175 protein-coding genes, 3 tRNA genes, 8 pseudogenes and 1 riboswitch are annotated in these 192,691 nt (G+C 69.9%); of the genes and pseudogenes, 73 read left to right on the top strand and 113 right to left on the bottom strand.

The features are described 5' to 3' along the window. The 4 genes and pseudogenes from SSQG_RS26770 to SSQG_RS26755 form a co-directional block, all read right to left on the bottom strand. A pseudogene (locus SSQG_RS26770) lies at nt 1–962 on the bottom strand (ATP-binding protein); the annotation flags it as partial. Nucleotides 963–1,228: 266 nt separating this feature from the next. Next, a complete protein-coding gene (locus SSQG_RS26765; protein WP_003993003.1) occupies nt 1,229–1,552 on the bottom strand; it encodes an STAS domain-containing protein in 324 nt (107 codons plus the stop codon). A gap of 149 nt (nt 1,553–1,701) precedes the next feature. After that, nucleotides 1,702–2,550: a 3-hydroxyacyl-CoA dehydrogenase family protein gene (locus SSQG_RS26760; RefSeq protein ID WP_003993002.1), complete on the bottom strand. Its 849-nt coding sequence runs from the start codon at nt 2,548–2,550 to the stop codon at nt 1,702–1,704. A 126-nt stretch (nt 2,551–2,676) separates the two neighbouring features. Further along, nucleotides 2,677–3,318, bottom strand: coding sequence for a TetR/AcrR family transcriptional regulator (locus SSQG_RS26755; RefSeq protein ID WP_003993001.1), 642 nt, complete (start codon nt 3,316–3,318; stop codon nt 2,677–2,679). A gap of 114 nt (nt 3,319–3,432) precedes the next feature. Here SSQG_RS26755 and SSQG_RS26750 point away from each other — a divergent pair, with 114 nt between their 5' ends. The 3 genes from SSQG_RS26750 to SSQG_RS26740 are packed head-to-tail and all read left to right on the top strand — an operon-like array spanning nt 3,433 to nt 5,567. After that, nucleotides 3,433–4,215 (top strand): ABC transporter ATP-binding protein, encoded by a 783-nt coding sequence (locus SSQG_RS26750; RefSeq protein WP_003993000.1) that lies wholly within the window; start codon nt 3,433–3,435, stop codon nt 4,213–4,215. 16 nt (nt 4,216–4,231) lie between these two features. Continuing rightward, a complete protein-coding gene (locus SSQG_RS26745) occupies nt 4,232–4,981 on the top strand; it encodes an ABC transporter permease (protein WP_003992999.1) in 750 nt (249 codons plus the stop codon). A 13-nt stretch (nt 4,982–4,994) separates the two neighbouring features. Continuing rightward, the gene (locus SSQG_RS26740; protein ID WP_003992998.1) at nt 4,995–5,567 is read left to right on the top strand and encodes a cob(I)yrinic acid a,c-diamide adenosyltransferase; all 573 of its coding nucleotides are present in this window, start codon (nt 4,995–4,997) and stop codon (nt 5,565–5,567) included. Here the strand turns inward: SSQG_RS26740 and SSQG_RS26735 are convergent. Beyond that, on the bottom strand, nt 5,564–5,752 hold the full coding sequence (locus SSQG_RS26735; RefSeq protein ID WP_003992997.1) for a DUF5708 family protein: 189 nt from the start codon (nt 5,750–5,752) through the stop codon (nt 5,564–5,566). The genes SSQG_RS26740 and SSQG_RS26735 overlap by 4 nt on opposite strands. Continuing rightward, on the bottom strand, nt 5,749–6,330 hold the full coding sequence (locus tag SSQG_RS26730; RefSeq protein WP_003992996.1) for a hypothetical protein: 582 nt from the start codon (nt 6,328–6,330) through the stop codon (nt 5,749–5,751). Before SSQG_RS26730 ends, SSQG_RS26735 begins: the two co-directional genes overlap by 4 nt. A 153-nt stretch (nt 6,331–6,483) precedes the next feature. Between SSQG_RS26730 and SSQG_RS26725 the strand changes: the two genes are divergently transcribed. The 3 genes from SSQG_RS26725 (at nt 6,484) to SSQG_RS26715 (ending at nt 10,270) form a co-directional block, all read left to right on the top strand. After that, nucleotides 6,484–7,677 carry a sensor histidine kinase gene (locus SSQG_RS26725; protein WP_039933672.1) on the top strand — a complete coding sequence of 398 codons (1,194 nt, stop codon included), beginning with the start codon at nt 6,484–6,486 and terminating at the stop codon, nt 7,675–7,677. Next, nucleotides 7,674–8,324 (top strand): response regulator, encoded by a 651-nt coding sequence (locus tag SSQG_RS26720; protein ID WP_003992994.1) that lies wholly within the window; start codon nt 7,674–7,676, stop codon nt 8,322–8,324. Before SSQG_RS26725 ends, SSQG_RS26720 begins: the two co-directional genes overlap by 4 nt. A gap of 119 nt (nt 8,325–8,443) precedes the next feature. Beyond that, complete coding sequence (locus SSQG_RS26715) at nt 8,444–10,270, top strand: glycoside hydrolase family 18 chitinase (RefSeq protein WP_003992992.1); 1,827 nt, start codon at nt 8,444–8,446, stop codon at nt 10,268–10,270. A gap of 71 nt (nt 10,271–10,341) precedes the next feature. Here the strand turns inward: SSQG_RS26715 and SSQG_RS26710 are convergent, their stop codons facing one another. From SSQG_RS26710 to SSQG_RS26590, 25 genes are all read right to left on the bottom strand, one after another. Beyond that, nucleotides 10,342–10,788: a DUF2550 domain-containing protein gene (locus tag SSQG_RS26710; protein WP_039933671.1), complete on the bottom strand. Its 447-nt coding sequence runs from the start codon at nt 10,786–10,788 to the stop codon at nt 10,342–10,344. Between the two features lie 130 nt (nt 10,789–10,918). Then, a complete protein-coding gene (locus SSQG_RS26705) occupies nt 10,919–11,296 on the bottom strand; it encodes a F0F1 ATP synthase subunit epsilon (RefSeq protein ID WP_003992990.1) in 378 nt (125 codons plus the stop codon). A 131-nt stretch (nt 11,297–11,427) separates the two neighbouring features. Further along, nucleotides 11,428–12,864 (bottom strand): F0F1 ATP synthase subunit beta, encoded by a 1,437-nt coding sequence (gene atpD, locus SSQG_RS26700; protein ID WP_003992989.1) that lies wholly within the window; start codon nt 12,862–12,864, stop codon nt 11,428–11,430. After that, on the bottom strand, nt 12,865–13,785 hold the full coding sequence (locus SSQG_RS26695) for a F0F1 ATP synthase subunit gamma (RefSeq protein ID WP_003992988.1): 921 nt from the start codon (nt 13,783–13,785) through the stop codon (nt 12,865–12,867). A 20-nt stretch (nt 13,786–13,805) separates the two neighbouring features. Next, entirely contained in the window at nt 13,806–15,395 is a 1,590-nt protein-coding gene (atpA, locus tag SSQG_RS26690) for a F0F1 ATP synthase subunit alpha (RefSeq protein WP_003992987.1), read from the bottom strand. A gap of 124 nt (nt 15,396–15,519) precedes the next feature. Further along, a complete protein-coding gene (locus SSQG_RS26685) occupies nt 15,520–16,335 on the bottom strand; it encodes a F0F1 ATP synthase subunit delta (protein ID WP_003992986.1) in 816 nt (271 codons plus the stop codon). After that, a complete protein-coding gene (locus SSQG_RS26680; RefSeq protein ID WP_003992985.1) occupies nt 16,332–16,880 on the bottom strand; it encodes a F0F1 ATP synthase subunit B in 549 nt (182 codons plus the stop codon). Before SSQG_RS26680 ends, SSQG_RS26685 begins: the two co-directional genes overlap by 4 nt. Before the next feature lie 38 nt (nt 16,881–16,918). Beyond that, nucleotides 16,919–17,158: an ATP synthase subunit C gene (locus SSQG_RS26675; protein ID WP_003992984.1), complete on the bottom strand. Its 240-nt coding sequence runs from the start codon at nt 17,156–17,158 to the stop codon at nt 16,919–16,921. A 72-nt stretch (nt 17,159–17,230) separates the two neighbouring features. After that, entirely contained in the window at nt 17,231–17,998 is a 768-nt protein-coding gene (gene atpB, locus SSQG_RS26670; RefSeq protein WP_039933668.1) for a F0F1 ATP synthase subunit A, read from the bottom strand. Nucleotides 17,999–18,271: 273 nt separating this feature from the next. Further along, the gene (locus SSQG_RS26665) at nt 18,272–18,709 is read right to left on the bottom strand and encodes a hypothetical protein (RefSeq protein ID WP_003992982.1); all 438 of its coding nucleotides are present in this window, start codon (nt 18,707–18,709) and stop codon (nt 18,272–18,274) included. 299 nt (nt 18,710–19,008) lie between these two features. After that, nucleotides 19,009–20,355 carry an MraY family glycosyltransferase gene (locus SSQG_RS26660; protein WP_039933667.1) on the bottom strand — a complete coding sequence of 449 codons (1,347 nt, stop codon included), beginning with the start codon at nt 20,353–20,355 and terminating at the stop codon, nt 19,009–19,011. A gap of 129 nt (nt 20,356–20,484) precedes the next feature. Beyond that, nucleotides 20,485–21,723, bottom strand: coding sequence for a serine hydroxymethyltransferase (glyA, locus tag SSQG_RS26655; protein WP_039933666.1), 1,239 nt, complete (start codon nt 21,721–21,723; stop codon nt 20,485–20,487). A gap of 86 nt (nt 21,724–21,809) precedes the next feature. Further along, entirely contained in the window at nt 21,810–22,490 is a 681-nt protein-coding gene (locus tag SSQG_RS26650; protein ID WP_003992979.1) for a low molecular weight phosphatase family protein, read from the bottom strand. Then, nucleotides 22,487–23,134 carry an L-threonylcarbamoyladenylate synthase gene (locus tag SSQG_RS26645; RefSeq protein WP_003992978.1) on the bottom strand — a complete coding sequence of 216 codons (648 nt, stop codon included), beginning with the start codon at nt 23,132–23,134 and terminating at the stop codon, nt 22,487–22,489. Before SSQG_RS26645 ends, SSQG_RS26650 begins: the two co-directional genes overlap by 4 nt. Before the next feature lie 76 nt (nt 23,135–23,210). Next, nucleotides 23,211–24,056, bottom strand: a complete 846-nt coding sequence (gene prmC, locus SSQG_RS26640; protein WP_003992977.1) for a peptide chain release factor N(5)-glutamine methyltransferase — start codon at nt 24,054–24,056, stop codon at nt 23,211–23,213. Between the two features lie 43 nt (nt 24,057–24,099). Continuing rightward, nucleotides 24,100–25,176: a peptide chain release factor 1 gene (gene prfA / locus SSQG_RS26635; RefSeq protein WP_003992976.1), complete on the bottom strand. Its 1,077-nt coding sequence runs from the start codon at nt 25,174–25,176 to the stop codon at nt 24,100–24,102. A 106-nt stretch (nt 25,177–25,282) separates the two neighbouring features. Then, the gene (gene rpmE / locus SSQG_RS26630; protein ID WP_003992975.1) at nt 25,283–25,504 is read right to left on the bottom strand and encodes a 50S ribosomal protein L31; all 222 of its coding nucleotides are present in this window, start codon (nt 25,502–25,504) and stop codon (nt 25,283–25,285) included. Between the two features lie 267 nt (nt 25,505–25,771). After that, the gene (locus SSQG_RS26625; protein WP_003992974.1) at nt 25,772–26,908 is read right to left on the bottom strand and encodes an LCP family protein; all 1,137 of its coding nucleotides are present in this window, start codon (nt 26,906–26,908) and stop codon (nt 25,772–25,774) included. Nucleotides 26,909–27,259: 351 nt separating this feature from the next. Next, nucleotides 27,260–29,296 carry a transcription termination factor Rho gene (gene rho, locus SSQG_RS26620; RefSeq protein WP_003992973.1) on the bottom strand — a complete coding sequence of 679 codons (2,037 nt, stop codon included), beginning with the start codon at nt 29,294–29,296 and terminating at the stop codon, nt 27,260–27,262. Between the two features lie 402 nt (nt 29,297–29,698). After that, a complete protein-coding gene (gene thrB / locus SSQG_RS26615) occupies nt 29,699–30,628 on the bottom strand; it encodes a homoserine kinase (protein ID WP_003992972.1) in 930 nt (309 codons plus the stop codon). Nucleotides 30,629–30,992: 364 nt separating this feature from the next. After that, a complete protein-coding gene (gene thrC, locus SSQG_RS26610; protein WP_003992971.1) occupies nt 30,993–32,051 on the bottom strand; it encodes a threonine synthase in 1,059 nt (352 codons plus the stop codon). A 6-nt stretch (nt 32,052–32,057) separates the two neighbouring features. Then, on the bottom strand, nt 32,058–33,350 hold the full coding sequence (locus SSQG_RS26605) for a homoserine dehydrogenase (protein WP_039933665.1): 1,293 nt from the start codon (nt 33,348–33,350) through the stop codon (nt 32,058–32,060). 148 nt (nt 33,351–33,498) lie between these two features. Beyond that, the gene (gene lysA, locus SSQG_RS26600) at nt 33,499–34,890 is read right to left on the bottom strand and encodes a diaminopimelate decarboxylase (RefSeq protein ID WP_003992969.1); all 1,392 of its coding nucleotides are present in this window, start codon (nt 34,888–34,890) and stop codon (nt 33,499–33,501) included. Between the two features lie 22 nt (nt 34,891–34,912). Beyond that, nucleotides 34,913–35,986, bottom strand: coding sequence for an ArgS-related anticodon-binding protein NrtL (gene nrtL / locus SSQG_RS26595; RefSeq protein WP_003992968.1), 1,074 nt, complete (start codon nt 35,984–35,986; stop codon nt 34,913–34,915). Between the two features lie 142 nt (nt 35,987–36,128). After that, on the bottom strand, nt 36,129–36,644 hold the full coding sequence (locus SSQG_RS26590; RefSeq protein WP_003992967.1) for a response regulator: 516 nt from the start codon (nt 36,642–36,644) through the stop codon (nt 36,129–36,131). A gap of 109 nt (nt 36,645–36,753) precedes the next feature. On the opposite strand from SSQG_RS26590, the gene SSQG_RS26585 reads away from it, so the two are divergent. Further along, a tRNA-Arg gene (locus tag SSQG_RS26585) sits at nt 36,754–36,825 on the top strand. Nucleotides 36,826–37,415: 590 nt separating this feature from the next. Here the strand turns inward: SSQG_RS26585 and SSQG_RS43035 are convergent. The 7 genes and pseudogenes from SSQG_RS43035 to SSQG_RS26560 all read right to left on the bottom strand — a co-directional run bounded on the left by SSQG_RS43035 (nt 37,416) and on the right by SSQG_RS26560 (nt 42,517). Continuing rightward, complete coding sequence (locus SSQG_RS43035) at nt 37,416–37,604, bottom strand: DUF6083 domain-containing protein (RefSeq protein WP_003992966.1); 189 nt, start codon at nt 37,602–37,604, stop codon at nt 37,416–37,418. Nucleotides 37,605–37,824: 220 nt separating this feature from the next. Then, on the bottom strand, nt 37,825–38,247 hold the full coding sequence (locus SSQG_RS26580; RefSeq protein ID WP_003992965.1) for a hypothetical protein: 423 nt from the start codon (nt 38,245–38,247) through the stop codon (nt 37,825–37,827). Between the two features lie 149 nt (nt 38,248–38,396). Then, nucleotides 38,397–39,251: a nuclease-related domain-containing protein gene (locus SSQG_RS26575; protein ID WP_106434211.1), complete on the bottom strand. Its 855-nt coding sequence runs from the start codon at nt 39,249–39,251 to the stop codon at nt 38,397–38,399. 189 nt (nt 39,252–39,440) lie between these two features. Beyond that, nucleotides 39,441–40,786: pseudogene (locus tag SSQG_RS26570) on the bottom strand (tyrosine-type recombinase/integrase). Next, nucleotides 40,767–41,039 (bottom strand): annotated as a pseudogene (locus tag SSQG_RS43030) (replication initiator); the annotation flags it as partial. The pseudogenes SSQG_RS26570 and SSQG_RS43030, both read right to left, overlap by 20 nt. Before the next feature lie 20 nt (nt 41,040–41,059). Then, nucleotides 41,060–41,500 (bottom strand): ATP-binding protein, encoded by a 441-nt coding sequence (locus SSQG_RS26565; RefSeq protein WP_003992962.1) that lies wholly within the window; start codon nt 41,498–41,500, stop codon nt 41,060–41,062. A gap of 276 nt (nt 41,501–41,776) precedes the next feature. Beyond that, nucleotides 41,777–42,517, bottom strand: coding sequence for a GntR family transcriptional regulator (locus SSQG_RS26560; RefSeq protein WP_039933663.1), 741 nt, complete (start codon nt 42,515–42,517; stop codon nt 41,777–41,779). A 144-nt stretch (nt 42,518–42,661) separates the two neighbouring features. On the opposite strand from SSQG_RS26560, the gene SSQG_RS26555 reads away from it, so the two are divergent. The 5 genes from SSQG_RS26555 (at nt 42,662) to SSQG_RS26535 (ending at nt 54,833) form a co-directional block, all read left to right on the top strand. Further along, the gene (locus tag SSQG_RS26555) at nt 42,662–43,759 is read left to right on the top strand and encodes a DUF1152 domain-containing protein (RefSeq protein WP_003992960.1); all 1,098 of its coding nucleotides are present in this window, start codon (nt 42,662–42,664) and stop codon (nt 43,757–43,759) included. 236 nt (nt 43,760–43,995) lie between these two features. Further along, nucleotides 43,996–45,198 (top strand): IS110 family transposase, encoded by a 1,203-nt coding sequence (locus tag SSQG_RS26550; RefSeq protein WP_003992959.1) that lies wholly within the window; start codon nt 43,996–43,998, stop codon nt 45,196–45,198. Between the two features lie 671 nt (nt 45,199–45,869). Continuing rightward, nucleotides 45,870–49,034 (top strand): helicase-related protein, encoded by a 3,165-nt coding sequence (locus SSQG_RS26545; protein ID WP_208865671.1) that lies wholly within the window; start codon nt 45,870–45,872, stop codon nt 49,032–49,034. A 5-nt stretch (nt 49,035–49,039) separates the two neighbouring features. After that, complete coding sequence (locus SSQG_RS26540; protein WP_425315022.1) at nt 49,040–51,775, top strand: DUF1156 domain-containing protein; 2,736 nt, start codon at nt 49,040–49,042, stop codon at nt 51,773–51,775. Between the two features lie 103 nt (nt 51,776–51,878). Next, a complete protein-coding gene (locus tag SSQG_RS26535) occupies nt 51,879–54,833 on the top strand; it encodes a DUF499 domain-containing protein (RefSeq protein WP_208865670.1) in 2,955 nt (984 codons plus the stop codon). Between the two features lie 88 nt (nt 54,834–54,921). On the opposite strand, the gene SSQG_RS41500 is transcribed toward SSQG_RS26535, so the two are convergent. The 6 genes and pseudogenes from SSQG_RS41500 to SSQG_RS26510 form a co-directional block, all read right to left on the bottom strand. Next, nucleotides 54,922–56,109 carry a hypothetical protein gene (locus tag SSQG_RS41500; protein WP_003992955.1) on the bottom strand — a complete coding sequence of 396 codons (1,188 nt, stop codon included), beginning with the start codon at nt 56,107–56,109 and terminating at the stop codon, nt 54,922–54,924. Nucleotides 56,110–56,607: 498 nt separating this feature from the next. Beyond that, nucleotides 56,608–56,815 (bottom strand): annotated as a pseudogene (locus tag SSQG_RS44065) (transposase); the annotation flags it as partial. A gap of 156 nt (nt 56,816–56,971) precedes the next feature. After that, nucleotides 56,972–58,144, bottom strand: coding sequence for an HNH endonuclease (locus SSQG_RS26520; protein ID WP_244299255.1), 1,173 nt, complete (start codon nt 58,142–58,144; stop codon nt 56,972–56,974). 138 nt (nt 58,145–58,282) lie between these two features. After that, on the bottom strand, nt 58,283–58,825 hold the full coding sequence (locus SSQG_RS39675) for a hypothetical protein (RefSeq protein WP_244299253.1): 543 nt from the start codon (nt 58,823–58,825) through the stop codon (nt 58,283–58,285). Nucleotides 58,826–59,303: 478 nt separating this feature from the next. After that, on the bottom strand, nt 59,304–59,990 hold the full coding sequence (locus SSQG_RS43745; RefSeq protein WP_003992951.1) for a hypothetical protein: 687 nt from the start codon (nt 59,988–59,990) through the stop codon (nt 59,304–59,306). A gap of 969 nt (nt 59,991–60,959) precedes the next feature. Next, complete coding sequence (locus SSQG_RS26510; protein ID WP_003992948.1) at nt 60,960–61,700, bottom strand: NIPSNAP family protein; 741 nt, start codon at nt 61,698–61,700, stop codon at nt 60,960–60,962. A gap of 130 nt (nt 61,701–61,830) precedes the next feature. Here SSQG_RS26510 and SSQG_RS26505 point away from each other — a divergent pair, with 130 nt between their 5' ends. Together SSQG_RS26505 and SSQG_RS26500 are read left to right on the top strand one after the other, a co-directional pair. Further along, nucleotides 61,831–62,808: a helix-turn-helix transcriptional regulator gene (locus SSQG_RS26505; RefSeq protein WP_039933657.1), complete on the top strand. Its 978-nt coding sequence runs from the start codon at nt 61,831–61,833 to the stop codon at nt 62,806–62,808. 250 nt (nt 62,809–63,058) lie between these two features. Then, complete coding sequence (locus SSQG_RS26500) at nt 63,059–63,304, top strand: hypothetical protein (RefSeq protein WP_003992947.1); 246 nt, start codon at nt 63,059–63,061, stop codon at nt 63,302–63,304. Between the two features lie 27 nt (nt 63,305–63,331). On the opposite strand, the gene gap is transcribed toward SSQG_RS26500, so the two are convergent. Together gap and SSQG_RS26490 are read right to left on the bottom strand one after the other, a co-directional pair. Further along, nucleotides 63,332–64,330, bottom strand: coding sequence for a type I glyceraldehyde-3-phosphate dehydrogenase (gap, locus tag SSQG_RS26495; RefSeq protein ID WP_003992946.1), 999 nt, complete (start codon nt 64,328–64,330; stop codon nt 63,332–63,334). 126 nt (nt 64,331–64,456) lie between these two features. Next, nucleotides 64,457–65,413: a GlxA family transcriptional regulator gene (locus tag SSQG_RS26490; protein ID WP_003992945.1), complete on the bottom strand. Its 957-nt coding sequence runs from the start codon at nt 65,411–65,413 to the stop codon at nt 64,457–64,459. Between the two features lie 191 nt (nt 65,414–65,604). Here SSQG_RS26490 and SSQG_RS26485 point away from each other — a divergent pair, with 191 nt between their 5' ends. The 3 genes and pseudogenes from SSQG_RS26485 to SSQG_RS26475 all read left to right on the top strand — a co-directional run. Next, on the top strand, nt 65,605–66,027 hold the full coding sequence (locus SSQG_RS26485; protein ID WP_003992944.1) for a YciI family protein: 423 nt from the start codon (nt 65,605–65,607) through the stop codon (nt 66,025–66,027). Next, a complete protein-coding gene (locus tag SSQG_RS26480; RefSeq protein WP_003992943.1) occupies nt 66,020–67,165 on the top strand; it encodes an RNA polymerase sigma factor in 1,146 nt (381 codons plus the stop codon). The genes SSQG_RS26485 and SSQG_RS26480 overlap by 8 nt, the downstream gene beginning before the upstream one ends. Before the next feature lie 95 nt (nt 67,166–67,260). Then, nucleotides 67,261–67,613 (top strand): annotated as a pseudogene (locus tag SSQG_RS26475) (ATP-binding protein); the annotation flags it as partial. Here the strand turns inward: SSQG_RS26475 and SSQG_RS26470 are convergent. After that, nucleotides 67,589–67,840 (bottom strand): hypothetical protein, encoded by a 252-nt coding sequence (locus SSQG_RS26470; RefSeq protein ID WP_003992941.1) that lies wholly within the window; start codon nt 67,838–67,840, stop codon nt 67,589–67,591. The pseudogene SSQG_RS26475 and the gene SSQG_RS26470 sit on opposite strands and share 25 nt — an antisense overlap. Before the next feature lie 95 nt (nt 67,841–67,935). Between SSQG_RS26470 and SSQG_RS26465 the strand changes: the two genes are divergently transcribed. Further along, nucleotides 67,936–68,532 carry a TetR/AcrR family transcriptional regulator gene (locus tag SSQG_RS26465; protein WP_003992940.1) on the top strand — a complete coding sequence of 199 codons (597 nt, stop codon included), beginning with the start codon at nt 67,936–67,938 and terminating at the stop codon, nt 68,530–68,532. A 126-nt stretch (nt 68,533–68,658) separates the two neighbouring features. Continuing rightward, nucleotides 68,659–69,144, top strand: a complete 486-nt coding sequence (locus tag SSQG_RS26460) for an Asp23/Gls24 family envelope stress response protein (protein WP_039933654.1) — start codon at nt 68,659–68,661, stop codon at nt 69,142–69,144. Between the two features lie 407 nt (nt 69,145–69,551). Here the strand turns inward: SSQG_RS26460 and SSQG_RS26455 are convergent, their stop codons facing one another. Continuing rightward, the gene (locus tag SSQG_RS26455; protein ID WP_039933653.1) at nt 69,552–70,610 is read right to left on the bottom strand and encodes a Ku protein; all 1,059 of its coding nucleotides are present in this window, start codon (nt 70,608–70,610) and stop codon (nt 69,552–69,554) included. Nucleotides 70,611–70,664: 54 nt separating this feature from the next. Here SSQG_RS26455 and ligD point away from each other — a divergent pair, with 54 nt between their 5' ends. Beyond that, nucleotides 70,665–71,546: a non-homologous end-joining DNA ligase gene (gene ligD / locus SSQG_RS26450; protein ID WP_003992937.1), complete on the top strand. Its 882-nt coding sequence runs from the start codon at nt 70,665–70,667 to the stop codon at nt 71,544–71,546. Between the two features lie 66 nt (nt 71,547–71,612). Here the strand turns inward: ligD and SSQG_RS26445 are convergent, their stop codons facing one another. Then, a complete protein-coding gene (locus SSQG_RS26445; protein ID WP_003992936.1) occupies nt 71,613–72,416 on the bottom strand; it encodes a nuclease-related domain-containing protein in 804 nt (267 codons plus the stop codon). 121 nt (nt 72,417–72,537) lie between these two features. Between SSQG_RS26445 and SSQG_RS26440 the strand changes: the two genes are divergently transcribed. The 6 genes from SSQG_RS26440 to SSQG_RS26415 all read left to right on the top strand — a co-directional run bounded on the left by SSQG_RS26440 (nt 72,538) and on the right by SSQG_RS26415 (nt 78,638). Further along, nucleotides 72,538–73,041 (top strand): protein-tyrosine phosphatase family protein, encoded by a 504-nt coding sequence (locus SSQG_RS26440; RefSeq protein WP_039933652.1) that lies wholly within the window; start codon nt 72,538–72,540, stop codon nt 73,039–73,041. Between the two features lie 109 nt (nt 73,042–73,150). Further along, on the top strand, nt 73,151–73,891 hold the full coding sequence (locus SSQG_RS26435) for a hypothetical protein (RefSeq protein ID WP_003992934.1): 741 nt from the start codon (nt 73,151–73,153) through the stop codon (nt 73,889–73,891). Then, entirely contained in the window at nt 73,888–75,141 is a 1,254-nt protein-coding gene (locus tag SSQG_RS26430) for a sensor histidine kinase (protein ID WP_003992933.1), read from the top strand. Before SSQG_RS26435 ends, SSQG_RS26430 begins: the two co-directional genes overlap by 4 nt. A 105-nt stretch (nt 75,142–75,246) precedes the next feature. Beyond that, complete coding sequence (locus SSQG_RS26425; protein WP_003992932.1) at nt 75,247–76,611, top strand: FtsW/RodA/SpoVE family cell cycle protein; 1,365 nt, start codon at nt 75,247–75,249, stop codon at nt 76,609–76,611. Then, nucleotides 76,608–78,083: a penicillin-binding transpeptidase domain-containing protein gene (locus tag SSQG_RS26420; protein WP_003992931.1), complete on the top strand. Its 1,476-nt coding sequence runs from the start codon at nt 76,608–76,610 to the stop codon at nt 78,081–78,083. Before SSQG_RS26425 ends, SSQG_RS26420 begins: the two co-directional genes overlap by 4 nt. A gap of 45 nt (nt 78,084–78,128) precedes the next feature. Continuing rightward, on the top strand, nt 78,129–78,638 hold the full coding sequence (locus tag SSQG_RS26415; RefSeq protein ID WP_003992930.1) for a DUF3291 domain-containing protein: 510 nt from the start codon (nt 78,129–78,131) through the stop codon (nt 78,636–78,638). 46 nt (nt 78,639–78,684) lie between these two features. Here SSQG_RS26415 and SSQG_RS26410 read toward each other — a convergent pair whose 3' ends face one another. After that, nucleotides 78,685–79,797 (bottom strand): ferritin-like domain-containing protein, encoded by a 1,113-nt coding sequence (locus SSQG_RS26410; RefSeq protein ID WP_003992929.1) that lies wholly within the window; start codon nt 79,795–79,797, stop codon nt 78,685–78,687. A 122-nt stretch (nt 79,798–79,919) separates the two neighbouring features. On the opposite strand from SSQG_RS26410, the gene SSQG_RS26405 reads away from it, so the two are divergent. The 4 genes from SSQG_RS26405 (at nt 79,920) to SSQG_RS26390 (ending at nt 83,372) form a co-directional block, all read left to right on the top strand. Further along, the gene (locus SSQG_RS26405) at nt 79,920–80,858 is read left to right on the top strand and encodes an AurF N-oxygenase family protein (RefSeq protein ID WP_003992928.1); all 939 of its coding nucleotides are present in this window, start codon (nt 79,920–79,922) and stop codon (nt 80,856–80,858) included. 232 nt (nt 80,859–81,090) lie between these two features. Then, nucleotides 81,091–81,744: a TetR/AcrR family transcriptional regulator gene (locus SSQG_RS26400; RefSeq protein WP_003992926.1), complete on the top strand. Its 654-nt coding sequence runs from the start codon at nt 81,091–81,093 to the stop codon at nt 81,742–81,744. Nucleotides 81,745–81,754: 10 nt separating this feature from the next. After that, complete coding sequence (locus SSQG_RS26395) at nt 81,755–82,054, top strand: hypothetical protein (RefSeq protein ID WP_039933650.1); 300 nt, start codon at nt 81,755–81,757, stop codon at nt 82,052–82,054. Nucleotides 82,055–82,160: 106 nt separating this feature from the next. Continuing rightward, nucleotides 82,161–83,372 (top strand): C40 family peptidase, encoded by a 1,212-nt coding sequence (locus SSQG_RS26390; RefSeq protein WP_003992924.1) that lies wholly within the window; start codon nt 82,161–82,163, stop codon nt 83,370–83,372. Here the strand turns inward: SSQG_RS26390 and SSQG_RS26385 are convergent. From SSQG_RS26385 to SSQG_RS26365, 5 genes are read right to left on the bottom strand one after another with little or no spacing between them, the layout of a single operon-like run. Continuing rightward, nucleotides 83,336–84,598 carry a styrene monooxygenase/indole monooxygenase family protein gene (locus SSQG_RS26385; protein ID WP_003992923.1) on the bottom strand — a complete coding sequence of 421 codons (1,263 nt, stop codon included), beginning with the start codon at nt 84,596–84,598 and terminating at the stop codon, nt 83,336–83,338. The genes SSQG_RS26390 and SSQG_RS26385 overlap by 37 nt on opposite strands. A gap of 13 nt (nt 84,599–84,611) precedes the next feature. Next, nucleotides 84,612–85,259: a GTP-binding protein gene (locus tag SSQG_RS26380; RefSeq protein WP_039933648.1), complete on the bottom strand. Its 648-nt coding sequence runs from the start codon at nt 85,257–85,259 to the stop codon at nt 84,612–84,614. Continuing rightward, nucleotides 85,240–85,662 carry a DUF742 domain-containing protein gene (locus SSQG_RS26375; protein ID WP_003992921.1) on the bottom strand — a complete coding sequence of 141 codons (423 nt, stop codon included), beginning with the start codon at nt 85,660–85,662 and terminating at the stop codon, nt 85,240–85,242. The genes SSQG_RS26380 and SSQG_RS26375 overlap by 20 nt, the downstream gene beginning before the upstream one ends. Next, nucleotides 85,659–86,186 (bottom strand): roadblock/LC7 domain-containing protein, encoded by a 528-nt coding sequence (locus SSQG_RS26370; RefSeq protein ID WP_003992920.1) that lies wholly within the window; start codon nt 86,184–86,186, stop codon nt 85,659–85,661. Before SSQG_RS26370 ends, SSQG_RS26375 begins: the two co-directional genes overlap by 4 nt. Beyond that, entirely contained in the window at nt 86,143–89,232 is a 3,090-nt protein-coding gene (locus SSQG_RS26365; protein ID WP_003992919.1) for a sensor histidine kinase, read from the bottom strand. The genes SSQG_RS26370 and SSQG_RS26365 overlap by 44 nt, the downstream gene beginning before the upstream one ends. Nucleotides 89,233–89,600: 368 nt before the next feature. Here SSQG_RS26365 and SSQG_RS26360 point away from each other — a divergent pair, with 368 nt between their 5' ends. Continuing rightward, nucleotides 89,601–90,386 (top strand): protein phosphatase 2C domain-containing protein, encoded by a 786-nt coding sequence (locus SSQG_RS26360; RefSeq protein ID WP_003992918.1) that lies wholly within the window; start codon nt 89,601–89,603, stop codon nt 90,384–90,386. 122 nt (nt 90,387–90,508) lie between these two features. Here the strand turns inward: SSQG_RS26360 and SSQG_RS26355 are convergent, their stop codons facing one another. The 3 genes from SSQG_RS26355 to SSQG_RS26345 form a co-directional block, all read right to left on the bottom strand. Then, complete coding sequence (locus SSQG_RS26355; RefSeq protein WP_003992917.1) at nt 90,509–91,000, bottom strand: MarR family winged helix-turn-helix transcriptional regulator; 492 nt, start codon at nt 90,998–91,000, stop codon at nt 90,509–90,511. A 176-nt stretch (nt 91,001–91,176) separates the two neighbouring features. Then, the gene (gene lon / locus SSQG_RS26350) at nt 91,177–93,591 is read right to left on the bottom strand and encodes an endopeptidase La (protein WP_003992916.1); all 2,415 of its coding nucleotides are present in this window, start codon (nt 93,589–93,591) and stop codon (nt 91,177–91,179) included. 90 nt (nt 93,592–93,681) lie between these two features. After that, entirely contained in the window at nt 93,682–94,428 is a 747-nt protein-coding gene (locus tag SSQG_RS26345) for a rhomboid-like protein (protein ID WP_425315021.1), read from the bottom strand. A 591-nt stretch (nt 94,429–95,019) separates the two neighbouring features. Here SSQG_RS26345 and SSQG_RS26340 point away from each other — a divergent pair. The 4 genes and pseudogenes from SSQG_RS26340 to SSQG_RS26320 all read left to right on the top strand — a co-directional run bounded on the left by SSQG_RS26340 (nt 95,020) and on the right by SSQG_RS26320 (nt 101,790). Next, nucleotides 95,020–95,697 (top strand): hypothetical protein, encoded by a 678-nt coding sequence (locus SSQG_RS26340; protein ID WP_003992914.1) that lies wholly within the window; start codon nt 95,020–95,022, stop codon nt 95,695–95,697. 133 nt (nt 95,698–95,830) lie between these two features. Next, complete coding sequence (locus SSQG_RS26335; protein WP_003992913.1) at nt 95,831–96,571, top strand: response regulator transcription factor; 741 nt, start codon at nt 95,831–95,833, stop codon at nt 96,569–96,571. Continuing rightward, a complete protein-coding gene (locus SSQG_RS26330; RefSeq protein ID WP_003992912.1) occupies nt 96,568–97,680 on the top strand; it encodes a sensor histidine kinase in 1,113 nt (370 codons plus the stop codon). The genes SSQG_RS26335 and SSQG_RS26330 overlap by 4 nt, the downstream gene beginning before the upstream one ends. A gap of 281 nt (nt 97,681–97,961) precedes the next feature. Next, a pseudogene (locus SSQG_RS26320) lies at nt 97,962–101,790 on the top strand (multifunctional oxoglutarate decarboxylase/oxoglutarate dehydrogenase thiamine pyrophosphate-binding subunit/dihydrolipoyllysine-residue succinyltransferase subunit). 81 nt (nt 101,791–101,871) lie between these two features. On the opposite strand, the gene SSQG_RS26315 reads toward SSQG_RS26320, so the two are convergent. The 4 genes from SSQG_RS26315 to SSQG_RS26300 are packed head-to-tail and all read right to left on the bottom strand — an operon-like array spanning nt 101,872 to nt 108,439. After that, nucleotides 101,872–104,865, bottom strand: a complete 2,994-nt coding sequence (locus SSQG_RS26315) for an SAV_2336 N-terminal domain-related protein (protein WP_052310350.1) — start codon at nt 104,863–104,865, stop codon at nt 101,872–101,874. Nucleotides 104,866–104,870: 5 nt separating this feature from the next. After that, nucleotides 104,871–105,851, bottom strand: a complete 981-nt coding sequence (locus tag SSQG_RS26310) for an AAA family ATPase (protein ID WP_003992909.1) — start codon at nt 105,849–105,851, stop codon at nt 104,871–104,873. A gap of 22 nt (nt 105,852–105,873) precedes the next feature. Continuing rightward, nucleotides 105,874–108,018: a trypsin-like peptidase domain-containing protein gene (locus SSQG_RS26305; protein ID WP_003992908.1), complete on the bottom strand. Its 2,145-nt coding sequence runs from the start codon at nt 108,016–108,018 to the stop codon at nt 105,874–105,876. A gap of 16 nt (nt 108,019–108,034) precedes the next feature. Beyond that, the gene (locus SSQG_RS26300; protein WP_158681107.1) at nt 108,035–108,439 is read right to left on the bottom strand and encodes a CU044_2847 family protein; all 405 of its coding nucleotides are present in this window, start codon (nt 108,437–108,439) and stop codon (nt 108,035–108,037) included. A 190-nt stretch (nt 108,440–108,629) separates the two neighbouring features. On the opposite strand from SSQG_RS26300, the gene SSQG_RS26295 reads away from it, so the two are divergent. The 3 genes from SSQG_RS26295 (at nt 108,630) to SSQG_RS26285 (ending at nt 111,076) form a co-directional block, all read left to right on the top strand. Next, nucleotides 108,630–108,809 carry a DUF6104 family protein gene (locus tag SSQG_RS26295; protein ID WP_003992906.1) on the top strand — a complete coding sequence of 60 codons (180 nt, stop codon included), beginning with the start codon at nt 108,630–108,632 and terminating at the stop codon, nt 108,807–108,809. Between the two features lie 232 nt (nt 108,810–109,041). Further along, nucleotides 109,042–110,016 (top strand): DUF4097 family beta strand repeat-containing protein, encoded by a 975-nt coding sequence (locus tag SSQG_RS26290; protein ID WP_039935438.1) that lies wholly within the window; start codon nt 109,042–109,044, stop codon nt 110,014–110,016. Nucleotide 110,017: 1 nt separating this feature from the next. After that, nucleotides 110,018–111,076 (top strand): PadR family transcriptional regulator, encoded by a 1,059-nt coding sequence (locus tag SSQG_RS26285; RefSeq protein WP_003992904.1) that lies wholly within the window; start codon nt 110,018–110,020, stop codon nt 111,074–111,076. A 33-nt stretch (nt 111,077–111,109) separates the two neighbouring features. Here SSQG_RS26285 and SSQG_RS26280 read toward each other — a convergent pair whose 3' ends face one another. From SSQG_RS26280 to SSQG_RS26265, 4 genes are all read right to left on the bottom strand, one after another. Then, nucleotides 111,110–111,676, bottom strand: coding sequence for a Clp protease N-terminal domain-containing protein (locus SSQG_RS26280; RefSeq protein ID WP_003992903.1), 567 nt, complete (start codon nt 111,674–111,676; stop codon nt 111,110–111,112). Beyond that, nucleotides 111,676–111,885 (bottom strand): HTH domain-containing protein, encoded by a 210-nt coding sequence (locus SSQG_RS26275; protein WP_003992902.1) that lies wholly within the window; start codon nt 111,883–111,885, stop codon nt 111,676–111,678. The genes SSQG_RS26280 and SSQG_RS26275 overlap by 1 nt, the downstream gene beginning before the upstream one ends. A gap of 105 nt (nt 111,886–111,990) precedes the next feature. After that, complete coding sequence (locus tag SSQG_RS26270; RefSeq protein WP_003992901.1) at nt 111,991–112,956, bottom strand: zinc-binding dehydrogenase; 966 nt, start codon at nt 112,954–112,956, stop codon at nt 111,991–111,993. 484 nt (nt 112,957–113,440) lie between these two features. Continuing rightward, nucleotides 113,441–114,673 (bottom strand): NAD(P)-dependent malic enzyme, encoded by a 1,233-nt coding sequence (locus SSQG_RS26265; RefSeq protein WP_003992900.1) that lies wholly within the window; start codon nt 114,671–114,673, stop codon nt 113,441–113,443. A 595-nt stretch (nt 114,674–115,268) separates the two neighbouring features. Here SSQG_RS26265 and SSQG_RS26260 point away from each other — a divergent pair. Genes SSQG_RS26260 through SSQG_RS26250 form a run of 3 tightly spaced genes read left to right on the top strand, consistent with a single transcriptional unit; the run spans nt 115,269 to nt 117,960 of the window. Beyond that, entirely contained in the window at nt 115,269–116,222 is a 954-nt protein-coding gene (locus tag SSQG_RS26260) for an ABC transporter substrate-binding protein (RefSeq protein WP_003992898.1), read from the top strand. Between the two features lie 32 nt (nt 116,223–116,254). Then, entirely contained in the window at nt 116,255–117,202 is a 948-nt protein-coding gene (locus tag SSQG_RS26255) for an amino acid ABC transporter permease (RefSeq protein ID WP_003992897.1), read from the top strand. Next, entirely contained in the window at nt 117,199–117,960 is a 762-nt protein-coding gene (locus tag SSQG_RS26250; RefSeq protein ID WP_003992896.1) for an amino acid ABC transporter ATP-binding protein, read from the top strand. Before SSQG_RS26255 ends, SSQG_RS26250 begins: the two co-directional genes overlap by 4 nt. 97 nt (nt 117,961–118,057) lie before the next feature. Here the strand turns inward: SSQG_RS26250 and SSQG_RS26245 are convergent. Continuing rightward, nucleotides 118,058–118,575: pseudogene (locus SSQG_RS26245) on the bottom strand (hypothetical protein). Between the two features lie 87 nt (nt 118,576–118,662). Here SSQG_RS26245 and SSQG_RS26240 point away from each other — a divergent pair. Continuing rightward, entirely contained in the window at nt 118,663–119,313 is a 651-nt protein-coding gene (locus SSQG_RS26240) for a CGNR zinc finger domain-containing protein (RefSeq protein WP_003992894.1), read from the top strand. On the opposite strand, the gene sodX is transcribed toward SSQG_RS26240, so the two are convergent. Next, nucleotides 119,196–119,630, bottom strand: a complete 435-nt coding sequence (gene sodX, locus SSQG_RS41495; RefSeq protein ID WP_158681105.1) for a nickel-type superoxide dismutase maturation protease — start codon at nt 119,628–119,630, stop codon at nt 119,196–119,198. The two genes, SSQG_RS26240 and sodX, sit on opposite strands and share 118 nt — an antisense overlap. Nucleotides 119,631–119,775: 145 nt before the next feature. Between sodX and sodN the strand changes: the two genes are divergently transcribed. Next, nucleotides 119,776–120,171 carry a superoxide dismutase, Ni gene (sodN, locus tag SSQG_RS26235; RefSeq protein WP_003992892.1) on the top strand — a complete coding sequence of 132 codons (396 nt, stop codon included), beginning with the start codon at nt 119,776–119,778 and terminating at the stop codon, nt 120,169–120,171. Between the two features lie 83 nt (nt 120,172–120,254). Here the strand turns inward: sodN and SSQG_RS26230 are convergent, their stop codons facing one another. The 6 genes and pseudogenes from SSQG_RS26230 to SSQG_RS26205 form a co-directional block, all read right to left on the bottom strand. Further along, nucleotides 120,255–120,515, bottom strand: a complete 261-nt coding sequence (locus SSQG_RS26230; protein WP_003992891.1) for a hypothetical protein — start codon at nt 120,513–120,515, stop codon at nt 120,255–120,257. 16 nt (nt 120,516–120,531) lie between these two features. Beyond that, nucleotides 120,532–120,858: pseudogene (locus tag SSQG_RS26225) on the bottom strand (inorganic phosphate transporter); the annotation flags it as partial. Nucleotides 120,859–120,945: 87 nt separating this feature from the next. Then, complete coding sequence (locus tag SSQG_RS26220; protein WP_003992889.1) at nt 120,946–122,223, bottom strand: RNA polymerase sigma factor; 1,278 nt, start codon at nt 122,221–122,223, stop codon at nt 120,946–120,948. Nucleotides 122,224–122,251: 28 nt separating this feature from the next. Then, on the bottom strand, nt 122,252–122,665 hold the full coding sequence (locus SSQG_RS26215) for a YciI family protein (protein WP_003992888.1): 414 nt from the start codon (nt 122,663–122,665) through the stop codon (nt 122,252–122,254). Between the two features lie 85 nt (nt 122,666–122,750). Continuing rightward, complete coding sequence (locus SSQG_RS26210; protein ID WP_039933642.1) at nt 122,751–123,044, bottom strand: hypothetical protein; 294 nt, start codon at nt 123,042–123,044, stop codon at nt 122,751–122,753. 26 nt (nt 123,045–123,070) lie between these two features. Continuing rightward, complete coding sequence (locus SSQG_RS26205) at nt 123,071–123,655, bottom strand: dihydrofolate reductase family protein (RefSeq protein ID WP_003992886.1); 585 nt, start codon at nt 123,653–123,655, stop codon at nt 123,071–123,073. 112 nt (nt 123,656–123,767) lie between these two features. Between SSQG_RS26205 and SSQG_RS26200 the strand changes: the two genes are divergently transcribed. After that, nucleotides 123,768–124,367, top strand: a complete 600-nt coding sequence (locus tag SSQG_RS26200; protein WP_003992885.1) for a TetR/AcrR family transcriptional regulator — start codon at nt 123,768–123,770, stop codon at nt 124,365–124,367. A gap of 8 nt (nt 124,368–124,375) precedes the next feature. Here the strand turns inward: SSQG_RS26200 and SSQG_RS26195 are convergent, their stop codons facing one another. The 3 genes from SSQG_RS26195 to SSQG_RS26185 all read right to left on the bottom strand — a co-directional run bounded on the left by SSQG_RS26195 (nt 124,376) and on the right by SSQG_RS26185 (nt 128,094). Next, nucleotides 124,376–124,999: a GNAT family N-acetyltransferase gene (locus SSQG_RS26195; protein WP_039933641.1), complete on the bottom strand. Its 624-nt coding sequence runs from the start codon at nt 124,997–124,999 to the stop codon at nt 124,376–124,378. Between the two features lie 407 nt (nt 125,000–125,406). Then, nucleotides 125,407–126,576, bottom strand: a complete 1,170-nt coding sequence (locus SSQG_RS26190; protein ID WP_003992883.1) for a family 2 encapsulin nanocompartment cargo protein polyprenyl transferase — start codon at nt 126,574–126,576, stop codon at nt 125,407–125,409. Nucleotides 126,577–126,687: 111 nt separating this feature from the next. Further along, a complete protein-coding gene (locus tag SSQG_RS26185; RefSeq protein ID WP_003992882.1) occupies nt 126,688–128,094 on the bottom strand; it encodes a family 2B encapsulin nanocompartment shell protein in 1,407 nt (468 codons plus the stop codon). 301 nt (nt 128,095–128,395) lie between these two features. Between SSQG_RS26185 and SSQG_RS26180 the strand changes: the two genes are divergently transcribed. After that, the gene (locus SSQG_RS26180; RefSeq protein ID WP_039933640.1) at nt 128,396–128,821 is read left to right on the top strand and encodes a DUF6010 family protein; all 426 of its coding nucleotides are present in this window, start codon (nt 128,396–128,398) and stop codon (nt 128,819–128,821) included. A 53-nt stretch (nt 128,822–128,874) separates the two neighbouring features. After that, on the top strand, nt 128,875–129,792 hold the full coding sequence (locus SSQG_RS26175) for a 1-aminocyclopropane-1-carboxylate deaminase/D-cysteine desulfhydrase (RefSeq protein WP_003992880.1): 918 nt from the start codon (nt 128,875–128,877) through the stop codon (nt 129,790–129,792). A 45-nt stretch (nt 129,793–129,837) separates the two neighbouring features. Here SSQG_RS26175 and SSQG_RS26170 read toward each other — a convergent pair whose 3' ends face one another. Continuing rightward, nucleotides 129,838–131,433: a Na+/H+ antiporter gene (locus SSQG_RS26170; protein WP_003992879.1), complete on the bottom strand. Its 1,596-nt coding sequence runs from the start codon at nt 131,431–131,433 to the stop codon at nt 129,838–129,840. Nucleotides 131,434–131,495: 62 nt separating this feature from the next. On the opposite strand from SSQG_RS26170, the gene SSQG_RS26165 reads away from it, so the two are divergent. From SSQG_RS26165 to SSQG_RS26155, 3 genes are all read left to right on the top strand, one after another. Beyond that, nucleotides 131,496–131,756, top strand: coding sequence for a UBP-type zinc finger domain-containing protein (locus SSQG_RS26165; RefSeq protein WP_003992878.1), 261 nt, complete (start codon nt 131,496–131,498; stop codon nt 131,754–131,756). A gap of 274 nt (nt 131,757–132,030) precedes the next feature. After that, complete coding sequence (locus tag SSQG_RS26160; RefSeq protein WP_003992877.1) at nt 132,031–132,444, top strand: hypothetical protein; 414 nt, start codon at nt 132,031–132,033, stop codon at nt 132,442–132,444. Between the two features lie 17 nt (nt 132,445–132,461). After that, complete coding sequence (locus tag SSQG_RS26155) at nt 132,462–133,607, top strand: RNA polymerase sigma factor SigF (protein ID WP_003992876.1); 1,146 nt, start codon at nt 132,462–132,464, stop codon at nt 133,605–133,607. Nucleotides 133,608–133,610: 3 nt separating this feature from the next. Here the strand turns inward: SSQG_RS26155 and SSQG_RS26150 are convergent, their stop codons facing one another. Further along, the gene (locus SSQG_RS26150) at nt 133,611–134,060 is read right to left on the bottom strand and encodes a hypothetical protein (RefSeq protein ID WP_003992875.1); all 450 of its coding nucleotides are present in this window, start codon (nt 134,058–134,060) and stop codon (nt 133,611–133,613) included. Between the two features lie 115 nt (nt 134,061–134,175). On the opposite strand from SSQG_RS26150, the gene SSQG_RS26145 reads away from it, so the two are divergent. Beyond that, a complete protein-coding gene (locus SSQG_RS26145; protein ID WP_003992874.1) occupies nt 134,176–135,144 on the top strand; it encodes a diacylglycerol/lipid kinase family protein in 969 nt (322 codons plus the stop codon). Between the two features lie 319 nt (nt 135,145–135,463). Continuing rightward, the gene (locus SSQG_RS26140) at nt 135,464–135,721 is read left to right on the top strand and encodes a WhiB family transcriptional regulator (protein WP_003992873.1); all 258 of its coding nucleotides are present in this window, start codon (nt 135,464–135,466) and stop codon (nt 135,719–135,721) included. Between the two features lie 189 nt (nt 135,722–135,910). Here the strand turns inward: SSQG_RS26140 and SSQG_RS26135 are convergent, their stop codons facing one another. Then, on the bottom strand, nt 135,911–137,377 hold the full coding sequence (locus SSQG_RS26135; RefSeq protein ID WP_039933638.1) for a sensor histidine kinase: 1,467 nt from the start codon (nt 137,375–137,377) through the stop codon (nt 135,911–135,913). Nucleotides 137,378–137,793: 416 nt separating this feature from the next. Beyond that, nucleotides 137,794–138,504, bottom strand: a complete 711-nt coding sequence (locus SSQG_RS26130; protein ID WP_039935436.1) for a TetR/AcrR family transcriptional regulator — start codon at nt 138,502–138,504, stop codon at nt 137,794–137,796. Nucleotides 138,505–138,601: 97 nt separating this feature from the next. Here SSQG_RS26130 and SSQG_RS26125 point away from each other — a divergent pair, with 97 nt between their 5' ends. After that, nucleotides 138,602–139,354, top strand: a complete 753-nt coding sequence (locus SSQG_RS26125; RefSeq protein ID WP_003992869.1) for an SDR family NAD(P)-dependent oxidoreductase — start codon at nt 138,602–138,604, stop codon at nt 139,352–139,354. Between the two features lie 88 nt (nt 139,355–139,442). On the opposite strand, the gene SSQG_RS26120 is transcribed toward SSQG_RS26125, so the two are convergent. Next, nucleotides 139,443–140,516 carry an SIS domain-containing protein gene (locus SSQG_RS26120; RefSeq protein WP_003992868.1) on the bottom strand — a complete coding sequence of 358 codons (1,074 nt, stop codon included), beginning with the start codon at nt 140,514–140,516 and terminating at the stop codon, nt 139,443–139,445. A 250-nt stretch (nt 140,517–140,766) separates the two neighbouring features. On the opposite strand from SSQG_RS26120, the gene nagB reads away from it, so the two are divergent. Next, complete coding sequence (nagB, locus tag SSQG_RS26115) at nt 140,767–141,552, top strand: glucosamine-6-phosphate deaminase (RefSeq protein ID WP_003992867.1); 786 nt, start codon at nt 140,767–140,769, stop codon at nt 141,550–141,552. Between the two features lie 41 nt (nt 141,553–141,593). Here the strand turns inward: nagB and SSQG_RS41490 are convergent, their stop codons facing one another. From SSQG_RS41490 to SSQG_RS26085, 6 genes are all read right to left on the bottom strand, one after another. Further along, the gene (locus tag SSQG_RS41490) at nt 141,594–141,812 is read right to left on the bottom strand and encodes a hypothetical protein (protein ID WP_003992866.1); all 219 of its coding nucleotides are present in this window, start codon (nt 141,810–141,812) and stop codon (nt 141,594–141,596) included. Further along, nucleotides 141,809–142,057 (bottom strand): helix-turn-helix transcriptional regulator, encoded by a 249-nt coding sequence (locus SSQG_RS26105; protein ID WP_003992865.1) that lies wholly within the window; start codon nt 142,055–142,057, stop codon nt 141,809–141,811. Before SSQG_RS26105 ends, SSQG_RS41490 begins: the two co-directional genes overlap by 4 nt. Nucleotides 142,058–142,087: 30 nt before the next feature. Next, on the bottom strand, nt 142,088–143,620 hold the full coding sequence (locus SSQG_RS26100) for a glycoside hydrolase family 3 protein (RefSeq protein ID WP_003992864.1): 1,533 nt from the start codon (nt 143,618–143,620) through the stop codon (nt 142,088–142,090). A 9-nt stretch (nt 143,621–143,629) separates the two neighbouring features. Next, nucleotides 143,630–144,469: a carbohydrate ABC transporter permease gene (locus SSQG_RS26095; protein ID WP_003992863.1), complete on the bottom strand. Its 840-nt coding sequence runs from the start codon at nt 144,467–144,469 to the stop codon at nt 143,630–143,632. Next, nucleotides 144,466–145,452 carry a carbohydrate ABC transporter permease gene (locus SSQG_RS26090; protein WP_003992862.1) on the bottom strand — a complete coding sequence of 329 codons (987 nt, stop codon included), beginning with the start codon at nt 145,450–145,452 and terminating at the stop codon, nt 144,466–144,468. Before SSQG_RS26090 ends, SSQG_RS26095 begins: the two co-directional genes overlap by 4 nt. 73 nt (nt 145,453–145,525) lie before the next feature. Further along, nucleotides 145,526–146,809: an extracellular solute-binding protein gene (locus SSQG_RS26085; protein WP_003992861.1), complete on the bottom strand. Its 1,284-nt coding sequence runs from the start codon at nt 146,807–146,809 to the stop codon at nt 145,526–145,528. A 314-nt stretch (nt 146,810–147,123) separates the two neighbouring features. On the opposite strand from SSQG_RS26085, the gene SSQG_RS26080 reads away from it, so the two are divergent. The 6 genes from SSQG_RS26080 (at nt 147,124) to SSQG_RS26055 (ending at nt 154,174) form a co-directional block, all read left to right on the top strand. After that, nucleotides 147,124–147,888, top strand: coding sequence for a GntR family transcriptional regulator (locus tag SSQG_RS26080; RefSeq protein WP_003992860.1), 765 nt, complete (start codon nt 147,124–147,126; stop codon nt 147,886–147,888). A 149-nt stretch (nt 147,889–148,037) separates the two neighbouring features. Further along, nucleotides 148,038–148,304, top strand: coding sequence for a DUF3311 domain-containing protein (locus tag SSQG_RS26075; RefSeq protein WP_003992859.1), 267 nt, complete (start codon nt 148,038–148,040; stop codon nt 148,302–148,304). Continuing rightward, nucleotides 148,301–149,926 carry a monocarboxylate uptake permease MctP gene (mctP, locus tag SSQG_RS26070; protein WP_003992858.1) on the top strand — a complete coding sequence of 542 codons (1,626 nt, stop codon included), beginning with the start codon at nt 148,301–148,303 and terminating at the stop codon, nt 149,924–149,926. Before SSQG_RS26075 ends, mctP begins: the two co-directional genes overlap by 4 nt. A 71-nt stretch (nt 149,927–149,997) precedes the next feature. After that, nucleotides 149,998–150,504 (top strand): GNAT family N-acetyltransferase, encoded by a 507-nt coding sequence (locus tag SSQG_RS26065; protein WP_003992857.1) that lies wholly within the window; start codon nt 149,998–150,000, stop codon nt 150,502–150,504. Nucleotides 150,505–150,556: 52 nt separating this feature from the next. After that, nucleotides 150,557–150,685, top strand: a riboswitch (cobalamin riboswitch). Nucleotides 150,686–150,809: 124 nt separating this feature from the next. Further along, nucleotides 150,810–153,167, top strand: a complete 2,358-nt coding sequence (locus SSQG_RS26060) for a ribonucleoside-diphosphate reductase subunit alpha (RefSeq protein WP_039933636.1) — start codon at nt 150,810–150,812, stop codon at nt 153,165–153,167. After that, nucleotides 153,167–154,174 carry a ribonucleotide-diphosphate reductase subunit beta gene (locus SSQG_RS26055; protein WP_039933635.1) on the top strand — a complete coding sequence of 336 codons (1,008 nt, stop codon included), beginning with the start codon at nt 153,167–153,169 and terminating at the stop codon, nt 154,172–154,174. The genes SSQG_RS26060 and SSQG_RS26055 overlap by 1 nt, the downstream gene beginning before the upstream one ends. Here SSQG_RS26055 and SSQG_RS41940 read toward each other — a convergent pair. Beyond that, nucleotides 154,087–154,329, bottom strand: coding sequence for a hypothetical protein (locus SSQG_RS41940; RefSeq protein WP_167545767.1), 243 nt, complete (start codon nt 154,327–154,329; stop codon nt 154,087–154,089). The genes SSQG_RS26055 and SSQG_RS41940 overlap by 88 nt on opposite strands. A 93-nt stretch (nt 154,330–154,422) precedes the next feature. Between SSQG_RS41940 and SSQG_RS26045 the strand changes: the two genes are divergently transcribed. Then, the gene (locus SSQG_RS26045) at nt 154,423–155,385 is read left to right on the top strand and encodes a GlxA family transcriptional regulator (protein ID WP_039933633.1); all 963 of its coding nucleotides are present in this window, start codon (nt 154,423–154,425) and stop codon (nt 155,383–155,385) included. A 13-nt stretch (nt 155,386–155,398) separates the two neighbouring features. Here SSQG_RS26045 and SSQG_RS26040 read toward each other — a convergent pair whose 3' ends face one another. The 10 genes from SSQG_RS26040 to SSQG_RS25995 form a co-directional block, all read right to left on the bottom strand. Further along, complete coding sequence (locus SSQG_RS26040; protein ID WP_003992852.1) at nt 155,399–156,769, bottom strand: cytochrome P450; 1,371 nt, start codon at nt 156,767–156,769, stop codon at nt 155,399–155,401. Then, complete coding sequence (gene cyc1 / locus SSQG_RS26035; RefSeq protein ID WP_003992851.1) at nt 156,766–157,851, bottom strand: epi-isozizaene synthase; 1,086 nt, start codon at nt 157,849–157,851, stop codon at nt 156,766–156,768. The genes SSQG_RS26040 and cyc1 overlap by 4 nt, the downstream gene beginning before the upstream one ends. 306 nt (nt 157,852–158,157) lie before the next feature. Further along, entirely contained in the window at nt 158,158–158,808 is a 651-nt protein-coding gene (def, locus tag SSQG_RS26030) for a peptide deformylase (protein WP_003992850.1), read from the bottom strand. A 130-nt stretch (nt 158,809–158,938) separates the two neighbouring features. Then, the gene (locus tag SSQG_RS26025) at nt 158,939–159,919 is read right to left on the bottom strand and encodes a tetratricopeptide repeat protein (protein ID WP_003992849.1); all 981 of its coding nucleotides are present in this window, start codon (nt 159,917–159,919) and stop codon (nt 158,939–158,941) included. Nucleotides 159,920–160,036: 117 nt separating this feature from the next. Further along, nucleotides 160,037–161,284, bottom strand: coding sequence for an HD-GYP domain-containing protein (locus SSQG_RS26020; protein WP_003992848.1), 1,248 nt, complete (start codon nt 161,282–161,284; stop codon nt 160,037–160,039). After that, nucleotides 161,281–162,612: an HD-GYP domain-containing protein gene (locus tag SSQG_RS26015; protein WP_039933630.1), complete on the bottom strand. Its 1,332-nt coding sequence runs from the start codon at nt 162,610–162,612 to the stop codon at nt 161,281–161,283. Before SSQG_RS26015 ends, SSQG_RS26020 begins: the two co-directional genes overlap by 4 nt. A 151-nt stretch (nt 162,613–162,763) precedes the next feature. Beyond that, nucleotides 162,764–163,075 carry a mycothiol system anti-sigma-R factor gene (gene rsrA, locus SSQG_RS26010; protein ID WP_003992846.1) on the bottom strand — a complete coding sequence of 104 codons (312 nt, stop codon included), beginning with the start codon at nt 163,073–163,075 and terminating at the stop codon, nt 162,764–162,766. Beyond that, nucleotides 163,072–163,758 (bottom strand): RNA polymerase sigma factor SigR, encoded by a 687-nt coding sequence (sigR, locus tag SSQG_RS26005; protein ID WP_039933629.1) that lies wholly within the window; start codon nt 163,756–163,758, stop codon nt 163,072–163,074. The genes rsrA and sigR overlap by 4 nt, the downstream gene beginning before the upstream one ends. A 256-nt stretch (nt 163,759–164,014) precedes the next feature. Further along, complete coding sequence (locus SSQG_RS26000) at nt 164,015–164,653, bottom strand: alpha/beta family hydrolase (RefSeq protein ID WP_003992844.1); 639 nt, start codon at nt 164,651–164,653, stop codon at nt 164,015–164,017. Nucleotides 164,654–164,663: 10 nt separating this feature from the next. Continuing rightward, nucleotides 164,664–165,479 (bottom strand): SOS response-associated peptidase, encoded by an 816-nt coding sequence (locus SSQG_RS25995; RefSeq protein ID WP_003992843.1) that lies wholly within the window; start codon nt 165,477–165,479, stop codon nt 164,664–164,666. Nucleotides 165,480–165,529: 50 nt separating this feature from the next. On the opposite strand from SSQG_RS25995, the gene SSQG_RS25990 reads away from it, so the two are divergent. The 4 genes from SSQG_RS25990 (at nt 165,530) to SSQG_RS25975 (ending at nt 169,178) form a co-directional block, all read left to right on the top strand. After that, nucleotides 165,530–166,252: a M50 family metallopeptidase gene (locus SSQG_RS25990; RefSeq protein ID WP_003992842.1), complete on the top strand. Its 723-nt coding sequence runs from the start codon at nt 165,530–165,532 to the stop codon at nt 166,250–166,252. Nucleotides 166,253–166,362: 110 nt separating this feature from the next. After that, nucleotides 166,363–167,679, top strand: a complete 1,317-nt coding sequence (gene aroA, locus SSQG_RS25985; protein WP_003992841.1) for a 3-phosphoshikimate 1-carboxyvinyltransferase — start codon at nt 166,363–166,365, stop codon at nt 167,677–167,679. A 17-nt stretch (nt 167,680–167,696) separates the two neighbouring features. Continuing rightward, on the top strand, nt 167,697–168,707 hold the full coding sequence (rsgA, locus tag SSQG_RS25980; RefSeq protein WP_003992840.1) for a ribosome small subunit-dependent GTPase A: 1,011 nt from the start codon (nt 167,697–167,699) through the stop codon (nt 168,705–168,707). 147 nt (nt 168,708–168,854) lie between these two features. Beyond that, nucleotides 168,855–169,178, top strand: a complete 324-nt coding sequence (locus SSQG_RS25975) for a DMT family transporter (protein ID WP_003992839.1) — start codon at nt 168,855–168,857, stop codon at nt 169,176–169,178. A gap of 7 nt (nt 169,179–169,185) precedes the next feature. Here SSQG_RS25975 and SSQG_RS25970 read toward each other — a convergent pair whose 3' ends face one another. Continuing rightward, nucleotides 169,186–169,794: a TetR/AcrR family transcriptional regulator gene (locus SSQG_RS25970; protein ID WP_003992837.1), complete on the bottom strand. Its 609-nt coding sequence runs from the start codon at nt 169,792–169,794 to the stop codon at nt 169,186–169,188. Nucleotides 169,795–170,161: 367 nt separating this feature from the next. Here SSQG_RS25970 and hisN point away from each other — a divergent pair, with 367 nt between their 5' ends. Together hisN and SSQG_RS25960 are read left to right on the top strand one after the other, a co-directional pair. Next, nucleotides 170,162–170,962: a histidinol-phosphatase gene (gene hisN / locus SSQG_RS25965; protein WP_003992836.1), complete on the top strand. Its 801-nt coding sequence runs from the start codon at nt 170,162–170,164 to the stop codon at nt 170,960–170,962. A 131-nt stretch (nt 170,963–171,093) separates the two neighbouring features. Beyond that, nucleotides 171,094–171,486: a CBS domain-containing protein gene (locus tag SSQG_RS25960; protein WP_039933626.1), complete on the top strand. Its 393-nt coding sequence runs from the start codon at nt 171,094–171,096 to the stop codon at nt 171,484–171,486. A gap of 85 nt (nt 171,487–171,571) precedes the next feature. Here SSQG_RS25960 and SSQG_RS25955 read toward each other — a convergent pair whose 3' ends face one another. Further along, complete coding sequence (locus SSQG_RS25955) at nt 171,572–173,023, bottom strand: catalase (RefSeq protein WP_039935434.1); 1,452 nt, start codon at nt 173,021–173,023, stop codon at nt 171,572–171,574. Between the two features lie 145 nt (nt 173,024–173,168). Between SSQG_RS25955 and SSQG_RS25950 the strand changes: the two genes are divergently transcribed. From SSQG_RS25950 to SSQG_RS25935, 4 genes are all read left to right on the top strand, one after another. After that, complete coding sequence (locus SSQG_RS25950) at nt 173,169–173,585, top strand: Fur family transcriptional regulator (RefSeq protein ID WP_003992833.1); 417 nt, start codon at nt 173,169–173,171, stop codon at nt 173,583–173,585. A gap of 133 nt (nt 173,586–173,718) precedes the next feature. Next, complete coding sequence (locus tag SSQG_RS25945) at nt 173,719–174,486, top strand: ABC transporter ATP-binding protein (RefSeq protein WP_003992832.1); 768 nt, start codon at nt 173,719–173,721, stop codon at nt 174,484–174,486. After that, a complete protein-coding gene (locus SSQG_RS25940; protein WP_003992830.1) occupies nt 174,483–175,346 on the top strand; it encodes an ABC transporter permease in 864 nt (287 codons plus the stop codon). The genes SSQG_RS25945 and SSQG_RS25940 overlap by 4 nt, the downstream gene beginning before the upstream one ends. Next, nucleotides 175,343–176,473: an ABC transporter substrate-binding protein gene (locus SSQG_RS25935; protein ID WP_003992829.1), complete on the top strand. Its 1,131-nt coding sequence runs from the start codon at nt 175,343–175,345 to the stop codon at nt 176,471–176,473. Before SSQG_RS25940 ends, SSQG_RS25935 begins: the two co-directional genes overlap by 4 nt. A 48-nt stretch (nt 176,474–176,521) precedes the next feature. On the opposite strand, the gene SSQG_RS25930 is transcribed toward SSQG_RS25935, so the two are convergent. The 4 genes from SSQG_RS25930 to SSQG_RS25915 form a co-directional block, all read right to left on the bottom strand. Beyond that, nucleotides 176,522–176,595 (bottom strand) — tRNA-Met (locus SSQG_RS25930). Between the two features lie 216 nt (nt 176,596–176,811). Further along, nucleotides 176,812–178,635, bottom strand: a complete 1,824-nt coding sequence (locus tag SSQG_RS25925; RefSeq protein ID WP_003992828.1) for a tetratricopeptide repeat protein — start codon at nt 178,633–178,635, stop codon at nt 176,812–176,814. Nucleotides 178,636–178,869: 234 nt separating this feature from the next. Beyond that, nucleotides 178,870–178,943 (bottom strand) — tRNA-Met (locus SSQG_RS25920). A gap of 57 nt (nt 178,944–179,000) precedes the next feature. Continuing rightward, nucleotides 179,001–181,937, bottom strand: a complete 2,937-nt coding sequence (locus SSQG_RS25915; protein WP_078506923.1) for a UPF0182 family protein — start codon at nt 181,935–181,937, stop codon at nt 179,001–179,003. A gap of 163 nt (nt 181,938–182,100) precedes the next feature. Between SSQG_RS25915 and SSQG_RS25910 the strand changes: the two genes are divergently transcribed. Next, complete coding sequence (locus SSQG_RS25910) at nt 182,101–182,643, top strand: PPA1309 family protein (RefSeq protein ID WP_039935432.1); 543 nt, start codon at nt 182,101–182,103, stop codon at nt 182,641–182,643. Between the two features lie 130 nt (nt 182,644–182,773). On the opposite strand, the gene SSQG_RS25905 is transcribed toward SSQG_RS25910, so the two are convergent. The 4 genes from SSQG_RS25905 to SSQG_RS25895 form a co-directional block, all read right to left on the bottom strand. Further along, nucleotides 182,774–183,865 carry a YlbL family protein gene (locus SSQG_RS25905; RefSeq protein WP_003992825.1) on the bottom strand — a complete coding sequence of 364 codons (1,092 nt, stop codon included), beginning with the start codon at nt 183,863–183,865 and terminating at the stop codon, nt 182,774–182,776. 102 nt (nt 183,866–183,967) lie between these two features. After that, entirely contained in the window at nt 183,968–184,132 is a 165-nt protein-coding gene (locus SSQG_RS41935) for a hypothetical protein (protein WP_003992824.1), read from the bottom strand. A gap of 116 nt (nt 184,133–184,248) precedes the next feature. After that, nucleotides 184,249–184,710, bottom strand: a complete 462-nt coding sequence (locus SSQG_RS25900; RefSeq protein ID WP_039933624.1) for a molybdenum cofactor biosynthesis protein MoaE — start codon at nt 184,708–184,710, stop codon at nt 184,249–184,251. Between the two features lie 121 nt (nt 184,711–184,831). Further along, entirely contained in the window at nt 184,832–185,953 is a 1,122-nt protein-coding gene (locus tag SSQG_RS25895; RefSeq protein WP_003992822.1) for an SDR family oxidoreductase, read from the bottom strand. A 192-nt stretch (nt 185,954–186,145) separates the two neighbouring features. On the opposite strand from SSQG_RS25895, the gene SSQG_RS25890 reads away from it, so the two are divergent. Next, the gene (locus SSQG_RS25890; protein ID WP_003992821.1) at nt 186,146–187,603 is read left to right on the top strand and encodes a zinc-dependent metalloprotease; all 1,458 of its coding nucleotides are present in this window, start codon (nt 186,146–186,148) and stop codon (nt 187,601–187,603) included. Next, nucleotides 187,600–188,127, top strand: coding sequence for an NUDIX hydrolase (locus SSQG_RS25885; RefSeq protein WP_003992820.1), 528 nt, complete (start codon nt 187,600–187,602; stop codon nt 188,125–188,127). Before SSQG_RS25890 ends, SSQG_RS25885 begins: the two co-directional genes overlap by 4 nt. Before the next feature lie 167 nt (nt 188,128–188,294). On the opposite strand, the gene SSQG_RS25880 is transcribed toward SSQG_RS25885, so the two are convergent. The 4 genes from SSQG_RS25880 to SSQG_RS25865 all read right to left on the bottom strand — a co-directional run bounded on the left by SSQG_RS25880 (nt 188,295) and on the right by SSQG_RS25865 (nt 192,309). Then, nucleotides 188,295–189,050, bottom strand: a complete 756-nt coding sequence (locus SSQG_RS25880; RefSeq protein WP_003992818.1) for an AIM24 family protein — start codon at nt 189,048–189,050, stop codon at nt 188,295–188,297. A gap of 17 nt (nt 189,051–189,067) precedes the next feature. Further along, complete coding sequence (locus tag SSQG_RS25875) at nt 189,068–189,748, bottom strand: AIM24 family protein (protein WP_003992817.1); 681 nt, start codon at nt 189,746–189,748, stop codon at nt 189,068–189,070. Between the two features lie 11 nt (nt 189,749–189,759). After that, on the bottom strand, nt 189,760–191,517 hold the full coding sequence (locus tag SSQG_RS25870) for a TerD family protein (protein ID WP_003992816.1): 1,758 nt from the start codon (nt 191,515–191,517) through the stop codon (nt 189,760–189,762). A gap of 183 nt (nt 191,518–191,700) precedes the next feature. Then, nucleotides 191,701–192,309, bottom strand: a complete 609-nt coding sequence (locus SSQG_RS25865; protein WP_039933622.1) for a M48 family metallopeptidase — start codon at nt 192,307–192,309, stop codon at nt 191,701–191,703. Between the last annotated feature and the right edge of the window lie 382 nt (nt 192,310–192,691).

The raw sequence follows: 192,691 nt of genomic DNA, 5'->3' as shown, positions 1-192,691 counted from the left end.
GTCTCGGCCGGGGACGTGTCCTCGAAGGGGCCGAACTCGTCGGCGGCACCCGAACCGGTGCGCAGCCGGTCCCGCTGCCGCAGCAGGGCGCCGGCCTGCACGAAGCGCAGGGGCAGTCCCTCGGACTCGAACCAGAGGTCACCCGCCCAGTTGGACTCCTCCTCGGTGAGGGACCGGCCGACGGCGTACTCCAGCAGTTCGCGTCCGGCCGCGCGGTCGAGGCCGCCGAGGGGGACGTCCTCGACGGCGGCGTCGGCCGAGGGCGCCGGCACGTCCGGGGTGGCGCCGAGCAGGAAGGCGCACTCGGGGGTGGCCTCCAGCAGCTCGTCGAGCGCGGCCCCGCCGAACTCGAGGTCGTCGAGGACGACGACCGCGCCGATCTCACGGACGTGGGTCAGCAGTTCGTCCCGTTCCGGGCGGTGCAGGGGAGCTTTGTACACCGCGTAGAAGAGGTCGTACAGCAGTTCGCCGGAGGTGCTGCCGAAGCCGTTGAGGCGGACGACACCGTCGGGGGCGAGGTCCGAGCAGTCCTCGGCGACGAGGTCGAGGAGGCGGGTGCGGCCGGAGCCGGCGGGGCCGACGAGGCGGACGGTACGGCCGCGGGCGAGCAGCCGCACGAGCTGTTCGCGCTCGTCCTGGCGGGCCAGCAGCGGCAGGGCGGGCTGCGCGGGGCCGGGCGGGACGGGCGGCAGGGCCGCGCGTTCGGCCTCGGCCCGCTCGGCCGTGCCGAGCTTGGTGGGACGGGCGGGCCGTTCCGCGGGCGGGCAGACCTCTATCTCACTGCCGTCGACGGGGTTGACGGTCAGCAGGAAGTCGCCGGAGACGAGCTGCACCGTGCGGGCGAGCGCGGGCGCGTGCTGGCCGAAGTCGGGCGTGAGGGATTCCCGGGGCGGACGCTGGCGCGGCCCCTGGCCGTCGCCCTCGTGGCCGTACTCCTCGGGTCCCCGGGTGTTCGGGTCCATAGGTCAAGCCCCCCAAAAGCGAGTGTGTGCTCTGAAAGCCCCTCCCGGCCTTGCTGCACACCGCGCTGTCGCTTCTGGTCCGGGCCCGCTAGAAGGGTGTCAAGGCAGCGGGCAGCCGAACCCTAAACCTTCGCACAGTATCTACGACAGTCCGGGGTGCCGTGTCGTGCGAGACGTCACGTTCTCGTGAGGATTGTGCGTGTCACACGACCGGACGGTGTTCGTCCGGGTCTCCCCGGTCGCCCGGTTCACACCCGCACGCGTCGTCACACGCGGGGCAGTGTCTCCACCCCGATGCCCCCCTCGATCGCCAGGATCCGGTGCAGGCGGGTGGCGACCAGCAGGCGCTGCATCTGCGGCGGCACGCCGCGCAGGACCAGGCGCCGGCCGCAGCGGCCGGCCCGCCGGTGTGCCCCCATGATCACGCCCAGTCCGGTGGCGTCCCAGGAGTCCAGTTCGGACAGGTCCAGTACCAGGTCGCCGACTCCGTCGTCGACGGCCGAGTGCAGGACCGTACGGGCGTCCGCCGCGCTCCGGACGTCGAGGCGGCCCCCGACGACCAGCTCGGCGTGGTCGCCCCTGATGTGCATATGCGCTCCCCGTGCGTGCGTCTCGTGCTCCGCGTTCTGATATGGGTGATGCAACCTCTGACTGCGTGGAGGACACAGAGGTTGCTTCTTGTAAGCGAACCGATACCGAATTCACCCCGGGGTGTGATGACCCCGGGGCGTGTGCGGTTTCAGTGCTTGTAGAAGCCCTGCCCGCTCTTGCGGCCGATGTCACCGGCGTCAACCATCCGGCGCATCGACTCCGGAGGCGCGAACTTCTCGTCCTGGGACTCGGTGTAGATGTTGTTCGTGGCGTGCAGCAGGATGTCGACGCCCGTCAGGTCCGCCGTCGCCAGCGGGCCCATGGCGTGGCCGAAGCCCAGCTTGCAGGCCAGGTCGATGTCCTCGGCGCTCGCCACGCCCGACTCCTGGAGCTTCGCGGCCTCGACGACCAGGGCGCAGATGAGACGGGTCGTCACGAAGCCGGCGACGTCACGGTTGACGACGATGCAGGTCTTGCCGACCGACTCGGCGAACGCCCGGGCCGTGGCCAGGGTTTCGTCACTGGTCTTGTAGCCGCGCACGAGTTCGCACAGTTGCATCATTGGCACCGGCGAGAAGAAGTGCGTGCCGACGACCCGCTCCGGGCGCTCGGTGGCGGCGGCGATCTTGGTGATCGGGATCGCGGAGGTGTTGGAGGCGAGGATCGCCTCGTCCTTCACGATCTTGTCGAGGGCGCCGAAGATCTCGTGCTTGACTTCGAGCTTCTCGAAGACGGCCTCGACGACGACGTCCGCGTCGGCCGCGGCGTCCAGGTCGGTGGTCGCTGTGATGCGGGCGAGGGCGGCGTCGGCGTCGTGCGCCTCCAGCTTGCCCTTGGCGACGAACTTGTCGTACGACGCCTTGATGCCGTCGGTGCCCCGCTTGAGCGCCTCGTCGGTGACGTCGCGCAGGACGACCTCCCAGCCCGCCTGTGCGGAGACCTGGGCGATGCCGGATCCCATGAGGCCGGCTCCGATGACGGCGAGCTTCCCTGCCACTGTGCGACTCCCCTGACGCGCTGTTTATGTCTGCCTCTCCGGCGGACACTAGCGCTCGTGAGGGCCCGTGTGACCAGTAAGTAATGCGCGTCACGTCTCACATGACGGACATCACACCAGCAGGGGTCACGGGGCGCCTCGGACGGCGTAGTTGAGCACCTTCTCGCTCAACAGCCCCTCCATCTCGTCCAGCAGCACCAGCGTCTCGCGGGACACCTCGTCGCGGTCGCGCCCGGCGACCATCGCCCGGGCGATGGTGCCCATCACCGTCTGGTGGAGCCAGTTGAGCTGCCCGGCGATCAGGGTGGGCATCGGGTCGTCGTCCGCGGCGCCGGTCTCCTCGCGCAGGGTCGCCTTCAGCTTGTCCTGGACCTCCTGCTGGATGGCCCACAGCCGGGAGCGCAGGGGCGGCGCCTCGTGAATGACCTTCATGAACCGGTCATAACCCTCGATGAGGCCCACCCGGGGCGACACCGCCTCGACCTCGTCGCGCAGTTCGCGCAGTACGGCGGCGGCCGCGGACTCCCCCACGTCCCGCGCGCGCACCCAGCGCGAGAGCCGGTCGACGACGCCCTCGCTGCGGTCGAAAAAGAGGTCCTCCTTGGCCGGGAAGTAGTTGTAGACGGTGTTCACGGAGACGTCGGCCGCCTCCGCGACGTCCGCGATCGTCACCGTCACGAACCCGCGCTCCAGGAACAGTCCGGTGGCGATGTCCGAGATGCGCTGTCTGGTCTCGCGCTTCTTCCGCTCCCTGAGCCCCTCTGCCATGCCCCGATCCTAGCTTCCTTGGGCCCGATGAACCTTTGGAGCTCACACATATTTAGGGGCAATGAAAACTTGGGGCCGTTGCAAAATTTCAGGGACTCTGTTTTTCTGGACGGCATGACCATCATCAGTACGGCCGGTCTGGCCCGTACCTTCCAGACGAAACGCGGCCCCGTGGAAGCCGTGCGCGGTATCGACCTGACGGTCCGCGAGGGCGAGATCCTCGGCTTCCTCGGCCCGAACGGGGCCGGCAAGACCACGACCCTGCGGATGCTGACCACCCTGCTGGCCCCGACCGGCGGCGCGGCCACCGTCGCGGGGTGCGACCTGGCCACCGACCCGGCCGGGGTGCGGCGGGCCATCGGTTACGTGGCGCAGTCCGGCGGGGTGGACCCGCAGATCACCGTGCGGGAGGAGCTGGTGACGCAGGGGCGCCTGTACCGGCTGACGAAGAGGCAGGCCGCCGAGCGCGCCGGGGAGCTGGCCCGCGACCTGGGCCTCACCGAGCTGTTCGACCGCAAGTGCGCCGCGCTCTCCGGTGGGCAACGGCGCCGCCTGGACATCGCGATGGCGCTCACCCACCGCCCGAAGGTGCTGTTCCTCGACGAGCCGACGACCGGCCTCGACCCGGGCAGCCGCGCCGACCTGTGGGACCTGGTGCGCCGGCTGCGCGACGAGCACGGCACGACCGTCTTCCTCACCACGCACTACCTCGACGAGGCCGACGCCCTCTCCGACCGGCTGGTGATCGTCGACCAGGGCGTGGTGGTCGCCGAGGGCACCCCGGGCGTGCTGAAGCTCGAGTACGGCGGCTCGCTCGACGCCTCGCTCCAGGACACCTTCCTCGCCATCACCGGCCGCAGCGCCGCACCGGCCGACCAGACCCCCCTCGCCGTATAGGAGCAGAGGACTCACGATGCTGTTGCACGACACCGCGCTCGTCTACGGGCGCTATCTCCGCCAGTCCCTGCGTTCCCGCTTCGCACTGCTCTTCGGCGTGCTGATGCCGCTGCTGTACCTGCTGTTCTTCGGCCCCCTGCTGACGGATCTGCCGCTGGGCGGGCAGGGCAGCTCGTGGCAGGTGCTGGTGCCCGGGCTGCTGCTCCAACTCGGACTGTTCGGGGCGTCCTTCGCGGGCTTCACGATCATCATCGAGAACGGCCAGGGAGTGGTGGAGCGGATGCGGGTGACGCCGGTCAGCCGCCTCGCCCTGCTGCTGGGGCGGGTGCTGCGGGAGGCCACCGTGTTCGTCTTCCAGGCGGTGCTGCTGGTGCTGGCAGCAGTGGCGATGGGCCTGCGGGCCCCGCTCGCGGGCGTCCTGATCGGCTTCGCGTTCGTCGCGCTGCTGACGGTGTCGCTGGCCGCGCTGTCGTACGCGCTGGCGATGAAGGTCCGCACCCCGCAGGAGTTCGGCCCGGCGATCAACGCTATGACGATGCCGATGATGCTCCTGTCCGGCCTGATGCTCCCGATGACGCTGGGGCCGAGGTGGCTGGACGTGCTGTCCCACTTCGTTCCGTTCCGCTATCTGGTGGACGCGGTCCGGGACGCCTACGTCGGCTCGTACGCCACGGAGCACATGCTGTACGGCGTTCTGGTGGCCGTCGGCTTCACCGCGCTGGCCGTGACAGTGGGCACACGCGTGTTCCGAACCGCCGGGGCGTAACTACGCTGGCCACATGGTCAATCTGACGCGCATCTACACCAGGACCGGCGACCAGGGCACCACCGCCCTCGGCGACATGAGCCGGGTCGCCAAGACCGACCTGCGGATCTCCGCGTACGCCGACGCCAACGAGGCGAACGCGGCGATCGGCACGGCGATCGCGCTGGGCGGCCTGGACGAGGAGATCGTCAAGGTCCTCACCCGTGTCCAGAACGACCTGTTCGACGTGGGCGCGGACCTGTCGACGCCGGTGGTGGAGAACCCGGAGTTCCCGCCGCTCAGGGTCGAGCAGTTCTACGTCGACAAGCTGGAGGCGGACTGCGACCGCTTCAACGAGCAGCTGGAGAAGCTCCGCTCCTTCATCCTGCCCGGAGGCACCCCCGGCGCGGCCCTGCTCCACCAGGCCTGCACGGTCGTCCGACGGGCGGAACGCTCGACCTGGTCGGCCCTCGAAGTCCACGCCGAGACGATGAACCCCCTGACGGCCACGTACCTCAACCGCCTCTCCGACCTCCTGTTCATCCTCGCGAGGACGGCGAACAGGGAGGTCGGAGACGTGCTGTGGGTGCCGGGCGGCGAACGCTAGGTTCTGCCTCGCGCGGCGTGCCAGAGGCCGTTGGCGGAGAGGACCCCGCCGACGATCATCATCACCATGCCGACCTTGGTGAGGGTCACGACGGGGACGTCCACGTCTGCGGTGAACCGCCACAGCAGCAGGCCGATCAGGAACGTGACGACACCTTCGGACAGATACTGCTTCGCCTTGCTCATGAGTGGGTCCTCTCCTTCGATGTCGTGACCGCCTCCGGCTCACCCGCAGGGGCCTTCCGCGGCCAGATCAGATAACTCAGCGCGATCAGTCCGTGGATCCCGGCCGCGCGCCAGGCCGTGTAGCGCCAGCTCTCCAGGGAGGTCACACGGCTCGGGTCGTCCACGTACCAGATCGCGAGCTGAAGGAGCACGGTCGCGACGACCGCGCCCGTCAGCGTGCCCAGCCAGACCTTGCACTCGTGGCGCGCCCGGGCCATCCCGTAGCGCGGGGGCCCCAGCGGGGGCGGGGCACCGCCCAGCCGATGGGCGGCGTGGCCGTCGAGCCATTTCACGGTGCGGTGGCCGTGGCCGACGGTGTAGCCGATGTACAGCGCGGCCAGCCCGTGCGACCAGTTCGGCTCGGCACCGCTCCTCAGGTCCAGCACGGTGGCGACCAGCAGGACGACCTCCAGCAATGGCTCGCACAGCAGCAGGCCGAGTCCCAGCCGTGGCATGCGCAGCAGGTAGCGGGCGCCCAGGCCGGCCGCCAGCAGTACCCAGAAGCCGATCTCGCAGGCGGCGATCAATGCGACGATCACGGTTCGCTCCTCTCGGTCACCTTTTCAGGCTCCCGTGCGGTGCGTGCGGAATCGTCGTCGCGACTGACGAACCCCGGGTACATCGAAAGATGCAGCCAGAGCCCCTACGCGGGGATCATGCGCGAGGCGCGAGTGGCCGTGTTGGATGGTGCCATGGCCGCACGACTCCCCCGACCACGCCGTTTCGACGCCTACGTCGCCCTGGGCAGCCTGCTCGGCGGGCTGCTGCTGTGGGGTGTCGGCCTGGCCACCAGGCCACGCACCGAGGTGTATGTGCTCCTGCCGGGGCGGTGGCCGGTCCTGCTGCCGCTGTTCGTCCTCGCCGGCTGCGAGCTGCTGCGCCGGACCGCCCCACGCATCGGGCTGCTGATCGGCACGGCCGCGATCGTCCTGGACGTCGTCACCCAGGGCAACCTGGTCTCGATCCTCATCTACACCGACCTCATGTACGCGGCCGTCCTGTACGGCCCGCCCGCCTCGGCCCACCGCATCCCGCGTATCACCGGGCTGCTCTCGGTGGCCGGGGCCGTGGTGCCGTTCGCCGTGTGGCGTGAGCCCGAGGCGTTGCTGATCGGGGTGGTCACGGGCATCGTGGCCTTCGGCCCGGCCGCCACCGGTCTGATCGTCCGCAACCACCGCGAGGCCGCCGAGGCGGCCCGGCTGCGTGCCGAACAGACCGCGCTGCTCGCCGAGATGGACCGCACCCAGGCCGTCACCGCCGAACGCGCCCGGATGGCCCGGGAACTGCACGACATGGTCGCCAACCATCTGTCCGCGATCGCCATCCACTCCACCGCCGCCCTCTCCCTCGACGACCCGAAGACCTCCCAGGAGGCCCTGGTCGTCATCCGCGAGAACAGCGTGGAGGGGCTCGCCGAGATGCGGCGGCTGATCGGCATCCTGCGCGACAGCAGCGGCGACGTGGAGCCGGCCGCGGCCCCGACGCTCGACGGCCTCGGCTCGCTGGTGGAGAACGCCCGGACCAACGGCCTCGACGTCACCCTGGACGCCGAACGGGCCGAGGTGCCCGCGCCCGTGGAACTCGCCGCCTACCGCATCGTGCAGGAGTCGCTGACCAACGCGCTCAAGCACGCCGCCCCCGGCCGGGTCACCGTGTCCCTCGCCCGGCGCAACGGCTCGCTCGCCGTCGACGTGACCAGTCCCTACGGCGACCGGGACGGCCCGCGCGCCCCCGGCTCCGGCGCCGGTCTGGTCGGCATGGAAGAACGCGCGGCCCTGCTGGACGGCACCTTCGAGGCCGGCCCCGAGGACTCGCCCGAGGGCAAGGTCTGGGTCGTACGCGCCGCCCTCCCCGTCAACGACACCGCCGAAGGAGACACCACATGAGCCGGACCGTCCGGGTCCTCGTCGCCGAGGACCAGTCCGCCGTCCGCGCGGGGCTGGTCCTGATCCTGCGCAGCGCGCCCGACATCGAGGTGGTCGGCGAGGCGGCGGACGGCGAGCAGGCGGTGGCGCTGGCCCGTGAGCTGCGGCCGGACCTGGTGCTGATGGACGTCCAGATGCCGCGGCTTGACGGGGTGTCGGCCACCCGGCAGGTGGTCGCGGAGGGGCTCGCCGACGTGCTGGTGCTGACCACCTTCGATCTCGACGAGTACGTCTTCGGGGCGCTGCGGGCGGGCGCGTCCGGCTTCCTGCTGAAGAACACCGAGGCCAGGCAGCTGCTGGAGGCCGTACGGACGGTGGCACGCGGGGAGGGCCTCATCTCCCCGGCCGTCACCCGGCGGCTCATCGCCGAGTTCGCCGCGAAGCCCGCCCGGGAGCCCACCGCCGACCTGTCCGTCCTGGACCGGCTGACCCGGCGCGAGCGCGAGGTGCTGTCCTGCCTGGGCGAAGGCCTGTCCAACGCGGGCATCGCCGAGCGGCTCGACATGGCCGAGGCGACCGTGAAGACCCATGTCAGCCGGCTGCTGGGGAAGCTGGAGCTGCGCAGTCGGGTGCAAGCGGCGGTGCTGGCACAGGAGTTGGGAATCTGACGGGGACGAGTGCGGTGGTCCAGACCTATTGACCGGTGGTCCAGACCTTTCTATTCTCACCGCACCATGAGGGGCGTGAGGCTCAGTCACGCCCCGACAACCCCACGAGGAGGCGCAGCATGCGCTTCAGACACAGAGCCGCGGCAGGCTTCGCCACCCTGTTGCTCCCGCTGGCCACGATGGTCGGCCTCGCCACGCCCGCCCAGGCGGCCACGTCCGCCACCGCGACCTACGCCAAGACGCAGGACTGGGGCTCCGGCTTCGAGGGCAAGTGGACGGTGAAGAACACCGGCACGACCGCCCTCAGCTCCTGGACCGTCGAGTGGGACTTCCCCTCCGGCACGTCCGTCACCTCCGCCTGGGACGCCGACGTCACCTCCTCCGGCACCCACTGGACCGCGAAGAACAAGTCCTGGAACGGCGCCCTCGCCCCCGGCGCCTCCGTCTCCTTCGGCTTTAACGGCAGCGGCTCCGGCTCCCCCGCCAACTGCAAGCTGAACGGCGGCAGCTGTGACGGCGGCAGCACGGAACCCGGCGACAGCGCACCCAGTGCTCCCGGCACCCCCAGCGCCTCGGACATCACCAACACCTCGGTGAAGCTGTCCTGGTCCGCCGCCACGGACGACAAGGGCGTCAAGAACTACGACGTCCTGCGCGACGGCAGCAAGGTCGCGACCGTGACGGCAACCTCGTACACCGACACGGGCCTGACCGCCGGCACCGACTACTCGTACACCGTGCGGGCCCGTGACACCGCCGACCAGACCGGCCCGGTCAGCGGCGCCCGCGCGGTGCGCACCACCGGCGGCACCACCGAGCCGCCGCCCACCGGCGACAAGGTCAAGCTCGGCTACTTCACCGAGTGGGGCGTCTACGGCCGCAACTACCACGTGAAGAACCTGGTGACCTCGGGCTCGGCGTCGAAGATCACGCACATCAACTACGCCTTCGGCAACGTCAAGAACGGCCAGTGCACCGTCGACGACACCTACGCCGCCTACGACAAGGCGTACACCGCCGACCAGTCCGTCAGCGGCACCGCCGACACCTGGGACCAGCCGCTGCGCGGCAACTTCAACCAGCTCCGCCAGCTCAAGGCCAAGTACCCGCACATCAAGGTGCTGTACTCCTTCGGCGGCTGGACCTACTCCGGCGGCTTCGGCCAGGCCGCCGCCAACGCCGCCGCGTTCGCCAAGTCCTGCAAGGCCGTCGTGGAGGACCCGCGCTGGGCCGACGTCTTCGACGGCATCGACATCGACTGGGAGTACCCGAACGCCTGCGGCCTGACCTGCGACACCTCCGGCCCCGCCGCCTTCAAGAACCTGATGTCGGCGCTCCGTACGGAGTTCGGCCCGAACTACCTGGTCACCGCTGCCATCACCGCCGACGGCTCCTCCGGCGGCAAGATCGACGCGGCCGACTACGGCGGTGCCGCACAGTACCTCGACTGGTACAACGTGATGACGTACGACTACTTCGGCGCCTTCGACAAGGACGGCCCGACGGCCCCGCACTCGCCGCTCACCTCGTACCCCGGCATCCCGCAGGCCGGCTTCAACTCGGCCGACGCGATCGCCAAGCTGAAGGCGAAGGGTGTGCCGTCCAAGAAGCTCCTGCTCGGCATCGGCTTCTACGGCCGCGGCTGGACCGGCGTCACCCAGTCCGCCCCGGGCGGCTCGGCGACCGGCGCGGCTCCGGGCACGTACGAGGCGGGCATCGAGGACTACAAGGTCCTGAAGAACTCCTGCCCGGTCACCGGCACCATCGCCGGGACGGCGTACGCGTACTGCGGCAGCAACTGGTGGTCGTACGACACCCCGTCGACCATCGCCGGGAAGATGAGCTGGGCCAAGAACCAGGGCCTGGGCGGCGCGTTCTTCTGGGAGTTCAGCGGCGACACCGGCAACGGTGAGCTGGTGACCGCCATCGACAAGGGCCTCACGTAGCAGACGTACCAGGCGACATTGACGCTCCCCCAGACTTCGTCCGGGGGGACCCACCCAGCGGGTGAACGTGGCTACGCCACGTTCACCCGCTGTCCGGGCGGGGCCGCCTCAAGCCACGCGAGGAAACCGGTCAGCGCGTCCTCGCTCATGGCCAGCTCCAGACGCGTGCCCCGGTGCAGACAGGCGAGGATCACATGGTCGGAGAGGAGCGCCAGCTCCTCCTCGCCCGCCGGGACCCGGCGGCCGGCCACCTCGATCGCGGAACGCTCGAGGATGCGGCGCGGGCGTGGCGAGTACGAGAAGACACGGAACCACTCGACCCGGTCGCCGTTGTACCGGGCCACCCCGTACGCCCAGCCCTTGCCGTTGGTGTCGCCCTTCTCCGGGGCGTCCCAGCGCAGACTGGCGTCGAAGGTGCCGCCCGAACGCTGGATGAGCCTGCGGCGCAGACCGAAGACGAAGAGGCCCACCACCACGAGGGCCACGAAGATTCCGCACACAGTCAGAGCGAGGACCATCGGCACCGACCTCCTCGTCTCCTAGGTAACGGAACGTAAAAAACACCCACATCCACCTCAGCCGCGGCTGGGTCCGGATCACTCCGGTACCCAGCCGCGGCTGAGTGACGTCATCACACGGCGGGCGGGGTCAGCGCGCCGCCGTGGCCGCCCGCAGACGGACGTCCGCGCGGCGCTCGGCCTCCGCGTCATCCTCCGCCTTCGCACGCTCCAGCTCCCGCTCCACGCGCTGGACATCGATCTCGTCCGACAGCTCGGCGACTTCGGCCAGCAGCGAGAGCTTGTCGTCCGCGAACGAGATGAAACCGCCGTGGACCGCGGCGACGACCGTCCCGCCATCGCTCGTACGGATGGTCACCGGGCCCGACTCCAGCACACCGAGCAGCGGCTGGTGACCGGGCATGACGCCGATGTCGCCGGACGTGGTGCGCGCGACGACCAGGGTGGCCTGGCCTGACCAGACCTCACGGTCGGCCGCGACCAGCGCGACGTGCAGCTCAGCAGCCAAGGGTGGCTCCTCGGGTCACCACCCGGCGGGAGTGCCGGGTGTTGGTTACAAGTCTAGTGGGCGTGACGGAGGGGGCGGGACGAACCCCGCCCCCTCCGGTGTGAGCACGAGGCTCACGTCGAGCGCGAGGCTCAGGAGACGCCCAGCTCCTTCGCGTTGTTCTTCAGGTCCTCGAGACCACCGCACATGAAGAACGCCTGCTCCGGGAAGTGGTCGTACTCGCCGTCGCAGATCGCGTTGAACGCCGCGATCGACTCGTCCAGCGGCACGTCCGAACCGTCCACACCGGTGAACTGCTTGGCGGCGTGGGTGTTCTGGGACAGGAAGCGCTCCACGCGACGGGCACGGTGGACGACGAGCTTGTCCTCCTCGCCGAGCTCGTCGATACCGAGGATCGCGATGATGTCCTGCAGGTCCTTGTACTTCTGCAGGATGTTCTTCACGCGCATCGCGGCGTTGTAGTGGTCCGCCGAGATGTACCGCGGGTCGAGGATCCGGGACGTCGAGTCCAGCGGGTCCACGGCCGGGTAGATGCCCTTCTCGGAGATCGGACGGGAGAGCACCGTCGTCGCGTCGAGGTGGGCGAAGGTGGTGGCCGGGGCCGGGTCGGTCAGGTCGTCCGCGGGGACGTAGATCGCCTGCATCGAGGTGATCGAGTGACCACGGGTCGAGGTGATGCGCTCCTGGAGGGTGCCCATCTCGTCGGCCAGGTTCGGCTGGTAGCCCACCGCGGAGGGCATACGGCCGAGCAGGGTCGACACCTCGGAACCGGCCTGGGTGAAGCGGAAGATGTTGTCGATGAAGAACAGCACGTCCTGCTTCTGGACGTCACGGAAGTACTCCGCCATCGTCAGGCCAGCCAGGGCCACGCGCAGACGGGTGCCCGGGGGCTCGTCCATCTGACCGAAGACCAGGGCGGTCTTGTCCAGAACGCCGGACTCTTCCATCTCCGCGATGAGGTCGTTGCCCTCACGGGTGCGCTCACCGACGCCCGCGAAGACGGAGACGCCCTCGTGGAGGTTGGCGACACGCATGATCATTTCCTGGATCAGCACGGTCTTGCCGACACCGGCACCACCGAACAGACCGATCTTGCCGCCCTTGACGTACGGGGTGAGCAGGTCGACGACCTTCAGGCCCGTCTCGAACATCTCGGTCTTCGACTCGAGCTGGTCGAACGCGGGGGCCTTGCGGTGGATGGACCAGCGCTCACCGTCGTAGGACTCGTCGCTGTTCAGCACCTCACCGAGGGTGTTGAACACCTTGCCCTTGGTGAAGTCGCCGACCGGGACGGTGATGCCCGCGCCGGTGTCGGTCACGGCGGCCTGGCGGACCAGGCCGTCGGTGGGCTGCATGGAGATGGCACGGACCAGGCCGTCACCCAGGTGCTGGGCGACCTCCAGGGTCAGCGTCTTCTTCTCGCCGGCCAGCGCCGGGTCTGCGACCTCGACGTGAAGGGCGTTGTAGATCTCCGGCATCGCGTCGACGGGGAACTCCACGTCGACGACCGGGCCGATGACCCGCGCGACGCGGCCCGTCGCCGTGGCCGTCTCAACAGTGGTGGTCATTTATCGGTCACTCCCCGCGGTCGCGTCGGCCAGGGCACTGGCACCACCGACGATCTCGCTGATTTCCTGGGTGATTTCGGCCTGGCGGGCCTGGTTGGCAAGCCGGGTGAGCGTCTCGATGAGCTCACCGGCGTTGTCGGTGGCCGACTTCATCGCGCGCCGCGTGGCGGCGTGCTTGGAGGCGGCCGACTGGAGCAGCGCGTTGTAGATCCGGCTCTCCACGTAGCGCGGCAGCAGGGCGTCCAGGACGTCCTCCGCCGAGGGCTCGAAGTCGAACAGCGGGAGGATCTCGCCCTTCTCGGGCTTCGCCTCCTCAGCGACCTCGTCGAGGCTGAGCGGCAGCAGCCGCGCCTCGATCGCCGTCTGCGTCATCATCGACACGAACTCGGTGTAGACGATGTGGAGCTCGTCCACGCCACCCTCGGCCGTCTCCGTCTCGATCGCCTCGATCAGCGGAGCCGCGACCTTCTTGGCGTCCGCGTACGACGGGTCGTCGGTGAAGCCCGTGAACGACTCCGCGATCTTGCGCTCGCGGAAGTTGTAGTGGGCGACACCACGGCGGCCGACGATGTAGCTGTCGACCTCCTTGCCCTCAGCCTCGAGTCGCTCGGTGAGCCTCTCGGCGGCCTTGATGGCGTTGGAGTTGAAGGCGCCGGCCAGACCGCGGTCGCTCGTGAGGAGCAGGACCGCGGCGCGGGTCGGGTTCTCCGCTTCCGTCGTCAGCGGGTGCTTGGTGTTCGAGCCGGTCGCGACCGCCGTGACCGCGCGGGTGAGCTCGGTCGCGTACGGCGTGGAGGCCGCCACCTTGCGCTGCGCCTTGACGACGCGCGAGGCGGCGATCATCTCCATCGCCTTCGTGATCTTCTTGGTCGCGGAGACGGATCGGATGCGACGCTTGTAGACCCGGAGCTGGGCTCCCATGAGTCAGGTCCCTTCCGTCGTCACTTGCTCGCAGCCGGAGCGTCCTCGCCGAGCAGCTTGCCGTCGGAGGTCTCGAACTGCTTCTTGAACTCGGCGATGGCGTCGGCCATGGCCTGAAGGGTGTCGTCCGACATCTTGCCGCCCTCGCGGATGGAGGTCAGCAGGCCCTGCTCCTTGCGGTGCAGGTACTCCAGCAGCTCCTTCTCGAAGCGGCGGATGTCGGCGACCGGGACCTCGTCCATCTTGCCGGTGGTGCCGGCCCAGATGGAGACGACCTGGTCCTCGGTGGCCATCGGCTGGTACTGCGGCTGCTTCAGCAGCTCGACCATGCGCTGACCACGCTCCAGCTGCGCCTTGGACGCGGCGTCCAGGTCGGAACCGAAGGCGGCGAACGCCTCCAGCTCACGGAACTGGGCGAGGTCCACACGCAGACGGCCGGACACCTGGCGGATCGCCTTGTGCTGCGCGGAACCACCGACTCGGGAGACGGAGATACCGACGTTCAGCGCGGGGCGCTGACCGGCGTTGAACAGGTCCGACTCCAGGAAGCACTGGCCGTCGGTGATGGAGATGACGTTGGTCGGGATGAACGCCGAGACGTCGTTGGCCTTGGTCTCGACGATCGGCAGACCGGTCATCGAGCCGGCGCCCATCTCGTCGGAGAGCTTGGCGCAGCGCTCCAGCAGCCGGGAGTGCAGGTAGAAGACGTCACCCGGGTAGGCCTCACGGCCCGGCGGGCGGCGCAGCAGCAGCGACACGGCGCGGTAGGCGTCGGCCTGCTTCGACAGGTCGTCGAAGATGATCAGGACGTGCTTGCCCTCGTACATCCACTGCTGACCGATGGCCGAACCGGTGTACGGCGCCAGGTACTTGAAGCCGGCCGGGTCGGACGCCGGGGCGGCGACGATGGTCGTGTACTCCAGCGCGCCGGCCTCCTCCAGAGCGCCGCGCACGCCGGCGATGGTGGAGCCCTTCTGGCCGATGGCGACGTAGATGCAGCGGACCTGCTTCTCCGGGTCGCCCGAGCGCCAGTTGTCGCGCTGGTTGATGATCGTGTCGACGGCCAGGGCGGTCTTGCCGGTCTGGCGGTCACCGATGATCAGCTGACGCTGGCCACGGCCGATCGGGGTCATGGTGTCGACGGCCTTGTAGCCGGTCTCCATCGGCTGGTGGACCGACTTGCGCTCCATGACCGTGGGGGCCTGCAGCTCCAGGGCACGGCGGCCCTGGGTCTCGATCTCGCCGAGGCCGTCGATCGGGTTGCCGAGGGGGTCGACCACGCGGCCGAGGTAACCCTCGCCGACCGCGACGGAGAGAACCTCACCGGTACGCGAGACCGGCTGCCCCTCCTCGATGCCGCTGAACTCACCGAGGACGATGGCACCGATCTCGCGCTCCTCGAGGTTGAGGGCGAGGCCGAGGGTGCCGTCCTCGAACTTCAGCAGCTCGTTGGCCATGGCCGAGGGCAGACCCTCGACCTTCGCGATGCCGTCGCCGGCAAAGGTGACCGTACCGACCTCCTCGCGCGAGGCCGCGTCCGGCTTGTACGCCTGGACGAAGTTCTCCAGCGCGTCCCGGATCTCCTCCGGCCGGATCGTGAGCTCCGCCATCTGGGTTCCCTGCTCTCCTTGTTGGGCCCGAAGTTTCTTAGGGGGTCTGGGGGCGACCCCCAGGATTCTTCTGCACGGCCCAACCAGGGCCGTCGTAAGTACGTGTTGCCTATTGAGTTGCTGCTCAGCTCGCCAGGCGGCGGCTCGCGTCCTCCAGCCGGTCCGCGAGGGAGCCGTTGATGACCTCGTCGCCGACCTGCACCCGGACTCCGCCGAGGACCTCGGCGTCCACGTCCAGGTTGAGGTGCATCTGGCGGCCGTAGAGCTTCGCGAGGGCGGCGCCCAGGCGCTGCTTCTGCGGGTCGCTCAGCGGAACCGCCGAGGTGACGATGGCCACCATGCGGTCCCGGCGCTCGGCGGCGAGCTTGGACAGGGACTCCAGTCCCGCCTCCAGGCTACGTCCCCGCGGCGCGGTCACAAGGCGCGTCACCAGACGCTCGGTGGCCGGCTGTGCCCGGCCGCCGAGCAGGCTGCGCAGCAGCTCGCTCTTGGCCGTGGGGGTGGCCTTGCGGTCGGTCAGCGCGGCGCGCAGCTCGGTGCTGCCGGAGACGATCCGGCCGAACCGGAACAGCTCGTCCTCGACGTCGTCGAGCTTGCCCGCCTGCTGGGCGGCGGTGAGGTCGGCGATGTTCGCCAGCTCCTCCAGCGCGTCCACCAGGTCGCGCGACTGCGACCAGCGGGAGCGCACCATACCGGCCACCAGGTCGACGGCCGGGCCGCTGACCTTGGTACCGAGCAGGCGCTGGGCCAGTTCGGCCTTCGCCTCGCCGGGCTGCGCCGGGTCGGTCAGAACCCGACGCAGCGAAACCTCGCGGTGGAGCAGCGCCGTGACGGCGGCCAGCTCGTCAGCGAGCCGCGCCGCGTCCACGGACGTGGAGTCCGTCAGCGCGTCGAGACGCTCTCGTGCAGCTGCCAGGGCCTCGCGGCTCGCTCCGTTCATCGGCCTGCCTCGGCCTTCTCCTCGAGGTCGTCGAGGAACCGGTCGATCACGCGGCTCTGGCGGGCGTGGTCCTCGAGGGACTCGCCGACGAGCTTGCCGGCCAGGTCGGTGGCGAGCTTGCCCACGTCCTGGCGCAGCGCGGAAGCGGCGGCCTTGCGGTCGGCCTCGAGCTGGGCGTGACCGGCGGCGACGATCTCCTCGCGCTGCCGCTGGCCCTCGGCCCGCATCTCGGCGATGAGCGCGGCACCCTGCTCCTGCGCCTCCTGGCGCAGACGCGCGGCCTCGTGCCGGGCCTCGGCGAGCTGTGCCTTGTACTGCTCAAGGACGCTCTGGGCTTCGACCTTCATGGTCTCGGCCTCTTCGATACCGCCTTCGATCGCCGCGCGGCGCTCCTCCAGAACCTTGTTGATGTTCGGAAGCAGCTTCTTCCAGAAGAAGAAGAACACGATGGCGAAGGCGATGGTGCCGACGAGCAGCTCGGGGCCCGGAGGAACGAGCGGGTTCTGCTCTTCCTCGGCCGCCAGCTGTACCAGGTTGGCGATCACATCAGTGCCTTTCGTCGATACGTGTCGGTGGGGAAGTCTTACTTCACACCGAACACGAACGGCATGACGATGCCGATGAGGGCGAGCGCCTCACAGAAGGCGAAGCCCAGGATCTGGTTGGCACGGATCAGGCCGGCGGCCTCGGGCTGACGGGCGAGGGCCTGGGTGCCGTTACCGAAGATGATGCCGACGCCGATGCCGGGGCCGATAGCCGAGAGGCCGTAACCGACGGAACCGATGGAACCGGAGACAGCGGCGAGGGTCTCAGTGGCAGCCATGCTGAATCTTCCTTCTCTTAACGGACCGGTGGGGGTTGGCCACCGGACGACATGGGGGTGGAGTGGGGCGGCTCAGTGGTGCTCAGCGAGAGCGCCCTGGATGTACGTGCTGGCGAGGAGTACGAAGACGTACGCCTGGACGGCCTGCACGAAAAGCTCGAAGCCGATCATGGCGATGGTCATCACGAAGGAGACACCGGCCGCCGGGATCATCCAGCTGTTCAGCAGGTACCAGGAGGCGACGGTGAACATCACCAGCATCAGGTGGCCGGCGAACATGTTGGCGAAGAGTCGCACGGCGTGCGTGAACGGACGGACGAGCAGGTTCGAGAAGAACTCGATGACCATCACGAGCGGCAGCACCGGACCGAGCGACTTGTCGTAGCCGGTGACGTTCTTGAAGAACCCGACGAAGCCGTGCCGCTTGAAGGTCAGCGAGACCCACGTCACGTAGACGATCGCGGCCAGGACCGCCGGGAACGCGATGATCGACGAGACCGGGAACTGTGCGAGCGGGATCACGGACCAGATGTTCATGATCCAGATGAAGAAGAACAGCGAGACCATCAGGGGGACGTACTTCTCGCCCTCCTTCTTTCCGAGGGTCTCGTAGACGATGCCGCGGCGGACGAAGTCGTAGCCCGCCTCACCGACCATCTGCAGCTTGCCCGGCACGACCTTTGCCTTGCCGAAGGCCGCGTAGAAGAAGCCGATGACGAGGATCGAGGTGATGATGGCGAGCAGCATCACCTTGTTGAACTCGAATCCTCCAACCGTGGCGATCGGCTTGAAGAGGAACGAGTGCAGGCCCGGTGCCGGAAAACCACACCCGTCGGACATGATCCGACAGCTCCAGTCAAAGGCGAGCTGGGTCTGGTCAGCACTCACCGCGGGCTCCTTCGGTGTGACGCATGGGTACGGCAACCTCGTTGTGTCGGCGCGGCGCGCAGCCGCGGATCGGCACCGGACTGGTGTTACGGATGTGAGGGCGGCTGGGGGGCATCGAGCCTCGCGTTCGTGCAGGCGTCAGCTCAGATGCCCGCGCCCGCGATGCCGCAGTTGGCACCGGACGATAGCAGGAGTTCCCCGTGCTCTTTATCGCGCCCCTACTCGTCACGACGGCGGCCCGGTCTTCTCGGGCTTCTCACTCTTCGCGGAGTCCGGGTCGATGTAGAAGAGCTTGGCCTTCATGTGCGCACGAGCCTGCGCAGCCATCCACACGACGGTCGCGACGACGATCCCGGCGGCGAACGCCTTCGGGTTGAAGAGAGAGGTGCCCTTGAAGAGGGCGACGAAAAGAAGAAGCAGCAGGAGCTGAGCCATGTAGAGCATCAGCCCCATGGCCTGGAACAACTGCGGGAGCGTTTTTGCCGTCCACTGGAGAACGAAAAGGCCGATTCCCATGAAGAGGATGGCCAGCACAGCGCCGACGGCGGCTCCGACAGCTCCCTTGCCTCCGGCCACCACGCCGCTGACGGCGACCGCGACCGCACCGGCAGCGGCTGTGGGAACAGCGCACTGCAAGAGGTTCCGGGCGTCATTGGACGGCATGGCGGCAACTCCGCTTTCGCAGGGGGCAGGGGTGTCGTCATGGACGAGCGTAGTCCCGGGCTGAGTGGAGACCTCACACCAATGGACCGTCGCACTGCGGTCCTTCGGCTTCTATCCGGGGGGTTCTCGTGAACCGTATCACAAACTATTTGATGCAGTCTTTACCTGGCACTGTGCGGGCTGTCACACATGAGAGCGAAGCTGCGCGTCTGTGCATGAACGACGCCGACTTGTCTGGTATTGGGGTACTTCGCTCCCCCATCACAACCCCACGACTTGGCAATGCTCTAGTCAGATTCTTACCTTGTCCCCGCCCGACCCCGATCCGCAAGACGCGAACGGGGGCCGATGGCGCTCGCCCCGTTGACTCCTGCGACCCCGGACACGGCCGGCGTGCGGTTCTCGGGCGTGAGGGCGGCCGGCTGTTCGGCGGCGGACGCCGGCGTCGAGGCCTCGGGGGACAGCGCCACGACCGCTTCACCGCGCCGGTAGCGCGGCGGCACGAAGCGCTCCATCCAGCGCGGGGCGCGCGGCGTGAACCGCGGCAGCAGGAGCAGGGCCAGGCCGATCGCGCTGAGGAACACCACACCGAGCACGATCCACATGGACGCCGAGTTGACCGAGTAGGCGAGCGCCCCGAAGGCGATCAGCGCCGACCAGAAGTACATGATCAGCACCGCGCGGCTGTGCGAGTGGCCGATCTCCAGCAGCCGGTGGTGCAGATGACCGCGGTCGGCGGCGAACGGCGACTGGCCGCGCCAGGTGCGGCGCACGATCGCCAGGATCAGGTCGGCGGCCGGCACTGCGATGATCGTCAGCGGCATCAGCAGGGGGATGAACACGGGAAGCATCGCGTGGGTCGTTTCCCGGTCACCGCCGAGATTGACATTGAGCGCCTCGACGTCCAACTGGCCCGTGACGGACACAGCGCTCGCCGCGAGGACCAAACCGATCAGCATGGACCCGGAGTCGCCCATGAAGATCCGGGCAGGGTGCATGTTGTGCGGCAGGAAGCCGAGGCACATCCCCATGAGCACCGCGGAGAACAGAGTCGCGGGGGCCGCCGCTTCAGCACCGTAGCCGTACCAGATCCGGTAGGTGTAGAGGAAGAACGCCGCTGCGGCGATACACACCATCCCTGCCGCCAGGCCGTCCAAGCCGTCCACGAAGTTGACCGCGTTGATGGTGATGACCACGAGCGCCACGGTGAGCAGGTTTCCCTGCCATGGGGTAACGGACACCGTTCCGACGCCGGGGACGGGGAGCCACAGAATCGTCAGGCCTTGCAGGATCATGACGCCGGCCGCGATCATCTGGCCGCCCAGCTTGATCAAAGCACCCAGCTCGAACTTGTCGTCCAGCACACCGATCAGCCAGATCAGCGCCGCCCCGGACAGCAGTGCCCGGGGCTCGTTCGACGTCTCGAAGACCTGGTTGAGGTTGGTCAGGTGGTCGGCGACCAGCAGGCCCGCGCACAGGCCGAAGAACATCGCGATACCGCCGAGCCGCGGAGTGGGTTCCCGGTGCACGTCACGCGCCCGGATCTCCGGCATCGCTCCGGCCACGATCGCGAATTTCCGTACCGGCCCTGTCAGCAGATACGTCACCGCGGCCGTGATGCAGAGCGTCAGGAGGTATTCACGCACAGGCTTCCCCACAGATCTCGCTGGCCATATCAGCCCCACACCCTAGCGAGGTGCGCATATGTGTGGGGACTTCCGGGTAGCGACGATGGTTGCACGAGTAGCTGTGCACCCTGGTGCGCTTACCCCGACTCAGGCCGGATACGGCGGAAATCCACCGGCCAGCTCCCGCACTTCTTCACGGGCCCTCGCGGTCTCGGTCACCCCCGTGAGCACCCCGGTGAGCAGCTTGGCGATCCGCACCATCTCCGCCTCGCCCATGCCCTGCGTGGTGACCGCGGCCGTGCCCAGCCTCAGTCCCCGGCCGTCGCCGTGCGGCAGCGCACAGCAGTCCAGGACCAGGCCGGCGGCGGCGAGCCGGCCCCGGGCGGCACGGCCGTCGACGCCGAGCGGTGCCGGGTCGGCGGTGATCAGATGGGTGTCCGTGCCGCCGGTGGTGACGACCAGGCCCTCGGCGGCCAGCCGAGCCGCGAGAACCCTCGCATTGGCGACCACCTGATGGGCGTACGCGGCGAACGCCGGTGTCGCCGCCTCGCCGAACGCCACCGCCTTGGCGGCGATGGTGTGCATCTGCGCGCCGCCCTGTGTGAAAGGAAACACGGCCCGGTCGACCCGCTCGGCCAGCTCCGCGCGGCACAGGATCATGCCGCCGCGCGGTCCCCGCAGCACCTTGTGAGTCGTCGCACAGACGATGTCCGCGTACGGCACCGGGTTGGGCGCCGCTCCCCCGGCGACCAGCCCGATGGGGTGCGCGGCGTCCGCGATGAGATACGCGCCCACCTCGTCGGCGACCTCACGGAAGAACGCGTGGTCGATGTGGCGGGGGTAGGCGATCGAGCCGCACACGATCGCCTTGGGACGCCGCGTGCGTGCCAGGGTGCGCACCTGCTCGTGGTCGATGAACCCGGACTCGGCCTCCACGCCGTATCCGACGAAGTCGAACCAGCGGCCGGAGAAGTTGGCGGGCGAGCCGTGTGTGAGGTGGCCGCCGTAGGGCAGGCCGAGGGCGAGGACGGTGTCGCCGGGGCGGAGCAGCGCGGCGTAGGCGGCCAGCACCGCCGAAGAGCCCGAGTGCGCCTGGACGTTGGCGTGGTCGGCGCCGAACAGCGCCCTGGCCCGCTCCACGGCGAGGCGTTCGGCGACGTCGACGATCTCGCAGCCGCCGTGGTGCCGCGCTCCCGGGTAGCCCTCGGCGTACTTGTTGGCGAGCGCCGAGCCGAGGGCGGCCAGCACGGCCGGCGAGGTGAAGTTCTCCGCGGCGATCAGCTGGAGCGTCGTCGACTGCCGCTCCCGCTCCCCGAGCAGGATGTCGGCGAGTTCCGGGTCCTGATGGCGCAGAACGTCGGCCTCGAGGGCAGGGGTGACCGTCATGGTGGGCTCCGGGCAGCGCATTTCTGGGGGTTCGCCGTGGTGACGTACGTCCAATGTAGGCCCGGGGCCCCCGGGGCGCTCGGTCGCTACGCCCGTGCGGGGACACCCGTGAGCGCCGTGACGACCGGGTCGAGTGCCAGGTGTATCTCGTCCCCGATGGAACGGAAGAACGTCAGGGGCGCCCCGTACGGGTCGTACACCTCGTCCGCCTCGGCGTTCGGTGCCAGCAGCCACCCGCGTAGAGCCGCCGCGGCACGCACCAGCGCCCGCGCGCGTACGACCACGCCCTCTTCGAGGGGCGGCAGGGTCGCCGGGTCGATGGCCTTCACCAGGCGGGTGAACTCCTTCAGCGTGAAGGTCCGCAGGCCCGCCGAGTGCCCCATCGAGATGACCTGCGCGCGGTGGTCCCGGGTGGCGGTCAGCACCAGGTCGGCACGGATCACGTGCTCGTCGAGGAGCTCGCGCCCGGTGAAGCCGGAGGCGTCCGCGCCGAAGTCGGCCAGGACCGTCTCCGCGTGGGACTCCATGGGCGCGCCCTCGTGGCCCCAGGTGCCGGCACTCTCCACGATCAGCCCGCCGCCCAGGATGCCGAGCCGCTCCCGCACGAAATGGCGGGTCAGCCGCTCGGTGATGGGCGAGCGGCACACGTTGCCGGTGCTGACGTGGAGGATGCGGAAGCTGTCACGCGGAAGCCCCACGAACGTCGTCGTGATCTCCGCCGCGCTTTCCCCGTTGCCTATGCCACGCCCCGCTCCAGGGGCCGTCAATTCGCCACCTCGAGGTCGGGTACGACCTTTCGCAGCTCGTCCGCCGAGATCGCGCCCGCCCGCAGCAGCCGCGGCACCTCCTGGGTCACGTCGACGATCGACGACGGGACGTTGCCGGGGGTCGGACCGCCGTCCAGGTAGACGGAGACCGAGTCGCCGAGCATCTCCTGCGCGGCGTCGCAGTCCTCCGGAGCCGGGTGGCCGGTGAGGTTGGCGGACGACACGGCCATCGGACCCACCTCGGTGAGCAGCTCGATGGCGACCGGGTGCAGCGGCATGCGCACGGCGACCGTGCCACGGGTGTCCCCGAGGTCCCACTGGAGGGACGGCTGGTGCTTGGCGACCAGCGTCAGCGCGCCCGGCCAGAAGGCGTCCACCAGCTCCCAGGCCAGCTCGGAGAAGTCCGTGACCAGACCGTGCAGGGTGTTCGGGGAGCCGATGAGGACGGGCGAGGGCATGTTGCGGCCCCGGCCCTTGGCCTCCAGCAGGTCGCCGACGGCCTCCGAGGCGAACGCGTCCGCGCCGATGCCGTACACCGTGTCCGTCGGCAGCACCACCAGCTCGCCACGGCGGACGGCGGACGCTGCCTCGCGCAGACCGGTCACACGGTCGGTCGCGTCATTGGTGTCGTATCGCCGTGCCATCTTTAGCTGGCCTCCTCGTACACGTGCTGCTGGGATGAAGACTGCGAAAGCTGTGGAGACTGAGACCGCGGTGTGCTCACGGCAGCGCCTTGCGGGCCGTGGCGAAACGCGGGCGGTTGTTGAGGTCCGGGTGGTCGGCCGCGTCGGCCCAGCCCCGCTCCTCGGTGAAGATCCACGGCACCTGGCCGCCCTGGGTGTCGGCGTGCTCCACGACCACGACGCCGCCGGGGCGCAGCAGCCGGTGCGCGGTGCGCTCCAGACCCCGGATGAGGTCGAGGCCGTCCTCGCCGGAGAACAGGGCCATGTCCGGGTCGTAGTCCCGCGCCTCGGGAGCGACGTACTCCCACTCGGTGAGCGGGATGTACGGCGGGTTGGAGATGACCAGGTCGACCTGGCCGTCGAGGTCCGGGAACGCCGTCAGCGCGTTGCCCTGCCGCAGCTCGACCCTGGACCCCTCGACGTTCTTGCGGGTCCACTGCAGGGCGTCCTCGGACAGCTCCACCGCGTGCACGCGCGAGCGCGGCACCTCCTGGGCGAGGGCGAGCGCGATGGCGCCGGAGCCGGTGCACAGGTCGACGATGCACGGCTCGACGACGTCCATGGCCCGTACCGCGTCTATGGCCCAGCCGACCACGGACTCGGTCTCGGGACGCGGCACGAACACTCCGGGGCCGACCTGGAGTTCCAGGTACCGGAAGTAGGCCCGCCCGGTGATGTGCTGGAGCGGTTCGCGGGCCTCGCGGCGGGCGATGACCTCCCAGTAGCGGGCGTCGAAGTCGGAGTCCCTGACGGAGTGCAGCTCGCCGCGCTTGACGCCGTGCACGAACGCGGCGAGCTCCTCCGCGTCGGTGCGCGGCGAGGGCACGCCGGCGTCGGCGAGCCGCTGGGTGGCCTGGGCCACCTCCGCGAGCAGCAGATTCACGCGAGTCCTCCGGTACTCAGTACTCCTACGTCTCTTACGCGTCCTACGCGGCTGCCAGCTTCGCCGCCGAGTCCGCGTCCACACAGGCCTGGATCACCGCGCCGAGGTCGCCGTCCAGGACCTGGTCCAGGTTGTACGCCTTGAAGCCGACGCGGTGGTCCGAGATGCGGTTCTCCGGGAAGTTGTACGTGCGGATCTTCTCGGAGCGGTCGACGGTGCGGACCTGGCTGCGGCGGGCGTCGGCGGCCTCCCTCTCCGCCTCCTCCTGCGCCGCTGCGAGCAGCCTGGAGCGCAGGATACGCAGTGCCTGCTCCTTGTTCTGCAGCTGGCTCTTCTCGTTCTGGCAGGAGGCGACGACTCCGGTCGGGAGGTGCGTGATGCGCACGGCGGAGTCGGTGGTGTTGACGGACTGTCCGCCGGGTCCGGAGGACCGGTAGACGTCGATGCGGAGGTCGTTGGGGTTGATCTCGACGTCGATCTCCTCGGCCTCGGGCGTCACGAGGACACCGGCCGCGGAGGTGTGGATACGGCCCTGGGACTCCGTCGCCGGGACGCGCTGCACGCGGTGCACACCGCCCTCGTACTTCAGCCGCGCCCACACGCCCTGCCCGGGCTCGGTGGCGCCCTGGCCGCCCTTGGTCTTCACCGCGACCTGCACGTCCTTGTAGCCGCCGAGCTCGGACTCGGTGGCGTCGATGATCTCGGTCTTCCAGCCGACGCGCTCGGCGTAGCGCAGGTACATGCGCAGCAGGTCGCCGGCGAACAGGGCGGACTCGTCGCCGCCCGCGCCCGCCTTGATCTCGAGGATGACGTCCTTGTCGTCGCTGGGGTCCCTGGGGACCAGCAGGAGGCGGAGCTTCTCCGTGAGCTCCTCGCGCTGCTGCTCCAGGTCCTTGACCTCGGCGGCGAAGTCGGGGTCGTCGGCCGCCAGTTCGCGCGCTGTCTCGATGTCGTCGCCCGTCTGCGTCCAGGAGCGGTACGTGGCGACGATCGGGGTGAGCTCGGCGTAACGCTTGTTCAGCTTGCGCGCGTTGGCCTGGTCGGCGTGGACCGACGGGTCGGCGAGCTTCTTCTCCAGGTCGGCGTGCTCGGCGACGAGTTCCGCGACGGCCTCGAACATCTTGGGCTCCTGTGTACGGACGGGGGTGAAGGGCGGGCGACCAAAAACGCCGGTCCCGGCGCGCCCTCGGTGGGGGCGCGGCCGTGGACCGGCGAATTGAGGCTCGCTACTTCTTGGAGCCGGCGGCCTTGCCGAAGCGGGCCTCGAAGCGGGCCACACGGCCACCGGTGTCGAGGATCTTCTGCTTGCCCGTGTAGAACGGGTGGCACTCGGAGCAGACATCGGCGCGGATGGTGCCGGACTCGATGGTGCTGCGCGTGGTGAACGACGCGCCGCAGGTGCAGCTGACCTGCGTCTCGACGTACTCGGGGTGGATGTCGCGCTTCAAGGTGTCTCCTAGGTTTCGGGAGGGCGCCGGGTCGCTGACGCGGGATGCGGGAGCGTGAACCGGAGCCGACGTACCAGTCTGCCAGGACTGGGGCCTACTCCCAAAACCGGGGGTTGCCGTTGTTTGTTCCCCGCGTGCCGGTGGAGCGGGTCGCAGGCGCGGACGCCACTGGATCGCCGTGGGCGGGCGCGGATCGTTCGTGGCTGGTCGCGCCCACGCGGCGGAGCCGCATATCGGCTGAGCCCCGCGCCCCTCGGAGCGCTGCCCTCAGGGCGCGCTCACGACACCCTTGGCTTCGCCCGAGGCCGAGCCGGACGTCGCCGACTTCGGGATCGGCTTGTCCTGCTCCAGGGCGTTCCAGATCTCCTGGGCCTTCTTCTTCTGGAGGAGGACGCGGTTGGGGTCGTCCGGGTCGTAGGCGACCGGCATCGTGACCATGTGCATGTGGGACGGGCTGATGCCCTTGAGCCCGTCCGCGAAGGACGCGAGCTTGTTGACCGAGCCGAGGTCGGAGTCGGCCGTCACCGTCTTGGTCGCGGTCTCCGCGAGGTCGAGCAGCTTCTTGGGGTTGCTGAAGACGCCGACGTCCTTGACCTGGTTCAGCAGGGCCTTGATGAAGGCCTGCTGGAGCTGGATGCGGCCGAGGTCGGAGCCGTCGCCGACGCCGTGGCGGGTGCGGACCAGGCCGAGGGCCTGCTCACCGTCGAGTCTGTGGGTGCCGGCCCGCAGCTTCAGGTGGCTGTCGGGGTCGTCGATGCTCTTGGTCGTGGTGACCTCGACGCCGCCGAGGTCGTCGATGAGCTTCTGGAAGCCGGCGAAGTCGACCTCCAGGTAGTGGTCCATCCGCAGGTCGGTGATCGACTCGACGGTCTTCACGGCGCAGGCGGCCCCGCCCGTGGAGTAGGCGGAGTTGAACATCACGCCGTTCGCGGCGGGGTACTCCTTGCCCTTGGTGTCGGTGCAGGAGGGCCGGTCGATGAGGGTGTCGCGCGGGATGGAGACCACGCTGGCCTTCTTGTGGCCCTTGTAGATGTGCACGATCATCGCCGTGTCGGAGCGGGCGCTGCCGTCGTCGGTGCCGCCGCCGATCTTCTTGTTGCCGCCGGCGCGGGTGTCGGAGCCGAGGACGAGGATGTTCTCGGAGCCGTTGTCGGCCTTCTTGGGCCGGTCGGTGCCGAGGGCCTGGTCGATGTCGACGCTCTTCAGGTTGCCGTTGAGCTTGAAGTACACGTACCCCGCTCCGGCGCCGCCGAGGACGACGATGCCGGCCGCGGTCCAGGCCATGACCATCATGCCCTTGTGACGCTTGCGGGGCTTGCGGCGTCGGCCCTTGGCGCCGTGGCGCGATCCGTTGGTGCCGGTCCCGTCCGGTATACCCGGACCCGGCGTGCTCTCGGCAGACATGTGCTCCTCAGCTCGTCTACGGTCTGTTACCCCCTGCGGTCGGTGCCAGCGTTCTCGATCGGGGACTTCCCCTGGCACCATCGTCGCTCCGCCTGGTCAGACGGGGAAACTCGGGAAAGGGTTGCACAACGGACTGTGCCCATCGCGTGCGGCGGCGGACACGGTGTGTGTTCGGACGAAGGGGGCGTACCCCGCTCACCTGCGATTTCAGCCGAAGACGTCGTACTGCTTGAAATCGGTACCGATGGACTTCCTTGTGGCGAACATCTCGCCGGTCCGGTTGCCGGTGTCCTTGGAGCACAAGAGGGCCGCTCCCGCGAACGGGGGCGGCCCTCTTGTGCGATTCCTACCTCAGTCGCCGTTGCCCGGCGTCGGGGTGGTCTTCTGGATCTGCATCAGGAACTCGACATTCGACTTGGTCTGCTTCATCTTGTCGAGGAGCAGCTCGATCGCCTGCTGCTGGTCGAGCGCGTGCAGCACCCGGCGCAGCTTCCAGACGACGGAGAGCTCCTCGTTGCCGAGCAGGATCTCTTCCTTACGGGTGCCGGACGCGTCGACGTCCACCGCCGGGAAGATGCGCTTGTCGGCGAGCTTCCGGTCGAGCTTGAGCTCCATGTTGCCGGTGCCCTTGAACTCCTCGAAGATCACCTCGTCCATGCGGGACCCGGTGTCCACCAGGGCGGTGGCGAGGATGGTCAGCGAGCCGCCGTCCTCGATGTTGCGCGCCGCACCGAAGAAGCGCTTCGGCGGGTACAGCGCCGTCGAGTCGACACCACCGGACAGGATGCGGCCGGAGGCGGGCGCGGCGAGGTTGTACGCACGGCCCAGACGCGTGATCGAGTCGAGCAGCACGACGACGTCGTGACCCAGCTCCACCAGGCGCTTCGCACGCTCGATGGCGAGCTCCGCGACCGTGGTGTGGTCCTCGGCCGGACGGTCGAAGGTCGAGGAGATGACCTCGCCCTTCACCGACCGCTGCATGTCGGTGACCTCTTCCGGACGCTCGTCGACGAGGACGACCATCAGGTGGCACTCGGGGTTGTTGTGCGTGATCGCGTTGGCGATCGCCTGCATGATCATGGTCTTGCCGGTCTTCGGCGGGGCCACGATCAGACCGCGCTGGCCCTTACCGATCGGCGAGACCAGGTCGATGATGCGGGTGGTGAGCACGCCCGGGTCGGTCTCCAGGCGGAGCCGGTCCTGCGGGTAGAGCGGGGTGAGCTTGTTGAACTCCGGGCGGCCGCGGCCGTGTTCGGGCGCCATGCCGTTGACGGAGTCCAGGCGGACCAGCGCGTTGAACTTCTCGCGCCGCTCGCCTTCCTTGGGCTGACGGACCGCACCGGTGATGTGGTCGCCCTTGCGCAGGCCGTTCTTGCGGACCTGGGCGAGGGAGACGTACACGTCGTTCGGGCCGGGCAGGTAGCCGGACGTGCGGATGAAGGCGTAGTTGTCGAGGATGTCCAGGATGCCCGCGACGGGGATCAGGACGTCGTCCTCGGCGATCTGCGGCTCCTGCACGTCGTCGCGGCCACGACGGCCACGGCGGTCGCGGTAACGCCCGCGACGGCCACGACGGCCGCCCTCGAAGTCGTCGTCGTCCTGCTGGCCGCCGCGGTCCTGGCGGCCGCCGCCCTGCTGGTTCTGCTGCTGGCCGCGCTGGCCGCCCTGCTGGTCGTCGCCCTTGTTGCCCCGGCGGTCGCGGTCCCGGCCGCGGTCACGGTCACGGCGGTCGCGGCGGCGGCCCTCGCCACCGTCGCCGGAGTCGGACTTGGCGTCGTTGTTCTGGGACTGCTGCTGCGACTGCTGCTGGGCAGACCCCTCGCCCTTGGACTCGTTCTTCGCCTCGGCGGCGACCGTCTCGGGAGCGGAGGCCGGGGCTCCGGCGTCGGCGGTGGCCCGGCGACGGCGGCGCTCGGAAGGCGCATCGTCTTCGCTCGCGCGGGAGGGGCCCCCAGCGGGCTGGCCGGGGATCTCGATCTGCTGCTGGGCCGCGGCCTTGTCGGCCTGCTCGGCGGGGGCCTCGGAGGCCTGCTTCGCGTCCGCCTTCTTGTCGGCCTTCTCCGCGTTGTCGCCCGTACGGGCCCGGGAGGTGGCGCGGCGCTTCGGCTTGGCCTCTGCGGGGGCGTCGGCCTTCGCGGCCGGGGCGGCGCCGCCGGACGCCTGCGCCTCCTTGATGACCTCGATCAGCTGGCTCTTGCGCATGCGCGCGGTGCCCTTGATGCCGAGGCCGGATGCGACCTGCTGCAGCTCGGCCAGCACCATGCCCTCGAGGCCGGTACCGCGGCGCCGCCGGGAGCCGGCACCGCTGGCAGGCGCGGAGGCGTCCGTGGCGGGCGCGGCAGCGGTGTCCTCGACACGTGCGCCCATCAGATCGGTGGTGTCGCTCACGAAGGGTCCTTCCCTGGAGCGGACGTCGGCCTGTCTGGCTCGGCGACCGGTTGTGCTGTCCGGCTTCGGTCTGTGTGGTGTGAACCGTGCCGGGGCGGTGGTCCGCCTAAGCGGCGGAGGAATCTGGTGATGGCGCTTCCTTATGCCGTGGCACCCGGTTTCAGTGTCATGCGGCGTGGTCGCACCGGTTCCGGAGCGTGCCCTGCGCCCCGCTCAGTGTCCGTGTACGGCGTACGGTCCGACGTACGGAACACAGTGCGGCTTGGGGAGCTCCCGGAAGAATGTCTGTCCCGGACGGGGACACGAGGCACCTCGCCATGGTGGGGTCGGGTGCAGACTTGAGGTTAACACTACCGGATCCAACAAACATTCCCCCTCTCCAAATCCGGCAACCGTGTGCTTTTAGAAGTCACTGGGGGTCGCGAGCGGGAGCACGCTCGCGCCCTGCTGGTCGAGGTGCAGCCGGTTCGCCGCCCAGCCCGTGCCCGCCAGGGCCTCGACCTTGTCGGCGGTGCCCGCGTCGGCCAGCGCCATGACCGTCGGCCCGGCACCGGAGATGACCGCCGGGACGCCCTCGGACCGCAGCCGTTCCACGAGCGCCGTGCTCTCGGGCATGGCCGGGGCGCGGTACTCCTGGTGCAGGCGGTCCTCGGTGGCGGGCAGCAGCAGCTCGGGGCGACGGGTCAGGGCCTCGACGAGCAGGGCGGCCCGGCCGGCGTTGGCGGCAGCGTCGACGTGCGGGACGGTGCGCGGGAGCAGGCCGCGCGCCGTCTCGGTGAGTACCGGCTTCCCGGGGACGAAAACCACCGGAACGATGGAATCGGCGGGGTCCATCCTGATCGCGCGGGCCGCGCCGCCCTCCATCCAGGACAGGGTGAAGCCACCCAGCAGACACGCCGCGACGTTGTCCGGGTGGCCCTCGATCTCCGTGGCCAGCTCGAGCAGCGCGGTGTCGTCGAGCTTGGCCTCGGCGCCTATGGTCACGGCGCGGGCGGCGACGATTCCGGCGCAGATGGCGGCCGAGGAGGAGCCGAGGCCCCGGCCGTGCGGAATGCGGTTGGCGCAGACGATCTCCAGCCCGCGGGGCTGTCCGCCCAGCAGGTCGAAGGCGGTGCGCAGGGAACGGACGAGGAGGTGCTGCTCGTCGCGCGGGAGGGTCTCGCTGCCCTCTCCCGCGATGTCGATGTGCAGCCCGGAGTCGGCCACCCGGACGACCACGTCGTCGTACAAGCCCAGCGCGAGGCCGAGGGCGTCGAAGCCCGGGCCGAGGTTGGCGCTGGTGGCGGGGACGCGCACCCGGACGGCGGCGGCGCGGAACGCTGGACCGGCCATCTCTCGATGACTCTCCTTGAGCTGCGTGATTGTCGAATGACGTGGGACGGACATTCGATGGCGTACGAGAACCCTGGGGGCCGCTGCCGGCCGGGGTGGCCGGCCGCTGTACCGGCCGTGGAGACGGCGCGGCGCCGAGCCCTGTGCTGAGGCATATGCGGCGGGCGGGTTCAGTACAGCCTATCGAAGGAAGGTTCTGTGGCGACATAGGGCGCACAGGAGGCGCACGATGCGTGTCGTAAGCCCCCTGTGCACCCCCCGTAGGGAAGTCCCTCGGACAAGCGCCGTCTTGCGCCGGACCGTGCCGGACGCTGCACCGGCGCTCGGTGCGTCGGCGCACGTCAGACCGGTCCGAGGGCGCCCCTCAGACGAGACCCAGGCGCTCCGCCGCGGTCGCCGCGTCGACGGGAACGGTGACCGGCTGCGGGGCTCCGGCGACGGCCCAGTCGGGGTCCTTCAGACCGTTGCCCGTGACGGTGCACACGATCCGCTGCCCCGGGTCGACCTTGCCCTGCTCGGCGGCCTTCAGCAGGCCGGCGACCGACGCGGCGGACGCGGGCTCGACGAAGACGCCCTCCTGCGAGGCCAACAGCCGGTAGGCGCGCAGAATCTCACGGTCCGTCACCTCGTCGATGAAACCGCCCGATTCGTCCCGCGCCGCGAGGGCGTGCTGCCACGAGGCCGGGTTGCCGATGCGGATGGCGGTGGCGATGGTCGACGGGTCCTTGACGATCTCGCCCCGCACGATCGGCGCGCTGCCGGAGGCCTGGAAGCCCCACATCCGGGGGGTACGGGAGGCGACGCCGTCGGCGACGTACTCCGTGTAGCCCTTCCAATAGGCCGTGATGTTGCCCGCGTTGCCGACCGGCAGCACGTGGATGTCGGGCGCGTCGCCGAGCATGTCCACGATCTCGAAGGAGGCCGTCTTCTGACCCTCGATACGTACCGGGTTGACCGAATTGACCAGCGCCACGGGATAGTTGTCGCTCAGGCCGCGCGCGAGGGTGAGGCAGTCGTCGAAGTTGCCGTCGACCTGGAGGATCTTCGCGCCGTGCACGAGGGCCTGGCCCATCTTGCCGAGCGCGATCTTGCCCGTCGGGACCAGCACGGCGCAGACCATCCCGGCCCGCACGGCGTACGCGGCGGCGCTCGCCGACGTGTTGCCGGTGGAGGCGCAGATGACGGCCTTCGCGCCCTCCTCCTTGGCCCTGGTGATGGCCATGGTCATGCCGCGGTCCTTGAAGGAACCGGTCGGGTTCGCGCCCTCCACCTTGAGGTGGACCTCGCAGCCCGTGCGCTCGGAGAGCACCTGCGCGGGCACGAGGGGCGTGCCGCCCTCGCGGAGCGTCACGACCGGCGTGGTGTCGGATACCGGCAGCCGGTCCCGGTACTCCTCGATGATTCCGCGCCACTGGTGGGTCATTGCTGGTTACTCTCCTTCAACCCGCATGATGCTGGCGACACCACGCACGGTGTCGAGCTTGCGCAACGCCTCGACGGTCCCGGTGAGGGCGGCGTCGGACGCACGGTGCGTGACGACGACGAGGGAGGCCTCGCCGTCCTTCCCCGACTGGCGAACCGTATCGATCGAGACTCCGTGCTCGGCGAAGACGGTCGCGACCTGGGCGAGAACACCCGGTTTGTCGGCCACGTCGAGGCTGATGTGGTAGCGCGTGACGACGTCGCCCATCGGGGACACCGGCAGGGCGGCGTACGCGGACTCTCCCGGTCCGGTCGCGCCGCCGATCCGGTTGCGGCAGACGGCGACGAGGTCGCCGAGCACGGCGGACGCCGTCGGGGAACCACCCGCTCCGGGCCCGTAGAACATGAGCTGCCCCGCGGCGTCGGACTCGACGAACACGGCGTTGTAGGCGCCGCGCACGGAGGCCAGCGGGTGGCTCAGCGGGATCATGGCGGGGTGCACGCGCGCGGTGACGGACCCACCATCCGCGGCCCGCTCGCAGATCGCGAGCAGTTTGATGGTGCAGCCCATCTCCTTGGCGGAGGCGAAGTCGGACGCGGTGACCTCGGTCATGCCCTCGCGGTAGACGTCGTCGAGGCGCACGCGCGTGTGGAAGGCGATACCGGCGAGGATGGCGGCCTTGGCGGCGGCGTCGAAGCCCTCGACGTCGGCGGTCGGGTCGGCCTCCGCGTACCCGAGCGCCGTGGCCTCGTCGAGCGCCTCCTGGTAGCCGGCGCCGGTCGAGTCCATCTTGTCGAGGATGAAGTTGGTGGTGCCGTTGACGATGCCCATCACCCGGTTGATCTTGTCGCCGGCGAGGGACTCGCGCAGCGGACGGATCAGCGGGATGGCACCGGCGACGGCGGCCTCGTAGTAGAGGTCCTTGTCGTGCTCGTCGGCGGCGGCGTGCAGGGCCGCCCCGTCCTGGGCGAGCAGCGCCTTGTTGGCGGAGACGACGGACGCCCCGTGCTCGAAGGCGGTGGTGATGAGCGTCCGCGCCGGCTCGATCCCGCCGATCACCTCGACGACGACGTCGATGTCGCCCCGTTTGACGAGGGCGGTGGCGTCGGTGGTGACGAGCTCGGGGGCGATGCCCTCGCGCACCCTGTCGGGCCGCCGTACGGCCACGCCCGCGAGCTCCACCGGGGCACCGATGCGGGCCGTGAGGTCGTCGGCGTGCGTCGTCATGATGCGCGCCACCTCTGAGCCGACCACTCCACAGCCCAGCAGCGCCACCTTCAGCGGACGCGTACGCATCATCCGACCTCGTTTCCTCATACCGTCTACGGTTGCACCAGTCTCACTCACCGGACGGGAGTTTCTGCCCTTCGTCCGGATCGTGAGACATCGATTTCATTTGTACCGGGGTGGCGGACAGGAGATCTTCCACCCCCGCCGCCGGTTCGGCTCAGCCGACGTCGAGACGCAGCAGGTCCTCCTCGGTCTCCCGGCGGACGATCGCCCGGGCCTCGCCGCCCTGCACGGCGACGACCGGCGGCCGCAGCACGTGGTTGTAGTTGCTGGCCATGGACCGGCAGTAGGCGCCCGTGGCCGGCACGGCGACGAGGTCACCCGGCGCCACATCGGCCGGCAGGAACGCGTCCTTCACCACGATGTCCCCGCTCTCGCAGTGCTTGCCGACGACACGGGCGAGCATCGGCGCGGCGTCGGAGGTGCGGGAGACCAGCGCGACGCTGTACTCGGCGTCGTACAGCGCGGTGCGGATGTTGTCCGACATGCCGCCGTCGACGGAGACGTACGTCCGCAGCCCGTCGAGCGGCTTGATGGTGCCGACCTCGTAGAGCGTGAAGGCGGTCGGGCCGACGATGGCACGCCCCGGCTCGACGGAGATGCGCGGCGTGCGCAGCTTGGCGGCCTCGCACTCCCTCGTCACGATCTCGGTGAGCGACTTGGCGATCTCGTGCGGCTCACGGGGGTCGTCGTCGCTGGTGTACGCGATGCCGAGCCCGCCACCGAGGTCGATCTCGGGCAGTTCGACGCCGTGCTCGTCACGGACGTCCTTGAGCAGCGAGACGACCCGGTGGGCGGCGACCTCGAAGCCGGACATGTCGAAGATCTGCGAGCCGATGTGGCTGTGGATGCCGACGAGCTCCAGCCCGTCGAGCTGCAGGGCACGCCGTACGGCCTCGGCGGCCTGCCCGCCGGCCAGCGGGATGCCGAACTTCTGGTCCTCGTGGGCCGTGGCGATGAACTCGTGCGTGTGTGCCTCGACGCCGACGGTGATCCGGATCAGGACCTTCTGCCGCTTGCCCAGACCCTGCGCGATGTGGGCGACGCGGACGATCTCCTGGAAGGAGTCGAGCACGATGTGCCCGACGCCGGCCTCGACGGCCCGGGTGATCTCGTCGACGGACTTGTTGTTGCCGTGGAAGGCGATGCGCTCCGCGGGCATGCCGGCGGAGAGGGCGGTGGCCAGCTCACCGCCGGAGCAGACGTCGACGTTCAGCCCCTCCTCGTGCAGCCAGCGCACGACGGCACGGGACAGGAACGCCTTGCCGGCGTAGAACACGTCGGCGTCCTGGCCGAAGGCGGTGCGCCAGGCCCGGGCCCGGGCCCGGAAGTCGGCCTCGTCGAGGACGTAGGCGGGGGTGCCGAACTCCTCGGCGAGCCGCGTGACGGGAATCCCGCCGACGGTGACGACACCGTCCGCGTCACGCGTCACGGTCTGCGCCCAGACCTTCGGGTCGAGGGCGTTGAGGTCGGCGGGCGGCGCCGAGTAGTGGCCCTCGGGGAGGACATCGGCGTGACGGGGCCCGGCGGGGTGTGCGGAACGGCTCATGTCGTACGTCTCTTCTTGGCTCTCAGAGGTGTTCAGGTGCGTCGATGCCGAGCAGGGACAGGCCACCGGCCAGCACCGTCCCGGCGGCTTCGGCGAGGGCGAGCCGGGCACGGTGGGCGGCCGAGGGTTTCTCCTCGCCGAGGGGCAGCACGGCGGGGAGCACGGGCAGCGTGGCATCGGCGACGGTGACGAGGTGCCGGGCCAGGCGGTCGGGGGTGTGGTGCGTCGCGCTGGCGGCGAGGAGGCGGGGGTGGTCTCCGAGCGCGGCGAGCAGCGGTGCCGTGTCACTCGCGTGCACGGGGCCGGGCTCGGGTGCGAAGCCCAGGTCGGCGGCGTTGCGCAGGAGGGCCCGGGTGCGGGCGTGGGCGTAACGGACGCGGAAGAGGGGGTTGGTCTCCCGCTGGACCAGATGATCGCCGGTGATACGGGGCCGGTCGTGGGCGGCGGGGTGGAGCAGGGCCCAGCGGGCGGCGTCACGGCCCAGGGGGACGGGGTCGGCGGGGGCCGGGACGGGGTGGACGGTGACGTCGATGTCGGGGAGGGGGTAGTCGATGTCGGGGAGGGGGTAGGGGCCCCGGGAGTCGATGCTGGTCCCGAGGCGGGTCTCCCATTCCGGGGCGGGACGGCCGTCGCAGGTGACGCGGACGGAGTCTCCCTGGCTGCGCAGCACACGGGCCACGGCGTCGGCGACCACGACGGCACGCACCTCCGCCGGACACCGGAGCCGGACGGCGGTCCCGCTGAACCCGGTCGTCACGTGGCCGTACCGCCGCCCACGCCGCAGGATCTCCGCGACGAGACCGGCGGAGGCGGTGCTCCGCAGACTGACGTTGAGGAACCCGGGCCCGGTGACGACCACGTCGGTGAAGCGGCACTCGTCGAGGAGCCGCGCCCGCAGGATCTCCGCCACGCGCCGCGGCTGCTGCCCTGCCGCACCGGCCAGCTGGAGCGCGATGTTGGTGGCGTAGTCGCCACAGCCCCCGGGCCCCGGCGGAGTGACCACGGCCCGCTCCGGCACGGTCACGCTGAGCTCACCCGCGTCGACAGCGCGACGCACGGCGTGCAGCACGGCGCGGGAGAGCTCGGCGGGGGTCACGGGGACAAGCGTATGGGAGGAGGGGGGTGGGTATGCGAGCCGGTTTGGGCGAGGGTCCGGGATGTGGACGCGACGTCGCGCCGGAGGCCGCGCGGCTACCGGTGGGCTACGGCAGGTCTACGTCCGCAGATCTACGGCACGACTACGGCACGGCCGGCTGATCGGCTGTCGCCACCTGGGCACCGTCACCGTCGGCGCCGGAACCACCGCCCTGTCGCCCCCCACGCCGCTCGCGCTCGATCAACTCCCTGACCATCCCGACGAGTTCGCCCGGCTCGAACGGCTTGGGAAGGAAAGCGTCGATGCCCACTTCGAGCCCGGACTCGACCTCGTGCTGGCTGCACGCGCTGACGATGGCGAGGGGCACGTCACGGGTACGCGGGTCGGCCCGCAGGCGCGCGGCGGTCCGGAGCCCGTCCAGCCGAGGCATCACCACATCGAGGGTCACGACATCGGGCCGCACCTGATGGACGACATCAAGACACTCGGCACCATCGGCCGCGGTCACGACCTCCAGCCCCTCCAGCTCGAGGTTGACCCTGATCAGCTGCCGGATGACCTTGTTGTCGTCCACAACAAGCACCCGGCCCGACGCGCCTGGCACAACTCGAGAGTAGGTCGGCCCCGGCCACCGCGTCCGGGTTTTCCCCACTTCCACCCCGCACGGGCGCCCCACACACCCGCCCTCGACAGCGGAAACCCGTTCATGACCACCCCGAGGGAGCTGGTAGTGTTCTACCCGTCGCCGCGAGCAACGCGACCGACACGCCCCCGTAGCTCAGGGGATAGAGCAACGGCCTCCGGAGCCGTGTGCGCAGGTTCGAATCCTGCCGGGGGCACCTTGCATGAGGTGCCCAAAGACCCCGCCATCAGCGCTTTTGCTGAGACGGGGTCTTCGCGTGTGTGCAGGCGTGTGCGGCCCGGAGCGGCCGCATGTCGGGGGCTGTGGACGAGGCGTGGACGGGATCTTGAGACGTCTGCCCAGGTCAGCTCCGGCAGACGGCAAGACCCCCGGACAAGTCCAGGGGCCTGAGGGGCGGTTCATCGGCGGTGCACCGCAGTAGCCGATCTCGGTCGTCTGACCGTCGCGGTAGAGCACAGTGCAGTGCCCGCCTTGAGGGCAAAAAACAGTCCCCAGTAGTACTGCTCGTGTCCTGAAGCTTCAGTCGTCACTGTTGCCTCGGTATCGCGCCGGCTTGCTGGGGGCCTGAACCACATCCTGTCCAAGTCACTAGCCGGCTAGACGTCCTCATCGACTTTGCAACTCTTTCGGTGTTATGGCCTACTAACCACGATGTACACCAGGCGCCATAAGTCAATACCCTTTGCGTAGGTTTCGAAGGAAACCTCTCGCGATCACCTGCGACTGCGGCATCCGGCTCGTCCGCGGGTCGACGGGGAGCCGGTCGCGGCCGAGCGATTACCCAGGTCAGCCCATATCCGGTAGCCGTTGTGCCGAGCAGGCCGGCCGGTGCTCGATACGGCACCGTTGAAAGGGATCTGGCGGACACACGCCGTAGACGGTGACGCGACCGTCGGAGAGCTCGATCCACCGACGCTCCGCCGGCACCGTATGGGCCAGTGCGGCCGTGTGCAGGTTCGAATCCTGCCGGGGCACCCAGCATGAGGTGCCCAAAGACCCCGTCACCAGCGGAAACGTGAGGCCGGGGTCTTCGCGTGTGTGCAGGCGTGTGCCGCCCGGAGCGGCCGTATGTCGGGGTCTGTGGACGAGGCGTAGACGGGATCTTGGAGCGTTCTCCCAGGTGAGCCCCGCAAAGCGATGTGGCCCCGGACCCGGGACAGGTGTGGGGCCACAGCGCAAGGCGGTACCGACTCCCCTAGTCGGCGGTGACCCCCCAGTAGGCGATCTGCGCGGGCCTACCGTCGCGGTAGAGCACTGTGCAGTTCCCCCGGGCGCGGCGTGGGAAGTCCAACTGCTCGGAGTCGAGCGCGGCGTCCCACTCCTCGTAGGTAGGCCGGCCGTGAGGAGCCCACGCTCGCACCTCGTCATCGGTCAGCGGCCGCATGAACGGACCGTCATCGGTGTCCTCGGCCTCGATCATGAGAGGGAAGTCCAACACGGAGCCCGTGCCGCCGGTGAAGATGTACTCATGCCACTCCGGGGCGCGCCACAGTTCCTCGACGGACCGCCCCTCGAAGCCGTGGTTGTCCCGCGCCAGCTCGTCTTCCTGCTCCTGCCGGAACGCGGCCGCCAGATCACGCTGATACGGGCCCGTGTGCGTCCATGCGTTGCCACCCATCCGCGTCCCCTCTCCACTCGAACTGCTTGTTCAAAAGCGGAGCGTAAGAGACGGCACTGACAGGGCACCCCGCCCCGACGACGGTCACACCCTGGAAACCACCCACAGGCCCCGCAGGGATGGTCGGCAGCTCGCTGAGACGCACTGACTCAGGCCAGACTCCAAGCCTGGCGATGGCGAGCGACGCCGTACACCTGCTCCACCTGGTCGGCCGTGAGAACGCCTGAGAGGGGAGCGAGTGCCGATACCTGGCGCTCCTGGTACACCCGGACATCAAGCTGCGTAGCGACCACCTTCAGCTCGGTGACACCCACGAAGACGAGCACCGGCTCCACCGGCACCGAGAAGTCGCAATAGCGCTCAAGCACTCGGGCGACCCGCTTGGCCTCCGCCCGGCTCTTGCGTGCGTAGGGTGCGGGTTTCCCGTGATCGACTTTCACGGAATCGTCCCCGACCCATACGGCCCGCTTGTGGTGGTGCTTCGTATTGATGCTGAACACTCCACCAGGCCCGATCAGTAAGTGATCGATATCCACCTTGTTGGCCAAGGGAACGGAGTGCAGGACCCGCCAGCCGTGGCGCCCCAAGCGGTTCAACTCGGCTCCCACTCGCCGCTCCCCCGCCAATCCCTTTCGCCAGGAGTCCCATTCCGAGGGCCGCCGAAGAAGCCGTGAAACGACTCGCTCCATCAGCCCCGGGCCGGATTCGGCGAGCAGATCACGCAACGCCTGCCCGGGAGGGTTGACGGCCAGGTCGTCGGCCGGCGTCAGAGGCGGCAGCATCGGACGCGCCTGAACCTCCGGCGCCCTGTCTGGCGGGACAGGCTCGGTGAGGTTCTGTAAGTGCTTCGTGAGCACGGCGATCACGTCGTCACGACACTCGGCCCGCAAAACCGTGATATCCCCCGTCGTGATGTCCGCCCAACCGACCGCGGTGCCATCAGGCAGGTTGACGTACAGACGATCATGCCCGTACCGCTTCCAGCGCGTGACGTGCAGTTCCACAAGGCCCCCTGTGCTCCCGCGTTGACGTTGCAGATATGCCAGCAGCAAGCGAGACGAGGTCACAAGACCGCAGGGCAAGCACCGCGACCCAGCTCGCCCTTTCCGGACGAAGCATCGGCGCAGGTAGGGCACGAAACGAGGGAGCCCCCAGGCGACATGCCCGAGGCCTCAGTGTGGGTACAGGTTGTCTCACTCGTACTCGCGGAGCAGGTCCTCGATGCGACGGTTGGCGACATCCTGCCGTCCGTCGAGGCATTTCGCGTAGCGGGTAAGCAGGACCTCCACGCTGTTGCCGGCGCGCTCGGCCACCTCGGTGGGGTCGACACCGGCGTTGAGCCACGTCGACAGCGCCGAGTGCCGGAGGTCGTACGGTCGACTCGCGAGCGGCGAGGCCGCGACGGCCGGCGGAAGCGCGAGGAGCCGAGCTTCCTGCCACACGCGGTAGTAGGTCGAGGACGGGACGACCGAGCCCTTCTCGCTGAAGAACAGCCGCCCGTCGTCCGCCGTGCCAAAGGTGGCCAAGTGCTCGCGGAGCACGGCCACGAGGTGAGGCGGGATCGGCACCCGCCTCACGTCCTCGATCGGCCGGTTCTTCAGCCCGCGGTCGTCATGGGTCTCCCCGAGTCGGTCCACTGCTTGCCGACAGACGGACGGGTCCGGTGGAGCAGCGCCGAGCCCCAGCCTTGCTCGGGAAGGTTCAGATCCGTCTCGGCAAGGCCGACCGCTTCCGCCGGCCGGAGACCGCCGAAGTACATGGCGGCGAACAGACCCACGAGGCGACGGCCACGGGCGCGCCGGTACCCGCCCACGTAGGAGACAGCCGCCAGGAGGTTCCGTGCCTGCTCCGGGTTGGCGACAACCCGCGGATCGACCTGGTTAGACACCTTTGGCTTCTGCCAGCGGACAGCCGTGATGGGGTTCTCACGCAGCTCCCCCAGATCGACGGCGTAGTTCGCGGCGTTGACGAGCGTCCGACGCTTGCGCCACACGGTCTCCGCCGCTGCAGCCGTGCCGTCGAGCTTGAGCTTCAGCGAGTCGAGGACCGTGCGAGCCGTGGCCGCTTCAGCGAGATCGGCGAGCGGCCGGGACGCCTTGGACACCCAGTGGAGAACGTTCCGCACGTCCTCCGGAACTTCTCGGTCATCGGGCCCGGGCAGCACGAAGGCCCAGTTGCGCAGTGCTCTGCGGATGTTCTCGTCGGATGGTCGTCCAGCGCGCTCGTCGAGGAGTTCCAGCGTCACGCTGGTGAGGGCTTCGTTGATGCCATCCCGTGTGTTGGGGGCGGCATGAGGCCATTTCATGGCGAGGTATCGGAGAGCGAAGGCGTACCAGGACACGGCCGACTTCTTCTCTTCCATCGAGGCCGGAAGTCCCGACTCCGTGTCGAACTCCTCGCCCTCGGGCATCGCACGCATGAGCTTCGTGCGGTAGTGGTCGGCAAGTGCCTTGGAACGGAAGGACTCCGAGAACACATTGCCTGCGACGGACCAGCGGACACCGTACGAGGGCGCTTTGGTAGGAGACACGTGCGCGATGCCGAAACGCGCGTTGGGTGAGTCCGGCGCGCTTGGCGATCTCACGGCGCAGGTAGATCGAGAGGCGCCGCCAGAGAGCTCCGGCGTGGGCGTTCCAGAGCACGGCCGCTTCGTAGTCGTATGCGTCCGGGTCGAAGGGCGTACCGAGGGCCGGATCTGTGTCGTCGCGCCGGGCACCGCAGCGGCAGGGCCAGCCGCTGGAGGGGCGGTTGTGGACCGGGCCGAAGCTCGGTGCGGTGAGGGTGGCGAAGACAGTAGAGGCGGAGCGAGCGCTTACCTTCCGGGCCAGGCATCAGCCATCACGAAGGAGACGACGGTTCCGCCGAAGCGGCTCGGTGCGGCGTGCCACGACTCGGCCAGAGAATCAACCAGAAGCAGTCCACGCCCGTGGGAGTCGTTGGCGTCGGGGTGCCTCAGCCGCACGTTCGCCGGAAAGCCCGGGTTGTGCACGTCGACCCGAAGTGAGGCTCCCTCACGGAACCACTCGACCCGGACAAGCCAGGGTTCGTCCGACCGGCCGTAAGCGATGGCATTGGTCACCAGCTCCGAGATCATCAGCGCACAGTCATCGACGGAGCAGGCCGGGTTGTACGGGGCGATGAACTTGCGGAACCAGCGCCGAGCCCGCGGTACGGACTCAGCGACAGGGTGCAAGGTCATCGCGCCGAGACGCGGTGATTCCTCAGACGGGTAGCGGTCGATCATGTAGGCCATCAGGTGCTCACTTCCTGCCGCTACCGTCGCAGTCGAGGCAGCGCCGCTTCGATGTGGCACGGGTGCGATCGGCGGCGGTGGCAAGCGCCAGGGTCGTACGCGAGCCGACACGCTTCCAGCCACGCCCCCGGCAACCCAGGCAAGGTAACTGCGCGCCCTGATCCGGCCGCTGACTCGTCACACCGCGCCTCCTCCCAGTGAAGTGGCCTTAGCCACTTCCTGGATAGTGGCATTAGCCACTTCATCGATGCAAGCGATTCGCCGCAACTGCCCCCCTCAGGTGAGGGGGTAGCCCTGCTCGAACGCCCAACGATGCGGCGGGTAGGTGGCCTCAGCCAACTCCAACGGCCGGTCCTGGACGTCGAAGACGACGTGGTGGACGATCAGGACGGCTGAGCCGACCGCAAGTTGAAGGTCCTCGGCCTCTTCCTCCGAGGCCGCACGCGCGCACATGCGATCTTCCGCGTAACTGCCCTGCCGTCCCGTCATGTTCTCGACGTACAGCAGCGTTCCCTCTTGGATCCGCTCCGGCTCCAGAAGCTTCGGCGCACGCTGACCGACATCCGGAGCGAACCACGAGGTAGACAGCGTGATCGGCCCGTCCTGATTGTTGGTCACACGCCGCCGATGCACCGCCCGACGATCCTTGACCAGACCCAGCGCCTCAGCCACGTGATCCGGCGCCTCCAGCCAACCGGCAGAGGTGATCACGGCGTACTCACCAGGCGTGTAGATCTTCCCGGTCTGCCGAGCGCGGCCGTACAACTCACGTGCCCGCCGGTTGACCTCCAGGCTCCGCACGTACGTGCCCGATCCCTGGCGCTTCTCGACGAGCCCTTGATGGCTCAGCGCCTCCAACGACCGTGCAGCCGTGGGCCGGGACACCTTCCAGTCCGCCGCCAACTGCCGCTCGGACGGCACCTCATCACCCGGTCGCAGGTCACCCCGAAGAATCTGATCACGGATGTAGTGCGCGATCTGGAGATACTTCGGCTGAGCCTCCTCGATCTGCGGCATCAGTCCTCCTCACCCAAGGCGAGCCCCAGGCGAGTAGGCGGGCACCCCGCTCCCGAGCTGAGGCCTGCTTCTCGATACAAGTGGCTATGGCCTCTAGCCACTATAGGGTGAGTGGTCAACCCCTCACCCCGTAGGCTGAGACGCATGACGCGGTTGATCGTCGCAGCAGGAGGAGGGGGCGACGCAGTCGCCGCCGCAATGATTCACGCCGCCCTCTACGGCGACGAGGACCAGGCGGTGATCCTCACATACGCGTGGGACCGCCTCTTGATCGACCCGGTTCCGGGCCCCCGAGGACCAGAGAACTTCACCGGTCTCCTGGCCCTCACCCCAGCAGTCTGGGCAGTGCCGGCCGAGGCCCGTCCGATCGCTCCGGCAGGCTCGACTCTCCCCCGACTTGCAGCAGAGCTCCCGCACACGCTCGCGCTGATCGATCCGCGCCACGGGGTCGAGGGCGTCACCCGCCAACTCGAAAAGCTGGTGGACCATTTGTCACCAGAGTCAATCGACCTTCTGGACGTGGGTGGCGACATCCTCGCCCGCGGCGACGAGCCAACGCTGAAGAGCCCACTCGCCGACGCCGTCACACTCGCCGCGTGCTGCCAGGTGAACGCTCCCGTCCGCCTGCTGGTGGCGGGCCCCGGCCTCGATGGCGAACTCCCTCTCGACGAACTGCGCGGCATGCGCGGCCCGCTCATCCACACCCTCACAGCGAGGGACGTCGAGCCGATCAGCTCGGTCCTGGAGTGGCATCCCTCCGAGGCAACCGGGATGCTCGCGGCGACAGCCCGAGGCGTACGCGGCACCTGCGAAATGCGAGACGCCGGCCTCCCTGTCCCTCTCACGGACGAAGGACCGACGGTCCATGAGGTCGACCTGGACGAGACACTGACCCGCAACCAGTTGGCCCGAGCCATCCTGACGACCGCCACCCTGGACGAGGTCGAGGCACACAGCCGCGAAATCTGCGGCTACTCGGAAATCGACTACGAGCGCAACAAGGCCGCATGGCTCAAAGAACAGCCACCGGCGCAGCTCGGCCCAGAGGCCGTACTATCTCAGCTCGACCAGTTCGAAGCCGAGGCCCACAGCCGCAGAGTCACCCACACGACGTTCCGCCGCATCACCGAGGCCCTGAACCTCAACGGCTCCTTGCGCGAAGACCTGCGCCAGCTGCTCATCAACAGCCGTCCGAAGCAGTACGACGCCCCCCTGTGGCGCATCACAGCCACTACTGAGTAACAACCTTCTTCACGGGTTCAAGGCGGCTCCGTAAGTTGTTGGATGGCCCGGAAGGGCGGGGTGTGGCTCAAGGCGGCGGCTTGTCGAGTGTGGCTCGGAGCGAGTGGCCGCCGCGCCCTTCGGGGCACCTTGGCTGCTGATTGAGATGTGCGCGCCTTGTGCGGTCGCTGTTTACGGAGCAGACAGCGGGGTGTTCCTCGGGCCGACGGTATGCCGTGCGGTGCGAGGAGGGACGAGTGAGTGAGCCACGGGCCCGGGTATGGGCCGGCGTCGATGCAGGCAAGGGACATCACTGGGCAGCGGTCGTCGACGAGACCGGTGCGACTCTGTGGTCGCAGAAGATCGACAACGACGAGTCGGCCATCCTGATCGCACTGGGCGAGATTCTCGGCCGGGCGGGCGAAGTCCACTGGGCCGTGGACATCTCCGGGACGTCCTCCGCACTCTTGCTGGCCCTGCTTGCGGCCCATGGCCAGCAAGCAGTCTACGTGCCCGGCCGCACGGTCAATCGCATGTCAGGCGCCTACCGCGGCGAAGCGAAGACCGACGCCCGTGACGCCTATGTCATCGCCGAGACGGCACGCCACCGCAGCGACCTCGCAACCATCGATGTGCCCGCGCAGCTGGCCGCCGATCTCGCGCTGCTGACCGCTCACCGGTCAGATCTGGTCGCCGACCGGGTGCGGATGACCAACCGGCTTCGTGACGTGCTGACCGGCGTCTTCCCTGCCCTGGAGCGTTCCTTCGACTACTCGAACCACAAGGGCGCGCTGATACTGCTGACCGGCTACCAGACTCCGGCCTCGATCCGCCGCCGTGGCCGAGCCCGGCTGACAGCCTGGCTGGCGGCCCGCAGCGTGCGGGGCGCCGACGCAGTGGCGGCAACCGCGCTGGAAGCCGCTCAGGCCCAGCAGACGGCCCTCCCGGGCGAGGAAGTTGCCGCGCAGATCGTCGCCGACCTGGCGGCCCAGATCATTGCCCTGGACGAACGCCTCAAGCGGATCGACCGGCAGATCCGCGACACCTTTCGCCACCACCCACAAGCGGAAATCATCGAGTCAATGCCCGGTCTGGGCCCGATACTTGGCGCAGAATTCGTTGTGGCGGCCGGCGACCTGGCGGCCTACGCGGACGCCGGCCATCTGGCTTCTGCGGCCGGGCTCGTACCCGTACCCCGCGACTCGGGCCGCCGAACCGGCAACCTGCACCGGCCCAAGCGCTACAGCCGCCGCCTGCGACGGGTGTTCTACATGTCCGCGCAGACCAGCATCATCCGCGAAGGACCAAACCGGGACTTCTACCTGAAGAAGCGAGGTGAGGGCTGCAAGCACGTCCAGGCCGTCATCGCACTGGCCCGGCGACGCACCAGCGTCCTGTGGGCACTACTGCGCGACAACCGGGCATTCACCAGCGCCCCGCCGGTCACGCAAACGGCTTGACTCCGTCATTGAGACTCGCTCCGCTCCCCGCGCGCGGCCCGGCCCCCGGCCGGGCCTGCGCTCATGTCTCCGCCCCGCTCCAGCCCAGCCGGCGCCCGTGCCGCGCGCTACAGCAATCAGCCGCTTGCCGTCAGAGAAGGGGTACCCCGTGGCTGGGGCGGCCGGCTCCACGGCTTTAGCCACCTCCCCGGTCCGGGTCCCGCGTCGAGCAAGACCAGGGGGCCACTCGTGCACATTGCGGGCAGGTCCAAAGCCTGCCCGAGTTGCCAACCAGCGTACGGCCCCCTGGTCTTGCTCGACCCCAGACCGGGCAGGCCACCGGCCAAACCCACTCCGCCGACCTCGACGATCGTTCAGGCGAGACCCCGAACCCGGCACGGCGAAGCACGAACCGGTGCATTCATGAGCGCAGCTCAACACCCACAAGGCCCACCACCCCCGCCAACAGACACGGAAGCGCGCACGCAGCGCCGAAAGCACCCGTAGTGATCCGGCTTCGCAAGGCCCGGGGAAGTCCATGGTGGTGAGGTCGGCGCCGGTAGGCTGTGAGCTGCCCTGGGCTGCTTGCCAGTGGCAGAGGAATCGCGGCAGCAGCGGAGAGTAGCAGGTAGTAACGAATGACCTTCGAGTCGCAACAGAGAGTAAAGCTACCGGTCGGCGTAGAAGGCTGGGTGACCATTGAAGTCGCCACTGCAGCCGCTGATGGTGGATGGACACTGTTTGTTGTTGATGACCACGGCACAATCCACAAAGTGCCGCTTTCCGCCGCAGAGGCATCTCAGGTCGGCGTTCTCACCCAAGACGGGGGTGCACCTTCGGCTCGCGTGCTGGCCGGGATGTGGACCCGCTGGATGTTTGCAGCCGCCACGAACGCACGCACCACTCTGCTTGCCTCCTCCCCCTTGCGCCCGTACGCCCACCAGATGAACGCCGTCTATGGGGCGATGCTCCCGCAGCCGTACCTGCGGTTCCTGCTCGCCGACGAGCCGGGCACGGGTAAGACGATCATGGCCGGGATGTACCTGCGCGAGATGCAGAGACTCGGCCTGATCCGTCGCGCAATCGTCGTGGCACCGGCCAACCTGGCGACGAAGTGGCAGGCGGACTTCGATCGGTTCTTCGGCGGCGGTCTGCGCCGTATCACCGCCGACACCGTTCGCGAGCACGCCCTCGATACGGGACACGACCTGTGGGTGGTCTCCCTGGAGCTCGCTGCCGTGAACGGCGCAGTCCAGGACGCCATCCGGCCCGACAAGGCCGGCTGGGACATTGTTGTGTTCGACGAGGCGCACCGGCTCACACCCACGGCTGCGGCGTATCACCAGGTCGGACGGCTGCTCGCTCAGAACACTCCGCGCGCCCTCCTGATGACGGCTACGCCGCACCGTGGCTCGGAATGGCTTTTCCGTCACCTGCTCCACCTTGTAGACCCGGACATTTACCCCGACCCGGGGGCCAAAGCAGATGACAATCTGCAGCCGCTCCGGCCAGGGCCTATTCACTTCCTTCGCCGCATGAAGGAAGACCTTGTCGACTACGACGGCGTGACGAAGCTGTTCCAGGGGCGCACCGCCAAGAACTTTCGCATCCCCTTGTCCGCGAAGGAATACGGGATTTACCAGCAGGCTCTGGCCATGGTGGACCAGTTCTTCCAGACGAATGCTCAACCACTTGCGCGCATGGTGTACGGCAAGCGTGCTGCCTCGTCCCTCTACGCGCTCGCCGAAACGCTACGGCGTCGGGCTCAGCACATGGGCGAAAAAACAGAGGCGGAGGCAGCGCTCGAAGCAGAGCGCCTTGACGAAGCGGACGAGGAGGCCAAGGACGAAGCCCGGATCGTACACGCGACTTCGCGGGCCAATCGCGCCGAGCAGAGCGCCATCAAAGACTTGCTCCGACAGATCGAAGCGATCCTAGCCGATCGAGGGTACGAACCTTCGAAGTGGCGTGACCTCACAGCAAAGTGTCTCGCTGCCAATGGCATTCACCCGGGCAACGGCGAGCAGGCCGTGATCTTCACGGAGTACGCCGACTCCGCCGCCTGGATCGTAAAGCGACTTGCTGACGAGGGTTACAGCGCCCGCATGTACTCGGGCCGCCAGCGCAGCGCCGACCGTGACGAAGCCCGCTCCGCATTCATGCGGAGCGAGTACCAGATCATCGTGACCACGGACGCCGGCAACGAGGGCATCGACCTCCAGGCCGCCCACGTCCTCGTGAACTACGACATCCCGTGGTCCCTGGTCCGCCTCGAACAGCGGATGGGCCGTATCCACCGAGTTGGGCAGACCCGGGACGTCTTCCTCTACAACCTCGTGGCCGTGGACACCCGCGAAGGGGAAACCCTTCACACTCTCCTCGAGCGCTTCGTCACCGCCGCGAACGAGCTTGGCGGGCAGATGTTCGACAGTCTCTCCGCCGTTGCCGAGATGACCGGCGTTCAATACAACCAATGGCTGACCGATCTCTACGGTGACGATGAGAACAGGCGCGCCGCTGCACTCGCCGCGGTCCGCATGGTGCAGGCCGTCGATCTGAAGCGTGCCGCCAAAACCGCGCGCGCCCAGGAAGAGGGCTTGGCGACGCAGGTCGACGCCATGGCGGCCCTGGTCCTGCTCCAGCAGGACCTCCTTGAGCGCATCAACCCTGCAATCGTGGACGCGTACCTCACCCGGCTCGACGACGCCGAGCTGCTGCACAAGCGGTCCACCGCCATGGGAGAAGGGATCCTACTGCTCAGCGCGCAGGAGCCCTTTCCCAAAGGGCTTGGAGGCACAACCGAGGCCCGGGTCGCGACGAGCGGTGAAGCGCTCTTGGAAGCTGCCAGGCACGTCGACACGTCCAACGTGCTTCCGCTCGGCCCTGGCGAGTCGGCCTTCTCCGACCTCATCGCCATGGCCGATGACGCCTTGGGCCCGGACATGTTCCAGAGCGGCGCCGCAGATGACCCCACGAGTATCACCAGCTATGACCTGTACGCCTTCGAGGCAGTGCTGAGCGAGGCTGGAGGAAAGAGGAATACGGCTTGGGCCGCGCTGGTCCGAGTAGACGACGCGGGACAGGCATACCCAGTGCGCTGGGAATCGCTCGCCAACCTTGTCCCCACGCGCAAGCAGGGAACTGCTCCGCACCCAGCACGTGACGAAATCGCTATCGAAACAGCCAAGGCCCTCGCGGGTAAGACCCAGAGCGAGCAGCAGAAGGTCCGGAGTGAGTGGTTCGCCCGCGCTGGCCGGGACCTCAACAATCTGCCCCTAGACCTGACCGTCGCGATCGAGTCCAAGGAAGAGCGGCTGGCGCTGCGCAAGCACCTGGAGCGCCAAGCGGCCAAGCGTCTTGAAGCGCTGGAATCGTTGAGCCAGGTCGGCATCAGCGACCCCAAGCTCAAGGCACGCCTTCGGGTGCATGCCGCTGCCGCTCCCGCGACACCCGAGGAGAAAGACTCGGAGACTATCGCGATGCGCCTGGTCGAGCGTGCTCTAGTCGCTGACGGCTGGAAGGTAGCCGACGTCCACACGGACAACCGCGGCTACGACCTCCACGCCGTGCGTGGGAGGGATCAGCGACTTGTGGAGGTCAAGGGCGTGTGGGGCTCCGCCGCCTCGGACGGCATCCGCATGACGGGCAACGAAGTTCTCATGGCCACCCAGCATCGCGGCGACTTCTGGCTTTACGTCGTGGACCAGTGTAAGAACGGCACAGGCGTTCTCTTCGGGGCGTACCGGGACCCCGCCAACATCTTCTCCGCTGAAATGCTGAGCGAAGCCGTCTTCCGCGTGCCGGGAAGCAGCCTCGCCCGACACCGCACAATTTCCAACCAGGAGTCCATGTCGTGACCCGCATGATTGAACGTTGGTTCCCCTGCGCCGAGGTAAGTGAGGCAGCAGGCGCCGGGTGGGGGCACGGTAAGGTCGAGAAGACCCTTTTTCCATGGTTTGCCGCTCGACCCGTCGCCCAGGCAAAAGCAGCTGTCATCGCTAGCTTGCTTCCTTGGCCTCAGGACGAAGCAGAGCAGCTACGGCTGCAGGGTTTGGTGCGTCGAGCAATGAAGGGACGCTACTCGGCATGGGATGAGCTCTGCACGGAAATCGCGAAGGCGAACCCAGAAGGCGCCAAGGTCCTTGACCCATTTTCTGGGCGCGGGATGATTCCGCTAGAGGCGGCTCGCCTGGCCATCCCAGCATTCGCAGTTGACTACTCCCCAGTTGCCGTGTTGGCCAGTTCACTCCTTGTCGACTTCCCTTTCCGGGACTGGTCACATGAGCCGCAGTTGCCATTCGGCGAAGAGACGATGCTGCCCTTGGATGGTCAGCGTCTTGTGCAAGATACCGAGACAGTCCTAACGGAAATTGGCCATCGCCTCGATGATGCGCTGAGTGATTTCTATGCAGCCGTTGACGGCGTTCGCCCGTGGGCGTACTTGTGGTCTGTGACGCTACCTTGCCAGGAATGCGGAAATCGATTCCCCCTCGTGGGCTCCCTTGAGCTGCGCAAGGCCAGCAAGAAGAAGCAAAAGGGCACGGAAGTCAGGCTCGATGATCCCGGCCAGTCCTTTTACGTCGACGCAGATGCAGTAACGGGAAAATATGAAGTGGTCGTCCATGATGGCCCACCCCGGCGTACCCCAACCCTGACGAACGCTACCGATAAGAGCGGACGCAAAATCGCGGGGAAATCAGCTGTATGCCCCTTCTGTAGTCACGTGCACCCGCTTGACATCCACCGCCGCCTAACGAATGCCGGCCAGGGGCGGGATGCTCTCCTAGTAGTGGCAGACCTTGATGACTCCGTGGGGAAGCGCTACCGGGAAGCGTTGACTGCAGACATTGACGCGGCAGCTCAAGCCGCCATCGCCCTCCAAAACGAGCCTCCGTTCTCCCCCTTTCTTCCCGCCGTTCCCGATGAGGCAATCGCTCCAGGTAACAACAACATCATTGGGCCATCGATCTACGGCGCTCGAACCTACGGCGACCTCATGTGCGCCAGGCAAACCCTTTCCTTCGTGCGACTTTGCCGAATCATCGGGCAGGTTGCAGATGAATTGCTAAGCCATGGACTGAGCATCGATTACGTCCGAGCTCTTTCCGGCTACGCGGCGTCGGTGATGGTGCGCAGGATTCGTAGGTCGACACGCGGGGCGGTTCTCGACGTCAAAGTACAAGCAGCGCACGACATCTATTCCAATCAAGGTTCTATTACCTTCAGCTACGATTTCCTGGAAACGGGGCTGGGTGGCGGCCAAGGCACTTGGCAATCGCTTTCCAGCGGAACCGTCTCTACGATTCGCGGCCTCTCTGCCGACAGGCGAGGCGTTCCAGTCCAAGTCGAGCGCGGCACCGCAACTACCCTTCTCCTGCGCGACAGCTCAGTGGATGCGGTAGTCACTGACCCGCCATACGACCAAATGATCGCCTATGCGGACTCCTCAGATATCTCCTTTTCTTGGATGAAGCGCGCCCTATTTACGACTTGGCCTGACCTCATGTCAACAAATGACCCGACAGGCGTCCAGGAGAAGACCGAAGAAATCATCGTCAAGAGAGTTCGCGGCGAAGCGCCTGACGAGCATCGAACAAGAGCTCACTATGACTCTAAGATTGCGCAAGCATTTAAGGAGATGCGGCGCGTCGTATCAGATCGGGGAATCGTAACGATTGTCTTCGGGCATGGGGAGCCTGAGGTTTGGGATCGACTCCTGACCGCCATCTCTCAGGCCGGTCTCATCATGACAGGTTCGTGGCCGGCGAGCACTGAGTCTGGAAGCCATCAAGGGAAAGCGAATATTTCCACCACATTGACGATGGCTTGTCGCCCCGCCCCGGCATCCCGTCCTGATGGAAGAAAAGCAGCAGTAGAGGCGGAAGTGAAGGCCGAGGTTAGATCACGGGTCTTGCTGTGGGAAAAATCCGGCCTGGCGCCCACTGATATGTTGATGGCAGCTGCTGGCCCAGCGATGGAGGTGGTTGGCCGTTACGGCAAGGTCCTCGACGCGCGAGCAGAGCCAGTTGATATTTCCACGTTCTTGCCCCTAGCGCGCCAGGCAGTTCAAGAGGCGATGGCCGTCGAGATCGACCACCATCCGCTGGAGGTGTTTGACGCACGCACACGTTTCGCGCTGTGGTGGGTGCGAGTTTATGGTCGCCAGGTGACAGCAAAATCTGAACTTCGTTGGCAGGCACTGGCTGCATCTATGGGCCTGGCTGAAGTCCGAGATCTCGTTCCCGACGCGGACAAGGGATGCCGCTTCGTCACCTCTAACTCGTTCGAGCCTCACATCGATGCCGAATCATCCGTCATTGATGTAGTGCTGGCGATGGCGAAGGCTTCCGAGGATGGCCTTGCTGCGGTCGGAGAAGTGTTGGTCGCCTCCGGCCGTGATCCAGACGATGCCTACCCTTGGGCTGCCATGAAGTTCCTCGCCGACCGGCTGCCCGATTCCGACGCCGATGCCATCGCCTGGACGCGCATCCTGCGGAACCGTACAGGGGTCGGGAGCGCTACTCGGACTGCCGCTCAGGCCAAGATCTCGGAAGCCAAGAGGCGGGACGCCGCTGGCGAGCAGCTGGAGTTGGGCTGATGATCGTTTAGGTGCGGGGCAAGGCACAATGAGTAGTCAAGTAGATCCTTGAGGGGGCAGAGAGCCAGTGAGTAGCGCCAGTGTGACGCCGTGGTGGCAAGCGTTGAAGATCAGGCCCGAGATCATCAGTGCCTCGGGGCAGATCGACGATGTGCAGATGTCGCTGTTCCAGGCCGTCCATGGAACGGGCGCGCTACGCCCGGAGTACGCCAACCCGATCTACTACGGCGACATCACGCATCCCACCGGACGGCTCGTCGACCTCCTGGCAGAAATCGCCATCCGCCTTGGCGGTGGCGACGATTACTTGAAGGCCCGCTCAGTTACCCGCCTCGACCAGGGAATGGGCGGCGGTAAGTCCCACGCCTGCGTTGGCTGCTACCACTTGGCTGCATCCTCAGTCGACCTGGCCGCCACAGATCTTGGCAAGGCAGTCTTCACCAAAGCACGCAGCATTCTCGGCCGCGACCTCCCCGCGGACCTGAACAAGCCGCACGTCGTCGTCTTGCCGTGCGACAACATGACACCGGGCGCGCCCGATAAGCAGTACGACGGACCGGCCAAGAGCTTGTACGAGCGCTTCCTGTGGCGCCTGTTCTCGCACGACTACACCCTCTACGAGCGTTACGCGCCGTTCTTCAACGACAAGGGCAAGATCGTCGAAGCTCTCCGAGCGGTCGACCGCCCTGTGCTCGTCTTGATCGATGAGATCATGGACTACGTTGGCAACGGGCTGGACGGCGCGGGTAGCCCTGAACTCGCTGCTCAGGACATGGCCTTCTTGCGCGCCCTGCTGGATGCCTCCAATGATGTGCCACACGTCGCCATGGTCGTCGTCATGATTGGCTCCGACACAATCTCCCTCAGCGATGCCGCCAAGGAGCGTCGGGCTGACCTCCATGGCTTGTTGGAGCGCAACGGCATGCCGGCCACAGTCACGGCCAGCGCGGACTTTGCCGACATCCTGCGGAGGCGGCTGTTCGACCAGACCCCCGCATCTGAGGTCCTTGCTGCGACCGCAGCGACCTATGGCGATGTCATGACCGACAAGGCTTGGTCCAAGAACGTCTGGACTGCGATCACAGCGCCTTGGCGAGAGGATTTCTCGACGGCGGTGGCTCGCACGTACCCCTTCCATCCTCAGCTGATGCACCTGGCTGAGAAGGAGTGGGCCCAGATGTCTGGGTTCCAGAGAGTGCGCTCGACGATCCGGATTTTCGCTGCGACCGTGTTCGCGCTTCAGCAGCGTGGCAAAGCAGGTGAGTGGGTACCGTCGCTCATCGGCCCTGGCGATCTTCCTCTCTCTGACAACAACGTCAGGGAAGCCATTCTCGGCTCAGGACTTGTCGGCGACGAGCGGACGATCGCGAACTTTCGGTCGCTGGCAGAGATTGAAATCGTCAATCAGACCGATGATGGTGGGGCCGCCCGGCGTCTCGACTTGTCTCGCGATCCCGCCAGCTGGATCGACCTCAACCCGCGGGCGTGTGAGCGAGCAGCCACCTATATCTTCCTGACCAGCGTCGTCGGTGTGCGACCCGGCGGACGTCGTGGCGCATCTGCACCTGAGACGAAGGCAGCGACAGTAGTTCCCGATCGACGCTACGTCGTCGCTGACGCTGACGGCGTCGTCGAGGATGTGGTCAACCAGGACATCGGAATGAGCGCGGTGGAGGTGATCCCCGGCCAAGGGAACAACAAGCCAGCTCGGTACTACTTGTCGACCAAGCTCACCTACCGGATGCTGGTCAACAACATCAAGCGTTCAATCGTTGGTGAAGCAGAAGCCGCCGCGACGACAGGCAAGGTCTCCGAGCGAGACAAGATCATCGCCGAATTCGCGGAGCGCCTGTCGAACTCGGGGCCCTTCAAGAAGAAGATCTTCGTTGAAGCAGATCCAGGTCGAACTCCGGCGGACGTCCTAGTTACGGCTGGAATCGACGATGCGCGAACGACTCGTCTCGTCGTCCTGGACCCGGCCCAGTTCTCGCTGCGTAATGGTGCGGAGCAGGTCACCATGGCGGCGATCACCGCGGCCGTCGGCCTCGGAGACGGCCGCGACAGGCAGCCGGTAGAGTGGGCCTCGTCAGCCGTTTTCGCTGTTGCTAACTCCCAACGGCGCACGCACGCCCGAATGATCGCGAACGAATACCTTGCGCGTCACCGCGCGCTTCAAACTCCCGAAGTGCAGGGCGACGATGAACTCAAGGCCACGGGTACCCGCGAACTGGCAGAGACCAAAAGCCAGTTGGAGAAGGCGATAAAGCGTGCCTTCCAGCACGTGGTGTACGTGGCACAGCCAGACCTTAACTCAGACCGAACTCTTGACCAGTTTATCTTCGACGACGAGCATCACACCGCTCTTGACGGCACGCTCGTGTGGAAAGGGCTCGTCGAACGGGAGAAGGCGTTCAATAACAGCCAGTTCACAGCTAAGGCGCTACTCCACAACCTGCGCGAACAAGACTACGGCCGGCCGCTGCCGGAGATCCGCGATGCCTTCTGGAATGCCCCGCGGCTGCCCTTGCTGTACGGCGGCGATCGTGACCTCCAGCATGCTGTCTACCAGGCTGTCCAGGCTGGTGACCTCCGCATCGTCGACGCCGGCGACAACGACGTAGCCGTCACTGATCCGACGCAGGTCAATCTCTCCTCGCTCGGACTCCGCCTCGCGCAGCCGAACATAGAGCCCCAGGCTGAGGAGTCAGCTCCCGTAGACGGGGCGGGCCATGCTGGTCCTGCCGACTCTGGTGCGGACCCCGACGGCGGAGATAGCGCTCAGACGGGGGCAGCTGCATCTGATGAGGGAGCAGCAAGTAGCGAGAGTGGTCCTGCCGAGAAGTTCGTGTCATTCCCGCTCGTAGGAGCACTCCTCGACAATCCGACCCGGGTCGATGGCCTAGCTCAGGTCTTCCGCATCCTCTATTCGGTCCTGGAGGACAACAAAGTCTCTTATGCCCAAGGCACTCTTCAGCTGGTTCTTGAGGCGGACGTCGCCGACCGGTTGGCCGAGGCTGCCAAGGCGCTCAACCTGGCGGTCACGGTGAGGGACCAGTAGGGGAGCCGCAGGGGCTTGTCCTACCTGGGTCGATCATGTGCACTATGGCGGGAACAGCAACGTGGCTACAGAAGGGCCGCTAGACCAATTAGGGGGCACGGAGGATATCCCTCTCAATGCGATCCCAACTGGGCCGCTCCTCATCAAGGTGATGGACGACGGTTAGCAGCCTGCCGTCGAGTGCAGCGTCTACCCCTAGAGAGCGGCGACGGCGCTGCGCTCGGCCTTCAGTAGGTAGCCCCTCGCCGAGGACACCTACCAGGACCTCGTGGGTGGCCGGGCCGAGCGCATTCGCTGTGATCCACTTTCCCCGGACCGGGATGCCGGCAACGCTTCCGACGATGGGCCGACGTTCGAAGAGCTTACGCATCACCGCGTCGGCCTGGATGTCGGCCTGATTGGCAGACTCCTCAAGTACGCGTCGAACAGTCCCTGACTGCACCCGGATTGTGCGCCGTCGTGCTACGCGGTTGTCTCCTCCTTCCATTGTTCCATCTTCGGAGAAGTCGGTCGCTGGACCAATGACCGGCCGATGCCGGGACCGTTCAGGGGCTATTACCCATCGCTCGCCGTTGGTGGTCTTCACCCAATCGGTTGCGATGTTGTTGGTCACCTTCTCGTCGTCGGGAAGGAACACGTCCACAACCACCCCGGAAGGGCCGATCCAGACCCAGCTCATGAAGTATGGATGTCCCGTATTGCGAATGGACCAGTTCGCGAGTGTGAGGATGCGGTCTTTTTGCGGCTTCGTTGCGGTGGTGGGGAATAGCGATTTTTCCTTGCGGCTGCGTCCCCGGGCTTCCCCAGCTATGACCCCAGCATCAAGGTGGAACAGCAGGTCTGGCCTCGGTCCCTTTCTTCCGTAGACGCCGATGAGCTGACGAGGGAGGACATCGAAGCTGTTCAGGGACCGCTTGTCGGGCTTCCACGCAAACAGGGTCTCGCTCACGGCGGACATGACGCCAAGACCTGTGCACTCGCTGACGAAGCTTCGGATGTGCCGAGATGTGGCGGTCAGCCGGGGGTAGTGAGCCGTCAGTGGAGTCCCGTTCTTTGTGTCAGCGACGTAGCTAGTCAACAGGTTCACCTCGTGGTCGTGGACTCCTTCATCGATCACGCCGCGCAGGTCGCACGCCAGCGCGTTGATGCCGACCAGCTGCGAAAGGGAGACTGGTAGGGGTCTGCGGCCTACCTCGGTCGCGGTCACCACTTCCGCGAGGCCATCGGAGCCGATCGTCACTTTGGTCCGCCACAGCCTCGCGTGCACGATGTTCATGACGCCAGGATAGAGCGCAAGCCTGGTACCGATAGAAGGAGTTGGGTCCTTTGAGGGACCAAGCGATGTCCAACCGTTTTCACCAGGGTTGAGTACGCGATCGAGTAATAGCCAAGAGTTGTGGGTGAGCTGGTCTCAGCTTGTGCTGCGGTTGGTGAGGCCAGTTCTGGCGGTATTACGGATCCGGTTGGTGCGGCCAGCTTCGGCGAGGATCTCGATGGCCCTAGTGTTCGTCCCGGCGGCCGTCTTGAGCTGGAGCCAGTTGGGTGACGCGAGCAGGTCGTCCCGCTCCCAGGGCAGCTTGAGCGTGACGGCGCGGAAGATCAACCACTCCCGCAGGCGCTGGGCCAGGAAGGGGTGGTCGATCGTGGCCTGGGTCATCGTCTGTGCCCCCCTCGTCGGGACGGGGATAGAGGCCAGCGGCCCGATGGTCCAGGTGCCGCAGTACGGCGGACTGCGCCATCGTCTGGTCTGGATCAGCCAGGACGCGGCTGACCGGACAGCATTGGGGAACTTGGCGCCGTGGGTCTTCGCGAACGCCTCGATGGCCTTCTCGGCGTGACTGCGGTCCTCGGCGTTGCAGATCTCCTGCATAGCCTTTGTCACACGCGGCTGCGTGGACTTGGACAGGCAGTTGTTGAGTTGCGGGTTTGTGAACCCAGCACCTCTGCGGCCGGGTAGCGGGGAACGCCCCGGCGAGCGCCCGCGGTCGGTGGCGGCCGAGGTTCAGGCGGCCAGCATCAAAGGTGTTCGTCGTCAGTCAGCCGGCCAACCGCGGTCATCAGCTCTGGCCGTGTCTGGGCCGCACGAGGTTTCCGAAGCCATAGAGCAACAGGCCGCACAGAGCACACACGCCTATGGATCAGGAGGATCCAACAGTCTGCCTCGTCCACTCGTCGTAACGCCAGCGCAAAGCCTCCTCATGTGGAGGGTGCGCCAGGTCACGGAGGTTCGGAGTGGTGATCCCTAGTTGAGCGAGCGTGGGTCCCTCTGGCCTGGTGACTACTTCCAATGTCGCTGGGTGAAAGGCGAAGAGGTGGGCATCGAAAGCCCGGTGCAGAGCTGCGTTGAGCGGTATGCCGTTACGGGGATCATTCGTGCCATCATCCGCGACGGGCCGCAAGTGGGCGGCTTCCAGCATCTCGGGGACGCTGACGCCGGAGAGAGGACAGCGGGGAGAGTACCGCTGGAAGACCCGCAGCTTGAAGCGGGGTTGTTCGGGCCTCACTCTGACACTGCGCTGCGCGTGACGACTTCCGCTCCCCGTCAGGATGAACGGCTCCTCGTCGGAGTGGTCCTCGCTCAGCAGCTGCTCTGGCGGGGACTCGTCGTAGGACAGAAGAAACGTACTGCTTTGGTCGTCCCACCCTTCCACCCAGGCGAGCCGGACAACGCGCCCGTCCGGGCATGACGTGGGCGTGGCCAAGACGAAGATGGGCAAGCGCAGCTCCGCGGCTCCCTTCAAGGCGTCGATCTCTGAGGCGTCGGCCATGTGCCCTGCAGCCTTGGGGTACTGGTAGAGCACGTTCTGCTCGGTGAGGATGTCTGGGAATCCTGAGCCCGTGTCCAGGAAACCTGCCGCTAGGTCGGCGTTGCGCAGGTCCATGATTCTGGCTGCATCCAGCCACACACCGTGACCTTCTCTGTAAGCGGCAAAGTCGTACAGGGCCTGTGGCGGTACGCGGTCCCAGTCATCCTTTCTGGCCTTCAGGTTCAACCATGCAGCTTGTCGGCAAATTCTCTCGCCATCGATCGTGTCCGGCTTAAAGTCGACGACGGTGAAGCCCAGTGAGCTCAGCAGTCGGTTGGCATCAGCCTTCCCACCGCTGATGCGCCGCTTGGGCGGAGCGCCGTGCTGGTAATGGTAGGCCACATTTGCTATGGCCTTGGCGTCGTAGAGCTTGTTGTCGTGCTGCACATAGAACTGAAGGGCCTCATCGAAGTCGTGGTCGGCCAGAAAGGCCTTCCGCCCCACCCGGTCGTACCCCTTCAACGCCTTGAGTACCGCATCGCGACCAATCCCACCCCTACTCATAGGGCAAGGGTAGGGGGCCACGTGACAGCGATGCCGGTGAACTCTGCGACACTCGCCCACGGATCAGAGTGCTGCTGATCCCCGTGCACCCAGATGCAGGCCCTCCCGGCCCGGGCGGCGTCGGGAGGGCTCAGTCAACTAACCGCACAAATCGCAGATGCCCGTCGAAGGCAGTTGGACGAAGCAGCGCTCACAGACCCGCAGGGGCTTATCAGTGCGCTCTCGGCGGCGCCCGACGGCTGCTTGCAGTCTGGGAGCGAGGGCCGGCACACCACCGCCAGGCGGCAAAGCCGCCCCAAAGTGGCGGTAGCAAGCAAGACGAGCGTCGGCAGCGTGGTGCTCACGTTCCAGCTCGTCATCTACCGGCGGCTCTCCAGCGACCGCCAGAACGTCTTTGTAACCGCTGCCCACCTTGCCGTCGTCCGTATGGACCACCAGAGCTGTCAGTGGTGGGTCGCCGCGACGGTGGGCTTCACGTACCACCCGGCCCAAGATCGGACCGATCCAGTTATGCAGGAGAGTCTTGGTCCGGATGCCGGTCCGGCTCTGGATCTCCTCCGCCAACTCCTTGTAAGTGATCACTGCGTGGTACGTCTGCGCTACGCCTATGAGAATTGCGTACGCCTCAGAGCCCCAGGCTTCGCGTGCCTCCTGGCCCGTCGGCTTGGTGCCGCCGATCACACGCTCAGACTCACCCTGTCTCATCCCCCACCCCGCGACGCTCTCGATCGTTGGCCCTCTCTTGCATGTTCCCCTACGGGAGGACCACGGCGCCATGGTTCTATGCGTGCTCCACCGCCGTACACCAACCGGTACGCCAACAGCATTGGCAACGACCGGGCGATCCGAGCCCCCGAATCATCGAGCGGCTCGCCTTCAAGCAGCCCAGGTACGACCATGCCGAGCGGCTGCGTTGAACCCTGCAGTACAGCAGCGAAGTACAGCAACCACGACGACCGTAGTTGGCCGCCAGCACCCTTCAACGGCCGGCTGAGCAGCTCACTCGACCTCAATGCCCCCTCAGCCGAGAGTTCGTGACCAAGATGTCGTGCCAGATCCTGCGGGGAACCAGGGGGAACACCGAGGAATCAGTCGACCGCCGGCCAGGCGTAGACATCGCTCCGCCGCAGGTCAGCACCGGAGCAAGCCCCAGATGCCCTCAGCTTCCCAAGCTCAGGTCTCGGTCTACGCGACCGTTCAGATGGAAGAGGAGCCACTCAAGCCAGTCCGGTGTGACACCAAGCGACGAGGCCCAGCCGTGCATGCAACTTACGTAAGTGGCGTATCGGGTTGGCCAATGGCGGGTGCCGGCCGCCTTCCAGCTGGACCACCCGAGGGCGTTCAGCGAGCGAAAGACCCGGTCGTCGAGGATCAAGGCCCGATCACATATGGCTTCACGGTCGTCCACGGCCGCGAACCATTTGGTGAAGAAGGATCGCCCCACTCCCTTAAGGGCGAACTGCCGGTAGGCCCCGCTCAGATCTCCGCCTCGGACCGCTACGCACGTGGTCCGAAGGACTCTGGGCAGGCGCGGATCGGACAGGGCCGCTTCGGTGTACCGCGGCCCACGTCCGTTAGTAGTACCTGAGCCCCAGATCATGACAGCCACGAACAGGTCACGCAGGCCATCGGGGTCGTCACCAGCGTGGTCACGGAGACGGACCAAGTCGCCCCGCTCGATGAGACGGTCACCGCCCGGCCCACTCGCAGATTCAACGCCGATATCGAGTACATGCGCCGCCCCGTGCGACGCCAACCGCGGGCGCCACGTTCCTGGACGGAAGCGCACGGGCTTCCGTACGGATTCGCCGTAGCGGACAACGAGCCTCTGAAGCTGCTCCACCATGCTCCCCCTGGTTATGACGGCGGCGTGCCGTGGGCCGTAGCGTATGGAAAGCCGACCATGAATGCAGGTGAAGGACCCCGTACACGGCCTCTTGGAGCACCCACGGACACTGAAAGCCTGCACGCGCGACGTGCTGTACCGACTCGCGCGCGCATGAAGCTTTCACACCGTTGACTATGCGCCCTACCCAGTGCCTACACGACGCTGCACGCTGGGTGCCGGCCGAGTCTTCGAGCGAAGTATCCGGGGGGGGGGAACGATGGGCGAGTGGAAGCAGAGCAAGTGCGGATGGCCGACGGCATCTGGAAGGCGTTGCCAGAACAAGACGCTCAAGGGCACCTCACGTTGCTACCTACACCAAGGTGACTGGACGAAGCGCGGCCAGGCCGAACTGAAGAAGAGGGTGAGCAAGCGCCGCAAGAAGTAGTGCACGGGCGGGGGTGAGTGTCCAACTGCGTGACATTGCCGACGCACAACGGTGAACGAGCGCGGAAGCATACGAACCATCGACGCAGGTGAGGAGCACACCAATCCCAGGCCCAGCCCCCACCCAAGATGCTTCGGGACGAAGAGGGCGTGGGTTCAGGTATCAGCGTAGAGGCTTCCTGCGCAGCTTGGGGAGGGGCTTGGCGGTACCGAACTGCCAGTCAAGACGGCTGCCAGGATCCTTCTCGACCTTCAGCATGACCGACTGGGAAGCGGAGAACTTGAGGACGAGTCCAGCGCGGAACATTCCATCCGCTTGCCTGTCCCAGACAAGATCACTGTTTGTCCTGGCCCACACCGCCGCGAATCTGCCAAGTGCAGGGCCGTAATCCGCTGCGTTGCCCGGGACCCAAGCCGCCTCCGGAGCCATGTGCGCAGGTTCGAATCCTGCCGGGGGCACCTTGGATCAGGTGCCCAAAGACCCCGTCTTCAGCGGAAACACTGAGTGCGGGGTCTTTGCGTATGTGGAATTCGTAGGCTCCGTCAGGAGATGAGTGAGCGGCCTGTCGGTGCCAGGCGCAGGGTCCGGGGGGGTGCTGTCTGTTCTCGGTTGAGGGCCGGCAGGATCTCGTCGCGTGTGAGGGGATGGGAGTGCACCTCGGTGAGGTGTCGACGGTGGGCGTCCTCGTCGGGGTACGAGGTGAGGACGACGGCGACGTTCTCTCCGGTGCGGACCGGCAGCCTGGGGAAGGTGTTGGGGGCTGTCTCGGTGGTCAGCGCGGCGAGTGGGGCGGGGCCTGTCTTGTGGAGCACGGGGAGGAGGCCGTCCCGGATCAGTTCGATGGCGTGGGGGCGTCGGGGCGGGAAGGACCACATCGTGGCTGTCACCAGTCGGTCCGGTGCTGGAGCGCCGGCCCGGGGTCGCTCGGACGGGCGGACCGTGAGGGCGCTCTCGGTCGACAGGGGACGTAGGAGGAGGACGTCGTCCGAGTCGATCATGGTGGCGTTCGCCTGGGGGCCGTGCTGGGACCAGACCGGGCCGCCGTAGAAGGCCGTGAGCGCGTGGCGCCGTACCTCCATGTCCCGGAAGCCGCGCAGCCAGACGAAGCGGTCCGGATCGTCGAGGTCCCGGAACTGGCCGAGTACGTCCATCCCGGCCTCTTCCTGAGTCTCGACGAATTCCCGGTCGAACAGCTCGATGAGCTCGTCGCGCCGGCCGGGGCGCAGCGTGTACTGGCGAAGCTCGATCACGGCGGGGCGGCCGACGAGGTCGGTGAGGGGCACGGTGAAGCTCCCGTTCGGTGCTCTTCTCTGGGGGTGGGGCTGCCGGCTCGCTGGGGCGAGGCGGGCCCGGATCGAAGCTAAGGGGGCCGCGTGCCAGGTGCTGTCAGGGTTTCCCGGGGAGAATGCGGCCATGTCTGCCGGTCGACTGCTGTCGGTGCTGCTGTTGCTGCAATCCCGTGGCCGCATGTCGGCGCGGGGGATCGCCGACGAGCTGGGGGTGTCCGTGCGGACCGCCTACCGCGACCTGGTGCGTCTGCAGGCCGCCGGGGTCCCGGTCTACGCGGAGCCGGGCCGCGGGGGCGGCTATCAACTGCTCGACGGCTATCGCACCCGCCTCACCGGGATGAGCGAGGGCGAGGCACGGGCGTTGTTCTTCGCCGGACTGCCCGGCCCCGCCGCCGATCTGGGGCTCGCGGCGGAGGTGGCGGCGGCACGGCTGAAGCTGCTGGCCGCGCTGCCGGTGGGGCTGCGCGAGGAGGCGGCGCGGACCGCGGCGGTGTTCCACCTGGACGCTCCCGGCTGGTACCGGGAACCCGAACAGACGCCGCATCTGCCCCTGTTCGTCGACGCGGTGCTCACCCGGCGTGCGGTGGACGTGCGTTACCGCCGCTGGCGCGCGCCAAAAGAAGTGCGTCGCCGCCTTCGCCCCTACGGCTTGGTGCTCAAGTCCGGCATCTGGTACGTCGTGGCCGCCGGAGAGAGCCGGACCGCGACCTACCGGGTCGCCCAGGTCCTCGAAGCGGCGCTGAGCGACGAACAGTTCGACCGGCCGCAGGGCTTCGACCTGGGCGCGTACTGGACCTCGTACCTCGACGATTTCCAAGAGCGCCGCTACACCGGCAGCGCCACCATCCGTCTGTCCCCGCGGGGACGCCGGCGCCTGCCCGACAACGTCCCCCCGGCGGTGGTGCGGGCGGTCGACTCCACGGCGTCCGCCGTCGGCGACGACGGATGGGTCGAGGCGGTCATCCCGACCGAGAGCACCGAGCACGCCTGCGGCGAGCTGCTGCGGCTCGGCATCGACGTCGAGGTCCTCGCACCGGCCGAACTGCGCCAGGCCATGGCCGTCACTGTGGGCGTCCTCGCCCGAGCCTACGGACTGCACTGACACGACTGCCGACTCGTCATGCCCCACAGTCGGTGTCCCACAGCTGGTGTCCCACAGCCGGCCTCAGCTGCGACGAGTACCTCTTGCGGGTGGCTTTGGCTCGGATGCCGAATGAGTACAGAGGGTTATTGGGCATGCACAATCTGTGAAAACCAGCATGCCCGGAACCGGCAAAGGAAACTGGCCCGACGGAGTCGTACTCCTGGGAGACGCGTCCGCGGGGCCCACTCAAGGTGCCGACAGATTCGCCATGGCGGGTCAGGGAGTCTTCGACCAGATCCTGCCCATGCGCTTCGTCACCTCAGCCTCCCGAGTCTACGTCTCCTTGGCGGAGATCGACCCGAACGGTGACCGCAAACCGTTCATGGGTGCGGCACCGCTCAAGGTCTACAACGTGGTCCCCAAGGACGACAACACCGTGCACATCCGGATCGACATCGACTGGCCCGAGGAGCTGGTCGTCGTGGCGTCCGTCTTCTATTTCAACGGGTCCTGAAGCGTTTTACCGCTCCAGGACGTCCGGTCAGCGGGTGGCGAGCAGTTCGAGCGTGTCGATGACGCGGTTGGAGAAGCCCCATTCGTTGTCGTACCAGGCGACCACCTTGACGTGGCGGCCGTCGACGCGGGTGAGGGCCGAGTCGAAGATCGACGAGGCGGGGTTGCCCACGATGTCGGAGGAGACGAGCGGGTCGTCCGAGTACTCGAGGACGCCGGCGAGCGGCCCCTGGGCCGCGGCACGGTAGGCGGCCAGTACGTCGTCGCGCGTCACGTCGCGGGCGACGGTCGTGTTGAGTTCGACGATCGAGCCCACCGGCACCGGGACGCGGATCGAGTCGCCCGACAGCTTGCCGTCGAGGTTCGGCAGCACCAGGCCGATCGCCTTGGCGGCGCCGGTCGTGGTCGGCACGATGTTGACGCCGGCGGCCCGGGCGCGTCGGGCGTCGCGGTGGGGGCCGTCCTGCAGGTTCTGCTCCTGCGTGTAGGCGTGCACCGTCGTCATGAACCCGTGCTCGATGCCGGCGAGGTCGTCGAGCACCTTGGCCAGCGGCGCGAGCGCGTTGGTGGTGCAGGAGGCGTTGGAGACGATCGTGTGCAGGTCCGGGTCGTAGGTGTCGGTGTTGACCCCGAAGGCGAGCGTGACGTCGGCGCCGTCCGACGGGGCGCTGACGAGCACCTTGCGTGCGCCCGCGTCGAGGTGGGCCCGGGCCGCCTTGGCCGAGGTGAAGCGGCCGGTGGCTTCCAGGACGATGTCGACGCCGAGTTCGGCCCAGGGAAGCTGCGCCGGTTCGCGTTCGGCCAGCACCGTGATCCGGCGGCCGTCGACGACGAGGGCGTCCCCGTCGACGGTCACCGGGCGCCCGAGCCGGCCGGCCGTGCTGTCGTAGGCGAGCAGCCGGGCGAGGGTGGCGGGCTCGGTGAGGTCGTTGACGGCGACGATCTCGAGGGCGCTGTCGCGCTCCAGCAGGGCGCGCAGCACATTGCGCCCGATGCGGCCGAATCCGTTGATGGCGATGCGAGTCATGAGTGGTGTCCCTTCCCTTCCCCACCAGGCTCGCCCGCGGCCCGCGCCGCTGACAGTGGCGGGACCGCCACGGTTCAAAAGGATCCCGCCACGATCCCGCCACGCCTGCGGTGCCGGGCGTGACGGTCACTCGCCCCGGGTGAAGGTGCGCCGGTACTCGCTCGGGGTGGTGCCGAGGATGCGCTGGAAGTGCAGGCGCAGGTTCGCGCCGGTGCCGAGTCCGACGTCGGTGGCGATCTGTTCGACGCCGCGCTGCGAGCGCTCCAGCAGTTCGCGGGCCAGGTCGATGCGGGCGCGCATCACCCACTGCATCGGCGTGTAGCCGGTCTCCTCGACGAAGCGCCGGGAGAACGTGCGCGGTGAGACCCCCGCCCGCCGCGCCAGTATGTCGAGGGTGAGGGGCTCGCCGAGCCGGTGCAGCGCCCACTCGCGGGTGGCGGCGAATCGTTCGCCGAGCGGCTCGGGGACGCTGCGCGGCACGTACTGGGCCTGGCCGCCGCTGCGGTAGGGGGCGGCGACCAGACGCCGGGCCGCGTGGTTGGACGCGGCGACCCCGAGGTCGCCGCGCAGGATGTGCAGGCACAGGTCGATGCCGGAGGCGGCGCCGGCCGAGGTGAGCACGCTGCCCTCGTCGACGAACAGCACGTTCTCGTCGACCTGGACGAGCGGATGCCGGGCCACGAGGGCACGTGTGTAGTGCCAGTGCGTCGTGGCACGCCTGCCGTCGAGCAGACCCGTGGCGGCGAGGGCGAAGGCGCCCGTCGAGATGGCGGCGAGCCGTGCGCCCCGGTCGTGGGCGGCGATCAGTGCCTCGACGACGGCCTGCGGCGGGTCGTCGCGGTCCGGGAACCGGTAGCCGGGGACGAAGACGATGTCGGCCCACGCCAGCGCGTCGAGGCCGTCGGCGACGTAGTACGCGAGGCCGTCACCGCCGGTCACGAGACCGGGTGTCGCCCCGCACACCCGCACCTCGTACGGCATGCTGGCGCGGGTCGTGAAGACCTGCGCGGGAATGCCGACATCGAGCGGCTTCGCCCCCTCGAGCACGAGGACGGCGACACGATGCAGGCGGGAGGCGGGCACAGGGAGAGGTTACGTGGGGCGCGACTTCGAGACGCCTCGTGCAGGGACGCCCCGTGCGGAGACGCCCCGCGCGCGGGCCGGGCACAACCCGCCGACATTTTTTCGGTGGTGATGTCGAGAACCCGCGGCCCGCTCCGTCCCCGGGGTGAGAGCGGCCAGAATGGGTCGCACCAGCACTGAGGAGAGGCATCATGGCCAAGTACCTGCTGCTGAAGCACTACCGGGGCGCACCGGCCGCGGTGAACGACGTGCCGATGGACCACTGGACGCCGGAGGAGATCTCCGCGCACGTGCAGTACATGCGGGACTTCGCGGACCGGCTGGAGAAGACCGGGGAGTACGTCGACGGGCAGGCACTCGCCCCCGAGGGGACGTGGGTGCGGTACGACGGTGAAGGGCGCCCGCCGGTCACCGACGGGCCGTTCGCCGAGACCAAGGACCTCGTCGCCGGCTGGATGGTGATCGACGTCGACAGCTACGACCGTGCCGTCGAGCTGGCCGGGGAGCTGTCGGCCGCACCCGGGGCGGGCGGGAAGCCGATCCACGAGTGGCTGGAGCTGCGCCCGTTCCTCGCCCCGTCGCCCACCGTCACGGACTGCCACGCCGGTGGATGAGGCGCTGCTCAGAAGCCTCACGCCGAGCGTGCTGACCGTCCTCGTCCGCCGCGGAGCAGACTTCGCGGCGGCCGAGGACGCCGTCCAGGACGCGCTCGTCGAGGCGGTCCGCGTCTGGCCGGCCGACCCGCCCCGGGACGCGAAGGGCTGGCTGATCACCGTGGCCTGGCGGAAGTTCCTCGACCAGGCCCGCGCGGACAGCGCACGCCGCCGCCGTGAGGACCGGGTCGACGAGGAACCGGCGCCCGGCCCCACGCCCGCCGTGGACGACACCCTCCAGCTCTACTTCCTGTGCGCCCACCCCTCGCTCACCCCGTCCTCCGCCGTCGCCCTCACCCTGCGCGCGGTCGGCGGACTCACCACCCGCCAGATCGCCGAGGCCTACCTCGTGCCCGAGACGACCATGGCGCAACGCATCAGCCGGGCCAAGCGCACCGTCTCCGGTGTGCGGTTCGAGCAGCCCGGCGACGTCGCCACCGTGCTGCGCGTCCTCTACCTGGTCTTCAACGAGGGCTACTCCGGCGACATCGACCTCGCCGCCGAGGCCATCCGGCTCACGCGGCAGCTCGCCGCCCACATCGACCACCCCGAGGTGGCCGGGCTGCTCGCCCTCATGCTGCTCCACCACGCCCGGCGTGCCGCCCGGACCGCGCCCGACGGCAGTCTGGTGCCGCTCGCCGAGCAGGACCGCGGCCGGTGGGACACCGCGTCGATCGCCGAGGGCGTCGGGATTCTGCAAGCGGCCCTCGCCCGGGACCGGCTGGGCGAGTTTCAGGCCCAGGCCGCCATCGCTGCACTGCACGCCGACGCGCCCACGGCCGGGGAGACGGACTGGGTGCAGATCGTCGAGTGGTACGACGAGCTCGCGCGGCTGACGGACAACCCGGTCGTCCGGCTCAACCGCGCGGTCGCCGTCGGTGAGGCCGACGGGCCGCGCGCGGGGTTGGCGGCGCTCGCGGCCGTCGACGCCTCACTGCCCCGTCACGCCGCGGTGGCGGCGTACCTCCACGAGCGCGACGGCGATCTGACCACGGCGGCGCTGCTCTACGCCGAGGCCGCCCGGAAGGCCACCAACCTCGCCGAGCGTGACCATCTGACGCTCCGGGCCGCCCGGCTCAATTCCCGCCGCTGTCGCTGACCGGACCCGCTCGGCCTGGACCGCAGCGAGGCTTCCCGTGCCTCTGGCAGACCGGTCAGAGGCCTCCCGTGCCTCTGGCAGGCTGGTCAGCGGACCTGGCCAGTGAACTCCCGCACGGCATCGGCACCCCGGCCCAGCGCGCGTCTACCGCACGGTGCAGGAGGCGCTGACCAACGTGCGCGAGCACGCGCCGGGCGCCTGCGCGACCGTGCGGCTCTGGCGGGACGGCGACGGCTCCTTCGGCATGACGGTCACCACCACCGCGGCCACCCGGCCCTCCCTGCCGCTGCCGGGCTCCCGCCGGGGCCTCGTCGGCCTGAGGGAACGCGCCGAACTCCTCAAGGGCGCCTTCGACCCCGGCCCCGCCGCCGACGGCGGCTACGAGGTGCGGCTCCGCATCCGGCCCGGACGGGGTGAACGACCTCACCGGCCGCTCTTCGTGAAGTGACGGCGTGCCGCCACTGCCAGCAGGGCGGCGCCCGCGCAGCCGACCAGGAGCGTTCCCCATGCCGGTACGTGGGCCGCGCGCAGGAGGCCCGCGACGCCGAAGCTCGTGTTCCAGCCGGCCTCCGTGACGGCCGAGCCGAAGCCCTGAACGGCCAGGATGGTGCCGAACAGCCAGAGCAGGCCCTGGCCCGAGCTGGTGTCCGACTTCTTGTTCTGCTGCTTGGGCATGACGCATTCCCCTCCGTTTTCCGATGCGGTCGCATCACATCGTGCAGCGCGTAGGGATATGATGCAAGTGCATCGGAAAGTGGGAGGAGCGGAGCGTGCCCAAGCAGGTCGACTACGAAGCACGGCGACTGCGGATCGCCGACGCGGTCTGCGCCCTGATCGCACGGTCGGGGATGGAGGCCGTGAGCCTTCGTGACGTCGCCGCCGAGGCCGACGTGTCCATGGGGGCCGTGCAGCGGTGCTTCCGCACCAAGGAGGAGATGCTGCTCTTCGCGCTGGAGCACATCTCACGACGGGTCGGCGAACGCGCCGAGGAACGCATCGCCGCGACCTCCGCCCCGCAGGCCGCATCCACCCTGCTGACCCACACCCTCTCCGAACTCGCCCTGCTGGACGAGGAGTCGAGGACGCAGGCGCATGTCTGGCTGGCCTTCGTCGGCCATGCCCCGGCCGGCGAGAGACTGGCGGCCGTCCTGCGCGACACCTACGCCAAGCTGCACGACCTCGTCGAGTGGCTCATCCGGTACGGCCAGGACACCGAGGAGATCCCGCAGCACCTCGACCCCGCCCACGAGGCACACTCCCTGCTCGCCGTGGCCGACGGCCTCACCGTGCACGTCGTCGCGGGGTACCACTCCCCGGAGACGGCTCTGGCCGTGCTGCAGCGCCAAGTCGACCGCCTGCTCCGGTAATTACCAGTTCATTATGCTAAGTGCTGGTTCATGACTTTCCACGACTTTCGCCCCGTGCGTACCATTGTCTACGGTGGTTAGGAACGACGCTGCTCATATCCCGCACCGATCATCGAGGTGACGGTCATGACGGAGACCACACAGCGCAGGAACACCACAACCTCCACGACGGGCAAGCAGGACGGCGCCCCACAGGGCCGCCGTAGCGCGGGCGGGCCCGCGGAAACCCGCGGAAACACCGCGATCGCGGACACCGTCGTGGCGAAGATCGCGGGCATGGCGGCCCGGGAGGTACCCGAGGTGCACAACCTCGGCGGAGGGATGACCAGGGCCGTCGGGGCCGTGCGCCAGCACATGCCCGGCGGCGGCACCGGCGTCACGCAGGGAGTGAAGGTGGAGGTCGGTGAGCGTCAGGCCGCCGTCGACCTGGATGTGGTCGTCGAGTACGGCTCCGCCATCACCGACACCGCCGCGGACGTCCGTACCAATGTCGTCAACGCGATCGAGCGGATGACCGGCCTGGAGGTCGTGGAGGTCAACATCGCCGTCGACGACGTCCATCTGCCGGACGAGGAGGACGAGTCCGAGCCGGAGCAGCGGCGCGTGGCCTGAGCCCTGTAGGGCGGGGCGCGCAGCGCGGACGTCGGTTCGCGGGGGTCGAGTGCTGCGGCGTCGCGGGGCTCCCGCGACGCCGCGGCAGGTTGGCGTGCTCGCCGATGCCGCTAGCGGGATGACGGGGAACGGGACCGCCGCGCCGGGCGAGAGCGGCCCGCCGGTCGGGCCGCCGGTCGGGCCGCCGAGTAGCCCGGGGGCAGCGGGCGGGGGCCGAGTGGCCGACGGCCGGGTAGCCGACGGCCGAATGGGGACCGAGTTGCCGAGGGCCGGCGAGGGCGTGCCTCTCGGTGAGGGCCGAGGGGGCGGGCCCAGCCACCCCGGCCGGACACCGGCCGGGCATCGGCCGGACATCGGCCGGGCATCGGCGGGACATCCGGTGCGCGCCGTAGCCGGGGACGCGGCGGTCAGGCCGAGTGTTTGCGGGACGACGCCGACTTCTTCGCGGTCGTCTTCTTCGCGGTGCTCTTCGCCGTGCTCTTCGCGGTGGTGCTCTTCGACGCGGTCTTCTTCGCGCCCTGCCCCGACTTGGCGGTCGACTTCTTCGCCGCCGCGGTCTTCTTGGCCGGCGTCTTCTTCGCGGTGGACGTCGATTTCTTGCCGCCGGTCTGCTTGGGGGCCGCACGAGCCGTCTTGCGCTGCGGGAGCGACTTGACCTCGGCGTGTTCGCCGGCCTCCTCACCCCGGGACTCGCGTGCCGCGCGGACGCTGTTCTCCAGGGCCGCCATCAGGTCCAGGACCTTGCCGCCCGTAGCGGGCGCCGGGGCCTGGGGCGGGGCCTCGCCGGCGGCCTTCGCGGCGATGACCTCCTCCACCGCCTCGCGGTACTCGTCGTGCAGGTCCTCCAGGTCGACCTCGCCGAGGGTGTCCATCAGGGCGTCGGCCAGATCCAGTTCCTTGTCGCGGACCGTGACGTCGGTGTCGGGGGCCAGCCCCTCGGGGGCGCGGACCTCGTCCGGCCACAGCAGGCCGTGCATGGCGATGGCGTCACCGACGACCCGGAGCATGCCCAGGCGTTCGCGCCCCCGCAGGGCGAACTTGGCGATCGCCACCTTGTTGCTGCGCTTCAGCGCCTCCCGGAGCAGGGTGTACGGCTTCGCGGCGGGGGCGCCGCTCGCCTGGAGGTAGTACGCGGCGTCCATCTGCAGCGGATCGATCCGGTCGGCCGGGACGAAGGCGACGATCTCGATCGTCTTGGCCGTCGGGATCGGCAGGCTGGACAGGTCGTCCTCGGTGATCGGGATGATCGTGCCGTCCGCGTCCTCGTAGCCCTTGCCGATCTCCCCCTGGGTGACCTCGCGGTCCTCCAGCTCGCAGAACTTGCGGTAGCGGATGCGGCCGCCGTCCTCGGTGTGGATCTGGCGGAACGAGATCGAGTGGCTCTCGGTGGCGTTCACCAGCTTGATCGGAATGCTGACCAGGCCGAAGGAGATGGCGCCGTTCCAGATGGATCTCACGTGCAGCACCCTTCCGGTCACTGTCGGGAGCGTTCGTCATGGTTTGCGTGGGATTCTTATCGTATGGCGCCTATCACAGAGGTGGAGGGGCGACGGCTCGCCCTCAGCAATCTGGAGAAGGTGCTGTATCCCGCCACCGGCTTCACCAAGGGCGAGGTGCTGCACTACTACGCGACCGTCGCCGAGGTCCTGCTGCCCCATCTGCGTGACCGGGCGGTGTCCTTCCTGCGGTATCCGGACGGGCCGGACGGCCAGGTGTTCTTCACGAAGAACGTCCCGCCGGGTACGCCCGAGTGGGTCACCACCGCCGAGGTGCCGCGGGTCGAGGGACCCTCGCGGATGGTGCTGGTGCAGGACCTGCCGAGCCTGATGTGGGCTGCGAACCTGGTGACCGAGTTCCACACCCACCAGTGGCTCGTCGGCACGCCGGACGAGGCCGACCGGATCGTCTTCGACCTCGATCCGGGGCCGCCCGCCGGTATCGCGCAGTGCTGCGAGGTCGCGCTGTGGCTGCGGGAACGGCTCGCGGCGGACGGCATCGAGGCCTACGCCAAGACCTCCGGCTCGAAGGGGCTGCATCTGCTCGCCGCCGTACGCGGGGCGTCCTCGGAGCGGGTGTCCGAGTACGCCAAGGCGCTGGCCGTCGAGGCGGAGAAGGCCCTGCCCCGGCTCGCGCTGCACCGGATGACCCGGAGTCTGCGGCCGGGGAAGGTGTTCGTCGACTGGAGCCAGAACGCCGCGCGGAAGACCACGGCGACCCCCTACACCCTCCGGGCCCGCCCCGAACCGGCCGTCTCGGCACCCGTGACCTGGGAGGAGGTCGAGGAGTGCCGCTCGCCCGGCCGCCTGGACCTCCGGGCCACGGACATCGCGCCCCGGGTGCAGGACTACGGGGACCTGCTCGCCCCCCTGCTGGATCCGGAACGGGCCGGGCGCCTCCCGTAGCCCCGGGGCACGGGGGCAGCCGTCTCCGCCCCTACCCCGTCCCGGCCGGCCGGCGCGCGCCCGTCCTCACACTCGCGTCCAGGTGTTCCGGTCCCGTGCCATCGCGTGCAGTGCCTCCACGTCCGCCGGTTTCAGGACACCGCCGTGGCCGGCGAGGCCCGGGACGTCTTTGTCGGTCAGGACGCGGACCTCGCGCGGTGCGGCCGGGACCGACACGGAGGCCGGTTCCACCAGGGTGAGCACCGGGCGGACCTCCGCCGTCAGGGCGTACGAGGCCCGGTCGGCGTCGGCACGGAGGCGGCGGAGCAGAGGGTCGGGGTCGCGGCGGCCCAGGGTGACCGTGGGGTCGGCGACCGTCACGCGCTGCTTGCGTGCGTACAGGGTGTGCAGGGCGAACAAGCCGCCCGGGCCGATCAGCAGATGGTGGATACGGCCGCCGCCGGGAAGCGGGACGGAGTGCAGGGCGTGCCAGCCGGCGCCGTCCAGACGGTCCAGGGCGTCCCCGACGGTCTGCTCGGCCGCCAGGGCCCGGCGGCGCGGGTCGGGGCGCAGCCGGCGGGTGGGGCCGGGATCGCGGTCGAGGGCGACGAGGAGGGCCTCGCCGGGGCGGTTGGGGGCCAGGTCGTCGTCGGGGTGCAGGGCCAGCCGGGCGAGCTCGGCCGGGGTCGGCACCGGGGGCGGCCCTACCGCCACCGGGCCGGTGATGAAGGGCGCGAGGGCCAGGAGCACCTCGTCCTCGCGGTCCTCGCCGAGCAGGTTGACCCGGGCCGTCTCACGGTCGTACCAGGCGATGTTCCGGCCGTCCGGGAGGCAGACGTACAGCCGCTCCTGGCCCTGTCGCCAGGTCGGTATGACGCGCAGTCCGTCCATGCACCATCACCCCAGTCCATGGGAACAGGCACCCCAGTCCATGGGAACAGGCGGGGTGCTGCCGGGGCAAGAACCCGGCTACCTTTGGAAGGAGTTGGGCGGTGATGGTGGGGAGGCGCCGTTGCGTACCCGCAGGAAACCCGATGTGCCGGCTCCTCAGAGCCCGTGGAGCGAGGTCGTCCCCGGGCTGTGGATGGGCGGGCACGAGTACGCGGCCTCCGTGGGCCGGCTGGAGTTCGCGGTCGTACGGGACGAGTTCGATCTCGTGCAGACGCTGCTGCGGCTGCCGGGGCACGGGCCCGATCCGGGCGTCGCGCACCACGTCTGGCCCATTCCCGACGGACCTCTCGACGGGACAGAGCTCGCCGGGGTGATCCGGCTGGCCGAGGCGGCCTGCGAGGCTCTGGACGAGGGCCGCAGGGTCCTCGTGCGCTGTTACCACGGGTACAACCGCTCCGGCCTGGTCGTCGCGCACGCGCTGATGCGCCAGGGGCGCTCCGCCGACGCGGCGATCCGGCTGATCCGGGACCGCCGGTCGCCCTGGGCGCTGCACAACGACCTGTTCGTCGACTACCTGCGGGCGGGGCTGGCCACGGCCCGGCTGCTGGAGGAGCTGACCGAGTAGCCGGGCGCACGGGCTCCCTCGCGCGTCAATGGGACTTCCGCAGAATTAAGGTGAACGGGGCCGACGGTCGGTCCGAGTCGCGTGATCACTCTCGAACCGCAGGAGTCCAGTGCCCGTCCGCCGTCCCGGCAGAGCCGCCCGCCGCGCCGCCGTCCTCGTCCTGCTGCTGGCCACCGCCGCCGGCTGCGGGGACGCCGGCGGGCTCGAGGGTGCCGGCGCGACCCCGACGGCGGCCGGCCCGGCCCGGCTCTGGCCGGAGCTGACCCCGGCGTCCAGTCCCGCCTTCGAGATCGGCGAGGTGAACACCGAGGCGGTCAAGGGCGTCACCGTCCCCCGCGACGACGACATCCGGGAGGTGGACCCGGTCAGGATCGTCCGGGCCGAGATCGCCGCGCACGCGGGCGACTACGACGGCGCCAAGGCGCCCTACCGCGACACGGCCCGCCGGATGGCCGACTGCCGCGAGGGGCCGGGACACGGCCGGTGCCCGGTCCTCAGGCCGTACTACCGGGACCTGACCGGTGACGGGCGCGACGACCTGACGCTGGGGTTCCCGCTGCTGCCCGGCAAGACCACCGCGGTGCGCGTCTACACCGTGGAGAAGCACCGGCTCATGCAGGTCATGGCGTGGGAGGACGCGCTGAGCGGCGTCGAGCTGGCCGGTCGTTCCCTCGTCATCCGCTCGCCGTCCGAGGTCGCCGGTTACGAGTACCGCCTGCAGTGGACCTGGGACCCGGAGCAGCGGGCCATGCTCCTCACCCACGACGAGATGCTGCGCACCGGCTCGCGGAAGCACTCCCGCCACCCCTCCGCCCCGCCCTCCGCCTCTCCCTCGGCGAGTGCCGGATGAGACCCGCCCTTCCCCGGTGGTCCGGGACGCTCGCCGCGAAGGCCGCCGCCTTCATCACGGTGATGTGCTGCGCGCTGGCCGCCCTGCTCGGCGTCCTGGTGCACGTGCAGGTGACGAACCAGACCGTCGGCCAGGCCCGTGACCAGGCGTTGCAGCGGCTGGCCATGACGACGGAGCGGTACGAGGCCGGGGATCCGCTCAGGTGGGGTGCGGGGCTGGATCCCCCGGGCCTGCCCCGGCGGCTGCGGGACCTGGCGGTCTCCGGGGACCGCGGCACGATGGTCGCCGACTTCGCGGGCCGCCCCACGATGTGGGCGGCGGGGCCCGCCGACGGCGGCCGGGCCCTGGCGGTGGCGGTCGACTACTCCCAGCAGGCGCGCACCATCGAGGGCCTGGACCGGGCGATCCTGTGGTCCTCGGGCCTGGCGATCGGGGCGACGCTGCTGGTCGGCGCGTTCGCGGTGACCCGGGTGACGCGGCGGCTGCACACCACGGCCCTGGTGGCCCGGCGGATCAGCGCGGGTGACCTGGACGCACGCGTGAACGACCCCCGTACGCGGCCGCGCGCGAAGGTTCCGGCGCGCCCGCAGGACGAGGTGGCCGCGGTGGCCGCGGCGCTTGACTCCATGGCGTCGTCGTTGCAGAGCAAGCTGCTCTCGGAGCAGCGGTTCACGGCGGACGTGGCGCACGAGCTGCGGACCCCGCTGACCGGGTTGCACGCGGCGGCCGAACTGCTGCCGCCGGGCCGCCCGACGGAACTCGTGCGGGACCGGGTCGCGGCACTGCGCACGCTCACCGAGGACCTGCTGGAGATCTCCCGGCTGGACACCGGCCGGGAACGGCTGGAGCTGGACACGGAGCGGCTGGGACCACTGGCCGCGCGGGTGGTGCGGGGCACGGGGAAGGGCACGGAGGTCAGGGTCGTACGGGATGTGTCCGTGGAGACGGACCGGCGCCGGCTGGAGCGGGTGCTGGGGAATCTCGTGGCGAACGCGCACAAGCACGGGCGGGGGCCGGTCGTGCTGACGGTGGACGGGCCGGTGGTGACCGTGCGCGATCACGGGGACGGTTTCCCGGAGTACCTGGTGGCGCACGGGCCGCAGCGGTTCCGGACCGAGGGGGGTGCGAAGGGGCACGGGCTGGGGCTGACCATCGCGTTGGGGCAGGCGGAGGTGCTGGGGGCACGGCTGGAGTTCGCGAACGCGGCGGACGGTGGGGCGGTGGCGACGTTGAGAGTGCCGGTGGAGTGAGAGCCCGGGGCCGCGAGTCGTCGTCAGGACTCCCCCCTGTGCTCCGGTGCTGACACTCGGCCAGATCAAAGCACTCCACACGCCTCATTTAGGTAGATTCCGGACATGAGCAAGGCCGGAATCACCGTGGCGACGGCGGACACGCCCGCACCCGCCGTCCGCCGCCTCCCCCGGCGCCGTGGCGTCGAACTCGCCCTCATCGTCCTGGGCGTGCTGCTGTCCGTGTACGGCTACTGCGACGTCGGCCTCGCGCAGCACGGCACCCTCCCGCCCGGTGCCGTCGGCTACGGTGCCGGGCTCGGCGTGCTCGCACTGCTGGCGCATCTGGCCGTACGCCTGCGGGCCCCGTACGCCGACCCCCTGCTCCTGCCCATCGGTGTGCTGCTCAACGGGCTCGGCCTGGTGCTCATCTACCGGCTCGACCTGGAGACCCCGGGCGACCGGGCGGCACCGGCCCAACTGGTCTGGTCGACGCTGGGCGTGGCGCTCTTCATCCTGGTCGTCCTGCTGCTGCGCGACCACCGGGTGCTCCAGCGCTACACGTACGTCTGTGTCGTCGCCGCTCTCGTGCTGCTCATCCTGCCGATCCTGTTCCCGGCGGTGAACGGTGCCCGCATCTGGATCCGGATCGCCGGGTTCTCCATCCAGCCGGGCGAGTTCGCGAAGGTGCTGCTCGCCGTGTTCTTCGCCGCGTACCTGGCCGCGAACCGCAGCGCCCTCGCCTACACCGGCCGCCGCTTCTGGAAGCTCCAGTTGCCCACCGGGCGGGTCCTCGGTCCGATCGTCGCCGTCTGGCTGGTGAGCGTCGGCGTCCTGATCCTGGAACACGACCTCGGCACGTCGCTGCTCTTCTTCGGCCTGTTCGTCGTCCTCCTCTACGTCGCTACCGGACGCACCGGCTGGATCGCCGTCGGACTGGTGCTGGCCGCGCTGGGTGCGGTCGCCGTGGGCCGGCTGGAGCCGCACGTGCACAGCAGGATCGAGACGTGGCTGCACCCCTTCGCGTCCATCGAGGCGGGCGAGGGCGCGAACCAGCTCACCCAGTCGCTGTTCGCCTTCGCGGAGGGGGGTGTCCTCGGTACGGGCCTGGGCCTCGGCCACTCGGTCCTCATCGGCTTCGCCGTGAAGTCGGACTTCATCCTGGCCACCGCGGGTGAGGAACTGGGCCTCGCGGGGCTGTCCGCGATCTTCCTCCTCTACGGTCTGCTGGTGGAGCGCGGTTACCGGGCCGGCCTCGCCCTGCGCGAACCGTTCGGGAGGCTGCTCGCGGTCGGCCTCGCCTCGCTCGTGGCGCTCCAGGTGTTCGTGATCGCGGGCGGTGTGACCGGCCTGATCCCGCTGACCGGCATGGCGATGCCGTTCCTGGCGCAGGGCGGCTCGTCGGTGGTCACCAACTGGGCGATCGTGGCCCTGCTGGTCCGGGTGAGCGACTCGGCCCGGCGCCAGCACGACGGGCGGGTCACCCCGTGACGCGGCACATCCGGCGCGCCGGAGTCTTCTGCGCCCTGCTGCTGGTGGCCCTGCTGCTCAACGCCGCCCGCATCCAGGTCGTCCAGGCCCCGGCGTACGACGGCAACCCCGCCAACCGGCGCCCGGACATCGCCCGTTACGAACAGCCGCGCGGCGACATCCTGGTCGGCGGCCGGCCCGTCACCGGCTCGAAGGACACCCGTGAGCACCTCCGCTACGAACGGACCTACGCCCACGGCCCGCTGTACGCCCCGGTCACCGGATTCGCCTCCCAGCTGTACGGGACGACACTCCTGGAGAACGCCGAGGACGACGTGCTGTCCGGCACGCACCCGTTGCTGGTGCCGTTCCCGCTGTGGAACGACTTCACGCGGGCGCGGTACCGGGGCGGCGACGTCGTGACGACCCTGGACCCGGCCGCGCAACAGGCGGCGTACCAGGGGCTGGCCGGGCGTAAGGGCGCGGTGGCGGCACTGGATCCGTCGACCGGCCGGATCCTGGCCCTGGTCTCCGCCCCGTCCTACGACCCCCAGCCGCTGTCCGGCAACGGAACCGCGGCGTCCAGGGCGTGGCGGCGGCTGAACGCCGACCCGGACCGCCCGATGCTCAACCGGGCGGTACGCCGGACCTACCCGCCGGGCTCGACCTTCAAGGTCGTCACCGCGGCGGCCGCGCTCGACGCCGGCGTGATCAGGAACCTGGACGTGCCGACCGACTCCCCGGACCCCTACACCCTGCCCGGGACGCGGACCCGCCTGTCGAACGAGTCCAGGCACTGCAGGGACGCGACGGTCCGGGAGGCCTTCACGTTCTCCTGCAACACGGTGTTCGCGAAGCTCGGCGTGGAGGTGGGCGCGGCGGACATGGCGGCCACGGCACACGCCTTCGGTTTCAACAGCGACCATCTGAGGGTCCCTTTCCCGGTGGCGCGGTCCACCTTCGACTCCTCGCTCGACCGGGCACAGCTCGCGCTGTCGTCGATCGGCCAGTACAACACGCGCGCCACACCCCTGCAGATGGCGATGGTCGCGGCCGCCGTCGCGAACGGCGGTGAGGTGCGGGAGCCGTATCTGGTGGAGCGGACGACCCGGCCCGGCGGCAGCACCCTCGCGGCGGCCGGTTCGCGCCCGGCCCGCCGGGCGATGACGCCCTCCACCGCCGTCCGGCTGCGCGCGCTGATGCGGGACGTGGTCAGACACGGCACGGGACGCGTCGCGGCGATCCCCGGCGCCGAGGTCGGCGGCAAGACCGGCACGGCCCAGCACGGCTTCGGCAACTCCGGTACGCCGTACGCCTGGTTCGTCTCCTGGGCGCGGGGCGACCACGAAGCGGCAGCGCGGGTCGCGGTCGCGGTGGTGCTGGAGGACGCGCAGGCGGACCGCGGGAACATCAGCGGAGGCGACGCGGCGCCGGTCGCGCGGGCGGTGATGTCGGCGGTGCTCAACTCCCGGGAAGGGGTGCCCAGTTCGTGAGACGGGGGTACCGCGGCAGGCATCTCCCGACCTACCGTTCGGTCCATGACTCAGTCTGCCGCCACGTACGAGCTCGCCCAGGTCAACATCGCCCGCCTCAAGGCCCCGTTGGACACCCCGCTGCTGAAGGACTTCGTCGACAGCCTCGACCCGGTGAACGCGGACGCCGACGCGGCCGACGGCTTCGTCTGGCGCCTCCAGGACGACAACGGGGACGCGACCGACATCTCGGTCTTCGGTGACTCCTGGCTCATCATCAACATGTCGGTCTGGCGCGACACCGATGCCCTGACCGCGTTCATGTACCGAGGCAGGCACCGGGAGATGCTCGCCCGCCGCCGTGAGTGGTTCGAGCGCGTCCAGGAGGCCATGGCCACGCTCTGGTGGGTCCCAGCGGGCCACCGCCCCACAGTCGCCGAGGCGGAGTCCCGCCTGCTCCACCTCCGCACCCACGGCCCGACCCCGTACGCCTTCACCCTGCGCACGTCGTTCCCGCCCCAGGGGGCGACACCGCTGCTCGGTGAGGTGCCGGAAGGGCTGGGCTGCTCCGCCTAGCGCCGGATGGTTGATCCCTCGTCCGTCCTCGCCCACGAACGAGGGATCAACCGTCGATCCGCTGACCGGCCTCGATGGCCCCCCGCACCTCCGCGACCCGCTCCCGCTCCTCGACCGCGAAGCGCTCGGCGTCCAGTTTCTCGGCGATCTCCTCGTCCTCGGACATCAGCAGGTCCAGGTCGGAGTCACCCATCTCCAGGACGCCCATATCGACATAGGCCTGCTGGAGCCGTTTCCCCCACAGGCCGATGTCCTTGACGCAGGGGACGATGCGGCTGAAGAGGAGTTTGCGGAAGAGGGCGAGGAACTCGGACTGCTCGCTGCAGGCCTCCGCCTCGGCCTTGGGGATGCCGAAGTTCTCCAGCACCTCGACCCCGCGCAGCCGGTCACGCATCAGATAGCAGCCCTCGATGACGAACTCCTCGCGCTCGCGCAGTTCGGCGTCGGTGAGCTGCTTGTAGTAGTCGCGCAGGGCCATCCGCCCGAAGGCCACGTGCCGGGCCTCGTCCTGCATGACGTAGGCGAGGATCTGCTTGGGCAGGGGCTTGTCGGTCGTGTCCCGGATCATCCCGAAGGCGGCGAGCGCGAGCCCCTCGATCAGGACCTGCATCCCGAGATAGGGCATGTCCCAGCGCGAGTCGCGCAGGGTGTCGCCGAGCAGGGCCTGGAGGTTGTCGTTGATCGGGTACAGCAGCCCGATCTTCTCGTGCAGGAACCGGCCGTAGATCTCCGCGTGCCGGGCCTCGTCCATCGTCTGGGTCGCCGAGTAGAACTTGGCGTCCAGGTCGGGGACCGACTCCACGATCCGGGCGGCGCAGATCATCGCGCCCTGCTCACCGTGCAGGAACTGGCTGAACTGCCAGGAGGCGTAGTGCCGGCGCAGTTCGCCCTTGTCCCGCTCCGTCAGCTTCGCCCAGTGCCGGGTGCCGTAGAGCGACATCGCCTCGTCCGGGGTCCCCAGCGGATCGTACGGATCGACCTCCAGCTCCCAGTCGATCCGCTTCTGGCCGTCCCACTGCTTGTCCTTGCCCTTCTGGTAGAGGGCCAGGAGGCGGTCGCGGCCGTCGTCGTACTCCCAGTTGAAACGGGCCGCGCCGGTCGCCGGCACCTGCCATACGGGCTCTTCCGGATCCTTGGAGTACAGCTCGAAGGTCGGCATGTCCCGCAGATTCACACGTGGTAGACGCCGAGTCAACAAGTAGCGCGCGGGGGATTGACGAGCTTGCTGACAGGCAGTCTCATAAGGGGGACGGTGACGTGTGCACAACGAGGTGGGCAGCCATGACGACCCTGACGGAAGCCGACGCGCTCGACGGCCTGCGCGACGCCCTCGGCCTGCTCAAGGACCGGGAGCAGGTGGCCCAGCGGCTGCTCGACTCCTCCGCCAAGCATTCCTTCGACCCGGACGAGGAGCTGGACTGGGACGCGCCCTTCGAGGAGGGCAAGTGGTTCTGGCCGCCGGAACTGGTGTCGCTGTACGACACCCCGCTGTGGAAGCGGATGAGCGAGGAACAGCGCATCCTGCTCTCCCAGCACGAGGCCGCGGCGCTGGCGTCGCTCGGCATCTGGTTCGAGATCATCCTCATGCAGCTGCTGGTCCGTCACATCTACGACAAGGCGGCGACGAGCGCACACGTGCGCTACGCGCTGACCGAGATCGAGGACGAGTGCCGGCACTCCAAGATGTTCGCCCGGCTGATATCCCACGGCGGTACGCCCTGGTACCCGGTGAGCCGGGTGCACCAGCACCTCGGCCGCCTCTTCAAGACGATCTCGACCACACCGGGTTCCTTCACGGCCACGCTGCTCGGGGAGGAGGTGCTCGACTGGATGCAGCGCCTGACGTTCCCCGACGAGCGGGTCCAGACGCTCATCCGCGGCGTCACCCGTATCCACGTCGTGGAGGAGGCCCGCCACGTGCGCTACGCCCGTGAGGAACTGCGCCGCCAGATGGTGACGGCACCCAAGTGGTCCCAGGAGTTCACGCGGATCACCTCCGGGGAGTTCGCCCGGGTCTTCTCGGTGGCGTTCGTGAATCCCGAGGTGTACACGAACGTGGGGCTGGACAAGCGGGAGGCTCTCGCGCAGGTGCGGGCGAGTGGGCATCGGCGTGAGGTGATGCAGACGGGGTCGAAGCGGTTGACGGACTTCCTGGACGACATCGGGGTGCTGCGGGGAGTGGGGCGGCGGTTGTGGAAGTCGTCGGGGTTGCTGGGGTAGGACTGCGTCGGGCTTGGCCGGGGTCCTGTGCTGTCCGCTGCCGGGTGCTCGGCGTCGGTGCGGGGGGGGCGCGGGGCGTTGCGCAACTCGGCGCGACGAGGTGCCGCCGCGCCCACCCGTGCCGCCCCAGCGGCACGACTGCCCGCAGCTAGGTACGTGCGCAAGGGGCCGTGCCGGGCGGACACCCCCCGGCGCGGCCCCGACCCCCCACCGGACGGTTACGCTGCCGGGCATGACGCCCACCGCCCCCACCCCCGCCTACCGGCGCCTCAGTGTCGAGGAGCGTCGCAGTCAGCTGCTCGCCGCCGCGCTGTCGCTCTTCGCGCACCGCGCGCCGGAGGACGTGTCCCTGGACGACGTGGCGGAGGCGGCCGGGGTGTCGCGGCCGTTGGTGTACCGGTACTTCCCGGGCGGCAAACAGCAGCTGTACGAGGCCGCCCTCAGGTCCGCCGCCGACGAGCTGCGGCACTGCTTCGACGAACCCCGCGAGGGCCCCCTCCTCCCCCGCCTCTCCCGCGCCCTCGACCGCTACCTCGCCTTCGTCGACGAGCACGACGCCGGCTTCAGCGCCCTCCTCCAGGGTGGCAGCGTCGTCGAGACATCACGCACCACCGCCATCGTCGACGGCGTACGCCGCGCCGCCGCCGAGCACATCTTCCAGCACCTCGACGTCACCGAGCCCGGCCCCCGTCTGCGCATGACCGTCCGGATGTGGATCACCGCCGTGGAGGCCTCGTCGCTCATCTGGCTCGACGAGGACAAGGAGCCGCCGGCCGCGGACCTGCGCGACTGGCTGGTCGAGCAGTTCGTCGCCATGCTGAGCGTGACCGCCCGCCGCGACCGGCAGACCGACGCCCTGGTCCGGTCCCTCGCCGAGGATGTCTGACACTGGTCCCGTGAAGAGCGAAGACACCCCCTTCGAGGGCGGCCCCATGGACGGCAGGGTCCTGCCCGTCCTGCTCGGCATCACCGGCCACCCGCCGAAGACGTACCGCATCCCCGTCCCGGACCCCGACGGCGGCCCGCCGACCGTGCTGGTCTACCGCCGCGTGCCCCGGGAAGAGGGCAGGGTCCGCATGACCCAGCGCTGGAAGTACGAGTACGCCCCCGAGGGCGTCCCGCCCAGGCGACTCAACTGGCCGTGGTCGAAGCCAGACGCCACGCCGCCGGGCAAGCCGGACGACGCCGACGGGTGACCCGGTTGCGCCGAACCGCGCACACTCGGCGCGCGCACCGCTCGCACACCCCTGATCCTCACGATGTCCGGTGGCAAAGGGCCACCCCCACATCGGAGGTGATGGAATGTCAGGAAAACTCGGACGTCTGGCTCTGGCCTGCATCGCGGCGACGGCAGCAGGCGCCGCCCTCGCACCCGTACCCGCCACAGCCCTTCCCGAGCCCAGCCCCGGGCCCGGCCCCGCCCCGGACACGGCCTCCGTCGCCGTGGCACCGGACAGGGCCTCCGTCGCCCGCCTCCTGACAGACCTTCAGGAGGTCTACCGCGAGGCGGAGAAGGCCACCGAGGCCTACAACACCACCGAGGACAGGCTGAAGAAGCAGCGCGCCGAGACCGACCGCCTGGACCGCGCCCTCGCCCGCGCCCGGCTCTCCCTGCACGACAGCCGCCGAGCGGCCGGCCGGCTGGCCCGGCAGCAGTACCAGGGCAGCACCAACCTCTCCCCGTACGTACGGCTGCTCCTGGCCCGCGACCCGCAGCGCGCGATCGACCAGGGGCATGTGATCGGCCGGCTCGCGCAGGAGCGGGCGGACACCGTCGGCCGGCTGACCGGCGACGAGTACGAGGCGCACGACCTCGCCCGCACGGCCCGCACGGCCCTCGACGAGCAGCTCGCCCTCACCGAACGGCGGAAGAGGGAACGCGACGAGGTCCACGCCCGCCTGCGGGACGTCGAGGAACTGCTCACGTCCCTCAACCGCGACCAGCTCATCGCGCTCGCCGAGTTCGAGAGGAACGGGATCAGGAAGGCGCAGGAGGAGGTCATGGCGTCCGGCGCGCTCAGCGGCGTGCGCACCCCGACGGCCGGGGGCGGCCGGGCCCTGCGCTACGCCGTACGGCAGATCGGCAAACCGTACGCGTGGGGCGCGGAGGGCCCGACGTCGTACGACTGCTCGGGGCTGACCTCACAGGCGTGGGCGGACGCCGGGACGCCCGTCCCCCGGACCAGCCAGGAGCAGTGGAAACAGCTGCAGCGGATCCCCCTGACCGACCTGCGTCCGGGAGACCTGGTCGTGTACTTCCCGGAGGCCACGCACGTGGCGCTGTACCTCGGCAACGGCATGGTCGTACAGGCGCCCCGGCCGGGTGCGACGGTGAAGGTGTCACCGATCGCGGCCAACCCGGTCCTGGGCGCGGTGCGCCCCGACCCGGACGGGAAGCCCCTGCGGCGGTTCGAGCCGCCGGAGCTCCCCGAGGGCGCCACGGACGGGTCGGACGAGGGATACGCGGCAGGAGGGGGCTACGCGGCGCCCGCGCCGGACACCTCGGCCAGGTAGGCCTGCGTCTTCTCCGGGTCGTAGAAGAAGTTCTCGAAGTCGGCCGGGTTGTTGAAGCCGTTGGCGAACCGGTCGGCGACCGGCTGGAGCTCACCGGCGGCGCCGATCAGGTTCAGGATGTGCTCGGGCGGCGGCGCGAGCATCGCGTTGGTCCACTTGGTGACGTGCTGGGCGGTGTCCCAGTAGCGGTCGAAGGTGGCCCGCATCCACTCCTCGTCGAACGGCTTGTCGCCGTGCTCGACGATCGAGGAGAGGTACGCGGCGGCGCACTTGGAGGCCGAGTTGGAGCCCTGCCCGGTGATCGGGTCGTTCGCCACGACGACGTCCGCCACGCCCAGCACGAGACCGCCACCGGGGAGGCGGCCGATCGGGTTGCGGACGGTGGGGGCGTAGCGGCCGGCCAGGGTGCCGCCCGCGTCGGTCAGTTCGACCTTGGTGGCCCGCGCGTACTCCCAGGGGACGTACCGCTCCATGAGTTCCAGGGTCAGGGAGAGGTGCTCCGCCGGGTCCTTGACGCCGTTGAAGGCGTCGAGCGGGCCGCCGGGTATGCCCTCCCAGAACAGGATGTCGGCACGGCCGGAGGTGGTCAGGCACGGCATGACGAACAGCTCGCCGACGCCCGGCACCAGGTTGCAGCGGACCGCTTCGGTGTCCGGGTGCTCGGGGCGCGGGCCGAGACCGTGCACGTACGACACGGCCAGCGCGCGCTGCGGCTCGCTGTACGGGGAGCGCTCCGGGTCGCGGGCGAACATCTGGACCAGCTCGCCCTTGCCGGCCGAGACGAGCACCAGGTCGTACGTGCGGGAGAAGTAGTCGAGGTCGCCGACGGCCGCGCCGTGGATGACGAGCTGCCCGCCGCGCTGCGCGAACGTCTCCATCCAGCCGGCCATCTTCACCCGCTGGTCGATGGACTGCGCATACCCGTCGAGCCGGCCCAGCCAGTCGATCGCGCGTGCCGCGGGGCCCTCGGCCCAGGAGCCGGGTGCGGCGACCGAGACGCCGAGTCCTTCGATCTTCGGGGCCTGGGACTCCCAGAAGTTCAGCTGGAGGTCGCGCTCGTGCTGCAGGGCCGTGTGGAACATGCACTGCGTCGACATGACCCGGCCGGTGCGGATCTCGTCCGCCGTCCGGTTGGACATGAGGGTGACCTCGTATCCCTGGGACTGGAGGCCGAGAGCTATCTGGAGCCCGGACTGACCGGCTCCGACGACGAGTATCTTCCGCATGCGGGGCTTTCCTCTACTCGGGGGTTTCGTCGAGCGCGTGGCCCACGAGGGCCAGGAGGGTCTCGATCACGGAGATCCGGCGACGCGCGTCCATGATCATGACAGGTATGTGTCGCGGGATGGTCAGCGCCTCCCGCACGTCCTCCGCGTCGAACATCTCGCTGCCGTCGAAATGGTTGACCGCGACGACGTACGGCAGCCCGGAACTCTCGAAGTAGTCCAGTACCGGGAAGCTGTCCTGCAGACGGCGCGTGTCGGCCAGGACGACGGCGCCGATCGCGCCGCGCACGATGTCGTCCCACATGAACCAGAACCGCTGCTGGCCCGGCGTGCCGAACAGGTAGAGCACCAGGTCGTCGTCGAGCGTGATGCGCCCGAAGTCCATGGCCACGGTGGTGGTGGACTTGCCCGGCGTGGCGGTGAGGTCGTCGGTGGCCTCGCTCGCCTCGGTCATCAGCGCCTCGGTCTGCAGGGGCGTGATCTCCGAGACGGCGGTGACCAGCGTGGTCTTGCCCACGCCGAAGCCGCCCGCCACCACGATCTTCGTGGCGATGGGAGCGCGGGTGCGGTCCGTCTGCCAGGCGTGCATGCTCTCGTCGGGCTGGACGGACGGTGATGTACCAGTGACGCCGTGAGCGGCGTCAGAGACGACGGAGTCCACTCAGCACCCTTTCCAGCAGAGCTCGGTCCGGGCGGCCCGTGCCATGGCCGGTGCCCGTTCCGTACACACGGATCTTTCCCTGGTCGGCGAGGTCGCTGAGGAGCACGCGGACCACGCCGAGCGGCATCTTCAGCAGCGCGGCGATCTCGGCCACCGTACGCATCCGGCGGCACAGTTCGACGATGGCCTGGAGCTCCGGCATCACGCGGGTGGAGAGGGAACCGTTCGTCAGTTCCTTGCGCTCCTCCGGTGCCTCCAGTGCGGCCGTGCTCGCCACGAACGTCTCCACCAGGAGGACGTGGCCGAAGCGGGTCCGGCCGCCGGTGAGCGAGTAGGGGCGGACCCGGGCGGGTTTGCGGCCACCCCCGCGGACCGGGAGATGATGCTTGGGCGTACTGCTCATCGGGCCCTCCCCGTCGTCGTCTGGGAATGCTCCAGGGATTTACGGAGTTCGCTGCGGAGCTCGGGCGTCAGGACGTGGCCGGCGCGGCCCACGAACAGGGCCATGTGGTAGGCCAGCACGCTCATGTCGCAGTCCGCGCTGCCGTGGACGCCGAGCAGCGAGCCGTCGCTGATGGACATCACGAACAGGCTGCCCTCGTCCATCGCGATCATCGTGTGCCTGACCCCGCCGAAGTCCATCAGCTTGGCGGCGCCGACGGTGAGGCTGCCGATGCCGGAGACGATGGTGGCCAGGTCGGCGGCGGAGCCGCGCGGGCCGCTCCGCCTGGTCCCGCGGTCTTGCAGGGCCTCCCTCGCCTCTTTGTTGCGGTGGTCGTCGGATGACAGCAGGAGCAGTCCGTCGGACGAGACGACCGCGACCGAGAGGATGCCGGGGACCTCCTCGACGAGGTTGGTCAGCAGCCAGTGCAGGTTGCGGGCCTCACTGCTCAGTCCGATCAGTCCGAAGGTACTGGGAGCGGTCAACTGCTTGCCTCCTCGACTGTGCCCCCCGTGGCTTCTTCGGAATCAGCTGGTACTGATGTGCCGGTCGTCGGCCGCTTGTGCGAGGCCGTCTTCTCGGCGATCTCCGCCTCCACCTCGCGGTAGCCGGCCTGGGCGCCCTGCCGGAAGCCGCCGAGGCGGCGGCGGAGGGCGTCGGCGTCCACGGAGCCGCTGCGCCGGCGCGGTTCGGTGGTCGGAGCGGTGATCTTCGGAGTGCGCTTGGGGAGGCCCTTGTCGGTGACGCGTTCGTGTTCGACGTCGGCCTCCGCCTCGGCTTCGCCTTTCGGCGTGGTGGTTCCCACCCGCACCCCCCGTGCGGGTTTTCGTGATCGTGTGGCCCCTGTGGGGCGTCTCGCCGTCGGCGGCCGCGGGGGCGTGGTGGGCCGGGTGCGGCTGCGCCTGACACGCCGAGCTCCGTCCCGCCCTGCCGGGCCGGCGCTTGGGACGCCGTCCCCGCCTGCGGCGCCGCGGGCGATTCGGCCTGCTGCGCCGGGATCAACAGCTCCATCGTGGTCTCGGCGGGCGTCTCCAACGGGGCGACCGGGGCTTCGGCTGCCGCACGGGCGGGTTCCGTGGGCGCGGTCGGTGCGTTTCCTGCCGGCGCCGCCGGTCGTGCCTCGTCCACCGGTTCCGGATGCCCGACGGCCTCCGTGACCTCCGCCGCGTCCGCGACCTGCCTGGACTCCCCGTACTCCCTGGCCTCCCCGGGCGTCGGGAGCCCGGCGGGCTCGGCGGACCCGGCGCTCTCCGCCGGCTCGGCGAGCTCTGCCGCCGCGGCGGTCTCCTCTCGCTCCACTGCCTTCTCCGCCAGCGCCACCAGTGGGTCGGTGCCGCCGGCGCGGCCGTACAGGACGTTGGAGTTGGCCTCGGCGTCGGCGCCGGGGAGGGAGAAGCTCTGCGTGGTGTTCGAGAGGGGGCCGGACGTCGGGACCGCCGCGGGCGTGGCCGCCGCGAGCAGGGCGCGGGGCAGGACGACGACCGCCGCGACACCGCCCTGCTTCTGTTCGCGCAGCTGCACCCGCACCCCGTGGCGGTGGGCGAGGCGGGCCACGACGTACAGGCCGAGGCCGAGACCGTCCTCGCCCTCCTGGTCGTAGGGCGCCTCCGGGTCGAAGTCGCCGAGGCGGGCGTTCAGCCGCTCCATCCGGTCCTCGGTCATGCCGATGCCCTCGTCCTGGACCGAGAGCATGACCTCGCCGTTCTCCAGCAGCCAGCCGGAGATCTCGACGGGCAGGTCGGGCGGGGAGAACGAGGTGGCGTTCTCCAGGAGTTCGGCCAGCAGGTGGGAGAGGTCGTCCGCGGCGAACCCGGCGATGTGCGCGTGCGGCGGCAGCGCGGCGATACGGACCCGCTCGTACCGCTCGATCTCGCTGACCGCGGCGCGGACCACGTCCACCAGCGGCACGGGCCCGGCGGCGTGCTGGACGTGCTCGGTGCCGGCGAGGACCAGGAGGTTCTCGCTGTGCCGGCGCATGACCGTGGCGAAGTGGTCGAGCTTGAACAGGGTGGAGAGGCGGTCCGGGTCCTGCTCGCGCTCCTCCAGGTTCTCGATGACGGCCAGTTGCCGCTCGACGAGTCCGAGGGTGCGCAGCGCGAGGTTGACGAAGGTGCCGCCGATGGCCGTGCGCAGCCGCTCCAGCTGGGCGGCGGACTCGGCGAGTTCGCCGCGCAGTTCCTCGCGCGCGTCGGCCATCTTCTGCCGCTGGCCGACGAGGTGCTTGCGGTCGGACTCCAGCGTCGTGATCCGCTCGGTGAGTCCGGCCGCGCGTGCGTGCAGGGCGTTGACCGAGCGGACGACCTGGGCGAACTCGTCGTTGCGGCCGGTGAACTTCACCGGCTCCTCCGCCACCGGGTCCTCCGCCTCGGCGAGGCGCTTGGAGCCCAGGCGCAGGACCGCGAGGGGACGCGTGAGGCTGCGCGCCATGCCCGTGGCGACGCCGACGGCGAGCAGCATCAGGGCGCCGAGGACGGCGATGCGGATCTCCAGCGCGGTGACGTCCTCGTCGCGCAGCACCTCGAGGTCCTTGGTGCGGCGGTCGTAGAGGGCGGACTCCACGCCGCGCATCAGGTCGACCCGGGCGGAGAGGGCCGCGTCCAGCTTCTTGCTGTCGGTGGAGAGTTCGCCGCTGGAGAGGGTCGGCTGGTCGGTGAGGGTGGCGAGGTACTTGTCGGCGGAGTTGACCTCGGTGCCGGTGACCGTGGAGTCGAACGAGCCGCGGGCCGACTTGGGGGCGGTGCCGCGGAAGTCGGCCAGGGCCGCGTCGGAGCGCAGCCGGGCCTGCTGGGCGGCGGCGCTCAGGGCGTCGCGCTGCCGGGCGTCGGCGCCGGAGGAGCCGGAGGTATCGGTCGGCAGGCCGGTGACGGGGTCGATGACCGTCCCGGTGCCGCGCGGCACGCTCAGGGCGGCGAGCAGCAGTCCCCGGGCCGCTGCGGCCTGCTGGACGGCGGAGTCCAGCTCGGCCAGGGCGTAGCTGCCGGATCCGGCCCGGGGCGGCGTCTGCTGCGCCAGCTGCTCGGCGAGCCGGTGGAGTTCGGTGATGGCGGTGGAGTACGCCTGGTGCGCTTCGAGGGCGCTGCTCTTGCCGGTGAGCGCCGCCCGGCGCACCGCCGATATCTGGTCGAGGTCGGAGCGGAGCGCGGCGGACGTGTCGGTGTCCGACCGCAGTTCCCCGACCTGCCGGTCCACGCGGGCGCTGCGCTGCTCGGAGGGCGCCTTGGACTTGGGACGGCCGGCCGCGATGTACGAGGTGACGTCGTCGCGCTCGTCGGCGAGGGAGTGCGCGAGGGCGAGAGCGTCCTGCGTCTGCTCCGCGAGCGTCACGAGCTCCTGCGAATCGTGGAGTTCCCCGGAGGCGGCGAGGACCGACGGGGCCCCCGCACCGGCGATGGCCGCGGCGACCACGGCCACGGCCACGATGAGCCGGTTGCGCACATGCGTGGGGCGGCCCTTGCCGGTGGGGGGCGTCGGCTCAGCACCCTGAACGGGGGCCGTCTGCTTGTCCTTGCGACGAGGCCGCGACTTCTGCACCGGTGCTCGCATTCCTGACTCGTGAACTCATGGGCCCGGATGACGCTCCGTCAACTGACGCGCACTCCAGGTACACTTCCCGACCCTCCCAGCGCCGGTGGGCAGCGCACGCGCATCACCTGACCCGCCACCCGAAGGAGTGAACCTCGGAGGAGAGTTGAGGGGCAAGTTCCGCCGGCCCTTGCGGGAGCCTTGCGCGGCAGGCCGGTTGGACGCCGGAGGAAGGCGGTGGCAATATTCGCCACCACGCCTTCCCGGAACAAAGCATTCCCCCCCAAACGGGGCGCCTGACCTGCAATCCCGGCTCGATCCTGCGACCATTGCCAGCCTTTTGCGGACCTTGTGAAGGGCTCGTGCAGACTGGCTGGATGCGCACTGAACTCGCCTCGCGGCCCGGAGACGCGGACCGCCCCAACGAGGACTTCGCAAGCGTCGGACTACCGGCCTCCGGGCAGGGCGGTTCGGTCGTCGTCCTGGACGGTGTCACACCACCGAAGGACGGGACGGGCTGTCTGCATTCCGTCCCCTGGTTCACGGCTCGCCTCGGCGGAGCCCTGACCGAACTGACCGTTTCACTCCCGGATGTTCCTCTGGTAGACGCCTTGTCCCGCGCCATCGCGCGTACCGCCGAGGCGCATGCCTCAACCTGTGACCTTTCTCACCCCCGCACACCTCAGGCCACCGTGGTCATGGCCCGCTGGTCCCCCGAGACGGTGGAGTACCTGGTGCTGTCGGACTCCGTTCTCCTCGTGGAGTCCCCGGACGGGGTGGTGACGCCCTTCCTGGACGACCGGCTGTCCCTGCTCCCCCGCTCCGCTCTGGCCACGGACGCGCTGGTGGACTCCACGGTCCGCAACAAGGAGGGCGGCTTCTTCACGGCGGCGGCCGACCCCTCGGTGTCCCGGCGCGCGGTGACCGGAACCCTCCCGCACCACGAGGTGCGCGCCCTGGCCGCCCTGACGGACGGCGCCGCGCGCTGGGTGGAGCGCTTCCGGGAGGGCGACTGGACGGACTGCTTCCACCTCGTCCGCGAGGAGGGACCGCGGGCACTGGTGGACCGCGTCCGGGCGCTGGAACGGGCGGACACCGCCGGGGCCTTCCTGGGGCGCAGCAAGACGCACGACGACGCGACGGCGGTGTTCGTCGAGTTCTAGCCACTCGACTCCCAGCCACTCGGCATCCAGCCACTCGGCTCCCAGCCACTCGGCATCCAGCCACTCGACTCCCGGCAGCTCGGCCCCCGGCAGCTCGGCTGCCAGCCGCTCGGCGCGGGGTGCTACCGCTCCATGCCCCGGTTGAGCTGGTGCAGCAGCCGGGCCAGTTCGGTGACCTCGCCGGTGTCCCAGTCGGCCAGGCGGCCGGCGTAGCGGGCGCGGCGGGCCTCGCGGACCCGGCGGACCCGGTCGTGGCCCTCCTGGGTCAGGGCGACGAGCCAGGCGCGGCCGTCGGCGGGGTCGGGCTCGCGGGCGACCAGACCGAGGTCCTCCAGGGCGCGCAGCTGGCGGGACATCGTGGCCTTGCCGACGCCGATGTAGGCGGCGAGCTCGGTGGCCCGCTGCTTGCCGCACTCGTCCAGTCTGACGAGGAGGCCGTACGCGGACGACTCCAGGTCGGGGTGGACCTCCCGGGCCATCTCGCCCTGGTTGGCCCGGGCCCGCCGCAGCAGCACGGTCAGCTCCCGCTCCAGCGCGAGGAAGGCGGGCTGGTCCACGCCGCTCCCGGCCAGACCGGCGACCCGGTCTCCGTCGTCGTTGCCTTCCTCGTGCACGTCAGCCCCTGCCTCGGTTCTCGCCCACTACCTGGAATTCTCCGCCATCCGCCGCCATCGGCGCAGCTCGGCAAGTATTCCGCAGGGTGCAACCCCCGTGTACACAGGGCCACCACACGGTGAAGGCCCGGGCCTCCCTCACGGGGCCCGGGCCTTCCCTCATCCGATGACCTCCGTCACGCGGCCACCGGAACCTCCGGCGTCGCGCCCTCGGCGGCGGGGGCGAGCGCCAGCTCCAGGACCTGGCGGACGTCGGTGACGGCGTGGACGTCGAGCTTGTCCAGCACCTCCGCCGGGACGTCGTCCAGGTCGGGTTCGTTGCGCTTGGGGATGATCACGGTGGTGACGCCCGCCCGGTGCGCGGCGAGCAGCTTCTGCTTCACGCCGCCGATCGGCAGGACCCGCCCGGTCAGCGAGACCTCGCCGGTCATCGCCACGTCCGTGCGCACCAGGCGGCCGGACAGCAGCGAGGCGAGGGCCGTGGTCATCGTGATGCCGGCGCTGGGGCCGTCCTTGGGGACCGCGCCCGCCGGGAAGTGGATGTGCACACCCCGGTCCTTCAGATCGCCCACCGGCAGTTCGAGCTCGGCACCGTGGGAGCGCAGGAAGCTCAGCGCGATCTGCGCGGACTCCTTCATCACGTCCCCCAGCTGACCGGTCAGGGTCAGCCCCGCCGCGCCCGTCTCCGGGTCGGCCAGCGACGCCTCCACGTACAGCACGTCACCACCGGCGCCGGTCACCGCGAGGCCCGTTGCCACACCCGGTACGGACGTCCGCCGCTCGGCCGGGTCCTGGGCGGACTCGGGCACGTGGTGCGGCCGGCCGATCAGACCGCGCAGATCATCCTCGGAGACGGTGAACGGCAGCTTCCGCTCACCCAGCTCGTGCTGGGCCGCGACCTTGCGCAGCAGCCTGGCGACGGACCGCTCCAGGTTGCGGACGCCGGCCTCGCGGGTGTACTCGCCGGCGAGCTTGCGCAGGGCGCTCTCGTCGATGGCCACCTCGTCCCGGCCGAGCCCGGCCCGCTCCAGCTGGCGGGGCAGCAGGTGGTCGCGGGCGATGACGACCTTCTCGTCCTCGGTGTAGCCGTCGAGGCGGACGATCTCCATACGGTCGGCGAGCGCCTCCGGGATCGCCTCCAGGACGTTGGCGGTCGCGAGGAAGACCACGTCCGACAGGTCCAGCTCGACCTCCAGGTAGTGGTCCCGGAAGGTGTGGTTCTGCGCCGGGTCGAGCACCTCCAGCAGGGCGGCGGCCGGGTCGCCCCGGAAGTCCGAGCCCACCTTGTCGATCTCGTCGAGCAGCACGACCGGGTTCATCGACCCGGCCTCCTTGATGGCGCGGACGATCCGGCCGGGCAGGGCACCGACGTACGTGCGCCGGTGACCACGGATCTCGGCCTCGTCACGGACGCCGCCGAGGGCGACGCGGACGAACTTCCGCCCCATCGCGTGGGCGACGGACTCGCCCAGGCTGGTCTTGCCGACGCCGGGCGGCCCGACGAGGGCGAGCACGGCACCGCCGCGCCGCCCGCCGACCACGCCCAGGCCCCGGTCGCTGCGCCGCTTGCGCACCGCCAGGTACTCGGTGATCCGCTCCTTCACGTCCTCGAGGCCGGAGTGCTCGGCGTCGAGAACGGCCTGGGCGCCCTGGATGTCGTACGCGTCCTCGGTGCGCTCGCTCCACGGCATCTCCAGGACCGTGTCGAGCCAGGTGCGGATCCAGGAGCCCTCGGGCGACTGGTCGGAGGACCGCTCCAGCTTGTCGACCTCCTTGAGCGCGGCCTCGCGGACCTTCTCGGGCAGGTCGGCGGCCTCCACGCGGGCGCGGTAGTCGTCGGACTCCTCGCCCTCCTCCTCGCCGTTCAGCTCGCGCAACTCCTTGCGGACCGCTTCGAGCTGACGGCGCAGCAGGAACTCGCGCTGCTGCTTGTCGACGCCCTCCTGGACGTCCTTGGCGATGGATTCGGCCACGTCCTGCTCGGCGAGGTGCTCGCGCAGCTGCCGGGTGGCGAGCTTCAGCCGGGCCACCGGGTCGGCGGTCTCGAGCAGTTCGACCTTCTGTTCGGTGGTCAGGAACGGCGAGTAGCCGGAGTTGTCGGCGAGCGCCGAGACGTCGTCGATGGCCTGGACACGGTCGACGACCTGCCAGGCGCCGCGCTTGCGCAGCCAGGCGGTGGCGAGCGCCTTGTACTCCTTGACCAGTTCGACGACCTGGCCGGGCAGCGGGTCGGGCGCGGTGTCGTCGACGCGGGTGCCCTCGACCCAGAGGGCGGCGCCCGGGCCCGTGGTCCCCGCGCCGATGCGCACCCGGCTCCGGCCGCGGATCAGGGCGCCCGGGTCGCCGTCGGCCAGTCGGCCGACCTGCTCGACGGTGCCGAGGACACCGGTGTTCGCGTAGGTCCCGTCGATCCGCGGCACCAGGAGTACCCGGGGCTTCCCGGGCGTTGACCGTGCAGCGGCCTGAGCGGCCTCCACCGCGGCACGGACCTCGTTGTCGCTCAGGTCCAGTGGGACCACCATCCCGGGCAGCACGACCTCGTCGTCGAGCGGCAGCACGGGCAGGGTGAGCGGTGTGGACGTCGAAGCCATGATCTCCCCTTCGGCAGTCAAGTTGAGCTATGCCGACTCAATGCTTGGGAGGGGCCGGATGTTCCCCGACGCGTGTTCGCTGTGAGCGATCTAGGACGAGGTGGGGAGTTCGCCCAGGTGAGAGGCGTGTTCGCGATGTTGGCGCCGCAGCACCGGCCAGGTCGCGACACCGATCGCCAGGGCGATCGGGTGACCCCAGTTCGTCAACGGGTCGGTGAAGGCGAGCAGGTCCTGGAGCAGCATCCAGCCGAAGCCGGCCAGCAGCGGCACGCGCAGCCACGGCGGGAGCAGACCGGCCAGCGCGCCGACGCCGGCGGCGACGCCGAAGCTGATGCCGTAGTCGAGCCGGTGCAGGGAGCTGTCGGGCAGATGTCCGGCCAGCACCGCGATCCCCACCGGGACCTCGGTCGCCAGGGTGGCCAGGACGTGCCCGAGCAGGAAGACACCGGCCGTGCGCAGGCCCCCGACCCGGCGCTCCAGCGCGGTCAGCACGAGCACGAACCCGATCGCGAACGGCGAGGCCACCCCACCCGCGACCCACAGCGCACTGCCCACCAGCACGAACTCCGGCGCCCGCACCAGGTGCGCCACGTCGGTACTGGAGCCCTGGAGCAGGGCGTGCACCAGGGCGGGGTCCGCGTAGGCGGAGATCAGCGAGGTGACGCAGAGCAGGAAGGCGTACCCGAACGCGAACGGCGTGCCCGTGGGAGTGGGCAACAGCCGCCAGGGCCGTACCGCACCGAGCCGGCGCCCGAGCCACGCCACCCACACCGGCACGGAGCCACCGGAAGCCTCCGCCTCACGCACGCCGAAGCCCACGACCTCACGCGGGCCGATGCCCGCGGATTCACGCCGGCCGGCGCCTGCGGACTCCCGCCGACGGTTGCCTTCGGACTCCCACGGGCTGGGGCCCGAGACCTCACGCGGGCTGCGGCCCGCGGATTCACCCGTGCCGGCGCCCGCCGCCCGGCTCCCGCCGGTGTCCGCGGGCCCACGTGAGCCGACGCCCGCGGATTCACGCGGGCCGGTGCCCGCAGGTGCCCAGGGCCCGCCGCCCGTCGGCAGCGGCGTACCGCTCCCGAGCAGCTCGGCACCCGGGGCCAGGGCGGTCAGGGGCTCGGCGTCCATTGATGCCGAACCGCCGTCCACCGCGGGACCCGGGCCGCGCGCTTCGCCGGTGCGCTGTCGCGGTACTCCGTCCAGCAGCCCGGCCCCGTCGGGAACGGGCGGGGCCGCCGGTGTCGGGGCGGCCGCTTCGTCGGCCGGTGCGGTGCGGTCCACGGGGGCGCTCCTTCCATCACGTCAAAGCCTTCGCCACCCTCGCGCCACTGTCTGTGACGGACGCCACGCGTGGGCCCCTTCACGGCAACCTCACGGCCACGGGGAAATTCCCCGCGCCCCACGTCCCGCACCTGCCAGGATGCCCCCATGCCCACCTCGAACGACATCCCTGACGTACTGGACCGTCGCGAGGGCCCGCACGGCGAGGTCGTGCTGCGGCGGCATGGTGAGCGGCTGGAGATCATCGCGAACGGCTGCTTCCTGATGGACACCTCCGACGGCCGCTCCGAGCGGCGGCTGGTCGACGCGGCCCTGGAGGCCCTGACCGGCAGGACCCGCCCCGACGTGCTGATCGGCGGACTCGGCGTCGGCTTCTCCCTCGCACACGCGGCGGCGGACACGCGCTGGGGAGGGATCACGGTCGTGGAACGCGAGTCCGCGATCGTCGAATGGCATCTCGGCGGCCCGCTCTCCGAGATCTCCGACCGAGCCCTCGCCGACCCCCGCACGAGAATCGTCGAAGCCGATCTCGTCGCCTACGTCAATGAGACATCCGACACGTACGACGCCCTCTGCCTCGACATCGACAACGGCCCCGACTGGACGGTCACCGAGGGCAACGGAAATCTCTACCGAGAAGCCGGACTGGCAAGCTGCGCACGGGTGTTGAGACCTGGCGGGGTCCTGGCCGTCTGGTCCGCCCAGGCCTCTCCGGAATTCGAAGAAACCTTGCGGAATGCCGGGTTCCAACAGGTGCGTACCGAAGAGATCCCGGTTGCCCGGGGCGTTCCGGACGTCGTGCACCTCGGCATCCGCCCTGGATAGCAAAGGTGTGCTGACTCCCCGTACGCTGCTCCTCTGACGCCGATCATTCAAGCGTCAATCGCACACCATGCGCAGGCACAGCCAGTCAGGAATCACCCCACTGATTCCGGAAAGCACACCCCAGGGGCGGGCGATGGAGCAGACACACACCTCCCACAACGGTTCGGCGACGGCCACCCCGGGCGCACAGCGCCGGGTTCTCGTCGTCGAGGACGACGCCACGATCGTGGATGCCATCGCGACCCGTCTGCGCGCCGAGGGATTCCTCGTGCAAACGGCGGGTGACGGTCCGGCCGCGGTCGACACGGCCGAGGCCTGGCAGCCCGACCTGCTGATCCTCGACATCATGCTGCCCGGCTTCGACGGTCTGGAGGTCTGCCGCCGTGTGCAGGCCGCCCGTCCGGTGCCGGTGATGATGCTCACCGCGCGCGACGACGAGACCGACATGCTGGTCGGGCTCGGGGTCGGCGCCGACGACTACATGACGAAGCCGTTCTCGATGCGGGAGCTGGCGGCACGCGTGCACGTGCTGCTGCGCCGCGTGGAGCGGGCCGCGCTCGCCGCCGCGACGCCGCGCAGCGGCATCCTGCGCCTCGGCGAGCTGGAGATCGACCACGCGCAGCGCCGGGTGCGGGTGCGGAGTGAGGATGTTCACCTCACGCCGACCGAGTTCGACCTGCTGGTGTGCCTGGCGAACACCCCGCGCGCGGTGCTCTCGCGCGAGCAGCTGCTCGCCGAGGTCTGGGACTGGGCGGACGCCTCCGGCACCCGTACGGTCGACAGCCACATCAAGGCGCTGCGCCGGAAGATCGGCGCGGAGCGGATCCGCACGGTGCACGGCGTGGGCTACGCCCTGGAGACCCCGACGCCATGAGCGGCGGGCCTGCCGCACGGCGAGGCCCCGGGGAGCCGGAACCCTGGGGCGGAGTGAGCCCGTTCTCGATCAAGACCAAGCTGGGTGCGCTGGTCGTCATCGCGGTGCTGATCACCACGGGCCTGTCGGTGATCGCGGTGCACACGAAGACGGAGCTGCGCTTCATCACGGTCTTCTCGATGATCGCCACACTTCTCATCACGCAGTTCGTGGCCCATTCGCTCACCGCGCCGCTGGACGAGATGACGGCCGTGGCCCGTTCCATCTCGCAGGGCGACTACACCCGCCGGGTGCAGGAGAACCGCCGTGACGAGCTGGGCGACCTGGCCGTGACGATCAACGCCATGGCCGACGAGCTGGAGGCGCAGGACCGTCAGCGCAAGGAGCTGGTGGCGAACGTCTCGCACGAGCTGCGCACCCCCATCGCGGGGCTGCGCGCGGTGCTGGAGAACATCGTCGACGGTGTCACGCAGGCCGACCCGGAGACGATGCGCACGGCCCTGAAACAGACCGAGCGGCTCGGCCGGCTGGTGGAGACGCTGCTGGACCTGTCACGCCTGGACAACGGGGTCGTACCGCTGAAACAGCGGCGCTTCGAGGTGTGGCCGTATCTGTCCGGCGTCCTGAAGGAGGCCAACATGGTCGCCTCGGTGCGCGCGGGCATCGCCACCGGCTCGGGCAGTCACACGCGTACGGACGTCCATCTGCACCTCGACGTCTCCCCGCCGGAGTTGACCGCGCACGCCGACCCGGAGCGCATCCACCAGGTCGTCGCCAACCTCATCGACAACGCGGTCAAGCACAGCCCGCCGCACGGCCGTGTGACGGTCAAGGCGCGGCGCGGCGTGCTGCCGGAGTCGCTGGAGCTGGAGGTCCTGGACGAGGGGCCCGGCATTCCGAAGTCCGAGTGGCACCGCGTCTTCGAGCGGTTCAACCGCGGCAGCGCCAAGCGGGCGCACGGGGCCGGCAGCGACGGTGGCACGGGACTCGGTCTCGCCATCGCCCGCTGGGCGGTGGATCTGCACGGCGGGCGGATCGGAGTGGCCGAATCCGAGCGAGGTTGCCGGATTCTTGTCACTCTTCCGGGACTTCCATCTGTGCCAAGTTGACGTAAAGTTCGAAGCGGAGCCACAAGATCCACGGGCGTCCGCGCTGACGGACACGTGTGATCAGGCACAGGCCCGCGCCATCGGCGCGTGAGGCCGTGCCCCGCCTATCCCTTCTCAAGCGGAACCACGCTTGTTTCCCGCCATTTCAAGCCCCGAAACACGCTTCAAGATGTGACTTGCACGACGTTGCGCGGGCCCGACCTGACCTTCCCGGTCCGGGAGGCGTAGCCTTGATTCCCGCTGTCCATCACCTTGTGAAGCGGAAGAGGGCGGTTGCCGCCGTGTCGCCACAGTCCCCCAGTAACTCGAGCATCTCGACCGACACCGACCAAGCAGGGAAGAACCCCGCTGCCTCGTTCGGTGCCAACGAGTGGCTCGTCGACGAGATCTATCAGCAGTACCTCCAGGACCCGAATTCGGTAGACCGAGCCTGGTGGGACTTCTTCGCCGACTACAAGCCTGGGGCGGCCGCCGCCTCGGCTCCGGCGGGTACCGCGGCCGCGGGGGCCGCGGGGACCACCACCGCTCAGCCGGCCTCTCAGGCCGCTCCCGCCCAGCCTGCGGCCCCCGCCCAGGCCGCGAAGCCCGCGGCCGCCGCGCCGGCTCCCGCCCAGGCGAAGCCCGCCGCGCAGGCCCCGGCCCAGGCCGCCGCCCCGGCGAAGGCAGCCCCGGCCGCCAAGCCGGCCGCTGCCAAGCCGGCCGCCGCCGCCATAGAAGGCCGAACCCGCCGGTGAGGCCCCCGCGGGCCCCGAGCAGGTCGTGCTGCGCGGCCCCGCCGCCGCGGTAGCGAAGAACATGGACGCCTCCCTGGAGCTGCCCACGGCCACGTCCGTGCGCGCGGTCCCGGTGAAGCTGCTGTTCGACAACCGCATCGTCATCAACAACCACCTCAAGCGGGCGCGCGGCGGGAAGATCTCCTTCACGCACCTCATCGGCTACGCGATGGTCCAGGCCATCAAGGCGATGCCGGCGATGAACTACTCGTTCGCGAAGGTGGACGGCAAGCCGACCCTGGTCAAGCCGGACCACGTCAACCTCGGTCTCGCCATCGACCTGGTCAAGCCGAACGGCGACCGCCAGCTGGTCGTCGCGGCGATCAAGAAGGCCGAGACGCTGAACTTCTTCGAGTTCTGGCAGGCCTACGAGGACATCGTCCGCCGCGCCCGCGACGGCAAGCTGACGATGGACGACTTCTCCGGTGTCACGGTCTCCCTGACCAACCCGGGCGGTCTCGGCACGGTCCATTCCGTGCCCCGCCTGATGCCCGGCCAGTCCGTGATCATGGGCGTCGGCTCCATGGACTACCCCGCGGAGTTCCAGGGCACCTCCCAGGACACCCTGAACAAGCTCGGCATCTCCAAGGTCATGACGCTCACGTCGACCTACGACCACCGGGTGATCCAGGGCGCCGCCTCCGGCGAGTTCCTGCGCCAGGTCGCGAACCTCCTGCTCGGCGAGAACAACTTCTACGACGAGATCTTCGAGGCGCTGCGCATCCCCTACGAGCCGGTCCGCTGGCTCAAGGACATCGACGCCAGCCACGACGACGACGTCACGAAGGCCGCCCGGGTCTTCGAGCTGATCCACTCCTACCGGGTCCGCGGCCACGTCATGGCCGACACCGACCCGCTGGAGTACCAGCAGCGCAAGCACCCCGACCTGGACATCACCGAGCACGGCCTCACCCTGTGGGACCTGGAGCGCGAGTTCGCCGTCGGCGGCTTCTCGGGCAAGTCCCTGATGAAGCTGCGCGACATCCTCGGCGTGCTGCGCGACTCGTACTGCCGCACCACCGGCATCGAGTTCATGCACATCCAGGACCCCAAGCAGCGCAAGTGGATCCAGGACCGCATCGAGCGCCCGCACACCAAGCCGGAGCGCGAGGAGCAGCTGCGCATCCTGCGCCGGCTGAACGCGGCGGAGGCCTTCGAGACCTTCCTGCAGACCAAGTACGTCGGCCAGAAGCGCTTCAGCCTGGAGGGCGGCGAGTCCGTCATCCCGCTGCTCGACGCGGTGCTGGACTCGGCCGCCGAGTCCCGCCTGGACGAGGTCGTCATCGGCATGGCCCACCGCGGCCGCCTGAACGTCCTCGCCAACATCGTCGGCAAGTCGTACGCGCAGATCTTCCGCGAGTTCGAGGGCAACCTCGACCCGAAGTCGATGCACGGCTCCGGCGACGTGAAGTACCACCTGGGCGCCGAGGGCACCTTCACGGGCCTGGACGGCGAGCAGATCAAGGTCTCGCTCACCGCCAACCCCTCGCACCTGGAGGCGGTGGACCCGGTCCTGGAGGGCGTCTCGCGCGCCAAGCAGGACATCATCAACAAGGGCGGCACGGACTTCACGGTCCTGCCGGTGGCGATCCACGGCGACGCGGCCTTCGCGGGCCAGGGCGTGGTGGCCGAGACCCTGAACATGTCGCAGCTGCGTGGCTACCGCACCGGCGGCACGGTCCACATCGTCATCAACAACCAGGTCGGCTTCACGGCGGCTCCCGAGTCGTCGCGCTCCTCGATGTACGCCACGGACGTGGCCCGCATGATCGAGGCCCCGATCTTCCACGTGAACGGCGACGACCCCGAGGCGGTCGTCCGCGTCGCGCGCCTGGCCTTCGAGTTCCGCCAGGCGTTCAACAAGGACGTGGTGATCGACCTCATCTGCTACCGCCGCCGCGGTCACAACGAGTCGGACAACCCGGCCTTCACCCAGCCGCTGATGTACGACCTGATCGACAAGAAGCGCTCGGTGCGCAAGCTCTACACCGAGTCCCTCATCGGTCGCGGCGACATCACCCTGGAAGAGGCCGAGCAGGCGCTGCAGGACTACCAGGGCCAGCTGGAGAAGGTCTTCACGGAGGTCCGCGAGGCCACCTCGCAGCCGGCCGCCGCGGAGCCCACCGACCCGCAGGCCGAGTTCCCGGTCGCCGTGAACACCGCGGTGACCTCGGAGGTCATCAAGCGGATCGCCGAGTCGCAGGTCAACATCCCCGACCACATCACCGTCCACCCGCGTCTGCTGCCGCAGCTGCAGCGCCGGGCGGCGATGGTCGAGGACGGCACCATCGACTGGGGCATGGGCGAGACCCTCGCCATCGGCTCCCTCCTGCTGGAGGGCGTCCCGGTCCGCCTCGCGGGCCAGGACTCGCAGCGCGGTACGTTCGGCCAGCGCCACGCGGTCATCATCGACCGCACCACGGGCGACGAGTACACGCCGCTGCAGTACCTCTCCGAGGACCAGGCGCGGCTGAACGTCTACAACTCCCTCCTCTCCGAGTACGCGGCGATGGGCTTCGAGTACGGCTACTCGCTGGCCCGCCCCGAGGCGCTCGTGATGTGGGAGGCGCAGTTCGGCGACTTCGTCAACGGCGCACAGACGGTCGTGGACGAGTTCATCTCGTCGGCCGAGCAGAAGTGGGCCCAGACGTCCGGCGTCGTCCTGCTCCTGCCGCACGGCTACGAGGGCCAGGGCCCGGACCACTCCTCGGCCCGCCCCGAGCGCTTCCTCCAGATGTGCGCCCAGAACAACATGACGGTCGCCACACCGACGTCGCCGTCGAACTACTTCCACCTCCTGCGGTGGCAGGTGCACAACCCGCACCACAAGCCGCTGGTGGTCTTCACGCCGAAGTCGATGCTGCGCCTGAAGGCGGCCGCGGCGAAGGCGGAGGAGTTCACGACGGGCCAGTTCCAGCCGGTCATCGGCGACGCCTCGGTCGACCCGGCCGCGGTCAAGAAGGTCGTCTTCTGCGCCGGCAAGGTCTACTACGACCTGGAGGCCGAGCGTCAGAAGCGCGGCGTCACGGACACGGCGATCATCCGCATCGAGCGCCTGTACCCGCTGCCGGGTGCCGAGCTCCAGGCGGAGATCAAGAAGTACCCGAACGCCGAGAAGTACCTGTGGGCCCAGGAGGAGCCGGCGAACCAGGGTGCCTGGCCGTTCATCGCGCTCAACCTGATCGACCACCTGGACCTGGCGGTCGGCGCGGACGTCCCGCACGGCGAGCGCCTGCGCCGCATCTCGCGTCCGCACTCCTCGTCCCCGGCGGTGGGTTCCGCGAAGCGGCACCAGGCCGAGCAGGAGCAGTTGGTGCGTGAGGTGTTCGAGGCGTGAACCGCCGCTGACCACCGTTCGCTCCCGAGGGCCCCGTCCCGAACCTCATGGTTCGGGGCGGGGCCCCGGTCGTGGGCGCGACTAGGACCTCAACCGCCGGCTCAGCTCGTCGTAGGCGTGCCGGGCCTCCGCCGCGAACAGCTCGTCACCCGCCTCCCGGGCCTCCCGTGCGGCGCGGCGCAGATGGCCGGCCGCCTGGTGCAGATGGTCGGCCCGCCGACCGGTGTATTCGCCGAGCCGCCCCAGTTCGATCTGTACGCGACCGCGTTCGTACCAGCCACGGGCTGCCACGCCCCGGTCGTACGCCGCCGAGACGGCCCGGCTGAGGTGCCGGTCGGCCTCGAGCAGGTCCGTACGGTCTCTCGCCCGGCGAAAGCGCGCGTGCAGGGCGCGGCCGAGCAGAATCAGTCGGGGCGCCCACTCCGGGCGGTCCTCGGGCGTCGCCCGTACCGCGCCTCTGAGCACGTCGACAGCCGCGGTCACGTGCTCTTCGGTATCAGCCGAGTCGAGGAGCATCTCGCCCCGTTCCGCCAGGAGGGGAGCGAGCGCCGGGTCCTCCGCGGGCGCGTGCGAAGCTGCCCGGGCGAGGACGTCACAGGCAAAGGAGTACGCCGCCGGTCGCCGGGCGGACAGCGCACGGTACATACGGGCGATCCGCAGGGCCAGGCAGGCGCGCGGGCCCGCCGCGAACTCCAGGGCGTGCTCCGCTTCTCCAAGGGTCAGGAGTACCGCCTCCTCGTCCTCGCCGGCTCGCTCCTGAGCCTCCGCCAGGTCGAGCAGCAGACCTGCCGTCCGGCTGGGCCCGTCGGGCTCCGCGCCGAGCAGTTCGCGTGCGGCGGCGAGTTCCTCCACCGCCTCGACGGCGAACTCCCGGGCCTCCTTCCCGTCCGTGGTGGTGCGGGCGATCGTCAGCAGGACCCGGCCCAGTTGCAGGGGAACGTCGGCGGAGCGCCGAGCCCAGAGGGGCTGCACCCTGGCCAACGTCCGCAGACTGCCCGCGGCCTCGCGCAGCAGCAAGGCGGAGTCTCGGATCTCGGCCAGTTGTTCGAGTGCCCGGGCCCGTTCGAGCACCGCGCCCAACAGGGTGTCCTCGTCCGCCAAGCGTGTGGCACCGTCCAGCTCGACGCTCGCGGAGTCCAGGAGGTCTTCGGCCCTGCGGAGATCTCCCGCCTCTCTCCGGTCCCGCGCCTGCGTCATGCGCAGCCTTCCCCGCACGAGCCGGGCCCTGCCCACGGTCGATCCGGCCGGCGCCGGCGGCCCCAGGGTCCTGTCAACGGCCTCATCGGCCTCGTCCAGCAGCGCGGGGTCGGGATTCCACCGGTGCAGGGCGAGCAGGGCTTCGGCGAGTTCTAGGTTCGCCTCGCTCACGAGCGGACCCGGCGGCCCCGTCACGATCACGCGCAGCTTCTGGATCGCCGTCCACAGGGCGCGCCCGTCCTGTTCGCGTGCGTACCGTGCGAGCAGCTCGCGTGCCGCCGCGAGCTGCTCGTCGGGCACCGGAACCGCCCTGCGGCGGTCGGTCGTGAACCGCCGCACCACTTCGGCCGCGACTGCCGCGAACGGGGCCGGAACTCCGGCCGTCGGCCCTGGGGCGGACGGCCGGAAGTCGGCCAGAGGCGGCGCGTCGGTCCCGGACAGCTGAGCGGCCGCCATCGCCGTGAAGTTGGGCGGATCACCCTCGAAGTGCCGCTCCACGTACGCCGAACAGAACTTCAGGACCAGCACGGCTTCGTCCTTGGCGAGCCTCTCCAGCAGCAGTTCCCTGACGCCCGGGGCGAAGTCGTACCACGTCTCGCCCTCCGTTCCCGCCGGGTTGGCGTGCGAGAGCAGGCCTCCGAGCAGCACCTCCGCCAGTGGGGACGGCCCGGTCGCGGACCGGAACATCATGTGCTGGACACCCAGCATGACGGGCAGCGCGAGGGGTGCCGCCGCCAGGTAGGCGGCCAGTCGCTGGGCCGTCGGTGAGGCGTCGGAGCGGAATCTGGTGACCCGGTCCTGAGCTGTCGGGAACCGCTCGGGCCCGTGCTCCGCCGCCTGATGGTCCGGCAGGACCAGGGCCGCCGCGCCTCGGACCTCGCGGGGCCCGGCCCCGCTCACCCACCTCGCCCAGCGCTCCAGCGCCTGCGGGGAGAGGGGCAGGACGGGGACGGGCAGGCCGTCCTCTCTCGCCGCGCCGGAGGAGCCCTCGGGGACGAAGTCACAGCGGCCTCCTTCCGGACCGAGCCTGCGTAGTTCGCCCGGTCGGGGTGCCAGGGCGGTGCGCGGCCAGAGCCGCTGCGGCAGGGGCTGGAGGACGGCGACGGGTGCGGACTGCGCGGCGAGGCGGTGAAGAAGGCGTTGCGCGGCGCCGCTGCGCCACAGAGGTCCGGCCCCGTCGGTGATCACCAGCGTGAACTGACGCCCGGTCGGATCCACGATGTCCTCGGCCGGGCGCGGGCGGTCCCCCGAACGACCCGACGCCAGGACCGGCCTGCCGTCCGGCGACTCGTGCAGCCGGTGCAGCCGTACGTCGCGGAAGACGCCGATCCGGCCCAGGACCTGGAGCATCTGTTCGGCCACCTGCTCCCACACCACCATGGACGAGGAGGAGTCGACGAGCAGGTGCAGGGACATGGTGCGGCGGGTCACAGGTGTGAGCACCGGCACGGTCAGGCCGGTGCGCGCGCTCCGCTCGGCCGTGGCCCTCTCGTCCAGGACAAAACGGCTGGGGGCGCCTCCTCGGTGCCGTTGCAGCTGGCGCAGTGCCCGCTGGAGGGTGAGGAGCCCTGGCAGAGAGCTGGGTGCCGGTACCGCGGTGGGCGGTACATGGCGGGGCGGATCCACCGCCGGCAAGGGCAGCCGAAGACCCGGGGGCAGCCCTTCGGGGTCGGCCGGTTCGGCCGACCGGCGCCCTGCGGGTGCGGCCGGCCGGAGTCCGGTGTCCCCGGCCGGCCGGCCCTCCGGCGAGGCGGTGCGGGTGGAAGGCCCCATCTGTCGTGCGAGCCAGACCGCGTCGGCGAGGGACTGCGCATCGTCCGTCCGCAGGCCGCCCTGCCGGAGAAGGGCGATGAGTTCGGCCAGGGACGGCTCCGTCATCCGTGTCACCCCCGCTGGTCCAGCGGCCTCATCAGTAGCTCAGCGAGCCGGCCCCGGGTTTCGGCGTCTCCCGAGTACACGGAGAGGTACAGGGCGTTGAGGAGCTGGTCGACGGCCAGCGGCCCCTGGAGGGAGCGCATCAGGAACCGCTGGATGAGCTCCTCCCCGCCTGCCGCGGCCTCCTCGCCCAGGTGGGCCCGGACCACGGCGGCGAGCCGTTCGTGATCCGGTTGTGGCAGGAAGAGATGCAGGCAGCGGCGCAGCAGAGGTGCGGGAAAGTCCCGTTCGCCGTTGCTGGTCAGAACGACGAACGGGAAGGCCCGGCAGCGCACCCGGCCCCGGGTCACCGGCACGCGTTCCCCCTCATGGGTGAAGACGAAGGCCTCCGGACTGCGGTCGGCCACCCGTTCCAGTTCGGGGATCGTGAACTCGCCTTCCTCCAGGACGTTCAGCAGGTCGTTCGGCAGGTCGATGTCGCTCTTGTCGATCTCGTCGATGAGCAGCACGCGCGGCCGTGACCAGGGCAGCAGTGCCGTACCGAGGGGGCCGAGCCGGATGTACCGGCCGATGTCGTCGGTGGAGTGCCCCAGCTGGGCGTCCTGAAGACGGCCGATGGCGTCGTACGAGTAGAGGCCTTCCCCCAGGGTGGAGCGGCTGACGACGGGCCAGGTGAGCACGTGGCCGAGACGCAGTTCGTGGGCGACGGAGTGGGGGATGGTGCTCTTGCCTGTGCCCGGAGCGCCGGTGACGAGCAGGGGCCGCCTGAGGTAGAGGGCGGCGTTGATGAGCTCCAGGTCCTCTCCGAGCGGTTCGTAGGAGGCCGCGGAACGGCCCTGTCCGAGGCGCCGCACGGAGGCGGTGTCGAGGTCCATCGGCGGAGGCAGCACGGGTCCGCCGTCGAAGCCCCGCCACGGCGGCGGGGTCGGCAGCTGGTCGATTCCGTCGTGCGGTTCGCCCGCACCCCTGTAGATCAGCCAATCGCTCACTGCGGGTCGCTCCTCGCCAGTCTCACGGTGTGTCCAGGAGGTCTGCCGTAGCCGGCCGGCGGCCGGGTTCGTGGTGGAGTACTGCCAAGTGCCGGGCCCAGTCGTGCGGTGTGCTGCCGGCGGCGTGATCCGCGCGCAGGGCCATCACGGCCGCGGCGACCTCCGCCGGGGTGCGGAGCCGGTCGATCATCCGGCGCACTTCCTCGGTCACCTGCTCGCGCTCCTGAGGTGTGGCGTGGGCGCGGTACCAGACAAGGGTGGTGAAGCCGGCGTCCAGTGCGTGGCTGAGGGCTGTGCCGGCCGGGCCGCCGTGGACGGGGCCGCAGTGGAAGAGCACCACGTCCGGGGCGGGCGACGCCTTGTGGGCGTCCAGCAGTTGCACCATGCGCGCGGACGGGTCGGCGGTGAGCGGCCGCAGGGTCCCGCGGGTGGCTCGCGGCACTTCGGAGGGGTCCGGGCCGTGTGGCCACTGGTCGACGATGCTGACCGGGCGCACGAGTCCCAGGGGACCGCTCTCGTGCGTCGTGGGACCGTTCACGCGCCATGCGTCGAAGGGCAGGTCGAACAGTTTCCGTGGCACCAGCACTTCGAGCGGGGCGGCGTAGTCCCCCACGTCCGCCCGCAGGAAGGACCGGCTCAGGCCGTCGAGGAGGCTCTGCGGCGGATCGACGAGATCGGTCACGGCGAGGTCCTCGCCGGCGTCGACGAGTTCCGCGTCGCCGGTGGGTCCGACCAGCCGAACGGTCCAGTGGTAGTGGTTCTCCAGCCACCAGTCGTCGCGGAGTTCCAGCACGACGACGGCCGCCTCGGTGGCGGGAGGCGCTGCCGGGTCCGCGTCGGCTCGGCCGGTCCATGGTCCGGCCCCGGTTTCGGGAACGGGTTCGTCACGGAGGGCGGACGTACCCTCGCCCGAGGGTGGGTTCGGGTCAGGTGCCGCGGTGTGTCCTTCAACCGGCGTTTCCGGTTCGGCGCGTCGCTCGGCACCTCCGCGGCCCGCGGCGACACCGACGCGTTCGCGTACGACGGCCAGGCGGCCGATCTCCGACCGCACGTGCTCCGGGAGCGAACCGGCGCGTTCCAGTGCCCAGTCCTGGAGGGTCAGCGCGGCCGTCGGGGCGAGTTCGTGCACGCTGCCCGCGACGCGCAGGAGGTAGCCGAGGACGGCTTCCGTCTCGCTCTTGCGTACCGGGTCGTACAGCAGCCCGGCCCCGTCCCGCCAGCTGACCGGCGGGGGCATGCGCAGTTCGAACTGGCCCGGGCACGCCTTCTCGACCAGGCTCAGCACCGTGCCGCTGTCGGGCGCGTCCGGGAGTTCGGCCAGCAGGCCCAGTGCCTCGACCCGGTCTTCGGGACGCCAGTCGCTGCTCGAGTTGGGGAGCTTGGACTGCTCGCCGGTCCAGGTGCGGGCGACGTCCCGGTCCCGCTGGTGCACGGCCCAGTGCCACCGGTCGTGGGACCGGATCAGCTCCTGGTACGGCTGACCGGCCCGGCCCGGCGACCGCAGCTCGCGCAACGCGGTGATCTGGACACTGGTGCCGCCGTCGCTGTTGTTGCTCCGCGCCTTGACGACGGCCACGACGGCACCACGCCCGAGGTCGGCCACCGGACCGCCCGAGAGGCCGGCCTTGATCTCGCCGCCTTCGATGCCGAGCCGTACCCCGTACGGCTCGTCGGTCCCCTCGACGGCGCACGCTCCGCTCCGGGCGCGCACTTTTCCGCCGTCGATCCGGAAGCCGCGGTACTCGAGTCTTCCGCTCGCCCCGCCGGGGGGCGTGGACAGGTCGGAGAGCCACACACAGGGATGCTCGACCTCCTCGTCCAGACCGATCACCGCCAGGTCGGGTAACGGCCAGGAGCCCCGATCGAACCGCCCTGCGGGGTCGTGCTCGGGCAGGCAGTACAACAGCCGCGCGGTGACCGTAGCCTCCCGCCTGCCGCCATTCTCCTCGGGCCGGACCGGGTACACGACGCTGATCTTCGGCTCCCCCCGCCACACACCGGGCGGTGCTTCGGCCAGGACATGAGCACAGGTCAGGATGCGGCCGGGGGCGATGAAGAAGCCGCTTCCCCACAGGTCGGGGGCCGGCCGCCCGCCGCCGCCCGGACCGCCGATCCAGACCGTGGCGTCGTACAGCAGCCCCTTCAGTCTGTCTTCGCCTCCGGACATGACGTGGACGCCGCGATCAGGCGATCGTGTTCACCACCGGCGGTACCGGGGCGACGGCCCCGGCCGTGGCACCGCTGTCCGGGTGGGCGCCGCCCTGGCCGCCACGCCAGGTGAGCGTCACCGTCACCGATGCCTTGGCCTCTCCGTCGGCGAGGACGCTCACCACGCGTCCGGCCTTCGCCGCCAGTTCCACGCCGAACGCGACGCTGACCTCGTCCGGCGCCGCTGCCGCCGTCGCCTGACGCATGGTGGTCGCGACACCTCGGACGAGATCGGTGAGGCCTTCCACGCGTGCTGCGAACGCCTCCATGTGCCCTGTGTCCGTGTAGTCGCCCGCCGCCTGCCGCAGCCGTTCGGCATCGGAGACTCTCGCCTCGACGATCGTGCCGTCCGGCAGCTCGATCTGCGTCGTGTCCGCCATGCGCACGCGCCCCCCCTCGTCCGGGCTTGCGCGCATCGGCGCACCGGCCCCCGTTCGCAGTGTCCCGATTATCCGACGGTCCGCGCTCCCGGCGCGGGCTTTTGCGCACACCGACGTCCAGGATCTCGGGCCCCGCCGGGCGGGATAGCCTGGGTCTGTTCGTTACCGCCCATTTCTTTGCGGAGCACCCGTGTACTTCACCGACCGCGGCATCGAGGAGCTGGAGAAACGGCGCGGCGAGGAGGAGGTCACCTTCGAGTGGCTCGCCGAGCAGCTGCGGACGTTCGTCGACCTCAACCCCGACTTCGAGGTGCCGGTGGAGCGCCTGGCCACATGGCTGGCGCGGCTGGACGACGAGGACGACGAGTAGGAGTCCCGACCCGGGAACCGCGGGCCGCCCGGGAACCGCGGGCTGGACGAAACCGGACGCGAGCGCGAAACCCGCGTGGTCGGCGTCGCAACACGAGGGCGATTTGTTCACCTTCGCGCACTTATATGCCCCCCTTCACCCTCACACCGGATGTCTTGACTTTCCCCGACCACGATATATCGTGATTGGAGGGAGACGCGATATGGCGCGTCGCATCGGGGAGGTCTGCATCATGTCCGAGTGGTCCGTCACGGAGCCGAGGAAACTCACCTTCGACGAGCCGGTGAGCGACCTTCACGTGCGCCTGGTCAACGGAACGGTGAACGTGGAGGGCACGGACGAGGGTTCCGCCCGCCTCGAGGTCTCCGAGCTCGAGGGGCCACCACTGGTGGTGACCCAGCAGGACGGGATCCTGACGGTGGCCTACGAGGACCTGCCCTGGAAGGGCTTCCTCAAGTGGCTGGACCGCAAGGGCTGGCGCCGCAGCGCGGTGGTCTCCCTGGCGGTCCCGGCGAGTACGCGGGTCGAGGTCGGTGTGGTCGGCGCGGCCGCGGTGATCTCCGGGATCGAGGGCCCCTCGGTCGTCAAGGGAGTCACCGGGGACACGACCCTCGTGGGGCTGTCCGGCCCGGTCCGCGCCGACACGGTCTCGGGGAGTGTCGAGGCCCAGGACGTGACGGGCGACCTGCGGTTCAACTCCGTCTCCGGCGACCTCACGGTAGTCGAGGGTTCCGGCTCCTCCGTACGGGCCGAGTCGGTCAGCGGCTCCATGATCGTCGACCTCGACCCGGAGGGCCCCACGGATGTGCGGCTGACCAGCGTCTCCGGCGAGATCGCCATCCGGCTGCCGTATCCGGCCGACGCGGAGGTCGAGGCCAACACGGCGAGCGGCGCCGTGACCAACGCCTTCGACGATCTGCGGGTGCACGGACAGTGGGGCGCCCACAAGATCACGGGCCGCCTCGGCGCGGGCAACGGCACACTGCGGGCCACCACCGTCTCCGGCTCCATCGCCCTGCTGCGCCGCCCCGCCGGGGAGGACGAGGGCGAGGCGCCGAGAAAGGACCCGCGGCCCGGCACCGGCGGCTCACCGGCCGACCCGACCGACCACCCGCAGGCCGGCTCGGGAGACAATTCCGTCTCCGACCGGGGCGCCGGCGCCACCAGCGTCCCGGCCGACGGCACGACCGACAAGAAGGTGCTCTGACATGCCCCCCGTCTTCGCCCACGGCCGCCTCCGCCTCTACCTGCTGAAGCTGCTGGACGAGGCCCCCCGCCACGGCTACGAGGTGATCCGCCTGCTGGAGGAGCGCTTCCAGGGGCTGTACGCACCGTCGGCGGGCACGGTCTACCCGCGCCTGGCCAAGCTGGAGGCCGAGGGCCTGGTCACCCACACCACCGAGGGCGGCCGCAAGGTCTACTCGATCACGGACGCGGGCCGCGCCGAACTGGCCGACCGCAGCGGCGAGCTGGCCGACCTGGAGCTGGAGATCAGGGAGTCGGTCGCGGAACTGGCGGCGGAGATCCGAGCCGACGTGCGCGGGGCCGCGGGCGATCTGCGCCGCGAGATGCGCGCCGCGGCCACCGAGGCCCGCCGGGGCACCGGCACCGGACCTCGCGGCGCGGAGGACACCGTCCTCGGGGACTCCGCGAACCACGGCGACAAGGAGGCCTGGCGCATCGCGAAGGAGGAGATGCGGCGCGCCCGGCAGGAGTGGAAGGAACAGGCCAGGCGCGCCAAGGACGAGAGCCGCCGCGCCCGCGAGGACGCCCAGCGCGCCCGCCGCCAGGCCAAGGAGGCCCAGGAGCAGGCCCGCGCCCAGGCGCAGGAGCAGGTGCAGCGCATCGCCCGCCGGGTCCAGGACCAGGTACAGGACCACTTCGCGCGCGGCGACTGGCCGACGGGACTGCGCGAAGGCCTGAGCGAACTGGCCAAGGAGGTCGGTGAGTTCGGCAAGGACTACGGCAAGGACTTCGGTTTCGACTGGACGGGCACCGGCAGGTCGGCCTCGCAGCCGGAGCACGCACAGCCGGCCGCCGAGGAGTTCCCGGCCGCCTACGAACCGGCCTGGGCCCACGAGGACGCCGCGGACTCCACCGGCGACCCCGCCCGCGACCTGGACCGCCTGCTCGACCGTTTCCGGGACGACATCCGCGACGCGGCCCGCGACCACGGCGTCACGTCCGACCAGCTGCGCGACGCCCGCCGCCACCTCTCGACGGCCGCGGCCCACATAGGAGCACTGCTGCGCGCCCCCGGGAAGTAGCCGGGCGCGGACACCGGCCGGGGCGGCCCTCCTTCACCCGGCCTTGGCCTCGCCGCCCCCGTACAGCACCCGCGTCAAGGACTCGTACGTCACCCCGTGGTCGGCGAGGACCTCGGCCGGTACTCCGGGGCGCACGGTCAGGGCCAGCAGGATGTGCTCGTCACCGATGTGCCGGTCGCGCCGGGCGAGAGCAACCCGCAAGGAGTGCTCCAGGACCCCCTTGGCAGCCCGCCCGAAGGAGGGCCGCCCCGACCACCACCGCTTGTCCTGCGTGTCACCGGCCATGGCGCCGACCCCGTGCACCTCCTCCACCCGGGCCACGATCTCCGCCACATCGATCCCGAGCCCGGAGAGCGCGTCGGCCTCGGCCCGCGACAGTCCGGCACGCCGCCGCGCCTCCCGCAGCGCCTCCCGTACGGATTCCCTCCGCTCACCGAGCCCCAGGGCGGTGAGCGCGAAGGAGCCACGGCTCCCCTCCCGGTCCAGGAGAGCGAGCAACAGATGCTCCGGCTCCACACACTGCCCTCCCCCTCCCCCGTCCACATAGGCGAACGCGCTCTTCACGACATCCCTGGCGTCTTTCGTGAACCGCTCGAACATCAATGCCTCCCGTACTTCTTGTGCACGGCCTGCCTGCTCACACCGAGTTCGGTGGCGATCTCCTGCCACGACCAGCCCTGGTTGCGCGCGTTGCGCACCTGCACGGCTTCCAGCTGCTCCAGCAGCCGGCGCAGCGCGGCGACGGCCCGCAGGCCGACCCGTGGATCACGGTCGCCCGCGCGCTCGGCCAGATCGGTTGCTTCGGTCATAACGTCAACCTACGTTGACACTACCCTCACGTCAACCCAAGTTGACATGCAAAACGGCCGGCCCAAGAACGGACCGACCGTCGAACAACCGCGAGAAAAAACCACTCAGGGATTCGTCAGCACGACCTTCCCGAACTGCTCACCCGAAGCCAGCCGTTCGAAGCCCTCACGCGCCCGGTCCATCGGCAGCACCTCGTCGATGACCGGCCGCACACCGGTGGCGGCACAGAACGAGAGCAGGTCCTCCAGCTCGTCCTTGGTGCCCATCGTGGACCCCACGACCTTGAGCTCAAGGAAGAAGATCCGGGTCAGCTCGGCGTGCGAGGGCCGGTCGCCACTGGTGGCACCGGAAATCACCAGGGTGCCGCCGGGCTTCAGCGACTTCACCGAATGCGACCACGTGGCAGCACCGACGGTCTCGATCACCGCGTCGACCCGCTGTGGCAGGCGCGCCCCGGCCTCCAGTGCCTCCACGGCCCCCAGCTCCACGGCCCGCTTCCGCTTGGCCTCGTCCCTGCTGGTGGCGAAGACCCGGAGACCGGCGGCCTTGCCCAGCACGATGGCGGCCGTGGCGACGCCCCCGCCGGCGCCCTGCACGAGTACGGAGTCGCCGGGCCGGACACCCGCGTTGGTGAACAGCATCCGGTAGGCGGTCAGCCACGCCGTCGGCAGACAGGCGGCCTCCTCGAAGGAGAGCTCCTTGGGCTTGGGCAGGATGTTCCAGGTCGGCACGGCGACCTGCTCCGCGAACGTGCCCTGGTACCGCTCGGTGAGGATGGAACGGGGCTCCTTGGGGCCCACCCCGTGCCCGCTCTGTCCGATCACGGAGTGCAGAACGACCTCGTTGCCGTCCTCGTCGACACCGGCGGCGTCACAGCCGAGGATCATCGGCAGCTTGTCCTCTGCGAGGCCCACGCCGCGCAGGGACCAGAGGTCGTGATGGTTGAGGGAGGCGGCCTTGACCGTGACGGTGCTCCAGCCGGGGCGGGGTTCGGGAGCCGGGCGCTCCCCCAATTCCAGGCCGGACAGCGGCTGGTCGCGGTCGATTCGGGCGGCGTAGACAGCGAACATGACCTTGACGATAGGTTCCCGACCGGCCCGAGCGTAACCACCGCCCCGTGTGAGACACACCCTCTTGCCAGGTGCTCTGCGTTGTTGCTGGGGCCGCGTGGTCCGCAGCTCGGCGGAGCGGGGTGCATCCCCCAAACCTCTCGGCTTCGCTCGAGCAGAGGGGACCCCCATCGCCCCAGCGGCACGACTGCCCGCAGCTAGGGCGGCTGGACGGGGTCACGACGCGCCCGCAGCCGCCAACGGCGAGAAGGGGCCGTGTCGGGGGGTGTCCGCCCGCAGCGGGCGGCGCGTGTAACGCCAGTCAGCCGGTAGGTGACCTGGTCGCGCCGTTCCGAGGACGGACACCCCCCGGCGCGGCCCCGACCCACCCCCCGGCGTCAGGCGGCCACAGCCCTCCGCAGACAAAGAAGCGGCCACAGCCGCCGCAGGCAAAGAAATGGCCCCGCCCACCCGGGCAGGGCCACCTCCCCACGCACCAACGGCGTCAGCGCCGAGCAACCCCCTCGGCCCGAGCAGCCGCCGCCACAGCCGCCGTCACCGCCGGAGCGACCCGCTCGTCGAACGGCGACGGGATGACGTAGTCGGCCGCGAGCTCGTCCCCGACCACGGCCGCCAGCGCCTCAGCGGCGGCCAGCTTCATCCCCTCCGTGATCCGCGAGGCCCGCACCTGCAAGGCACCCGCGAAGATCCCCGGGAAGGCAAGCACGTTGTTGATCTGGTTCGGGAAGTCCGACCGCCCGGTGGCGACGACGGCCGCGTACTTGTGCGCGACCTCGGGGTGCACCTCAGGGTTCGGGTTCGCCATGGCGAAGACGAACGCCCCCTTGGCCATGGACGCGACCGCGTCTTCCGACACCGTCCCGCCGGACACTCCGATGAACACATCGGCCCCGGCCAGCGCCGTCTCAAGGGATCCAGTGATCCCCGCCTTGTTCGTGAACCCGGCCAGCTCCCGCTTCACGGGCGTGAGGTCGTCCCGGTCCGCCGACACGACACCCTTGCGGTCGGCCACCGCGACATCCCCGATCCCGGCCTCGACCAGCATCTTCGCGATGGCGACACCGGCCGCCCCGGCGCCGGAGATGACGGCCCGCAGCTCCCCGAGCGCCCGTCCGCTCAGCCGGGCGGCATTCCGGAGGGCGGCCAGCGTCACGACCGCCGTGCCGTGCTGGTCGTCGTGGAAGACCGGGATGTCCAGCCGCTCCTGCAGCTTCCGCTCGATCTCGAAGCACCGCGGCGCCGAGATGTCCTCCAGGTTGACCCCGCCGAACGACGGCGCGAGCCGCACCACCGTCTCGATGATCTCGTCGACGTCCGTGCAGTTCAGCGCGATCGGAACCGCGTCCACACCGCCGAACTGCTTGAACAGAATCGCCTTGCCCTCCATCACCGGGAGGGAGGCCTCGGGCCCGATGTCACCGAGCCCCAGCACGGCCGTACCGTCCGTCACGACGGCCACGACCGATGACTTCCACGTGTAGTCGTGCACGAGCTCCGGCTGCTCCGCGATCGCGCTGCACACCTTCGCGACGCCGGGCGTGTACGCCAGGGACAGGTCGTCCTTGTCACGGACCGGCACGGTGGCCTGCACAGCCATTTTGCCGCCGCGGTGCAGCGCGAACGCCGGATCGAAGGAGTCGAGGGGCTCCGCACCGCCCTCGCCGCCCGTATGGTCCGTCGTGCTCTCGCTGCGAGGATTGACGATCTCCGCTGCCACTTCGTTTTACCCCTTAAATCTTCATTGGTTCGAGGGTTGCCACTCCTGGTGAGGGTGGGCGGGACCGCGCAAGGCCCTGATGGTGCTGTGTACGGGATACGTACGGGCGCATGCGCGACGGGCGCGCCGCACACGCGCCCTGAGCCCCGGATGAGGGGTGTAAACATCCTTCTTACCGGACGGACCGAGCGAACGACGAGTCCATAACGCGAAGGTCACATGCCGGTGCCCTGACTCTTCGTTTAATTTCAGGACAAGACCTGGACAAACCGTCGACGACCACTCAAGTGGCCGCAAAGTCTTCGGCCTGCGTCCCGAAATCGCGGGATTCACCGAAGATCTTCCGGCCGGAAGGAAGCATTCCTATAGAAGGTCCGGCCGTGATGTACCGGAGTGGTGCGGTTCGGGGATCGCCCGTTATCCGATTTTGACATGGCTGGCCCCCAGAATGGCGCAGTCCGAATGGCAAGATGCCGTAATCACACGAGGTCGCGACAGTCGAAGACACGTGCCCCCGTCGACCCAGGCACCGCCGAACCCATCGGCTGCGCCTCGCCCCATCGGCAACTCCACCCATCCGCCGGAGGAACCCACCATGACCGCAAGCTCCACCCGTCGTACGACCGCCGCGCACTCCCGGCTAGCAGCGGTCGGTGCGATCGCGGTCGCAGGCGCGCTGATACTCACCGGATGCGGTGACCAGACCGAGGGCGGCACCTCGGAAGGCGGCTCCGCGTCCTCGGCGCCGCTCGCCGACAAGCTGCCGAAGTCGATCCGCGACAAGGGTGTCGTCAAGGTCGGTTCCGACATCGCGTACGCCCCGGTCGAGTTCAAGGACAACTCGGGCAAGACGGTCGGCATCGACCCGGATCTCGCCGCCGCCATGGGCAAGCAGCTCGGGGTCGACTTCCAGTTCGAGAACGGCACCTTCGACACGCTGATCACGGGTCTGCGCTCCAAGCGGTACGACATCGCCATGTCCGCGATGACCGACACCAAGGACCGCCAGGAGGGCATCGACTCCGACACCGGCAAGAAGGTCGGTGAGGGCGTCGACTTCGTGGACTACTTCACCGCCGGTGTCTCGATCTACACCAAGAAGGGTGACGACCAGGGCATCAAGACCTGGTCGGACCTGTGCGGCAAGAAGATCGTGCTGCAGCGCGGCACGGTCTCCGAGGACCTCGCCAAGGCCGAGTCGAAGAAGTGCCCGGCCGGCAAGAAGATCGCCATCGAGGCTTTCGACAACGACCAGCAGGCCCAGACCCGTCTGCGCGCGGGTGGCGCGGCCGCCGGCTCGTCCGACTTCCCGGTCGCCGCGTACGCGGTGAAGACCTCCGGTGGCGGCAAGGACTTCCAGCTGGTCGGCGAGCAGGTCGAGGCCGCTCCGTACGGCATCGCCGTCGCCAAGAACCAGACGCAGCTCCGTGACGCCCTGAAGGCCGCGCTGGACGCCGTCATCAAGAGCGGCGAGTACGAGAAGATCATGAAGAAGTGGGGCGTCACCGACGGCTCCGTGCAGCAGGCCACCATCAACGGCGGCAAGTGACCGCGCCCTAGCGGCACTGAAAGGCAACACCCGTGACTGTTGACATCGACAAGACGTCGGGCCCGGCCGACACACCCCCGAGCGGACCGGAGGCCATCAAGGCCATCCCTGTCCGGCACTACGGGCGGTACGTCTCCGCCGTCGTCACGCTCGCCCTGCTGGGCGGCATCGTCTACGCGTTCTCCCAGGGCAAGATCAACTGGGGCGCGATCCCGGACTACTTCTTCGACGACCGCATCCTGGACGGCGTGGGCAAGACGCTCCTGCTGACCGTCCTGTCCATGGCGATCGGCATCGTCGGCGGCGTCCTGCTCGCCGTGATGCGCCTCTCGAAGAACCCGGTGACCTCGTCGATCGCGTGGTTCTACATCTGGTTCTTCCGCGGCACCCCGGTCCTGGTGCAGCTGATCGTCTGGTTCAACCTGGGCCTGGTCTTCGAGTACATCAACCTCGGGCCGCTCTACAAGGACGAGTGGTCGGACTTCATGACCCCGTTCCTGACGGCGCTGCTGGGCCTCGGTCTCAACGAGGCCGCCTACATGGCGGAGATCTGCCGGGCCGGTCTTCTCTCGGTCGACGAGGGCCAGACCGAGGCGTCGCACGCGCTGGGCATGAGCCACGCCAAGACGCTGCGCCGGATCGTCATCCCGCAGGCGATGCGCGTGATCGTGCCGCCGACGGGCAACGAGGTCATCAACATGCTGAAGACGACCTCGCTGGTCTCGGTCGTCCAGTACCCCGAGCTGCTCCGCGCGGCCCAGGACATCGGCCAGACCTCCGGCGCCCCCGCCGAGATGCTGTTCCTGGCGGCGTCCTGGTACCTGCTGCTGACCTCGGTCTTCAGCGTCGGCCAGTACTACCTTGAGCGGTACTACGCGCGTGGTTCGAGCCGGTCGCTCCCGGCCACGCCGTTCCAGAAGATCAAGGCGAACGTGCTGTCCCTGTCCAACCGCTCGGCCTCGACGGGAGGCACCGCATGAACGCCATGGTCAAGGCCGAGGGCGTCCACAAGTCCTTCGGCCCCGTAGAGGTCCTCAAGGGCATCGACCTGGAGGTGAAGTCCGGCGAGGTGTTCTGCCTCATCGGCCCCTCCGGCTCCGGCAAGTCCACCTTCCTCAGGTGCATCAACCACCTGGAGAAGATCAACGCCGGCCGCCTGTACGTCGACGGCGAGCTGGTCGGCTACCGCCAGAAGGGCGACAAGCTCTACGAGCTGAAGGACAGCGAGGTCGCCGTCAAGCGCCGGGACATCGGCATGGTCTTCCAGCGCTTCAACCTGTTCCCGCACATGACGGCCGTCGAGAACGTCATGGAGGCACCGGTCCAGGTCAAGGGCGTGAGCAAGAGCCAGGCCCGCTCGCGCGCCCAGGAGCTCCTGGACCGGGTGGGTCTGGCCGACAAGGCGGGCAACTACCCCTCTCAGCTCTCCGGCGGCCAGCAGCAGCGGGTCGCCATCGCGCGGGCCCTCGCCATGGACCCGAAGCTGATGCTGTTCGACGAGCCGACCTCGGCGCTCGACCCGGAGCTGGTCGGTGACGTCCTGGACGTCATGCGCGACCTGGCCGAGTCCGGTATGACGATGGTCGTCGTCACCCACGAGATGGGCTTCGCCCGCGAGGTGGGCGACAGCCTGGTCTTCATGGACGGCGGTGTGGTGGTCGAATCCGGTCACCCGCGCGAGGTGCTGACGAACCCGCAACACGAGCGGACGAAGTCGTTCCTGTCCAAGGTGCTCTGAGCGCACACACGCGAAGGGGGCGGTACGGAGTTCCGTACCGCCCCCTTCGCACGTCCGCGCCCGGTCACCTCACGGCGAGCAGAAGGGTGTCGGAGGGCTAGCACCACACCGGCCTGGCCTCCCCGAAGCCCTTCTCGCGCAGCACGCGCGCGTGCCACGCCGCCGAGGGCACGTCGCCGTCGGCGTGCTCGCCGTAGATCTCGCAGCGCCGGGCCGTGGGCTCCGCGAGAACCTGGTCCTTGGCGGCGAGCTGCCACCATTCGGACCAGTCGAGGGCGCCGTCCCGCTTGGCCTGATCCATACGGGCATGGCGCAGGGCGCGCTCGGCCGCGTTGATCCTTGGCGTCGTCTCGTCGATCATGTGGTCCGCGTTCGTTACGAGTCGTGGGGCAGCTTCGCCGGCCAGTCGGGGGCCTTGAGGTCGGCAGTGACGAAGCCGACCCGATCGTCGTCCGCGAAGGTGCCCTGCGCGATGGCGAGGAGCGGGGGACCCCCACCGAGCATGATCTGGAACCGCATCTCGCGGTCGGGCATGTACCACTCCTGCTGCCGGTCCCAGCTCTCCTGCCAGGCGTGCCAGTCGGTGGTGGCCGTGGTGGTGTCGGCGTCCGTCATCGAGCGCGTCCCTCGTAATACCCTGTAAGCACCATCAGCTGTTACAACCGCGCTCACGACCATAAAGCCCCTCCGTAAGGACTACAAGTGGAACTGGCCTATTACTCGGACTACGCCGTGCGTCTCGTCAACACCGAGGAACCGGCCCGGGGCAAGGACACGCTGACGTCGGTCGAGGCCGTCCGCGAGCTGTTCGGCGCCAACCAGCCGGCGGCCCGGCGCGCCACCGACGCGGACGTCACGCGCTTCCGCTCGGTCCGGGCCCGGCTGCGCGCGGTCTTCGAGGCGGCCGACGCGGGCGACGAGACGCTCGCCGTCGACCTGCTGAACTCCCTGCTGCTGGAGTTCCCGGTGAGCCCGCAGATCTCCGGGCACGACTTCCGTGACGACGACGGCCGTCCGCTGTGGCACATGCACCTGGCGGACCACCCGTCCAACGCGACGGCTGGCTATGCGGCGATCGCGGCGATGGGCCTGGCGTTCCACCTGACGGAGTACGGCGTGGACCGGCTCGGCCTGTGCGAGGCCGCGCCCTGCCGCAACGCCTACCTCGACACCTCCACCAACCGCTCCCGGCGCTACTGCTCCGACCGCTGCGCGACCCGCGCCAACGTGGCGGCCTACCGCGCCCGCAAGCGCCTGGAGACGGCCCGGCCCGACAGCACGGGCCTGGCGGCGGACAGCGCCCAGCCCAGCAGCGCCCAGGGCGAACGGCGGCCGGGCCTGAGCGGCCGGTAGCGGAACCGGACCCTCCCCAGCACCAGGTCGTCGGGCACGACGCCGTAGTCGGTGCTGTCGCCACCCGCGTACGCGTTGTCCCCGAGCACCCACCAGCCGGTCTCGCGCCGCTCGGCGATCCGCTTGACGACCAGGAGGTCCTGCTGGAAGGGGTGCCGCAGCACGATGACGTCGCCCGGCTTGATCCGGGCTCCGTAGTGCACCAGGAGCCGGTCCCCGTGGTACAGCGTGGGCACCATGGACGGCCCGGTCACCTCGGCCACCCCGAAGGGCGGGGCAGGCCTCCCCCGATCGGACTCCTGCGACAGCTCCGGCATCACCCGGCACCTCCCCGGTTCTTCCTCCACCAGTCTCAGTCTCACCCCGGACTTTTGTCCTAAGCCCAAGGGGGCACTCGCTAAAACCCCTCCTCCACGGAGTAATGTCCCCTGTGAGAAGACGATCACGAGGAAGGAATGCTCCATGCTTTCCCGCCTGTTTGCCCCCAAGGTCAAGGTCAGCGCGCACTGCGACCTGCCCTGCGGTGTGTACGACCCTGCCCAGGCCCGCATCGAGGCGGAGTCGGTCAAGGCTGTCCAGGAGAAGATGGCCGGCAACGACGACCCGCACTTCCAGGCGCGCGCCACCGTCATCAAGGAGCAGCGCGCCGAGCTCGCGAAGCACCACGTCTCGGTGCTCTGGAGCGACTACTTCAAGCCCCCGCACTTCGAGAAGTACCCGGAGCTGCACCAGCTGGTCAACGACACCCTGAAGGCCCTCTCGGCCGCCAAGGGGTCGACCGACCCGGCGACCGGCCAGAAGGCGCTGGACTACATCGCCCAGATCGACAAGATCTTCTGGGAGACCAAGAAGGCCTGAAGTCCATGGGCACCCGAAGGGGCCCGGCCGGGCAGTCCCGGCCGGGCCCCTTCATCATGGTCGTGATCAGTCGTGGGCCGTGATCAGTGGAACCGGGGCACGATCAGGTAGATCCCGTACGCCACCACGGCCGCGCAGCCGAGGAAGCACAGGACGGCCTGGGCGAGCCCGAGAGCGTGCGTGTCGCCCCGGCGTTCAGGGGCGGAGGTGCCGCCCTCGGCTGTGCGGGCGCCCCCCGATCGGGCGAGGCCGAGGACGCCGAGGGTGAAGACGACGACCACGGCGACGGTGGCGCCGACGCTCACCGCGGTGCCCTCGCCGAGCGCGGTCCAGTTCAGATGCATGCCGACTCCCCTTCGTTCAGGCGGCCGCGCCGACCTTGGCCGGCTGCTCGGTGCGGATGGTGACCTGGTGCGCGTCGTTGACGTCGTACGCGTCGTTGACGTTGTGCGCGTCCACCGGGTTGCGGCGCGAGACGGCCACGAGGCCGGCGGCGAGGGCCACACCTACCAGGGCGACGACCGCCGTACCGAGGTCACCGCCGCCCCGCACGACGCTCGCGGCCGGGCCGCCCACCAGCGCGGCGGCGGGCAGCGTGATCAGCCACGCGGCCGCCATCCGCCCCGCGACGCCCCAGCGGACCTCCGCGAGCCTGCGGCCGAGGCCGGCACCGAGGATGCTGCCCGTGACGCGGGCGCGGCACGAGGGACTCGGGGCCGCGTTCGTCGCCGGTTTCTCCGGCTGGACGGTGATGCGCGACCCGGCGGGCCGCACCTACTGCCTGACCGACCGGGACCCGGAGTCGGGCCGGCTGCGCGGCTCGGACGCCCTCTGGTCCCCCAACCGGGCCGCGCGCTCCTGGAGATAGCGCTGCTCGGGCAGGCTGAGGGTCCGCGCCGCCGCCGACTCGTAGGCGGCACGGGCGGCTTGGGGTTCGCCCGCGCGCTCCAGGAGGTGACCTCGTACGGCGTCCAGGCGGTGGCCGGTGAACTCGCCCGCCAAGGCGTCCAGTTCGGCCAGGCCCGCGCGTGGGCCCCGCACCATGGCGACGGCGACCGCGCGGTTGAGGCGCTCGACCGGGCCGGGCACCAGGCCGACGAGGACGTCGTACAGGCCCAGGATCTCGGTCCAGTCCGTCTCCTCCGACGAGGGCGCCTCGTCATGGACGGCGGCGATCGCGGCACGGAGCTGGTACGGCCCGGGGCGGCCCCGGGAGAGCGCCCGGGTGATCAGCGCGACGCCCTCCTCGATCGCTGCCTTGTCCCAGCGGTCGCGGTCCTGCTCGTCGAGGGGGACCAGCTCGCCGTGCGGTCCGCTGCGCGCGTCGCGGCGGGCGTCGGTGAGCAGCAGCAGCGCGAGCAGGCCGGCCACCTCACAGTCGTCGGGGAGCAGCCGGTGAACAGTGCGGGTCAGGCGTACGGCCTCGCCCGCCAGGTCGCGGCGCTGGAGCGCGGCGCCGGAGGTGGCCGTGTAGCCCTCGTTGAAGATCAGGTAGAGGGTCTGCAGGACGGACGGCAGCCGCTGCTCCCACCGGTCCGGGCGGCCGAACCGCACGCCCCGCACCTTCTGCTTGGCCCGGCTTATGCGCTGCGCCATCGTCGCCTCCGGCACCAGGTACGCGCGGGCGATCTCCGCTGTGGTCAGACCACCGACGGCACGCAGCGTGAGCGCGATCTGCGCGGTCGGCGTCAGGTCGGGATGGCAGCACAGGAAGAGCAGCGACAAGGTGTCGTCGTCGCGGGGTGCCCGCTCGCCGGGCGGCGGGGCGATGAAGGCGTCGCGGGGTGTGAGAGCCGCGGCCCGTTCCTCGCGCTGCCGCCGGGCGCGCTCGCCGCGCAGGGCGTCGATCAGCCGGCGTGAGGCCACCTTGATCAGCCAGCCGCGCGGATTGGCGGGCACGCCTGCCCCGGGCCACTGCCCGGCCGCTGCGAGGAGCGCCTCCTGTACGGCGTCCTCGGCGGTGTCGAAGTGGCCGTACCGTCTGACCAGCGCGCCGAGGACCTGCGGCGCGTTCCGGCGCAGCAGGTCCTCGATCTCGGGTGCGTTCGTCACCGGTACGTCCGTCGGCGTCGGCCGGTCCTCAGATGTCCCCGGAGCCGTCCATGATCGGACGGATCACGACCGGGTGGTTGGGGGCGCCGGCCGGCTGGGGGCAGCGGGAGACGCGGTCGGCGATCTCGGTGACCCGCTCCAGGCTCTCGCACTCCAGGACCCAGTAGCCGGCCAGCAGCTCCTTGGTCTCGCTGTACGGCCCGTCCGTGATCACGGCCTTGCCGTCGTCGCCCAGGGTGACGTGCCGGGTCTGCGCCGGCTCGGCCAGGCCCTGCCCGTCGACGAACTCGCCGGTCTCGGAGAGGTCGTCGTTGATGGCGCCCATGTAGGCGAACATGGCCTGGACCTCCTCCTCGCTCCAGGCGGGAGAGTCCGCCGACTCCTTGCCGCGCATGGCCTCGTAGTCCGCCTGCGTGCCCTGCACCATGACCAGGTACTTCATCAGTCCGCTCCTTCGGCTCGCACCGCCCGGCCGGGCGGCTCTTCACAGGGGACGTCGGAGCCGGGCCGGGATTCTCGACACGGGCTCAGGAGTTTTCCGCGACGGTCTCTCCAGGGGCTTCTTCGGGCGGGGTCACCGCACGTGGCGCGGGGGCCTCGGCGGGCCGGGGGTGCTCCCCGGGGTGGACGTGCTCCCCGGGCCGCGTCCGCTCGTCGGCGTGGCCGGTCTCGGCAGCCTCCGCGTCATAGGCCGTGCACTCGGGGTTGCGGCAGGGGCCCGCCACCCACAGCGGGACCCACGCGCCCAGCGTCTTGTGACGCCGGACGACCGTTTCCACGGGCTGTCCGCAGGCCGGACAGACGTGTCCTTCGCTGCCCATGTCCTCAGACTAGGACGCTCGGGGGCTCAGCGCTTCCTGCCGTAGGTGCGCACCAGTGCCCCGTTGCCGAACGTGCGCGCCGACTCCAGGGTGAACTCCGAGATCGCGCATCCGGAGCCGAACATCGGCATGCCCTCGCCGTAGACGAGCGGGTACGTCTTGATGACGAGCTCGTCGACCTCGTCGAACAGTTCGCCCGCGAGCTGCGAGCCGCCGCACAGGTAGATGCCGAACTCGCCGTCCTCGGCCTTCAGTTCCCGGACCTTTCCGACCAGGTCGTCGGCGATGATCTCGACGTTCTGGTCGGGCGAGGCCCCGAGGCTCCGGGAGGCGACGTACTCGCGCAGATGGGCGTAGGGGCTGGTGATGCCTTCCTTCAGGGCGAGGTCGTAGCTGCCCCGGCCCTGGATGATGGTGTCGAACCGCTTGTTCGGCAGGTCGTCGAGGCCGAGGGCCCGGCGCCCGTGGGTCGCCATGGTCTCCGGGTATTCCGCCTTGAGGAAGTCGATGAACTCCTCGTCGACGAAACGGAGCATCGCGGTGGCGTCGCCGCTCGGGTCCCCGATGAAGCCGTCGATCGAACAGGCGATGAAGTACGTGAGCTTTCGCAAGCCGGTCTCTTTTCGTAGGCTGCCGCTTGAATGACTTCAGTTGTAGTACTTCTACTGTAGTGGTTTCAAGGGAATATCCATCCGCCGTCGCAAGTGGGAGAAGGGACTCCACATGGTCAGCAACCCCGGGCGCCGGGCCGCGCTCGTCGACGCCGGTGTCGAGGTGCTCGCGCGCGAGGGGGCGCGCGGGCTGACGTTCCGCGCGGTGGACGCGGAGGCCGGCGTGCCCGTCGGCACCGCATCCAACTACTTCACCGGACGCGCCGACCTGCTGCGCCAGATCGACACCCGGCTGCACGTACGCCTCGCGCCCGACCCCGACGTGGTCGAAGAGCTGCTGGCCCGGCCCAAGGACCGCTCACTGGTCACGGCCTTCATGCACGACCTCATGGGGCGCGCGACGCGCGACCGCACGGGCTATCTGGCCCTCACGGAGCTGCGCCTGGAGGCCACCCGGCGTCCCGAGCTGCTCGCCTCCTACACCAAGTCGGTGCGCGGCGACCTGGAGGAGGCCATGGAGTTCCACCGGACGGCCGGGCTGCCCGGCGGCGACGAGTCCGTCGCCGTGCTGTACCTGGCCATGCTCGGGCTGCTCCTGGAGCACCTGACGCTGCCGGGCGTCCTGGAGGGCGTGCTGCCCGGGGTGAGCGTGCCGGACGGACTGGTGGAGCGGATCGTGGCGACGGTGCTGCCGGAGGGTCCGCAGGAGTAGGCCGCGGATCAGGCCTTGCGGGCGCGGGGCTCGCGCCACATCGGCCACATGGCCGGGCCGCCCTCCGGGAGGTCGAGGACCGGGCCGCACGACGCGAAGCCGAGGCGCTCGTACAGCTCGCGGCTGCGGGCGCTGCTCGCCTCCAGGTAGGCGGGCAGCCCCTCGCGGTCGCAGCGGTCGAGAACCGACTCGATGAGCGCGGTGCCGAGGCCCTCACCCTGACGGCCCGGCGTCACACCGATCATCCACAGGTACTCGTGGGCCCGTCCCGAGGGATGGACGGCCGCCGTCAGCCGGCCGATCTGCTCGATGCGCTCGTTGTCCGGGGCGACGGCCTCCCGCATCCGAGCCGGACCGTCGTCCTCGCCGCCGCCATCTCCCTCGCCGTCAGGGTCGTCGGCCGGAACGGACATCCACAGCGCACAGGCCGAGCCGTCCTCGGTGACGTCTATGCGACCGGCCTCGAGCACGATGTCGGTGAACGCGGCCATGAGCCGCGGGTGGTGGGCACGGCGGTCCTCGGCACCGGGGAAGACCCAGCCGCTCACGGGGTCGTTCCGGAACGCCTCGTCCAGGAGCCGGACGACCAGTTCCCGGTCCCTCTCGCCCGCCGTCCGGATCGCCACACCCATGTCCCGCCCCTTTGTTCGTCCCGACGGGCGTTGATCGTAGGGCGCTCGGGAACCGGGCCGGAGACCCGCGCGGGAGCTTGGCGGGATTTCGTCGAACGACTGCCCAAAGCACCGGGGTGTTGCCGGGTCGGCACCGGATCGGCAGGCGTTCACGGAGCGGCGGTGCGTCAACTCGTGGGGCGGATACCGCGGTAGGGAGGCGGGCCCCGCACACCGTGGGGCAGTGCGGGGCCCGCCTGGCCGGATGCCCCGGGGCCGTGCGGGGTCAGGAGCCGCACGACCCCGGCACTCCGGGGCCTCCTGCCCTTCGGTCACCCGAAGGGCCGTCAGGTACTGCTGCCGCGGGCCGCGGGCCCTGGGCCCAGGGATGGGGCGGAATGGGGCCTTGGGCCGCGGGCCTTGGGACGTCAACTGCTGCGCCGTGTCACGAACTCGGCGAGGGCCAGCAGGCCACCCGCCGCCTCCGGGTCCGGTACCGCTCGCGCCAGTTGCTGCATCGCACGGGCCATCCGGTCGGCCGCCTGGCCCTGGGCCCAGTCACGGCCACCCGCCCGCTCCACGGTCTGGGCGATGTGCTCGAGGTCCTCCTTCTCGCTGGGTCGTGCGTACAGTTCGGCGAGTTCGGCCGACGCCGGGGTGCCGGACGCGAAGGCCGCCACGACCGGCAGGGACTTCTTGCGGGCGGCCAGGTCCGCACCGACGGGTTTGCCGGTACGGCGTGGGTCGCCCCATATGCCGATGACGTCGTCGATGAGCTGGAAGGCGAGCCCGGCCTCCCGGCCGAACGCATCGAGCGCCGCCACGTCCGCGTCCCCGGCGCCCGCGTAGAGCCCGCCGATCGCGCAGGCGCTGCCCAGCAGCGCGCCCGTCTTGGCCTCCGCCATGGCGAGCACCTCGTCGAGCGTGACATCGGCGGGGCCGCGCCGCTCCAGGGCCGTGTCCGCGTACTGCCCGGCGCACAGTTCGACCACGCAGTCCGCGAGCAGGGCGGCGGCCGCCGGGGCCGCCGGATGCGGGTCCTGCGCGAGGAGCCGCAGGGCCAGCGCCTGGAGGGTGTCCCCGGCGAGGATCGCGCCTTCGTCACCGAACACCGTCCATGCGGTGGGACGGTGCCGACGGGTGGCGTCCCGGTCCATCACGTCGTCATGCAACAGCGTGAAGTTGTGGACCAGCTCCACCGCGGCGGCCGCCCGGACCGCCCCCGCTCGTGCCTCGGATCCGCCGAGTGCGGCCGCCGCGGCGAGGACGAGCGCGGGCCGGATCGCCTTGCCCGCGCCGCCTTCTGCCGGGCTGCCGTCGGCGTGCTCCCAGCCGAAGTGGTAGCGCGCGATGCGCCGCATCGGCCCGGGCAGTGAGCCGAGCGCGGCCCGCAGCACGGGGTCGACCTCCGTGCGGGCCCGGTCGAGGAGCATGACCGCCTCGTGCCCCTCGGGCGGTGCCGGCCGGCTGTCCCGCTGTGTTCCGATGGGTCCCCGCCCTTCCGGCGCCCCGGCTCCGTGCCGGGGCTCGGTGCCGCACCGTGCACGGGGTGCGGGCAGCGTCGGCTCCGTCCTGAACTCCGTGAGGGAATCACCCATGGGACCGCCTCGGGGGAAGAGCGGACGGTGGCGCTTCCGCTGCCGCTGGGCGCGTACCCCGAGGATGTACCCGCCCGGACGGGCGGGGACACGGCCGGCACATGGGGAGCGTCACCGCCAGCGGCCGATCTCGACGTTCTCCAGGACACCGAGCGCGTCCGGTACCAGGACCGCTGCCGAGTGGTAGGCCGTGACCAGGTATTTGATGATGGCCTGTTCGTTGATGCCCATGAAGCGCACCGACAGGCTCGGCTCGATCTCGTCCGGGATGCCGCCGGCCCGCAGACCGATGACGCCCTGGTCGCTCTCGCCGGTACGCATGGCGATGATCGACGTCGTACGCTCCGGGGTCACCGGGATCTTGTTGCACGGGAAGATCGGCACACCCCGCCAGGTGGGGATGCGGTTGCCGCTCATGTCGATGGTCTCGGGGACGAGCCCGCGCTTGTTGAGCTCACGGCCGAACGCGGCGATCGCCCGCGGGTGGGCGAGGAGCAGTTTGGTGCCGCGGCGCCTGCTCAGCAGCTCGTCCAGGTCGTCCGGGCTGGGCACGCCGTCGTGCGGCTGGATCCGCTGGTCGTACTCGCAGTTGTGCAGGAGCCCGAAGTCGCGGTTGTTGATGAGCTCGTGCTCCTGGCGCTCCTTCAGCGCCTCGACCGTCAGCCGGATCTGCTGCTCGGTCTGGTTCATCGGCTGGTTGTAGAGGTCGGCCACGCGCGTGTGGATGCGCAGGACGGTCTGGGCGACGCTCAGTTCGTACTCACGGGGCCTGGCCTCGTAGTCGACGAAGGTGTGCGGGATGTCCGGCTCGCCGGAGTGGCCGGAGGAGACGTCGATCTCCTTCTCGCCGTACTTGTTGGAGCGCTGCTCGGGGATCGAGCGGTGCCGCTGGAGGTGTTCGCGCAGCGAGTCGGAGCGCTCCGCCACCTGCTCGACGTCCTGGCGGGGCAGGACGAGCACGGTGCACGCGGTGAGCGCGCGGGCCGTGTACTCCCAGATGGCGTCCTCGTCGAGCAGCGCCTGGTCGCCGAAGTAGGCGCCGTCGGCGAGGACTCCGAGGGACTCGTCAGCCCCGTACGGACCCGTGCCGAGCTTCTCCACCCTGCCGTGTGCCAGCAGGTACACCTCGTCGGACGGGCTGCCGAACGAGGCGATCACCTCGCCCGCCGCGACCTCGCGCTGCTCGCAGCGCCGCGCCAGTTCAAAGAGCACCTCGTCGTCCTCGTACGCCCGCAGCGCCGGCAGTTCGCCCAGCTCCGCGGGGATGATCTCGACGCGGTCGCCGGTCTTCACGAATGTGATCCGGCCGTCGCCCACGGCGTACGTGAGCCGCCGGTTCACCCGGTACGTGCCTCCCTGAATGTCCACCCAGGGGAGCATGCGCAGCAGCCAGCGGGAGCTGATCTCCTGCATCTGCGGCACGGACTTGGTCGTGGTGGCCAGGTTCCGCGCGGCTGCCGTGCCGAGACTCTGCTGCGGCCTGGTGTCCTCCGTGCGGACCTCTTCGCCTACCGACATAGAGCACTGCCCTCCCCGGTTGTGCCCGACGCCCATATGCCTCGGGCATCGATGTGCACGCACAAGCCTTCCTGACGCAGCGTGGCAGTGCTATTACACGAACGAGCGGGAATGGATCTTCGCCTGACTGGGCAGAGGGCGTCGCAGTCCGGCGTCCGGCGATGACGACGGCCGGGCTGCCGGCAGGTGGCGACAACCCGTGCGAACGTGTCGGTAATGCCTCTGGGAGCCCGGCCGAACCGGTCCTAGCGTGGTGATCCGTTCTCCACCACACCAGACCACTCCAGGAAAAGGCCTGCTCATGCAGTACGTCGCGCCGATCGGCATCGGCATCCTCTACGCGCTGTCGATGTCTTTCGTCCGCGAACCGCACCGGCGGCGGCTGAACGCGATCATGGTCGCCGGAGCCGGAGCCGCGTACCTCAGCGGCGGCGGCATGGGCGGCTGGGAGTTCCCCTTCACCGCGCTGCTCGCCTACGTCGCCTTCCGCGGCCTGGAGTCGTGGACGTGGATCGGCGTCGGCTGGCTCCTGCACACGGCCTGGGACGTCGTCCACCACGTCAAGGGCGCCCCGATCATCCCGTTCGCCCACACCTCCTCCCTGGGCTGCGCGATCTGCGACCCGGTGATCGCGATCTGGTGCCTGCGGGGCGGGCCGTCGATCGTCGAACTCTTTCGCGACCGACGGCGCGGCGGACGCCCCGCAGCGACGCCGACGGCGGGCTGAGGCGGGGCAGGGCCGAGGGCCAGGCCGTCCCGCTCCCGGGTGACAATGGCGGGGTGACCAGCACCGACGACGGCGAGGCGCCGCGCCTCGGGACCCTGCGTCCCCGGCTGCCTTCGCCCGTGCAGGAGCTCGTGGACAGGCGGTTCGAGCGTCGGGGCGTCCGGCTGCTGCTGAAGCGGGACGATCTGATCCACCCGGAGCTGATCGGCAACAAGTGGCGCAAGCTGGCGCCGAACCTCGCGGCGGCGGACGGCCGTGCCGTCGTCACCTTCGGCGGGGCCTACTCCAACCACCTGCGCGCCACGGCCGCGGCCGGCCGGCTGCTCGGTATCCCCACGGTCGGTGTCGTCCGCGGGGAGGAACTGGCCGACCGCCCCCTCAATCCGTCACTGGCCCGCTGCACGGCCGACGGCATGCGGCTGCATTTCGTGGACAGGACGGCCTATCGCCGCAAGTCCGACCCTCGGGCCCTGGCCGCGATCCTGCGGGCGGCGGACGCCGAGGAGGCATACGTCGTCCCCGAGGGCGGCAGCAACGCCGCGGCCGTCCGCGGATGCCAGGCGCTCGGCACCGAGCTGCGCGACCGGGCCGACGTCGTCGCCGTGGCCTGCGGCACCGGGGGCACGCTGGCGGGACTGGCCGCCGGCCTCGCCCCCGGGCAGCGCGCCCTGGGCATACCGGTGCTCAAAGGCGGCTTCCTGACCGCCGAGGTCAGTACCTTGCAGCAGCAGGCTTTCGGCGGCTCGCGCGGCACCTGGGACCTGGACGACCGCTTCCACTTCGGCGGCTACGCGCGCGTGCCCGAGGAGCTCGACGCCTTCGCCACGGACTTCGAGCACCGGCACGGTCTGCCCGTCGAACGTCTGTATGTCGCCAAGCTGCTGTACGGACTCGTCACCCTGGCTGCCGAAGACGCCTTCCCTCCCGGGACGACGGTGGCGGCCGTGATCACCGGCCGCCCCTTCCCGTGATGCCAGGGGCCCGTGACCGCCCCTTCCGGCACGCCCGGCGGAGCCCTACACCGCTTCCCGGAACGCCGCCGCCTCCTCCAGGTCCAGCCTCCGCAGCAGCGTCCGCAGCATCTCGTCGTCGATGTACCGCGCGTCCCTGAGCCTGACGAACGTCTCGCGCTCGGCGCTGATCATCTCCCGCGACAGCCGCCGGTAGGTGTCGTCGACGGTCTCCCCCGTGACCGGGTTGACCTGCCCGAGCCGTTCCCAGACGGCGTTGCGGCGGCGCTCCAGGACGATGCGCAGCCGGTCGGCGAGCGGAGCGGGCAGGGCGTTGCGCTCGTCGGAGAGGAGTTCGTCGAGGCGCTGCTCGGCGGACCGGGACGCCTGCGCCTGGGCGTTGGCCTCGGCGAGCGTCTCGGCCTGCGGGTCCCGCCCCGGGATCTTCAGCAGCCGGATCAGCGGGGGCAGCGTCAGGCCCAGGACGACGAGCGTCCCGATCACCGTCGTGAAGGTGAGGAAGAGGATGAGGTTGCGGTGGGGGAAGGGCTCGCCGTCGTGCAGGGTGAGCGGGATGGAGAAGGCGATGGCGAGAGAGACCACGCCTCTCATGCCGGCCCAGGCGATGACGAACGGCCCCCTCCAGGTCGGGTTCTCCTCCCGCTCCCGGATCCGGGCCGACAGCAGACGCGGCAGGAAGGTCGCCGGGTACACCCACACGAACCGGGTCACGACGACCACCAGGAAGACGGCGAACGCGTACCAGGCGGCCTTGGCACCCTCGTACTGACCGAGGCCCCTCAGCACCACCGGCAGCTGCAGTCCGATCAGTGCGAACACCGCCGACTCCAGGACGAAGGCGACCATCTTCCACACCGCTTCCTCCTGGAGACGGGTGGCGAAGTCGACCTCCCACGCGCGGTGCCCCAGGTAGAGCGCGACGACCACGACCGCGAGGACGCCGGAGGCGTGCACCTGTTCGGCGACGGCGTACGCGACGAAGGGGATCAGCAGGGAGAGCGTGTTCTGGAGCAGCGCCTCCTTCACGTGCGTGCGCAGCCAGTGGATCGGCGCCATCAGCACCAGCCCCACCACGACACCGCCGACCGCCGCGAGCAGGAACTCGCCGATGCCCTGGGCCCAGGTCGCGCCCTCCCCGACGGCGGCCGCGAGGGCGACCCGGTAGGCGGTGATCGCGGTGGCGTCGTTCAGCAGGGACTCGCCCTGGAGGATCGTGGTGATCCGCGACGGCAGCCCGACCCGGCGTGCCACCGCCGTCGCCGCGACCGCGTCCGGCGGCGCCACCACCGCCCCGAAGACCAGGGCCGCGGTCAGCGGCAGTTCCGGCACGATCAGGTACAGGGCCCAGCCGACGGCGAAGGTCGCGAACAGCACGTACCCGACGGACAGCAGCGCGACCGGCCGCAGCTGCGCCCGCAGGTCGAGGTAGGAGCTGTCGGTCGCGGCCGTGTACAGCAGCGGAGGCAGGATGAGCGGCAGGACGACATGCGGGTCGAGGGTGTAGTCCGGCACGCCCGGGACGTAACTGACCGCCAGCCCGGCAGCCACCAGCAGCAGCGGCGCCGGCACCGGGGTGCGCCGCGCGGCCGCGGCGATCGCGGCGCTGCCCGCCACCAGCAGCAGCAGTGGCATCACGTCCATCGTTCTCGCCCGCCCTCTTTTTTCCACGCGTTCTTCCGCGCGACCGTCGTAACCTGGCAATCATGAAACAGTGCACGCACGCCGACGCGCTGCCGCACCCCGAACCCGTCCCGCTCAGCGAGACGTGTCCGGAGTGCCTCGCGGAGGGCATGGATCCGGTGCAACTACGGCTGTGCCTCAGCTGCGGTCACGTCGGCTGCTGTGACTCCTCGCCGGGGCGGCACGCGGCGGAGCATCATAAGGAGTCCGGTCATCCCGTGATGAGGACGCACGAGCCCGGGGAGGCCTGGCGCTGGTGCTTCGTCGACCATGTCCTGGTGTGACCCGGCGGAACCCGGGCTCAGGACGGTTCGACCAGGACGGTTCGACCGTCTGACGTCTGGGTACGTCAACCCGGCGCGCGCTCTTCCCATTTGGGCCCGCCCAACCCCTAGACACGGAGCGTGTCCACAGGTTTACTGTGAGTGACGGCAAGGGGTTGGGTCCCGGGGACAGGACCGTCGAGAGCGCGATAGCGTCACCGCTGAACCACGTATCGCGTTACCCCCGGGGAACGACCCCCGGCTCTGAAACGCTTGTACCACCATGGAGGTGAGGGTGTCCCAGATCGCAGGCGAGCCCGCGACCCAGGACTTCGTGGAAGTCCGGCTGCCGGCCGCGGGTGCCTACCTGTCGGTGCTGCGTACGGCCACGGCCGGACTCGCGGCCCGTTTGGACTTCACCCTCGACGAGATCGAGGACTTGCGCATCGCGGTGGACGAGGCCTGCGCGATCCTGTTGCAGCAGGCCGTGCCCGGCTCGGTGCTCAGCTGTGTCTTCCGCCTCGTCGACGACTCACTCGAGGTCACCGTCTCGGCACCGACCACGGATGGTCATGCCCCCTCGCGGGACACCTTCGCCTGGACCGTCCTGTCCGCTCTGGCGGGCAAGGTCTCCTCTGCCGTGGACAAGGACAAAACCGTTTCGATCAGCCTCTACAAACAGCGCGGCGCGGGACCCGGGCCGGCGTGAGGAACGAGGACGGGCCGGTGCGGGACGAAGAGAGCAGCACACGAGAGCTGCCGGCCGAGGGCACAGGCACGGGCGCGGAGACGGGCCCGAGCGGAACCCGGCGCATGGCGGCCGGTATCGACGGCATCCCCGAGCAGGCCCGCCCGCATCCGGAGGACGACTCCGCGGGGGCCGTCCTCCCGGGCGACGGGCGGCTGCACCGGGAAGGTGCCGTGCGGAGCGCGCCTCCGGGCGGGGGGATCACCGCATCCCCTGCCCAGGGAGGTCCACCCACTCACGCGAAGTCGAGAGTGGCGGAGGAGGCGAGGGCTCGGGGAAGGGCGACGGGCGGGACGATGAGCGAGCACGAGCGACACTCCGAGGACGATGCGCCGAGCGCGCACCACGCACAGGCCGCGCAGCACGGCTCTCCCGACCGCAGCGGGGCGCGCGAGCTGTTCCTCAAGCTGCGCGCCCTGCCGGACGGCAGCCCCGAGTACGCGGAGCTGCGCAACCAGCTGGTCCGGATGCATCTGCCGCTGGTGGAGCACCTCGCGCGCCGCTTCCGCAACCGCGGCGAGCCGCTGGACGACCTCACCCAGGTCGCCACGATCGGGCTGATCAAGTCGGTCGACCGCTTCGACCCGGACCGCGGCGTGGAGTTCTCGACGTACGCGACCCCGACGGTCGTCGGCGAGATCAAGCGGCACTTCCGCGACAAGGGCTGGGCGGTGCGGGTGCCGCGCCGGCTCCAGGAGCTGCGCCTGGCGCTGACCACGGCCACGGCCGAGCTCTCCCAGCTGCACGGCCGCTCCCCCACGGTCCATGAACTCGCCGAGAAGCTGTCGATCTCGGAGGAGGAGGTCCTGGAGGGCCTGGAGTCCGCCAACGCGTACTCCACGCTGTCCCTGGACGTCCCCGACACGGACGACGAGTCCCCGGCGGTCGCGGACACCCTCGGCGCGGAGGACGAGGCGCTGGAGGGCGTGGAGTACCGGGAGTCCCTCAAGCCGCTGCTGGAGGACCTTCCGCCGCGCGAGAAGCGGATCCTGCTGCTGCGCTTCTTCGGCAACATGACCCAGTCGCAGATCGCGCAGGAGGTCGGCATCTCGCAGATGCACGTCTCGCGGCTGCTGGCGCGCACGCTGGCGCAGCTGCGGGAGAAGCTCCTCGTCGAGGAGTGACGGCTACTTCTCCGTGTCGCCGGGGCCGCCGGGCCCGCGGATTCCGAGGGCCCGGGTCGTCTCGGGGTTCACCAGCAGGACGAGCGCCGCGACCGCCACGACCGCGAGGGCGATCCCGGCCGGAATGGCCATGCTGTCGGCCTGGAGCAGGTTGTAGGCCACCGGCAGGGCCAGGAGCTGGGTGATGACGGCCGGGCCCCGGCTCCAGCTGCGGCGGCCGAGCAGCCCTCGCGCGGCGAGCAGCGGCAGCAGCGCGAGCACGACCAGCGTGATGCCTCCGGTCACGGCCTGCTGCCGGTCGTCGGGATGCCCCGTGAGACCGAGGACGACGACCCAGACGCCGCCGACGACCAGCGCGAGTCCCTCCAGTGCCGCCAGCAGCGCGGCGTACGTCAGGCGCCGGGGGCGGGGGCCGGTGGTTTCCTCGGTCGTGGGGGTCTGCTCACTGCTCACCCCTGAAGAGTAGCCCTCGTCGTACGCGCCCCTGAGGCGAGGTTCACCCCTGCTCTCTTACCGGATCCCTACCTCGGTCTGGGCCCGGTACCACCCAGTAGGTACGCTGCCACTCATGCGTGCACTCCTCGTGGTCAATCCGGCGGCAACCACCACAAGTGCGCGCACACGCGACGTACTGATCCACGCGCTCGCCAGCGAGATGAAGCTGGAAGCGGTCACCACCGAGTACCGCGGCCACGCGCGCGACCTCGGCCGGCATGCGGCGGAGAGCGACGACATAGACCTGGTGGTGGCCCTCGGCGGCGACGGCACGGTCAACGAAGTGGTCAACGGCCTCCTGCACGCCGGTCCCGCCCCGGGGCATCTGCCCGGCCTCGCCGTGGTCCCCGGCGGCTCCACCAATGTCTTCGCCCGCGCCCTGGGCCTGCCCAACGACGCGGTGGAGGCGACCGGCGCTCTGCTGGACGCGCTGCGCGACGGCAGCGAACGCACGGTCGGTCTGGGACTGGCCTCGGGCACGCCGGGCTCGGAGGACGAGGCGGTACCGGCCCGCTGGTTCACCTTCAACGCCGGGCTCGGCTTCGACGCCGGTGTGGTCGGCCGGGTGGAGCAGCACCGCGAGCGCGGCCGGAAATCCACACACGCTCTCTACGTTCGCCAGGTCGTGCGACAGCTCCTCGGTGAACCGAACCGTCGGCACGGGACGATCACACTGGAGCGGGCCGGCGAGGAACCGGTCACCGATCTGGTGCTCTCCATAGTCTCGAACACCTCCCCGTGGACGTTTCTGGGGAATCGCCCGATCTACGCGGCACCTAAGGCCTCGTTCGATACCGGTCTCGATATCTTCGGTCTCAGCCGCCTGTCCACTGCGGCGGTTGCCCGGTATGGCACCCAGTTGCTCACTTCGTCCCCCGAGCGCGGACCCCATGGCAAGCACGCCACCTCTCTGCACGACTTGACGGAGTTCACCTTGCATTCGAAGGTGCCGCTCCCCCTCCAGATGGACGGTGACCACCTGGGGTTGCGAACGAGCGTGACGTTCACAGGCGTACGTCGAGCACTGCGTGTGATTGTGTGAGCAGAAGGGGCTAAAGTCCTTTCACTCGAACGTTTAGGCCAGGATCCACCCCATGGAAGTACGGCTGTGACCTAGTCGACACCGAAGAATCAAAAAAAACTTTCCAGAAGGGGTTGTGTCCGCCGCCGAGGTTTGCGAGTCTCTACGTGGCGATCGGGACGGCCCGCAACATCGGCCTCCACTGATCGCCAGAACCCCTCTTCAACTCACAGGACCTCGTCAGGGAACCTGGCGGTCGGCCCTTCACTTGTTGAGGGATTCGTGAAAGCGTTCACATTCACAAGCAACGTGCATGTAATACCAAGGAGAGGTAGCAGCCATGGACTGGCGTCACAACGCCGTTTGCCGCGAGGAAGACCCCGAGCTCTTCTTCCCCATCGGCAACACCGGTCCTGCGCTGCTGCAGATCGAGGAAGCCAAGGCCGTCTGCCGTCGCTGCCCGGTTATCGAGCAGTGCCTGCAGTGGGCGCTCGAGTCCGGCCAGGACTCCGGCGTCTGGGGTGGTCTCAGCGAGGACGAGCGCCGCGCCATGAAGCGCCGCGCCGCCCGCAACCGGGCCCGTCAGGCCTCCGCCTGACAACCCACCCCTGCTGACAGCCTGAGCTTGGCGGCGCGTACAGCGAGTACGCATCTCCCGCCCCCGAGCCGCAGCGCGCAGTTCCCCCGATGCGCTTAGTTAAGCAGCAACGAGCTTTAGCCCCGGGCCAGTTCATGGCCCGGGGCTCAATGCTGTGGTGAGCGGGTTCCGCGAGGGCTCCGGGTGCCGCTACTTCTCCCCCCGCACCGGAATGTCCAGGATCACGCGAGTTCCACGTTCCGGGGCCGGAACCATGTCGAAAGTGCCGCCCAACTCGCCCTCCACCAGAGTCCGTACGATCTGGAGGCCGAGGTTGCCCGCGGTGTGCGGATCGAAGCCCTCCGGCAGGCCGACACCGTCGTCCTGGACGGTGACCAGCAGACGAGCCTCCTTCGTGGTGCCGCCGCGGACCGCCGACACCTCGACCGCGCCGGTGTCGCCCTCACGGAATCCGTGCTCCAGCGCGTTCTGCAGCACCTCGGTCAGCACCATCGACAGCGGGGTGGCGACCTCGGCGTCGAGAATGCCGAAGCAGCCGGTGCGCCGGCCCGTGACCTTGCCCGGGGAGATCTCCGCGACCATCGCCAGGACGCGGTCGGCGATGTCGTCGAACTCCACACGCTCGTCCAGGTTCTGGGAGAGCGTTTCGTGCACGATCGCAATCGAACCGACGCGCCGTACCGCCTCTTCGAGGGCCTCCCGGCCGCGGTCGGACTCGATGCGGCGGGCCTGGAGGCGGAGCAGGGCCGCCACCGTCTGGAGGTTGTTCTTCACGCGGTGGTGGATCTCGCGGATCGTCGCGTCCTTGGTGATCAACTCACGCTCGCGGCGACGCAGTTCCGTCACGTCACGCAGCAGGACGAGCGAGCCGATGCGGGTGCCCTTGGGTTTGAGGGGGATCGCGCGGAACTGGATGACCCCGTCACTGGCCTCGATCTCGAACTCACGTGGCGCCCAGCCGCTGGCGACCTTGGCGAGAGCCTCGTCCACCGGGCCCCGGGTCGGGGCGAGTTCGGCGGTGGTCTTGCCCAGGTGCTGGCCGACGAGGTCGGAGGCGAGGCCGAGCCGGTGGTAGGCGGACAGGGCGTTCGGGGAGGCGTACTGGACGATGCCGTCGGCGTCGAGCCTGATCAGGCCGTCGCCCACCCGGGGCGAGGCGTCCATGTCGAGCTGCTGGTTCGCGAACGGGAAGGAGCCGGCCGCGATCATCTGCGCGAGGTCGGAGGCGCTCTGCAGGTAGGTGAGCTCCAGGCGGCTCGGTGTGCGCACGGTGAGGAGGTTGGTGTTGCGCGCGATGACGCCGAGGACGCGCCCCTCCCGCCGGACGGGGATCGACTCGACCCGGACCGGGACCTCTTCGCGCCACTCGGGGTCGCCCTCACGCACGATGCGGCCCTCGTCGAGGGCGGCGTCCAGCATCGGGCGGCGGCCGCGCGGGACGAGGTGGCCCACCATGTCGTCCTGGTACGAGGTCGGGCCGGTGTTGGGGCGCATCTGGGCGACCGACACGTACCGGGTGCCGTCGCTGGTGGGGACCCACAGGACCAGGTCGGCGAAGGAGAGGTCGGAGAGCAGCTGCCACTCCGAGACCAGCAGATGAAGCCACTCGAGGTCGGTGTCGTCGAGGGCCGTGTGCTGGCGTACGAGTTCGTTCATGGAGGGCACGTGTGCGAGCGTACCCGGGGGTTTGTACGGCTCTGAAATGTACGGCCCGGCTCTGCGAGCCACTGCCCGGCCTGGCTCCGCCCCTGAAACACCCGCGGGCCGCGGCGCCTGAGAGGGACCCTCAACCCTCCCGGCACCGCAGCCCGGAGCAGCATCGGCCGCGGGGTGTGCGGTCCCGGTCGGCCGAAGGACGAGGATCCAAGGCAGTCAGGGCAGAGAGCCTCGGTTCCTCTGTCCGCCTTCCTGTGCGGGGAAGACGGAGGCTGGTGCGCGCTTCACGTGTGCGCCTCACACGCGTTCTCACCACGCATTGTGGACTAGACCACTCAGGGGTGTCCATGCGTTGGAGGCTGTTCGTTGTTGTTATGTCTCCGACTGGTCGGACGCACTGGCGTCCATCAGGCAGCCTAACCCGTGTGGGTTCCTGTGCGGGGCCAGATGGACATGGCAATTTCCGCGACCGCCTCCAGTTCCTCCCGGCTCGCCCCGTCCCGCGCCTGTTGTGACATGCCCTGGATCATCGCCCCCGTGTGCCGGGCCAGGGCGGCGGAGTCGGTGTCCGGGGGCAGCACTCCGGCGGCGACATCGGCCCTGATGCGGCTCTCGAACGCGGCGATGTTGGCGTTGCGGCGGTCCCGCAGCGACTGTTCGACCTCGGGGGTCGAGCAGTTCGCGGCGGCGTGGACGACGAGACAGCCGTGCGGATGGCCGGGCTCCGTGTACGCGGTGGCGGCCTCGCGCAGCGTGCGCTCGACGGCGCTCCACGCGGTGGGCTCCTCGGCGAGTGCCCGGTCGGTGAACGATCCGTAGCGCGTGCCGTAGACGTGCACGACCTCCTCGAACAGGGAGCGCTTGTCGCCGAAGGCCGCGTAGAGGCTGGGGGCGCCGATGTCCATGACACGGGTGAGGTCGGAGACGGAGGTCGCCTCGTAGCCGTGCTCCCAGAAGGCCAGGAGCGCCTTCTCCAGCGCGGTCTCGCGATCGAAGGAACGGGGACGGCCACGGGGCCTGCCCTTCTTGCTCCCTCCGGTGGCCGTCGCCCTCCCGGTGGCCACCGCCTTCCCGGTGGCCGCGGCCGCGGCTCCCTCGGCCTTCGCGGTTCCGTCGTCGTTCACCATGGAGTGCATTTTATAGCGGGCACTAGAGAAATGTCGGCGGGCTGCTGTACGGTCTTTTTTGTAGCGACCGCTAGAGAAATCAGGAAGGGGAGCCGTCATGGACGTGCTCAGGGGCAGGACGGCACTCGTCACGGGGGCGAGCAGGGGCATCGGGCGCGGCATCGCCGAGCGGCTGGCGCGTGACGGTGCGCGGGTCGCGGTGCACTACGGCAGGAACGAGGCGGCGGCGAAGGAGACGGTCGCGTCGATCGAGGCGGCGGGCGGCTCGGCCTTCACAGTGGGTGTGGAGCTGGGCACCCCGGGGGACGCCGAGGCGTTGTGGGCGGAGTTCGACCGGCATGCGGACGGGCTCGACATCCTGGTGAACAACGCGGGGATCGGCAACACCCGGCCCATCGAGGAACTCGATGAGCAGGAGTACGACAAGGTCTTCGCGGTGAACGTGAAGGCGCCGCTCTTCATCCTCAAGCACGGCATGACGCGACTGCGGGACGGAGGCCGGGTCGTCAACATCTCCTCGGGGCTGGCCCGGACGGCGGTGATGCCGGACAACATGGCCTACGCCATGACGAAGGGCGCGCTGGACGTCCTCTCCCGGGACCTCTCCAAGGTGCTGGGTCCTCGAGGTATCACGGTGAACTCGGTGGCGCCGGGGATCATCAACACCGACAACACGGCCCGGTTGCTGCGCGGGACGGCCGACGGCTGGGCGAAGGCGGCGGCGATATCGGCGCTGGGCGGGGTGGGCGAGCCGGCCGAAGTCGCCGACGTGGTGGCGTTCCTGGCCTCGGACGCGGGGCGGTGGGTCACGGGGAGCTGGGTGGATGTGACGGGAGGCTCCCTCACCTAGGCGTGGCGCCCCCGCCCAGCCCGGGCCCTCCTGGCCCTCCTGGCCCTCCTGGCCCCTGATGCTCCTGGCCCCCATGCCTCCCCTGCCCTCAGCGTGTCTCCGTCACCTTCGCCAGCGCGCGGGGTGCGTCCGGGTCCTGGCCGCGGGCGATGGTGACTTCGTAGGCCAGGAGCTGCAGGGGGATGATCTCCAGGACGGGCTGGACCTCCTCGGCCACGTCGTCCGTCGGCAGGACGAAGCCGGCCGACGCCTGCCCGACCTGGCTCCTGGGGCCGATGACGACCAGGTCGGCGCCGCGGCCGCGCAGCCGGTCGAGGACGGGCTGGAGCGCTTCCCCGCCCTTGCCGTCGGTGACCACGGCGATGACCGGGGACACGTTGTCGACCATGGCGAGCGGTCCGTGCAGCAGATCGGCGCCGGAGTAGGAGAGGGCGGGGATGTAGCTGGTCTCCATCAGCTTGAGGGCGGCCTCCTTGGCGGTGGGATAGCCGTAGCCGCGTGAAGTGATCACCATGCGCTCGGCGAAGCGGTAGCGGGCGGCGAGGGCGCGCACCTCGTCCTGGCGGGTGAGCAGTTGCTCGGCGAGGTCCGGCAGCACGTGCGCGGGCGCTCCGTCACCGCCGCGCAGGCCCTCGACGAACAGGTAGAGCGCGAGGAGGGAGGCGGTGTACGTCTTGGTCGCGGGGAGTGCCTTCTCCGGTCCGGCCATGATGTCGATGTGGTACTCGGAGACATCGGCGAGCCGTGAGTCCGGGTTGTTGGTGACGGCCAGCGTGACGGCACCGGCCTCGCGGGCGGCCCGGGTCGAGGCGACCAGGTCCGGGGAGCCGCCTGACTGGCTGACGGTGACGACGAGGACGTCGGTGAGGTCGGGCCGGGCGCCGTAGGCCGTGGTGGTGGACATCGAGGTGAGCCCGCAGGGCAGGCCGAGCCGGATCTCCAGAAGGTACTTGGCGTAGAGGGCGGCGTTGTCCGAGGTGCCGCGGGCGGTCAGCAGGACGAAGCGGGGCGCCCGGGCGGCGATCCGTCGTGCCACGTCCTGGATGGCGGGGGCGCCGTCGGTCAGGATCCGGCGCAGGACGGCGGGTTGTTCCGCCATCTCGCGGGCCATGATCCGGCCCGGGAGCTCGTCGAGGGGGTCCGGTGCGGGGGCGGCAGTCATGGCGGGGTCCTTCCGGAGCACGGGCAGATGCAGGTCTCATTCCACTCCCCCACACCGTGGAACGCCCACGCGGGACGGGCACTGTTCACCTGCTGGAGACCTGGTCGGCATGGTGCGGCCGGCTGCGCGGGAGCGGGAGCCCGCACCCTGGGAGCGGCACCCCCGCTCTGTTAGATTGGTCTAAACCACCACACGACCCCTCCCGGGTTCGGTCCCAGTTGAGCGTTCCTCTCAGATCGGCAGGCCCAGCGTGGAAGTTGTCATCGTCCCGGACGCCCAGGCGGGCGGCGAGCTCATCGCCGAGGCCATGGCGCAGCTGCTCCGACGCAAGCCCGGCGCCCTGCTCGGCGTGGCCACCGGCTCGACGCCGCTGCCTGTCTACGAGGCGCTGGCTGCGAAGGTGCGCTCCGGTGCCGTGGACGTCGCGCGGGCGCGGATCGCACAGCTCGACGAGTACGTGGGGCTGCCCGCCGACCATCCGGAGTCGTACCGCTCGGTGCTGCGGCGTGAGGTGCTGGAGCCGCTCGGGATCGGGATGGACCAGTTCACGGGACCGGACGGCACGGCCGATGACGTGCAGGGGGCGTGCGAGGCGTACGACAAGGCTCTCGCGGACGCCGGGGGTGTGGACTTTCAGCTGCTCGGGATCGGGACCGACGGGCACATAGGGTTCAACGAGCCCTGCTCGTCACTGGCCTCCCGGACGCGGATCAAGACGCTGACCCAGCAGACCCGGATCGACAACGCCCGCTTCTTCGACGGCGACATCGACCAGGTACCGCACCATGTGATCACGCAGGGCATCGGCACCATCCTGGAGGCCAGGCACCTGGTGCTGCTCGCCACCGGCGAGGGCAAGGCGGACGCGGTCGCGGCGACGGTGGAAGGGCCGGTCGCCGCTGTGTGCCCCGCGTCCGCGCTCCAGCTCCACCCGCACGCGACCGTCGTCGTCGACGAGCCCGCGGCGTCGAAGCTGAAGCTGGCGGACTACTTCCGGCACACATACGTCAACAAGCCGGACTGGCAGGGGATCTAGGTGTGTTGATCACCAGCGTTGTTGACGCCTGTCGGGCTTGATCATGGCGAAGACCTCCGGTGTGGTGGAGCTGTCCAGGACTGCACCGCACGGAGGTCTTCGTGTCCCACCGCAAGTCCGCCGATGGCCACGGTGAGGGTGATGTGCGCGGCGACGGCCAGGCGGCGGCGCGCCGCCGTGGCGTACCAGGCCGCATCGCGGCGGTCGTTCATCAGCCGCAGCATGGTCCGGTCGCAGCCGGTGAGGCGCGTCGTCGTCATGGCTGGTTCCTCCCGTAGACCTCGTCCGTGAGCGGCCGGAACGGTTCGAGGGAGAACAGGGCCTCGACCGGCAGTCCGAAGAACTTCGAGATCTTCAGCGCCAGGTCGAGGCTCGGGTTGTACTGCCCCCGCTCGATGTAGCCGATGGTCTGGTAGTGGGCTCCCACTGCCTCGGCCAGGCTCTGGCGCGACACCTTCCGTTCGGCGCGCACCATGGCCAACCTGTTGTGCACCTGCTCGCTCATGTATAAGAAGCACTACATTCGGAGAGAGGCTTACAACCCCGCGATCACCTCGGCCGCCGCCCGGCCGCAGACGCGGGCCGCTCCGTGGGTGGCGATGTGGAGGGCGCCTCGCGGGGTGGCCTGGGGGACGCCCATCTCGACCACGATCGTGTCGGGGCGGGCGGCCAGCAGGGTGTCCAGGGCCGAGGCCATCCAGGGGTGGCGGTGCTCGTCGCGGACGACGGCGACGATGCGGCGTGGACCGGCCGCCTGGAGGGCCGCCCGCCCGGCCTCCTCCCCGGCCTCGCCCTCCTCGCAGTCCTCGGCGGCGGAGAAGGTGCCCGTCACCGTGCCCGGCAGGAGGTGGAAGAGTTCGGCGGCGACGCCCCAGGGGGTCTCGTCGCCCACCGCGATGTTGGCGACGGGGGTGAGGGCGGCGACGTAGGGCGGTTCGGTGAGGGGCTCGAAGCTCTCCGGGCTTCCCGTGCCGGGGGCGGCGGTCACCGTCAGCGCGCGGCGGGCGGCGTGCAGGCCGACCTCACTGCCGGTGGTCTCCGCGGGCGTGCGGCCCGCCGTGCTCGCCCAGCGGGCCAGGGCGCGTACCCGGTCCGCGGCGTCGGCCAGGCGTTCCTCGGGCAGGTCGCCCGTGCGTACGGCCGCGACCAGGGCGTCCCGCAGCCGGAGTACGGTCGCGTCGTCGGCCAGGCCGCCGCCCACGCAGATCGCGTCGGCACCGGCGGCGACGGCGAGGACGCTGCCGTGTTCGATGCCGTAGGTGCCGGCGATGGCCCGCATCTCCATGCCGTCGGTGACGATGAGGCCGTCGTAGCCGAGCTCGCCGCGCAGCAGGCCGGTCAGGATGCGCCGGGAGAGCGTGGCGGGCCGGTCGGGATCCAGGGCCGGGACCAGGATGTGGGCGCTCATCACGGCCCGGGTGCCGGCGGCGATGGCCGCGCGGAACGGGGTCAGTTCGCGGTCCGCCAGCACGTCGGCACAGACGTCGATGCGCGGGAGCGCGTGGTGGGAGTCGACGGCCGTGTCGCCGTGCCCCGGGAAGTGCTTGGTGCAGGCGGCGACCCCGGCGGACTGCAGGCCGGTCACGTAGCCCGCGGTGTGCCGGGCGGCCAGTTCGGTGTCGGCGCCGAAGGAGCGGACGCCGATCACCGGGTTGCGGGGGTCGGAGTTCACATCGGCGGAGGGCGCCCAGTTGAGGTTGACGCCGCAGGACGCGAGACGGCGGCCCAGCTCGTGGGCGACCCGGTGGGTGAGCTCCACGTCGTCGACCGCGCCGAGGGCGTGGTTGCCCGGGAAGGAGGAGCCGCTGCGCACCTCCAGGCGGGTCACGTCACCGCCTTCCTCGTCGATCGCGACCAGGACGTCGTCGCGCTCGGCCCGCAGCTGGGCGGTCAGCGCGGCCAGCTGGCCGGGTGAGGCGATGTTGCGGCCGAACAGGCCGACGGAGGCGAGGCCCTCGCCGAGCCGGCGCAGCAGCCAGTCGGGGGCGGTGGTGCCGGTGAAGCCGGGCTGGAGAACCGTCAGGGCGTCACGTGTGAGCGTGTCGGTACCGCTGGCGAGTGTCGTCATCGGGTGGGGTCATCCCTTCACGGCGCCCGCGGTCAGGCCCGCGGCCATCTTGCGCTGGACGAGGAGGAACAGGGCGACGATCGGCACGGCCATCATCGTGGCGCCGGCCATCATCGGGGCGTATTCGGTGCCGTGCTTGGTGGTGAAGTTGCCGAGCCAGACGGTCGCGGTCTGGTTCTTCTGGCTGAGCAGCATCAGGGCGTACAGGTACTCGTTCCATGCCTGGATGAAGCCGTAGACCGAGGTGGCGACCATGCCGGGGGCCAGGAGCGGGAAGACGACCCGCAGGAAGGCGCCCGTGCGGGAGCAGCCGTCGACCATGGCCGCCTCCTCCAGCTCCTTGGGGATGTTGACGATGAAGCCCCGCAGCGTCCACACCGTGAAGGGGAGGATGAAGGTCAGGTAGGTGATGATGAGGCCGGTCAGCCGGTCGTACTGGCCCAGGTCGTTGAGGAGCAGGAACACCGGGATGATCATGGCGACCAGCGGCACCATCTGGACGGCGAGGATGCCCACGATCACGATCTTCCGGCCGCGGAAGGCGAAGCGGGAGATGGCGAGCGCGGCCAGCAGCCCGACGGCCATGCCGATGACGACCACCGCGAGCGACACCACGAGGCTGCGGCCCACCGGGCCCCAGAAGTCGGCGATGTCCAGTGCCCGGCCGAAGTTGGCGAAGGTGATGCCGGTGGGCAGCAGGCTCGGGTCGGGGTCGATGGCGTCCTTGGCCGGCTTGAACGCGGTGTTGAGCATCCAGTAGAGCGGGAAGCCGGCGGTGACGAAGACCAGGAGGCCGAGGAGGTTCCACCAGAGCTTCGGAGCCCGGCGGGGGGCCAGGGTGCTGCTCATTCGACCTCTCCGATCTTCAGCATCTGCCGCATGTAGACGGCGACCACGCCGAGCAGCAGCAGGACGGTGATCAGCGCGATGGCCGAGCCCTGCGCGTAGTCGTTGACCACGAACGCCCGGTCGTAGGAGTAGGTGTTGAGGACCTGGAACTCCGGCTCGGGATGGCCACCCCGCATGACGAACACCTGGGGGAAGACGCCCATGTCCCAGATGACCGACAGGGTCGTGAGCATCACGATGATCGGCTTGAGGACGGGCAGGGTGACATAGCGGAAGACGCCCCAGGAGCCGGCGCCGTCCAGGCGGGCCGCCTCCTCCAGCTCCTTGGGGACCTGGGTGAGACCGGCGCTGAGTGTGATGACCACGAAGGGCACAGCTCCCCACACGACCAGCAGCATGATCACGGCCAGCCCCTCGGGACCGCTCGCGAACCAGTTGTGGCCGATCATCTCGACGCCGGGCAGTTTGCTGAGCAGCGCGTTGAAGACGCCGTAGTCCGAGTCGAAGAGCCACTTGAAGACCGTGGTCGCCACGATCACGGGCATGCCCCAGCTCGCCACCAGCACGATGTTGATGAGCACCTTCAGCCAGCCCGAGACCCGCTGGAGCAGCAGGGCGAGCGCCATGCCGATCACCATCGTGAAGACGACGGCTCCGGCCGCGAAGACGAGGGTGCGCAGGACGACGGCCCAGAACTCGCCGTCGCCCACCACCTTGGCGAAGTTGTCGAGCCCCACCGACTCGGCCGGCTGGAAGCCCCACAGCTGGGACTGCCCGAACTTCTGGAAGGAGAGGGTGACCAGGCGGGCCAGCGGATAGCCCATGACCGCCGCGAGGACCAGCAGGCAGGGCGCGAGCAGCAGCCAGGGGATCGCGGCCCCGCCCGACGGCCGCCGCACGCGTGGCAGGTCATCGGCTGGGGGTGGCGGTGCCTGCCGCGGTGGCGGCACCTTGGCGGGGGTGGTGGTGTCTGCGGCACTCATCGCGCGCTCCTTGGCGGTCCCTCAGGTCTTGGCGGCGGCGGGGCTCCGCCGATGAGGGAGCCCCGCGCGAAGGTCACTTGGTGTTGATGACCTTGTCGATCGCGGCGTCCGCCTCCTTGGCGGCGGCCTCGACGGACTTCTTGCCGGTGCCGATGCTCTGCAGCATGGTCTGCAGGATCTGCGCCTTCTCGACCTGGCCCCAGCCGGGTGCCATCGGGACGAACCAGCTGGACTCGGCCGCGGTGGCGGGGACCGCCGTCTTCGGGTCGTTCTTGAGCGTCGCGAGGTCGGTCTTGTTGTTGGGCAGGTTGCCCTTGGCCATCAGGCCCTTCTGGCCGGAGGAGCCGGTGAAGGCGTTGATCCACTCGGCGGCCAGGGCCTGTGCGTCGGACTTCACCGGCACGGCGAGGTCGCTGCCGCCCAGGAAGACGGGCATGTTCTTGCCGGACGGGCCGGGCATCACGAAGTTCTCGAGGTTGCCCTTGAGCTTGCCGGTCTTGTCGTTCTTCGGGTCCTCGGAGGTCGCGCCCTCCCAGGCGGCGGCGAAGATCATGGCGGACTTGCCCTGGCCGTAGACGATGTAGCGGTCGGACTCGTCCTTGGTCTTGTCGCCGTGCATGTAGGAGTCGACGACGTTCTTGAACTCCTTCAGGCCCTTGAGGGACTCGGGCGAGGAGAGGGAGGCCTTCCACTGGCCGCCCGACTCGGTGGCGATGGCGCCGCCGGCGTCGTAGACGAAGGACATGGCCGCGTACCAGTCGCGCGTCGGCTGGTACCAGGCGCTGAACTTGCTGCCCTCCTTCTTCTGGATCTTGTCCAGGGCGGCGGTCAGCTCCTTGTAGGTCTTCGGGGGCGTCTTCACTCCGACCGAGGCCGCCACGTCCTTGCGCCAGTTGGCGACGCGGCCGCCGGCGTAGTACGGGACGCCGTAGGTCTTGTCCTCGTAGGTCACCGAGGCCTTGAGGCCGTCCAGCCAGGCGTCCGAGTTGTCGAACTTCGCCGCGTCGAGGGGGGCGAAGGCGCCCTTGACCATGTAGCCGAGCATCTCGGTGTTGCCCATCTCGACCACGTCGGGGACCTCGTCCGTGGCGAGGACGGCGTCGAGCTTGGCGTTCTTGTCGGGCCAGCCGTAGTACTCGTGGTTGATCTTGAGGCCGGGGTGCTTCTTCTGCACCGCGGCGTCGGCTGCCTTCACCAGCTGCGGCCAGTTGTTCTGGGCGTCGACGGTGAGCCAGACCGTCAGCTCCTTGGCGTCCGCGCCCTTGTCCGAACCCCCGCCGCCGCCTTCGCCGCCGCACGCCGCGATGGAGACCATCATGCCCGCGATACCGATCGCGGATATCAGCTTGCGCTTCACGCCACCCTCCTCAGGGATGCCACGAACCCCCCTGCTCCCCGCGGTGAACGTGGGGCACCAGGACCTGGACCAATGGTGTAGACCAGTACGGGGAGCTTGGACCAGACCAGCAGGCCTGTCAAGGGTCCGGTATAGGCTCTGACCAGCCGTTATGCGACCTACATATGCAGGAACCTTTAAGTAAGAAGCCAGCGAAAACCCAGGCGGGCACGGCATACTCCAGGTAGACCACTCGGATTTGTGGACTAGACCAAAAGAGGCGCCGACGGTATACAAGTGGGATCGTGTCGGCAGAGGAGCCGGGAAGGCGGAGCATGAGCACCGACGTCAGCAGTGCGGAGAACGAGAACGGGGCGCCCGTCCGTACCGCACGCGTGCCCAAGTACTACCGCCTGAAGAAGCACCTGCTCGACATGACCGACACACAGGCGCCCGGCACGCCGGTCCCGCCCGAGCGCACGCTCGCGGCGGAGTTCGACACCTCGCGCACGACCGTGCGCCAGGCGCTCCAGGAGCTGGTCGTCGAGGGTCGGCTGGAACGCATCCAGGGCAAGGGCACCTTCGTCGCCAAGCCGAAGGTCTCGCAGGCTCTGCAGCTGACCTCGTACACCGAGGACATGCGCGCCCAGGGCCTCGAACCCACCTCGCAGCTGCTGGACGTCGGCTACATCACCGCCGACGACCGCCTGGCCGGCCTGCTCGACATCACGGCCGGCGGACGGGTGCTGCGCATCGAGCGGCTGCGCATGGCCAACGGCGAGCCGATGGCCATCGAGACCACCCACCTGAGCGCCAAGCGCTTCCCGGCGCTGCGCCGGTCGCTGGTGAAGTACACGTCCCTCTACACCGCGCTCGCCGAGGTCTACGACGTCCATCTCGCGGAGGCCGAGGAGACCATAGAGACCTCGCTGGCCACCCCGCGCGAGGCCGGCCTGCTCGGCACGGACGTCGGCCTGCCGATGCTGATGCTCTCCCGGCACTCACTGGACCGCGAGGGCCAGCCGGTGGAATGGGTGCGGTCGGTGTACCGCGGGGACCGGTACAAGTTCGTCGCGCGGCTGAAGCGGCCCGCGGAGTGAAAGCGGAATGAAGGACGGGGCTCCACCGCTGCTGGGGCCGGGTTTCGGTTGGGTACCGCATTACGGACGAGGGGTTCCGTACGCGGCTCACCCTGACCTAGATTGCCTGCGCATTACACAGGTGATCACTGAGGGGACGGAGCCGCCTGATGTCGCAAGCCCCAGAAGCCAGTAGAGGGCCAGTGGTGACGCCGATGCGCGTCGTCATCGCCGTCTGCCTCATAGCGCCCTTCGTGGCCATGCTGTGGGTCGGCTCCTACGCCAAGACCGACCCGGCCTTCATCGGGATCCCGTTCTTCTACTGGTACCAGATGGCGTGGGTGCTGATCTCCACCGCGCTGACGATGATCGCCTACAAGCTGTGGCAGCGTGACCAGCGCGCCCGCTCGGCCGCGAAGGGCGGTGCGTCGGAGTGAAGGACGGCGTGAACGGCGTCGCGCTCGCCGTCTTCATCTTCTTCTTCCTGGCCGTGACGGCCATGGGCTTCCTGGCCGCGCGCTGGCGCAAGGCCGAGAACGACAGCCTCGACGAGTGGGGCCTGGGCGGCCGTTCGTTCGGGACCTGGATCACCTGGTTCCTGCTCGGCGGTGACCTGTACACGGCGTACACCTTCGTCGCCGTGCCGGCGGCGATCTACGCGGCGGGCGCGGCCGGCTTCTTCGCCGTGCCGTACACCATCCTGGTCTACCCCCTGATCTTCACGTTCCTCCCCCGCCTGTGGTCGGTGTCCCACAAGCACGGGTACGTCACGACCTCCGACTTCGTGCGCGGCCGTTTCGGCTCCAAGGGGCTCTCCCTGGCCGTGGCCCTCACCGGCATCCTCGCGACGATGCCGTACATCGCGCTCCAGCTGGTCGGCATCCAGGCCGTGCTGGACGTGATGGGTGTCGGCGGCGGTGAGAACACCAACTGGTTCATCAAGGACCTGCCGCTGCTGATCGCCTTCGGTGTGCTGGCGGCGTACACGTACTCGTCGGGTCTGCGGGCCCCCGCGCTGATCGCGTTCGTGAAGGACACGCTGATCTACATCGTCATCGCGGTGGCGATCATCTACATCCCGATCAAGCTGGGCGGCTTCGACGACATCTTCGCCAAGGCGGGCGACGCGTTCAGCCAGACCAACCCGGCGACGGGCGCGCCACGCGGTGCGCTGGCCCCGCCGGAGACGGGCCAGTGGACCTACGCCACGCTGGCGCTGGGCTCCGCGCTCGCCCTCTTCATGTACCCGCACTCCATCACGGCGACGCTGTCCTCGAAGAGCCGTGAGGTGATCCGCCGCAACACCACGATCCTGCCGCTGTACTCCCTGATGCTGGGCCTGCTGGCGCTGCTCGGCTTCATGGCCATCGCGGCCGGGATCAAGGTGCAGAACGGGCAGCTGGCGATCCCGCAGCTGTTCGAGACCATGTTCCCGGACTGGTTCGCGGGTGTGGCCTTCGCGGCGATCGGCATCGGAGCGCTCGTGCCCGCGGCCATCATGTCCATCGCGGCCGCGAACCTCTTCACCCGCAACATCTACAAGGACTTCATCAAGCCCGACGCCACGCCCGCACAGGAGACCAAGGTCTCCAAGCTGGTCTCGCTGCTGGTGAAGGTGGGCGCACTGGTCTTCGTCCTCACCATGGACAAGACGGTCGCCATCAACTTCCAGCTCCTCGGCGGCATCTGGATCCTCCAGACCTTCCCGGCGCTGGTCGGCGGCCTGTTCACCCGCTGGTTCCACCGCTGGGCGCTGCTCGCGGGCTGGGCGGTCGGCATGGTCTACGGCACGGTCGCCGCGTACGGTGTCGCCTCTCCCACCCAGAAGCACTTCGGCGGCTCCGCCAAGGAGATCCCCGGCATCGGCGAGATCGGCTACATCGGCCTCACGGCGTTCGTCCTGAACGTGGTGGTGACGGTGGTCCTGACCTTCGTCCTGAAGGCCGTCAAGGCCCCCGACGGCATCGACGAGACCAGGCCGGAGGACTACACGGCGGACGCGGGCGACCCCGGGGTCCAGGTGGAGCTTCCGCCGGCGACGGCGGGCACCTCGCACTGAGTCGCAGGTGACACGGGCCGCCGGTGAGAAACCGGCGGCCCGTTGTCATACCCGTCCGCCACACTCGGACCATGGACATCCTCATCCGGCGGGTGAAGCCCGCCGAACACGACGCCCTCGGCGAGATCACCGCCCAGGCCTACCTGAAGGACGGCCTCCTCGACTTCGGGGAGAGCGACTGGTACCTCGGCGAACTCAGGGACGTGGCCAAGCGGGCCGCCGCGGCGGACGTCCTGGTGGCCACCCAAGGCGAACACCTCCTCGGTGGCGTCACCTTCGTCCCCTCCGGCGGTCCCATGACCGACATCGCCCGGCCCGGGGAGGCCGAGATACGGATGCTCGCCGTCGCCCACGAGGCCCGCGGCCGCGGCGCCGGAGAGGCCCTCGTCCGCGCCTGCGTCGACCGCGCCCGTGCGACGGACGGCTGTGTCCGCGTCGTCCTGTCGACGCAGCGCACCATGCACTCCGCCCACCGCATCTACGAACGCCTCGGCTTCGTCCGTGTCCCAGAGCGCGACTGGAACCCGATTCCGGAGCTTCCCGACATCACTCTCCTCACCTACGAGTTGACGCTGTGAAACCGTCGCGACACTACATCTAGGGGTGCTTTCACCACCCGGCACAAGATGTATGCTCATGCTCGCTGTCGCCGCAGGGGAATCCGGTGCGAATCCGGAACTGTCCCGCAACGGTGTGCCCATGCCTTCTTATGCGTGTATGGGAGTCAGTCCGAGGACCTGCCGACAGCGCGCCCGGCCGCCCGGCCGGTGCGCCCTGACGTCCGGGCCTCGCGGAGTGGGTCGGTGGACGCGACGCCGTGTGCGCTCGTGTGCTGCCCCCTGCCCTCGACGAGGCCCCCGTGCCGAGCGAGGGAGAGCCCCACGTGACCATCGCGCCAGCCGATCCGGTCTCAGCCGCCGCAGAACAGCACGACGGTCCCGGTGCCGCGCTGTTGCGGACCCTGACCGAGCTGACCGCCGACCTCCCCGACACCGACCCCGGCCGGGTCGCCGCCGCCGCGTTGCGCGGCCGGTCGGCGCGGGCCGACGAGGCGGAGTTGCGGGACCTGGCGACGGAGGCCGCGGCCGGTCTGATCTCCGAGGACCCCGCTTACTCCCGGCTGGCCGCCCGCCTGCTGACGATCGGCATCCGCGCCGAGGCCGCCTCCCAGGGCGTCACGTCCTTCACCGAGTCCGTCGTGGTCGGGCACCGGGAGGGCCTCATCGCCGACCGGACCGCCGAGTTCGTACGGCTGCACGCGGCCCGGCTCGACGCCCTGATCGACCCGGCCGCCGACGACCGCTTCGGCTACTTCGGACTGCGCACGCTCCACAGCCGCTACCTGCTCCGGCACCCCCTCACCCGCAAGGTCGTCGAGACACCCCAGCACTTCATGCTGCGCGTCGCCGCCGGTCTAGCGGAGGACCACACCGCCAGGTCCGTCGACGAAGTGGCCGCGCTCTACGAGCTCATGAGCCGGCTCGACTACCTCCCCTCCTCCCCCACCCTGTTCAACTCCGGCACCCGGCACCCCCAGATGTCGTCCTGCTACCTCCTCGACTCCCCCAAGGACGAGCTGGACTCGATCTACGACCGGTACCACCAGGTGGCGCGGCTGTCGAAGCACGCCGGGGGCATCGGCCTCGCGTACTCCCGTATCCGCGCCCGCGGTTCGCTGATCCGCGGCACCAACGGCCACTCCAACGGCATCGTCCCGTTCCTGAAGACCCTGGACGCCTCGGTCGCCGCCGTGAACCAGGGCGGCCGCCGCAAGGGCGCCGCCGCGGTCTACCTGGAGACCTGGCACTCCGACGTCGAGGAGTTCCTGGAGCTGCGCGACAACACCGGCGAGGACGCCCGCCGTACGCACAACCTGAACCTCGCGCACTGGGTGCCGGACGAGTTCATGCGGCGGGTGAACGCCGACGCGCAGTGGTCGCTGTTCTCCCCCTCGGACGTGCCCGAGCTGGTCGACCTGTGGGGCGAGGAGTTCGACACCGCGTACCGGGCGGCCGAGGCGAAGGGCCTGGCGAAGAGGACCCTGCCCGCCCGCGAGCTGTACGGCCGCATGATGCGCACCCTCGCGCAGACCGGCAACGGCTGGATGACCTTCAAGGACGCCGCCAACCGCACCGCCAACCAGACGGCCGAGCCCGGCCACGTCGTCCACTCCTCCAACCTCTGCACGGAGATCCTGGAGGTCACCAGCGACGGGGAGACGGCGGTCTGCAACCTCGGCTCGGTCAACCTCGGCGCCTTCGTCGACACATCGACCGGTGACCTCGACTGGGACCGGCTGGACGCCACCGTCCGCACCGCCGTGACCTTCCTGGACCGTGTCGTCGACATCAACTTCTACCCGACCGAACAGGCCGGGCGGTCCAACTCCCGCTGGCGTCCGGTCGGCCTCGGCGCGATGGGCCTTCAGGACGTCTTCTTCAAGCTGCGCCTGCCCTTCGACTCGCCGGAGGCCAAGGCCCTCTCCACCCGTATCGCCGAGCGGATCATGCTCGCCGCGTACGAGGCCTCGGCCGACCTCGCCGAGCGGAGCGGTCCGCTGCCGGCCTGGGAGAAGACCCGTACGGCCCGGGGCGTGCTGCACCCCGACCACTACGACGTGGAGCTGACCTGGCCGGAGCGCTGGGCGGCGCTGCGGGAGCGCATCGCCGCGACCGGCATGCGCAACTCGCTGCTCCTCGCGATCGCCCCCACGGCCACCATCGCCTCGATCGCGGGCGTGTACGAGTGCATCGAGCCGCAGGTGTCCAACCTGTTCAAGCGCGAGACGCTGTCGGGCGAGTTCCTCCAGGTCAACTCCTACCTGGTGGACGAGCTCAAGCGGCTCGGCGTGTGGGACGCCCGCAGCCGGGAGGCCCTGCGCGAGGCCAGCGGCTCGGTGCAGGACTTCGCCTGGATCCCCGAGGACGTGCGCGCCCTCTACCGCACTGCGTGGGAGATCCCGCAGCGCGGCCTGATCGACATGGCGGCGGCCAGGACCCCGTTCCTGGACCAGTCCCAGTCCCTGAACCTCTTCCTGGAGACGCCGACCATCGGCAAGCTCTCCTCGATGTACGCCTACGCCTGGAAGTCCGGGCTGAAGACGACGTACTACCTGCGCTCGCGCCCGGCGACCCGCATCGCCCGCGCCGCCCAGGCCACCGTCCCCGCGCAGGCCACCCCGGATCCCGAAGCGGTCGCCTGCTCCCTGGAAAACCCCGAGTCCTGCGAGGCCTGCCAGTAATGAGCACCCAGAACCTTCTCGACCCCGGCTTCGAGCTCACCCTGCGCCCCATGCGCTACCCGGACTTCTACGAGCGCTACCGGGACGCCATCAAGAACACCTGGACCGTGGAGGAGGTCGACCTCCACTCGGACGTCGCCGACCTCGCCAAGCTGTCACCGGCGGAGCAGCACCTGATCGGCCGCCTGGTCGCCTTCTTCGCCACGGGCGACTCGATCGTCGCGAACAACCTGGTGCTGACGCTGTACAAGCACATCAACTCCCCCGAGGCGCGGCTGTATCTGAGCCGCCAGCTCTTCGAGGAGGCCGTGCACGTCCAGTTCTACCTGACGCTCCTCGACACCTATCTCCCCGACCCGGAGGACCGCACGGCGGCCTTCGCGGCCGTGGAGAACATCCCGTCCATCCGCGAGAAGGCGTCGTTCTGCTTCAAGTGGATGGACTCGGTGGAGAAGCTGGACCGGCTGGAGACGCAGGCGGACCGCCGCCGCTTCCTGCTGAACCTGATCTGCTTCGCCGCGTGCATCGAGGGACTGTTCTTCTACGGCGCCTTCGCCTACGTCTACTGGTTCCGCAGCCGGGGCCTGCTGCACGGCCTCGCCACCGGCACCAACTGGGTGTTCCGCGACGAGACGATGCACATGTCCTTCGCCTTCGACGTGGTCGACACCGTCCGCAAGGAGGAGCCGGAGCTGTTCGACGACCAGCTCCGGCAGGAGGTGACGGACATGCTCCGGGAGGCGGTCGAGGCCGAGCTGCAGTTCGCGCGCGACCTGTGCGGTGACGGCCTCCCGGGCATGAACACCGAGTCGATGCGGCAGTACCTGGAGTGCGTCGCCGACCAGCGGCTCACCCGGCTCGGCTTCGCTCCGGTGTACGGCTCCGAGAACCCCTTCTCCTTCATGGAGCTCCAGGGGGTTCAGGAGTTGACCAACTTCTTCGAGCGGCGGCCCTCCGCGTACCAGGTGGCGGTGGAGGGCACCGTCGACCTGGACGAGGACTTCTGAGCCGGCTCGCTCTCCCTGGCCTCCTGGGCCTCCCGGATCTGACGGTCGATGCGCCTCTCGCGCACCAGGCCGAACACGGACGGGAGGATCAGGAGGACCAGGATCCCGAAGGTGGCGGTCAGTCCGATCAGGGCTTCGATCTGGTTCGTGTTCATGGACACCACTGTCGCGCCGATTGCTCCTTACCGTCAGTGGCAGTACTGCCGTAGACCCTCGAATTACTGCCAAGGACGAGGCACACTGGGGGCATGCTGCAGAACGTGGCCGTCGCCCTCCTCGACGGTGTGAACCCCTTCGAACTCGGTGTGGTGTGCGAGGTCTTCGGCACCGACCGCAGCGACGACGGCCTGCCGGTGTACGACTTCGCCGTCGCCTCGGCCGAGGGGCCGGTGCTGCGCATGAACTCGGGCTTCTCGCTCCAGGTCGGGCACGGCCTGGAGCGGCTGGAGGCGGCCGATCTGATCGCCGTGCCGGCCGGGCACAGCTACGCGAGCCGGGACTTCCCGCCGGATCTGCTGGACGCCCTGCGTCACGCGGTCGACCGCGGCGCCCGGGTGCTGAGCGTCTGCTCCGGGGTCTTCGTGCTGGCCGCGGCCGGGCTGCTGGACGGCCGCCGCTGTGCCACGCACTGGAAGCACGCGAAGGACCTCGCCCGGCAGTACCCACGGGTGGTCGTCGAACCGGACGTGCTCTACGTCGACGAGGACCCGGTGATCACCTCCGCCGGCACGGCCGCCGGCATCGACGCCTGCCTCCACCTGGTGCGCAAGGAACAGGGCTCCGAGGTCGCCAACAAGATCGCCCGGCGGATGGTGGTGCCACCGCACCGCGACGGCGGCCAGGCGCAGTACATCGAGCGCCCGCTCCCCCACCCCGAGGGCGACACGATCGGCGAGGTCCTGGCGTGGATGGAGCGTCATCTCGACGAGGAGGTCACCGTCGAGCAGCTCGCCGTCCACGCCCACATGTCCCCGCGCACCTTCGCCCGCCGCTTCCAGCAGGAGACGGGGACGACTCCCTACCGCTGGATCCTGCGCCAGCGCGTTCTGCTGGCCCAGCGGTTGCTGGAAGCGACGGACGAGACGATGGACGCGATCGCCGGCCGAACGGGGTTCGGCAACGCGGCGACGCTGCGCCACCACTTCGTCCGGGCGGTGGGGACGACACCGAACACCTACCGGAGGACGTTCAGAGGCCCCGAAGCGGCCTGAGGCGACACGGCTGTCACCTCCGCACCGGCCGCAGCCGCAGGTCGTGCGGCCGGAGCGTGATGCCGACCCGCGTTGCGGCATTCGAACCGGCCACCTGTTCGAAGCGGTAGCTGGTGGCCAGGGCCGCCGTGATCAGCGTCAGCTGCGCCATGGAGAAGTGGTCGCTCGGGCACTTGCGGTTGCCGGTGCTGAACGGGCTCATGGCGTGCTTCGGGATGTCCTTGACCCGGTCCGGGAGCCAGCGGTCGGGGTCGAACTCCAGGTTCCGCTCGTACGACTTCGCATCGCGCTGGATCGCGTACGGGCTGTAGACGATGTCCGCACCGGCCGGAATGCGATATCCACCGAGTTCCGTGTCCCGCACCGCCCGCCGCGTCAGAATCCAGACGGCGGGACGCAAACGCATCGCCTCCACGACGACATTGTTGGTGTGCCTGAGGTTCCGGACGTCCTGGAATGCCACCGGCCTCCCACCGGTGACGGCTTCTACTTCCTCGCGCACCTTGTCCGCGTGTTCCGGATGTTCCGCGAGCATGTGCAGGAGCCACATGATCGTGGACGCGACGGTTTCGCTGCCGGGAGTGAGGATCGCGACGACCTGGTCGTGGATCTCCTGTTCCCCGATGGGGTCGCCATTGTCGTCCTTCGCCTCCAGCAATGCCGTCAGCAAATCGTCCGGCTTTTGACCGGATGCTCGGCGCTCGGCGACGATCTCGTCGATCAGGAGATGCAAATCGGCCAATGCCCGGTTGAATTCGCGGTTGGCAGGAAGCGGCAGCATGTAGAGCGGTCCGAGCGGCACCACCATCCGCCGGTACATCCCGCGGAAGACGGTGGCGAGCGCGACGCACAGCCGCTCCGCCCGCTCGTCCATATAGTCGCCGCGCAGCAGGCAGCGGGCCGCGACGCGCACGGCCACCCGAAAGGACTCGGAGGTGCAGTCGATGGTCTCCCCCGGCTTCCAGCGCTCGGTCAGCGCATGCGCCTCCTCCTCCATGATCGGCCCGTAGGCGGGGATGGCGTCGAGCCGGAAGGCGGGCTGGATGGTGCGCCGCTGGCGCCGGTGCACCGGGCCGTTCGCCGTGGCCACGCCCTCCTTGCCGAGCAGGCCCTCCAGGGACTCCCACAGCGGCCCGGCGATGATGAAGTCGTTGCTCAGCGCGAGCGCGCCGGTGAGCTCCGGGGTGGTCACCGCGTACACCGTCTTCGGCCCGAGTTTCAGCCGGACCACGTCACCGTGGTCCCGGAGCCGGGACATGAACTCCAGCGGATCGCGCACCAGCTTCCAGCCGTGCCCGAGGAAAGGCACACCGCCGCCTGCCCGGGGCGGCTCACGCAGGTCGGGAGCGGGAGGGGCTTCGGGCTGTGCAGACTCGACGGTCATTTCTCACCTGCCGCTTCGTTGTTGACGTACGGGGGCGTGGACCGGTCGTCCCAGCTGTCGACCATGTACCGGCCGGACTCGTGATGGAACCAGTAGACGGAACTGAACCAGTTCCGCATATTGCTCACACAGGCCCGCACGGCGGCGCTCAGTTCCTTTCCCCGCACGGTACCGTCGGCGAGGTCGTCGGCGAACCGTATTGCTTCCTCTTCGATGTCGAGGAATTCCGTTATGCAGGTCTCGACACGGCGCCGGACTTCCACGATCGCCTGTTCCAGCGTCAGCCCCTCATGGGTGATGAGACTGATTCCGAGATTGTGCACCTCGTCGCCCGCTATTTCCTTCGGCAGTGAGCAGAGGTCGTTGTACCAGGCGGCGAACTCCTGGCTCAGCAGTGCCGCCCGTCGATATGCCGGGTGTTTCCGGACGGCGTCCGGGAGTTCGCAGCCCGCGGCTGGCTCCAGCAGGTCCGTCCAGATCCAGTGGGCGAAGGTGAGCCGGCGCAGACGGAGATATTCCTCGACCGTGGGCACGATTCCGCGGGTGCGGTTGTGGAACTCCCGGTCGTAGGCGTCGATCACCGCGTGGAAGTGCCGGGCGAACCGGAGGTTCCACGTCCGCGGCAGAAACGCGTACAGCCGCGACACGCTGTCCGCGAACCCGGCGACCAGTGGGTCCTCGTGGTGCAGGTGCTCCGCCGGTGCGTCGAGCGCCGAGTGCAGGCGGTCCCGCAGGCGCCGCCAGGCGACCGGACGACCGTGCACGATGTCGCGATCGTGCCGGTCGTCCCAGACGAAGAACCAGGCGCTGTAGTCCGCTATCGCCTGCATGACCTCGTCGGGGGCGCCGACGTAGTACCCCGCCATGAGGTCCGTGTAGCACAGGCCGTCGGCATATTCCTCAACCTTGTCCGCGGGCATGAGCCGCTTTTCGAGCAGCCAGGCGCGGGTCTTCTCCTGGCACTTCGGCCAATACGCGTGGAGTTGCCGGGTAAACGTCGCCTCGATCACCGGGAGAGAGAGCGACGGTGGAACTGCGATCGTGGTCGGTGTCGATGTGGTGCCGTGTGACAAAGCATGCACGAACTAACCCCTCTCAGCCGCCAGTTGGCGCGAGCGCCCCTCCCTTCGTGCCGGGCGTGCGCCGTTGCATACCCCGCTCACCCCATTCAGCACCACAACTGACTCTTCTGGGAACGCATTTGCTTCATTCACTACCCCACAGTGCCGGGATCCTCCCGGTGTGTGACGGGCACCGGATCACAAGAAGAGCAGATGCGATCGAACGTGCGACGCACAGACGAACGGCACAGACGAACGGCGCCTGTTCGGGATGAGAAACCCGAACAGACGCCGTTCTCCTGGTGAGGCTGAGGTGAGGCCGACGCCTCAGTCGTTGGCCACCACGGGGTAGCGGGGCTCGTTCTCGGCCATCTGCCGCAGCGCGTCCTTGCGTTCCCGCTTGGAGAGCCGGTCGATGTACAGGTAGCCGTACAGGTGATCCGTCTCGTGCTGCAAACACCGAGCGAAGTATCCGGTGCCGCGCACCTTGATCGGGTTGCCCTTCTCGTCCTGCCCGGTCACCTCGGCGTAGTCGGGCCGGGCGAGCGGCGCGTACGCGGTGGGCACCGACAGGCAGCCCTCGTTGCTGTCGTCCAGCCGGCGCTTCTCGGCGGGCAGTTCCACGAGCTTGGGGTTGCAGACGACACCGGTGTGCCGGACGCCCTCGTCGTCGGGGCAGTCGTAGACGAAGACCTTCGCGTCGACGCCGATCTGGTTGGCGGCGAGACCGACGCCCTCGGCGGTGCGCTGGCTGGCGAACATGTCCGCGACGAGCTGCTGGAACTCGTCGCCGAAGTCGGTGACGTCCTTGCACTCCTTGTGCAGCACCGGGTTCCCGACCACCGTGATCGGCCGCGAGGTCCCCCGCTCCCGCCAGGCCGCCTCGCGCTCCTCGCAGTCCTCCGTGTCGACCACGTACCCCTCGTCGTCGACGGGAAGCACGCCCGCACGCTGCTGATCGGTGTCCTGCTGAGCCATGACGTTACGTACGCCTTCCTGAACAAATCCAAGCTGGGATGCTGATACAGGGTACGGGGAAGGCGCCCCCTCAGGGGCGCGGGGAACTGCGCGATCAACCCCCACCACAGCGCCGCACCCGTCGGACGACCTAGCACACCTCTTCCAGATCCCGCCAGTCACGAGAATCCGGACTGTCGGCCACCCACCCGTCCAAAAGCCCCCTGACCAGCGAAGCCGGCGCAGCCAACCCGCACTCCCGCTCCGGCACCCACAGCTGCCCGTCCGTCCGGTGCCCCAGCGGCCCGGGATGCCCCGGCTCACTGTGATCATGCGGGTCGAGATGCTCCCCGTCGCCCTCGTCGGAGGGCATCCGTGACTCCGAGCACATCCGGCACAGCAACCGCACCGAAGAGGACCAGTCCTCCGCGGCGAACCCGGCGTCCGCCGCGAGCTGCTCCAGCGCGTCCCGGTCCGACTCGGTCGCCGCCTCCAGCAGCACCACCCAGGTCGGCACCGGGGACGGCGCCCACAGCTCGATCTCGTCGAACACCGGGTACGTGTGCCCGGCGGCCGTGGTCCGCTCCCCGTGCGGCACGCCGTCGTGCAGGACGACCTCGCCCCAGCGCCGCCCCGACGACGGCAGCGGAATGGACAGCACCTCGATCCGCGCGGGATCCAGCCGCCGCCCCCACACGACCTCGGCCTCCCCTTCCGGGGACAGCCGGACGGCCGCGCTGCCGAGGTCCATGCCGACGGGCTCACCGGCGTCGTGGGCGGCCCCCGGCGCCCGCAGCCCGTAGGCCTGCCAGGCGCGCCGGGCCAGCGGCCAGTCCTGGAGGGCGGTCGCGGCGATGCCGACGTTCCACCAGTCGGGCGCGCCGGTGTCCCGGTCGAGCAGGGCCACGGCCCTCAGGCCCGCCGCCCGCGCCTGTTCCCAGTCGTGCCGGAACTTGTGCAGCAGAGCGAGGTTGAACCAGGACTCGGAGAGCCACGGCTCCAGGTCGGCGGCACGTGTCAACAGCGCGCCGGCGTCCTCGTACCGGCCGTCGCCGATGAGTGTGAACGCCCGGTCTGTGGCCTGCCGCCAGGAGGCGGAGGGCCGGTTCCGTCCCTTGCCGAAGATCCTCACGATTCCCGCCTGCCAGTTCCGTGCGGTGGGCTGGCCATAGCTGTGTTGCGAGCCCCCGGACACCTTCTCCTTCGCATCCAACCACGTGCGGCCTCGAGGGCGCTCATTACCCATGGGTTACCCAGCCACGGGCAGGGTCAGACTGCTCCTTGCCAGTACCCGGGCCAGTGATTCCACCACCTCCGGGGCGTACTCCCCGGCGGTGGCGAGCCGGAGTTCCTCCAGCGCCGTCAGCGGCCCGCCGGGACCACCTTCCCGGGACTTCTCCTCGTACGCATTCACCGCACGGACGATCCGCGCGGCGAGCGGCTGTTCGGCGTAGGGGTCGGCCTGCCGCTCCACGACCACGGCCACCGCTTCGTCGACGCCCGTCTGCCGGACGACGGCCCCGCCGAGCAGTGCGATACGCCGCTGTTCCGCGGCGGGCAGAACGGCGGTGGCGCCCGCCGGGACCGGGTCGACGAGGCTCAGCTGGCCGATGTCGTGCATGAGCGCGGCGTACTCCAGCACTGTCAGCTCGGGCTCGGTGAGGCCCAGGTCACGCCCCACCGCCTGGCTGAGCGCGGCCACCCGCCGGGCGTGCCCGCAGGGGGTGTACCCGGCGACCTCGGTGGCCCGCGCGAGGGAGGCGATGGTCTGCCGGTAGGTCGCCCGGACGGCTGCGTAGCGCCGGAAGGACATCTGGGCGAGCAGCAGGGGCACGGAGAAGACGGGCAGCGCCCACAGGCCGACGACGGCGACCGCCAGCGCCATCACCGCACCCGTGGCGATGACGGCCGACCCGATGCCGAGCACGGCGCGCAGCTCGTCCCGCAGCACGGGCCCGAAGGGCCAGCCGGTGCGGGAGTGGGCCAGCGCGGCGGCGAGCACCGCGTCGCACAGCGCGGTCAGGGAGAGCAGCGCGAGCAGCAGCAGCGCGTAGGCGGGGCCGCCCCAGTGGTCGAACATGCCCCGGTTGTACGGGGGCTGGAAGCACACGGCGACGAACCCGACGGTGAGCATCCGGCGGGCCAGGTGGTCGAGCGTGGGCCCCTGTCCCCGGGCGACGTGCGGCACGCTGCCGAGCAGCGAGGCGGCCAGGACGACGGCGACGGCCTGGGCGACACCGTGGTGCGTGGGCCGGCCGCCGGCCTCGCCGAGCAGCGCGTACGACAGGGCCGCGGCGGCGCCGAGCGGCGCGGGTTCCCTGACCTGCGCCCCGTTGCGCCGTGTGAGCTCCCCCACGGTGACGAGGACGCCGAAGGCGAGAGCGACCCGGCGTTCCTCCAGCCCGTTGTTGTTTGTTGCGGCGAGGGATCCGGCGGCGAGGAGGGCGGCACAGGCGTGGACGAGGGTGAACAGCGGGGGCGGCCGGTAGGCGCTCATCGGTGTGCTCCCGGCCTGCTGGGGAGGGGCGCGCCGGGCGGGGGAACGCGGGGCGTGCGGGCGTCGTCGGCGGTCACGGCGGGGCGCCATCCCACCCGGCCGACGGCCTCCACGAGAGCCGCGACCATCACCGGGTCGAACTGGCTGCCGGCGCACCGCTCCAGCTCCGCCAGGGCCACCGCGACGGGCCGGGCCCGGCTGTAGCTCCGGGTGGAGGTCATCGCGTCGAAGGCGTCCGCGACCGCCACCACCCGGGCGGATTCCGGGATCTGACGGCCCAGCAGCCCGTACGGGTACCCGCTGCCGTCCAGCCGTTCGTGGTGGTGCAGTACGGCTGCGCGGGCCTCGCCGAGGAAGCCGATGCCCCGCACCATCTCGTGCCCGTACTCGGGGTGCAGCTCGATCACCCGCCGCTCCTCGGGCGTCAGCGGCCCGTCCTTCCTGAGCAGCCGGGTGGGCACGCCGAGCTTGCCGACGTCGTGCAGGATCCCGGCGAAGCGGAGCACCTCGACGCGCTCGTCGGCCATGCCCAGCTCACGCGCGATCATCATGGAGGCCTGCCCGACGCGCTCGCTGTGCCCGCGCGTGTAGCCGTCCTTGATGTCGACGGCCTGGACCAGTGCCCGGATGGTCGCCTGGTGGGCGGCCCGTTCCCGGTGGTACTGCGCGAAGGCCCACCAGGAGACGCACATCGGCAGCAGCACGAGCAGCGCGGCCACGGGTCCGTACGGGCTGCGCCACAGCACGGCCATCATCAGCCCGGCCAGCCCGTGCACGGCGATCGGCGCCAGGGAGCGCTCCACCAGCCCCCGCCAGGCCCGCCGCACCGGCACCCGCTCCGCCACGACCAGGATTCCGCCGTCCAGCAGCGCGAGCACCAGGCAGAACGCCAGCACGGCCGCCCCGGCCGGTCCGAGGGCGTAGGGGACGTCGCCTTCGAGCACGGCGTTCCGTCCGCCGAGCGCCGTGTGCACCCGGGCCGCGGTCCACACGCCGAGGACGAGCTGGGCCGCCCGCCAGATCCGGCGCAGCGCCACCGGCCGCTGCCCGGCGGGAGACAGCAGCGCACCGGGCACCGCCACCAGGGCGGCGGCGGGCGCGGGCAGCAGGAAGGCACCCGCGAGCAGCACGGGGTAGAAGGTCCCGGCGGGGTGGGAGATCCCGACGAACCGGGACCGGGCGACACGCTCGCAGCCCGCGTACAGCGCGGCGAGCAGCGCGACGGCCCACCAGGGCGTGCGGATGCCCGGCGGCGGCAGCAGGCAGAGCAGGGCGGCCAGGGCGACACAGGCGACATACACACGTGTCCGCGCCGGTACCGCTTCCATGAGCCCCTCCCCGGCCATGACCGTCAGGCCCGGAGCCTAGGACGCCAGAGGGGGCTCCGCGGGCCGATAGCCCGCGGGTTAGCACGTTCGAGTGACGCCTTCGAGGATGACTACCCCCTCGGGAGGGGGGTAGTTGAAAGGCGCAGGAGTCTCAGGACTCCGTCGGCGTGGCGGGCGAGGCGGTGACGTCCTTGTCGGGGACCGCCTGGCCGGAGCGGATCAGGTCGATCCGCCCCATGACCTTGGCGCGCAGGTCGCCCGGCACGTCGTCATGCCCGCAGCAACGCTTGACCAGCTTTTTCACGGCCTGCTCGAGCCCGTACTTCTCGAGGCAGGGCGAGCATTCCTCGAAGTGGTGCTCGAACTTCACGCAGTCCGAGTCCGGCATCTCACGGTCGAGGAACTCGTAGAGATGATCGAGGATTTCGCTGCAATCCGTCTCGTGCGGCTCTCCGCAGCTCATGACCCCGAGCCTTTCGCTTCGTTCGACTCTCCGGCGCCGGCCGGGACCATCCCACGGTCGCGGGCGTAGTCCTCCAGCATGCCGCGCAGCTGACGGCGGCCCCGGTGCAGCCGGGACATCACCGTACCGATGGGTGTCCCCATGATGTCGGCGATCTCCTTGTAGGCAAACCCCTCGACGTCCGCCAGATACACGGCGATGCGGAACTCCTCGGGGATCGCCTGGAGCGCTTCCTTCACGTCCGAGTCGGGCAGGTGGTCGAGCGCCTGCGACTCCGCGGAGCGCAGACCCGTCGACATGTGCGACTCGGCGCGGGCGAGCTGCCAGTCCTCGATCTCCTCGGCCGCGCTGCGCTGAGGTTCGCGCTGCTTCTTGCGGTACGAGTTGATGAAGGTGTTGGTGAGGATCCGGTACAGCCACGCCTTGAGGTTGGTGCCCTCGCGGAACTGGTGGAAGGACGCGTACGCCTTGGCGTACGTCTCCTGCACCAGGTCTTCGGCGTCGGCCGGGTTGCGCGTCATGCGCAGCGCGGCCGAGTACATCTGGTCGAGGAACTCGAGCGCGTCCCGTTCGAAGCGCGCACTGCGCTGCGCGGCCGTCTCGGCGGCCGTGCCGCCCTGGCCGTCGGGCTGCTCCGCCTGGCCGTGTTCGGTCCCTGCGTCGGTCCCTGTGACCGGACCCACCTCCTCAAGTGTTCTCGTGAGACCGAAAGCGGTCTCACCCGAATCGGAGGATAGACGACGATCCGGCCCGCCCGCCGCCCGAATCGGGGCGGTCCTGGCCGCGTGCAGCACCGTCCAGTCCAGGTCGGCGCGGCTGCTGCGGGTCGGGCAGATGGTCGAACCCATGCGGCGGACTCCCTCTCCTACGGCGTCGGTGCTGGTCTCCAGCACGTACGTCCCGCACAACAGTGACCGCCGCCCCGGCATTCCCGAAGCTTTACCCGAGCGCCCCGGTCCACTCGACGACCGCGTCCGTGATGACCGCCACGGCCTCGTCCTGCGAGATCTCCGCACGCTTCGGCACGGCGAAGCCGTGATCCCCGTGCGGAACCTCCACGAGCCGGTAGGGCCCCTCGGGGAACTCCTCCGGCTTCCCGAACGGGTCGTTGCCGCCCTGGACGACCAGCGTGGGCACCCCTGAACCCAGCAGTTCCTCCGCTCGGGACTTCTCGGGCTTGCCCGGCGGGTGCAGCGGGAAGCTGAGGGCGAGGACGGCGTGGGCGCCGAGCTCGGTGGCGGTGCGGCAGGCGACCCGGGCCCCGGCGCTGCGCCCGCCGGACACCACGGGCTGGCCGGGCCCGGCCAGCGCGGGCCAGATGCCGCGCCAGCCGACGTCCAGGGTCCTGGGCGCGGGTGCCAGTTTCTTCCCGGCCACCCGCCAGGGCTGCTCCACGCGGGCCACGGTCACGCCGTGCGCGGGCAGGACGGCGGCCAGGGCCTTCAGGTCACGGGCCTCGATGCCGCCGCCGGCGCCGTGGCTGACGGCGAGAACCAGCCGCGCCTTCTTCGCCTCGTGCCAGGTGATGCGGGCGGGGCCGGCGTCGGTCTCGACGGTTTCCGTCGTCGCGTTCGTCACATGCGTCACGTCAGAAGAGTGTGCCCTCTTCGGGCCCTTCCAGCTCCTTCAGCAGCTCCGGCCCGTTGTTGCGGACGTTGCTGACGGCCGTGGTGACGGGGTAGGCGCGCATCAGCCCGGCGGGCGGCGGGGCGAGCAGTTCGAGCAGGTCGCCGGCGTCCGTGCGGGACGGGTCCAGCCAGGCGTCCCAGCGGTCGGACGTCAGCATCAGCGGCATCCGGGGATGGATGTCGGCCAGGGCCCGGGGCCCGTCGGCCGGGGCCACCGCGAGGGGGCTCTGCTCCGCCTCCGTCGTGATGACCGAGCACGTCACCCACCAGGCCTGCGGGTGGTCGTCCGGCAGCGTGCGGTCCCGCCAGAACTCGTACAGCCCGGCCATCGCGAAGACCGACCCGTCCGCGGGCGTCACGAAGTAGGGCTGCTTGCGCGGGCGCTTCTTCTTGCCCTCGACCTCCAGCTCGCGCTCCTGCGTGCCGGTGACCCACTCGTAGTAGCCGTCGGCGGGCAGGATGCAGCGCCGGGAGGTGAAGGCGCGACGGTAGGACGGCTTCTCGTGGACGGTCTCCGCCCGTGCGTTGATCATCCGGGCACCGCCCTCGGGGGTCTTCGACCAGGACGGGACGAGGCCCCACTTCAGCTTGCGCAGCTGGCGAACCGGGCGCGGGTCGGCCACGTCTTTCAAAGGGCGGTCGAGGACGGCGTAGACCTCTTTGGTGGGCGCGACGTTGTAGTCCGGCTCCAGAGTCTCCTCGGGCTCCCACTTCTCGACCTCAAAGATTCCTGCGAGATCCTCTGGCCTACGACTCGCTGAATACCGTCCGCACATACGTGCCACACTGCCAGATTCCATCCGCCCACAGGGAGCCAACGCCTTACATGGACAGCACCGCAACCGCCTCGCTCGCCTCCCTCTGGGACGAGGTCTCCGGTACGCAGCCCGACCCCGACCTCTGGGTGGTGATCGCGACCCTGGCCGCCGCGCTGGCCGTGGTGGTCCCGCACGGTCTGTGGCGCATCTCCCGCAACGCCATCACCATCGCCCACGAGGGCGGCCACGGGCTCGTGGCCCTGCTCACCGGCCGCACCCTCACCGGCATACGTCTGCACTCGGACACCAGCGGCCTGACCGTCAGCCGCGGCAAGCCGCACGGCATCGGCATGATCCTCACCGCGGCCGCCGGCTACACCGCCCCTCCCCTGCTGGGCCTCGGCGGCGCGGCCCTGCTCGGCGCCGGCCGCATCACGCTCCTGCTGTGGGTGGCCACGGCCCTGCTCCTGGCCATGCTCGTGATGATCCGCAACGCCTACGGCGCCCTGACCCTGATCATCACCGGCGGGCTGTTCGTCGTGGTCTCCTGGCTGGCCGGTCCGCAGGTACAGGCGGCCTTCGCCTACGTGGTGGTGTGGTTCCTGTTGCTGGGCGGGGTGCGGCCGGCGTTCGAGCTCCAGGCGAAGCGGTCGCGGGGCGGTGCGGGTGACTCGGACGCCGACCAGCTGTCGCGGCTGACACATGTGCCGGCGGGCTTGTGGCTCTTCCTGTTCCACGCGGTGTCGTTGTGCTCGCTGATCGGGGGAGGGCGCTGGCTACTGGGCTTGTGACCAGCCCACCTCAGGGCGCGGGGCTGTGCCGATCTGCGGCTCCGCCGTGGGGCGCGACCAGCCACGACGCAGCAGCACTCGAACCACTGCCTGCTTATAAAGTGGGGGCCATGGCCCCGAACACCGCAGACACCGCCCTCTGGCCCGCCCCGCACGCGAGCGGAGCCGTCGACGCGACGGTCCACGTGCCGGGGTCCAAGTCGGTCACCAACCGCGCCTTGGTCCTCGCCTCCCTGTCCTCCGAGCCCGGCTGGCTCCGCCGCCCGCTCCGCTCCCGCGACACCCTGCTGATGGCCGGCGCGCTGCGTGCCATGGGCATCGAGATCGAGGAGGGCGTGGGCCCCGACGGCACCGGCGAGGCCTGGCGGGTGCTCCCCACGGGCCTGCGCGGCCCGGCCACGGTCGACGTCGGCAACGCCGGCACGGTGATGCGGTTCCTGCCGCCGGTCGCCGCGCTCGCCGACGGTCCCGTCCGGTTCGACGGCGACCCCCGCTCCTACGAGCGTCCCCTGACCGGTGTCATCGACGCGCTGCGTCAGCTCGGCGCCCGGATCGACGACGACGGCCGTGGCGCACTGCCCCTGACCGTGCACGGCAGCGGCGCCCTGGAGGGCGGCCAGGTCGCGATCGACGCGTCCTCCTCGTCGCAGTTCGTGAGCGCCCTGCTGCTGTCCGGCCCCCGCTTCAACCAGGGCGTCGAGGTCCGCCACACCGGCAGCACGCTGCCCTCCATGCCGCACATCCGGATGACCGTCGACATGCTGCGCGCGGTCGGCGCGCAGGTGGACACGCCCGAGTCGGGCGGCGAGCCGAACGTCTGGCGGGTCACGCCGGGCGCCCTGCTCGGCCGGGACCTCGTCATCGAGCCGGACCTGTCCAACGCCCAGCCGTTCCTCGCGGCGGCCCTGGTGACCGGCGGCAAGGTCGTCATCCCCGACTGGCCGGCCCACACCACCCAGCCCGGTGACCGGCTGCGCGAGATCTTCACCGAGATGGGCGGCTCCTGCGAACTGACCGAGTACGGGCTCGTGTTCACCGGCTCGGGCTCGGTCCACGGCATCGACGTCGACCTGGGCGAGGTCGGCGAGCTGACGCCGGGCATCGCCGCGGTCGCGGCCCTCGCGGACTCGCCGTCGACCCTGCGCGGCGTGGCCCACCTGCGGCTGCACGAGACGGACCGGCTGGCCGCGCTGACGAAGGAGATCAACGAACTCGGCGGTGACGTCACCGAGACCGCCGACGGGCTGCACATCCGCCCGCGCCGCCTGCACGGCGGGGTCTTCCACACGTACGACGACCACCGCATGGCCACGGCCGGCGCGATCCTCGGCCTCGGGGTGGAGGGAGTGCAGATCGAGAACGTGGCGACGACGGCGAAGACCCTGCCCGACTTCCCCGACCTGTGGACCGGGATGCTCGGGGCGTAGGGCGCAGGGATCACGTCATGCGGCGCTACGGCAAGCACACCGACGAGGACGACATCCGCACCCGCCCGGGCCGCCGGAACACCCGGCCCCGGACGAACATCCGCCCCAAGCACGAGGACGCCGCCGAGGGGCTCGTGCTCACAGTCGACCGGGGCCGTCTGACCTGCCTGGTCGAGGACCGTGTGGTGATGGCGATGAAGGCCCGCGAACTGGGCCGCAAGGCGGCGGTGGTCGGCGACCGGGTGGCGCTCGTCGGTGACCTGTCGGGCAGGAAGGACACCCTCGCGAGGATCGTGCGCATCGAGGAGCGGACCTCGCTCCTGCGCCGCACCGCGGACGACGACGATCCGTACGAGCGCGTGGTCGTCGCCAACGCGGACCAGCTCGCCGTCGTGACCGCCCTCGCCGATCCGGAGCCGCGCCCGCGGCTGATCGACCGCTGTCTCGTGGCGGCCTACGACGGGGGCCTGGACCCCCTGCTGGTGCTGACCAAGTCGGACCTCGCCCCGCCCGAGAAGCTGCTGGAGCTCTACGGCGACCTCGACATCCCCTACGTCGTCACCAGCCGCGCCGAACTGGACAGCGGCGTCGCCGTCGACCGGGCGCGCGAGCACCTCGACGGCAAGATCACGGCCTTCGTCGGCCACTCCGGTGTCGGCAAGACGACCCTGGTCAACGCGCTGGTCCCGGAGGAGCGGCGGCGTACGACGGGGCATGTGAACGCGGTGACGGGCCGTGGCCGGCACACCACCACCTCGGCGCTGGCGCTGCCGCTGTCGGGCAGTGACGGCTGGGTGATCGACACACCGGGTGTGCGGTCCTTCGGGCTGAACCACGTGGACCCGTCCCGGGTCATCCACGCCTTCCCCGACCTGGAGCCGGGCACCGAGGGGTGCCCGCGCGCGTGCAGTCACGACGAGCCGGACTGTGCGCTGGACACGTGGGTGGCCGAGGGGCACGCGGACCCGGCGCGGCTGTACTCGCTGCGGCGGCTGCTGGCCACGCGGGAGCGGAAGGAAGGCGACTGACCTCCGCGTTGTTTGTCAGGGCGTGTGGATGGCAAGTGCATAATCGCACCGAGCCGGACGCCGGACCGACCGCACGCCGGGGAATCCGGCGAACCAGCTCCAGCCGACTCAGCGGTCGCTGAACGTGGGACACGGGAGGAACGACTCATGGCGTGGCTGCTGGTCATCGTGGCCGGGTTGCTGGAGACCGGCTTCGCCGTGTGTCTGAAACTGTCCCACGGCTTCACGCGGCTCTGGCCGACGGTCGCGTTCTGCATCTTCGCCCTCGGCAGTTTCGGACTGCTGACCCTGGCGCTGCGCAGACTCGACGTGGGTCCCGCGTACGCGGTGTGGACGGGTATCGGCGCGGCCGGCACGGCGATCTACGGCATGATCTTCCTGGGCGACCTGGTGTCGACGCTGAAGATCGTGTCGATCAGCCTCGTCATCATCGGCGTGGTCGGCCTGCAGTTGTCGGGGTCGGCCCACTGACGTCGCGTCAGCCGGCCGTTCGTTGAAGGGCGGTGCCGACCAGGCCGGCGACACCGCCCTCGCCGGCCGGCGCGGCCACGCAGGACAGGGCGAGCCGGACGGCGAGTTCGCAGGAACGGGCCAGGTCTGCGGTGTCGGACTGGGGCGTGCCCGGTCCGGCCAGGACCTTGACGGCGCGGTCGCGGACGAGGGTGACGAAGTCTCCGGGTGAGGGCAGTGGGCCGTCGGCGCGGCGCTGGGCCGGCACGACGGAGGTGGAGGGGACGGCCGACAGGGGCGGGGTGGGCAGCCGTTCGGTCCAGCAGCCGGTGAGCATGGCGCGGACCAGGGAGTTCTCGCGGGCGGCGGCGGTGGTCCACTCGGCGGTCGCGGTGAGCCGTTCGCGATGGTCGCCCTCGCCGGCGAGGGCGCGGTCGACCCCGGCGAGATAGCCGTCGGCTTCTCTGCGCACGAGCGCCCGGGCGAGCCCGTCCTTGCTGCCGAACTCGTTGTACAGGGTCTGCCGGGACACTCCGGCCGCCGCGGCCACGTCCACCATGCGTACGGCGGACCAGGGCCGGCGCACCAGTGCCGTGTAAGCGGCGTCCAGTAGAGATTCCCGCGCTGCAGGCATCATCGCCTCCCCTTGGGGCGAGCGGCTGTGCGCCCAGATTTGACGCGCCCGAAACCACTGTCAAGGGCCCGCGACCACACGCAGGGGCACCTTTCAGCCGTACCCAGTTGCGGGCAGCGGCCACCGCCTCAGCTGCGGGCAGTCGTCACCGCCTCAGCTGCGGGCAGTCGTGCCGCTGGGGCGATGGGGGGGTCCCCCTGCTCGAGCGAAGCCGAGAGCTTGGGGGAGGCACCCCGCGACGCCGGGCTGCGCAACACCCCCCGGCACCAACACCCGGCACCTCACGGACGCCGACCCCCCACAACGCCCCCACACCCGCCCCCAGACTCGCGGTAGCCCCACCCCCACCACGGCAGATACCGTTCGACACATGCCCGACTACCTCGACGACCTGCGTCTCGCCCACGTCCTCGCCGACGCCGCCGACGCCGCGACGACGGACCGGTTCAAGGCCCTCGACCTCAAGGTCGAGACCAAACCGGACATGACCCCGGTGAGCGAAGCGGACAGGGCCGCCGAAGAACTCATCCGCGGCCAGCTCCAGCGCGCCCGCCCCCGGGACGCGATCCTCGGCGAGGAGTACGGCGTCGAGGGCACCGGCCCCCGCCGCTGGGTGATCGACCCCATCGACGGCACCAAGAACTACGTCCGCGGCGTCCCCGTCTGGGCCACCCTCATCGCCCTGATGGAAGCCGGGGAGGGTGGCTTCCAGCCCGTCGTCGGCGTGGTCTCCGCCCCCGCCCTCGGCCGCCGCTGGTGGGCCGCGAAGGGCCATGGCGCCTTCACCGGCCGCAGCCTCACGAAGGCCTCCCGGCTCAAGGTCTCGCAGGTCGGCAAGCTCGCCGACGCCTCCTTCGCGTACTCCTCGCTCAGCGGCTGGGAGGAGCAGGGCCGCCTGGACGGCTTCCTGGACCTCACCCGCGAGGTCTGGCGCACGCGCGCGTACGGCGACTTCTGGCCGTACATGATGGTCGCGGAGGGCTCCGTCGACATGTGCGCCGAGCCGGAGCTGTCCCTGTGGGACATGGCCGCGACCGCGATCATCGTCACGGAGGCCGGCGGCACGTTCACGGGACTCGACTCCCGCCCGGGCCCGCACAGCGGCAACGCGGCCGCGTCGAACGGCCTGTTGCACGACGAGTTGCTCGGGTATCTCAACCAGCGCTACTGAGCACCCCCTGCTGTTACCGTGCGCCCCCTTGTTGACCCTCCCTTTACCTGCCACCCTGAGAGTCCACCCGCTTGTGAATTTGTGAAAAAATGAACAAACGGCGGGGACACTCCCAGGAGGTGGCTCCATCCATGCTCGTCCGTGACGCCATGACCACCGTCGTCCTCACGATCGGCCCGGCCCACACCCTTCGCCAGGCCGCCGCGCTGATGTCCGCCCGCAAGGTCGGCGCAGCCATCGTCCACGACCCCGACGCCGGCGGCATCGGCATCCTCACCGAACGCGACATCCTCAACTCCGTGGGCCTGGGCCAGGACCCGGACCAGGAGCGCGTCCACGCCCACACCACCACCGACGTCGTGTTCGCCGCGCCGGCCTGGACCCTGGAGGAGGCGGCCCGCGCCATGGCCCACGGCGGCTTCCGCCACCTCATCGTGCTGGACCGCGACGAACCCGCCGGCATCGTCTCGGTCCGCGACATCATCCGCTGCTGGGTACCGGCGCGGCAGCACGTGCCCGCCTGACGGCACCCACGGCACAGCGCGGACGGGCCGGGCCCCGTCGTGGGGGCCCGGCCCGTCTCTACCGCAAGCGGTCCAGCGCTGGAGTTCAGCCGCGCAGGGCCTGGACCGCGGCCTCCAGCCGCTTGCCGTAGTCCTCGTCGGCCCGACGGAAGTTGTCGATCGCCCGCCCTGCGATGTCGTCCCGCGAGACCTTGGCGATGAAGCCCGCCAGGTTGGCGATCAGCCGCTCCTTCTCGTCCTCGCTCATCAGGCGGTAGAGGTTGCCCGCCTGCACGAAGTCGTCGTCCTCGGCGTGCACCGGGGCCGGGTGGTTGCCCGTGACGCCGTGCACGGCCGTGGCGGACCACAGCGGACGGTCCGTCTGGAACGGGCCGCCGAAGCTGTTCGGCTCGTAGTTCTTCGCGCCCCGGTGGCGGCCGTCGTAGAGGTGGCCGTCACGGGAGTTGGTGCGCGCCACGGTGGCGTGCGGCCGGTTCACCGGCAGGTGGTCGGCGTTGATGCCGACGCGGTAGCGGTGGGCGTCGCCGTACGCGAAGAGGCGGCCCTGGAGCATCTTGTCCGGGGAGGGGCCGATGCCCGGCACGAAGTGGGCGGGGCTGAAGATCGACTGCTCGACCTCGGCGAAGATGTTCTCCGGGTTGCGGTTGAGCTCCAGCTTGCCGATCTCGATCGGCGGGTAGTCGGCGTGCGGCCAGACCTTGGTCAGGTCGAACGGGTTGAAGCGGTACGTCGCCGCGTCCGCCGCCGGCATGATCTGCACCTGCACGGTCCAGGTGGGGAACTCGCCGCGCTCGATCGACTCGCGCAGGTCGCGCTGGTGGGAGTCCGGGTCCTCACCGGCGAGCCGGTCGGCCTCGGCCTGGGTGAGGTTCCTGATGCCCTGGTCGGTCTTGAAGTGGTACTTGACCCAGAAGACCTCGCCGGCTTCGTTCTGCCACTGGTAGGTGTGCGAGCCGAAGCCGTCCATGTGGCGGTAGGAGGCGGGGATGCCGCGGTCGCCGAACAGCCAGGTCACCTGGTGCGTGGACTCGGGCGACAGGCTCCAGAAGTCCCAGACGTTGTCCGCCTCCGTGGACCCGGTGTACGGGTCGCGCTTCTGGGTGTGGATGAAGTCCGGGAACTTGATGGCGTCCTTGATGAAGAACACCGGGGTGTTGTTGCCGACGAGGTCGTAGTTGCCCTCCTCGGTGTAGAACTTCAGCGCGAAGCCGCGCGGGTCGCGGACGGCGTCCGCCGCACCCAGGTTGCCGGCCACCGTCGAGAAGCGCAGGAACGTCTCCGTCTCCTTGCCGATCCCGGAGAGGAAGGCGGCGCGGGTGTACGGGGTGACGTCGGCGGTCACCGTGAAGGTGCCGTAGGCGCCGGCGCCGCGGGCGTGCACCACGCGCTCCGGGATGCGCTCCCGGTTGAAGTGGGCGAGCTTCTCCAGCAGGAGCTGGTCCTGGACGAGTACCGGCCCGCCCGCGCCCGCGGTCTCGCTGTTCTGGTTGTCGGCGACCGGGGCACCGGCCTCCGTGGTGAGCGGTCCCTGCGTCACGTACGCCTCCTGCGCCATTCCTGACCGATCCTGTCCATCGACCAAAGTCACTCTCGATCCTACAATAGACATTGTCTAAAGCAAGTGGGACTCTAACTTCACACCTGTTCGGGACCTGGTCCCTTTTGCTGTTAGGCTGGTGGCTATGAGTGACCTTCTGGAACGGCTGCGCGGACGCGGTTGGCGGATGACCGCGCAGCGACGTGTCGTGGCCGAGGTCCTCGACGGCGAGCACGTCCATCTGACGGCCGACGAGGTCCACGCCCGGGCTGTCGCCAAGCTGCCCGAGATCTCCCGGGCCACCGTCTACAACACACTCGGCGAGCTCGTGTCGCTCGGCGAGGTGCTCGAGGTCTCCACCGACCAGCGCGCGAAGCGGTACGACCCGAACGCGCACCAGCCGCACCACCACCTGGTCTGCGCCCACTGCGGCGCGATCCGGGACGTCCACCCGGTCGGCAACCCGATGGCGGACCTCCCCGACTCGGAGCGCTTCGGCTTCACGATCTCGGACGTCGAGATGACGTACCGCGGCGTCTGCCCGAACTGCGCGGCCGCCTGACCCACCCGCGCGACAGCCCCGGCACCCCTCGGTGCCGGGGCTTGGCCGTGCCCGCACACTTCCCGTATCTGACGGGTCGTCATATGGTCAACGGCACCCACCAGTCCGTTCCGCACTCCGCGAGGAGACCGAAGTGGGAGAGCCGTATCCGAAAGTCATCGCCCATGACCTGACGCGCGCCTTCGGCCGGGGCCCCCGTGCGGTCGCCGCCCTCGGCCCCCTCGACCTGACCGTCGCACCCGGCGAGTTCGTCTGCCTCGTCGGCCCCTCGGGGTGCGGCAAGTCCACCCTGCTGCGTATCGCCGCCGGACTGCTCCGGCCCAGCAACGGCACGCTGGAGATCCGCACCGCCGGCCCACGCCCGGCCGCCATGATCTTCCAGGACTACGGCATCTACGACTGGAAGACCGTCCAGGCCAACGTCCGCTTCGGGCTCGACGTCCAGCGCGTCCCGCGCCGGGAGGCCGATGCCCGGGCCGCCGGCTGGCTGTCCCGCCTGGGACTCGCCGACTTCGCACACGCCTACCCCGCGACCCTCTCGGGCGGCATGCGGCAGCGGGTCGCCATCGCCCGCGCCCTCGCGGTCGAGCCCGAACTGCTGCTGATGGACGAGCCCTTCGCCGCCCTGGACGCCCAGCTCCGCACGATCCTCCAGGACGAGCTGCTGGAGCTCACCCAGGCACTGCGTACGACGACGCTGTTCATCACCCACAGCCTGGAGGAGGCCATCGTCCTGGGCGACCGCGTCCTGGTGATGTCCGCCCGCCCCGGCCGGATCATCGCCGAGCACCGCCCGCCCTTCCCACGCCCGCGCACCGGCGACGTCCGCGCCACCCCCGAGTTCTCCGCGCTGAAGAGCGAGCTGTGGGACCTGCTGCGGAAGGAGGCGGTGCCCGCATGACCACGGTCGCTCCCGAGACGAGAGGCTCGGTCCTGGTCCGCCGCCCGGGCCCGCGCGAACTGCGCCCCGTACGCACCCATCGCCGCCGCCGCACCCTGGAACTGTCCCTCGCCGCGGCCGTGCCCGCCCTTCTGGTGCTGCTCTGGCAGCTGGCGGCCGCCCGGGGCTGGATCGACGAACGGGTCTACCCGGCGCCGTCCACCATCCTCGTGGACGGCTGGGACCGGGCCGCGGCCGGAGATCTGTGGCCGGACGTGTGGGCGACCACCCGGCGCGTCCTGGCCGGCTATGCGGTCGGCACGGCGGCGGGCTACCTGCTGGGCCTGCTGATGGGTTCCCTGCCGCTGGTACGGGCCGCCCTGGAACCGCTCCTCGACGCGCTGTACGTCGTCCCGAAGCTGGCCCTGCTCCCCGTCTTCCTGAACATGTTCGGCCTGGGCGAGGGACCGCAGGTGGCCCTGGTGGCGGCCACGGTGTTCTTCTTCGTCTGGATCTCCACGATGTCGGCGGTGATGGCGGTCCCCGACGGCCACCGCGACGCCGGCCGGGTCTTCGGCGCCTCCCCGTGGCAGATGTTCCGCCACGTCCTGCTTCCGGCCTCCCTGCCGGCCGTCCTGGTCGGCGCGCGGATCGCGGCGGGCGTGGCGGTCCTGGTCATCGTCGCTTCCGAGCAGATCGCCGCGAGCGACGGCCTGGGCCACCTGATCTTCGACTCCCGGGCGCTCTTCCAGAACGACGTGATGTTCGTCGGCATCGTCTGCGTCGCCGTCCTCGGCGTGCTCTTCTCCGAACTGGTCCGCTTCGCCGGGCGGCTGCTCACGCCGTGGGCACCGCGCGACCGGGGACGGGGGCAGTCATGAGGCGACATCTCGCCCTGCTCCTGGGCGCCCTGCTGGTGACGGCGGCCTGCTCGTCCCCGTCCTCCGGGACCTCGGCACCGGAGGCGGACGAGCGGACGCGCACGGTCCGCCCGGTCGACGGCTGCGGCACCGGCTCCTGGACGGACCCCGCCGACCTCGCCCCCGACCGCTCACCGGCCCGCTGCCGCCCGGGCTCCCCGCCCGCGCGACCCCTCCCCGAGACCCGGAAGCTGACCATCGCGACAGGCACCCTCGGCGCGGAGTACGTGGCACCACTGCGGGTCGCCCTGGACAAGGGCGAGTTCGAGAAGGAGGGCCTGGACGTCACCCTGAAGGTACTGCCGACACCCGAGGCACTTCCGCTGCTGGCCAAGGGCGAGGTCGACGCCCTCTGGGCGGCCCCGGAGGCGGCCGTGATGAACGGCATCCGGGGCGGTTTCACCATCCGCTGGGTCGCGGGCAACTTCTCCCCCGGCCCGAAGTCCAGGAGCGGCCTGTGGGTCCGGCTGAAGGACGGGGAGACGGCGACCTCCGTGCGCATGGCCGACCGCAGACTCGGCACGATGATCGGCAAGGGCTCGGTGATCGCCTACCCCATGGAACAGGCCCTGGAGCAGCACGGCGGCGGCCTCGACCGGATCCGCTACCAGCAACTCGGCTCGGCCGACGTCCTCACGGCCCTGCAGAACGGAGGCGTCGACTCGGCGTGGCTGCTGGACCCGGTGTGGCGACGTGTCGACGGCGAACCCGGCTACGCCTTCCTGGGCGGCCAGCCGGCCGGCGAGCCCCTGGGCGGCATGCTGTACGGCCCGAGCCTGCTGAACGACGACGTGGACGCGGGGGTGGCCCTGCTGCGGGCGTACATCCGCACGGTGAACACGTACTTCGCCACCGACTACAAACAGAAGGAGAGTTACGTCACATACTTGGCGAACCTTCTGAAGACCGACGCGGCGATCCTCCGCTCCACCCCGTCGCTCCGCATGGACTGGGAGATCCGCAGGGGCACGACGGACCGCCTCCAGGCGGCGTACCGGGCCCAGGGAGTGGCGGAGGGTGATTCGCTCCCGGAGTCGCGGACGGTGACCCGCTCCCTCTACGAGGAGGCGGTGGGCCACCGCCGCTGAACACACCGAGGGCCGGAACCCTTTCGGATTCCGGCCCTCGGCCTTCAGTAGCGGGGACAGGATTTGAACCTGCGACCTCTGGGTTATGAGCCCAGCGAGCTACCGAGCTGCTCCACCCCGCGTCGGTGAATGCAACGTTACGTGAGCGGAGAGGGCAGATGCAAATCGGTTAGTGAGCCGCAGGCGCACGGCCGACCTAGCCGCAGGCGCACGGCCGACCTAGCCGCAGGCAGTCGTGCCGCTTGGGGCGGCACGGGTGGGCGCAGCGGCACCCCGCCACGCCGGGCTGCGCACCCACCCCCAGCACCGACGCCGAGCACCCGCTCACGACCCCGGCGTCAAGCAGACAGCTCCTGTCGCAACGCATCCCGCAACCGCTCCGCCCGCTCCGTCACCGACACCGGCCCCAGCGACACGGCCCGATCAGCCCACCGCTGCCCCTCCGCCAGCTCCCCCCGACGCGCGTAGACCAGGGCCAGCCGCAGCGCCGCCCGCCCATGCCCCGCATCGGCCGCCCGCGTCCACCACACGGCGGCCTCGGGCTCACTCCCCTCCCGGGCCAGCAGCAGCCCGAGATTGAACGCACCGTTGCGGGACCCGGCCTCGGCCGCCTCCCGGTACCACCGGGCCGCCTCGACGACGTCACCCCGGGCCGCCGCGAGCATGCCCACCCGCACCTGCGCCCGCCGGTGGCCCTGCGAGGCCGCCCGCTCGTACCACTCCTCGCATTCGCTGCGCCGGTGCACCGGCTCTCCGAGCTCGTGCGCCGGCTCCGGGGGCCGCCGCGCGTCGAGCACGGTGGCCAACCGGTACGCGGCCTCCGCGCTCCCGCCTCCGGCCGCACATCGCAGGTGCCGCTCGGCCTCCTGCTCGTCGCCGTCCCGCAGCCGTGCCATGCCGACCTGGAGCGCCGCCTCGGTGTGCCCGGCCGCGGCGGCCTGCTCGTACCAGCGCAGCGCGGCCTGCTCCTCGCCCCGGCCGGCGTGGAGGATGCCCAGGTTGAAGGCGGCGTCCACGCTGCCGGCCTCCGCGGCCTTGGAGAACCACGGCTCCGCGCCCGACTCGTCCCCGCCCCGCAGCAGCAGGATCGCCAGCGCGTTCGCGGCCTCCCGATGCCCGGCGTAGGCCGCGCGCCGGTACCACTGCTCGGCCTGCTGGGTGCGCCCCTGCTCGGCGCAGAGCAGCCCCAGGTTGTACGCGCCGTTCACGTCGCCCGCGTCCATCGCGGCCCGGTACCACCGCTCGGCGGTCTGGGTCTCGCCCCGCTCGGCGTGCAGTGCGCCCAGCGCGTTCGCCGCGTTGCCGTCGCCGTCCTGGGCGGCCCGCAGCCACCACACGGCCGCGTTCTCGGTGTCGCCCGCGTCGCGCAGCAGGAATCCGAGGGCGCAGGCGGCCCGCGCCTCGCCGTCCTTGGCGGACGTCAGGTACCAGCGCCCGGCCTCCTTGAGCTCACCGCGCTTCTCCAGGATCGCCCCGAGGTGCAGCGCCGCCCGCCGGTGGCCGCGCGCGGCGGCCTGCCGGTACCACTGCTCGGCCTCCGCCTGCGCCGGGACACCGTTGTCACCGTCGGCCTCCCGTGTCGCGTTCCGGTCCAGCGCCCGCGCCAGCCGGTACGCCGCCTCCCGGTGCCCGCGTTCGGCCGCGACCCGCAGCCACTGCGCGGCCGCGGCGTCGCCGCGGTGCTCCAGCAGGTCGGCGAGGGCGTACGCGCCCAGGGTGTGGCCCTGTTCGGCGGACTGGCGCAGCCAGTACTCGGCGGCGGGTTCGTCGCCGCGCTCGCGGTGGTGCCGGCCGAGGGCGTGCGCGGCCGCCGCGGATCCGGCGACGGCGGCGATCCGCCACCAGCCGGCGGCCTCGTCGGCGTAACCGCGCTGGTGGAGGAGGACTCCGAGGTTGTTGGCCGCGGCACGGTCGCCGGCGGCGGTGGCGGCACGCAGATGGGATTCGGCACCGTCGAGATCACCACGGCGCAGCAGCATGGCCCCGAGGACACTCATCGCCTCGACGTCGCCGGCCTCCGCGGCGAGCCGCTGACGCAGCTCTTCGGCCGCCTCGTCGGCGATCTCCCCGGTCTCGTCCGGGGTGTCGGTGTCCTCCCGGCTGGAAGGCTGCACAAAACGCCCTGTCTCGAACAGAGTTGCCTTGTCCCCCATAACGTCCATCGTCGCACCACCCGCAACCGGGGTACACCTGGTATACCGCAGCCATTGAGGTCACTACAGCGTTTTGTCGACATGCCCACAGAGAGACAAGTCAAACACAGATTGCACAACTCCCCCCGGCGGCGCGGCCACAGCACGCCGCAGCACAAGCGTTCACACATCACGAAGGCCCGGATTCCTGTGTGGAATCCGGGCCTTCGGTGTCGCACTGTCACTCGGACATCGCGACTTCAGTAGCGGGGACAGGATTTGAACCTGCGACCTCTGGGTTATGAGCCCAGCGAGCTACCGAGCTGCTCCACCCCGCGCCGTTGTGTTCACAACCGTATCACGGCGCGGGACGGGCATTTGACCAGGCCAGGGCGCTAGCTGCTCGGCTTTGGACTCGGACTGCCGCTCGGACTGCCGCTGGGCTTGCTCTCGCCGCCCCCGGCACCGCCGGGCCGGCTCGCCGAGGTCTGCGCGTCCTCGGCCCGCCGCAGGGCGTCCTCCAGGTCCTTCTGCGCCCGGCCGTACGCCTCCCAGTCGTTCTTCTTCAGGGCGTCCTGGCCCGCGTCGAACGCCTTCTGGGCGTCTTCCAGGGCCTGTTGGACCGTCGGGTTGTCGGACGTCGGCGGTGGTGTCGTATCCCCGTCGGCCGGCGGCTCGGGGCTCGTGCCCTCCGCTCCGAAGACCTTGTTGAGGGCCTCGTCGAGCGTGTTCTCGAAAGCGGTCTGGCCTCCGTAGGTCACCAGGACCTTCCGCAGCAGCGGGTACTTCAGTCCACCACCGCGTACGTAGACCGGCTCCACGTAGAGCAGTCCTCCGTCGAGGGGGACCGTCAGCAGATTGCCGTACTCCACCTCGGAGTCGCCGCCTCTCAGGAGCCTGATGGACTCGGCGATGTCCTCTTGGGAGTTGAACTGGCTCTGGACCTGCTTGGGTCCGTTCACCGTGGTGTTGGTCGGCAGTTTCAGGATTCTGATCTTGCCGTAGTCACTGGTGCCGGCTTCCGCGTCGACCGCCATGAAGGCACTGAGGTTGTCCCGGCCGTTGGGCGTGAAGGTCGTCGTCAGCGAGAACGCCTGCGCCTGCTGGTCGGGCATCTTCATGCTCAGGTAGTACGGCGGCACCGCACTGCCCGAACGGTTCGTCGGGTCGTCCGGCACCTGCCACACCTCGCTGCCGCTGAGGAACGTCGTCGCGTCCTTCACGTGGTAGCGGGTGAGCAGCTCCCGCTGGACCTTGAACAGGTCCTGCGGGTAGCGCAGATGGTCCATCAGGCCCTTGGAGATGTCGCTCTTGGGCTCCACCGTGTCCGGGAATGCCTTCATCCAGGTCTTCAGGACCGGGTCCTTGGTGTCCCACTGGTAGAGCTTGACCTTGCCGGTGTACGCGTCGACGGTCGCCTTCACCGAGTTGCGGATGTAGTTGACCTGGTTCTGCTGGGCCACCACCGCGCGGTTGTCGTTGGTGGCGGTCAGCGAGTCGGCCGTGGTGTCGCCGAGGGTCGTACGCGAGGAGTACGGGTATCCGTTCGTCGTGGTGTACGCGTCGACGATCCACTGGATCCGGCCGTCCACCACCGCCGGGTAGGCGTCGCCGTCGATGGTCAGCCACGGGGCGACCGACTCGACGCGCTCCTTGGGCGTGCGGTTGTACAGGATCCGCGAACCGTCGCCGATGGCACCGGAGTAGAGGATCTGGGGCTCGCCGAACGCCACCGCGTACGCGGCCCGGTTGACCGGGTTGGAGAGGTCGACCCCGCTGTCGCCCTTGTAGCTGGTGGTCTTCTCGCCGTTGTCGTCGGAGTAGTCGATCTCCTTCTGGGGACCGCCGACGATCGAGTACGTGGTGGTCTTCTCGCCGTAGTAGACGCGCTGCTCGTACGTGCCGAGGTCACCCTTGGACGGCAGGTCGGACTCCGTGAAGACCGGCCGGCCCTGGGCGTCGGCGCTGGTGCCCTCGGCGGCGACCGCTCCGAAGCCGTGGGTGTAACGGAAGTGGTTGTTGATCCAGTTCTTCTTCGGGATGCCCGCGAGGTTCAGCTCACGCAGGCCGATGACCGTGTCCTGGTCCTTCCCGTCCTTGGCGTAGCGGTCGACGTCCAGATTGGTCGGGAACGCGTAGTAGTTCCTGATCTGCTGGAGCTGCTGGAACGTCGGCGAGGCGATGTTCGGGTCCATGATCCGGACGCTCGCCGTGGAGTCGACGTCGTCGCGCAGCTTGGTCTTGTCCTCGGTCTTGCTGGTGCCCGAGTAGTCGGTGACCTTGGTGCCGTCGATGCCGTACGCCTTGCGCGTCGCCTCGAGGTTCTTCTCGACGTACGGCGCTTCCTTGGCCTGCTCGTTCGGCTGGACCTGGAACTTCTGCACGATCGCCGGGTACAGGCCGCCGATGAGGATCGCGGAGAGCACCATCAGGCCGAAGCCGATCACGGGCAGCTGCCAGGTGCGCCGCCAGAGGGTGGCGAAGAACAGCAGCGCGCAGATGACGGCGATGCAGAACAGGATCGTCTTGGCCGGCAGGTAGGCGTTGGCGTCGACGTACCTCAGGCCCGTCCAGTTGTCGGTCGCGCGGAAGTCGCTGGACTTGACCGCGAGTCCGTACCGGTCGAGCCAGTACGCGACCGCCTTGAGGGCCACGAAGACACCGATGAGCACCGACAGGTGCCCGGTGGCGGCCGCCGTGGCGCGGGCGCCCGGGCTGGTGACGCGCAGCCCGCCGTAGAGGTAGTGCGTGAGCGCGGCGGCGATCACGGACAGGATCGCGGCGGCGAAGCCGAAGCCGAGCAGGAACCGGTACCAGGGCAGGTCGAAGGCGTAGAAGGCGACGTCCAGTTTGAACTGGGGGTCCTTCTGCCCGAAGGGCACGCCGTTGACCCACATCAGCCAGGTCCGCCACTGGCCCGACGCGGAGGCGCCGGCGATCAGCCCGACCAGGGCGGTGATCCCGAGCAGCAGCCACTTCTTGTAGGGCGCGATGCCCATCCGGTAGCGGTCGAGGTTCTGCTGCTCCATCGACATGGCGCTGAGCGGCGGCCGGAGCCGGTGCGCCAGCCAGATGTTGAAGCCGACCGCGAGGGCCATGAGCAGACCGAAGACGAAGAAGAGCCCGATCTTGGTCCACAGGGTGGTGGTGAAGACCGACGAGTAGTTCACCGACCGGTACCAGAGCCAGTCCGTCCAAAAGCCCGCGAACATGGTGAACGCCATGCCGAGGACGGCCAGGACGCCCAGCGTCATGAGCAGGGTCCGGACTCGCCGGGACGGGCGGCCCACTCTGATCCGCGGCCCCGTCGGGCCTCCGCCGCGGTCCGGCATCTGGAAAGCCAAGGTGCGCACCTCGAATGTCGCTGTTGATTCGTCAGGCCCGCGTCTTCACGGACCCTGCGCGGCCCCCGTGATCGTGGGCCCCCACCTATGCAACTTACTCACCCTTTACTCGGTTCCCGATTCCGGTCAGGAACGAGGCAGGATTGTGACCATGTCCAACACTCCCATGGCTGCGAACCCGCTCACCCGGGCCGTCCTCGAGATCGACGAGTACGTCTCCGGCCTCGGCTGGGACCAGCCCGCCCGCCTTTTCGCCCTCGTCGACACCGCACGGCTCCGGGCCGAACAGCCCTCGCTCGCGGACCGGCTCGGTCTGGACGAGGAGCCGGAGAACTCCGGCCTCACCCCGATCGAGCAGGACGAGGTTCCAACGGGCAAGCCGCTCGACGAGTTCCTCGCCACCATCGCCTGGCCCGACGCGGTGGTCGGCTGCGCCCTCGCCGTGGAACGCCTGATGCTGCCGCCGTCCGCGGAGGCCCAGGTGCCCCAGAACCTCGACGACGCCGCGCTGTCGAAGTGGGTGGCGGAGCACCCGGAGCGCCAGGAGGTCCGGATGACGGTCGCGGTCCAGCGCGACGGCACCCGCGAGTCGGCTCTGCGGCTGCGCGAGAAGGACTCCCCCACGGAGGTCCTCACCGGCTCCGACCTGGTGCCGGGGCTGGCGCAGGCCCTGGCGGCGACGTTCGAGGAGTAGCCGGGCGACCGTGCGGCCCGGACCGGGCTCCGGCCGGCCGCACTACCTGCCGCCGGTTCCGGTCGACCGCGCTACCTGCCGCCGGTTCCGGTCGGCCGCATTGCCTACCGCCGGCTCGGGGCCGGCCGCACTAGCCGCCGCACTTCGGCAGAGCGGCGGTGTCGCCGCTGCGCAGATCCTTGAGGGCGCCCAGGGCGTCCCCGATGGTGTCCACCTTGATCAGGGTGAGGCCCTCGGGGGTGTCCTTGGCCGCGGCGGCGCAGTTGTCGGCGGGCGTCAGGAAGTACCGCGCGCCCTTCGCCCGCGCGCCCACGGTCTTCATCTCGATGCCGCCGATCGGCCCGACCTTGCCCCGGTCGTCGATCGTCCCCGTGCCGGCCACGAACTTGCCCCCGGTCAGACTGCCCGGCGTGAGCTTGTCGTAGATGCCGAGCGCGAACATCAGACCGGCGCTCGGCCCGCCGACGTCGGCCAGCTTGATGTCGACGGTGAACGGGAACGTGTGGTCGGTACCCGCGGAGATCCCCACGATCGCGCGCTTCTCGCCGGTGTCGTCCGACGTCGTGGTGGTGATGGTGATCCCCTGCGTCCTGGTCGGTGTCCGCTTCTCCTTCTCCGCGGCGGCCTGCTCCTTGGCGGGCACGATCGTGAAGCGGACGTCCTGGCCCGGCTTGCGCTTCGTGACGAGCTCGGCCACGTCGGCCGGCTGCTTCACCGCCGTACCGTCGACGGCCTTGATCACGTCCCCGGCGTGCAGCTTGCCCTCGGCCGGGGAGTCCTTGACGACCGTCGAGACGATCACCCACGACTTCACCGGGACGTCGAGTTTCTTCAGCGCGGCCACCTTGGCGCTCTCCTGGGACTGGCTGAACTCCTCGGCGTTCTCCTGGGTGGACTGCTCCTCGGTCTTGCCGTCCGGGTAGAGCGTGTCGTGCGGCACGACCTTGTTGTCGTGCGCGAGCCAGCCGTAGACGGCCTCGACGAGGTTCATCCGGTAGTCGGCGCTCGTGACACGGACCGTGGTCATGTTCAGATGGCCACTGGTCGCGTAGGTCTTGTGCCCCGCGATCTGCAGCACCGGCTCGCCGTCGTGATCGCCGAGCGTGTTCACCGTGGGCCCCGGGGACATCTCCGAATACGGCACGGGGATGAACACTCCCGCGCACAGAAGCGCGATCAGCATCAGGGTGGAGGCGAGCATCGTCGCGGTGCGGCGTGGCATGACTCGACAGTACGGGACGGTCCTGTCAGCGCACCGTCAGGGCCGCCCGTCCGGGGCGGCCCTGAGCTCTCAAACCACTGTGACCTGCTGCTTTTCCGGCATTCAGCTACCCGGTCGGGGCTTCTCCATGGCCTCCCGGAAGCGGGCGTACCCGATGAGTTCCGGGCCGTCGCCACGGGCCTTTCTGGTCCGGTTGGCCCAACTGCCCCAGAGGCCGCCGCCGATCGCAGCCACAAGCGGAATCAGCAACCAGGCGAGCGCCGCCATGCCGACCTCCAACCCCTTTGAGCGTCCGCAACTGACTGATCAGCAGATTAACCATCCGCAGTGACAACGCTCACGCCAGGGGTGCGGTTACGCAACCGGAGCGGCCGCCTCCCGGATCAGCAGGCGCCGACCCACTCCTCGGTGCCGTCCGAGAACTTCTGGTGCTTCCAGATGGGCACTTCGTGCTTCAGATCGTCGATCAGCTTCCGGCACGCCTCGAAGGCCTCTCCGCGATGCGGACACGAGACGGCGACGACCACGGCGAGGTCCCCGACCCGGAGGTCTCCCACCCGGTGCACGGCCGCCAGCGCCCGCACCGGGAAGTCGGCGACGACCTTCTCGGCGACCCGCCTCATCTCGGCCTCGGCACTGGGATGGCACGAGTACCCCAGCTCCGCCACGTCGGTGCCCCCGTCGTGGTTGCGCACCGTCCCCACGAAGAGCGCGGTGCCGCCGGCCGCGTCGTCCCCGACGGCCCGGAACACCTCGTCCACGGAGAGGGCCGTGTCCCGAATCCCGATCAGCTTGATCGGGTCCTGCGCGGCCTGCTCACCGGGGTGATCGATCGTGGATGCCATGCCTCCATCGTGCCGCACGCGACGGACGGCGCGGAATAGAGCCATCGACCGGCACGCGCGCGTACGCGTTGGACTCTCCTACGAGGGCACGGGACAGGCCCGGCCGGGACAGCGCGGCGCGTCAGATCCGGCGCCGGGCCTTCCGGGCCCGCCGCACCACCGCCGCAGCGCCCAGCAGCGCCACCGTCGCACCCGCGGCACCCGCGGCCGTCGCGTCCTTGCGGCCCAGTCGCCGCCCGGCCACCGTGTGCCGGCCGGAGACCTCCTCCAGGAGCTCCGCCAGCACCTCCTCGTTGGTGTACCGGGGCCGCCACCCGGCATCGTGCAGCCGGCTGCCGCTGACCACCCAGGGGTACATCGTGTAGGCCAGGTCGCCGGCCGGAGACGGGGTGAGCCCGATCCGGTGCAGTCGCGCCGCCGCACCGAGCGCGACCGCCGACGGCAGCTCCATCCGGCGGATGCCGCTGAGCTCCTCGACCTCCTCCTGCTCCAGCCATCCGTCGCAGCCGACGGCCAGTTCCCCGTCGACCTTCTCCAGGACGGCGTACTCCAGCGCGCTGCACAAGTCCTCGACGTGGCAGAACTGCCACGCGGGCCGCGAACCGGCGACGACGAGCAGTCGAGGGGACTCGAAGTACCTGGTCAGCGCGGTGTCGGTGCCGCCGACCAGGACGGCGGGCCGCACCACGGTGACGTTCAGCCCCGGGTGCGCCCGCGGCGCCCGGCGCGCCAGCCGCTCGACTTCCAGCAGGTCGCCGACGCCCGTCGCCTCCGCCGTGGCCTGCAGTTCGGCGTCCTCCGACAGCGGCAGCTCGTTGTCCGGCAGGGCCCCGTAGACCATCGTCGAGGTGCACAGCACGACCCGGTGCACGCCGGCCGCCGCGGCCGCCGTCAGGACCGTCTGTGTCCCCCGTACGTTGTAGGCCGTCCGGGCGGCCGCGTCGGTCTCCAGGTCCAGGTCCAGCGCCAGGTGCACCACCACGTCGGCGCCGCGCAGCTTGTCCGCGATGGCCGGATCCCGTACGTCCAGGATGTGCCACTGCGCCGCCGCGCACTCGCCGCGCCGCTCGTCGATGGCCACGACCTGCTTGACCTCGTCCGACGCGGCGAGCCGCTCCGTGAGCAGGGCGCCGACGCCGTAGGCGGCGCCGGTGACCGCGACGACGGGTCCGCGCGCCGCGGCGCTCGCGGAACTGGTTGACTGGTTTCGCGCTGCGCGAACCTGCGGATCTGGGGAACTCACCGGGCGTCTCCAGCGGTTGTCTTCAGTACGAGCGCGTGCGACGCATGCGTACCAGGTGGCATCCATCCTGCCGCAGGCTGTCAGTCGGCGAAGCACCGAGGCCCGATCCGCCCCGGGTGTCTACGCTGGGTGGTGTTGTCGGGCAGCCGCGCCGCCGGAAAGAACCGGCGGCCCTACCAGCCGAGGAATCCCGTGAGTGACACCCCATTCGGATTCGGCCTTCCGCCGGAGGAGCCGGACGACGGCGACGAGGGCAAGAAGAAGGACCAGGAGAGCGGTGGTGGTCAGGGACCGGCCAATCCGTTCGGTTTCGGCGGTCTGCCCGGAGCCGGAGGCTTTGGCGGCGGCCCCGGCGGCCCCGGTGCGGACAATCCGTTCGCAGCCATGTTCGGCTCCCTGAACCCCAATGACCTGGGCGCCGCGTTCCAGCAGCTGGGCCAGATGCTCTCCTACGAGGGCGGCCCGGTGAACTGGGACATGGCCAAGCAGATCGCCCGCCAGACTGTCTCCCAGGGCAGTCCTGACGGCACCAAGGACACGAGTGTCGGCCCCGCCGAGCGCAAGGCCGTCGAGGAGGCCGTCCGCCTGGCCGACCTCTGGCTCGACGACGCCACGTCGCTGCCGTCGGGCGCCGGCTCCGCGGTGGCCTGGAGCCGTGCGGAGTGGGTCGAGGCGACCCTGCCCGCCTGGAAGGAGCTCGTCGACCCGGTCGCCGAGCGCGTCGGCACCGCCATGGGCGACGTCCTGCCGGAGGAGATGCAGGCCATGGCCGGCCCGCTGATCGGCATGATGCGCTCGATGGGCGGCGCCATGTTCGGTACGCAGATCGGGCAGGCCGTCGGTGTGCTCGCCGGTGAGGTCGTCGGCTCGTCCGACATCGGCCTGCCGCTGGGCCCGGCCGGCAAGGCCGCGCTGCTGCCGGTGAACATCGAGACGTTCGGCAAGGACCTGAGCGTCCCCCAGGAGGAGGTGCGGCTGTATCTCGCCCTGCGCGAGGCCGCCCACCAGCGCCTCTTCGCGCACGTGCCGTGGCTGCGCTCGCATCTGTTCGGCGCGGTCGACGGCTACGCCCGCGGCATCAAGGTCGACACGGCCAAGCTGGAGGACGTGGTCGGCCAGTTCGACCCGCAGAACCCCGAGCAGCTGCAGGAGGCACTCCAGCAGGGCATGTTCCAGCCCGAGGACACGCCCGAGCAGAAGGCCGCCCTGGCCCGTCTGGAGACGGCTCTGGCCCTCGTCGAGGGCTGGGTCGACGCGGTGGTCCACGCCGCCGCGAAGCCCCGTCTGTCGTCCGCGGACGCCCTGCGGGAGACGTTGCGCCGCCGCCGTGCCTCGGGCGGTCCGGCCGAGCAGACGTTCGCCACGCTGATCGGTCTGGAGCTGCGCCCGCGCCGTCTGCGTGACGCCTCCCGGCTGTGGGCCTCGCTCACGGACGCGCGCGGTGTCGACGGCCGGGACGCCGTGTGGGCCCACCCGGACATGCTGCCGACTGCCTCCGACCTGGACGACCCGGACGGCTTCGTGCACCGCGAGCAGATCGACTTCTCCGAGCTGGACAAGATGCTCGGTGAGGCGGCGGACAAGCCCGACCTCAGGAAGAAGGACGACGGCGAGGGCAAGGGCGACGGCAAGGGCGACGTCGCCGAGTGAGCCTGATCGACGACGCGGTCCTCGTGCTCAAGGGCTACGAGGACCAGACGGAGCTGCGCCAGGCCTACCTGGACCACCTGGCGGAGCACCCGGACGGCCTGTGGAAGGCCTGCCGGGCGGGCCACATCACGGCGAGCGCCCTGGTGGTCGACCCGGAGGCCGGCCGGGTGCTGCTGACCCTGCACCGGAAGCTGCGGATGTGGCTTCAGATGGGCGGCCACTGCGAAGCGGGCGACTCCTCCCTGGCGGCCGCGGCGCTGCGTGAGGCGACGGAGGAGTCCGGCGTCTCGGGTCTGTCGCTGCTGCCGGGCGGCCCGGTGCGCCTGGACCGGCACCCGATCCCGCCGCCCTGCCACTGCCACTTCGACGTCCAGTACGCGGTCGTGGCACCACCGGGCGCCGCGCACGCCGTCAGCGACGAATCGCTCGACGTGCGCTGGTTCGGGTACGACGAGGTCGCGGACGTGGCCGACGAGTCGGTGGTACGTCTGCTGGAGGCGACGCGCGCGAGGCTTGCGGCCTGAGCATGTGCGAGGGGCGACCGCTGTGGCGGCCGCCCCTTGCCTTCGGTCCCGACGGCGGGCTGAGCTCTCTGAGGGGGCGCGGGGACTGCGCGACCAGCCACACACGGCCTGCAGCCGAGAACCGGTCCGCAGCCCCCTGGACCCCGTCGGCCGAACCCGCGGAGCGATCAGCTCCAGACGTTGCCCTGGTTCTGCCCCCGGGCCCCCTGCTGGCCCATGCCGTACTGCGCGGCGAGACCCGAGCCGATCTGTGCGCCCTGCGGCGGCAGCAGCTCACTCGGCTGGACCAGGGCGAAGCCGGTGCCCATGAAGCTCAGCTCCCACCCCTCGCCGGTGCTGCCGCGGCGCCGCCACACCCCCGAGGAGTGCGTCTGGGCCTGCATCTGCACCCGCAGGCTCGTCGACCAGGCGACGATCGCGTCGGCGTCGCAGTTGACGTACTTGTCCGGCGTCACCTGCAACAGCAACGGCATGCCCGAGGTCATCAGGGCGACCCTGCCCCGGCCGGTGATGTTGAGCTGGTACTTCCCGGAGCCGGAGATTCCGTACATGCTGTCGACCGCGACGACCTCGTGGTGCAGGGAGGAGTCCATCGCCAGCACGTAGCTGCTGTCGACGGTGAGGCCGTCCTGCTCCACCTCCATCACGTGGATGTGCTGCTTGAGGTTGGCGAGGTAGACCGTGCCCTGCCCGTGGCAGCGCATCAGGTCGAGTCCCTCACCGGTGTGCGCACGCGCGCGTGCCTGGTCGTTGCTCTGGTACTCGGCGTCGAACTCGACGAGGCCCTGGTAGGCGACCATGGTGCCCTTGCGGGCCAGGATGTCGTCGTGCCCCTCCAGGGCGACGCGCAGCATCTGCTTGTTCTGCAGGCTCCAGCGGTCCTGGGTCTGCTGCTCGTTGTAGGCGAAAATCGGGCTCTGCATGGCTTTCTGGCTCCCCCTCAGCCCCGGACCCGGAGGCGGTCGGTGCTGTCCTCGCTGGGCTGGACGACGACGATGCCCTGACCGGAGAAGGCCATCTGGTAGGCCTCACCGCTGCCGCGGCCGATCAGCGACTGCGCCCGGAAGCTGCGCTTGCCCTTCACCTTGAGGTTCGGGGACCAGGCGACCAGGGCGTCGGGGTCGACGTACGTCTCGTCCTCGCCGCCTCCGCAGTCGACGACGATGGGCTTGCCCCGGGAGGTCAGCGCGACCCAGCCCTGCCCGGAGATCCTGGTGTTCCACAGTCCCTGTCCGGCGAACTTCGCCAGGCCCTTGACCCGCTCGATGCCCCACGTCAGATGGGCGTCGAAGGCGAGCAGGTTGGTGGCGTTGACGGAGATGCCGTCGCCGCCCAGGTTGATGACGACGACGTTCGCGCCGTAGTCGGCGAGGTAGAGCAGTCCGTCGCCGGAGCACTTCATGAGGGGCGCGCCCTCGCCGGTCATCCAGTCCTTGGCGATCTGGCGTACGGCCGGCGGGTTGGGCTCGTACTGCACGAACCCTTCGTAGGCGACCATCGACCCCACGCGCGCGAGGAGGTCGTTCCCGGTCTGCATGGCGACCTTCAGCATGTGGTTGCCGTGGTTCTCCATGCGGGCGGTGACGGGTGCGGGGGCGTGGCCCGCGAGCTGCTGTGTCATGACGGGCTCCCTCAGACCTCGTACGGCTGGACGACGATGAAGTTGCCGGGCGCACCCCGGAACTGGAGATTGACGCTCTCCCCGGTGTCGCCGGGGTAGGCGTTGCGGCGCATCCGCACCTGGCTGGAGACGACGACCTGGGCGGCGGCCGACCAGGCGACCACGGCGTTGCAGTCGGCGAAGGTGGTGGGTGTGACGGGCAGGACGACGGGCGTGCCGTGCGTCTTGACGACGATCGTGCCGGTGCCCTGGAACTGCATCGTGAACAGGGCGCCCCCGGGAATGCCGTGGCCCTCGATGCGGCGGACCTCGTACTGGAGGGTCTCGTCGAAGGCGAGGACGTTCTCCGCCGAGACGCAGACGGCGTCGCCCTGGAGCTCGATGGGGTGCAGCATGGTCGAGTTCTCGGCGAGGAACACCTGTCCCTGGCCCGTACAGCGCATGAGCTGCATCTCCTGGCCGGTCGCGTTGCCCACGATCCGGCCGGCGAAGCCGGCGCCCTTGTAGCTGAAGTCGACCTTGCCCTGGTAGAGCACCATGCTGCCCTGCCGGGCCAACACGGGCTGACCGCCGATGCCGAGGTCCACGCGCACGAGCTTCTTGTTCTGCTGTGTCCAGCGCTGCCCGGTGGGGGTCTCCTTGAACTGCTGGAGCGCCCCGGCCACGCCGGGGCCCTGCGGAGCGCCCTGGGGAGCCCCTTGGGGAGCGCCGTAGGGGGCCTGGGCCTGCGGGGCCTGTCCCGGCTGTCCGAACGGCGGCTGCTGGCCGTAGCCGGGGGGCGGGGTGGGCTGGCCGTAACCGGGCGGCGGGGCCGGGGCCTGGGGCGCTTGGGGCGCCTGAGGCGCCTGGGGGTAGCCGTAACCAGGGGGCGGCGGGGCCGTCTGGCCGGGGGCCTGGCCGTACGGCGGCTGTTGCCGGCCGGGCTGGCCGTACGGCGCGGGCGCCGGGGCCGGGGGTGGCACCGGGGAGCCGCCGGGCTGGGGGGTCATGGGCGCGACGATGGTCGGGGCGGCGTGCACCTGGGGAGCGGGACCCGGCGCCGGAGGCGGCGTGGCGCCCGCCGGGGGCGCGAAGCCCTGCGCGGCGGGCTGGGGCGCGGGGGCCGGGGGCGGTGCCTGCGCAGGGGCGGGCGCGGGTGCCGGGGCGGGTTCCGGAGGTGCGGGGACGCCGAACGCGGGCGGTGCGAAGCCCGGGGCGGTGCCGGCCTGCGGCTGCTGGGGGGCGGGCGCGGGCGTCTCCTCCTCGGCCACCTCGCCGCCGAAGTTCTTCAGCAGCGCGTCGAGTCCGCCGTCGAAGCCCTGCCCGACGGCGGCGAACCGCCAGACGTCCTTCAGGTACAAGTCGCCCAGCATGACGGCCCGTTCGGTGGAGAACTCCGAGCCGCTGAAGGGATAGCGGGCCACTTCCTCGCCGCCCGCGACGATACGGATGTAGCCGGGGGCGATCTGCGACATCTGCCCGGCGCCGTCGAGCGTCGCCGTGAAGGACAGCTTCTGGATCTGTGCCGGGATCCGGTCGAGCGTCACCCGGAAGCTCTCCGTGTCGCCCGCCTGGGCGCCCAGGAGCTGAACGGCCTCCTCGGGGGACTTCGGCTGGTTGTAGAAGACGAAGTACCGGTCGTCCGAGAGCCGTTCGTCGGCGTCGAGGCCGAAGCAGCTGATGTCGAAGCTCAGTCCGGGGCCCGAGATCTGCACGCCTACGTACAGATCCGTGCCCGCGGTGAGGTCACTGATCCTGGCCTTGTGGCCGCGTTGGAATTCCCTGGCCATGCGTAACGACCGTCCCCCATCCAGAACGTGATTGCGTCGCGCCAGGCTAACGGCAAACGCTGACACCGGACGCCGTCGGTACAGACCCGGTACAGAATCCGCGCCCGGCCGTATCCGCTGCTCGCCCCGGGAAAGCGGTCACTCACCCCGGCCACTCCCCCAGCCGCTCACTCCCCCAGCCGCTCACTCCGCCGGGCGTTCACCACGCGCACCGGGCACGTGCGGCAACCGCTCGGCGGCGACGACGCCTTCGAGATAGCCCCGGGCCCGCTCCGTGCGCGGATAGGCCTTCAGCAACTCCCAGAAGCGGGGGCCGTGTCCGGGGACGAGCAGATGGGCGAGTTCGTGGAGGAGGACATAGTCGACGACGTACTCGGGCATGCCCTGGAGACGGTGCGACAGGCGGATGCTGCCCTCGGACGGGGTGCAGGATCCCCAGCGCGTGTTCTGGTTGGTCACCCAGCGCACCGAGGCGGGCCGGGCCCGCCCGGCGAAGTACTGGTCCGAAAGCTGCCGGGCCCGCGCGGCCAGCTCGGTGTCGCCGAGGGACCGCTTGCTCTCCTGGGCCGCCAGCTTGTCGAGCATGACGTTCACCCACCGCTGCTCCTCCGCCTCGGACATCCGGGCGGGGATGAGCACCACGGTGCGATCGCCCTCGCGGTACGCGGAGACCGTTCTGCGGCGGCGGCTGCTCCTGCGGACCTCGATCGCGCTCGCCCCCGAGCCGCTCGGCGGCTGGCTCGTCGTGCTGCGGTGTGGCTTTCCGGCGCGGTGCAGTGGGTCGGCGGACACGCCCCGACGTTACCCGCTGCACCCGGGTAAGTCCCGGCTCCAGGACGGTTCGCTGCCGATGCCCCCTCCGGCCGCCGGATTTGTACGACGATTTCACGTGCCTGTGGACAACTTCCGGCAGCCTGCGGCGGGTTTGGGCATGCTGGCTGTTGTCGGCGAAGCGCTGGGCGGGTCGGTCCGGGACCAGGGGCCGCACGTGCGGCCGGTCTCGGGCTGCGTTCACGCCAAGCCGACATATGGGGATGATCTATGACATACGGGGGCCCTTTCATGCATCCGATGGTGAAGCCCGCGCTCAGGCGCGGCTGGCGCGACCTCAACACCGTGCAGTTCGGGATGACACCGGCGCATGCGATGACACTGGGCCCGATGGACCTGGCGA

Origin of the sequence: Streptomyces viridochromogenes DSM 40736, from assembly GCF_000158955.1 — a bacterium.
In the GTDB taxonomy this organism is placed as follows: domain Bacteria; phylum Actinomycetota; class Actinomycetes; order Streptomycetales; family Streptomycetaceae; genus Streptomyces; species Streptomyces venetus.
Note: the sequence above shows the minus strand (reverse complement) of the source record. Positions and strands in the feature narration are given on the sequence as shown.

Coding starts and splice junctions, on each gene's coding strand:
- SSQG_RS25880 (WP_003992818.1), bottom strand. CDS start 189,050: ATGCAGAGCCCGATTTTCGCCTACAACGAGCAGCAGACCCAGGACCGC.
- SSQG_RS26565 (WP_003992962.1), bottom strand. CDS start 41,500: ATGGCCTACATGATCGACCGCTACCCGTCTGAGGAATCACCGCGTCTC.
- SSQG_RS26750 (WP_003993000.1), top strand. CDS start 3,433: ATGACCATCATCAGTACGGCCGGTCTGGCCCGTACCTTCCAGACGAAA.
- SSQG_RS26415 (WP_003992930.1), top strand. CDS start 78,129: ATGACTCAGTCTGCCGCCACGTACGAGCTCGCCCAGGTCAACATCGCC.
- SSQG_RS26360 (WP_003992918.1), top strand. CDS start 89,601: ATGCGCACTGAACTCGCCTCGCGGCCCGGAGACGCGGACCGCCCCAAC.
- SSQG_RS26140 (WP_003992873.1), top strand. CDS start 135,464: ATGGACTGGCGTCACAACGCCGTTTGCCGCGAGGAAGACCCCGAGCTC.
- SSQG_RS26300 (WP_158681107.1), bottom strand. CDS start 108,439: ATGGCGGACACGACGCAGATCGAGCTGCCGGACGGCACGATCGTCGAG.
- SSQG_RS43745 (WP_003992951.1), bottom strand. CDS start 59,990: ATGGTGGAGCAGCTTCAGAGGCTCGTTGTCCGCTACGGCGAATCCGTA.
- def (WP_003992850.1), bottom strand. CDS start 158,808: ATGGCTCAGCAGGACACCGATCAGCAGCGTGCGGGCGTGCTTCCCGTC.
- SSQG_RS25910 (WP_039935432.1), top strand. CDS start 182,101: ATGTCCAACACTCCCATGGCTGCGAACCCGCTCACCCGGGCCGTCCTC.
- SSQG_RS26105 (WP_003992865.1), bottom strand. CDS start 142,057: ATGAGCGAGCAGGTGCACAACAGGTTGGCCATGGTGCGCGCCGAACGG.
- SSQG_RS26755 (WP_003993001.1), bottom strand. CDS start 3,318: ATGGCAGAGGGGCTCAGGGAGCGGAAGAAGCGCGAGACCAGACAGCGC.
- SSQG_RS26410 (WP_003992929.1), bottom strand. CDS start 79,797: ATGCCGACCTTCGAGCTGTACTCCAAGGATCCGGAAGAGCCCGTATGG.
- SSQG_RS26020 (WP_003992848.1), bottom strand. CDS start 161,284: ATGAGCGCCTACCGGCCGCCCCCGCTGTTCACCCTCGTCCACGCCTGT.
- SSQG_RS26430 (WP_003992933.1), top strand. CDS start 73,888: ATGAGACCCGCCCTTCCCCGGTGGTCCGGGACGCTCGCCGCGAAGGCC.
- SSQG_RS26335 (WP_003992913.1), top strand. CDS start 95,831: ATGGAGCAGACACACACCTCCCACAACGGTTCGGCGACGGCCACCCCG.
- SSQG_RS26340 (WP_003992914.1), top strand. CDS start 95,020: ATGCCCACCTCGAACGACATCCCTGACGTACTGGACCGTCGCGAGGGC.
- SSQG_RS26210 (WP_039933642.1), bottom strand. CDS start 123,044: ATGGGCAGCGAAGGACACGTCTGTCCGGCCTGCGGACAGCCCGTGGAA.
- SSQG_RS25870 (WP_003992816.1), bottom strand. CDS start 191,517: ATGGCCAGGGAATTCCAACGCGGCCACAAGGCCAGGATCAGTGACCTC.
- SSQG_RS26720 (WP_003992994.1), top strand. CDS start 7,674: ATGAGCCGGACCGTCCGGGTCCTCGTCGCCGAGGACCAGTCCGCCGTC.
- SSQG_RS25940 (WP_003992830.1), top strand. CDS start 174,483: ATGACCACGGTCGCTCCCGAGACGAGAGGCTCGGTCCTGGTCCGCCGC.
- atpA (WP_003992987.1), bottom strand. CDS start 15,395: ATGGCGGAGCTCACGATCCGGCCGGAGGAGATCCGGGACGCGCTGGAG.
- SSQG_RS26065 (WP_003992857.1), top strand. CDS start 149,998: ATGGACATCCTCATCCGGCGGGTGAAGCCCGCCGAACACGACGCCCTC.
- rsrA (WP_003992846.1), bottom strand. CDS start 163,075: ATGAGCTGCGGAGAGCCGCACGAGACGGATTGCAGCGAAATCCTCGAT.
- SSQG_RS26315 (WP_052310350.1), bottom strand. CDS start 104,865: ATGACGGAGCCGTCCCTGGCCGAACTCATCGCCCTTCTCCGGCAGGGC.
- SSQG_RS25950 (WP_003992833.1), top strand. CDS start 173,169: ATGAGTGACCTTCTGGAACGGCTGCGCGGACGCGGTTGGCGGATGACC.
- SSQG_RS26715 (WP_003992992.1), top strand. CDS start 8,444: ATGCGCTTCAGACACAGAGCCGCGGCAGGCTTCGCCACCCTGTTGCTC.
- SSQG_RS26200 (WP_003992885.1), top strand. CDS start 123,768: ATGGTCAGCAACCCCGGGCGCCGGGCCGCGCTCGTCGACGCCGGTGTC.
- gap (WP_003992946.1), bottom strand. CDS start 64,330: ATGACTCGCATCGCCATCAACGGATTCGGCCGCATCGGGCGCAATGTG.
- SSQG_RS26445 (WP_003992936.1), bottom strand. CDS start 72,416: ATGGACGGACTGCGCGTCATACCGACCTGGCGACAGGGCCAGGAGCGG.
- SSQG_RS26100 (WP_003992864.1), bottom strand. CDS start 143,620: ATGACGACACTCGCCAGCGGTACCGACACGCTCACACGTGACGCCCTG.
- SSQG_RS25960 (WP_039933626.1), top strand. CDS start 171,094: ATGCTCGTCCGTGACGCCATGACCACCGTCGTCCTCACGATCGGCCCG.
- SSQG_RS26665 (WP_003992982.1), bottom strand. CDS start 18,709: ATGCCGTCCAATGACGCCCGGAACCTCTTGCAGTGCGCTGTTCCCACA.
- SSQG_RS26735 (WP_003992997.1), bottom strand. CDS start 5,752: ATGAGCAAGGCGAAGCAGTATCTGTCCGAAGGTGTCGTCACGTTCCTG.
- SSQG_RS25875 (WP_003992817.1), bottom strand. CDS start 189,748: ATGACACAGCAGCTCGCGGGCCACGCCCCCGCACCCGTCACCGCCCGC.
- SSQG_RS26330 (WP_003992912.1), top strand. CDS start 96,568: ATGAGCGGCGGGCCTGCCGCACGGCGAGGCCCCGGGGAGCCGGAACCC.
- SSQG_RS26170 (WP_003992879.1), bottom strand. CDS start 131,433: ATGGACGTGATGCCACTGCTGCTGCTGGTGGCGGGCAGCGCCGCGATC.
- SSQG_RS26090 (WP_003992862.1), bottom strand. CDS start 145,452: ATGAGTGCCGCAGACACCACCACCCCCGCCAAGGTGCCGCCACCGCGG.
- SSQG_RS26745 (WP_003992999.1), top strand. CDS start 4,232: ATGCTGTTGCACGACACCGCGCTCGTCTACGGGCGCTATCTCCGCCAG.
- SSQG_RS26055 (WP_039933635.1), top strand. CDS start 153,167: ATGAGCACCCAGAACCTTCTCGACCCCGGCTTCGAGCTCACCCTGCGC.
- SSQG_RS26280 (WP_003992903.1), bottom strand. CDS start 111,676: ATGTTCGAGCGGTTCACGAAAGACGCCAGGGATGTCGTGAAGAGCGCG.
- prfA (WP_003992976.1), bottom strand. CDS start 25,176: ATGTTCGAGGCCGTCGCGGAACTCGTCGCCGAGCACGCCGACCTGGAG.
- SSQG_RS26145 (WP_003992874.1), top strand. CDS start 134,176: ATGCGTGCACTCCTCGTGGTCAATCCGGCGGCAACCACCACAAGTGCG.
- SSQG_RS26555 (WP_003992960.1), top strand. CDS start 42,662: ATGACGCGGTTGATCGTCGCAGCAGGAGGAGGGGGCGACGCAGTCGCC.
- SSQG_RS26130 (WP_039935436.1), bottom strand. CDS start 138,504: ATGGTGAACGACGACGGAACCGCGAAGGCCGAGGGAGCCGCGGCCGCG.
- SSQG_RS26015 (WP_039933630.1), bottom strand. CDS start 162,612: ATGGAAGCGGTACCGGCGCGGACACGTGTGTATGTCGCCTGTGTCGCC.
- SSQG_RS26080 (WP_003992860.1), top strand. CDS start 147,124: ATGAGCACCGACGTCAGCAGTGCGGAGAACGAGAACGGGGCGCCCGTC.
- SSQG_RS26390 (WP_003992924.1), top strand. CDS start 82,161: ATGTCAGGAAAACTCGGACGTCTGGCTCTGGCCTGCATCGCGGCGACG.
- SSQG_RS26385 (WP_003992923.1), bottom strand. CDS start 84,598: ATGCGGAAGATACTCGTCGTCGGAGCCGGTCAGTCCGGGCTCCAGATA.
- SSQG_RS26400 (WP_003992926.1), top strand. CDS start 81,091: ATGACGCCCACCGCCCCCACCCCCGCCTACCGGCGCCTCAGTGTCGAG.
- SSQG_RS41490 (WP_003992866.1), bottom strand. CDS start 141,812: ATGACGACGACGCGCCTCACCGGCTGCGACCGGACCATGCTGCGGCTG.
- SSQG_RS25975 (WP_003992839.1), top strand. CDS start 168,855: ATGGCGTGGCTGCTGGTCATCGTGGCCGGGTTGCTGGAGACCGGCTTC.
- SSQG_RS25905 (WP_003992825.1), bottom strand. CDS start 183,865: ATGCCACGCCGCACCGCGACGATGCTCGCCTCCACCCTGATGCTGATC.
- SSQG_RS26710 (WP_039933671.1), bottom strand. CDS start 10,788: ATGGTCCTCGCTCTGACTGTGTGCGGAATCTTCGTGGCCCTCGTGGTG.
- SSQG_RS26460 (WP_039933654.1), top strand. CDS start 68,659: ATGACGGAGACCACACAGCGCAGGAACACCACAACCTCCACGACGGGC.
- SSQG_RS26120 (WP_003992868.1), bottom strand. CDS start 140,516: ATGACTGCCGCCCCCGCACCGGACCCCCTCGACGAGCTCCCGGGCCGG.
- SSQG_RS41940 (WP_167545767.1), bottom strand. CDS start 154,329: ATGAACACGAACCAGATCGAAGCCCTGATCGGACTGACCGCCACCTTC.
- SSQG_RS25915 (WP_078506923.1), bottom strand. CDS start 181,937: ATGCCGGACCGCGGCGGAGGCCCGACGGGGCCGCGGATCAGAGTGGGC.
- SSQG_RS41500 (WP_003992955.1), bottom strand. CDS start 56,109: ATGAACATCGTGCACGCGAGGCTGTGGCGGACCAAAGTGACGATCGGC.
- SSQG_RS26040 (WP_003992852.1), bottom strand. CDS start 156,769: ATGACCGTCGAGTCTGCACAGCCCGAAGCCCCTCCCGCTCCCGACCTG.
- SSQG_RS26725 (WP_039933672.1), top strand. CDS start 6,484: ATGGCCGCACGACTCCCCCGACCACGCCGTTTCGACGCCTACGTCGCC.
- thrB (WP_003992972.1), bottom strand. CDS start 30,628: ATGGCCGGTCCAGCGTTCCGCGCCGCCGCCGTCCGGGTGCGCGTCCCC.
- SSQG_RS25970 (WP_003992837.1), bottom strand. CDS start 169,794: ATGATGCCTGCAGCGCGGGAATCTCTACTGGACGCCGCTTACACGGCA.
- SSQG_RS26520 (WP_244299255.1), bottom strand. CDS start 58,144: ATGAGTAGGGGTGGGATTGGTCGCGATGCGGTACTCAAGGCGTTGAAG.
- SSQG_RS26580 (WP_003992965.1), bottom strand. CDS start 38,247: ATGGGTGGCAACGCATGGACGCACACGGGCCCGTATCAGCGTGATCTG.
- SSQG_RS26230 (WP_003992891.1), bottom strand. CDS start 120,515: ATGCATCTGAACTGGACCGCGCTCGGCGAGGGCACCGCGGTGAGCGTC.
- SSQG_RS26045 (WP_039933633.1), top strand. CDS start 154,423: ATGCTGCAGAACGTGGCCGTCGCCCTCCTCGACGGTGTGAACCCCTTC.
- SSQG_RS26695 (WP_003992988.1), bottom strand. CDS start 13,785: ATGGGAGCCCAGCTCCGGGTCTACAAGCGTCGCATCCGATCCGTCTCC.
- sodX (WP_158681105.1), bottom strand. CDS start 119,630: ATGCCGGAGCTGTCGCAGGAGTCCGATCGGGGGAGGCCTGCCCCGCCC.
- SSQG_RS25995 (WP_003992843.1), bottom strand. CDS start 165,479: ATGTGCGGACGGTATTCAGCGAGTCGTAGGCCAGAGGATCTCGCAGGA.
- SSQG_RS25990 (WP_003992842.1), top strand. CDS start 165,530: ATGGACAGCACCGCAACCGCCTCGCTCGCCTCCCTCTGGGACGAGGTC.
- SSQG_RS26285 (WP_003992904.1), top strand. CDS start 110,018: ATGCCCCCCGTCTTCGCCCACGGCCGCCTCCGCCTCTACCTGCTGAAG.
- SSQG_RS26675 (WP_003992984.1), bottom strand. CDS start 17,158: ATGGCTGCCACTGAGACCCTCGCCGCTGTCTCCGGTTCCATCGGTTCC.
- SSQG_RS26740 (WP_003992998.1), top strand. CDS start 4,995: ATGGTCAATCTGACGCGCATCTACACCAGGACCGGCGACCAGGGCACC.
- SSQG_RS26605 (WP_039933665.1), bottom strand. CDS start 33,350: ATGATGCGTACGCGTCCGCTGAAGGTGGCGCTGCTGGGCTGTGGAGTG.
- SSQG_RS26250 (WP_003992896.1), top strand. CDS start 117,199: ATGAACGCCATGGTCAAGGCCGAGGGCGTCCACAAGTCCTTCGGCCCC.
- SSQG_RS26165 (WP_003992878.1), top strand. CDS start 131,496: ATGAAACAGTGCACGCACGCCGACGCGCTGCCGCACCCCGAACCCGTC.
- hisN (WP_003992836.1), top strand. CDS start 170,162: ATGCCCGACTACCTCGACGACCTGCGTCTCGCCCACGTCCTCGCCGAC.
- SSQG_RS26625 (WP_003992974.1), bottom strand. CDS start 26,908: ATGTCTGCCGAGAGCACGCCGGGTCCGGGTATACCGGACGGGACCGGC.
- SSQG_RS26485 (WP_003992944.1), top strand. CDS start 65,605: ATGGCCAAGTACCTGCTGCTGAAGCACTACCGGGGCGCACCGGCCGCG.
- glyA (WP_039933666.1), bottom strand. CDS start 21,723: ATGACGGTCACCCCTGCCCTCGAGGCCGACGTTCTGCGCCATCAGGAC.
- SSQG_RS26290 (WP_039935438.1), top strand. CDS start 109,042: ATGTCCGAGTGGTCCGTCACGGAGCCGAGGAAACTCACCTTCGACGAG.
- SSQG_RS26190 (WP_003992883.1), bottom strand. CDS start 126,576: ATGGGTGATTCCCTCACGGAGTTCAGGACGGAGCCGACGCTGCCCGCA.
- SSQG_RS26195 (WP_039933641.1), bottom strand. CDS start 124,999: ATGGGTGTGGCGATCCGGACGGCGGGCGAGAGGGACCGGGAACTGGTC.
- atpB (WP_039933668.1), bottom strand. CDS start 17,998: ATGTCCGACGGGTGTGGTTTTCCGGCACCGGGCCTGCACTCGTTCCTC.
- SSQG_RS26125 (WP_003992869.1), top strand. CDS start 138,602: ATGGACGTGCTCAGGGGCAGGACGGCACTCGTCACGGGGGCGAGCAGG.
- aroA (WP_003992841.1), top strand. CDS start 166,363: ATGGCCCCGAACACCGCAGACACCGCCCTCTGGCCCGCCCCGCACGCG.
- SSQG_RS26095 (WP_003992863.1), bottom strand. CDS start 144,469: ATGAGCAGCACCCTGGCCCCCCGCCGGGCTCCGAAGCTCTGGTGGAAC.
- sodN (WP_003992892.1), top strand. CDS start 119,776: ATGCTTTCCCGCCTGTTTGCCCCCAAGGTCAAGGTCAGCGCGCACTGC.
- SSQG_RS26180 (WP_039933640.1), top strand. CDS start 128,396: ATGCAGTACGTCGCGCCGATCGGCATCGGCATCCTCTACGCGCTGTCG.
- SSQG_RS26425 (WP_003992932.1), top strand. CDS start 75,247: ATGAGCAAGGCCGGAATCACCGTGGCGACGGCGGACACGCCCGCACCC.
- SSQG_RS25935 (WP_003992829.1), top strand. CDS start 175,343: ATGAGGCGACATCTCGCCCTGCTCCTGGGCGCCCTGCTGGTGACGGCG.
- SSQG_RS26500 (WP_003992947.1), top strand. CDS start 63,059: ATGGCGGGTCAGGGAGTCTTCGACCAGATCCTGCCCATGCGCTTCGTC.
- ligD (WP_003992937.1), top strand. CDS start 70,665: ATGGCGCCTATCACAGAGGTGGAGGGGCGACGGCTCGCCCTCAGCAAT.
- thrC (WP_003992971.1), bottom strand. CDS start 32,051: ATGACCCACCAGTGGCGCGGAATCATCGAGGAGTACCGGGACCGGCTG.
- SSQG_RS25925 (WP_003992828.1), bottom strand. CDS start 178,635: ATGGACGTTATGGGGGACAAGGCAACTCTGTTCGAGACAGGGCGTTTT.
- SSQG_RS26685 (WP_003992986.1), bottom strand. CDS start 16,335: ATGAACGGAGCGAGCCGCGAGGCCCTGGCAGCTGCACGAGAGCGTCTC.
- SSQG_RS26275 (WP_003992902.1), bottom strand. CDS start 111,885: ATGACCGAAGCAACCGATCTGGCCGAGCGCGCGGGCGACCGTGATCCA.
- SSQG_RS26270 (WP_003992901.1), bottom strand. CDS start 112,956: ATGTTCGCTGTCTACGCCGCCCGAATCGACCGCGACCAGCCGCTGTCC.
- atpD (WP_003992989.1), bottom strand. CDS start 12,864: ATGACCACCACTGTTGAGACGGCCACGGCGACGGGCCGCGTCGCGCGG.
- SSQG_RS26375 (WP_003992921.1), bottom strand. CDS start 85,662: ATGAGCAGTACGCCCAAGCATCATCTCCCGGTCCGCGGGGGTGGCCGC.
- SSQG_RS26260 (WP_003992898.1), top strand. CDS start 115,269: ATGACCGCAAGCTCCACCCGTCGTACGACCGCCGCGCACTCCCGGCTA.
- SSQG_RS25900 (WP_039933624.1), bottom strand. CDS start 184,710: ATGGCATCCACGATCGATCACCCCGGTGAGCAGGCCGCGCAGGACCCG.
- rsgA (WP_003992840.1), top strand. CDS start 167,697: ATGCGGCGCTACGGCAAGCACACCGACGAGGACGACATCCGCACCCGC.
- lysA (WP_003992969.1), bottom strand. CDS start 34,890: ATGAGCCGTTCCGCACACCCCGCCGGGCCCCGTCACGCCGATGTCCTC.
- SSQG_RS26405 (WP_003992928.1), top strand. CDS start 79,920: ATGACGACCCTGACGGAAGCCGACGCGCTCGACGGCCTGCGCGACGCC.
- SSQG_RS26540 (WP_425315022.1), top strand. CDS start 49,040: ATGATTGAACGTTGGTTCCCCTGCGCCGAGGTAAGTGAGGCAGCAGGC.
- SSQG_RS26645 (WP_003992978.1), bottom strand. CDS start 23,134: ATGGCACGGCGATACGACACCAATGACGCGACCGACCGTGTGACCGGT.
- lon (WP_003992916.1), bottom strand. CDS start 93,591: ATGGCTTCGACGTCCACACCGCTCACCCTGCCCGTGCTGCCGCTCGAC.
- SSQG_RS26470 (WP_003992941.1), bottom strand. CDS start 67,840: ATGCCCAAGCAGCAGAACAAGAAGTCGGACACCAGCTCGGGCCAGGGC.
- SSQG_RS26505 (WP_039933657.1), top strand. CDS start 61,831: ATGTCTGCCGGTCGACTGCTGTCGGTGCTGCTGTTGCTGCAATCCCGT.
- SSQG_RS26765 (WP_003993003.1), bottom strand. CDS start 1,552: ATGCACATCAGGGGCGACCACGCCGAGCTGGTCGTCGGGGGCCGCCTC.
- SSQG_RS26075 (WP_003992859.1), top strand. CDS start 148,038: ATGTCGCAAGCCCCAGAAGCCAGTAGAGGGCCAGTGGTGACGCCGATG.
- SSQG_RS26185 (WP_003992882.1), bottom strand. CDS start 128,094: ATGTCGGTAGGCGAAGAGGTCCGCACGGAGGACACCAGGCCGCAGCAG.
- SSQG_RS26305 (WP_003992908.1), bottom strand. CDS start 108,018: ATGTCCGGAGGCGAAGACAGACTGAAGGGGCTGCTGTACGACGCCACG.
- SSQG_RS41935 (WP_003992824.1), bottom strand. CDS start 184,132: ATGGCGGCGCTCGCCTGGTTGCTGATTCCGCTTGTGGCTGCGATCGGC.
- SSQG_RS26135 (WP_039933638.1), bottom strand. CDS start 137,377: ATGAACGAACTCGTACGCCAGCACACGGCCCTCGACGACACCGACCTC.
- SSQG_RS26215 (WP_003992888.1), bottom strand. CDS start 122,665: ATGAAGTACCTGGTCATGGTGCAGGGCACGCAGGCGGACTACGAGGCC.
- SSQG_RS26560 (WP_039933663.1), bottom strand. CDS start 42,517: ATGCCGCAGATCGAGGAGGCTCAGCCGAAGTATCTCCAGATCGCGCAC.